This window comes from Reichenbachiella agariperforans (assembly GCF_900142205.1).
Taxonomy (GTDB): Bacteria; Bacteroidota; Bacteroidia; order Cytophagales; family Cyclobacteriaceae; genus Reichenbachiella; species Reichenbachiella agariperforans.
Genome location: NZ_FRAA01000007.1, coordinates 115,344 through 311,193, shown reverse-complemented (window position 1 = coordinate 311,193; position 195,850 = coordinate 115,344). Strand labels below are relative to the sequence as shown.

The 195,850-nt window shown below is 45.5% G+C and carries 122 protein-coding genes, 1 tRNA gene, 1 other RNA gene and 1 CRISPR repeat array (1 of these 125 running past the window's edge); of the genes, 41 read left to right on the top strand and 83 right to left on the bottom strand.

Translation table 11 applies throughout. The features are described from left to right. The 3 genes from BUB99_RS16910 to ssrA all read left to right on the top strand — a co-directional run. A partial coding sequence (locus BUB99_RS16910) for a gliding motility-associated C-terminal domain-containing protein (RefSeq protein WP_221407521.1) occupies positions 1 to 4,641 on the top strand: 4,641 nt, incomplete at its 5' end. 7 nt (positions 4,642 to 4,648) lie between these two features. Next, complete coding sequence (locus tag BUB99_RS16905; RefSeq protein ID WP_073124455.1) at positions 4,649 to 5,572, top strand: PorP/SprF family type IX secretion system membrane protein; 924 nt, start codon at positions 4,649 to 4,651, stop codon at positions 5,570 to 5,572. A gap of 190 nt (positions 5,573 to 5,762) precedes the next feature. After that, positions 5,763 to 6,158, top strand: a transfer-messenger RNA (tmRNA) gene (gene ssrA, locus BUB99_RS16900). Between the two features lie 134 nt (positions 6,159 to 6,292). Here the strand turns inward: ssrA and BUB99_RS20270 are convergent. Next, positions 6,293 to 6,502: a hypothetical protein gene (locus tag BUB99_RS20270; RefSeq protein WP_245816870.1), complete on the bottom strand. Its 210-nt coding sequence runs from the start codon at positions 6,500 to 6,502 to the stop codon at positions 6,293 to 6,295. Positions 6,503 to 6,750: 248 nt separating this feature from the next. Here BUB99_RS20270 and BUB99_RS16890 point away from each other — a divergent pair, with 248 nt between their 5' ends. After that, on the top strand, positions 6,751 to 7,245 hold the full coding sequence (locus BUB99_RS16890) for a DUF6265 family protein (RefSeq protein WP_073124451.1): 495 nt from the start codon (positions 6,751 to 6,753) through the stop codon (positions 7,243 to 7,245). A gap of 145 nt (positions 7,246 to 7,390) precedes the next feature. On the opposite strand, the gene BUB99_RS16885 is transcribed toward BUB99_RS16890, so the two are convergent. From BUB99_RS16885 to BUB99_RS16875, 3 genes are all read right to left on the bottom strand, one after another. After that, positions 7,391 to 8,662 (bottom strand): DUF4374 domain-containing protein, encoded by a 1,272-nt coding sequence (locus tag BUB99_RS16885; RefSeq protein ID WP_073124448.1) that lies wholly within the window; start codon positions 8,660 to 8,662, stop codon positions 7,391 to 7,393. A gap of 21 nt (positions 8,663 to 8,683) precedes the next feature. After that, entirely contained in the window at positions 8,684 to 11,050 is a 2,367-nt protein-coding gene (locus BUB99_RS16880; RefSeq protein ID WP_073124446.1) for a TonB-dependent receptor, read from the bottom strand. Positions 11,051 to 11,132: 82 nt separating this feature from the next. After that, complete coding sequence (locus BUB99_RS16875; protein WP_073124443.1) at positions 11,133 to 11,672, bottom strand: flavodoxin; 540 nt, start codon at positions 11,670 to 11,672, stop codon at positions 11,133 to 11,135. Between the two features lie 522 nt (positions 11,673 to 12,194). On the opposite strand from BUB99_RS16875, the gene BUB99_RS16870 reads away from it, so the two are divergent. Continuing rightward, positions 12,195 to 15,596 carry a hypothetical protein gene (locus tag BUB99_RS16870; RefSeq protein WP_073124441.1) on the top strand — a complete coding sequence of 1,134 codons (3,402 nt, stop codon included), beginning with the start codon at positions 12,195 to 12,197 and terminating at the stop codon, positions 15,594 to 15,596. Between the two features lie 109 nt (positions 15,597 to 15,705). Further along, a CRISPR array of direct repeats spans positions 15,706 to 16,401; the repeat unit is 36 nt; unit sequence GTTGTGACTGCTCTTATTATGAAGGGTAAAAACAAC. 97 nt (positions 16,402 to 16,498) lie between these two features. On the opposite strand, the gene BUB99_RS16865 is transcribed toward BUB99_RS16870, so the two are convergent. From BUB99_RS16865 to BUB99_RS16825, 9 genes are all read right to left on the bottom strand, one after another. Then, the gene (locus BUB99_RS16865; RefSeq protein ID WP_139281068.1) at positions 16,499 to 16,816 is read right to left on the bottom strand and encodes a hypothetical protein; all 318 of its coding nucleotides are present in this window, start codon (positions 16,814 to 16,816) and stop codon (positions 16,499 to 16,501) included. 276 nt (positions 16,817 to 17,092) lie between these two features. Further along, a complete protein-coding gene (locus tag BUB99_RS16860; RefSeq protein WP_073124435.1) occupies positions 17,093 to 17,686 on the bottom strand; it encodes a hypothetical protein in 594 nt (197 codons plus the stop codon). Between the two features lie 273 nt (positions 17,687 to 17,959). Next, positions 17,960 to 18,610, bottom strand: coding sequence for a hypothetical protein (locus BUB99_RS16855; RefSeq protein WP_084190613.1), 651 nt, complete (start codon positions 18,608 to 18,610; stop codon positions 17,960 to 17,962). Between the two features lie 209 nt (positions 18,611 to 18,819). Then, complete coding sequence (locus BUB99_RS16850) at positions 18,820 to 19,326, bottom strand: hypothetical protein (protein WP_139281067.1); 507 nt, start codon at positions 19,324 to 19,326, stop codon at positions 18,820 to 18,822. Between the two features lie 69 nt (positions 19,327 to 19,395). Then, a complete protein-coding gene (locus BUB99_RS16845) occupies positions 19,396 to 20,943 on the bottom strand; it encodes a hypothetical protein (RefSeq protein ID WP_073124429.1) in 1,548 nt (515 codons plus the stop codon). Then, positions 20,943 to 22,085, bottom strand: coding sequence for a trypsin-like peptidase domain-containing protein (locus BUB99_RS16840; RefSeq protein WP_073124425.1), 1,143 nt, complete (start codon positions 22,083 to 22,085; stop codon positions 20,943 to 20,945). The genes BUB99_RS16845 and BUB99_RS16840 overlap by 1 nt, the downstream gene beginning before the upstream one ends. Next, positions 22,085 to 23,314, bottom strand: a complete 1,230-nt coding sequence (locus BUB99_RS16835) for a hypothetical protein (protein WP_073124422.1) — start codon at positions 23,312 to 23,314, stop codon at positions 22,085 to 22,087. The genes BUB99_RS16840 and BUB99_RS16835 overlap by 1 nt, the downstream gene beginning before the upstream one ends. Next, complete coding sequence (locus tag BUB99_RS16830; RefSeq protein WP_073124419.1) at positions 23,311 to 24,162, bottom strand: N-acetylmuramoyl-L-alanine amidase; 852 nt, start codon at positions 24,160 to 24,162, stop codon at positions 23,311 to 23,313. Before BUB99_RS16830 ends, BUB99_RS16835 begins: the two co-directional genes overlap by 4 nt. Before the next feature lie 447 nt (positions 24,163 to 24,609). Next, entirely contained in the window at positions 24,610 to 25,434 is an 825-nt protein-coding gene (locus BUB99_RS16825) for an SGNH/GDSL hydrolase family protein (protein WP_245816869.1), read from the bottom strand. 60 nt (positions 25,435 to 25,494) lie between these two features. On the opposite strand from BUB99_RS16825, the gene BUB99_RS16820 reads away from it, so the two are divergent. Together BUB99_RS16820 and BUB99_RS16815 are read left to right on the top strand one after the other, a co-directional pair. Next, positions 25,495 to 25,845, top strand: coding sequence for a DoxX family protein (locus BUB99_RS16820; RefSeq protein WP_139281066.1), 351 nt, complete (start codon positions 25,495 to 25,497; stop codon positions 25,843 to 25,845). Positions 25,846 to 26,027: 182 nt separating this feature from the next. Continuing rightward, on the top strand, positions 26,028 to 26,474 hold the full coding sequence (locus tag BUB99_RS16815) for a cold-shock protein (protein ID WP_073124412.1): 447 nt from the start codon (positions 26,028 to 26,030) through the stop codon (positions 26,472 to 26,474). Between the two features lie 95 nt (positions 26,475 to 26,569). Here the strand turns inward: BUB99_RS16815 and BUB99_RS16810 are convergent, their stop codons facing one another. Beyond that, positions 26,570 to 27,331 carry a DUF952 domain-containing protein gene (locus tag BUB99_RS16810; protein ID WP_073124410.1) on the bottom strand — a complete coding sequence of 254 codons (762 nt, stop codon included), beginning with the start codon at positions 27,329 to 27,331 and terminating at the stop codon, positions 26,570 to 26,572. 118 nt (positions 27,332 to 27,449) lie between these two features. Between BUB99_RS16810 and BUB99_RS16805 the strand changes: the two genes are divergently transcribed. Beyond that, on the top strand, positions 27,450 to 28,424 hold the full coding sequence (locus BUB99_RS16805) for a polyprenyl synthetase family protein (protein ID WP_073124409.1): 975 nt from the start codon (positions 27,450 to 27,452) through the stop codon (positions 28,422 to 28,424). Between the two features lie 28 nt (positions 28,425 to 28,452). Here BUB99_RS16805 and BUB99_RS16800 read toward each other — a convergent pair whose 3' ends face one another. From BUB99_RS16800 to rsmA, 4 genes are all read right to left on the bottom strand, one after another. Next, entirely contained in the window at positions 28,453 to 30,369 is a 1,917-nt protein-coding gene (locus BUB99_RS16800; protein WP_073124407.1) for a RecQ family ATP-dependent DNA helicase, read from the bottom strand. Between the two features lie 157 nt (positions 30,370 to 30,526). Beyond that, entirely contained in the window at positions 30,527 to 31,459 is a 933-nt protein-coding gene (locus BUB99_RS16795; protein ID WP_073124405.1) for an NAD(P)-dependent oxidoreductase, read from the bottom strand. 15 nt (positions 31,460 to 31,474) lie between these two features. Further along, positions 31,475 to 32,848 (bottom strand): magnesium transporter, encoded by a 1,374-nt coding sequence (gene mgtE / locus BUB99_RS16790; RefSeq protein WP_084190612.1) that lies wholly within the window; start codon positions 32,846 to 32,848, stop codon positions 31,475 to 31,477. Then, a complete protein-coding gene (gene rsmA / locus BUB99_RS16785) occupies positions 32,841 to 33,626 on the bottom strand; it encodes a 16S rRNA (adenine(1518)-N(6)/adenine(1519)-N(6))-dimethyltransferase RsmA (protein ID WP_073124403.1) in 786 nt (261 codons plus the stop codon). Before rsmA ends, mgtE begins: the two co-directional genes overlap by 8 nt. A 103-nt stretch (positions 33,627 to 33,729) precedes the next feature. Here rsmA and pdxA point away from each other — a divergent pair, with 103 nt between their 5' ends. From pdxA to BUB99_RS16770, 3 genes are read left to right on the top strand one after another with little or no spacing between them, the layout of a single operon-like run. Further along, complete coding sequence (gene pdxA, locus BUB99_RS16780; protein WP_073124503.1) at positions 33,730 to 34,758, top strand: 4-hydroxythreonine-4-phosphate dehydrogenase PdxA; 1,029 nt, start codon at positions 33,730 to 33,732, stop codon at positions 34,756 to 34,758. Between the two features lie 11 nt (positions 34,759 to 34,769). After that, on the top strand, positions 34,770 to 35,384 hold the full coding sequence (locus tag BUB99_RS16775) for a 4'-phosphopantetheinyl transferase family protein (RefSeq protein ID WP_073124401.1): 615 nt from the start codon (positions 34,770 to 34,772) through the stop codon (positions 35,382 to 35,384). A gap of 30 nt (positions 35,385 to 35,414) precedes the next feature. Beyond that, the gene (locus BUB99_RS16770; protein WP_073124399.1) at positions 35,415 to 35,978 is read left to right on the top strand and encodes a thioredoxin-like domain-containing protein; all 564 of its coding nucleotides are present in this window, start codon (positions 35,415 to 35,417) and stop codon (positions 35,976 to 35,978) included. A 5-nt stretch (positions 35,979 to 35,983) separates the two neighbouring features. Here BUB99_RS16770 and BUB99_RS16765 read toward each other — a convergent pair whose 3' ends face one another. Together BUB99_RS16765 and BUB99_RS16760 are read right to left on the bottom strand one after the other, a co-directional pair. Then, the gene (locus BUB99_RS16765; RefSeq protein WP_245816868.1) at positions 35,984 to 36,841 is read right to left on the bottom strand and encodes a transglutaminase-like domain-containing protein; all 858 of its coding nucleotides are present in this window, start codon (positions 36,839 to 36,841) and stop codon (positions 35,984 to 35,986) included. 249 nt (positions 36,842 to 37,090) lie between these two features. Continuing rightward, complete coding sequence (locus tag BUB99_RS16760; protein ID WP_073124397.1) at positions 37,091 to 38,716, bottom strand: acyl-CoA carboxylase subunit beta; 1,626 nt, start codon at positions 38,714 to 38,716, stop codon at positions 37,091 to 37,093. Between the two features lie 434 nt (positions 38,717 to 39,150). Here BUB99_RS16760 and BUB99_RS16755 point away from each other — a divergent pair, with 434 nt between their 5' ends. The 3 genes from BUB99_RS16755 (at position 39,151) to BUB99_RS16745 (ending at position 40,692) form a co-directional block, all read left to right on the top strand. Then, positions 39,151 to 39,561 carry an acyl-CoA thioesterase gene (locus tag BUB99_RS16755; protein WP_073124395.1) on the top strand — a complete coding sequence of 137 codons (411 nt, stop codon included), beginning with the start codon at positions 39,151 to 39,153 and terminating at the stop codon, positions 39,559 to 39,561. After that, entirely contained in the window at positions 39,554 to 40,516 is a 963-nt protein-coding gene (locus BUB99_RS16750; RefSeq protein WP_073124393.1) for a YihY/virulence factor BrkB family protein, read from the top strand. The genes BUB99_RS16755 and BUB99_RS16750 overlap by 8 nt, the downstream gene beginning before the upstream one ends. A gap of 91 nt (positions 40,517 to 40,607) precedes the next feature. Further along, a tRNA-Ser gene (locus BUB99_RS16745) sits at positions 40,608 to 40,692 on the top strand. A gap of 525 nt (positions 40,693 to 41,217) precedes the next feature. Here BUB99_RS16745 and BUB99_RS16740 read toward each other — a convergent pair. The 3 genes from BUB99_RS16740 to BUB99_RS16730 all read right to left on the bottom strand — a co-directional run bounded on the left by BUB99_RS16740 (position 41,218) and on the right by BUB99_RS16730 (position 45,667). Next, a complete protein-coding gene (locus tag BUB99_RS16740; RefSeq protein WP_073124392.1) occupies positions 41,218 to 43,506 on the bottom strand; it encodes an FdhF/YdeP family oxidoreductase in 2,289 nt (762 codons plus the stop codon). A 248-nt stretch (positions 43,507 to 43,754) separates the two neighbouring features. Next, on the bottom strand, positions 43,755 to 44,552 hold the full coding sequence (locus BUB99_RS16735) for an alpha/beta hydrolase (RefSeq protein WP_073124390.1): 798 nt from the start codon (positions 44,550 to 44,552) through the stop codon (positions 43,755 to 43,757). Beyond that, positions 44,552 to 45,667, bottom strand: coding sequence for a Zn-dependent alcohol dehydrogenase (locus tag BUB99_RS16730; protein WP_073124388.1), 1,116 nt, complete (start codon positions 45,665 to 45,667; stop codon positions 44,552 to 44,554). The genes BUB99_RS16735 and BUB99_RS16730 overlap by 1 nt, the downstream gene beginning before the upstream one ends. Before the next feature lie 149 nt (positions 45,668 to 45,816). Between BUB99_RS16730 and BUB99_RS16725 the strand changes: the two genes are divergently transcribed. The 4 genes from BUB99_RS16725 to BUB99_RS16710 all read left to right on the top strand — a co-directional run bounded on the left by BUB99_RS16725 (position 45,817) and on the right by BUB99_RS16710 (position 49,896). Continuing rightward, positions 45,817 to 46,659 (top strand): AraC family transcriptional regulator, encoded by an 843-nt coding sequence (locus tag BUB99_RS16725; protein WP_073124386.1) that lies wholly within the window; start codon positions 45,817 to 45,819, stop codon positions 46,657 to 46,659. A gap of 375 nt (positions 46,660 to 47,034) precedes the next feature. Then, the gene (locus BUB99_RS16720; protein ID WP_073124384.1) at positions 47,035 to 48,195 is read left to right on the top strand and encodes a cytochrome P450; all 1,161 of its coding nucleotides are present in this window, start codon (positions 47,035 to 47,037) and stop codon (positions 48,193 to 48,195) included. Between the two features lie 84 nt (positions 48,196 to 48,279). Continuing rightward, positions 48,280 to 48,588 (top strand): 2Fe-2S iron-sulfur cluster-binding protein, encoded by a 309-nt coding sequence (locus BUB99_RS16715; RefSeq protein ID WP_073124382.1) that lies wholly within the window; start codon positions 48,280 to 48,282, stop codon positions 48,586 to 48,588. A gap of 63 nt (positions 48,589 to 48,651) precedes the next feature. Then, complete coding sequence (locus BUB99_RS16710; protein ID WP_073124380.1) at positions 48,652 to 49,896, top strand: NAD(P)/FAD-dependent oxidoreductase; 1,245 nt, start codon at positions 48,652 to 48,654, stop codon at positions 49,894 to 49,896. Positions 49,897 to 50,120: 224 nt separating this feature from the next. On the opposite strand, the gene BUB99_RS16700 is transcribed toward BUB99_RS16710, so the two are convergent. From BUB99_RS16700 to BUB99_RS16675, 6 genes are all read right to left on the bottom strand, one after another. Beyond that, the gene (locus BUB99_RS16700; RefSeq protein ID WP_139281065.1) at positions 50,121 to 51,683 is read right to left on the bottom strand and encodes a carbohydrate-binding protein; all 1,563 of its coding nucleotides are present in this window, start codon (positions 51,681 to 51,683) and stop codon (positions 50,121 to 50,123) included. Between the two features lie 65 nt (positions 51,684 to 51,748). Then, complete coding sequence (locus tag BUB99_RS16695) at positions 51,749 to 55,540, bottom strand: Ig-like domain-containing protein (RefSeq protein ID WP_073124373.1); 3,792 nt, start codon at positions 55,538 to 55,540, stop codon at positions 51,749 to 51,751. A gap of 762 nt (positions 55,541 to 56,302) precedes the next feature. Then, a complete protein-coding gene (locus tag BUB99_RS16690; RefSeq protein ID WP_073124371.1) occupies positions 56,303 to 57,673 on the bottom strand; it encodes a c-type cytochrome domain-containing protein in 1,371 nt (456 codons plus the stop codon). Positions 57,674 to 57,740: 67 nt separating this feature from the next. Next, positions 57,741 to 58,850, bottom strand: a complete 1,110-nt coding sequence (locus tag BUB99_RS16685; protein WP_139281064.1) for an NHL repeat-containing protein — start codon at positions 58,848 to 58,850, stop codon at positions 57,741 to 57,743. A 53-nt stretch (positions 58,851 to 58,903) separates the two neighbouring features. Then, entirely contained in the window at positions 58,904 to 60,388 is a 1,485-nt protein-coding gene (locus BUB99_RS16680) for a DUF1501 domain-containing protein (RefSeq protein ID WP_073124369.1), read from the bottom strand. A gap of 4 nt (positions 60,389 to 60,392) precedes the next feature. Then, on the bottom strand, positions 60,393 to 63,650 hold the full coding sequence (locus BUB99_RS16675) for a DUF1553 domain-containing protein (protein ID WP_245816867.1): 3,258 nt from the start codon (positions 63,648 to 63,650) through the stop codon (positions 60,393 to 60,395). 180 nt (positions 63,651 to 63,830) lie between these two features. Here BUB99_RS16675 and BUB99_RS16670 point away from each other — a divergent pair, with 180 nt between their 5' ends. After that, complete coding sequence (locus BUB99_RS16670; protein ID WP_139281063.1) at positions 63,831 to 65,450, top strand: tetratricopeptide repeat protein; 1,620 nt, start codon at positions 63,831 to 63,833, stop codon at positions 65,448 to 65,450. 176 nt (positions 65,451 to 65,626) lie between these two features. Continuing rightward, on the top strand, positions 65,627 to 66,985 hold the full coding sequence (locus BUB99_RS16665) for a T9SS type A sorting domain-containing protein (RefSeq protein ID WP_139281062.1): 1,359 nt from the start codon (positions 65,627 to 65,629) through the stop codon (positions 66,983 to 66,985). Between the two features lie 130 nt (positions 66,986 to 67,115). Here BUB99_RS16665 and BUB99_RS16655 read toward each other — a convergent pair whose 3' ends face one another. The 17 genes from BUB99_RS16655 to BUB99_RS16575 all read right to left on the bottom strand — a co-directional run bounded on the left by BUB99_RS16655 (position 67,116) and on the right by BUB99_RS16575 (position 95,025). Continuing rightward, positions 67,116 to 68,516, bottom strand: a complete 1,401-nt coding sequence (locus BUB99_RS16655) for a sulfatase (protein WP_073124364.1) — start codon at positions 68,514 to 68,516, stop codon at positions 67,116 to 67,118. Further along, the gene (locus tag BUB99_RS16650; RefSeq protein ID WP_073124362.1) at positions 68,513 to 70,051 is read right to left on the bottom strand and encodes a sulfatase family protein; all 1,539 of its coding nucleotides are present in this window, start codon (positions 70,049 to 70,051) and stop codon (positions 68,513 to 68,515) included. The genes BUB99_RS16655 and BUB99_RS16650 overlap by 4 nt, the downstream gene beginning before the upstream one ends. A 10-nt stretch (positions 70,052 to 70,061) precedes the next feature. Then, positions 70,062 to 71,222 carry a hypothetical protein gene (locus tag BUB99_RS16645; RefSeq protein ID WP_073124360.1) on the bottom strand — a complete coding sequence of 387 codons (1,161 nt, stop codon included), beginning with the start codon at positions 71,220 to 71,222 and terminating at the stop codon, positions 70,062 to 70,064. A gap of 12 nt (positions 71,223 to 71,234) precedes the next feature. Further along, positions 71,235 to 73,301, bottom strand: coding sequence for a CRTAC1 family protein (locus BUB99_RS16640; RefSeq protein WP_073124358.1), 2,067 nt, complete (start codon positions 73,299 to 73,301; stop codon positions 71,235 to 71,237). 154 nt (positions 73,302 to 73,455) lie between these two features. Continuing rightward, entirely contained in the window at positions 73,456 to 75,495 is a 2,040-nt protein-coding gene (locus BUB99_RS16635; RefSeq protein WP_221407520.1) for a beta-galactosidase, read from the bottom strand. Positions 75,496 to 75,650: 155 nt separating this feature from the next. Beyond that, entirely contained in the window at positions 75,651 to 76,883 is a 1,233-nt protein-coding gene (locus BUB99_RS16630; protein WP_245816866.1) for a glycoside hydrolase family 117 protein, read from the bottom strand. Between the two features lie 39 nt (positions 76,884 to 76,922). Further along, the gene (locus tag BUB99_RS16625; RefSeq protein WP_073124354.1) at positions 76,923 to 77,924 is read right to left on the bottom strand and encodes an L-rhamnose/proton symporter RhaT; all 1,002 of its coding nucleotides are present in this window, start codon (positions 77,922 to 77,924) and stop codon (positions 76,923 to 76,925) included. Between the two features lie 74 nt (positions 77,925 to 77,998). Then, entirely contained in the window at positions 77,999 to 79,027 is a 1,029-nt protein-coding gene (locus BUB99_RS16620; RefSeq protein WP_073124353.1) for an aldose epimerase family protein, read from the bottom strand. 20 nt (positions 79,028 to 79,047) lie between these two features. Beyond that, positions 79,048 to 80,169 (bottom strand): mandelate racemase/muconate lactonizing enzyme family protein, encoded by a 1,122-nt coding sequence (locus BUB99_RS16615; protein ID WP_073124495.1) that lies wholly within the window; start codon positions 80,167 to 80,169, stop codon positions 79,048 to 79,050. Between the two features lie 57 nt (positions 80,170 to 80,226). Then, entirely contained in the window at positions 80,227 to 81,666 is a 1,440-nt protein-coding gene (aldA, locus tag BUB99_RS16610; RefSeq protein WP_073124351.1) for an aldehyde dehydrogenase, read from the bottom strand. Positions 81,667 to 81,770: 104 nt separating this feature from the next. Beyond that, positions 81,771 to 82,535, bottom strand: coding sequence for an SDR family NAD(P)-dependent oxidoreductase (locus tag BUB99_RS16605; protein WP_170863829.1), 765 nt, complete (start codon positions 82,533 to 82,535; stop codon positions 81,771 to 81,773). A 45-nt stretch (positions 82,536 to 82,580) separates the two neighbouring features. After that, a complete protein-coding gene (locus tag BUB99_RS16600; RefSeq protein WP_073124347.1) occupies positions 82,581 to 83,600 on the bottom strand; it encodes a zinc-dependent alcohol dehydrogenase in 1,020 nt (339 codons plus the stop codon). A gap of 37 nt (positions 83,601 to 83,637) precedes the next feature. Further along, positions 83,638 to 86,190, bottom strand: coding sequence for a glycoside hydrolase family 2 TIM barrel-domain containing protein (locus BUB99_RS16595; protein ID WP_073124345.1), 2,553 nt, complete (start codon positions 86,188 to 86,190; stop codon positions 83,638 to 83,640). A gap of 2 nt (positions 86,191 to 86,192) precedes the next feature. After that, on the bottom strand, positions 86,193 to 88,397 hold the full coding sequence (locus tag BUB99_RS16590) for a T9SS type A sorting domain-containing protein (RefSeq protein ID WP_084190609.1): 2,205 nt from the start codon (positions 88,395 to 88,397) through the stop codon (positions 86,193 to 86,195). Positions 88,398 to 88,582: 185 nt separating this feature from the next. Further along, positions 88,583 to 90,199: a hypothetical protein gene (locus BUB99_RS16585; RefSeq protein ID WP_073124341.1), complete on the bottom strand. Its 1,617-nt coding sequence runs from the start codon at positions 90,197 to 90,199 to the stop codon at positions 88,583 to 88,585. Between the two features lie 23 nt (positions 90,200 to 90,222). Further along, entirely contained in the window at positions 90,223 to 91,932 is a 1,710-nt protein-coding gene (locus BUB99_RS16580; RefSeq protein WP_221407519.1) for a RagB/SusD family nutrient uptake outer membrane protein, read from the bottom strand. 18 nt (positions 91,933 to 91,950) lie between these two features. Continuing rightward, positions 91,951 to 95,025 carry a SusC/RagA family TonB-linked outer membrane protein gene (locus BUB99_RS16575; protein WP_245816865.1) on the bottom strand — a complete coding sequence of 1,025 codons (3,075 nt, stop codon included), beginning with the start codon at positions 95,023 to 95,025 and terminating at the stop codon, positions 91,951 to 91,953. Positions 95,026 to 95,511: 486 nt separating this feature from the next. Here BUB99_RS16575 and BUB99_RS16570 point away from each other — a divergent pair, with 486 nt between their 5' ends. After that, entirely contained in the window at positions 95,512 to 96,978 is a 1,467-nt protein-coding gene (locus tag BUB99_RS16570; RefSeq protein ID WP_221407518.1) for a tetratricopeptide repeat protein, read from the top strand. 103 nt (positions 96,979 to 97,081) lie between these two features. Here the strand turns inward: BUB99_RS16570 and BUB99_RS16565 are convergent, their stop codons facing one another. The 7 genes from BUB99_RS16565 to BUB99_RS16535 are packed head-to-tail and all read right to left on the bottom strand — an operon-like array spanning position 97,082 to position 104,530. Continuing rightward, the gene (locus tag BUB99_RS16565) at positions 97,082 to 97,429 is read right to left on the bottom strand and encodes an L-rhamnose mutarotase (protein ID WP_073124333.1); all 348 of its coding nucleotides are present in this window, start codon (positions 97,427 to 97,429) and stop codon (positions 97,082 to 97,084) included. Continuing rightward, on the bottom strand, positions 97,416 to 98,738 hold the full coding sequence (gene fucP, locus BUB99_RS16560; RefSeq protein ID WP_073124332.1) for an L-fucose:H+ symporter permease: 1,323 nt from the start codon (positions 98,736 to 98,738) through the stop codon (positions 97,416 to 97,418). Before fucP ends, BUB99_RS16565 begins: the two co-directional genes overlap by 14 nt. Positions 98,739 to 98,767: 29 nt before the next feature. Next, the gene (locus BUB99_RS16555) at positions 98,768 to 99,562 is read right to left on the bottom strand and encodes an SDR family oxidoreductase (protein ID WP_073124493.1); all 795 of its coding nucleotides are present in this window, start codon (positions 99,560 to 99,562) and stop codon (positions 98,768 to 98,770) included. 8 nt (positions 99,563 to 99,570) lie between these two features. After that, positions 99,571 to 100,401: an amidohydrolase family protein gene (locus BUB99_RS16550; RefSeq protein WP_073124330.1), complete on the bottom strand. Its 831-nt coding sequence runs from the start codon at positions 100,399 to 100,401 to the stop codon at positions 99,571 to 99,573. Then, on the bottom strand, positions 100,398 to 101,837 hold the full coding sequence (locus BUB99_RS16545) for a tagaturonate reductase (protein WP_170863827.1): 1,440 nt from the start codon (positions 101,835 to 101,837) through the stop codon (positions 100,398 to 100,400). The genes BUB99_RS16550 and BUB99_RS16545 overlap by 4 nt, the downstream gene beginning before the upstream one ends. Before the next feature lie 16 nt (positions 101,838 to 101,853). After that, positions 101,854 to 103,506 (bottom strand): UxaA family hydrolase, encoded by a 1,653-nt coding sequence (locus BUB99_RS16540; RefSeq protein ID WP_073124326.1) that lies wholly within the window; start codon positions 103,504 to 103,506, stop codon positions 101,854 to 101,856. Between the two features lie 10 nt (positions 103,507 to 103,516). Continuing rightward, positions 103,517 to 104,530 carry a zinc-binding alcohol dehydrogenase family protein gene (locus tag BUB99_RS16535; protein ID WP_073124491.1) on the bottom strand — a complete coding sequence of 338 codons (1,014 nt, stop codon included), beginning with the start codon at positions 104,528 to 104,530 and terminating at the stop codon, positions 103,517 to 103,519. Positions 104,531 to 104,728: 198 nt separating this feature from the next. On the opposite strand from BUB99_RS16535, the gene BUB99_RS16530 reads away from it, so the two are divergent. From BUB99_RS16530 to BUB99_RS16510, 5 genes are all read left to right on the top strand, one after another. Next, positions 104,729 to 105,616, top strand: a complete 888-nt coding sequence (locus BUB99_RS16530; RefSeq protein WP_073124324.1) for a family 16 glycosylhydrolase — start codon at positions 104,729 to 104,731, stop codon at positions 105,614 to 105,616. Positions 105,617 to 105,889: 273 nt separating this feature from the next. Then, positions 105,890 to 106,927, top strand: a complete 1,038-nt coding sequence (locus BUB99_RS16525) for a LamG domain-containing protein (protein WP_073124322.1) — start codon at positions 105,890 to 105,892, stop codon at positions 106,925 to 106,927. 47 nt (positions 106,928 to 106,974) lie between these two features. Continuing rightward, a complete protein-coding gene (locus BUB99_RS16520) occupies positions 106,975 to 107,562 on the top strand; it encodes a Crp/Fnr family transcriptional regulator (protein ID WP_073124320.1) in 588 nt (195 codons plus the stop codon). 224 nt (positions 107,563 to 107,786) lie between these two features. Further along, positions 107,787 to 108,974 carry a stress protein gene (locus tag BUB99_RS16515; RefSeq protein WP_139281060.1) on the top strand — a complete coding sequence of 396 codons (1,188 nt, stop codon included), beginning with the start codon at positions 107,787 to 107,789 and terminating at the stop codon, positions 108,972 to 108,974. Positions 108,975 to 109,006: 32 nt separating this feature from the next. Next, a complete protein-coding gene (locus BUB99_RS16510; RefSeq protein ID WP_084190608.1) occupies positions 109,007 to 109,423 on the top strand; it encodes a Dabb family protein in 417 nt (138 codons plus the stop codon). A gap of 24 nt (positions 109,424 to 109,447) precedes the next feature. Here BUB99_RS16510 and BUB99_RS16505 read toward each other — a convergent pair whose 3' ends face one another. Then, a complete protein-coding gene (locus BUB99_RS16505; RefSeq protein ID WP_073124317.1) occupies positions 109,448 to 110,479 on the bottom strand; it encodes a LacI family DNA-binding transcriptional regulator in 1,032 nt (343 codons plus the stop codon). A 2-nt stretch (positions 110,480 to 110,481) separates the two neighbouring features. Continuing rightward, entirely contained in the window at positions 110,482 to 114,465 is a 3,984-nt protein-coding gene (locus tag BUB99_RS16500) for an FG-GAP-like repeat-containing protein (RefSeq protein WP_170863826.1), read from the bottom strand. Between the two features lie 197 nt (positions 114,466 to 114,662). Between BUB99_RS16500 and galB (BUB99_RS16495) the strand changes: the two genes are divergently transcribed. Both galB (BUB99_RS16495) and BUB99_RS16485 read left to right on the top strand, forming a co-directional pair. Next, positions 114,663 to 117,137 (top strand): beta-galactosidase GalB, encoded by a 2,475-nt coding sequence (galB, locus tag BUB99_RS16495; RefSeq protein ID WP_084190607.1) that lies wholly within the window; start codon positions 114,663 to 114,665, stop codon positions 117,135 to 117,137. Positions 117,138 to 117,961: 824 nt separating this feature from the next. Then, complete coding sequence (locus tag BUB99_RS16485; protein ID WP_073124311.1) at positions 117,962 to 119,134, top strand: hypothetical protein; 1,173 nt, start codon at positions 117,962 to 117,964, stop codon at positions 119,132 to 119,134. 329 nt (positions 119,135 to 119,463) lie between these two features. Here the strand turns inward: BUB99_RS16485 and BUB99_RS16480 are convergent, their stop codons facing one another. Beyond that, complete coding sequence (locus BUB99_RS16480) at positions 119,464 to 120,456, bottom strand: Kelch repeat-containing protein (protein ID WP_073124485.1); 993 nt, start codon at positions 120,454 to 120,456, stop codon at positions 119,464 to 119,466. A 214-nt stretch (positions 120,457 to 120,670) separates the two neighbouring features. Between BUB99_RS16480 and BUB99_RS16475 the strand changes: the two genes are divergently transcribed. Both BUB99_RS16475 and BUB99_RS16470 read left to right on the top strand, forming a co-directional pair. Beyond that, complete coding sequence (locus BUB99_RS16475) at positions 120,671 to 123,589, top strand: carbohydrate-binding domain-containing protein (protein ID WP_073124309.1); 2,919 nt, start codon at positions 120,671 to 120,673, stop codon at positions 123,587 to 123,589. 81 nt (positions 123,590 to 123,670) lie between these two features. After that, a complete protein-coding gene (locus tag BUB99_RS16470; RefSeq protein ID WP_073124307.1) occupies positions 123,671 to 125,614 on the top strand; it encodes a carbohydrate-binding protein in 1,944 nt (647 codons plus the stop codon). A gap of 188 nt (positions 125,615 to 125,802) precedes the next feature. Here the strand turns inward: BUB99_RS16470 and BUB99_RS16465 are convergent, their stop codons facing one another. The 5 genes from BUB99_RS16465 to BUB99_RS16445 form a co-directional block, all read right to left on the bottom strand. Then, positions 125,803 to 128,151 (bottom strand): T9SS type A sorting domain-containing protein, encoded by a 2,349-nt coding sequence (locus BUB99_RS16465; protein ID WP_073124305.1) that lies wholly within the window; start codon positions 128,149 to 128,151, stop codon positions 125,803 to 125,805. Positions 128,152 to 128,385: 234 nt separating this feature from the next. Continuing rightward, on the bottom strand, positions 128,386 to 129,891 hold the full coding sequence (locus BUB99_RS16460) for a sulfatase-like hydrolase/transferase (protein WP_221407517.1): 1,506 nt from the start codon (positions 129,889 to 129,891) through the stop codon (positions 128,386 to 128,388). 13 nt (positions 129,892 to 129,904) lie between these two features. Further along, the gene (locus BUB99_RS16455) at positions 129,905 to 131,461 is read right to left on the bottom strand and encodes a sulfatase family protein (protein WP_073124303.1); all 1,557 of its coding nucleotides are present in this window, start codon (positions 131,459 to 131,461) and stop codon (positions 129,905 to 129,907) included. Between the two features lie 8 nt (positions 131,462 to 131,469). Continuing rightward, the gene (locus tag BUB99_RS16450) at positions 131,470 to 133,131 is read right to left on the bottom strand and encodes a sulfatase-like hydrolase/transferase (protein ID WP_073124301.1); all 1,662 of its coding nucleotides are present in this window, start codon (positions 133,129 to 133,131) and stop codon (positions 131,470 to 131,472) included. A 6-nt stretch (positions 133,132 to 133,137) separates the two neighbouring features. Continuing rightward, positions 133,138 to 134,952: an arylsulfatase gene (locus BUB99_RS16445; RefSeq protein ID WP_073124299.1), complete on the bottom strand. Its 1,815-nt coding sequence runs from the start codon at positions 134,950 to 134,952 to the stop codon at positions 133,138 to 133,140. Between the two features lie 180 nt (positions 134,953 to 135,132). Between BUB99_RS16445 and BUB99_RS16440 the strand changes: the two genes are divergently transcribed. Continuing rightward, entirely contained in the window at positions 135,133 to 136,470 is a 1,338-nt protein-coding gene (locus BUB99_RS16440) for a family 43 glycosylhydrolase (protein ID WP_073124297.1), read from the top strand. A 125-nt stretch (positions 136,471 to 136,595) separates the two neighbouring features. Here BUB99_RS16440 and BUB99_RS16435 read toward each other — a convergent pair whose 3' ends face one another. The 13 genes from BUB99_RS16435 to BUB99_RS16375 all read right to left on the bottom strand — a co-directional run bounded on the left by BUB99_RS16435 (position 136,596) and on the right by BUB99_RS16375 (position 160,476). Next, the gene (locus BUB99_RS16435; protein ID WP_073124296.1) at positions 136,596 to 139,856 is read right to left on the bottom strand and encodes a CRTAC1 family protein; all 3,261 of its coding nucleotides are present in this window, start codon (positions 139,854 to 139,856) and stop codon (positions 136,596 to 136,598) included. A 72-nt stretch (positions 139,857 to 139,928) separates the two neighbouring features. Further along, positions 139,929 to 141,494, bottom strand: a complete 1,566-nt coding sequence (locus BUB99_RS16430; RefSeq protein ID WP_073124294.1) for a RagB/SusD family nutrient uptake outer membrane protein — start codon at positions 141,492 to 141,494, stop codon at positions 139,929 to 139,931. A gap of 23 nt (positions 141,495 to 141,517) precedes the next feature. Then, entirely contained in the window at positions 141,518 to 144,928 is a 3,411-nt protein-coding gene (locus BUB99_RS16425; protein WP_245816864.1) for a SusC/RagA family TonB-linked outer membrane protein, read from the bottom strand. 137 nt (positions 144,929 to 145,065) lie between these two features. Continuing rightward, on the bottom strand, positions 145,066 to 146,067 hold the full coding sequence (locus tag BUB99_RS16420; protein ID WP_073124292.1) for a FecR family protein: 1,002 nt from the start codon (positions 146,065 to 146,067) through the stop codon (positions 145,066 to 145,068). Between the two features lie 82 nt (positions 146,068 to 146,149). After that, on the bottom strand, positions 146,150 to 146,677 hold the full coding sequence (locus BUB99_RS16415; RefSeq protein WP_073124290.1) for an RNA polymerase sigma factor: 528 nt from the start codon (positions 146,675 to 146,677) through the stop codon (positions 146,150 to 146,152). A 214-nt stretch (positions 146,678 to 146,891) separates the two neighbouring features. After that, on the bottom strand, positions 146,892 to 148,664 hold the full coding sequence (locus BUB99_RS16410; protein WP_084190605.1) for a DUF5060 domain-containing protein: 1,773 nt from the start codon (positions 148,662 to 148,664) through the stop codon (positions 146,892 to 146,894). 2 nt (positions 148,665 to 148,666) lie between these two features. Next, a complete protein-coding gene (locus tag BUB99_RS20555) occupies positions 148,667 to 150,244 on the bottom strand; it encodes a ThuA domain-containing protein (protein WP_073124288.1) in 1,578 nt (525 codons plus the stop codon). Next, positions 150,241 to 151,530, bottom strand: a complete 1,290-nt coding sequence (locus BUB99_RS16400; protein ID WP_139281059.1) for a glycoside hydrolase family 117 protein — start codon at positions 151,528 to 151,530, stop codon at positions 150,241 to 150,243. Before BUB99_RS16400 ends, BUB99_RS20555 begins: the two co-directional genes overlap by 4 nt. A 151-nt stretch (positions 151,531 to 151,681) precedes the next feature. Further along, on the bottom strand, positions 151,682 to 153,853 hold the full coding sequence (locus tag BUB99_RS16395; protein WP_073124287.1) for a T9SS type A sorting domain-containing protein: 2,172 nt from the start codon (positions 153,851 to 153,853) through the stop codon (positions 151,682 to 151,684). 174 nt (positions 153,854 to 154,027) lie between these two features. Then, positions 154,028 to 156,529 carry a glycoside hydrolase family 2 TIM barrel-domain containing protein gene (locus BUB99_RS16390; RefSeq protein WP_073124475.1) on the bottom strand — a complete coding sequence of 834 codons (2,502 nt, stop codon included), beginning with the start codon at positions 156,527 to 156,529 and terminating at the stop codon, positions 154,028 to 154,030. A 1-nt stretch (position 156,530) separates the two neighbouring features. Continuing rightward, complete coding sequence (locus BUB99_RS16385) at positions 156,531 to 158,072, bottom strand: alpha-L-fucosidase (protein WP_073124285.1); 1,542 nt, start codon at positions 158,070 to 158,072, stop codon at positions 156,531 to 156,533. A 147-nt stretch (positions 158,073 to 158,219) separates the two neighbouring features. Continuing rightward, a complete protein-coding gene (locus tag BUB99_RS16380; RefSeq protein WP_073124283.1) occupies positions 158,220 to 159,503 on the bottom strand; it encodes a sulfatase-like hydrolase/transferase in 1,284 nt (427 codons plus the stop codon). A 100-nt stretch (positions 159,504 to 159,603) separates the two neighbouring features. Continuing rightward, complete coding sequence (locus BUB99_RS16375; RefSeq protein WP_073124281.1) at positions 159,604 to 160,476, bottom strand: helix-turn-helix transcriptional regulator; 873 nt, start codon at positions 160,474 to 160,476, stop codon at positions 159,604 to 159,606. 155 nt (positions 160,477 to 160,631) lie between these two features. Here BUB99_RS16375 and BUB99_RS16370 point away from each other — a divergent pair, with 155 nt between their 5' ends. The 5 genes from BUB99_RS16370 (at position 160,632) to BUB99_RS16350 (ending at position 168,872) form a co-directional block, all read left to right on the top strand. Continuing rightward, the gene (locus BUB99_RS16370) at positions 160,632 to 163,859 is read left to right on the top strand and encodes a DUF1553 domain-containing protein (RefSeq protein ID WP_073124279.1); all 3,228 of its coding nucleotides are present in this window, start codon (positions 160,632 to 160,634) and stop codon (positions 163,857 to 163,859) included. A gap of 7 nt (positions 163,860 to 163,866) precedes the next feature. Further along, positions 163,867 to 165,363, top strand: coding sequence for a DUF1501 domain-containing protein (locus BUB99_RS16365; protein WP_073124277.1), 1,497 nt, complete (start codon positions 163,867 to 163,869; stop codon positions 165,361 to 165,363). A gap of 168 nt (positions 165,364 to 165,531) precedes the next feature. Continuing rightward, positions 165,532 to 166,641, top strand: coding sequence for an NHL repeat-containing protein (locus tag BUB99_RS16360; protein ID WP_073124275.1), 1,110 nt, complete (start codon positions 165,532 to 165,534; stop codon positions 166,639 to 166,641). A 64-nt stretch (positions 166,642 to 166,705) separates the two neighbouring features. Further along, positions 166,706 to 168,079 (top strand): c-type cytochrome domain-containing protein, encoded by a 1,374-nt coding sequence (locus BUB99_RS16355; RefSeq protein ID WP_073124273.1) that lies wholly within the window; start codon positions 166,706 to 166,708, stop codon positions 168,077 to 168,079. Positions 168,080 to 168,083: 4 nt separating this feature from the next. Next, positions 168,084 to 168,872: a c-type cytochrome gene (locus BUB99_RS16350; RefSeq protein WP_073124271.1), complete on the top strand. Its 789-nt coding sequence runs from the start codon at positions 168,084 to 168,086 to the stop codon at positions 168,870 to 168,872. A gap of 30 nt (positions 168,873 to 168,902) precedes the next feature. Here BUB99_RS16350 and BUB99_RS16345 read toward each other — a convergent pair whose 3' ends face one another. Beyond that, positions 168,903 to 170,507, bottom strand: a complete 1,605-nt coding sequence (locus tag BUB99_RS16345; protein WP_170863825.1) for a tetratricopeptide repeat protein — start codon at positions 170,505 to 170,507, stop codon at positions 168,903 to 168,905. Between the two features lie 176 nt (positions 170,508 to 170,683). Between BUB99_RS16345 and BUB99_RS16340 the strand changes: the two genes are divergently transcribed. The 4 genes from BUB99_RS16340 to galB (BUB99_RS16325) all read left to right on the top strand — a co-directional run bounded on the left by BUB99_RS16340 (position 170,684) and on the right by galB (BUB99_RS16325) (position 178,407). Then, complete coding sequence (locus BUB99_RS16340; RefSeq protein ID WP_073124267.1) at positions 170,684 to 173,044, top strand: sulfatase-like hydrolase/transferase; 2,361 nt, start codon at positions 170,684 to 170,686, stop codon at positions 173,042 to 173,044. Next, positions 173,041 to 174,918 carry a sulfatase family protein gene (locus tag BUB99_RS16335; RefSeq protein ID WP_073124265.1) on the top strand — a complete coding sequence of 626 codons (1,878 nt, stop codon included), beginning with the start codon at positions 173,041 to 173,043 and terminating at the stop codon, positions 174,916 to 174,918. Before BUB99_RS16340 ends, BUB99_RS16335 begins: the two co-directional genes overlap by 4 nt. 132 nt (positions 174,919 to 175,050) lie before the next feature. After that, entirely contained in the window at positions 175,051 to 175,923 is an 873-nt protein-coding gene (locus BUB99_RS16330; protein ID WP_073124263.1) for a LamG domain-containing protein, read from the top strand. Between the two features lie 21 nt (positions 175,924 to 175,944). Next, entirely contained in the window at positions 175,945 to 178,407 is a 2,463-nt protein-coding gene (gene galB, locus BUB99_RS16325) for a beta-galactosidase GalB (RefSeq protein ID WP_073124472.1), read from the top strand. A gap of 622 nt (positions 178,408 to 179,029) precedes the next feature. Here the strand turns inward: galB (BUB99_RS16325) and BUB99_RS16320 are convergent. Then, the gene (locus BUB99_RS16320) at positions 179,030 to 181,240 is read right to left on the bottom strand and encodes a DUF7133 domain-containing protein (protein ID WP_073124470.1); all 2,211 of its coding nucleotides are present in this window, start codon (positions 181,238 to 181,240) and stop codon (positions 179,030 to 179,032) included. A 300-nt stretch (positions 181,241 to 181,540) separates the two neighbouring features. On the opposite strand from BUB99_RS16320, the gene BUB99_RS16315 reads away from it, so the two are divergent. After that, positions 181,541 to 183,031: a sulfatase family protein gene (locus BUB99_RS16315; protein WP_073124261.1), complete on the top strand. Its 1,491-nt coding sequence runs from the start codon at positions 181,541 to 181,543 to the stop codon at positions 183,029 to 183,031. Between the two features lie 723 nt (positions 183,032 to 183,754). Here BUB99_RS16315 and BUB99_RS16310 read toward each other — a convergent pair. From BUB99_RS16310 to BUB99_RS16280, 7 genes are all read right to left on the bottom strand, one after another. Next, positions 183,755 to 185,260: an alpha-L-fucosidase gene (locus BUB99_RS16310; protein ID WP_073124259.1), complete on the bottom strand. Its 1,506-nt coding sequence runs from the start codon at positions 185,258 to 185,260 to the stop codon at positions 183,755 to 183,757. A 7-nt stretch (positions 185,261 to 185,267) separates the two neighbouring features. Then, positions 185,268 to 186,788, bottom strand: a complete 1,521-nt coding sequence (locus BUB99_RS16305) for an alpha-L-fucosidase (protein ID WP_073124469.1) — start codon at positions 186,786 to 186,788, stop codon at positions 185,268 to 185,270. A 107-nt stretch (positions 186,789 to 186,895) separates the two neighbouring features. Then, positions 186,896 to 189,832 (bottom strand): glycoside hydrolase family 2 protein, encoded by a 2,937-nt coding sequence (locus BUB99_RS16300; RefSeq protein WP_245816863.1) that lies wholly within the window; start codon positions 189,830 to 189,832, stop codon positions 186,896 to 186,898. Between the two features lie 26 nt (positions 189,833 to 189,858). Then, positions 189,859 to 191,421: a sulfatase-like hydrolase/transferase gene (locus BUB99_RS16295; RefSeq protein WP_073124256.1), complete on the bottom strand. Its 1,563-nt coding sequence runs from the start codon at positions 191,419 to 191,421 to the stop codon at positions 189,859 to 189,861. Next, positions 191,422 to 192,828, bottom strand: coding sequence for a glycoside hydrolase family 28 protein (locus BUB99_RS16290; protein ID WP_073124254.1), 1,407 nt, complete (start codon positions 192,826 to 192,828; stop codon positions 191,422 to 191,424). Further along, positions 192,825 to 194,216, bottom strand: a complete 1,392-nt coding sequence (locus BUB99_RS16285; protein ID WP_073124252.1) for a glycoside hydrolase family 28 protein — start codon at positions 194,214 to 194,216, stop codon at positions 192,825 to 192,827. The genes BUB99_RS16290 and BUB99_RS16285 overlap by 4 nt, the downstream gene beginning before the upstream one ends. Beyond that, a protein-coding gene (locus BUB99_RS16280; RefSeq protein WP_139281058.1) for a T9SS type A sorting domain-containing protein crosses the window boundary here: on the bottom strand, positions 194,213 to 195,850 show its 3' portion. Its footprint extends 573 nt past the window's final position; 1,638 of the gene's 2,211 nt are visible here — the last part of the coding sequence; the start codon falls outside the window, past its right edge — the gene reads right to left on this strand; it ends in the stop codon at positions 194,213 to 194,215. The genes BUB99_RS16285 and BUB99_RS16280 overlap by 4 nt, the downstream gene beginning before the upstream one ends.

The window sequence follows — 195,850 nt, the reverse complement described above, 5'->3', positions numbered from 1 at the left end:
GCGACTGCTAACACTGGTGACGGTGCTTTGCGTGTCGCTATAGAAAATGGTATAGGAACTACCACCACCACTGGATATACTTTCGAGTGGTACAGAGGTACTGACACTTCGATTGCTGCAAATGAAATCACGGCTTCTTCCCTACTAGGCTCTGAGGCCATTAATGCAACGAAGAACGCTATATCTGGTCTAGCTGCCGGTACATATACAGTTAAAGTCATTGATAACAGCAGCCCGAACAACACATGTTTCTCGGAAGCTTCATACACACTCGTTGAAGATCCTACTACGATCACTATTACTTCTTCTGAGTTTACGCTGGTAGACAATGAAAACTGTGATGGTACAGGATCATTTGAAATCAACAGTGTACTAGAAGATGGAGCAACCACAGGAACTACCGCTGACTACACTTACCTATTCGAAGTAAGAGGTGGTGGAGCACATGGCGGTACGATCGCGGGTACAGATGACAACAGATTAGAAGGACTAAGTGAAGGAGACTACCAAGTCACCATCACCAACACGACGAGTGACTGTTCTAGCTCAGTATTCTTCTTCTCTATTGAAGACACTTACGAGCTGCCTAACATTGTACTGACCGCTTCCTCTTTAGATACGAGCTGTGATGACACGTCCAATACAGGTACTGGCTCATTGACAGTAGGAATTGAGAATGGTGCTGCATCTACAACAGTAGCTGGCTTTACCATAGAATGGTACAGAGGTACTGACACTTCGATTGCAGCTAACAAAATCACGTCTGCAACAGTTGTCGGAACTGAAGGTATTTCAGGTACAGCCAATGAAACGATTTCAGGACTGGCTTCTGGTACTTATACAGTGAAGGTTGTAGATAACACTAACCCAAGTAATACTTGTACATCTGAAACCTCTTATACTATAGATGAAGACAATGCAGCAATCACGATTACTGAGTCTGAATACACAGTGACCAATGATACCAACTGTGACGACAACAATGGTAGTATCACGATCAGTGATATCATTGTGGATGGAACATCTATCGGAGGAACAACAGGTTACACCTTCGCATTCGCTACCAAAGATGGAACAGCAGGTGATCATGGAGGGACACAAACGGGTGGTACACTCACAGGACTAGCCGCAGGTGAATATGAGGTCGTCATTACCAATACTTCTTCTACCTGTACCAGTGCTACCTACTACTTCGAAGTAGAAGATGTCACGGTTGCTCCTATCGCAGTCTTTAGTGCCAAAACACCAGACACCAACTGTACCTCAGTTGTCAATGAAGGCAATGGTTCACTCACGATTGGGCTCCAAGGAACAGCAGCAGTAGCGGATTACAGCTTCGAATGGTACAGAGGTACGGATGTAGCTCTAGCAGACAACAATCTAGCAACTGGCGCTAACAAAGGATCAGCCATTGTAAGTGCCGATGGTACTTCCCTGACAGCTTTGGCACCAGGTCAATACACTGTAGTAGTCACTGACAGCAACAACGATGAAGTCAATGACGGTTGTAGCTCGACCAAGTCCTTTACTATCGTGAATACGCCAGTCACTAACACACTAGATAGTGCAGCAGTAGCAGGTAATATCACACATGTAACTGACTGTGGTGGCACGACAGGCTCTATCACGATCAATGATACAGATTTGACTCCAGGCAATGTCGCAGACTACTCTTTTGAGTGGTTCACTATAGACCGTACATCAGCCATTGCTGGCGAAACCAGCAATACACTCTCAGGACGAGCAGCTGGTATATACTATGTACGTGCGACCAACACTGCTACAGGATGTAATACTGGCCAAGTTGAAGTGGAAATTTTAGATAACTCTACAGCCCCTACGGCGACCTTGACTGTTAACGCTGGGGACGCGAGTTGTGATCCTGATGCCAACGAAGGAAATGGTATCCTAGACTGGGCTATCACCAATGACGATGGTGGTAACTACAGCTACCAAGTATATGCTGGCGGTTCTGTTGCTGGAGGTACAGCCCTAGTAGACAATGGCACGATCACAGGTACTTCTGGTACTGCGGCAGCCTTGGCTAGCGGATCGATCTCAGGACTGGCTAGTGGAGACTATACGATCAGAATCACGGATGAATCTACGCCAGGATCGAGCTGTTTTGTAGATGCTTCTGTCACACTGACTGAGATCATCAACGATTTCAGTGTTGAGAATGTCACACTTACAGAAAACACACATTGCTCATCCCCATACAACGGAGAGATCGAAGTGACTAGCATTTTAGAAAATAGTGTGAGTGTTGGGTTAACGGGATACACGATCACTATCCTGAAAGCCAATGGCTCTGCTCATGGTGGTACAGATGTAGCCAACGGTCATGTCTCTGATCTAGACCCAGGTGTCTATCAGATCACGGTAACTAATGCAGAACAGTGTACGAGCAATGAAATGGACGTCACGATTGAAAACAATGAAGTAGCACCTACGGTAGCCTTCACTTTGGATCAAGCCAATCAGTGGTGTACAGGTGGAAACGGTAGTTTGACGGTAACGACTACAGCTGCCAACCCAACAATCACGTGGAGTAGTACTGCGACCTTTACAGGTGCAGCAACGACAACAGGTGCTACGACAGCTACGATTACTGATTTGGATGATGCAGTGTACAGTGTCACGATCACAGATGGCGTATCAGGATGTAGTGTAACCGATTCATACAATGTACCATTCGTACCGATAGATATTCAGCTAGATTTACTCGCTGATGTAATCGTGACGCCTATGACTACATGTGCGCCAGGTAATGGTAGTATCGAACTTACTTCGATCAATCCAGATGCATTGGCTGACTATACTTATACGCTACACACAGGTACCTATACAGCAGGTGGTGGAACCAACATGGGCAACAGCCCGCTGTTCGAAGACTTGATGGCAGGAACTTACTTTGTGGAAGCCACCAGTACCATCTCAGGATGTACTTCGGATGTATTTGAAATCGAAGTAGAAGATGCTAGTGTACCGCCAGTAGTTGCACTCGCTGACTTCCAGTTGCAAACGAATTGTGATGCAACCAACCCGAATGGTTACTTGACAGTCACAGCAGATGGGTCTAGTAGTGTCACGGACTATCGCTTCACTTGGACGGGTGGTCCAGCCAATGATCCTACGTATGCAGGACTTGGTGTAGGTCAGTACACTGTAGAAGTAGAAAACCTTAGTACAGGATGTATCACTACAGAAACCTATGGTATGGCTTCAGAAGCTGCTGATCCTCTCCTACTAGATATCACGATGGAAAGCAATGAAAACTGTATCGATCCAAATGGAGAAATGGTAATCTCAATACTCAACTCAACCAACGCTACGGCAGTATTCGAATACTACCTAGTAGCAGGAACAGTTAGTGATGAGACCATCATCACCGATGCAGCAAACAACTTGAATAGCAATACTGTCGGAAACCTTGAGCATGGTGATTATACCATCATGGTATTGGATATAGATGGTGGGTGTTCTTCTGATCCTAACATGATCACGATAGAGGATGCTACCAATACCATGAACATGGAGATGATGATCATTCAAGACCAGGCTTTGACCAAGTGTGACTTGACCAGAGCAGATGGACAAGCGACTGTTACATCTATACCAGACGAACCATCTAGATACCAGTTCTACTGGCACGATGGACCGAGCGTTTCTGATCCATTGTTGGACTCAGCCTTTACGCTCTACCGCATGGAAGCAGAGACCTACACCGTACAGATGGTAGATCGCTATACAGGATGTAAAATTGAAGATCAAATCACGATAGACAATGAGGCTGAACAAGTACCTCTCCCATCTATCGCGCTCGTCAACAATAGAACAAACTGTGTAGTGCCAAACGGTGCAGTAAGTGCGTCGATCAACAATGAAATCGATGGCTACAGCTTCGTATGGACAGACAACAGCGCGAACACGATCAGCGAATCTAGTGTCGCAGGCGGGTTGGATCTCGGTAGCTACTCAGTCAAAGCAACTGACAACAATACAGGTTGCGTCTCTGAGGCCAGTTCTACAGAGATTTTGGATGAAAGAGAAGCACCATACTTCGTAGTAGAAGGAACCGACTCTCAGTGTAATGAAGTAGTCTTCGGCACCAACGAATATGTTGGAAATGGTACGGCAGATTTGGTATTCAACCAATCAACGATCACAGAAGAGATCTACTGGACTAAGGACAATGGTTCTCCAATAGACACAACTGATGTATCAAGTATATTGAGCCGAGACGAAAGGTTGAGTGGTATCTCACCAGACAACTATAGAGTCATGGTAGTTGATGAAGATCAATGTACACACGAAGAAGTCTTCACCATAGATACTGAAATCCAGATCTTTAATGCGGTCACAGACAACAATGACGATCTGAATGACTACTTCAGAATATCATGTGCAGACAAATTCCCTGACAACAATGTAAAAATCTTCAATAGATCAGGTACATTGGTCTACAAAGCGGATAGTTATGAAGACAACATCAACGGACGTGTATTCAAAGGAAAGAGCAACGTCGGACTTGGCGGTGGAGGTCAAGGTTTGCCAGCTGGTACTTATTTCTATATTTTTGATAAAGGAACAGGTGCTGAAGGTGATGTTCAACAAGGGTATCTCGAATTGTTAAGATAAGATTTAGATGAAAAGCTATAAAGGACTTTTAGTAATACTAATTACGATGATAAGCTTGACAGCCGCTGCACAGCAGCGGCCTGTCTTTTCGACTTACCCCTACAATGGGCTAGCGTTGAATCCTGCCTATGCAGGGAGTTTAAATCTATTTTCAGCGATCTTCACCAATAGAAACCAGTGGGTCAATATTGATGGGGCTCCTGTATATCAGTCCTTGACAGCACATACCACTTTCAAAGACAACCAGATCGGTACAGGACTCAATGTCGTTCGCGATCAAGTAGGTGTCCATGAACAATACAGTGTGTATGGGAGTTTCGCTTACAAAATCAGGATGCAAAAAGGGATCTTGTCCATGGGACTCCAAGGAGGTTTCGATCAGCGCGCTTCTAACTTCAACGAGCTGGATTGGTTCAGCCAAGAAGATCCATTGGCAGTCTATGCGAATGACTTCAATCCTAACTTTGGTGTGGGGCTTTACTTCGCCAACCGTGATTATTTCATCGGCGCATCTATTCCTTACATTTTGACCCCTAAGATTAAGTATGAACAAAATGACATCCCTACCACAGGCGTTTCTTCTAGATACTACTACATCAATGCGGGATTCGTCAAGGATTTGAACCGATCACTTAAAATCAATCCTTCAGTGTTGTTCAGGTTGCAAGATGATGTCCCTTTTTCTTTTGATGCGAATGTAAACCTCATCATCAATGAGATTGTATATGCAGGTCTATCCTACCGCTATCAAGATTCATTTTCTATCATGACCCAGTTGGTTCTCAACGAAAACTTTCGCATCGGTTATGCCTATGACATCCCCACCAGTGATCTGAATGGTTACACGGCAGGGTCACATGAGATATTCCTCAACTATAGAATCAAACTCAAGACAAGCAGGAAAGATGGCTTATGTCCTGTCTATTTTTAGCGTCAAGATTTTAAGAATCAAGAGCCAAGAATCTATACCACTAGATGTGTAGTGCTTTTGGGTTAAATATGTGTATCTCACGACAGCTCTTCTAACCTAGAGAAATCAATTGCGTATATAGTCGGAATACTAGTATGAGAATGACTAGTTTTGCAGCCCTCTTCGGAGGGAAAGAAGATCTTTGAAAAATGGGGCCGACCGGTATTGACAGTAAGTGTGAATATTGTACTTGCATGTCGGGTGGTGAGTAAGCACACGTAATCACTTTACTCAAATCATATTTGGCGAATCTAATTACGCCATGGCTGCTTAATTTTAGCTGATAGCTAGAATTATTAACCTCGGATAAGATTCGAGGCAGACACATCCCTCCAGGCTTTTGTCTTACAAGCCGGACTCAGGGGTGTCATCTCGTAAGACTAGCTTGAGGCGAAGTTGCTAACCGATAGCGAAGCTAAAGTAACTGGTAGGAAAAGTGGGTTGTTGTCCGCCAGCCTTCCTACGAGATCCTAAGTGACAACTAAGCATGTAGAGGGTCCAATATGACCTTATCTGGACGAGGGTTCGATTCCCTCCGGCTCCACTTCAATACCATCAAAGAATTAAAAACGCTCCTTATGCACTATAAGGAGCGTTTTTAATTTGTAGACATTCCAAATTATTCATTCAAAAACAAAAGGTAGGTGCGTGATTTTAATAAAATAAATCTGCGATAAAAAATTACTCCCCACAGGCACCGACTGTATAATCCGTAATCCCCATACAACTAGCCACACAAGCATTGCTATAGGTTTTGTCATTGCAGCCACATACAGGGCTGTACACGTATGGGCAGACACATGATATATCTATATCATCCGTCTCGTTGCATTCGCTACTATCATCCTCCCGACAAGCGATCAGGGAAAATGACAAAAATATAAGTATCATCCAGTTTTTCATACCTCTATGACCCCTTTGGGGCAAAAAGGGTTGGATACATCAGCAAACTAACTCCTGTACCCCTCCCCTTGACAATCTCAGCAAAAAATACAAACTTGGGACATCAATACAATAACCTGCGTTCGATTTTAACTTTCATTAAAACCATGTCTGAAATGCATCAATCGTACCTTGTCTTCAAGCCAGACAGTCCATACCTCAGGCAAATAAACGCTTCCTTTTTACATCGCCAAAACATGAAACAAATAGCCATACTCCTCCTAGGGATCTTCGTCGTATCCTGTAGTCCTAACAAAAAAGAAGTTCAAAACACAACAGCAGACTCAACTGCAGTGGCAGAAAGCACCGAACACTTCGACTGGCTACTCGGTCAGTGGAGCCGGCTAAACGAAGAGGAAGGCAAAGAAACCTACGAGCACTGGGACAAAGTCAGCGATACGGAGTATGCAGGCCTAGGCTTCACGATGCAGGGGGCTGACACCATCTGGCAAGAAAATATGCGCCTCGTCAAAGTTGACAAGAATTGGGATCTGATGGTACAATCCCCGGGAGAATCCGAACCTACAGTATTCAAAGGTACGGTTCACAGTGCTACTGAATTCACCTGTACCAACTCCGAAAACGACTTCCCCAACACGATCAAGTACTGGAAGGATGAAGACAAACTATCGGCTCTTGTTTCGGGAGGGGATCTCAGTATATCCTTTGCATTTGAAAGAATGAGTCTTTAGCCAAAGGGCTCTACACATACTGAAGAAGATGGTATCCATATCACATCAGTACCAAAAAAAAGACGAGACTGGTCTCATTGCAGAGATCAGTCTCGTCTTTTTTACATTCCCCATAACCAGTATGCGCTACTAAGAGTCATTGAACCTATTCTTCCTCGCTAGCAGAGTTCAGAATATTAATGGCAGTGATCAAGCCTCCTTCTACCGCCAATCCTTGTGTAGCTTTAGAGGTCGCTACATCAATATTGTATACAAAGCTACCCGTCTCAGTTGTCACACCTACATGCACAGTACCACCATCTTCTGATACCAAGTTGTTGCCACCCGTTGTGATTTGAGTAATCGTAGCAGGGTCTGGCATGCCAGTCACCCAGTCAAAAGTCTTGTTGTACACATCGATGATGGCATACGCTTTACCTCCACCCCAAGCGGTAGTCATTTCCGCTTTGTTTTGCATGATACCGATGAACTTACCATCCCCTGCGTAGATGTGAGAATCGATCACATATCCACCAGAGGCTTCTTCCAGATTGAAATAGTAATCGTCAAAGTCGTCCGTTGCATTAGCGATTCTAGTCACGGCAGATGGCAGAGTTTCTATCACTTCCCAATTGGCATTCATAGGTACAGCCGAAGAAAAGGCATAGCCATCTCCCTGTTCGTCAAAGGTGAGTCCAGAGGTAAAGTATCTACCAATAAAGCTCGTCCTGTCGTCAGATATCGTCTTCACGTATTGCATCTCTGGATACGAATAAACTGCTACGTTGGCCTCATCTGGATAGTCCGTGCTCCATCCCCCTTCAGTAGTTCCTTTGATGGTGAAATAAGGCAGGTACACCAAATCATCTCCCTTGGCTGTGATCCACGAGAAATAGGCCAGTTCACCATTTTCTTTGTTGGCCACTTCCTGACAGTTGATTTGTCCCTCGTTCACTATAGTCAGGGAATTAGTACTGATTCGGTACCAATACAAGTATGGATCATCAGCACTGGCGGTCATTTTGATCGTAAGTAAGTCCTCAGCTACTGGCGCAAAGGCTCTCACAGTCTCGGCCTGAAAATCAGACAAAACCTCCAACTCTCCAGATGAATTCAACTCGTAGGTCGTGACAGCTCCTGCGTTTCCCTGACCGTATAGCATACTGAAGAATTTGTTGTTGCTCGTGACGTAGTAGCGGTACGTTCCATCTTGCTCGATACCATTGGCCGTCGTAGAAATCGTACCAGTCGTCAGGTCATCAGCAGTCAGGATGTAATCAGCCACTCCCTCCGAGGCAATAGGTGTTGCGGTCACAATATATTTTGAACTGGCACCTCCATCTGGATCAGGCGATGGAGAACTACCATTGTCCTCTTCACATCCCCCGAACAGCAGCGCTGCGAATCCTAATGCAAATAATAAATAAGTGTTTTTCATGTTTGTCTTATGATAAAAAAATTAGAAAATGTTATAGGTAATCTTGCCCGTGAAACTTCTTCCGGGCTTTTGTAGACTGAAGTTGTCGTACAGTTTCTTGTTGGTCAGGTTTCGACACTCTGCCGTCAATTGCAGTTTGTCATTGAGGATGTAGGTCAGTGTCAGATCATGAGAAATCTGTGCTGGGATGTCCAACTTGTCACTGCCCTGACTCGGCCAATACAGATAAAATCCATGCACATAGAGTAGGTTGTACCCGATGTTTAGACGGTGTCCCTTATCCCACAAATCATGAAAAGTGTAGGTCGCATTGCCATTGCCAAACAGGTATGGTTCATTGGGGATGCGGTCTCGGTAAACTGGGCTTTCTGTGATGTATCCCGGTTCATACTGCGTATTGTTTCGTAAGTTTTGATAGGTGATGTTCGCTCCGATATTGAGTACATCTTTGTATTCGTACCTCATCTCACCATCTATCCCTAGATTGGTCACGCTACCCAGATTGTCCATGATGATCTTCACCTGATTGCTACTAAACCTTGCGCGGATAAAATCCTTGGCGTATCGATAAAAACCGCCTGCATTGAAATTGAGGCGATTGTCTGGATTGACCGTAACCCATAGGCTGGCTCCCAGATTGTAATTGTGACTGTGTTCAGGTTTCAGATCGATATTCGCATCTAGATTGATCATATCCCCAAACAACTCATTGGACTCAGGCAAACGATAACTCTTTTCGTAGGAGGCTTTCAGCTGTAGGTTGTCATATACGAACCAACTCAGAGCAGCACCATAGCCCAAACTATTGAAGGTACTGGTGGTATTGTTGTACTCATATTGGTTATAGCCTTCCTGCTCTGTGACCTTGGTAAACTCGTTTCGCTGGAAATATTCCTTCATAAAAACCGAAGCATTCCAAGACTCCCGCTCATAGGTATACCCCAGACCTAGTATATTCTTTTGGTTCTTTCTAGGTTCATCGAACTCATCGTTTTCTGGGTTGAGCTCATCTTCTCCCTTCCGGTTAAAAGTGTTGAAAGTATTGCTCAGAGCCACCGAATGATGTGCGACACGGTACTCCACATTGGCCATGGTAATGCCCACATTGTCTCGAAACTTGTACAGTGAGTACGATCGCTCACCGCCTGGCACATCATACTCCTTGTATTGTCCAAACCAATTGTACCTACGGTTTACCGTATCTATGTTTTGCTCCATCCCTGCGTTGTAGTTGGCGTTGAGTCTTACATTAAGACCTTTGGTAAACAGGTCATTTTTCACATACTTCAAACTCGGCATGATGATCGTTCCCTTTCTGTGCCACTTGCCAAAAACCGTCTCCACACGAGCTCCAGTCTGGATTTCCTGATATTTTTGGCCTAGCGTAGCACCGATCAGCAGTTGGTCAGCAAAAGGCTTATTGACTAGCCCTGCCTTTACTATAATTGTTTCGTTGTGATAGGTATCATGAAAACGCTCCACGGTCTGGTCTCGATTGTAAGCTCCTGTATTGATATCGGCCACATCGACTCCCATCATCTTGTAGTTGTTGTCGGAGTAGTTCTGAAAGGCGTTGAGCTGAACCGTAAATCCAGACTCCGGCGCTACGTAGATGGCATTGACAATCGTACGGTGGGTATTGAATGAACCGTAGGAATATGAGACATCCAAATGACTCTTTTCGTAGGTATTGGTCACGATATTGACTGCTCCGCCCAAGGCATCAGCTCCCAGACTAATCGGCACGACTCCTTTGTACACTTCGATACGCTCTGCCATCCCCACGGGTATGTTGTTGAGCTGAAAAGCCGAACCGAGGTTATCCATCGGGATACCATCGATAAACATGCGTACCTGATTGCCTCTGAATCCATTGATCGAAAAGCTCATTTGAGAACCTACTCCTCCCGCTTCTCTCACTCTCACTCCCGAGGTTCGGTCCAAGGCGTGCGCCAAATCCAGTGATGTACCGTGCAGGGCTTTAGCATCGACCACTGCCACGTTGAACGCCTTTTCTTCTATCTCCTGAATTACGCTTTTCCCCGTCACAGTCACAGCTTCTAGGCTCATAATATCCTCCTGCAATACGAAGTGATGGGTCACTTGAGCATTTGCTCTCAAGTTCATTTCCATTTCATGAGGTTTGTAACCCAAACAGGTAATCCTTACTTTCGTCAGTCCCTGTTTTAGTCCAGAGATAGTGTAGGCTCCTTTCTCATCGGTCACGTCTCCGAGGAAAGCGTCTACCAATCTCACCGTTGCTCCTGGGATTGGCACGCCCTTTTCGTCTGACACTACACCTGACACTATAGAGGTCTGAGCAAACGCACTAATAGGCAAAAACAGGAGACATAGAACTACCAGATGGATAATATTTGATTTCGTCATGGGGGATTTTACTTGAAGGTTATTTTTGAATAGGTATTGATTCCAATACTTTGAGGATATGATGGTTTGCCCAATTGTGGTTTTATGCTTCTACCATTTGCTGTATTTCGGTTTCCAGCTTCTGCATCCATGCAGCCAATCTCGGCTCATTCATATCTCTCTGGTTGTCCGAGTCCAGCGGCAATCCATAGAACAAGCCATCCTCAAACAACCCCTTGGACTCGTCAAAGTCATAATCGACATTGGGCCACATGCCTATGATATGCCCACCGTTAGCCAAAATCACTTCACCTAAGATGCCTAAGCCATCGACGAAGTACTCTGCATAGTCGTACTGGTCTCCCAAACCGAACATCGCGACTACTTTCCCAGAAAAATCGATGGTTTGAAACTGTTCGAAAAAGTCCTCAAAATCACTTTGCAACTCGCCATCATACCAGGTGGACAAGCCGATAATGATAAAATCAAAACGTGCGTAATCCTCGACCGTCATATCAGATCCTTCGATGACCTCCAGCTCAGAGATATTCCATGAGTCAACAAACATTTTGACTACCTCTTCGGTATTTCCACTATCTGAACCATAAAAAAGCCCGACCTCATTTTCTAAAAATATTGACATGGTGATTCTTAATTTTTGTTGTTCTTAAACCTTGTTTTCAAGTGCTACATGAGTCTCCCACGGCACTTCTCTTTCTTCGAACCAACCTCTACCCGTCCTCCTATGGATACAGATTGCACCATGGAGAAATCAATAACTTTACTTATCTTTAATTAGATTGATTCTAAATAATGCAATATTAGAAAGAAGTCTCACGAGTTTCAATCGCTAGTACTAGCGAATTGTATGCGCATAGATTTGTCTCTTTTTCCCCTGAATTCTATAGACAGTGCATGGATATAAGATTGACTAATAACCAGTTGAGAAATCCTCCCAAGGAAAAGAGAGAAGGAAATAACGGTGATCTTATCCACCACACAGCCAATCCTTTTCTTAAAAAATGAATCTCTTCGCAAATGCGTCTAGAAATCAGCTAAGCCCCATCACTTTTTATTATCTTGATTTCCACTTTAGGGATTACGAATCAGTACTGCTTTGACTGGGCTAATTCATGAAGATTCTCAAGACTAAAAACAAAAACCAATGAAAACCAATCCACTGATTGCAAGCTCAGGTGAGAAACCCAACTACAAAAAGTTTAACACAGAGAGTGACAAATCATTCAAAAAAATATTCCAAAACAAAGGAAGCATTGCGCCTATAGCAGAGAAGGCTTGCAAGAATTTTGAGATCAAATCAAAAAGTCCTGTCAACCGCGATGGACGGCTTCACTATTTTTCGGTAGGCCATGCCTTCAAAAACATCGATAGCAAAAATGTCTTCCGCTATGAACTAGATGAAAGTCAAATGGACATGAAACCTACCCAGTTCTTAGCATTGCAAAAAGAATTCTTTGACTTTCAAGGAGCTTTAAATGGGCTCTTAAAACACATCAGAAATGTGAACAGTCATTACGTTCATACCTTTGAGAAACTTGAAATCCAGTCAATAAACCAGAAGCTAATCACCTTCCTGATTGAGGCTTTTGAGCTTGCAGTCATCCACTCCTACCTGAATGAAGAAGAGCTGTCATATGAGGCGTATAAAGACGATCCTCAGTCTGGACAGAAGCTTGTCCAATTCCTCTGTGATAAATTCTACCCCAATAAGGAACATGAGGTAGAGGAGCGAAAGACGATATTGGCTAAAAACAAACGACAAGCCCTAGAACACTTGTTATTTATTGAAGTAACCTCAGACATAGATTGGAAGCTTTTTGAAAAACATAAGGTGTTTACTATCAGTAATGGTAAATACCTTTCATTCCACGCCTGTCTATTCCTTCTTTCCTTGTTTCTGTACAAAAGCGAAGCAAATCAGCTGATTTCCAAAATCAAGGGATTCAAAAGAAACGATGACAACCAGTATCGAAGCAAACGCCAGATTTTCACTTTCTTCTCTAAGAAATTCACCAGTCAGGATGTGAACAGCGAAGAACAGCATTTGGTCAAATTCAGAGATGTGATACAGTACCTCAACCACTACCCATCAGCATGGAACAAGCATCTGGAGTTGAAATCTGGCTATCCTCAAATGACCGACAAGCTCATGCGCTACATTGTAGAAGCAGAAATCTACCGCTCCTTTCCTGATCAAACTGACAACCATCGGTTTTTGCTATTTGCCATCCGAGAATTTTTCGGGCAGTCCTGTTTGGACACATGGACAGGTAACACGCCCATTAATTTTTCTAATCAGGAGCAGAAAGGCTTTTCCTACGAAATCAATACCAGTGCTGAAATCAAAGACATAGAAACGAAACTCAAGGCTCTGGTTCTGAAAGGCCCTTTGAACTTTAAAGAAAAAAAAGAACAGAACCGTCTGGAAAAAGACCTGAGAAGGGAAAAGAAGGAACAACCCACCAATCGGGTAAAAGAGAAACTGCTGACCAGAATACAGCATAACATGCTATACGTATCCTATGGTCGCAACCAAGATCGCTTTATGGATTTTGCAGCGCGGTTTCTGGCGGAGACGGATTACTTCGGCAAGGATGCCAAGTTTAAGATGTACCAGTTCTATACCTCCGACGAACAGCGAGATCACCTGAAAGAACAAAAAAAGGAACTTCCTAAAAAAGAGTTCGAAAAGCTCAAATACCATCAAAGCAAGCTGGTGGACTATTTCACCTATGCGGAGCAGCAGGCTCGCTATCCTGATTGGGACACACCCTTTGTGGTGGAAAACAACGCCATTCAAATCAAAGTCACCTTATTCAATGGGGCTAAAAAAATAGTATCTGTGCAGCGGAACCTCATGCTGTACCTACTAGAAGATGCACTCTATAGCGAAAAAAGAGAAAATGCAGGCAAAGGTCTAATCAGTGGTTACTTTGTCCACCATCAGAAAGAGCTCAAAGACCAGCTAGATATTCTCGAAAAAGAAACTGAAATATCTAGAGAGCAAAAGCGGGAATTCAAAAAATTATTGCCTAAAAGACTGCTGCACCGCTACTCCCCTGCGCAGATCAATGATACGACCGAATGGAATCCGATGGAGGTGATTCTGGAAGAAGCGAAGGCGCAAGAACAACGCTACCAGCTACTGCTCGAAAAAGCGATCCTGCATCAGACAGAGGAAGATTTCCTGAAACGAAACAAAGGAAAACAGTTCAAACTGAGGTTTGTGCGCAAAGCCTGGCACTTGATGTACCTAAAAGAACTGTACATGAATAAGGTGGCTGAGCATGGGCACCACAAAAGTTTCCACATCACCAAGGAAGAGTTCAATGACTTTTGTAGATGGATGTTTGCCTTTGATGAAGTACCGAAATACAAGGAATACCTATGCGATTACTTTTCACAGAAAGGTTTCTTTAACAATGCGGAATTTAAGGATCTGATAGAAAGCAGTACTTCTCTCAATGACCTCTACGAGAAAACCAAGCAGCGCTTTGAAGGCTGGTCAAAAGACCTTACAAAACAAAGCGATGAAAATAAATACCTTCTGGCCAATTATGAAAGCATGCTCAAGGATGACATGCTGTATGTGAATATTTCGCACTTCATCAGCTATCTAGAAAGCAAGGGGAAAATCAACCGCAACGCACACGGACATATCGCCTACAAGGCTCTGAACAACGTGCCTCACCTCATCGAGGAGTACTACTACAAGGACCGTCTGGCTCCTGAGGAATACAAATCTCATGGCAAGCTCTACAACAAACTGAAAACCGTGAAGCTGGAAGATGCCCTGCTCTACGAAATGGCCATGCACTACCTAAGCCTAGAGCCAGCACTCGTACCCAAAGTGAAGACGAAGGTGAAGGACATCCTCTCTAGTAACATAGCCTTTGACATCAAAGATGCCGCGGGCCATCATCTGTATCACTTGCTGATTCCATTCCATAAGATTGACTCCTTCGTAGCACTGATCAACCACCAAAGTCAACAGGAGAAGGACCCAGATAAAACAAGTTTTCTGGCTAAAATCCAACCTTATCTGGAAAAAGTAAAGAATAGCAAAGACCTCAAAGCAGTATATCATTACTACAAAGACACGCCCCATACCCTCAGGTATGAAGACCTCAACATGATCCATAGTCATATCGTGAGCCAATCTGTCCAGTTCACCAAGGTAGCCCTGAAGCTGGAAGAGTATTTCATTGCCAAAAAATCAATCACCCTACAAATAGCTAGACAGATATCATATTCCGAAATTGCTGACTTGTCAAACTACTTTACTGACGAAGTAAGAAATACAGCCTTTCACTTCGACGTTCCAGAGACGGCTTACAGCATGATTCTCCAAGGCATAGAATCGGAGTTCTTGGATAGGGAAATAAAGCCCCAAAAACCGAAAAGCCTATCTGAGTTGAGTACGCAACAAGTATCGGTGTGCACGGCATTTTTGGAAACCCTGCACAATAACCTGTTCGATAGAAAAGATGATAAAAAAGAACGGCTAAGCAAAGCCCGCGAGCGCTACTTTGAACAAATAAATTAGAACCTGATTAAATTCGCTCTTTGACCAACTGATCATGCAAAGCATTTGCTGTTTCCTAATACTGGAACGGCTTTACCCTGATGAAAAACAGGGAGTTGACACGACATGGGTTGTGACTGCTCTTATTATGAAGGGTAAAAACAACTGCGCCTGAATCGTAATTGGTTATGTCGATGTTGTGACTGCTCTTATTATGAAGGGTAAAAACAACGCCTCATCAAAGCACACTCCGCAAAACTTAGTTGTGACTGCTCTTATTATGAAGGGTAAAAACAACACGTATCTGTCGTTATGTAATATTTGCATGGTTGTGACTGCTCTTATTATGAAGGGTAAAAACAACGGAGTTACTTTACTGGAATTCACTAGTACAGTTGTGACTGCTCTTATTATGAAGGGTAAAAACAACGGGAATTGCTCATACTTTTCCTCATTGTTGGTTGTGACTGCTCTTATTATGAAGGGTAAAAACAACGATCACTGAATCGTATCTCCTTCTTAAACAGTTGTAACTGCTCTTATTATGAAGGGTAAAAACAACTCCTTATTAGTATTATAGTTGGAAGTTTCAGTTGTAACTGCTCTTATTATGAAGGGTAAAAACAACTAATACGTCGGGGTAGTGAATCCGTGGGCTGTTGTGACTGCTCTTATTCTGAAGGGTAAAAACAACTACTAAGTTTATCATGAGTTGTCTTTTTTAGTTGTAACTGCTCTTATTCTGAAGGGTAAAAACAACTGTTAGTCGTCGGTCTTCCATTTCAGTATTGTTGTAACTGCTCTTATTATGAAGGGTGAAAACAACTATAATTCAAGGAGGGTTAATAAAAAACTCCCTGTCCGGTACCACCAGACAGGGAGTTTTTTAGTAAAAAGTAAGTTTGAAGTTCACTTATGACCCATCATTCCTTGGTCGTTATTATTTCTTCATTAATGGCTTTGTCGATCACGGCTTTTAGCTCCAGTAGTTCGGTCTCACTAAAACTATTGGAAGACAACCATTTGTCATCCTTTTTGTAGATTTTTTTCACTTGAAAATTTTTCCAAGTCTTTCCATCCTTTCGTGTGTTGACCCAAACTGTAATGACAGCCGACCCTACTCTATACTCCGTTTTAGGCTTTTTTCTTCGCTGTTCTGTTTGCTCTTGTGCTTTTAGCTCCTGCGAAAATCCAACGACCGAAAGTGTCATTAGCAAAATTATTGTCAATAGTATTCTCATTCTTTTGATGTTTTTCGTTCTAAGTTTTGATTGTAATCTTGTACTGGTCACTGCTGTCTGTAGGGCAACAGTGCATTAAATAATCCTACTGCCAGATTTCTTAGGTACTAATATGAATATCCAGCAATGTCCCTTAGTTTAGACCCTGACCCCTCCAAAAGTTACCCTCTGACGATACAGCATTTGTATCATGCTGACCAAATACGCTACAACAGAACTTTTGGAGGGTTCTATAAATCGAACTCAGGTTACTAGGCATATCTAGGTTTTGGATCATTATTTCATACTTTCCCCTTTTGGTTTTTTCCATCTCTCCCATTTTAAATCCACTTTGTTCCACACAGATGTTTCGCCTCTATTGAATCGATAATGTCCATCATCTGAGGTCATTAGTATTTCATCCGCCCCAGGAAATCTGAGTTGAAACTGCTTATTGCTATCATATGGGTAATAGTAAATATTGTTATCAAATAATTTGATCGTGCTTTGTATAGTTATGGTTCCATCTAGTTCTTGAATTGTATAGGGGATTCGACCTTTTTGCTTGAAAAATTCTTCAATGCTGCCCAAGAACCCATTTTCAGCACGAGCAGCCTGGTACCCCTTCCAATATCCAGTATATTTCACCAGAGAATCCTTATATGCGGAATCAATGACCCCACATTTAAATAGAGTATTTATGTATGTAGAGCGTTCCCGTCCTTGCAATGTCATGGCCTGCTCAATCAATCCATTCTGAAACTGTTTTTGATCCAGCTTCCGCTTTTCATTGGTATTTACCCACAGGCTAAACACCCCCAAAATAAAACTGAGTAGCCCTGCTGATATTAGGATTCTAAAAAACGAGTTTGATTTTTTTTCTTGTTCCATAGTTTTAAAATTTTAAAGCCCCATCAGGGCAACAACATTTATAATACTTCGTCACCAGCGGTCATAACGCGACTTGATCACTAGACGGCCATAGAGTATCTGGCTGGTAGACTGATGATTTCTCCACTTATCGCAGGGGATTCCCTGATCGCTCCTTCGTCGCTTCAGCGAATGACGGTTGGTGGGGCACGAAGTATGACAACTCCGTCAGGGACTCGGCTTGAATGTGTAAAAACCCCAACTGATTACAAGTTGGGGTTTGATGCGTTCCGTTTATGAGGGTTCTACAATTCCTAACATCTCTAGCATCTGCGGTTCGTCTTGTAGTGCGACACGCGCGATCCCGATGAAATCTCCCATCCAGTCTTCGAGCTCCTCGACGGCACGATCTCTCACCTCTGTGGCTGCCTGTGCATCGCCTTTCTCTTTGAGTTGGACAGCCAGCTTGTCAGCTACATCTGCTACGGCTTCTTTGCTAGCAGTCAGCACTGCCTCGGTGATGCTGAGTTTGGACAGCTCCGCCAAGACAGTCGCATCAGCTAGGGCGTTGGTATAAAATACCGATGCCTGACTGAGCCATCCGGAGTAGGTTTGTTTTCTACGTCCCGATATGTCTAGTGCCTCCAGCGCACCACGATTATCTTTGAGCACTATCCGAGCCAGTTTCACCTGTTTGATGTAGGCTTTATTGGCGGCATACTTCGCAGCATCTAGCGCATCGGTGGCTTGATACTGCTCTCCATATTCTTTTTTCTGTTTTTCCTGCTTGACCTTGGCATCCTCATAGAGTGCCTTGCCTACTGCCAGTACCTCTGCGGTATAGCCGTATTCTGATAAGGTCTCTAACAGACTGGGGTTGCCCAGGGCATTGGTGATCGCCACTTGTGCAAACAGGATTTTAGAATCAATCGTTGTATTGTTCATATAGATGTTGGTTTTGTTACGTGATTTTATGGATAGCTACTTGGTAGCTGTCGTTTTTGAGCCGTAGCTGTGACTTTATTCATGGTAGCTGTCATTTTTTGATGGTAGCTGCCGTTTTTTAGTGGTAGCTACCACGATGGGGACGGTAGCTGCCACTTTTCGATGGTAGTTGTTGTTTTGTAGTGGTAATTGTCATTTTAGAGTACATTTTATTGATAGCTTTTTTCTCCTTCGATACGATTCGCTATTATTAAAATGGTTCTCCAGCATTCCCTTCCATACGTAGAACTGCCTTTTGTACAAGTAGAGAAGCCTTTTGAAACGGGTAACCCAAAACCTGACTCATCAAACTGCTCCACTTGTGATGTGAGGATGATACTTTGCCCATCAACCCACGCTTTGACTTTTATGGATTCCGTTTCAGCGATGAAGGAATCTGTTTCTAGATAGGAACCCGTATTCTCAATTACCTCACCCCCCTTTTCAGATAGCCCCACGGCAACTACATTGTCTAACATTGCCTTTGGTTGGTTTGTTAGCACTTTAATTTTTGATGAGCTAGCACTAGGTTCGGATGACCAGCCCTGCAGAAGATCCCCTGATGTGGCAGAACTAGCGACCATGGTGGTAGGAGAACCTGAGTTTGAATGAGGTAAAACACCTTTTTGACTAGCGAAGGTTATAGATGCTAGTACTATTAATATTGTAGTTTTCATGTATTCTGATTTTATCGGTATAGAATTTTTTAGCTATTGTTGCTAGCATGTATGACTTGACATAAAGGCTTATTTACTTAGTTTGTAACTAAGACCTATCCCAAGTTGCCATCCCCTCTTCCAGACTTTAGTACTGATCTCTTCATTGGTTAGGTTGCTGAAGTCGGCTAGATTTCTGTCTTTATATTTTTCATCAATCGCATTGACCATCCCAATCGCAGGGCCTCCCGATATACTTAGTTTCACTTTTTTACTGTTTAAGCTAAGACCACCGCCAAAGGCAATATTTGGAGTGATATCCTCATCAAATGGGACGAAGAATCCAAGACTAATTAATGGTCTGAAGATGCTTCCCGTTCGAAATGAGATTTCGCTATTGAGACCTATGCCTACAGTCATATCGTTAGTATCTCCCTGCTTGGCTCTCAATTCTTTTGTACCACTATCATTTGTCACACTATCGGTATAGACCTTGTTATTCGCTAGATCAGTCATGAACAATGTGCTATTAATGTCAAAATCAACCCCGCCTGAAACGAGGTAAGATCCTAAGTCATACTCTTTTGGTGCCCCCCCCTGCGTAGTTTTGATACTTAAACTGACTTCTAGTTCATCGGCATCTTCAGAGCTCAATGCAATAGGGGTTAGAGAAACATAATTAGGGTACCAACCTAAAATTTTACCTAATCTCACCGCATCGTCGGGAGTCATTCCAGTTGTATCTATTCGTTCTTTTAGTTTATTCTTATAACTTTCTAAGGCATATACATCATTGATGTTCAAATACTCAATTGTTGATAGTGATGCTATCGCCATGTCTAGGTAATTACTTAATTCTCCAATGCCTTTGTCATCAGAACCACTATTTGCTTGAGTAGAGTCTTCATTATCACCTTCTTCAAAATATATGTCTGCTAATCCTTTGTCATAGCTATAGTCCGATTCATTTATTGAAACGGTGACTGCTTCTAGGTTATGAAAATTATACCCTCTAATAAACACTGCAACGCTTCCATTTTGTGGAATCCCATTTGCTCTCGAAAACGAAATAGACTCTTCATTCTGGTTTCCAGCTTTGCCATCGTCTTGTCCACCCTCCACCTTATGTTTAAGCAACTGCGTATTACTTTTTATCCATGGATTAGGTGCAGCATCAATGATTATATATCTATTTTTCTTATACGAATCACCTATTCGAGGAAACCCCTTTGAATTTCTAAAACTGGGAATAGGAGTTTGTGTTGGGTCGATTGAAGAAACATCCTCCTCTGTATCAGCTGGCTGTTGAGTAAATGACACCTGAAATTCTTTTTCGGTTGTATCGTTTCCTATTATGGCTATTTTGTATGATTCGAATTGTGGTGTTGCATATTTAGAAATATCATACTTAGAATCATCTCCCGCAATGGAAGTTAGAGTATCATAAGTCTCCCCATTAAATCGAAATAGCGAATACGTTTTATCTGCAAGGATAATAAATTGCTGTTGTGAATCTTTTGCTCTGGTTATTGTATCATTCAATTCCAACCGATCTCTTGATATTAAAATGTCTTGGCTAAGGACAAAATCACAGCACCCGAACATGGATATGATGGTTAATAGTATAAATCGCTTCATTATTTTATCTTTATGGTTTTAGAATAATTGTAGTGGATTGTTTTTAAAGAAATCAAGTAGGAATGTTTACTATTAGAAGCAATTAACACTCCTATGAATTTTCCGTTTGGGTCAAAAACTGGTGCTCCGCTATCACCTCCCTTAGCTGAGCCATCTAAGACAACAAGCCCTTTGATTGTTTGTTTTACTTTCCCTTTGAAATAATTAATTGGCTGTTTCGAAAAGATGTTTTTTACTTTTCTAACTATTACATTATTTGATCCTGCCCCCCAGTATTGAACATAGGTTTGATTTTTTTCATCATCATAGTCGAGGTATCTAGAACCATACGGTCCTATTTTAGTCTCCCATTCGTCAAGTAGACTGACATTAGCGTTCACCTTCATAAAACCTATATCCAACCAATCATCCAGTTGACCTTTTATCACTTCCCCTATTTCATTGCCTTTTTTAGGGTATAGAATTGAACTACTATTCCTGATGTTATGAGAGTCTGTATTTTTTTGATTGGATCGGAGTTCTTCAGGAAACAAGACATGATAACACCCCATTACATACTCTTGGTTTTCCAGTAAAACTTTAATCCCTAAAGTACCAAACCCTTGAATTCCTTTTCTGGAGATGCTTGATGCAAGAGAAAGCGGGGTACTCAAATTTGTAGTTTCAGGAGATTCTTCGACATCAACAGGGATTTTGTATCCTTTATAGAATATACTTTGGGGCAATACATTATTTGAAGAGCTTCGTTTTTTGGCGACTTCAAAGACTATCGAGTATAGATTAGTTAATTGACCAGCTGTACTTTTAAGCCCCGCAGTAACTCCTGTTAGCGAATATTGGTTTTCAAATTCGTCAGATTGATTTATAATCCAATCCGATACTAATTGGTGTTGTGATTTTCCGTGTAAATGATCATAAATAGGTGTTGGAATGGTGGCATTTGGTAGTAAGAATCCCCCACTCCAGTAGTAGTTGTCAGCCTCATCTCGGTACCAAGTATCCATCCCATCATAAGAATCCCCTAAGTATAGTTTTTCACCTACTTCGATCTCACTGCCTGGAGCGAGGTATTGGTAGCAGGGGGCATTGACACTGGGCTTGCCTACTCTTACATTTAGATATTTGGTTACAGTTACTTTCATTAGCCGACTCTTTTTATATTGTTGCTCCCTGACGTGCTTTTATCCTTTTGTGATGTGGTGGTGGTCTGTATAGAGGACCTTAGTTTCATGAGTTTGTTTAAGAGATCAAACCAAAAAGGGGCACCTAAGGAGATGGCTAGTGCGGTGAGCAGCCAGCCCATTAAACTGCCGAAAATAGAATTGCCTCCATTCCTAACCGGCATGCACCAACAGGAGCACTTGCTGGTATGATCTGCGTGACACTCTCCCGATGACCAGCCTAGCCCCATGAGGTCATTGACATTTTGGATATCCGTCTCGATCAGCTGTTTGGTCTCGGAGATCAGCGTATCTCTATGCGCCACCAATGAATCATACCTCGCTAGCGTACTCTTTTTGAGGGATCTAAGAGAATCAGAGCCTGTCGTGTCTGATGCTAGCAGCTGATCGATGGACTCCAACCTGGCTGTCATTTCTTGTTCTAGATTAGGATGCGCTTCTAAAAAGACCTCTGTCTGCTTGATCATCGCTGTTCGCAATTCGGGGTCTGAAGAAAGCTTCTTGACAATCAAAACCGTGTCTACATTGAATACAATGGCGATTCCCAATCCAATAAAAAGGAGTACCACCTGACAATATTTCTTGTACCAGCCGATGGTTCGTTCCATCATCTGATCATACCATCTTTCCAATAGCCTTTTGAATTCCTCTACATCCCCTTGGGCATCTACCCATAGCGATTTGAGATAGAAGAGCGTCTCCGGGTCTATTCGACTCACAGCGGAGTCCGCATCGTCTACATTGACAGGATGAAACGCTCCTTTCTCTATAGACTCATCAATTTTTGATCGGATATCATCCCCTGGTTTTACATCTGATCCTCTCAGTAAATCGACCAATACTTTGGCGAAATTATCCGCTGAAAAAGAAGAGGGCCTTTTGTGCCAAGCGTCCTCTGACTTGTACTTGATCTCAGGGTGATCGTAGAATGCCTGAGACAGCCCCTTTTTCTTGAGCAGTGTGGTCAAGTTAAAAGGGATAATCAATCGACCCCATGTCTTTAACCGATCCATAAAGGGCTGACGATCCTTGGCATCATCTAGCATTCTAGCGATTGCTTTTTCTAATATCTTACCTCTAAAAGAAAGGCTCGTAGCGATGATCTCTTGAATGAGAGACCCCAACAAACTATACAGCAGGTAAATAAATACCAAGCCTATTACTACATCTAGTGCAACACTTCCAGTCATGTTATTTCATTTTTAATAGTCAAATATTTTCCACTCACCCAGCCTTTTTCTATTTTCACGCGGCACCATTGGCCTTGTCTTTCTAGTATCTCGACCTGCTCTCCTTTGGTGAGTGGCTCCATGACGAGATCACTACTGGCTGAGGGTTCGCTGCGGACGTTGAGCTGATAGGCGGTGACGGTGGCGTGTGGCTTGTCTTGTTTTGGTGCTGCGAAGGTCTCTGGTTCTTCGGCTTCTCTATCGGCGTACAGGATATCGTTGCGGAGTTTGTCCAGCGGAAAGGCTGGCCCTGGATCGATCTTCCTACCTGGAGAAATTTCCTCATGACCGAGGATGAGTTTGATCCCATAGGTGTCTACCAGCAGGCGAACGACCCGTTCGACGATCTCTATCTGCCGCGCAGTATATCTGTGCCAGTAGGTAGGTTCACTTTCGTTTCGGTGTGTGCCTCTAAACACTTCTGTGGCGGGGTAGGATTTCTTGAACCATGAGAGGTATTCGTCCGCTTGTCGGTCGAGTCGGCCGGCATTGTCTATCTCGATACCGATGCTGTAGGTGTTGAGTCCGGTGCGGTCATTCCAGCGACTCTTGCCTGCATGCCAAGCAACGGTATCAAAAGGCACCAGCTGGGTAATACTGTCGTCCCGACCGATGACGAGATGTGCACTGGCTTTTATTTTGGGATCGGTCAAGGTTCTCACCGAGGACTTGGCATCCCTACCGGCTGTATAGTGGATCACCACCGTATCTGGCAAAGCGGACTGGAATAGACCGCTGGTCTTGTTGGTCAACTGCTGGCTCACAGGTGAGCCAGAGGAAGCTACCAATAAATGATTTTCGATTTTCATGGCTTACAATCTTTTTAATGGAACTAAAAAGACAGCAGACCATTGGGTTGAATACATAGCAGGCATGTTCTAATCAAGTTAGGTGTTGGTTATTCGCTCTAAAAAATGCTGCATTTCTAATCTAAAAAAATATTGTTCAATTAAGAACTATATCCTATTGAAAATCAGCAAGTTTAAAAAATAATCACATCTGATCTAAACATATTAATATTTACCCTATCGAGAGAGATCTGTGTACTAAGTCTAAGAGCAAATGTGCGAGAAACTTCACCAGTATTCTCCCTCCCGTCATGCCTCGATCTCCGTAATAGGTTTAGACTTTCTTTGGAACTGAACCTCAATTATATTGCGCTTAATGAAATGCTGTTTATAAGCATGCTTTGCAAGCGCGCGCTAGCAAAATCAAATACCTCCACTCAGGCTATACTCATCAAAATAGCAACCAAATCACGGTTTTAGTTCTTCGGTAATCCATGGTAGTACCATCTCTACCCATCGGGCGTACATCTGCCCTGATGGATGAAGGCCATCAACAGCGATTAGACTGGGATTGGATTTGGTCTCTCTCGATATCTCGGTAATATCAAAGAATATAACACCTTTATTTTCAGTCATTTGCTTCTTCAGTCTGTTGTATTCATCTATTTCCCCCGCGATACGTTCGGGATCAGCGCTTTGCCCAAAGGGCGTAACCCCATAATCAGGAATAGACAGCACCACGACGCGCTTTGGCTCCCCTCCTGCCAACGCGATGGCACGGTCTAGCAGTATCGGATACTCTGTCGTAAATCGCTCTATTGGTTGCCTCTGGTACTGATTGTTGACCCCTATCAGTAAGGACACCAGATCATAGCGCGCGCTCAGCTCCTTTTCCTGATCCATGGCATGGATCAAATTCGTGGTAGTCCAACCCGTCCTAGCGATAATCTTAGGCGCACTCATTTCCTGACCTTCCGACTTCAGTTCAGCGACTAACTGTACTGGCCAGCGGTCTTCCTCTGCCACACTCTGCCCGATGGTATAGGAGTCCCCTAGCGCCAAATAGCTAAGCTCTGATGTGGCTGGCGGAACATCCACTTGCTCCTCCTCATCAGTCACTTCATCCGTTTCGTCTGATTGATCATCCTTATCACTTTGCGCTACAGTATCCCCCACAGGCTGTACGCCGCTTTCTTCTTGGCAAGCCACACTTACCAATAGAAACCATCCCAAAATCCATATTTTCATACTCCAGTTGTTCATCGTATTCGTCATTAGGATAGATACGTACATAGACTATGATTCAGATGTGGCACCCACCCATCTTTCACTTGTTTTCTGTAGATTAGAGATATGACATCCAGTATAGATCTCTACATCATGGCACTGCTTTATACCCTAGCTGGTATCAATCATTTTGTCAGACCCAAGTTTTATCTCAGGATCATCCCTCCTATTTTCAAAAACAAAGCGCTCGTCAATCAACTAAGCGGTGCTGCGGAGATTCTGCTCGCCATCGGACTCTTGACTCCCTACCAGTCCTATGCCGCGTGGGGCATTATCCTGCTGCTCATTGCCGTTTTTCCTGCCAATGTCTATCACCTACAGCAGCATGGTGCGGGCATGCGCATCCCGATGTGGCTGCTGTGGCTCAGGCTACCGCTCCAGCTCGTACTCATCGGATGGGCGTATAACTACACCTAAACCAAGGGGCAAATTCTGAAAGTCCATCATCGACTAATTTGCTCATTTCTAAACTGATCTAAAGTATTTTCCAAAGCATCTATAAATAGTAGACGGTAGATTACTTATCTTTACGGCCTAAATGCACCCACTGAGCACGCATCACGCGCATATCTCGGCTAACAAATTAACAAAAAACACGAATGGCGAAACCGCAAGAAACGTACAACAAGAAAGAAAAAGAAAAAAAACGACTCAAGAAACGAGAAGACAAACAGCACAAAAGAGAAGAGCGCAAAAAGAACTCTCAAGGTGGTGATCTCGAAACGATGCTGACATACATCGATGAAGATGGAAACTTCACAGACACGCCTCCAGATCCTACTAAGAAAAAGAAAATCAATGCAAAAAGCATCGAAATAGGCGTACCAAAACGCGAAGAGGAAGTAGTAGATGCTATTCGTAAAGGTACTGTAGAGTTTTTCAACGATTCAAAAGGGTTTGGTTTCATCAAAGAAATCGGGACACAAGAAAAATTCTTTGTCCATGTGAATGGTCTTATTGACAAGATTCAAGAAGGAGACAGAGTATCCTTCGAACTAGAGCGAGGCATGAAAGGAATGAATGCCGTCCGCGTCAAAAAAGGCTAATCAATCAGCCAGATATCTCAGTGTTGCATACAAAAGAGCCACAATAGACAAAATCTATTGTGGCTCTTTTGTATACATAAAGCCACACTTCTATGCTATTGTATCAGTCCCTGCAAATTTTCTTCTCCCCTAAAAACATAGGCCGACCAAATGGCGGACTTACTAATCGGCCCCATCACATGAGGAAAATGTGCCTGTCGCGTCTCTACAAATGCCCAATCCACTCGACGATCTAGTCGATCAGGGACTATCGCCAGTAGTACTACATCCTTGTTCATGTCAAAATACCGCTGATAGGACTTCATCAGTTCTTCCAGTACCGAACAATGAATAAACCCTTCTTGCTCCAAAGACGGGTGCGTATAATGAGTTGCGAAAGTCTGGGCATCCCAAGCCTCCTTTTCGACCAAATGGAAAATCACCTGCGCAGGACGTCTTTGCTGCGTAGCACGGAGTTGGTAGTAGTACTGGATTAGTTCTAGTATGGCTGGATTGACCAAATTGAGCAAGAACACATGTGCGTGATTCTTCTCCTCGATCACCAATGCCTTTTGTCCGATAAATCCCCAATACATCAACCCAAAAAAGAAAAAGATACTAAACAGGTTCAGGTTATAACTATACCAACCGAGCGGTAGCGCCATCATGGAGAGCGAAGTACCTATGCCTCCCGCCACCAATGCCACGATGAGCTTCTTGGTCTGCACCTGCATCAGCTTGATTTTGTCAAAATCAATAACTGTCGATTTGCCTTTGTGCATGATCTGCATTCTACTCGAATAAAAGATAAATCGGTTGCGATGATCACCTTCTTTGGACAGAAAACACTGAAGCAGAATGGGTTCCTCTTGGGTCATGGGTATAGATTCATTAGACTGCCAAACTAATTAAACTTGCCCATTTCAATCTAAGAACTAAATAATTATTCGTCTGGTAAGATCATTAAATACATTGTGTTAATATTGTGCCCAAATCATGGCTCTGAAGATAAAGGACATACAAACACCCGTCGCAAATGAGATGGCTGAATTCGAAAAGCGATTCAGACATTCCATGAAAAGTAATGTGATGCTACTCGACAAAATCATGTCGTACATCGTCAAACGAAAAGGCAAGCAAATGCGTCCGATGTTTGTCTTCCTGACTGCTTCTACTGTAGGGCAAATCCAAGACTCTACATACCGAGGTGCTTCCCTCATCGAACTCTTACACACTGCTACACTCGTACATGACGATGTAGTCGATGAGTCCACCTACAGACGAGGATTCTTCTCTGTCAATGCCCTGTGGAAAAACAAGATAGCTGTCCTAGTTGGAGATTTCCTCCTATCCAGAGGCATGCTACTCTCTATCGACAATGGCGACTTTGATCTACTCAAAATCGTCTCTGAAGCAATCCGTGAGATGAGCGAAGGAGAAATCCTCCAGATGGAGAAAGCCAAAAAGCTGGACATCACCGAGGAGATCTACTACGAAGTAATCCGCCAGAAGACTGCCAGCCTCATCACCTCATGCTGCAAGGTCGGTGCTGCCTCTACTGGAGCGGATGCCGACACAGTCAAAGCCATGGGGGAATTCGGCGAGAAAGTCGGGATGGCATTTCAGATCAAAGATGATCTATTCGACTATGGCACGCAGGAAATCGGCAAGCCGCTCGGTATAGACATTCGCGAAAAGAAAATGACCCTACCTCTGATCTATGCCCTCACCCAATCAAGCTGGTCAGAAAAACGTCGCATCATCAACATCATCAAAAAGCACAACGAGAACACCAAAAAAGTAAATGAGGTGATCCAATTCGTGATTCAAAAAGGTGGATTGGAATATGCAGAAGGTGTGATGAATCGCTTTCACCAAGAAGCCGTAGAGATTCTACATACTTTCCCTGAGTCCGCTGCACGTCAGTCTCTCGAACAGCTCGTACAGTTCACTATCGAGCGCTCCAAATAAAACACCAGTCCAGATTCAGGTTAAAACACTAAATCCTTGGCACCATAGCGATCTTCTGATCCTCCGTCAAGAAAATCACACCGTCATCCATAAGCTGCCTCACGGCCTCCGTAAACAGGAAATCATTGGTGGTATTAGAGGATTGTTTCACTGCCTGTAGACGCTGATCTCCCGATTCGACCTGCTTCAAGATAGCCCGTTGGATTTTCCCCATCTCGGCACCAAACCCATCCTCCTTCTTGGCTTTGATGCACACATCGCATACACCGCAGTTGAGATAAGCCACTTCATCAAAATACTCTTGAAAGATACGCGTCCGACACAGCGTACGGTTCTTTGCATAGGAGACCATTTGTCCTACTTTTTCTTTCACCACTGCCTGACGAGGCTCGGTCTGTTTGTGATAGCGTTTCAGCGTCGACTGCTCTTGTCTAGGCATGACATAGGTGAGCTGAGGTTTATTCTTCAAAGGATCATAGAGTACTATTCCGTTTTTGGCCAAGTAGTCTAGTTTTTTAAACACTTCGTTCTTCGCATCATGACTCAGTTTGGCTAGTTCGAACTCCGATATATTAAAGAAATCCGAATACAAGCCTCCCCCATATAGGCGTAGCATCGCCTTGATCAGAGGTTCGTACTTTCCATGTGCAATGCTAAACTTATAGATCTCACTACTGCTGACATTGATCTTGAGGCTACTGCCACGACTGACATTTTCAGTAAGCAGTAACAATCCCATCTCTTGCAGTTTTTTCACCGCATGGTGGGCCTCTAAGGGGCTCAGTTTGTATCGATAGGAAAACTCCTTGAGATCAAAATCAAAACTCTGCCATTCGCTACTTCCTGTCGCCAGTTTGTAATAGTTGGCCAGTGCCTGATAGATGCGCTCGACATAGGCCAGTGCTGGGTTACGCATCTCCTCACTACGCTGCAGATTATAGATATCGGTAGGACTATAGAGCAGCACCGCAAAGGCATTTCGCTCGTCACGCCCTGCTCTCCCAGCCTCTTGATAATAAGACTCTAGTGAGTCTGGCAAATCAAGGTGTACCACGACACGCACATCAGGCTTGTCTATCCCCATCCCAAAGGCATTGGTACAGACCATAACCCTACGTTGGTTTTTGATCCACTCCTCTTGTTTACGTTCTCTGACATCCTGCGCCAAACCTGCATGATAGAACTCCGAAGAGATGCCGTTCTGATAGAGGAACTTGGCGACATTCTCTGTCTCCTTTCTACTCCGTACATAGACGATTGCACTGCCTTTGACATTCGTCAAAATCTCCAACAACTTCGGGCCTTTGTTTTCTAGTTCGAATACCGAATAAGACAGATTCTTTCGTGCAAAACTCTTTTGGAATACAACAGGTTTGTCAAATGCTAACTTCTCGCAAATGTCTTCTTTGACCACCTTGGTAGCTGTGGCCGTAAGTGCGATTCGTTTCACCTCAGGCAGTAATGGGTAAACCTGAGCAATCTCCTGATAGGCAGGGCGAAAATCATAGCCCCACTGCGAAATACAATGCGCCTCATCTATCGCCACCATACTAACTTTCATCTGTTTAACCCGGGCGATAAACAACTCAGAACTCAGTCGCTCAGGTGCTACATAGAGAAACTTCACCTGCCCATGTACGCAGTTGTCCAGTAGCACATCGATCTGTCGATGTTGTAGTCCCGAATACAGTGCTGCTGCAGGTATCCCGCGTTTTTTAAGCTGGTAGACTTGATCATTCATCAGAGCAACGAGTGGTGAGATCACTAGACACATCCCCTCCATCATCATCCCTGGGACTTGAAAACAGATGGATTTACCTCCCCCCGTAGGTAGCAATGCAAGCGTATCCTCGCCAGCGATCACCGAATCAATGATCTCCTGTTGCATAGGACGAAATTCATCATAGCCCCAGTATTTTTTCAGTATATCAAGTGCACTAGTCAAGTCCCAAAAATAACGGATTTGAACCCGAATGATGCACTAGCATATAGGTTAAAATCTTATGTTTAGTAAACATGCTGTTTATCACATTGATGATTTACCTTTTAACGCTCAACTCTTGTAATTGCATAATTCAGGTTGAACCAAAACCAAAGAGCGCTTACACATCCAGTGCCGTGATCTTTTGGACTAAGACGCGGTTAATGTTTTCATAAGACTCGAAAGTCCACCCTCCTACATGAGGACTAAATAAAACATTGTCTAACTGGAATAACTCATCGTAAGTGGCTTTTTGCTCAGAAGAAAGCTTTGCAAATTTTTCATTTTCGAGCACATCTAACGCGGCATGCGTCACTTTGCCCGACTTCAGGGCGGCCAATAGATCCGTAGTATTGACGATCTCACCACGGGCCGCATTGACAAATACGATATTCTTGTCGAAACGAGCCAAATAAGCCGCATCCACCAGCATACGTGTATCAGCCGTCAAAGGCACATGGATACTGAATACATCTGCTTGACTATAGATATCATCCATCGTCACTTCCTCCACATAGAGGTCTCCAAAGTTGGTCTTGTACTTGTCATGAGCAATCACACGGCAGCCAAAACCTGACAGCTTCTCTGCCACGGCACTTGCCATATAGCCATAGCCTAGTAACCCGATGGTCTTACCACTGAGTTCAAAGCCACGGTTTCCTTCGCGATCCCAGACATAGGAACGGACTTCACGGTCTGACTTACGGAGATTATTGGAGAGACTAAGTAGCATCCCTATCACATGTTCACCGAGGGCGTCACGATTCCCCTCAGGTGCATTGACGAGCTGTATCTGATTTGCATCCAAGTACGCCACATCCACCTGATCAATTCCTGCACCAGCTCTGGCAATGAACTTCAGGTTAGGCTTTGACGACAGCAGTTCGGCATCAATAGCCGTTTTGCTCCTGACAATCATACCTACATAGTGATCCTCTGCCTCGATGATCTCTTGTCTCGTGATTTGAGGTAAATAATCGGAAGCGTATCCGATTGCTGTCAGTCTATCCGAGATGCTGGAGTGCATCTCATCGATAATCAATATTCTTTTCATAAAGGTAAAAAAGGACTAGAGTCCATAGAGTTGGTTCGCCACAAAAAAGTATACGGCAAGGCCTAGCAAATCGTTAGCTGTGGTGATAAAAGGACCCGAGGCTATCGCAGGATTGACACCAAATCGATGCAAAATCAATGGGGTAATCGTCCCCATGAATGAAGCCAACAGTACCACACTAAATAACGCAGAACTCACCGTGATAGCGATCGTCTGATCCGAAGTAGTAAAGATCACGATCCCAAAAACGATAATTGCCAGTATCGTCCCGTTAACTAGTGCCACCATGAGCATCTTGATCAGCCGGCGAAACACCGAGTCACTAAAGGCACTAGAATTGGCTAAACCCTGTACGATAATGGTCGAGGATTGAATCCCCACATTGCCTCCAGTCGCCGTGATCAATGGGATAAAGAATGCCATCGCAGGAATAATGGCTATCTGGGCTTCAAAAAGGCTGATAAACTTTGCACCGAGCAAACCGCCCACCAGACCAATCACCAACCATGGCAAACGAGCCTTAGAGATTATCCATACACTATCATCTTCCTCTACATCAGACGATATCCCTGACATCATCTGGATATCTTCTTCTGCCTGCTCTGTGATTACATCCAGGACATCATCAATGGTGATACGTCCCACCAATTTGCCACGAACGTTGACGACTGGCAGTGCTTCTAGATCATACTTTCGCATAATCTGTGCGACCTCCTCTTCTTGCACATAGGTCTCTACAGATATCACTTCGTCATCGTAGATATCCGCAATGCGCGCATTGTCTTCTGATAGGATAATTTTCTTAAGGGAGACTTTACCAATCAACTTGGTATTGTCATCTACGACATAGACCGAATAGATTTTTTGAACATTCTCCGCTTGTTTCCTGATCTCTTCGATACAGCGCTGTATCGTCCAGTTATGATTGGCTTTGATCAGCTCCTTTCCCATCAGACCTCCAGCTACATCATCTTCATAGCGCAAGAGATCGAGTAAGTGCCCCGCTTTTTCTTCGTTTTCGACGAGGGCTATGACTTCCTCTCGTTTCGAGATCGGCAGGAGGTTAAGCACGCCTACTCCATCATCTGAGTCTAGGTTATCTATATAGACGGCCGTTTCTTCTGAGGTAAAATTCCCCATAAAACGGCTCTGCAAATCATCTTCTAGTTCGATGATGACACGAGCACCGACCTGTGGGTCAAGCAGTTCCAGTACGTATTTCGAATCATCCGCATCGAACTCCTCCAGCAACTCCGTGATATCGGCTGGATTGACCCCATCAAGCGACTGCTGGATAAAATCCACCTCTTGTTCCTCCACGGCTTGGACAAACCGCTCAAGAAACTCTTTGGAGAGTTCAAAATCCATTATTTCAGTTGCTTCAGACATGGTCTTGGACGAGTTTGGTTAGTGCAATAAAGTCATCGACAGAGAGCTGCTCGGCTCGTTTGTTGAACACCTCCTGGGCGGTGATTTCCTCTGGCAAAGCTAGAGGTTTCATCGCATTACGCAAGGTTTTTCGGCGCATTTGGAACCCTGCTTTGACCACTCTTTTGAACATTTTTTCGTCACACCCTAGATCTGTAACTTGATTGCGTTTGAGCTTGATCACTCCAGAGTTAACCTTAGGCGGAGGGTTGAAAACCGTTGGAGGTACAGTGAACAAGTAATCAATATCATAGTAAGCCTGTAGCAGCACACTCAGGATTCCGTAATCCTTATTTCCCTCCCTAGAGGCAATACGAACGGCGACCTCCTTTTGTAGCATACAGACCACTTCATCCACTTGATCTTTGTAGTCCAGTACCTTAAAAAAAATCTGAGAAGATATGTTGTAAGGGAAGTTGCCAATCACGCTGAAAGACTGTCCGTCAAACATGGTATTCAAGTCCTCCCTGAGGAAATCTGCAAAACGAATTTCCGCATCCTTTCCTTCATATTTTTTCTCCAGAAAATCGATCGATTCTTTGTCCAAATCCAATAGCACAAGCTTTTGGATAGATGCTTTTTCAATCAAAAAATCAGAAAGAACACCTGTACCCGGGCCGATCTCCAAAACGTTAGCGTTGTGTTCGGCACCAGTCAATGCCGATACGATATTCTCCGCGATCGATAGATCTGTGAGAAAGTGCTGACCCAATCTTTTTTTCGGTTTTACGTACGCCATAGTATTACTGATTTTTATTTTAAATTGCAGGCACTTGGCTGAGACCGACACCTATCAATATTGACATCTTTGCTCAGCTTTACCGTGATGTAACCACATGAATATGGAGAATGAAACTAAGAACCAAAATAGAAAATCCGTTATCGGTATCTCTATAGGTGACTTTAATGGTATAGGTCCCGAAGTTATCATCAAAGCTTTGGCGAACAACAAAATGACCAAATACTTTACCCCTGTCATCTATGGTTCGGCAAAAGTACTTTCATTTTATAGAAAGTCACTCAATCAGAACAATTTCAATTTTACACCCATCAGTGATCTCAAAGATGCCTCCCACAAAAAAACCAATGTCCTCAACTGCTGGGAGGAAGATGTGGAGATCACTCCCGGTGTTAGCAACGAAACAGGTGGTAAGTACGCTTTTCTCGCATTAGAAAAAGCAACAGAAGACCTCAAAGCAGGTCGCATACAAGCACTCGTCACTGCTCCGATCAACAAACTAAACATACAGCGAGACGACTTTAAGTTCCCCGGACATACCGAATACCTCGCGGAGAAAGCAGAGGCCAAAGACAGCTTGATGTTTATGGTATCAGATACTATTCGCGTAGGGGTCGTAACGGGACATATCCCGCTCAAAGATGTAGCAGCCAGCCTCACCAAAGAGAAGATCGAAAAGAAACTCAAAATGATGGCACAGTCACTAAAAAACGACTTTGGTATCCTCAAACCGAAAATCGCTGTACTAGGACTAAACCCCCATGCAGGTGAAGAAGGACTCCTCGGTACAGAAGAGCAAGACATCATCATCCCTGCGATAGAAAGCCTCAAAGAAAAAGGACAAATTATATTAGGGCCGTTTCCTGCAGATGGCTTCTTTGGCAATGGCGAGCAGCATAAATTTGACGCAGTACTGGCCATGTACCACGACCAAGGCTTGATCCCTTTCAAGAGTTTGACTTTTGCCAATGGGGTCAACTTCACCGCTGGATTACCTTTCGTACGCACATCACCCGATCATGGCACAGCATACAGCCTGGCCAACAAAGATATCGCAGACGAAAGCTCGATGCGTACAGCCATCTATGCGGCACTGGACATCTCCAACTACCGAGCTGACCACAACGAATAGAAGTAAGGAGAATGATCAAAAAGCAATACAAAATCTCCGATCACATCATGCTCGGCATCTGGGAAATTAACGAAAGTACTGAAACCCTAGTCGCTGGTTTTGATGCGAAAGAAATGGAGGCTATTGCGCACTACCACCCGATCAAAAAAGCCGAACACATCGCCTCACGTCAACTGATCGAGTCGATGTGCCGAGACATGGATATTCCTTTTCATGGGATATGCAAAGACAGCCATGGCAAGCCCCACCTGATCGACTCTACCCATCACATCTCCATCTCGCACAGCTATCCGAAAATAACGGCACTCATCAACCTGGACGAACCCTGCGGTATAGATCTCGAACGCCCCAGAGAGCAACTCCAGCGTACCAAACACAAGTTCCTTAATCCCAGTGAACTAAAAGCCTGCGGAGATGATCTGCACAAACTCTGTATCTACTGGTGTACCAAAGAGTCCATCTACAAGATGCATGGGCGTAAAAACCTGAGTTTCGCACAGAACATTGAAATCAACCGAATCAAAGATCAGCAAATCCACTGCCGTATCAACAAAGAAGGGTTAGTCAAGGAGTTTGTACTCAATATGCAAAAAGAGGACGACTACATCCTCACCTACAACCTCTAGTTCACGCAGAGATTCATTAAATTTAGGGTTATGAAAAAGCTATGGCATATGTTATCCATTCTACTTTGTTCATGGACCGTCAGTGGACAAGATATAGATTTCTCCTACATCCAGCTCTGGGATGTCCAAAAGGAAAACATCGTCCCGATCCCTATCGATCAAACCATCACTGTCCTTATATTCACTGGGACGGACTGTCCTTATGACAAACGATATAAATCACGAATCACCGCATTAAAACAGCAATACGGAGATCAAGCCGACTTTATCCTCATCAATGCCCATACCCCTCATCAAAACAAAGACAATGCGACTCAAACCAAAACACAGGCTGCTAAGTATAATATGCCTTACTTTTTGGATTTGAACCAAGAGGCGATGAAACTGTTTCAGATTGAAAAAAGTCCAGAGGTCGCCATCATTTGGTATCAGAACGGCAAACACAGCCTAGTATACCACGGTGCTATCGACGACAGTCCTCAGTCTAGTAGTGATGTGCACACGCACTATGTACAAGATGTGCTCAACAATCTCATCAAAGGACGCCCCTCACCACACGAGTTTAACCGAGCAGCTGGATGCAGGATCAGATAACACTGTCAATCCTCCAATACCTGAAGAAGAATCTTGATATCATCGGATTTCTTATACTCTCCTAGTTTGTCAAACGACGCGACCAAATTGCGCAGCGCACGCGATACGATATCTATATTCGTACAAGGCTGATAGTAAATATCCAACTTACTCAGATGTAGTTGTTCGATATAGTTATCTATGTCATCAGTCGTAAAAATGATCCCGTTATTGAATACATTGATGTAAAACTGAGTAGACTCTGTCTTGTAAGTCACGATGAATAGGTTCGGTAAATTCACACCAAAGATAGGGAGCTTCAGTTTTTTAGCCAACATCAAATAGATCACACATAGACTCAAAGGGTTTCCCTTTTTACTATCCATGACCTGGTTGATCATGCCATTGGCTGGGGAATGAAAATTCTTAGCATTAGGTCTAAATTTCAAACGATTGTACATAATATCGTTTAGGATTTTAACCTCCTGTATCGGTGTATATTCCCCATTGAACTCCTTCCATGCTTCATAGTAGAACTGCTCTAGCTTTCGGGTTAGGTAGCCCATATTGAGATCGGGATATTGATAATTGGCGACTAGCATCATCCCTTCTAGTAGGTCTTCTGCTCCATCTTCTTTCCACTCCACGAAGCGCTCCTTGAGGAGCTCGTACTGCAGTTCGTGGATGATGTCTTCGATCTTGACACGCACGTAGGGAATCAGACTGTTTTTCATCCACTCCTTCTCCAAAAATGGAATAACAGATGTACCCAAAGATAAGAGTTTCTCCTCCACATGACCCGTGACCTCCCTATCCTCATCATCCAATAGTGAAATCAGTGCAGTCAATTCTTTCTCATTGATATCTAAAGTATCGTCAGTCATCCCATCCAATTTTTTCGAACCGTGAATTTATTCAATCAGCACTTACTGTAGTCGTTTAAGATAGGAATAATTAAGCCAAATGACGTAATTGAACCAATATTCTGGAATATTCGCTTCTAACCAACACTCGACAAACGCAACCTAAAATCCCCCAAAGTTATCTCAATCCAAAATATGAGCCACGCTAGAATTACAGTTAATCAAACCATAGAGGTGTCAAAATGACCAACATCTTCCCCTCTGACACGATCAAGTCTGGATCACGCCCACGTTGAACTTATCAAGCGGCGCATGATTAGCAGCTTCTATCCCAGTAGAGATAATACGCCTCGTATCCAATGGATCGATGATCCCATCCACCCAAAGTCGTGCCGCTGCGTAGTACGGACTCAATTGCTCGTTGTATCGATCGGTAATCTCCTTGAGAAACCGTTGCTGTTCTTCCTCCGCTACTTCTTCCCCTTTTGCTTTGAGAGAAGCCATTTTGATCTGCAGGAGGGTATTAGACGCTGCTGCTCCGCTCATCACCGCCATCTGCGCCGTAGGCCATGCATAGATCAAGCGTGGATCATAGGCCTTGCCACACATGGCATAGTTGCCCGCACCATAGGAGTTGCCAAGAATGAAAGTAAACTTGGGCACGACACTGTTGGCCATGGCATTGACCATCTTTGCTCCGTCTTTGATAATCCCGCCATGCTCGGCCTTGCTCCCCACCATAAAACCACTCACATCATGCAAAAACACCAATGGAATCTTACGCTGATTGCAGTTCATGATAAACCGCGCTGCTTTGTCTGCTGAGTCCGAATAAATCACACCCCCCATCTGCATTTCGCCCTTTTTGGTTTTGACCATCTCACGCTGGTTGGCCACTATCCCCACTGCCCAACCATCAACACGAGCATATCCACAAAGCAAGGTTTGACCATAGTCAGGCTTATACTCATCAAAGTCAGAATCATCCACCAGACAGGAGATAATTTCTTTCATGTCATAGGGTTTGACCCGATCGGATGGGAACAAACCATAAACGTCCTCTTGTGTACGCTTGGGCAACTGCGCTGCTACTCTGTCAAATCCAGTCTCTTCGGGCTTACCAATCTTATCAAAGATTCGCTTGATCGCATCGAGGCAGTCTTCGTCTGTATCATATTTATTATCCGTCACTCCTGATATCTCACAGTGTGTCGTAGCACCTCCCAGTGTCTCATTGTCTATGCTCTCTCCTATGGCTGCTTTAACCAAATAACTACCTGCTAGGAAGATAGAACCCGTTTTGTCCACAATCATGGCCTCATCTGACATGATAGGTAGGTATGCGCCACCGGCGACACAGCTTCCCATAATCGCAGCGATCTGTACGATCCCCATGGCAGACATCTTGGCATTGTTTCGAAACTGTCGCCCGAAGTGTTCCTTGTCAGGAAAAATCTCATCCTGCATCGGCAGGTAAACTCCAGCACTATCAACGAGATAGATAATGGGGAGTCGGTTTTCCATAGCCACCTCCTGCGCACGCAGGTTTTTCTTAGCAGTGATGGGAAACCATGCCCCTGCCTTTACAGTAGCATCATTGGCGACCACTACACACGGTCTCCCTTGAACCTTGGCGATCCCAGTCACGACTCCACCCGAAGGGCAGCCTCCTTGTTCGGTATACATACCCTCCCCGACGAACAAACCAATTTCCAGAAAGTCCTTTGGGTCATCGATCAAGTAATCGATCCGTTCCCGTACACTTAGTTTGCCTTTGGCATGCTGTGCTGCAATCCGTTTCTCCCCTCCACCCAGCTTCAGTCGCTTGGCGTTCTCCTCCAGTCGATAGAGCAGCTGCTTATTGGCGTCCTCATTTTTATTGAAATTTATATCCATGGTATTGTGTTGTTTGAAACAAAAATATACGACTCTGGACTGAAAGTACCATAGGTTTAGGGGAGAATGAAATCCGTTACATCTTTAAACCTGCCTACGGCAGGCAAGTCAAGACATTAGATTATTAGCCTCTAGACTGGTCCGTCGATCAGGCTGGCTATAGACAGAAAAGGCATCAAGTTTTTGATCTAGATACTAAAATCTAAATACTAGTACCTGTTTGATATTTCACTCACTTAGTAGTCATTGTCACCCGCTATCTCCCAATTGCGTAAAGTCCCATAAAGCCGTACATTTAGTCCTTCAATAGGGTCAAAAACTGGCTCTATTGGTTTTATTCGAATAATTTGATTCTAAATCAATCTTTAACCCATTATAAAATAGTACTAATTAATGTATAGATTGCAATAAATTCAGACTACCAATTTAACTATATGTTCGTATCAGAGACGCAAGTCCGTGTAAGGTATGCCGAAACAGACCAAATGGGCTATGTGTACTATGGCAACTACGCCATGTACTATGAAGTAGGCCGAGTTGAGTCCCTTCGTTCCCTGGGCTTATCCTACAAGGAACTCGAAGAGATGGGTGTCATGATGCCTGTCTTAGAGAATCGCTCCAAATACATTGCCCCAGGCAAGTATGACGAGCTACTGACGATCAAAGTCAAAATGCCTGAACTACCTAACATACGCATCCGTTTTGAATACGAAATCTACAACGAACAAGATCGATTGATCAACATCGGTGAGACCACTCTGGTATTTGTGGATATGAAAACCAAAAAACCTTGCAAAATGCCGGAGGTAATGGAAAAACTACTAGCCCCCTACTTCCATGACTAGAGACTATTTGCATCACAAACTACTGAGACTCCAAAGGTATGAGCGCCTCATCAAAAAACTCAAAACCACCCGGCTCAACAAACGGAGAACGACGCTTTACAACGCTATCGTCATCTTCCTCGATAGTATACTCGACAGTCGACTACTCACGATGGCTAGTGGTGTGGCATTTAGTTTTACACTTGCGATATTCCCGTCGATCATATTCATCTTCACGCTGATCCCCTATATCCATACCGTGTCTCCGCATATAGATGCCGATAGCATCATGAGCTTCATGGCCAATGTGATGCCTGACAACATGTTCAAAGCTGCAACTGGCACCATACACGATATCGTCAGCAACAAACGCGAAGGTCTCCTCTCCTTTGGGGTACTCTTTGCGCTGATACTTGCGACCAATGGTATGCACAGTCTCATGAGTGCATTCAATAGCATCTACAAAACAGTAGACCGTCGCAGTTTCATCAAGACGCGACTGATCGCTACGGCCCTGACACTGATGATGGCATTCGTGCTTTTCCTCTCCATCTTCTTGCTGGTAGTGGGCAAAGCCTTCCTCTCCCATCTCTCGGAGATTGATTTTTTCAATGCGGACTATGTCTACCACCTCATCGTGATTCTCAAATACGGTATCATAGGCACTTCGTTTTTCATTGCTATATCACTGATCTACTACTTCGCTCCAGCCATCAAAGATCGCTGGACATTCTTCTCTGCGGGAACGATCTTTTCGGCAGTATCTTGTGTAGCTGCATCTTATGCATTTTCGTTCTACATCAACAACTTCTCGACCTACAACAAGTTTTACGGTTCGCTCGGAATGTTGATCGCACTGATGATCTGGCTATACCTCCTTTCGATCATTCTACTTGTAGGATTTGAGTACAATGCTAGTGTGGATAGAGCCGTCCATTCGGACAAAATAGAGGTCACTACTTCGGTGTTTGAATAAAAATTAAATTTTTCTCACTCAACATTTGACTAGATAAAATATTCTTCTAGATTTGCACTCCCATTCAACGGAATGGCAATACAAACGACCTAGAGAAGTGGCAGAGTGGTCGAATGCACTGGTCTTGAAAACCAGCGTACCGCGAGGTACCGGGGGTTCGAATCCCTCCTTCTCTGCACAAAACCCTTTCATTTTATGGAAGGGTTTTTTATTACCCTACCTCCTCATATTATTCATTATTCTCAAGAAAAAGGATCAATCCGAAATTCTGGGAAGAAATCAAAAACCACTTCGTGATTCAAGGTTCATTGTTCGAAATTCGCTTTTGTTTTTCTTTAAAATAACCACCCATTATTGGTCTTTGAGATAATATTTAAATGATTGGAATATCGATTTTGGTTGATGTTTCTAGATGCTTTTCTCTATGCAAAAGACTGTACTCTTTTTATTCTCCTAGTAATCTTACCTAATTGATCTGGTTAGTATCATAAAAGTGAATAGATCTCCTGTTTCAGATCGTGATCTAAATAATAGTATAACTGCAGATTTTTGGCTAAGACAGAGGGGAGAGTAGTTTGAGAAAAACACAAAATTATACTAGAATCAAGCCTTTCAATTCTTAACCTCCTAAATTGAATTAAGACGGATGTCAATAAACTATAATAATATTCATCTCTCTAAAAACAACAACTTAATATAGGTCAACGCCTTATCAACTTTACCCGAACCGACTTGCTGATCGGCGTGTGGCTTTTGTCTGCGTATTGATCGTGAGGGATCAGCACATTGGTTTCTGGAAAGTAAGCGGCCAGGTTACCCCTTGGGATGTTGTAGGGGATGATGAGGAAGTTTTCTGCCTTGCGCTCAATGCCATCGTAGCGGCTGACTAAGTCTACTTTGTCAAACTTTTCTAATCCCATCATTTCAGCATCCTTGGCGTTGATCAGAACCACTCGGCGCTCGTTGTAGATGCCGCGGTAGCGATCGTCCATGCCATAGATCGTGGTATTGAACTGATCATGTGATCGGATCGTCATCAATAGAAATTCATCTGCGGCCAAGTCGTGCTGTGGCAGTCCACACACGGTGAACTGTGCCTTGCCTCCTGGTAATTTAGATTCGTCCCACACACGTGTGTGATTGGGCAGATCAAAACCTGCTTGCTGAGATCGCTTGGTGTAGTTGTCAAAACCGTCGAATACCTCTGATATTTTTTGACGCACCAGGTCGTAATCCGTACCTAGCTGCTGCCATGAAATCTTGGCATCCACTCCAAAATAGGCTTGCGCCATGCGCGCCACGATCTCGGGCTCACTCATGAGCTGATCCGAGGCTGGCGCCAATCTCCCATGTGATTGATGGACTCTTCCCATGCTGTTTTCTACCGTTACGAATCGGTCTTTCCCTGCTTTGTGGTCCTTCTCGGTGCGTCCCAAAGTCGGCAATATCAACGCCGTCTTGCCTGTGATCAAATGCGTACGATTGAGCTTGGTACTGATGGATACCGTCAAGTCGCAGCGCTGCAAGGCCTCACCTGTATAAGCAGTATCAGATGCCGCCGATAGGAAATTGCCCCCCAAGGCAATGAAGACCTTGGCACGCCCCTCGTGCATGGCCTGGATGGCATGTACTGTATCCAACCCTTCCTGATCAGGCGGGGTAAAGCCAAATACTCGTTCCAAGGAGGCATTGAGTTTGGGTGATACATGGTGCATGATGCCCACGGTGCGGTCTCCCTGTACGTTGCTATGTCCGCGGACGGGACAGGTGCCGCCTCCTTTGATGCCGAGGCTGCCTTTGAGCAGGAGTAGATTGACGCATTCTTTGATATTTTCCACCCCGTTTTTGTGTTGGGTGAGTCCCATCGCCCAGCAGATGATGATTCGTTTACGCTGAGCGAGCAGCTCCACGGTTTCGTTGATTTTCTCTTCAGAGATGCCGCATTGCGCCAAAAGCTGTGCTTCGTCTTGTCGCTTCAAATCTGCCAATAGCGCTTCTACTCCGTTTGTTTTTTGGTTGATGAATTCCCAATCAAAAACACCACTTTCACGCTCTTCTCGCTCGGCGAGTCGCTTCATGATGAGCTTGAGCAATGCCACATCCTGGTTGATTTTGACTTGTAGGTGAATGTCAGTGAGCTCAGTACCGCCCATGATGCCTTTGATCTCCTGCGGATTTTTGAAACGGATCAATCCTGCTTCTTCGAGCGGATTGATCGCAATGACTTTACCTCCATTGCTTTTGCACTTCTCCAGCGCAGATAGCATGCGCGGGTGATTGGTACCCGGGTTTTGACCGATGACCATGACCACTTCTGCATCCCCAAAATCCTCCAATGTGACAGATCCCTTGCCGATCCCCAGTGTTTCGCCTAGAGCGACTCCACTCGACTCATGGCACATGTTGGAGCAGTCAGGCATGTTGTTGGTGCCAAAGGCGCGGATGAAGAGTCCATAGAGAAAAGCCGCTTCGTTGCTCGACCGACCCGAGGTGTAAAAAATGCCTTCATTAGGATCATCCAGTGCCCGCAATTGCTTCCCAATCAAGGCAAATGCATCATCCCAACTGATCTTTTCATAATGTTCGCTGCCTTCTCGCAGCACCATTGGGTGCGTGAGTCTACCGCTTTTGCCAATCTTGTAGTCCGTCCAATGTGACATCTCGGCTACCGTATGCTGTGCAAAAAAGTCAGGTGTCACCCGATGGGTGGTGGCCTCTTCGGCAATGGCCTTGACGCCATTTTCACAAAACTCCCCGAGGGATGAGCGCTTCTTGGGATCGGGCCAGGCGCAGCCCGGGCAGTCAATGCCTTCTTGTTGGTTGAGCTTGGATAGGGTGGCAAAGGAGCGAGTGAGTCCCATTTCCTTCATGGCGTGATCGAGGGCCACTTTCACGGCGGAGATGCCTGCGGCGTATTGCTGTGGAGCTGTCAGTCGGAGGTCGCTGAGGTTTTTGGGGCCGATGATGGAGATGCTTTGTTTTTTGGTCATGATATTCTGTTTCCGCTTGTCAAGTTGTTTTTGCCTCGCCGGCAGAGCCTTACTTTCTTCATTAAGGAAGAAAGTAAGCAAAGAAATCAAGGCTGTGAAGAAAATAACTAAAACTTACTCCCTTGTCGAGGAAATTATAAACTCGAAGCTCGTACTTCACTTCTCAAACAGTATAATTTTCTTTTCCTCCAAGGAATCCAGTTTCTTTACGCCTTTTCTTCAAGGCCAAACAATTTGTTAATCTTATCCTAAATCTGTCGATCAAAAAACAGCAACGTATCCACCAAATGCTCCTGCCAATATTCCCACTGGTGGCCACCTTCAAATTCTTCATAGGTATGGGCAATGCCTGCCTTGTCCAGGTCAGCATGCAACTGGCGATTGTACTCGATCAGCAAGTCGCTGCTGCCACAGTCAAAGCGAAGTGGGGGCAGGTCGTTTCGATTTTCCGCCATAGCGGTAAAGGCATCCTCGTCGATTCGTGAAGGCTGCTGGTAGTGACCCAGAGGCTCCTCGACAAACAATTTCATCTGTCCGATCTCTGTGATGGAGCTATGTGCCGAGATACCCGCGTATTGCTTCGCATGCTTGGCACCTACTCGCAAAGCGCCAAATCCACCCATCGACAACCCCGAGATGAACAGCGGTGATTGGTCAGAAGTCTGGGGGATCAGTTCTCGCACGGCGGCTGGCATATCCTCGGCGATCCATTTTTCAAAATCATAGCCATCGTGTGCCGTATAGGCCGAGCCGTCACCCCACAGTCCATCGGAGGGCATGGCCAGTACCATTGGGCGGATTTGGTTCTCGCGGATCAGTCGCTCGGCGGTCTGTGCTGCACCGCCCTTCATCGCCCAGATCCAAGCACTGCCGTACACGCCGTGCATCAGCGTGACGATGGGTAGGTCATGGAGGTCTTCGCTCTCAGGGACAAAAACGCAGATATCGCCGCGCCCCTTCAGGTTCGGTGTCTTCACGGTGATGAAGCGTAGGCCATCGATCTCAAACTGCGGATCGGATAGTTCGGTTGTTTTGAATTTACTCATCAGTTGAATACAATTACGCCTTTGGCATTGCGACCGCCCAGCATGTCTTCGAAGGCCTGCTGCAGGTCATCGAGCGGATAGGTGCGGGTGATCATCTGATCGAGCATCAAGTCGCCCTTGTCATACAGACTCACCAATTTAGGGAAATCTATCTGCGGACGGCATTTTCCATAAAGGGGATTGATGTAAACCTTGTCCCATTCGAAGAGCCGCATATCGATAGTTATTTCTTCTTCGATCCCACTCACCTGCACGGCAGTACCGGCATTGCGGATCATCGCCAGCGGAGCTGCGCCCAAAGCAGGGATGGCTGTACACTCAAAAGCATAGTCCGCCCCGCGTCCCTTGGTCATGGCTTTGACTTGTTCGGCGGCTTTCATCAGCCCTTTGTCTTCCTTATCAGCCCGTATCGTATGGGTTGCCCCAAAGGCCTTGGCCATTTCCAGTCGCTCGGGATTGATGTCGATCGCGATGATCATGGCTGCACCCGAGATGCGAGCCCCTTGGATGACGTTGAGACCTACCCCACCAGTACCCAGCACCACAGCCGAACTGCCAGCCGAGAGTTTGGCGGAGTTGACGACCGAGCCGTAGCCCGTCATCACGCCACAGCTGATGATACTCGCCGAGGGCATGGGCATGTCGCTGGACAGTTTCACACAGGCAGAGGCTTTGACCAACGTGTACTCTGAGAGCGTCCCGATGTTGAAGGAGCGCTCGATGGCTTTGTCATTCCACTTCGTGCCGTTGAGGTGCGCGTGACCAGGCGTATAGCCATTGCCTCCTGCTGTCACGGGTGAGTTGTTTTCGCAGATGTGCTGGTTGCCCTCCTCACACTGAAAGCATCGCATACAAGGTGTCGCCCAGTTGAGGATGACTTGGTCTCCGACTTGGAAGTCCGAGACTTCACTTCCCAATTTCTCGATGATTCCTGCACCTTCGTGCCCCATGATGATGGGCTTGCCCCAGTTGAGGGAGTCATGATCGGTGTGGCAGAGTCCCGCTGCTTTCACTCTTATTAGTATTTCATCGGCTTGGGGATCAGCGACCGTTACCGTATCGATGACGAAACTCCCGTCCCCCTTGGCTATTGCCGCTTTGGATTGAATGGCCATATCTCTTACTTCCTTATTGACTTAAATAGTACAGAGTACAAATATGACGAGAATCAGCGCCGCCCTAGTTGCTTATTTTGATTGAAAAATATGCTATTTTGTAATCAATTTATTCAAATGAATTCAATGCATAAGAAAATAGAATACAAATGAAAGCCGTACTAGAGCAAGTAGCCATTGCCGAACAGGACAGTATCCGTGCCTTTCGCTATTCCAAAAAGGTTTTTGATGCGCCTTGGCATTTTCATCCCGAGTATGAATTGACCCTCATCCTCCGAAGTGCTGGCATCCGCTACGTGGGCAACAATATTTCAGATTTCAACGAAGGTGATTTGGTGTTGCTGGGCAGTAACCTGCCGCATTGTTGGAAAAATGTCGATGATAAAACCGGCCCTAGTGAATCACTGGTGATCCAGTGGCGCCAGGAGATCATCAGCCATCTGCCGATTTTCGACCAAATCCATGAACTGATGCATCGTGCGCAGAGAGGCTTGTTCATTCACCCCAAAGATCGGTCTGAGATCGCTAGTCGTATGCATGCCGTGACAGACTGTGCGGGGGTTGAGCAATATCTTGGTTTTGTGGAGCTCCTGGACTACATCGCAAGCCATGCGCACTACGACTATATCGCTGGCGCCTCTTATTCGTACGACGGTACCAGCGCCACCACCAACCGCCTCGAAGTGGTGCAATCTTACGTCAAAACACACTTCAAAGAGAAAATAAAATTGGCCGATATTGCCGATAAGCTAAGCATGAGTGAGCAGTCCTTTTCGCGCTTTTTCAGCAAGACGATGAACAAGCCCTTCTTCGTCTTTCTCAACGAATACCGGGTGAATATCTCCAGCCGACTCATCCTGGAGACCGACCTACAGATGGCCGAGATCGCCTACCAATGCGGCTATGAAAGCCTGCCTTTCTTCTACAAGCAATTCAAAAAATTCAAGGGCTACACGCCTCTAGAGTTTAGAAAGATGTATCGGAGGATTTGAAATTGGAATGCATGATGTTATGTTCGTTATGCCTCTTAGATGATTCTCTCATTTTACAAATGACATTGCGGATCATTTTGTTGCCAGATCTAAAATCTTTCTATCAGATCTATTGCTAACTAATTCCCTCGATGTAGATATCCTTGATAAACACATCATCAAATATCTTGGTCTAGAACAACCCCTATTAAAAGACCTATACAAATAACTTATTGCATCAATAAAACACGCAATAAATCATACACGCTAACATAATAACATATAAATACATCAAAATAAAGGAAGATTAATCAAGGGCCGCTCGCGTACTTTGCTAGTAAGATAGAAGGTGTATAGAAGGCACTGATCTACACAACTGAGTAAACAAGAGCTGACATGAAAAAAAGCGCACTGCCCGATCCATTCGCACAAGCCCGAGAAGCCAAAGGCTATGGCACAGTAGAGGATCAAAACGATCCCGTCACCATGCTACTCCGTCTCAAAGACGTCCGCAAGACAGCCAAGGACACGAAGACATTTCAGTCTGGTGCTGCTCCGGGGCGTATCGTGGTGCCGTCGGAGGTGAGCATACGCGATACCCGACAGATTCCCTTTGAGGTAGATCCACCGATGCACGGTGAGTACCGGGCTTTGTTGGAAGACTGGTTCAAGCGACCCGAGCAGCCAGATTATCGCGAGAGTTTGGAAGAGATTATCACTGAATTGGTAGACGAAGCGCTGCAAATGGACAGCCTCGAAGTGATGGAACAATTTGCCCTAAAGCTACAGTCACGTGCGCTCACACTGCTACTCAACATCCCCTACGAAGAATCCGAAACCTGGATTGGTTGGGGGATGCACGTATTCAGAAGTGAAGAATCCGCGCTAGACGGAGACAAGGCGGCCATTCTCTACGACTACATCGATGCGCAAATCGACAAGGCCATCGAACACCCGGGAGATGACCTTTACTCAGTGCTGCTAGATTCCGAAATTGAAGGCCGCAAGCTGACCAAAGAGGAAGTCAAAGGTGTGATGATCCTGACCTTTGCGGGTGGCAGAGACACCGTCATCAATGCGGTGACCAACTCCATTGCCTACTTCGCAGAGCATCCCGAATCACTCACCCGACTGGACAATGAGCCTGAGATCACTGCTCATGCCGTGGAGGAACTCGTGCGCTACTTCTCTCCACTTACCCACATGGGTCGAGTGGTGACCGAAGACACCCAGGTCTGCGAACATGCCGCCAAAGCAGATACCAGGGTATCGCTCTGCTGGGCTTCCGCCAACAGAGATGCCTCGACGTTTGAAAACCCTAACGAAATAGTCATCGATCGCAAAATGAATCCACATGTAGGCTTTGGTTTTGGGATACACAAATGCCTAGGCGCTACCCACGCCCGTCAGGTGCTGAGGGTTTTACTCGGTGTGCTTGCGCAAAAAGTGAAATCCATCGACATCCTGGAGCAAAAGGACAATATCGAGGACTGGGGCGAATTCCAACGAAAAGTGGGGTACGACAGTATTCAGGTAGAATTTCATAGAAAGGACTAACCTTCCTTAGCCAAAGGTATAATCCTATCCTCCTCAGGAGGGGGATAGGGGGAAGGAATTCAATCAACATTAAAAAATACAACAATGGCAAAAATTACATTTATCACCAGCGATAACGAAACGATCGTAGCAGAAGCCAACAGCGGCTCTGTGATGGAGCTGGCCAAGGATAACAACGTCAACGGCATAGACGGAGACTGTGGGGGCGTTTGCTCCTGTGCGACCTGTCATGTACATGTAGCGGCAGGGGATTTTGACAAAGTAGGAGCTCCCGGAGAGATCGAGGCAGACATGCTGGAACTCGAAGACAACTACAACGAGCACAGTCGCCTCTGCTGTCAGATCGACATCAGTGATGCGATCGACGGAGTGACGCTCCATGTAGTGAATTAAAATTTATATAAACATAGCAACCCTCCAAGGGTTCTAAACCCTTGGAGGGTTCGCTCTCAAACTATGTCTACAAAAGATAAAACCTGTCTCGTGATCGGGGCGAGCCATGCGGGCGTCAACTTTGCCTTTGCGCTGCGCAAAGAAGGCTGGGAAGGGCGCATTGTGCTCTTCGACAAAGACCCAGTACGGCCCTATCACCGCCCACCACTCTCCAAGGCCTACCTGACCAGCGACGATCCCATCGAAAAGCATTCGCTCAAGTCAGCCGAGAGCTACGAAAAAGAGCAAATCGAGTTATGCCTGGGTGTAGGCATCATCTCCATCAACCGTGACACCAAAACCATCACACTGGATACTGGTGAAATACAGGTGTACGACCAGCTGGTTTTGGCGACAGGAGCACGTCCCCTCATGCCCCCGATCCCAGGCATGGACACAGCACATCAGCTGTATCCGTTAAGAACGGCTCATGATGTGCAGCAAATCAAAGCAGCACTGGGCGACGGTAAGGGCAAACGTGCGGTGATCATCGGCGGTGGGTACATCGGTCTGGAGATCGCTGCATCGATGAAGAAACTGGGCGCTGAGGTCACCGTACTCGAGCGCGAAGCGCGCGTACTGGCACGTGTGACGGCTCCTGAGATGTCTGCATTCTTTCAGCAGTTGCATGCGGAGCAGGGTGTGAATGTACTGACGAATAAAAATGTAGTATCCATCGCCACGGAGGGAGCAGACAACATCGTACATTGCGCAGATGGCAGTCAATATCCAGCAGACCTGATCGTGGTAGGGGTTGGTATTCGTGTCAACCTGGAGCTGGCCAAGGATGCGGGGTTGGAGATTGAAAACGGCATCAAAGTCAATGCGCAGACACAGACCAGTGATACTGCCATTTACGCAATAGGAGATTGTAGCTTTCACCACAATCCGCTTTACAACCGTTGGGTGCGTCTGGAGTCAGTACAAAATGCTGTGGATCAGGCCAAAGTAGCCGCTGCAGTGATCGCTGGCAAGGACGCCAGTTATAACAGTCTCCCGTGGTTTTGGTCGGATCAGTTTGATGTCAAACTGCAAATGGTAGGATTGTCAGAAGGATACGACGAGCTTTTGATCCGTGAGGAAGAAAGTGAACGCAAGTTCTCTGCCTGGTACTTTCGTGGCGATCAGCTACTGGCCGTCGATGCGGTCAACAACGCCAAAGCGTATGTGATCGGCACGAAGTTTATCACGGAAGGCAAGCAGGTAGATAAGGGGAAATTGATCGACACTGATGTACCATTGAAGCCTGCTGACCTGATAAAAAATTAGGCTTTAAGACGCCTCACACGGCAACATTCTCCAATTTGGAAAAAACCCAAACATGCGTGCGGTAACATTCGCTAACTTCGGGAAAGCTCAAACATGCATGTTTGAGCTTTTATCGGATCCTATTCCCATTCATAAAAAAAGGACTCAAAAAATGAGTCCTTTTCTAGTTAAGTGGATTGAAAGATCATCAATACGAATGGCTGACCGCCAAACGGGAATCAAATCTATCTAACCAGCAATTTTAAGCTATACGATTCACCTCCAGTATGTACCCGTAGGATATACATTCCTTGCTGGAGATGATTCACAGGCAGGGTGTATGCATCCGATCGAGAAATCTCTGAGCTCATTTCCAAACTTCCTCTGACATCATAAATATCCACATGGTATTGGTCCTGAGTCAAGCCCTTGACATTCACCGATTGACTAGCGGGTACTGGGTAAACTGATAGTGGTGCGACTTCTTCCTTATCATTGAAGAGGTCATGGCCCTGTCTTGCACTCCCCGGTTTAGACAAGGTAAATCGATCCATATTCCATTGCCAATCTGCACTACCTGCTGTGAGACGAATCGTATGATTCCCTGCAGTAAAATAGGCCGTTTGACTTGCGGTCTGATCCTGATAGTTGCCCCATCCACCAGTATTAGCTAGTGTGGTAGTAAAAAAAGGAATCCCCGCTACTGAAAAATCCACACTGGTATTGTTGATAGGCGTGGCATATCTATAGGTCAGAGTATAAGCCCCTTCCTCTGGGATAGAAATGGGATACTCTACGTAGTCTCCTCCATTCACATAGTTGATGATCGATCCTGAGACATTGACTCCAAAACCAGGGCCACCAGCCGATGCGTCATTATAACTACCACCAGTGTTGTTGAAATTTTCCGCTTCCATTGTCAAAGTAGCACCACTAGAGCCTCCAGAGCTATTTACAGGTTTGTACACGCGCATCCAGTCTACCCAAAAGATGTTCTCACTGGCCAACTCTGCGTCTGTAAGATCCGGTCGCCAGTCTGTTTGATTTTCACAATCGATAATAATATCCATCTCCTTGTTGAGTCCTGTACCATTGGTATAGCCGTTGGGGTCAATGATATTTTGGCCGGATACTGTTCTGACCAACTGTCCATCTATATAATACTCGAGGTGCCAAGGATCTCTCCAATAGCAGCCATAGCGATGATATTCTGCCCGCCAAGGCTGACTGTTGTACACCCAAGACCCTTCATCCTTGGGCTGATAATCTTGAAAAGGATTGCGAATAAATACGTGATGGCTAACATGCATCCTGTGGGCAAACCACTCTTGACCAGCTCCACCGCCATACCCTTCCATCGCATCGATTTCCTGGGTATCGTCAGGACTCAAGAGCCAAAATGCATTGGCCAATTTTTGATTCATGATCTTGGCACTAATTTCGAAGTAAACCGGGTACTTGATTCGAGTCTTGTTAGTAATGATACCACAGTAGACCTGATCAGTCCCTGGCACACGTACGGCCTGAATCGCCAACTGATCTCCATTGGCCCAGGCTTGTGCACTGTTCCATTGGGTTTTGCCTGGACCAGACCAATTGTTGTGATAGGTTGGGTACCACTTGTCGTTAAATCTAGCAGGCCGGTTCCCTTCGGACATGGTGTAGTTAAAATCATCCGAAATATTGGATTGCAATTGCCACTCTTTTCCCGAGCCCGCTTGAGCCGGTACGGCAATACCTGCCCACTCTTGGGCGCGAAGTTGGATGGCCAATGCGATGACCATTGTCAAAGTAATGAGTCTTTTCATAATTTTCATGTTTTAGAATTTAAGAAAGACGAGCCGCAAATGCGACCCGCCTGAGCATATTAGTTTTAGTGAGTAATCACGACCTTAAGGCTTTTGCTTTCAGCTCCTGACTGAATGCGAATCAGATACAAGCCAGACTGAAGGTCTGATACAGACAATTGATAGCCGTCTTGTCTATTCAGTTGCGCATTCATAACCTGCTTGCCTCGGATATCGAAGAGTACAAACTGATACGAATCTTTCACAAGTCCTCTAAAGTGCAACAGGTTGTCTGCCGGTACAGGATACATGGTCACGGGGATTTCCAGATTGTCAGAAGATGAAGCTGTTCTAGCACTTGCTCCGCCTTTGGACAAGATGAAGCGGTCCATGTTCCATTCCCAGCCATGGGTACCGGCTCCTTTGAGGCGAATCGTATTTGATCCTGCACTCAGATGAATCGTCCCCCCTGCTACGACAGATGCATATGCATCCCAATTGCCATTGCTAGGCACAGCATCGGTACGCTGAGCTACCCCGTCCACTGACAGCTCTACCGCTGCGCCGTTGACAGTCGTCCCCATGAAATACTCGACATTGTAATCTCCAGTCTCGGGGATATTGACATTGTAATCTGCCCAATCACCCGTCTGGTTGTAGTTGATGGCCATCACGCTCCCGACAGTATAGGTCAAGAAGCCAGAGTATGTCCCTCCTGTCGTTGCAAAATCCTCGGCTTGGATAGTCAAGGAAACAGGGTTTCCTTCTCCAGTACCTGGCAACTCTCCGACTTTCGTCAAAGTAATTTTATCCAGGTTCCATTGCCAAGCATTGGTTCCCGAAGCTGTGATTCGCACGGTATGTACACCTGCTGTCAGTGTAGCATTGTTGGACGCAGTGAGCCCCTGATAGCTATCCCACTGCCCATTGTTGGCGACATTGTCAGTCGAGACATTGTTGCCATCTATGGCTATCTGAATCTGCGCATTGGTCATAGGAGTAGAGATTTGGTACACGATACTGTACACTCCAGCCTCCCCTACATTGATGCTATACTCTGCCCAATCGCCTGCATTCACATAGTTAATGCCCAGCCCTGGTGCTACATTCACACCATTGGGCACATGACCGTCGTTGTACGTGCCTCCAGTGCTGGCAAACGACTCTGCTTCGATCACGATCGTAGTACCCGATGGCGTACCCGCAGATACCGTCACTGCAGCAGTGGCTGTTTTGTTGCCATCCGCAGTAGTCACTGTAACGGTCGCATTCCCTACTCCCACAGCTGACACCGACCCGTTGGCATTGACAGTAGCGACGTTGGTATTGCTTGATGCCCAAGAAACAGCCTTGTTGCTCGCATTGGCAGGACTCACCGTCTCGGACAAGTCCGTACTCTGCCCTACATTGAGAGAAAGTGAGGTAGGCGAAACAGATACTCCCGTGACTGCAATCATCTGACTAGAAGTACTTACCGTCACTTGACTTGTTGCGATCTTGGCACCATCGACGGTAGTCGCCGTGATGGTGGCCGTCCCGTTGGCTACTGCAGTGACCACACCGTTGGCATTGACAGTAGCGACGTTGCTGTTGCTAGATGACCAATTTACCGATTTGTTGGTGGCGTTGGTCGGTGCGACCGTGGCAGTAAGTGCCTGCGTAGCTCCCACACTCGTCAGGGTAGCCTGAGTCGGAGATACACTGACTCCCGTCACAGCGACAGACGGACCTGGGTCTGTACCGATCGTACGACCAGGGGCAGTTGTGAATTCCCACGTAGAGAGGTTCACGACGCACACTTCTCCCGAATGATGAAAATCCACATCGATTTGGTTGTTGGCTTGAAGCAAATTGACTGGAACGGGAATTTCCAAAGTACCAAACCATCGGCTTCTGTTTTGGCTCCCTCCTCTCCAATCAAGTGGCGCTTCAACTGCCACCCCGTTGACTCTAAGTTCATCGATCGATAAGAAGCCCACTTGGTCATCCTCAGCGTCAAACAAATTGACCGTGATGCGTAGCATGGCTTCTGCCTTGCTGGCATCCTGAGGTACTGCTACATCGTTGACATAGAACGTATTCATACCCGACTGGATATCTACTCGCTCGTTGCTGCTGACTGCTTCTCCGTAGAACTTCTTCTCCACAGACTGTTGGTTGATTGTGACGTTGTTGGCATACGTGTATTTCAATATCATGGTACCATCAGCCGCCAATTGTACAGCAGAAGGAGCCGAACTGGCATTGGTATCATCCAGCTTCACCGTGCTAGTTCCCTGCAGATACAAGTGCTTGGTGTTGACATTTTGAAGAGTCGGTCTGTTGCCAAACATATTCAAGTTGATGCTCTTCGCTACACCTTCGAGGTTGTTGAGGATGAGATACATGTCTCTGCCATCGACATAAGAATCCACCTGAATATCAGGATCACTTGACTTGGTGTCCACTCTTGTTCCTTTGACTTCTGCCCATAGCTCAAACCACTTGATGTAGTCACTCCACTCCCAGTTGCCGTCATGATCATCATCTCGCATCATCTTGTACTGGTAGACATACTCTGGCGTACCGTCTCCGTTTTGATCTACATCTCCCCATTGGGCTTTGATAGGAGTAAAAGGCATCGTCTTTTCGATGTAATCTGGTCGCTCTAGAAACTGCATCATCATGGCGTTGAAGGGCTTCAAGCTCTCCCAGTCATATCTCGCATCATGAGGGAGGTAAGTCCATGCACCCTGTACCGCTCCGTATTCGGAGATGACCAAAGGCTTGCGGTTGTTCACTCCATTTTTTGTAACATCATACCACTCGATCATCTCCAGCATAGCTTCTACATGACCTCCAGAACGTGTCGCTCCACCACTTGATCCATAGGTCGGCCAATCGTACATATGAACAGAGTAAAAATCCATGTTGTCCCCCGCATTGTCCATGAAGCCTTTCCAAAGGACATCCCATTGTGTCCAAGGCCCCGTTTGATTGAGGTAAGCAGACTCTGTTTGCTCACGAGCATAGGCCTTGGCGATTTCATCACCCGGAGTATTGCCGTAGTAGGCATCCGAATACCCTACCGTACGTGACCGGTGTAGATCATCGGCGAAGAAGTCATGGAGTCCCCAAGTCATCCCGCCAATTTTAGGAGCCCGATTGCCAAGTCGGTTTCGTACTCCCTCTGCGACGAGATTGTGATACTCCCAGATATCCTCCCAGCTCGTCACCATGAAAGCACCAGTATTCATGAGCATATCAGGCTCATTGATCACTTCCCAATACTCTGGCATCAACTCACCCTCTGAGGCCAGATCATCTACAAAAAACTCATCCAAATACTGAGTCACCCAGTCGGCAGACGTCTCGATATCCTGAGGCAGCCAAGCGTATCCATTGGCTCTACCCCACTCAGATCCACACATGTGCCAGTACGACAAGGTCGGATAGGTCGGGTGCGGGTTGGTTCCACAGATCTTTCCTGTAGATCGGTTTTCGTACTGCTTGGTACCGTTGGTCTCTATGATGTTTTCGTACTCTTCTAACCACCAACCTGCAAAACTCGACAAACTATCCGGGTCATGATGACTCCTGTTGTCGGGGTCTTCGGCAGAATACTGAAACTTCCAAGTAGAGGAACCGTTGTCCCTACCGAGGTAGACATCCAGGTCATTGAGAAGGTATTCCATTTTTTCTTCTTCCCCCGCCCAGTCACTCTCTGACAATGCTGCGTGCAATGTAATATGGCGTTCTCGCCCAAAATCAGAGACACCACCTACTTCATGTTTGATGTTGACGTTGACATCTACTTCAACGTTTTGAGCAGACAACTGCTCCAGTATAGGTATTGTAAGTAGAAGAAGCGCACACTTCTTCCAGTATGAATATTTCATGTTTAGTCATTTAGTTTTTATAATAATTTTTCATGCAACAGGCTACCCAAAAGGGCATACCAGTGATAGCTAGGAACAGGATGTTCCTATGTGTGCAAACCAACCCACATTTTATTTGGACTTGAGGGGACAGATGGTCTTTGACTACTTCAAGAGATTAAAGCAGAAAGTGTGCGTGAGTAATTATAGAATCATAGATATTCGCGGTTTAGAAGTTACAGTTAATTTCTAGACATAGGTCTACCAATGATTTTGATTTTCCGGTCATTACTTGGTGGACCTTATGTTTTTTACAGATTAATGAAAAGAGAGACGCATGATTCAAAGTCTCCTGATAGCCCGTGTCCAAAGGACACCATAGGGCATACGGTATGAAGGGTACAGTCATGTTAGTCTTTCTCAAAATAATCAAAGTCAAATTGATCTATCTCTGCCCCATTTCCTAACAAACACACTAGACAAAAACTGAATAACTACAACTGGACAACAAGAATATGACACGACAGATTTGCTACTTGGACTTTTTCGAATCAGATCAAAATCATGGCTATACGCTAAAAAAAGACAACTTGTAGCAAGTACATCCATACCACACTGACAGACAGGCAACTAGACAACAAGAAACATTCCACTAAATATAAATATTCCGTCTATAGATTTAACAATTCATAGAATCAAGGAATCCAGTAGGTGATAAACAACAATATATAAAACTAAAACTGGGCTAGTTGTCTAATTGGGGTGAGTTGCTCGCGTCTGTATTTATGATCCTGAGACCAATCTCGGTTTGTCATGTTCCAAATGCCACTCGTGAATTGCCTCTTCGTCTATACCCGTCTGCCATACGTACACGACCTGAAGTGCAGGTAGTCTGCGCAAGTGATCCATACTACTCACCGTGACTCCCGTACCATACAGATTGAGTTTCTCCAAAACAGGGAGTCCTGAGAGTTGTTTTATTCCTGCATCAGTGATTGCATTGTTACTCAATTTTAAACTTCGCAAATTCGGGTACCCCGCAAAGTGCACTAAATATTCATCGCTAAGTCCACTGTCGTCCATAGCCAGCCAAACGACATGCTCCCTGACCTTATCTAGCGCATCGAGATAGCGCATGATATCAGAAGGGTTGGCTTTGCCAGACGGCAAAGTCACATCTAGCGCATAGCTACCAGCCGCCAGTTCGCGCACCTCAAACCCCATCAGGCGCAACTGCTCTAAATCCTTGGGCGCAATGGAATCCAACGCCAACATTTGTTCCCCATCACCCGATAAGCCCAGGTAGTGACTGGCAGCCGTCATCACTTCCTCGGGTACTTCCACTTGAGAGAGCAGGGTGTCGAAGTTGGCTCCTGCCCCATCAATCCAAAATTTAATCAATAACTGTTGCTCCTCGGTCAAGGGCTCTTTGCCCTCTGGCGGCATGATGTCGTCATGACCCGCAGGCAGGCTGATCCGCTTGAAAAGCTCGCTAGCTGAGGCATCTCCTGCTACGATCAAGTCACCGCTTTCTCCGCCTTTCAGGTATTCCTCTATGGAGGAAAAAGAAAGTTTTCCCTTCTGCTTTTCGCTGCTGTGGCAACTCATGCAACGATCCCGCATGATTGGATGTATTACATCACCAAAAATTTGTGCTTGTTGGATGTCGGTCACCTTCGGCCTGGCCAGTGGATCGACTGGCTTAGGGATGAAAGGCGCATATTTGGTCAGATAGTCCGACCCGTGGGTCATGTTTCCGCCCAGGTGCCCAGTGGCACTCATGGCGATCATCATCACCGCCAGCAGGCCGAGGTAGAGCTGGGTCTGTACTTTGGTAAAATCCACCCAACGCGTCTTGAGCAGCAGTGCCGCTGCAGCAACCCCCATCGTGATGATCCCCGCCCACATGTGTGCGTCGAGCATATCGGGTGCATAGTCGCCGCTCGTGCCGAGCATGTAGCCCAGCACACTGGCCGCTACCGCACTGGCTACCCCGAGCAGCAATGAGAATATAATAGCGGGGCGGACGTTGGACAGCCAGCCGAGTCGCTCGGCGACCTCCATCAGTGCTCCGATCATCAAAAAACCAATCGGCAGGTGTACGATCAGCGGGTGAAACCGCCCGAAAAAGAGTATTAAGTTTGATTCTTCCATTGTTCTTTATGCTATGCTACTTCATCCACCCCCCAAGGATTTAAAACCCTTGGAGGCCTTTTTTCAACTACACCCGCTCCAGCTTGAGTGGCGCGGTTTTATTCGCGTTCCATTGGCAGATGTAGAGGTTTTTGTCCTCATCGATGCACACGTCATGGCCATGCAATATTGGCTTTTCGGGCAACTGGTAACTAGGCTGTAGTTCTCCCCTTTTGTACTCCGGTGCGGTACCGCCGGGATTGGACACTACCTTGTCGCCCTCCAGTACCGTCACAAATCCCGTGTGTAGGAGCCAATTGTAATAGCCATTGGCCTCTGGTGACGACCAGCAGACGCCAGTGTACAGGTTGTCGTCATCGATCACCGCGCGGCACATAAACATATTGTTGAGGTAGACCTTCTTCACGAATTTTCCGTCAAGGGTGTACCACTTGTAGGTGCTTTCGTTGCGTGACGAGCACACCACCATGGGCTGCTTCGGGTCGCGTAGGTCGAGGGTCACCCCGTGGGCATTTTTCAGGTTGTAATTCGGATCTTTGTTGTCATGCCCACCCCAGTGGCGGATGTACTCGCCACGGCTGTTGTACTGGATAATGTAGTCCATGCCATAGCCGTCCGCTACATAGATGTCGCCATTGGGTGCGACGGCCACCTCCGTGGGACGGAATGGATCACCTTCCTTGTAAACCCCGATCGTCTGCGGATGCCCAATATCGAAGATCACCTTGCCATCGACAGTGGTCTTGGCTACCCGACCATTGTGTGGCGTCCACTGCCCCTCCTTGTTGAGAAACCAGCCTGAGTCCGTCAGGTAGAGAAAATCCTCCTCACCCTCCTGTGACAAAGTGAGTCCATGCCCTCCTGGATAGGCCGTGCCCCAATAATCCAGCAGTTTGCCCGACTTGTCAAAGATCAGGATGTTGTTCTTAGGATGGTCACCCATCATGATCAGTCGCCCCTTGCTGTCCATCACCATCTCGTGGCAGTTGAGCAGAGGATTGCGCACGGCACTGAGCTGCGCCCAATCGCGTACGAGTTTGTATTGGTAATCTCCGTGCCCCAAGATCAGCTCCGGTTCGGCGCTCTTGGTGATCACGTTGAAGCTCATCGACGGCAGAGCTGCTGCCAGTCCAGCCACCAGTGAAGTCTTCTTGATGAAGTTTCGTCTTGTTTTCATGTATATGTATCAACATCCCTCCAAGGGTTCAAAACCCTTAGAGGGTTAGTTATCTAACTCAAAATATCTTTGACCACATGTCCGTGCACGTCCGTCAAGCGGAAGCGGCGCCCCTGATGCTTGTAGGTCAATCGCTCGTGATCCACTCCCATCAGATGCATCATCGTCGCATGAAAATCGTGTACATGTACTGGGTCTTTCACTACGTTGTAGCTGAAGTCATCTGTCTCTCCATGCGTATATCCTGCTTTGACTCCTGCTCCAGCCATCCACATGGTAAAGCACTTTGGGTGGTGGTCACGTCCATAATTGTTGGGTGTCAGCTGTCCCTGAGAATAAACCGTACGACCAAACTCGCCTCCCCATACCACTAAGGTATCCTCTAGCATTCCTCGTTGCTTGAGGTCTTTGATCAGGGCTGCTGTCGCTTGATCTGTGGTCTGACACTGATGTTTGATTCCACCGGGCAGATTGAGGTGCTGGTCCCACCCTCTGTGATAGAGTTGTACAAATTTGACGTCCTTCTCTAGCAAGCGACGCGCCATCAGGCAATTGGCGGCATAGGTCCCAGGATCACGACTGTCCTTGCCATACATCTCAAAGATATGATCTGGTTCGTCCGACATGTCCGTCACTTCGGGCACAGAAGTCTGCATGCGGAAAGCCATCTCGTACTGTGCGATACGTGCGCTAATTTCTGGATCGGCATACGCCGAATGTTGCACTTCGTTGAGTTCTTTGAGGTACTTGAGCATCTCCCCGCGATCCTGTTGGTCATAGTTTTCAGGGTTGGTCAAGTAGAGCACAGGGTCTTTGCCTGAGCGAAACTGCACCCCTTGATGCTCTGTAGGGAGAAACCCATTGCCCCAAAGGCGAGAGTAGAGCGGCTGCCCTCCACTATTTTTGGACACCAACACGATGAACGAAGGCAGGTTCTTGTTGTCCGAACCCAATCCATAACTCATCCACGAACCAATCGATGGTCGCCCAGGCAATTGATGGCCCGTTTGAAAAAACGTAATCGCAGGGTCATGATTGATCTGCTCGGTGTACATCGATTTGATGAAACAAAGATCATCGACCACTTCTGCGGTATGTGGCATCAACTCACTGACCCAAGCACGAGACTCCCCATATTGATCAAACTTGTAGGCTGACGGAGCAATAGGCAAAGACGACTGTTGCGCACTCATGGCTGTCAATCGCTGACCCTGGCGTACGGATGCAGGGAGTTCTTTGCCAAACATATCGACCAATTTGGGCTTGTAATCGAAAGTCTCAAACTGCGAGGGACCTCCACTCTGAAAGAGATAAACCACTCGCTTGGCTTTGGGAAAGAAATGTGGCAAATCGCCCAATCCCCCATCAAAAGTAGGGGATGTAGCATTGGCAAAAAGCCTTTCAGCTCCCAACAATGACCCGAGTGCCGCTGCTCCCAATCCCATGGAGGTCTTGGTCAGGAAATTGCGACGGTCCATTTTTCTTTCTACTTTCTGTAAATCCTTGTTATTGGATCGTATTGGTTTATGATCACACATGGTTTTATCTTTTTGTTATCGCTGCATCTGAATTAATAATCGCACTGGCTACCACCGCATTGGCTACCACTGTAGGCTGATCCAAATCGGTCTGCACGACATATTGCCCTGCTTCCAACCAACCTTTCATCTTGTCTGGATTCTGAGAAAACTTCTCCAATTCGTGCTCCCGGAGACGGAGCAAAATGGCGAGTTCTTCTTCCTTGATTTCTCGTCCCGTCAACGAGACAAAAGCGGATCGTATCCCCTGCTCTGCACTGTCTGCTTGTGAGATCTCTGCACCTATTTTTTTAGACATCTCTACATAAGCCGGATCGTTGAGCAGTACCAAAGCTTGCAGTGGTGTATTGGTTTTTTGTCGTCTCACCGTGCATTCGTTTCGATCAGGCTGATCAAAAGTCCCCTGCGTCGGAAGCGGCACACTACGCTTCCAGAAGGTGTACAAACTTCGCCTGTACATGTCACTACCACTGTCAGGCACATAGGTATTGGCATTCATTTGCCAGAGGCCCTCTGGCTGATAGGGTTTGACACTCGGGCCACCTATCGTATCGTTGAGTAGCGCACTCGCCAGTAGGGCATTGTCCCGCATCATTTCGCTAGTCAGCCTCGCATTAGGCCCGCGAGCCAAGAGGACATTGGACGGGTCTCGCTCACGTAGCTGGGCATCACAGTAGGAACTTTGGCGGTAAGTGGACGACATCACGATTTTCTTTTGCAGCGCCTTGACATCCCATCCACTGTGCATAAAATCCAAAGCCAACCAATCCAGCAATTCCATGTGACTCGGCATCTCACCTTGATTGCCAAAATCCTCCGTCGTACGGACAATTCCTCGCCCAAAGTAGTTCTGCCAATACCGGTTGACAGCTACACGTGCCGTCAGTGGATGCTCGGGCAAGAAAAGCCACTTGGCCAAGCCCAGACGGTTGCGCGGCAGACTATCTGGGAACGGCAAGATGCTCTCGGGTGTATTGGGAAATACCTCCTCACCATACGCGCTGTACTGTCCCCGCTCCAGAACATAGGCTTGACGAGGTGTTTCCATTTCCTTCATCACCATAACCTGCTTGACGGGTTCTACCTCCTCGTTGAGTCTGCTACGCTGAGCCATCAATTCCGTCTGTTTGGCTCGATATGCCTTTGACTTTCTATAAAAATAATATTCTTGTAGGATGGCCTTTTCCGCCGCCAACAGGTCTGCAGGAGCCTTGCTCAGTATTTGATCCAACTGATCGCTCTCCGCCAGTGCCGCTACTTCCAAAGCAGAAAGCGTACGGTCAAATACGGCCACTTCATCTGCACGACCCTTTCTCAACCCAATCCCCCGCCAACGTGCACCGATCATCAAACCTGGCTCCATCGGCTCAGCATAGATTTGGTCTTCATAGTCATGAAACAGGATGTCCTTGTAGAGATTATCAATGTTCACCTGGGTGACCAACTCCCTCCCATTCATATAGAGACGCAATCCCTCCGCCCGACTCGATCCATCGTAAGTCATGGTCAATTGCACCCACTCCTCCTTGGGCAGCTCCACTTGACTTACTTCCTCGATGGCATTGTCTGGCCATGTATGTGCCATCACCATTTCAAGTTTGTTGTCTTTGAGATACAAATGATAGCCCTTCTTGCTGTGCAGCATCACGGCGATGTTTTTGTGAAAAATCACGCCCTCCTCCACAGAGTCTGGTACATATACCCACAACCCAATGCTAAAAGGTTCGCTGCGGTCGTAGATGCCTACGGGTTTCAGATCCAACCAAGCATCCCCATCCAGATCGATGGCCTTGCCTCGCTTGCCCGCTGCGAATGTCGCTGGCCCTGCCTGCTGATACATCAATCCCATCTTGCCCGACTGTCCACTGATTTGATCCATCAGGTTGTGATCCAAATCAAACTTGGCCACAGCCCCTTTTAGCAACTCCTTCTTGCTGAGCTGAGTGTATTTCCCTTCCGCTATCCAAGCGTTGACCTCTCCAAGTTCCTTTTCTTTGGCCTCTGCCAAACCCTCTTCGGATTGGTCAATCAATGACTCTACGTAACTAATGATCTCTTCTTGTTCTTTGGTAGGTACAAGTATGTTGGGTACAGGAATATCATCAGCGTCCCACGAGATTTGTCCCGTTTCATTGATATTGTTGAAGAAGGCAAACAATTCGTAATGGTTCTTTTGGGAAATCGGGTCGTACTTGTGATCATGGCACCTGGCACAAGCCACGGTGAGCCCCATCACGCCAGTACTCAATACGGCGGTACGGTCCGCCACATACTCCACTCGAAACTCCTCATCCACGATACCTCCTTCGGCATTTTGAGGATGCAGACGGTTGAAACCCGTCGCGATAATCTGTTCGCGCGATGCATCAGGGAGCAAGTCCCCAGCCAACTGCCAAGTCAAGAACTGATCGTAAGGCATGTTGGCATTGAATGACTCGATCACCCAATCACGCCACGGACTCATGTCACGGTATCGGTCGATCTGGTAGCCATGCGTATCTGCATAGCGAGCCAAATCAAGCCAATCCACCGCCATCTTCTCACCATAGTGCGGAGAGGCCAACAACCTATCGACTTGTTTTTCATAAGCATCGGGTCGCTCATCGCTCAAAAATGCCTTTATCTCTTGTGGTGTAGGTGGTAAACCTGTCAAATCAAGCGATACTCTGCGCAAGAGCAACTCCTTGTCCGCTTGTGGAGAAGGGGTCAAGCCTTCCTGCTCCAATTTAGCACTGATGAAACGATCGATGGCATTGGTCGCCCACTGTTGTCCCCTGGCAGGTAACGCTACTTCCTTAGGTGCCTCAAATGCCCAATGCGGTTTGTACACTGCGCCCTCTTCTATCCATTTGACCAAAATTGCCTTTTCATAAGCCGTCAGTTTCAGGTTAGATTCGGGGTTGGGCATGATCACTTCTGGATCTGAACTCAAAATACGATGAGCCACCTCACTCTTGGCCAAATTCCTTGGCACGATGGCATACTTGCCTGGTGACTCTGGGAGTTCCGCATAGGCTGTAGCTGCTTCATGCAATTGTAGCCCTGCTACTATCTTCCCCTTGTCTGGTCCGTGACAAGCAAAACACTTGTCCGACAAAATAGGCTTGACATGAACGTTAAAATCCAACTCTTGGGGCAGGCTTTGATAAGCTACGGCGACTTCTTCGGGCAAGTCTGGCTGACAAGCTGACAACCCGATGATCACCAAGATATATCCACACATCGTACGCCATAGGTTTTGTAATGTATTTGTCCTCTTCATGCTTTGAAAATTCACTTTTCACTTTTACAATTTGACTATCCCAAAGATGACATCATCAGCCTACCAAGCCTAATATTCGATATAGACTCCATATAGACAGAAGCAAATTTTAATCTATCTATATTGCTTCAAAAATGCATTTCATGCAGTTTTGAAAAGGTTTTCACTCGAAAAGACCAAATGACAAGACAAATAACACATAGACTCTGCTTGATTTTTTTGTTAGCAATAGGATGTAGGTCTGCACAGTCCAGCAGCAGTACAACTGCTTCGGATCTGCCCCTTCTGATCACACCCATATTCATTCAAAGTCAAATGGGAGACAGCACCACTACCCAACAAGAAAACCAGATACGTGAATGGCTAAAAAAAGGGGACACCCTGCAAGCCATACCTGCTCTCAATAAGCTCGCCATGCGCTATAGCAACCGTGTAGACTACAGTCAGGCCTATGACTGCTACTGGCAAGCGCTCCTGCTGGCAGAACAGGTCGGTGACAAACGTACCCAAGCAGACTCCTACAACGGACTGGGAATCCTCTACAGTCTCTACGAACGAAGAGACGCCGCTCTGGACAGCTACCTCCAATCCCTCACCATCAACAAGCGATTACTCGCTACGGGTGAAATTGACTCTCTCAAATTGCGAGACAACTATTTCGCTTTAGCGATCCATTTTAGATATCAAAACGAAGTGTCTCTTGCCAATGCCTACCTTGACAGTTGTGAAAGTATCCCTCTAAAAAGTCCTTATGCCAATACCCTAGTCAAAGCCGAACGGGCCTACCTCCTGATCCAATCGCACCACTATCCAGAAGCAGAAGCACTGTTGCTTCCTCTCCAAGCAGAGCTCACAGACTTCCTTCCTTCCTATCTGGTGATCTATCACTCACTACTTGGCGACTTGTACGTTGCGTGGGAGGCTTTCGCCAAAGCACAGACGCACTACCAGCTGGCACTCAACTCCGCCAAAACCCATTTGGCACACCTTAATTTTGTCCCCGACACCTATTTCAAATTGTCCAAGGTCATGACCGTCCTGCAAAAACCCACAGCAGCCAACACCTACATGCAGACAGCGTATGCACTCGACCAATGGCTCTACAGTGCCAAAAGTCCCAACAATCACTTCCTATTGGAAATCAAAGACAAATACCGCGAAGAGCAAGAGCGCCAAGCACAAATCATACAAGAACAACGCCTCCGACAATTGGAACAAGAAGAGTATATCTGGATATTGAAAACCGTCGTGCTCGTAGTGACCCTCGTGCTCGTGGGTTTTGCGGCGATCGTTTGGACCCGAAAAATCAGAAGAAAGCACAAACTGGAGCGCACCGCTCTGCACCTGCGACAACAGCAGGAACAAGAAAAGAACCAGGCCATTTTGGAAGTCAAAAACAAGGAACTCACCAATACTACCCTGCAAATCATCGCCAAAGACGAACTACTTTCGGAGGTCAAAACCCAACTCACCACTCTCCAAAAAGAAGGGCATTCGCCAGAAATACGTAAACTCATCCAAACCATCCAACTCAACAAAGACCAAAGTTGGCTTGCCTTCGAGAAGCAATTTGCAGCTGTCAATAACGACTTCTTTGACAAACTGCGAGCGCAGTTTCCTGAACTCAAACCCTACGACCATAAGATTTGTGCCTTGATCAAACTGGATTTTTCTGGCAAGGAAATGGCACAACTCCTCGGAATCTCAGCAGAAAGTGCCAACACCTCCCGCTATCGCCTGCGCAAGCGACTGGGACTAGAAAAGGGTGATAATCTGAAGGAGTTTATCGACAAAGTTTAGATTTTTCACCCAAGCATGCTTTGAGTTGACCCCTCAATTGACGCATAAAAATGACCCTTGTCGAGTATTTGTCTAGTGGTCAAAAAACAAGAGCAACACTAAACACCATACTTTTACTGTATCAAAACCTGACACCTAAATTTAAAAAAACGAAAGATCACAGTACTCGTAGAAAAATGAGAAAATATTTAATCGCGCTTACCTTAATTACACTATCCACTTCGCTACTATCCGCTCAAGACTGGGCAAATATCCCTGTTCCTGCCGAGGCGGGTCTAGGCAACAAGTGGGTTTTACAGTCCAACGCTTCGGATGATTTCAATTACACCTTTGATGAGGCAAACCAGCAAACGAATTTTGGAGATAACAAGTGGTACAACTTCTACCACAACCATTGGAATGGACCAGGCACTACCTACTGGCAATACAACCATGTCTCAGTCGACGGACATGATTTGGTCATTCGATCGTCTCGCAATCCCAGCACCTCCAAAATGGGTGTACCTGGTGTCAATGCAGGTTGTATCACATCCAATCACCGCGTCAAATACCCCGTCTTTGTCGAATCAAATATCAGTGTGGCCAACATCACGCTCGCTTCGGATGTTTGGCTATTGAGCCCAGATGACACGCAAGAGATCGATATCATCGAGTGCTATGGAGGTGCCCAGAGCAACAACGACTTCTTTGCGCAATACATTCACCTGAGTCACCATTCTTTCATACGCAACCCCTTTCAAGACTACCAACCCCGAGACCGCAACAGCTGGTGGGGAACCGATGGAGTCACCAGCTGGGGAGAATACTGCTGGAATGAAGGGGATCGTACCTATGTGCGCGTAGGAGTCAACTGGATAGGTCCCAAACATTTCGAGTACTACATCGACGGAGTATTGGTCCGTGTGCTGTATGACAAAGCCTTTGCTAGCAACATCAATGGCACTTGGCACTATACCTACCCTAGCATGACGGACGGTCAATTGGATTTTGAAAACGGCTATCAAAAAGTAACTGAATATGCCACGGGAAGCAGCTATTCTTTTGCTACACTGAGTGAAGCAAGTGCGCTCTCCAACACCAGCGTCATCGATCCCTACGACTATCAAAATGGACAGGGATTCACCAAAGAACTGGACATCATCATCAATGTCGAATCTCAAGATTGGCACGTAGAAGCTGGACGAACACCGAATGATGATGACCTCAGTGATCCAGACAAAAACACGATGAAAGTAGATTGGATCAGAATCTACAAACCCATAGAAGACCCTGATTTTGTATTGTCCAACAAGGACGAAGGACTGGGCTACCAAGTCTACCCAAACCCTGCCGACAGTAACCTCTACCTATCTGCTGATAGTCAAGTCATCCGTAAGGCGACAATCTATGACCTGAGTGGTAGAGTACAACTACAAATCACTCCAAACTCCCAAAAAACCGACATTCCCTTGTCCGGATTACAACAGGGAACCTACCTCTTGCGAATTTGGACTGCTGACGGTCAGAGCACCACGGAGACCTTTGTCAAAAGGTGACGTTTGGACCAAAGACCAACCGTCCATCTGCTACTGTCCGATCACTGTATTGTGTGATATAGAATCGTATCACTCAAAACTCAAAAAAGCGACAAGGACAAGGACAGCCCTTTGCTTCACTGTCATATAATCACTTTTGATCTTGATGATAAGCATCCATCCTATCCATCGCATCTTTTTCATATTTGCGTTTCAGTTGCCATTTAGGTCTATCTAGCGTGCATTCCCAGTCGAACAATTGCTTGTACATGTCGCGTACTTTGTCAGGGTATTGATTGGCCAAATCGTACACTTCGCTTTCATCTTTAGAAAGATCATACAGTTCGGCGGGACGATCTGGATAGCGCAACAGCTTCCAGTCACCCATGCGAATGGCTCCTCTATTTTCCTTCTTCCAATACAGTACCTCGTGGGGGCGCTCTTGATTTTCTCCACTGACATAGGGCTTTAAATCTACCCCATCCAACTGCTTCAATTCATCCACATTGCCTCCTGCTAACTGCACAAACGTCGGCAACAAATCAAGGGTACTCACCGGAAAAGGATAAGTCGTATGGGCAGAAATCACACCCGGCCAGCGCATCAGCATCGGGACACGAATGCCTCCCTCCAAGTGGTTGGCTTTCGTACCACTCAACGGAGCATTATTGGAAGCATTAGCGTCTGAGGGGCCGCCATTGTCATTGGTGAAAACCACCAGGGTATTGTCGTCCAATCCGATTTTTTTGAGCGCTTTGAGCACGCGACCACAAGCACGATCCATCGACAAAGTCATGGCTGCCAGTTGCTGTCGTTTGCCCGTAAGTTCTGGAAACTCCTTCAAGTCCTTGGGGTCAGCTTCCATCGGTGTATGCACCGCATTGAATGACAACATGGCGAAAAATGGCTGATCTCTATTGCGTTCCATAAAAGCAATGGTCTCATCAGCCAGGGCGTCCGTCAAGTACTCTTCAGACTCCTCAAAATTGCCAAAACCACGTTCCAAATAATCCTCTTGACGGTGATTGGGATGCTCCTCATTGTATTCGAAGTAGCTCCTCGCACCTCCTCGAAAACCATAAAACTCATCAAAACCACGCTTGGTGGGATGAAACTGATCGTCATTGCCCAAATGCCATTTGCCAAACAGTCCAGTACGATACCCCTGCTCCTTCAGATAATTGGCAACAGTCACTTGATCTAAAGGCAGCCCCATCATATCATCAGGCAAACAAGACTTACTCATATATCCCGGCACGTTATTTTCCTCATAGCCAAATCGTTGCTGGTATCGCCCCGTCAGCAGCCCAGCCCTGGACGGCCCACAAACCGCCGCTGATACGTATGCTTGTTCAAAACGCATACCTTCGGTGGCCAATTGATCCAGATTTGGCGTCTTGATCTCTTCGCTACCCTGAAATCCAAAATCTGCATAGCCTGCATCGTCTGAAAATATCAGCAGCACATTGGGCTGTGCATATACCGTCGGGCAAGTGAAATATAAAAAACCGAGCAGGCCTACCACTCGTATGATTCGCCTTAGCGATTTCATAGGTTGTCTTTCAATAGCTCATTCAATTCATTTGTCAATTCGGCTACCACTTCAGGGTTTTGTGCCGCGACGTTTACCTGTTCGCTTGGGTCATTGGCTACATGGTAGAGTTGTGGGATGGTATCCATTCCCCCTTCCACGTCCTTATCCTTTAGCCACGCGGGATAGGCTTTATCAGCAGGCACCGGAGCGATGTATTTCCAATCCTTGCTGCGAATCGCCATGGTGTATGCCTCTTCGAGCATGTACTTTCGCCCTTGCGCCGAGCGCCCAAGCATGGCCTCCATCTGGTTTTGACTGTCGCTCAGTTCGCTGTCTGCAGCCTGTACACCGGCCAGCGCACTCAAAGAAGCCATGAGATCCACTTGCGTGAAAAGTGCCTCTGACACGGCAGGCTGCACCTGTCCCGGCCAGTAAACGATCGTCGGTACACGCGTGCCTGCTTCGAAAGCAGAATACTTCCCCCCTCTGTATATGCCGCCAGGCAGATGATCACCTAGTAACTCGACGGCCTGATCATCATAACCATCATTGAGCACTGGGCCATTGTCGCTGGTAAAAATCACCAAGGTATTCTCAGCCAATCCCAAACGCTCGATTTCATTCAGTATCTGTCCTACTGTCCAGTCCATTTGCGCGATCGCGTCCCCTCTCACACCCATGGTAGAGGCTCCTTGAAACTGCTCATTGGGTAAGCGGGGCACGTGGATGTCATGAAATGAATAGAACAAAAAGAAAGGATCACCCTTGCTCTCCTGGATGAAATTGATCGCCTTTTGATTGAGCACCTCAGGAAACTCTTCGTCTACCCAAAGTGCCTCTTCGCCACCGGCCATGTAGCCTATGCGGCTGATGCCGTTGACGATCGTTTCGCCATGCTGACGATCCGCTCCATAGCGCAGCAACTCCGGATGCTCGTATCCCAGCGGTCGGTCGCCAATGGGCGCTCCATAGGACACACTGATCGGATCATTTGGATCCAAATTCACCACTTCATGATTTTCGAGATACACCGTGGGTACTCGATCACCCGTGGCAGGCAACAAATAGCTGTAATCAAAACCTATCTCCAACGGACCCGGCGATACCGATCCATTCCAATCAATGTTGCCATTGCCCAGACCCAAGTGCCACTTGCCAACTACTGCGCTGCGATACCCCGCACGCCCAAGTAACTTGGGCAATGTAATCTGAGCCGTATCGATCAACAATGGCGCATCACCGGGCAACACGGCAGCTTGATTGCGAAAGGCATATCGTCCTGTCAACAGCGAATAACGGGATGGCGTACAAGTAGAAGCCCCACTATGGGCATCTGTCATGCGCAAGCCCTGTGCAGCCAGTCGATCCACTACGGGTGTTTGCACGCCCTTGGCTCCATAGCAGCCAACATCTCCATAACCCAAGTCATCTACATAGAAGATGACGATGTTGGGTTTTTCCACTATCGTTCTTTTTTGCACTTGCTCTTGACAGGAAACCAAGCCCCCAACCACGGCGAGTAGAATAAATGTTTTGATGTATCTGTATTGCATCCTTCTCAATTTAATATCCAATCTTAATTTTCTGTGGTAGATGCTTTCCGATAATCAAAAAGTACACCCCACTGCATTGTGTCTCTAACCAAACGCGACCTTGATCCAAGTATCCATGCTCTAGCACCTGTCCCTCTCTACCGACGAGTTTCCAACTATCGGTCTCTTCTGCCCCCTTGACATGAATAGGTTTTCGATTCCTCACCCATGTCGGATACAACGCTACGTTCTCTTGTTCTTGCCGCCCCGCATCTGTTTGTAGTACTCGAAGGACAGTTGTCGTACCGTCAAAATCCGTTTGACTCAAACGAATATATTGTCCCCTCACTCCTGACACCAATACATGTCGATACGTCTTGGGTACATTGCTTGTTCCTCTACCCTCAACGACCACTAATCGGTCGTATATCATGCCTTCTTCAGAAACTTCGACGGTAAAGAATGCATTGTCGGTCTCAGAATACACAGACCAGAGGAGTGTATACACTCCACCTGCAAAGCGAAGCTCCATGGAATCGAACCCCACTGGCAGAGAGGATTGTGAACAAGCTGTACTACAGTCTGGGTTTGGGTCAGTCGACCCAAAGAAAACACCTGAATTGCTAGTCGTACCATCTACTTGTGCACTACCTGAGCCATCTACCGTCCCCATATTGATCAAGTCACTATCAAAAGACGCAGCACCATCTAAGGCTAGATTGCCTGTACCTTTGTTGTCGAAATTCCCAGAAAAACTAGCGACACCACTACTGAGCACAGTCACTCCACCATAATTGACTGAGGTCCCAGCTGTCTGCACCAGGCTCCCTCCATCGTACACCACCAGATGCCCAGTGGCACTGAGGTGCAGGTTTCCATTGAGAACAATTGTACCATAGAGATGGACATTTTGATACAAGTTCATCGCTCCAAATGACAACCACTCCAGTGATGCTCCATTTTCGACAGTAAGACCTCCCCCTCCTTGCACATTGACCTCTGCATTGACAGAGACCGCTGCTCCAGCCTTTATAGTCAAACTCCCTCCACTGATGGTGATATTGTCATAGGTTTCGTTCGTAGAAATTTCAATATCCATACCACTGGTCACATTCAAATCTGCTGCATACAGCACACTAGACCACAACATGAGTCCCACAGCAATTGCCCATATTCCCTTACTCCCTTTCATTATTTCTCTCTATTACAATCCCAATTTGATGACTTGATTGACTACCTGATTGGTCCGTACTATTTGTTCGCCATTGCGCCATGTCACAGTCAGCTTATCGATTGATTGGTTTTCTGCCAAACCAAAGTGAACTATGTTGAGCAAACTCTGTGAGTGAATAGCTCCCGCAGAAGCCACTCTTCTTTTTTGAGTGCCGCTAGCTGTCTCGATCTCCACTACAGCAGAGAGAGGGTCTACTTGTCCGACAGGACTATAGCCTACATGAATCAGTGCAAAACCACCCAGCTTGGTTGTTTGATTGCCATAGAGGTACCAGCGACCAGGGTTATCACTCCCATTGAGCATGTCAATTTTACCATCCAAGTCAAAATCAAACCCCTGGCCCATGTCTCCGTGTCCAGGGTCTTCCCAATCGTGTGCCCCATGGCTCATGACTTGTACAAAGTGTCCATTTTGATCATTGATCAGTAGGAGGTCTTCTACCCGCTGACGCAGCATCCCGAATCGATAGACAAAGAGGTCGTCATACCCGTCGTTGTTAAAATCCGCCACTGTCACACCTTGGTGATTGCCACCCTTCGGGATATTCGTCTCTGTAGCTACCTCGACAAACTGCTCCCCATCGTTGCGCAACAGTACATCCTGTACATTGCTATTCTGTGGAGCCCAATCGGTATGGACGGTCTTCACACCACCCAGAGACATCCGCATCCCCCAGAATATATTCGCGTCTTTGACCCATTCCATCTGCCACTTCCCCTCACCCAAGTAGCCCACATACCATCCATTGGCACGACGATCATCAGGCCAGCCTGTTGCTTGCTCAGGCTGTAGTACAATTGCCTCCGTCGGCGTGTCCATCGTCAGCTTCTCTCTCCCTAGATAGATTGGGTACGCTCCATCATATCCTCTATACCAATGAAAGAACTCCTCCAATATCAGATCGCCCTCCGTCTCAAAGGTCAATCCACGCCGACCTTCACTTCCATCGTCCCTGAGATCCACTGTCCCCGCTATAGCATCAAAATCCAAGGATTGATTAGCTAATTCATAGTACACCTTGCCTCGCGTCAAATAAATATCCAAATCTCCGTCTCGATCATAATCCACAGGTGCAGCGGCAGTAATCAGCTTCATCCCTTGGTAGCCTTTCGGTAGCATTTTTTCTGATACTTCCGTGAAAGTCAAGTCTCCATCTCCCAACCACAGAGACAGTGGTGAAAACAACACTAAATCGTCATAACTATCGCCGTTGAGATCAGTCACCAAGATACGCTCAGCATCGGCATGCTCTATCTCTGGGCTACTGAAATAGGTAAAACTTCCATCTCCTTTGTTTTCATACACAAAATTCCTTGGTCCAGTTTCGTGGATGATTTGGCCTGCATTGATCATCAAGAGATCCAAATCTCCGTCTAAATCCATGTCAATCCATCGCACCGAGCGTCCACGTGCCCCTTGCGTGACACCTACCTCCTGGGTCACTTCGACAAACTCCCCTTCATCGTTTCGAAACAAATGGGGTGGTGCTGGAGTTGTGCCATTGCCACCTCCCTGTGCCACGATGATATCCAAATCTCCATCTCGATCATAATCTCCCGCTGCAGTACCGTGTACATCCCAACGAATAAGCGGCTTTTCATTTTCTATGACAGTGCCATTACCTTGGTTCCAAAACACCTGAGCGGGTACTTTGTCATGGTTGTTGAGGACAAAATCATAGTCTCCATCCCCATCGATATCTGCTACACTGGGTCCCCCATATTTCCAGGTCAGCTCCGTATCAAACTCCGCAGCTGTAGAGATATCTACAAAACGAGGCAATGCCGGACCTTCATATCGCTGCAAGGCTAGGCTCTTGATTCGAAGGGTTCCACCATTTGCCCGAAGGGTATACCTATGCTCTCCTGCTGTAAGTCTACGTGCCAAGACCACATCCACCTGGTGTAGCCCTAGGCCTGGAATACTGACCCGATCCAAAAGCACCGTCTCTCCCTCCAACATACTCAACCTTGCCTCTCGCTCCAACGCCTCTACTTCGCACACGACACGGTAGTGTCCAGCTACTTCTACTTGCATAGCAGGTAGAGTCAGGCCCTCCACAGGGAGGACCTGCTCTAGGTGGATTGGGTTGGAATTCGGTGCGGCACACGCCGTTAAAAAACAAAAAACTACAATTACTATCTGGCTATTTCTTGACATTCTATTTCTCTTCTACTGCTTGATATGACACCTATTCAGTTGAACCCAATCGTCTCTGGTACATCTGATGATTGACCATCCGCACCGAATCCACCAACTCTTGGTAGGGCGTATTCGTGATGGTTACAAACCCTACATTGTAGTTTTCTCCGTCCTCACGTCCAGTCACCGCTTGATCCGTGTACTGAAACCAATGTGCCCCTACAATCTGTGGATTGGCTATCGCACCACGGATGTACTCGGCATACTTGTGTCCTCTATCGGCTTGGTTTTTGGCCACCTTCACGCCAGGATGCGTATGTCCGCGATCGGTCGCTCCGAAGTGATACTCTCCGATCATGATGGGGCGATCTATCCCAGTCGGCAGGCTCAAATTGGCGATGCTGTACTCGTACTTGTTGAAACTCACTATGTCGCAGTACTCCGCAGCAGCAGCCACGGTTAGGTCATTGTTAGCCCAGGCAAAACGACAGCCTAGGTACATCTGATTGGGAGCGATACGATGAAGCTCTTCGCTCACTATTCGAAAATAAGTTTCAGCGATCTTCCCATAAAACGCATTCAAATCGGATTGTGCATTTTCCAATCCCTCATGCTCTTGGCGAATTAGCAAATCCTGCCATGAGGCATAATCCGTCTTCCATGCGCCATTCAATGCTTTGATGTCGATGTATTTTTCTTGAAGATCCTTGACAAACTCAATTTTGGAAGCTTGAGTAGCTGGGCTATGGAGCGCAGCGATAGCCAAAGAACCTTTCAATCCCCAGGACATTTCATTGTCCACGAAAAAGCCCATACACCATGGATCACCTGCACCCTGTCGCTGTGAAGCCATGTTGTCACGCACTGCGAGCCTAAACGCAGGATCAAACACATCGTGAAACTTGCCCCAAAACCCCTCAGACCCTTCGATTTTGGGGGTATTGCGAATCCAGACAGTACCGACGTATGGTGTTCGTTGTTGTGCTTTGAGTTGTGCATCGGACACATTGCCGAGCGTATTCATCCCCCAGTATCGCATACGTCTGTGTGTCAAATCAAGGAACTCTTCTTTCCATGTATCACCGAATGTTCGGTAGAGGTTGGCCTCCAAAAAACTGTAAGCTTGGAAAGGTATTTTGTCCTTGTAAAAACCATGGGAGGCCCAAGTACCAGCTCTGTAAAACTGCCCCAAAGGCTCAAGTTCGGTGGGTAACCCTTCAAAATAGTCCTCTCTCCCATCTATACCTGTCAATGTCATGTTGGCATTGACACAGTTGAGTCCATTGCTCCAAAACAAACGTCCCTCTGGGTCTACCATCCACCATTTCCCTTCATACTTTTCCACTCTAAAAAAGCCAGTAGCTTTGCGTAGTGGCCCTTGAGCATAGCCCCCGTATGGATCAAATATCCATCCTGATTTCGAGGCACTCATTGTCTCGATCTCTTGGGTGTAGTTGTCTTTCAACTCTTGTGTGCTGTGCGTTTTGCTTGGCCAATCTTGATGCTTGTATTGACCAAATGAATCAATGAAAGGTAAAAATGATTCGGAGGAATGCGACTGTAGTGACCCTACAGCCCACACATCGTGCAGCACAAATACGGTCTCACGAGTCGCATACCTAGGCCTAAACTGTATCGATTGAATTTTAGCCAAATCGGTTTTGGTCATGCCTGGAGCTCCACGCATCCCGACAAGAGGAACTGTGGGTTCGTTGATCCATGGCGTCCAAGCTAGGTTGACCGTGATCGTGTCCGTTTGGCCCGGCACCAAGTCGATATAGTCCGAACAGTACCAGCGTACAAGACCATCGGGATCATTGCCTACAAACATCTCTGCCTGCATGGGCTCACTGCCGATGTTGGAAACCACGGCCTGGACTTGCCATGTATCCCCCAACTCCCATGGTTGGTTTGCCGCACTGCGTAGCGTCAAAAATTGCCCTTTTACTTCTTCGTTGGTACGGATGCGCAACCCCTCTCCACCTTCTGTATTGATCAACTGATAGTCTAGTCCCGACACTTGCAGACGTGAGGTATCTAGGCTGCCCTGTGCGTCAAACAACAAACTGGTACGGTCACTATTTGTCATGCGTTGATCAGCGCACGATGACCACAGCATGGCTGCTACCAAAAATAGTTTGGGTATTGAAATGGTTTTATGAAAATACACTTGAGTGCTTTTATACGGATTGGAAAAATGTTGCTACCTCGAGTGAGGCAGCAACAATTACTAAATCAAACTACTTATTTCTCGTCACTCCCTTTCGTAGAGCCAGCCTCTCCTTTGCCTACATGGGTCGTTTTTCTTTTGCCTCTGAACCCTTTGATGCACTGGTAGTCATAGGACACATACTCGTGTGTGAGACCAAAACCGAAAATTGCAAATGGCTCTTCGGTATCTTTGGTTCTATCCAATCCTATTGCATGTGGTGGAGCAGGAATGGAGGCGATGATGTCAAAATTGATCCCATCAGGAGACCACTGTACGGTGTTCTTTTCTGGGCCGTCAGTGGTGATCAGCGAAGCAATCCCTCCCTTGTGCGGCCATACGCAGATTTCATGTCCACTGTTGGAGATCGGATTGTACGGCGACTTGACATAGGGCCCTTTTGGGTTGTCCGCGATGGCGACACCATGTCTGATTTGGCGTCCGCCAAAAGTAATTTGTTCTCCCATTTGCTCTCCTTTGTAGTAGAGATAGAACTTGCCCTTGTATGGCAAAATACATGGATCATGAACTTTGTGACTATCAAAATCCCCTTTTTTCTCCACTTTGAATCGGTTGTCTTCGGTACCTGCCCAGACGCCATTGTCAGCAGGGCTGAGGATTGGTTCTTTGCTTTTCGTCCAGGGACCATGAGGAGAATCAGACCATGCCAGACCGACTTGATTTTTTACCCGTACGTTGTAGGGGGATTTGACGGTCTGGTAGCTGAGGTAGTACATCCCCTCCCACTCCATGATCTCGACGGTGAATACTGAACGATCGTCATAGGCTCCTTTTTCGCCACGAGCGACGGCCATTCCTTCTTCTTTCCAGGTGATGCCGTCTTCGGACGTTGCATACCAGATATCACATCTATCCCATGGAAACACCTTTTCGGTTTCGATATCTCCGGCAAAACCGTCTGTCGGACCGACACTCTTGCTATACCATACGAAATATTTGCCATCGACCTTGATCAAGGCACTTGGGTCTCTACGAACCACTCCTTCTTCATAAGCCAAGTCTCCTTGGAGATAGAACTGCTCAAACTCACCAAACCACTCATTGGTCAACTCATCGGGCCACCTCAGTGCGCGCTTGGACGCTGCACTCAGGTGTGTCGTGTCTGTGATCCCCAAGAAGTCTACCTTTTCTGGAGTGATGACAATCTTGTCACAATCTTTTTCGGCCTCCGGTGGCTGACAGGCATTCAACCCTGCTGCTACCATCAGCGCTACTGCTATCTTTTGTAATCCCATTTTTTTGCTCATTTTGTTCTAATTTATCTTCCCTAATTACATCTCTTATGCCTACAGACCATTGCCAATCGCTACGATCACAATACCCAAGATCATGCAGATCAATCCCAAATACAGGGCATTTTTTGATTTGGAAGAGGCATTGATCCACTCCTTGGTGATCAAGCCACTGACGATCGCCACGGCTACCGATACGGTATTAAATATAGCGTATCCTACTGTCCCCCCTGTACTACCGAGTTTGAAAGCTGCATACGCAAATCCGGCAGATGCCGCGAAGTTGAGTATCCCCATCACGGTCGCCAACCCTGCGTTTCTACCAAAACTCGGTGAGTTGAATTTTGACCACAGCTTCTTGGCAGTCAACTGCTGGATGAAATAAACTGCGATGGCTACTCCTCCAGCCATGTAGATCACATACATCACCGCTACAGCACTCATCCATTCGGGATTGCCCTGCGCGATGACCGCCTCATGAATGACAGCTCCTCCGACGGTATTGGCATAGCTGAATCCTGTAGCGAGCAATCCGCCCACCACAGCAATCAAAATACCTGTAGCCATCGAGCCTTTTTTCTCCTGGTTTACTTGTTCATCGGCTTGGCGCATAATACCCGCTTTGCCATTGGCCACTACACCTACGAGTACCACGAATATCCCTCCCATGATCGTCGCAAAGACTGGCCTCTCTGGCAGTCCATTGATCACGAATGGTATCAATGACCCCACAAGGATGATCGTCCCTATGAAAAGAGAGAAACCGAGTGACAAACCGATATGGTTGATGGCCTTGCCCCACATCATCACGCCAATACCCCATAGCAAACTTGCTACGACCATGCCGATCAGTATGCCCATAGGGATGGCTGCCAGTACTTCACTGAACCCATCGATCAGTAGAAATGCCGCTACATTGGGTACCACGAAAGTGTTGATGGCAAAAAACAAACTCCAAGTGTTTTCAAATTCGAAATCCTTGGTAAATTTCTCTGGCAAGGCATACAACCCTAGCATCAGTCCGGCCAATACGGCCCATAGTATTCCTTCTATCATGTTCTTTAGATTTTAGAGTCAAAAATCAAGAGTCAAGATTCTCTCTTGCTTCTATGGCTCATGGTTCTCATTTATTAAAAATCAAATCTGTACACCGTCTGGCTCTTGTATGGTGCTCCTGGTGTCGCAAATACTTCTGGAGCTCCTGCTATATTCGGGCCGTTGGGATAGCGGTGGGTCTCGCAGCAAAAGCCACGGTATCTACCGTACTGCTCTCCCGATTCACGATGCAGCGCATCGGAGGTGAAATAACCAGAATAAAATAACATGCCTGGCTCGGTCGTCAATATCTCCAACTTGCGGTCAGTGGCTGGTTCGTCAAAAATCGCCACCTTACGTAGCTCCGTATTTTCATCAAACACATAATAATGCTCGAATCCAGTCTCCATCTGAGCAAGTGCCTCGCTGAACCTTTTTCCTTCACGCAAATCCGACGGATCCCCTACCACAGACGCCAGTTCCCCGTTGGGTACATTGGTTGTGTCTGGTTTCAGGTAGCAATCTGCCAAAATGGTTGCTTGGGTATCTTCAATCGTTTTTTGAAACCCCGACAGGTTGAAATACGAATGATTGGTGAGTGAAAGTGGTGTCTTTTGGTCCGTCGTAGCATGGTAACTAATGGACAGCTCGTTGGCCTCATTGAGCACGAACTGCACGGTGACTTGCACATTGCCAGGAAATCCCTCTTCCATGTGAGGGCTAAAAAGGCTCATCGCTACACCTCCATCGATGACTTCCCCTTTCCATATTCGTTTGTTGAAAGCCTTGACACCTCCATGCAAATGATTGGAGCCATCATTGGTCGCGACGCTATACTCTATTCCATCCACAGAGAATCTACCATCCTTGATGCGCGAAGCAAATCGACCCACCGTACACCCAAAATAAGGAGCATTCGCCAAATAGGCTTCAGACTGGTATCCTTCCATCGAGTTGAATCCACACACCACATCGACATGACCATCCGCTGTAGGCAGCTCGATCGAACTGATCGTTGCACCGTAGGTAATGATCTTTACCTTCATCCCTTGGTCGTTGGACAAGACATATTGCTCGATGTCCTCACCTTCATATTTCCCAAATGCTCTTTTCTCTACTTTCATATCATGATTTGTTTCAATGTCTACACATGCCCCGAATAAGCCACGGGCGCACTCTTCACTTCGTATGATTCCAACTTGTTCCACTCAAAAGTGACTCCTATCCCTGGCTCATCTGGAGCTACAGCTCTGTGGTTTTCTACTACCAATGGACGGATGGTGTACTCATCTATTGGGAAGCTGTGCACTTCCAACCACCCACTGTTGGGCTGTGCAGACACCAAGCTCACGTGTAGTTCCTGCATCCCATGCGAACAAACAGGTGTGTTGTATTTTCTGGACAGTTCGGCCGCTTTGAGCCATCCTGTGATGCCTCCACAGTTGGATGCATCTGGCTGAATGAAACCTAGTTTGGCTTGCTCAAATGCATATTCGAACTCATGGATGGTATGTAGGTTTTCTCCCATCGCCAAGGGCACATTGGTTGCCTCTGCAATTTTGGAAAAGCCCAAATAGTCATCCGGAATCGTCGGTTCTTCGAACCACGTGATATCACACTCCTCCATCCTCTTGGAGCACTCGATGGCCTTGTCTACACTCATCGAGTAGTTGGCATCCACCATGAAGGTCACGTCTGGACCGATGTATTCGCGTACTGCCTTGATGCGCGCGATATCTTCGTCGAGATTTTCTCTTCCTATCTTGATTTTGACGGCATTGAAACCTGCTGCGAGGTAGCCCTTCATGTTGTTCAATAGCTTTTCGAGGGGAAACATCAAATCGATCCCGCCACAATATGCCTTGCACGTATGCCCCGCACCGCCAGCCATTTTCCAGAGGGGCTGTCCTGTCTTTTTGCCCTTGATATCCCATAGTGCTATGTCCACCGTAGAGATCGCAAACGAAGCAATCCCACCTCTACCCACGTAGTGAATGTGCCACTCCATGAAATCATAAATCTCGTCAATGGCAGTACCATCCTTGCCTAGCAGAGCAGGTGCTATGTCATGCTCTAGCATCGCCTTGATGCTGTGCCCTCCTTTGCCACCTGTATAGGTATAGCCCGTACCTTCACTCCCATCCTCTAGTGTGATCGTAGTAGTCACCAATTCGAAGTGCGTATGATCACCATGCTTGGCATCCGACAGCACCTCCGATAGTGGGACATTAAAAAGCCGTACTTTGATATTTTTTATTTTGCTCATTTTGAAAAATCTATAGGCAATAGTCAGGAGCCCATATATCATGGACTCCCGAATACTTTAATATTTCACGTAAAACGTTTTCTTCTCCATGTACTGTTCGAAACCATATTTACCGTCTTCTCCTCCGCTACCGCTGAGTTTGTAGCCGTTGTGGAATCCTTGGTGCTGTTCGCCATGTCCTCTGTTGACATAGATCTCCCCGAACTCCAACTCGTCGTTGAGTCTGAGGATTTTCTTCATGTCAGTCGTGAACACCATAGCAGCCAATCCGTACGCACAGTCGTTGGCCCAAGCGATCACTTGATCAAAATCCTTGAACTTGATAACGGGCAAAATCGGTCCAAAAGCCTCCTCGTGTACGATCGTCATGTCTTGGGTCACATCTGTGATCACGGTCGGTTCGAACCAGTGCCCTTTGTCAAATCCCTTGCCGGTAGGTTTCTTGCCTCCAAATGCGATCGTCGCGCCTTCCTCGATACTTTTCGCTACCAGATGCTCCATGTTTTTGAGTTCGTTGGCGTTGACTTTTGGTCCCATATCTACACCCTCTTCCATCGGATTGCCTACTTTGATTGCGCGCGTCTTGGCGAGAAACTTCTCCATAAATACGTCGTAGATATCCTCGTGCACATACATGCGTTCGTTGCAGGTGCATACCTGTCCGCAGTTGTCCCATCGTGAGTGAAAAGTCGCCTCTACCGCCTGATCTATATCCGCATCCGCGAAAACTATTGATGGTGCTTTGCCTCCCAACTCCAACTGTACATGTGTCAAATTCTGCGCAGCAGTCTTGAAGATCGACTGACCTGCAGGCGTACTACCCGTCATGGTCACCATCTTAGTGATTGGATTGGCTACCAATGCTTCGCCCAATACACGACCTGAACCAGTGACGATATTCAATAGTCCCTTTGGCAAGCCAACTTTGTTGGCAATGTCACCTAACTCCAAAGTCGCCAGTGGTGTCTCCTGCGTAGGCTTCACGACTATGGCGTTACCAGCGATCAATGCTGGACCGATCTTGCGACCAGCCAGTGCCAGTGGGAAGTTCCATGCCGTGATCGCTACGACCACTCCTCTCGGGATTTTGTGAATCCAAATGTGCTCATCAGGGTTGTCCGACTGGACGATATCTCCTTCTATGGCTCTGGCACCATCACAGGCATACTCGATGAAACTGGCCGTCACATCTACTTCGAACTTGGCCAACGACAGCAATTTGCCTTGCTCTCTGGTGAGCAACTCACCGAGTCTATCTCGGTTGGCACGAATCTCCGCTGCAAACTTCCTCAATAAGTCTGCTCTCTTTTTGGCTGGCCATTTTTTCCATTCCTTCTGCGCTGTTTCTGCCGCTTGGAGGGCGAGAACAGCGTCCGCTTCTACTCCCATCGCCGTAGTAGCTACACTGCTCTCGTCGATCGGGCTATATACGGTATCTCTGTCTCCAGTCGTGGATTCTACCCACTCTCCGTTGATAAACAATTTGTAATCCTTCATTTTTTCAAGTATTTAGTACTAAGTAGAGAGCACAAAGACTCTTAATATTTTATAGGTAAAAGAGATTCAGTACTTAGTCTATGGTACCAAGTACTGAGCACTCATTAACGTCCCATCCAGCCTCCGTCGACTAGCATGATGCTGCCGTGCATGTAGCTAGATGCCGCAGATGCGAGAAACACTGTAGGTCCTGCAAAATCCGTCGCTTCGCCCCACCGTCCTGCAGGAATTCTAGAGAGAATCGACGCAGATCTGTCCGCATCGTTTCTCAATGCCTCGGTATTGTCAGTGCTGATGTAGCCAGGTGCGATTGCATTGACATTGACCCCTTTGCCTGCCCATTCGTTGGCAAAAGCCATCGTCATCTGACCGATTGCTCCCTTGCTCGCAGCATAACCAGGTACGGTGATGCCGCCTTGGAAAGTCAATAGAGAAGCCGTGAAAATCACTTTGCCACTGCCTCTAGCAACCATTTCTTTCCCAATCTCTCGTGTCAAAATGAATTGTGAATTTTGGTTCACTTCGATGACCTTGTCCCACATTTCATCTGGGTGCTCGGCTGCAGGAGTTCGGAGGATGGTTCCCGCATTGTTGACCAAAATATCGATCACTGGAAAGTCTCCTTTCACTTCTTTGATGAACTCATACAAAGCGTTTCTATCCGAAAAATCACATGTGTAAGCCTTGAACTTTCTGCCCAAAGCAGTGACAGCCTTTTCGACTTCTGATCCAGATTTTTCCAAAGAAGCACTCACCCCGATGATGTCTGCCCCTGCCTCTGCCAAACCTACGGCCATGGCTTTGCCGATTCCTCTCTTGCACCCAGTCACTAGGGCTACTTTTCCTTCTAATTTGAATGTATCTAATATGCTCATTGTATCTTATGTTGTGTGAATTTCTATTGGTAGTTCTGTTTACTGTTGACAGTCAATCAAGTATTTCATACCTGCAGGATTGTTGTCGATCGTTTCGAAAATCGACTGGATATTGTCCAAAGTATCCACTTGTGTGATGAGTTTTTCGAAAGGCACTTGCCCTGAATCTGCGATACGGATGGCCTCCTCATAATCCTCCTCCTCGTACAATCTCGCGCCCAATAGCTCGATCTCTGACCAGAAGAATTTGAACAAATCGACGGGTTTCTTCTCGCCACCATGGATGGCCACCATCACGATGCGACCTCTCACATTGACGACCTGCGTCATCGCCTCTACTCCAGGTGCTGAACCCGACACTTCAAATGCACAGTCAATCATTTTTTCGTTGGTGAGCTCACTGATGCGCTCTGTCAAACTTTCTTTGGCAGGATTGATCGTTGTGAACCCTAGGTCATTGAGCATCTTCAGTCTGTTTTCGTTGACTTCAGAGATGATGACATGCGCTCCCTTTTCTTGCAATACATACGCGATCAAAGTCCCAATAGGGCCACCTCCAATCACCAGCGTATGCTCTCCAGCGACTACACGTCCGATTTTCACATCGTGACACGCCACTGCCAATGGTTCGATAAATGCACCATGCTTGAGCGACAAGCTCTCGGGCAACTTGTGCAAAGTATAGGCAGGCACCGTCCAGCTATTTTGAAAAGCTCCCTGGCTATCGATTCCGATAAACTTCAAGTTTTTACCTACATGCGCAAAGCCTTTGTCAAAAGCATGCGGTGCACCAAAGTGCAACGGACGAACTGCTACTTTGTCTCCCACTTTGACGTTGGATACTCCTTCACCCAATTCAGCTACCGTAGCAGATGCTTCGTGTCCTACGGTCATCGGTGGCTTCACTCTCGCATCCATCACCCCGTGATAGATGTGTACATCTGTCCCGCATACGCCGCAGTACGCCACATCTAATCTTACTTCGCCCGCTCCAGGTTTGATCTGTTGACCTTCACCAATTTCGAACTTCCCTTTTTCTTTATAAAATGCTGCCTTCATCGTTTTGTCTCTTGTTATTCATTGTTGTAAAACCCACTTATTTGATTGTGACCTTCGCTACGCCAGCTTCCAATCCGTCTGCCGAGACGGTCACTTTGACTTCTCCTGTTTTGCCTTTGATGGATTGAAAAATCATCAAAGCCCTGCCCTGATCTGTGACTAGCGCATTGGTACTGTGCTGTTGCACATTGTACACCGACCCTGTGTCTACTCCCAGCAGTCTCGCTTCTCCAGCGATATCGAATGTGATTTTTCTGTTTTGGTCTTTGACAGGGCGACCGCTTCTATCCACTAGCTGTGCTACGACATGTACTACATCGTACCCATCTGCATCGATCTGCTGCTGATCTACCTTGAGCTCTACTGCATATGGAGCCGTGGTACTGTAAAGCACCTCCTCTATCTGAATACCATCCAGCGTACCGACCGCTTTGAGTTCTCCTTGAGCAAAAGGCACGGCCCACTTGTAGATATGATCTTCAAACTCCGACAAACTACGTTTGCCCAAGCTGCTGTCATTCAAAAACAACTCAATCTCATCACAGTTGGAGTACAGTTCGACACTGATCATTTCTCCCTCTTCGTACTCCCAGTAGTTGTTGACATCATGCCACTCCCAAAGTGCATGCTGCCAAGCCTCTGGATCCTTGGCTACCATGAGACCAGTAGCTTCGTCTATCGCGTTGATGGATCGGTCGAGTGTCTGCGTGGCGATGTAGATGCTTGGTTCCTCGTTCCAGAGGGACTTCATCATGTGGTAAGACGGCTTGGCGAACCCCGCAAAATCTACTATTCCACTTCCCGTGCCTTTTTTGGGCCATGGTCCCCTGATCTCTCCCAAGTAGTCAATCCCTGTCCACAAGTAGGTACCTGAAATAAACGGTCGCTCCATGATGGCCTTCCATTCGTGGTATTGCGCCAGATTCTCTGTCCCCATGATGACTTTGTCAGGGTAGTTTTCATGTCCATAATCATAAAGAATACGACGGTAGCTGTACCCAACTATGTCCAAGGTCTGTCCATACCCAGTCAGATGGCTGGCAGAAGGCAGGATACAATTGGCCACTACAGGTCGAGACGTGTCCATCTCTCTGGTCCATGCTGCGAGCTTTTGTGCCGTCTCTCCGATATCGTACTTGCCTCTAGGAAGAGTATCCAATCTCTGAGCAATCTGCTCGGTATTGTAAGGTGGTTCTGACCAAAAATAGTTGCCATTCCAATCCATGTTGTTGAAGAATCCTGTAGCCTCTGCAGTCCGTGGATAAGTCCATTCGATCTCGTTACCGATGCTCCATTGGATGATACTCGGATGGTTTCTATGTGCCAACATGACTGACTTCAGGTCACTCTCAGCCCACTCCTGAAAATACTGTGACGCCCCTTGAGTCTCGTAGTGAACTTCTTTCTCCTTGGTGTTCCAGCGTTTGTCTTTGGGGTTGTCCCACTCGTCAAAAAACTCATCCTGTACCAAAAATCCCATCTCGTCGCACAGTTGTAAAAACTCCTCAGAACCTGGATTGTGTGAAATGCGAATCGCGTTGCACCCCGCCTCTTTCAATACCTTAAACCTACGCTCCCATACGCCACGAGGTACTGCAGTACCCACAAGTCCACCATCATGATGCAAGCAGACCCCTTTGATTTTCATGTTTTCTCCATTGAGGAAAAAACCCTCGTTCGCATCGAAGCGGATGGTACGAATGCCAAAACGAGTTTTCTGCTGATCCACTGGGGTATCCTTGACATAAACGGTCGTGACTGCTTGGTAAAGCTTCGGATCATCTATTCCCCATAGTTCAGGGTGATCCACGGTCAGATTCACGTTGACCTTTTGCTGACTAGACTGTGTCAGCTTGATCTTTTCGGTTTGAGTCGCCACGACAACTCCCATAGGATCTACAATCTCTACGGTGTAGGATGCTTTGGTCTTCTTGTCTAGTCCATTGTCCAAGGTAAACTCCATGCTGACGAGTGCTTGCTCGGTCGTCACTTCGGGTGTTTGGACGAAGGTGCCCCATATCGGTACACGTAGTTTGTGACTGGACACCAACTTGACGTTGCGGTAGATCCCCGCCCCCGTGTACCATCTGCTATCCGCATAGCGCGTATGATCGATCTTGACGACCAATAGGTTGTCTTTTCCATCTGCATTGAGATAGGGAGTCAAGTCATAGTAGAAGGGCGAATAACCGTAGGGATGCTCTCCGAGAGAATGACCGTTGATCCATACTTCGGAGTGATTGTACACCCCGTCAAACAAAATATGATGCAAGCTGTCCTCGCTGACATGGAGGTCAAAGGTCTTCTGGTACCAACCGTATCCACCTCCATAGATGTAGCCTGTCGCTGGCGCAAACTGTGCATTGGCCTGATCGTAAGTCCCACCGATGACCCAATCGTGCGGTAGTCTGACCTCTGTCCATCCATCATCCGTTTGGAGATTGTGCGTGTAATCCCCTCCCATGACAGAGTCTTGTGTCAGTCTAAACTGCCAATCAAAATTAAAATCAACGGCTTCAGTCGCTTTTGCTCCCCAAGATATAGCCAAACCAAGCGCCAATCCGAGTACCTTATTTATTGTCCTTTTCATCCTTATTTCAATACTAATTTCCTTGTTAAAACTTCCCCCTGGTTGCTCACACGAATCAGGTACACACCGCTAGGGAGTACAGAAGCATCCACGAGCATCACCTCCTGATCAATCTTTGCTTCTTGTGCTACTTGTCCCGATAGTGTCATGATTTGCCACTGTCCACCGACAAAATCAGGGGCCACTTCGAGGCGGACACTATCAAAACTTGGGTTGGGATATACTTTCATTTGTAGGCTGGTTGAGGCTATTTTGTCCTCAAGTCCCAGCACAGGATTCGAGCGATCGACTTCACGACTAAACCCATACACCTGCATGGCGACACTGCTCAGATGTCCACCTTCATCTGCGAAAGTCACTTTCACTTCGTTGCTATTTTGCAGCTGTTGGTAGGGCACAGGGATTTCTATCACTCCAAAAAAACTGTCTCTGTCCGCCTGATCATCTCCCCGAAAATCTACCGGCACATCTAGTGCGAACCCGTTGACTAGAACGGTCGGCACGAGAGACTTTCCATGTGCTCTGCCCAAGCCTAGACGCAGCATGGCTTCACCATGATCCCCCAACTGCACTCCCGAAATCGTAAAAGTAAGTGGCTCATTGGCATGGATCTCTTGGAGGTAATCCGTCGCATAGTATTTCGTCTCCACTGAAGTTTGGTCAATACTCGGTGCCTCGTTCAGCGTCAGTTTGAGTATCATCGTGGCTTCACTCTCCAAGCTCACAGCCTCAGGTAGCCCTTGTTGATTGGATTGCTCAAGTACAGGCACCTGTCCCTCTAGGTAGAGGTGCTTGAGATCTGTCTCTTCCACTACAGCAGTCGACAGCCCTAGCGCGTTCAGCTCGATTTGGACTGCTTCGAACTTGAGGTTGTTGAGAATCACGTAAGCTGTCTTGCCATCAACATAGGCATCCACCAATAGGTCTAGTGAGGTGGCATAGCTGTCCACACGTGTACCCTTGACTTCAGACCATAGCTGATAGGTCTTGACCATGTCCGAATAGACCCACTCTCCTGTATAGGCCTGTGGTTCGTCTGCCTTTCGCATCAACCGGTGGTTGTAAGTATCGTCCACCCCATTGGTGCCCCATTCTGCCTTGACAGGCAAAAAATTGAGGGTCTTGTTGATGATGTTTGCGCGCTCCATGAACTGCATCATCATGGAATTGACGGATTTGAGATGCAACCAATCTCTGTAGGGAGACCAAGCACCGAAATAATCGTGCATCTGAGCCCCATATTCGGAGATCATGAACGGCTTCACTTCTCCAAATTGCATATAACTGTATTGCTCCATCAAATCGAAGGTTGCCTCCATGTTGCTGCCCTTTCGGTAGCGTTGCTTACCATTGTTGATCGAGGGAAAATCATAGAGATGGATCGTCCAATAATCCATTTTATCGCCAGACATATCCATGAAAAGCTTCCACCTTTCATTCCATTGCGCGAACCCTCGATTTTCATGGTCAGGAAATGCAGTACAAAAACCACCGATCAAGACATCGTCATTGTATTTTCGGATTTGGTCGGCGACTGCATTGTGAAACCTGAAGATCTTCTCCGGTTCATCTGTCCCAAAATCAACAAGATGCCAAAGTGGTTCGTTGATCACCTCTACATAAAGTGGCTTTTTGGCGCCTGTTGTACCTCCCGTACCATAGCTATCTCGAATATAGCGCCCCATGTACTCCCCAGTAGCTGTCCCAAAAGGCTCTGCCTCAGTATCTGCTTCTGAAAACGCCCATCCCCGGTTGGTCTCTTGACCATCAGGCCAAAAGGGGTGTAACTGTGCCGCCAGGATTTGGTCATTTCTATCCTCATATGGATGCCAACTGGTCTGTGCAGCATAATTATTTTTGACTGTCGTACCGTAGCTCTCGATACCCGCAGGATCTGCGAATCCAGGACGAGCAGGGTCTTCGTCGGTATTGCTATTGAGCGCCCAGGAGATGCCTCCTGTATCACGCCCTAGGTACACATCGTACCCGTTCAAAAAGTCGTTTCTTAGGTCTGTTGTAAAATTGTCTCCGTCCCATTCTCGCTCCGTTGTATTGGCGTGAATCGCGACGAATTTGTTTCGGTCAAACTGGTCAATTTGGCCGACTTGGTGTTTGAGGTCGAGGTTGATATCTACGCGTACCTGTGCCTTGGCACCTATCGCGAGGCATAGCATTCCACAGGCAATATGTAAATATTTCAATCCCATGATTTATTCAATTTATTGTGTGATGAAATTAGGACATAGCGCTTCTGCATGTACACCAAAAAACTGTACAATAACTAGACAACACATATCCCTATCCTATTCAAATAGATTTGCCCCCATTTGAAAAAATAAACCGGGGCGGAAGCCATACAACCGCCCCGGTTTTAAATAAACTATTATATGATTTATGGTCTTAGTTCTACTTCGGTAACTGTCCAATCATCCATATAGAAAGTGATTGATTCAGCATTGCCTGCATTACTTCCTCTGATAACTGGGCTAATCGTAGCATCAGCACCAAAACTCTCGAAGGTGGTTCGTGCATAAATCCATTCGCCAGTAGCAGTAGTTGACAAGAAATTGAACCTTCCAGCACCCCAGTTTGTCGCTGGTTGATAGAAGAATATTAAGTTTGGCACCTCTCCAGCCATATCATCGATATTGCCCAAGGACTCTACATAAATCCAAACACCTATTTCGTAAGTTTTACCACTCTTCACATCAAATGTGAATTTATTTCCATCAGCATCAGTGTTAGAGATTATCATACCGCCGGCTGGTTGCATAGTAACTTTAGCGCTCTTGTTACCAGAGTGTGCTCTCACAGAACCTACTGCCAGTGTATACTGATCCCAAGGAGCTCCCCACCACTGGTATGGCCAATTGGTATTACCATCAGCTGATTCCTCAAAGTCATACTGCACACCAGAACTTTCGCCTGCCAACACATTAGTACCTGGCTTAAAAGTCATCACCACATCAGCAAAAGCATCTGCAGTCACTAAGTCTGTGGTTTGCATCACACCAGGTGTATAAGAGACTGTAACTACATCATCTCGATAAAATCGCTCCCCTTCTAATGTCAACAAAACCAATGTACCATCATTAGGATCAACAGAAACGCCAGAAACTGTCGGAGAAAATACAACTCCGCCATTTGCGATACTCACTTCAAAATCTGTGGCATTGACAGAGTTAGGATCTATCTCCCTACTAAATGATAACTCAACCATATTTCCACGATCCTGAACAGCATCTAAAGTCACAGGGTCAGTTGATGGAATCACCTCTATAAAATCAGTAAACGCAATTGTATCACTTCCATAAGGTCTATCCCTATACCCGATAAACTGTATATCAAAAGTGCCTATCTTTTTGTATTGGACATTTGTTTCATCAGCAGTACCATCAGCCATTTGATTGCCATCGTATTCGACGACAGAGGGAGACCCTCCACCAAATGTCCAATATAACTCTTGTGGTGCACCTTCAGCTAGGTAAGTAAACCTTACAATTTTACTAGCCGTCACCTGGTTTTTAGCTCCATCAGACAAAACCAACTCTGCACCAACTGTCCCGTCATCATTGATATGGTGAGCAGTAAAGCCCATAGAAACTGAATCAAGTACTGTCACCATAATGGTCGTATCATACGAAGAGTTCAATACATCCTCTCCTACGAAAAAATCACCATCAAACTCTTGGTGCAATTTCACCTCATGCATACCTGGCTCGCTAAACACCACTTTGATGTTAGACTGATCAGAAGCGGCCACACTATCATCAGACACGATATAGCCTATGCCTTCGGGAACCGTCCATTCTCTGGCTAGTACGCCTGAAGAAACATCCCCAAACGAAATTTCCCCATACACCTGTACCTGATTAGCGAATGTAGTTTCAGAACTGTAAACTACGCTATTCTTCGCTCCAGCATTAGGAGCTTCATATTCCTTGTCGCAGGCAGTCATTCCTAGTAAAAGGAATGAAGCTGCAGCGATATATTTCAATAAATTTTTCATTGCTAAATTCTCTTTAGTTTGACTTACAATCCTAGGCCTGCATTGATCTGCTTCTCTCCAGTCGGTATTGGAAAGTAGTTATCACTAGCTGTATAGCTACCTGCCGATACCGCATAATCAGGACGAATCCTCTCAGTAATCATCAATGGAGGTTGACCCTGAATGGTAGCAAGGTTATTTTCTCTCCAAACTTCATCTGCACGAAGCGTAGTGAGCTGATTGCTTACAATATCCCATCTCACTAAGTCCTTCCATCTGTGGCCTTCAAAGCACAGTTCAATAGGTCGCTCGACTAGCATGATGTGCGTAAGTAGGTTATCAGCTGTCGGAGCTACCATATCAAAGGCTCCGTGCACCTGAACACTTCTATGCATTGCGGGGAAGGTGTTTCCATTATCATTCAGATATTGCTGAATGGTCAACACACCCGCTCTATCACGTATCATATCAATGTAGCTGATGGCTTCAGCCACTGCTGCATTTCCCTGATCATTCAAGATAGCTTCAGCATACATCAGTAGTACGTCCGCATATCTGATATGTCTAAAGTTGATACCTGAACGCTGGTTTCCATCCTCGATCTCCAAATGATACCAGTTGGAAAATTTCTTCACATAAGCACTCTGCCCAAAAGCCCATCCTGGTTTGTCTCCAATCGGCAAGCCATAATATTCACCATCACCGTTGATTGGTACAATGCTCGCATACATACGCTGAGAGAAAGTAAAACCATTGTTTACAGTTTTAGAAGGATCGATTTCATCATACACCATCAATTCATGGAGATAATAGGAAGAAAGTACCGTGTTGTAGCCTCCAAAATTGAGCTGAGCCATAGAAATGTTCAATGCCGTAGCTTCCGATCCCGTCTCACTTGGAGTATCGTCTATTGTATTTCCATTCACTCCTGGTTTTAGTACGTCAGAATAACTCACTTCGAAAATTGATTCACTATTGAATTCATTTTCATGTGTAAAGTTGTCCATATAGCTAGCTGTCAAACTATAGATTTGTGAATCGATGACTTCTTTGAACTGTACCGCAGCTTCGGACCAACTCTCATCGTATAGGTACACCTTACCCAATAGCGAAGTAGCGGCACCCCACGAGACTCTACCCAAATCATCTCCCGTCCAAGATATTCCTTCAAGGTTTGCCTTTGCGAATTCCAAGTCTGGTACTATCACCTGAGTCGTCACTTCATCGATAGATTCGAATGGCTTCTCAAAATCCTCATCGGTCACTGGCAGGGCAGTATGGATCACTGCGCCTCCGTAGGTATGAGCAAGTTGAAAGTAAAAGAATGCTCTCAAAAACCTCGCCTGTCCGATGACTAGGGCTTTCTCTTCATCTTCAATATCAGCATCTGCTATATAATGAAGCACTTGATTGGCTCTAAAGATACCGATATACAGCTCGTTCCATTTATTCTGTACATGTTCAGTCGCATCAGTAAAATTAAGCTCACCAAATGGGCTCTGAGGATACCAATTTTCTGTACCTGCCAAGTCGCCTTGTACCATCTCATAACTCAAATTACCACCACTTACAGATGGAAATTGAAGCGCACCATAAACGGTATTCAGCGCTTTCTCAAAATCATCGCTCGTTTCCCAAAACACCTCTGTAGTGATGGCATTTGGATTCACCTCTGTCAAAAATTCGTCCTCATTACAACTCATATTGAGCAGGAAGACAGGTATCATTAATATATATATAAGTTTCTTATTCATCTTTCTACACATTTAGGATTAAAACTGTAGTTGTAGACCCGCCAAGAATTTTCTTGTAATCGGGTAGTTCCCTTGATCAACACCTCTAGTGAACAAACCATCACCACCGACCTCAGGGTCATACCCCCCATAGTTGGTAAAAGTGAATGGGTTTTGAGCAGTGAGATAGAATCTCAACTTGTTGATTTTATCATTAAACACACGTTTTGGAATTGTGTAACCCACTGTAATATTTCTGATTCTCAAGTAAGTACCATCCTCTAAAAAGAAATCAGATCTAGCACGCGTGTTGTTGTGTTCCTGATTACTTCTAGCCATAGGTATATCAGAATCAGCATTTTGCGGAGACCACATGTAGTATAAGTCCTTGTGACGAGTCGTGCCATATGCGTAAAGCTTTGCTCCGTTGTACACTTCTGCACCATACGAGTAATAAGCCTGCACATAAAAATCAAAACCTTTGAACCCGGCATTAAGCATTAGCCCCGCCTCAAACTCTGGCATACCAGACCCTGCATATACTCTATCCGCATCGTCTATGGTGCCATTACCAGCATCAGGTACTCCATCACCGTCTGTATCCACTGTCAGCTGATCCTTGTACATCATGTCTCCCATCATTGCGCCTGGATCCAATAGCTTGTATTCATCCAATTGCTCTTGGTTTTTGATTACTCCTTCATGCTCCAGTAGGAAGAATGCTCCACCTTCATATCCTTCAGAAAGGAAAGTAGTAAAATCAGTTCTTTCGCCACGTGAAGTAACTGGACGTCCACCACCGTATGCAATCCCTTCCACTCCATTCAAATCTGTTACTTCATTCACATTTTTAGTGAAGGTACCGTTGACACTCCATGTCAAACCAAATTCTGTTTCGTCTCTGTATCCCAGTGCTAGTTCAATACCTTTGTTTTGCATATTTCCCGCATTGATAGTACGTACATCGTACGCACCAATCGCACGTGTCTGCCAGGTACCTGACGATGGAGCTAGCCTTTCTGACAGTAACATATCCTGCTTATCGTTCAAGTAGACATCTGCATTAAAATTCAATCTCCCTTCGAACATGTTCATATCCAAACCGATATTTCTAGAAATAGTGGTTTCCCACTGAATCAACGGATTAGCGTATCGTCTTTGAATAGCACCAATACCGAGAGTCTCTGCGCCTTCTGGGCCAAATGGGTAGTCGATACCACTTTCGATAGTCGCAGCATACTGATATGGAGCAACGCTCTGGTTTCCTAACTCAGCATAACTCCCTCTCACTTTCAAATTGTTGATAAAGTTGAGCCCTGCGTTTTTGAAGAAATTTTCTTCGCTGATATTCCAACCTGCTGATACTCCATAAAATGTATTGTATCTATTTTGCTCTCCGAAAATAGAAGAACCATCGTATCGAATGCTGGCAGACATCAAGTACTTTTCGTTGTATCCATACTGGACACGAGCCATTTTACCTACGATGTTCTGAGTGGATTCTGTACCTGTTGGTTTAGTGCCTGTAGTTCCTGCACCGAGTACTTTGGTATCATTACTCAATAGGCCTACTACACCCACACCCGTATTTTTATTTTCGAAGTTTTCGTAAGACAATACCAAAGTGGCTCCCACGTTGTGTTTACCAAACTGACGGTTGAATTTCAAAATGTTTTCAAGCGTGTTTTTGGTAGAAAATATATACTCTTCATTAAGCAATGCATTTAGGGTAGAACCTGCAGGCTGCAGTCCTCCATCAATACTATAAGCCAGATACTGAGGTCGGAAGAATTTTCTTCTGTAATTCCAACTATTACGTCCTAGATTCACCTGAAAGCTCAATCCTGGGATGAACTCATACTCAAGGTTGATTGCCATATTATTGCTATTGACAATTCTATCGTCTTCGTTTTGCAGCTGTCTAGCCAAATAACCAAACTGAATAGGATTGTCAGAAGGGACTAAAACTTCATTGGTTCCAATGTTTTCTATGTCATTAATCCCTCTTTGCCATGGTTTTTGAACAATGGCCAGCTCATACAACGCCCAAGGCTCCTGCTCTGTGTTCTCTTGGGTCATAGCCAGAGTAGCAAAAGCACGAAACTTATTCAGTTTGTATTCACCACTCAAGCGCGTAGTAAAACGATCATAACCAGAATTGATCAACACCCCATCTTGCTCAAAATAGTTGGCATTTAAACTGAAGGTGAGGTTTTCTTGTCCTCCGCTCACGTTGAGGTTATAACTCTGCATTTTGGCATTGTCATTCTGTACATCCCCTACAAAGTCCGTATCATAATCCAGAGCGTCTGGAGTAAACTGGAAAATCTGTGGTTCCTGCCCTATTGCTTCCAGTCTTACTTCCTCCACGTACATTTGCTCCTTTGTATTCATCAAAGGAGTCCCTGAGGTAATGTTTTGAACCCCTCCGTATGCAGAAAAATCAACTTGCATACGACCTGCTTGTCCTCTCTTGGTCGTGATCAAGACTACTCCATTAGAAGCCCTTACACCATAGATAGCCGCCGCAGCTCCATCTTTCAATACTTCGATAGATTCGATTTGCTCTGGAGCAACGTTAGGATCACGCTGGTAAGGGACGCCATCTACGACATAGAGTGGACCCAATGCACCTGCGCTAACCGAACCAATACCTCTAATCTGAACATTTGATTTTGCACCTGGACGGCCACTGGCTGCTTGCACGTTTACACCCGCAATTTGTCCCTGCATCGCATCCCCAATATCCGGAGTAGCATTTTTCAACAGCTCTTCAGATTTGATCGAGGCAACTGCTCCAGTTACTTCTTTCTTTTTCTGAACCCCATAGCCTACTACTACCACTTCGTCCAGTTGCTCCACATCAGTGACAAGACCTACGTCAATACTTGATCGTCCTCCTATCAGTACATCTTGCTTCAAATAGCCTATATAGCTAAACACAAGAGCTTCCGCATCAGCTGGCAACTCCAAACTATAGTTACCATCCAAATCTGTAACAGTACCGACAGTCGTACCTTTTACCATCACGTTGACCCCCGGAATCTCCGAGCCATCCCCATCATCTGTCACTTTACCTACTATTTTGGATTGCGCGTGGACTAGATTGCTCATGCCCATACACATCACTAAAAAGAGGCAACATTTCATTAATGTAAATAGTCTTTTCATTCAATTATGCTTTAGTTAATAATAAATAGTAATCCGACAAAACCGAAACACTCTGAACAGTATTCGACAGATATATTTGACCTTATCGACAAATCAAATATGGAATATATCATAACTTTATCCTTACTTTGGCACTATACACAAACTGAACAAGGGGTATTTTTTTGAAGAAAAAAACTAGACAATACCATGAAAGAAAACACACTATCAACTGATATACAGATAATTAACAATAACAAAACATACATAATAGCACCAAAACAAACTAGACAACTATTACTTACACTATGTCTTGTCATGGGAACACTTTGTACAGTCTATTGTCAAGGTTTTCAAAAAAACAGTACCGATTCACTAGCTCACCAGCTACTAGACAAAGCGCTTGAACTAAAATTTCAGAACCCCGATAGCTCTACTCTACTCTTCAAGATGAGTCAAAACAAATTCATCCAAGCCAAGGATACTGTAATGCTCATCAAGTGTATCGTAGAGCTCTCAGATCTATATGCTCACAATGGTAATTTCAGTGCATCCTACGATGGGTACTGGGAAGCACTCACCCTAGCCGATGCATTAGACAATCAAATGGCCAAAGCCTCCATCGAGTCTGGCCTAGGGTGGCTTTACATACTATACCAAAGAGACGAATTGGCAATTCACAACTTCAATAAATCCCTACAGATACGAAAGGAACACATCCAAAAAACAGGAGAAGGTCAAGAAGGGCTTATCTCAGGATACTATCCATTAGCTTCTTTATATCGAAAAAGAGGGCAGTATAACCTAGCCAAAACCTACCTAGACAGCTGTAGCTTCATCAAAGTAAATGACCCGACACAGCCATTTGGATCTGCATTTATCACTGCAGAACTCGGCTATATTCGTTTTCTAGAAGGGAAACCAAATGAAGCCTTAAAAATACTCCTCCCCATCAATGCACACCTTACCCAGTATCACCATTACTATTTGGTCATGTATCATTATTTCTTAGCGCAATGCTATCAGTCCTTACATCAATATGGGTTAGCTGATGAATACTACCTCAGTGCCATTTCAGCTGGTATCAAACACAAGAGTCATGCTGATCTACTTCCAGATGTGTATGAGACCTACTCCGATTTCTTATTCGAAACGGGAGACCCCAGCAAGGCCTACGAAATGCTTAAAAAAGCGAAAGAACAAACAGAGCGTCAATTTGGTAGTCGTAGTGAAAACAACAAATTCCTTCTTGAAATCAAAGATGAGTTTCGAATGGCAAAAGAGAAACAACTGCAACAACTTCAGGAACAAAAAATAAAACAGTTTGAACAAGAGGATAAAATATGGCGACTAAAATCCTATATTCTCTATGGCACGATTGGTTTCATGGTCATTCTCATTTTCCTGATATACCGATTTTTCCGTTCTAAGTATAAAGCCAAAAAGAGACTTCTCGACGAAAAAAGGACCCTTGAAAGACAAAAATCAAGAGAAGTTCTAGAGGTCAAAAACAAAGAACTCACAGCTTCCGCTTTACAAGTTATCCAACGAGAAGAAACCCTCGAAGAACTCAAAAAACAACTTAATGAGCAAAAAGAAAATCCAGACAAAAACAAACTCAACAAACTCGCAAAAAGCATCAATACCACTACTAGCAATGACTGGAAGGAATTCGAAGCACGCTTTATATCTGTCAACAAAAGATTTTATAAAAACCTGCAAAACCAATACCCTAACCTCTCCCAAAGCGATAAGAAAATCTGTGCCCTCATCAAACTAAATTTCAGTAGTAAGGACATGGCAAAGCTTCTAGGAATATCAGTAGAGAGTGTACATACGACTAGATACCGCCTTAGAAAAAAAATGAACCTCGACAGAAGTGATAATTTGGAGGAGATGATTGCGGGGATTGAATAGTCAGTTTTTCAACACTGACTGAGTCGTCTAGACGTTAATTATTGCATTAGTCCCCTGACATCAATAATTGTATTTGACATCAGGGGGTTAATTTTACGGGGAACTATACCAACTGAAAGATTTTATCCATGGGTACCCACTTTTGCCCCTCATCGGCCCAGGGCAAGGGGACCTGAAACTGATCCATTAGAGACTCCCATTCTTGCACCTTGGGGTTACCCGCATCCATTTCAGCTTTTAGATCTGGATCAAACGTTTGATCTACTTCCATAATCATAAAGAGACGGTTGCCCGTACAATATATCTGCATATCCAAAATCCCAGCAGACTTGATGCTATCTGTGATCTCTGGCCAAGCATTCCCTGACGCATGATACGCTTTATATTTTGAGATGAGCTCTTGATCATCCTTGAGATCAAGAGCCAAACAGTATTGTTTATTTTGATTCATTCTTTTCTTTTGAGATTTCACCATACATCGCTACTACAGCCAAACATACCAAAGGCACGATAAACGCAAAGTTCACCTCTGGTATCCAGCCCAAAACATCGACATCTGCGAGTCCAGACCCTCCCATGTCCAGAATCGTACCGAATAGCAGCGGGCCAAATGACCCACCTACGATGGCCATCACCAAGCCAGCAGATCCTATTTTCGCTTCGTCTCCCATATCCTTGAGCGCTATTCCATAAATAGTTGGAAACATTATTGACATGAACATGGATGTCATCACGAGTGCAAAAAGTCCAGGCATACCTCCTGCCAATATGGTCACGAGCAAACAAACCACTCCTCCAATACCAAAAACATGGAGCAACTGAGCTGGCACAACCCTCTTCATCAAGGCAGTACCTATCCATCTACCTGCTAAAAACATGATCATGGCCGCCATGTTGTACCACGTAGCAGTCACCTGTTCATCTGAAGGCAAACTAGCATTCAGGTGATCTACATACTGATAGATATAAGTCCAGCACATAATCTGAGCCCCTACATAAAACATCTGTGCTACTACACCCAGTACATACCTCTTGTTCTGAAACAACAGACTAAAAGAGTCTCCTAGCTTCATCTTTTGATGTTCACCAGTAGTTGGAATTTTGGTCACGATCACTACCACTAAAATGGCAAGCACCACCACTCCTAAGCCGATGTACGGCAAACTAATCACTCCGAGATCATTGACTCGTATGGCAGCTTTATCGGCAGCAGATAGTAGATCGTAGCTTTCTGGAGAGTATCCCGACGAACGCAGCGTCCCTATCACCAAAACCTGCGCCATCAACATCCCTGTCAGAGAGCCTATAGGGTTAAAGGCTTGGGCAAGATTGAGCCTGCGTGTAGCTGTTTCTTGATCTCCCAACGCCAGTACCAGAGGATTAGAGGTCGTTTCTAAAAAGGCCAATCCACAAGTAATTACCCAAAGAGAAATCAAGTAAAACTCAAAACTCTCCAATTGGGCAGCAGGGTAAAACAAAAAAGCACCTACTGCATAAAAAGAGAGACCTAGTATGATCCCAGCCTTGTAACTAAATCGACGAATAAACAACGCCGCTGGCATAGCCATAAAAAAGTAGCCAAAATAAAAGGCAAACTGAACCAATGACGCCTGGGTATTGGACAGTTCGGGCATCACTTTCTTAAATGCCGACACCATGGGATTGGTCAAATCATTGGCAATCCCCCAAAGTGCAAAAAGAGATGTAATAATGATAAAAGGGAAAAGGTACTGCTTTGATACTACGGGTATCTTTTTCATAATATTTAGTCTTTCTGTAAGTGTTTGATTTAGTGAGCAGGTAGCAACGCTCTATCGAGATGCACATAGCCTCCATCCACAAATATGTGCTGTCCTGTGGTATGAGAGGATAGTTCAGAAATCGTAAACAAAGTCTGATTGGCTATCTCTACTGGCTCAGTCATTCGGTTGCCAAAAGGGATCTTATCCTTGATTGAATTCAACTTCTGCTCACCATCCTCCAGTGTCTTGATCCATTCTTCATAAGCTGGTGTATAACTCTCGGATATAATCAGGCAGTTGACTCGTATATCATATTGGATCAGATCCACTGCCCATTCACGGGTTAGCGCCAGTACGCCTCCCTTTGATGCAGCATACCCTGAGGTTCCTCCCTGACCTGTATAGCCTACTTTAGAACCAATATTCAATATATTACCTTTCGACTGCTTCAACCATGGCAAACAATACTTGGTCATCAGAAAATAACTAACCATATTGAGTTTGAGTGAATCCATGAAAGCCTCAAGTGATTCCTCCAAACCTGCCCCATCATTCACTCCGACGTTATTGATCAACACATCAATTCTACCGTACTTTTCGCCCACTGCTTCTATGGCAGATGCTATCTGCTCTGGCTGGGTTAGGTCTGTCGCTATGAACATAGCATCTCCCCCTTTTTGGTTTAACTCGTCCACATAGCCTTTTCCCCTCGTGTTACGATCCACGATGATTGGAATAGCTCCCTCTTCTGCTAATTTTCTCACAATCGTCTCCCCGATACTACCTTTCATACCAGCACCTCCTGTGATCATGACTACTTTATCTTTCAATTTCAAATCCATTATTTCTTTCATTTGATACCATAAAACCTCACGGCATTCTCCCCATAAATCTTACTCTGGTCAGTAAGGCTATAGGATGCAAAATACTGATCCACGACTGACTTAATCACCTCATAAGTACCTCCCAACAGACACACCGGCCAATCCGAACCATACATAAGTCTATCCACCCCAAAGGCATCTACCACTACATCTAGATACGGTACAAAATCATCATACCTCCAGCGAGTCCAATCTGCTTCGGTAACCATACCAGATAGCTTACACATCACGTTGTGATGACTTGCTATCTGCTGCATATAATCCTTCCATTCATCAATCTTACCCGCTTTGATATAAGGCTTGGCGATGTGATCAATCACGAAAGGTTGCTCGGGATGTCGCTCAATTGTCTCCAATGCAGCCTTCATCTGAGTAGGAAAGATTAAAACATCATAGGTCAGCCCATAATCCTTCAATTGCGCCAATCCCCTTTGAAAATCCTCTCGAAGCATAAACTCAGGGTCTGGCTCATCCTGTACTACATGACGCACGCCTACGAACTTTTCATTTTTCGAATAATGTGCTAGTCTGCTTGCTACGTCTGGCGATCGCAAATCGACCCACCCCACTACTGCCTTGATAAAATCGTATTTGACAGCCATATCTAACAGAAACTCTGTCTCTGTCTCCGTCTGATCAGCCTGTACAGCAACTGACCCTTCGAGACCGCTGTGAATCAAAACATCTCTAAGATCAGAAGGGAAAAAATCCTTTTGAATCACTGCCATTTCAGCATTGATCCAAGCATGTTTTTTGGTATTATATTGCCAAAAATGTTGGTGTGAATCTATTCTCATGATTTGAGTAGTTTTTGTATGTTTCCGTCTAATATTTCACTCAAATATCTCGCAACGGTGTTAGTCAGGTTAGCGATCTTATTCAAGTCCCGCCCCCAAAACTCTTGATTGCCCAGAAAATCGCTCGACACCTTCGTCAGTGATGCTTCATCATTGTATGCCGACCAAACTTTATCTGCAAAATTGATCACTGCCTGGTCATCGTTTCGCTCAATAGACTTACCAGCTACTTCACCACGATAAAATGCAATGAGTGCTGCCAGTGATATACTCAATTTTACAGGCAGAGAGCCTTTTCTCTCCACATACCCCAACAATGATGGCAAGACCCTTGTTTTAAATTTGGACACTGAGTTAAGCGAAATACTCATCAGCGCGTGCTTGAGATATGGATTTCTAAAACGATCTAGTACGTCGTTGGCAAATGATCTCAACTCTTCGTCTGGAAGATCCAGAGTAGGACATATCTCTTCAAAGATGGCCTGACGAATCCACTCTCCGAACACCTCATCCTCCACTGACTCTCTCACATACTCGATCCCATAGAGATAAGCTACAGGTACCATAGTCGTATGGGCTCCATTGAGAATACGTACCTTTCGTGTACGATAGGGCTCCATATTGTCTGTAAAGACGACATTCAAACCACAAGCTTCTGCTGGGAATTCCTCACGAAACTGCTCTGCTCCTTCTATCACCCAAAGGTGAAACTGCTCCCCTTCTACGACCAACTGGTCCTTGTACCCCAATTGCTGAGTAATCTCGTCCATTTTGTCTTTGGGATATCCTGGCACAATACGATCTACTAGTGTGTTGGTAAAAACATTGTGTTTTTCTATCCAGTCCTTAAATGCACCAGACAGTTGCCACTCCTCTACATATTGCAGGATGATACGCTTCAGATTGTCACCATTTCTATCGATCAGTTCGCAAGGGATGAAGATCAAACCTTTGTCTGCTGCTCCCTCAAAAGCCTCGTAACGTTTGTGCATCAACAAAGTCACCTTGGCTGGAAAACTACTCGGTGGTGTATCATGGATCGAATTATTCTCGTGATAAGCAATTCCTGCTTCGGTAGTATTAGACAGGACAAACCTAAGGTCAGGATTGTCTGCTAGTGCCATATACTCCTCGAACTGCCTATAGGGATCCAACCCACGCTGAATACAGTCTACTATCTCGTGTTCGCTGACAGCTTCTCCGTCTTTGATCCCGTTGAGGTATACAGTGTAAAGACCTTCTTGCTCGTTTAACATTGGAACCAGCCCCTTGTCAATAGGTTGTACAGCAACTACTCCTCCATCAAATCCAGCCTTTTGGTTCATCTGATGAATCATCCAGTCAGCAAATGCTCGGAGAAAATTCCCCTCTCCAAACTGCACAATTCTTTCTTTATAACTCTTCGTTTGATGTGTTGATCTATTTAATTGTTTCATTGTTTTCATTCGTTGATTAAAGTGAGATATCTCGTTTCCAGGGGATAAAGTCATCGTGCCCAAGGCGTACAGCGTGCGGTACCACTTCACCACTGGCCACTTGTATCAAGTACTCAAACAACTCTTCTCCCTTGGACTCTATGGTATCCTCTCCACTGATCACCGTGCCTGCATTGACATCTATCACGTCTTTCATTTTCTCAGACAACTTATTGTTACTGGACAGCTTCACTACCGGTACGACTGGATTACCAGTAGGTGTACCCAGTCCAGTGGTGAATACGATCAGGTTGCAACCTGATCCTGCTAGTCCTGTGGTACTTTCGACATCATTACCAGGAGTACACAGCAGGTTGAGCCCTGGTTTCGTCACTGACTCAGTGTAGTCTAGCACCTCACTAATAGGTGAAGTACCACCTTTCTTAGCTGCTCCTGCTGATTTCATAGCATCAGTGATCAGACCATCCTTGATATTACCTGGGGATGGATTACTTTCAAACCCAGATCCCACTGCGATGGCCTTATCTCCATAAGCCTTCATCAGAGCGGAAAATTTTTCTGCGTCTTTTTCTTCGACACATCTATCGATCAACTCTTGCTCCACGCCATTCAGTTCAGGAAACTCACTCAAAACAGGCGAACCACCCAGAGCTGCCAATATATCAGAAGCATAGCCTAGGGAAGGATTAGCCGATATCCCAGAAAAACCATCCGATCCACCGCACTCCAGTCCTAACACAAGTTTGCTGAGTGGTGCAGGTTTTCTTTCTAGTTTATTGACCTCTTGTAGCCCTATGAAAGTCATCTTCACGGCACCTTCTATAAAAGAGCGTTCACTTTTGCTCTGCTGCTGTTCTAAGATATGAAGCGGTTTAGAAAAGTTTGAGTCCTTTTTCTTAATCGCCTCTTCTAACACTTCAATTTGGGCATTTTGACAACCTAGACTAAGGACAGTAGCGCCAGCTACGTTGGGATTGGTCAAGTATCCTGCGAGTAGGTTACACAGCACCTCCGAGTCTGCACGAGTACCTCCACACCCCCCTTCATGTCTTAGTATTTTGATTCCGTCCACATTTGGAAACACACGGTTTTTGATAATCTCCTCTTGCGACTTGATAATCTCGGTATTGAGAATATCCTCTTGTCCTCCTCCACGCTGCATAACGCGTACCAACTCCTCTGTATTCACGACATAGTCCTTTTCGGTCTGGTAACCGAGAGATTCTGTCAAGGCAGCTTTGAGTACATCCAAATTTCTATTTTCGCAGAAGGTCAATGCAAACACAATCCAATAGTTACCTGTGCCTACCTTCCCGTCTGCACGGTGATAACCATTGAATGTTCGCCCCTGCCACTTGCTCACATCTGGCCCTACCCAATGTTTTTTTTCTCTCTTACCAGAGTACTCTGCAGAAGCATGTTTCATGTTTCGAACCGTGATCGACCGTCCTTGTTCAATAGCAGTGGTCGCTTTACCCACGAGCACACCATACATGTATACTAAGTCTCCCTCAGCCAAATCTTGCAACGCAAACTTGTGTTTGGCCTGCACATCCTCTTTGAGTACCAGAATCGTATCTGCTACGGATATTTCTTCGTTCTTTTTCAAATCCTGAATTGCAACAATCAGATTGTCACGTGGATCGATTTGCACATATCTATTCGACATCTTTGCTTGTTTAGAAATTGACAGTCGCTTTGATCACTCCTGTTTCTGGTTTGAGCCAGCTATCAAAGTGTTGGATCATCGTGCTAAAATCCACATTGTGTGTGATGAATGAAGATGTGGGAAATTCACCACTGCTCAGTACCTCTACAACATGTTCGAAATCTTCTAGGGTAGCATTTCTACTACACATGATGGTGGTTTCTTTGGCATGTATTTTAGGATGAACAAACGTCAACTCTCCTTTGGATAATCCCACCAATACATATCTCCCACCATGCGCCATGTAATCAGGCCCTGACTCTAACGCTCCTTTGTGTCCAGAGGCATCAAATACAGCGGTGGCTAAATCTCCCCCCGTAATCTCAGCCACTTTATCCACAGGCTTATCTTTCACATTGACGATGTAGTCTACACCTATCTCTTCTTTCGCATACTTCAGCCGATCATCATTCATATCCAAGGCAATTACTTTCGCACCCGCTATTTGCGCCAGTTTCATCATCCCTATACCTATAGGGCCGCACCCGATAACCACGACAGTTTCGCCGGGCTGCACAGCAGCTCTTCTGATCGCATGTGCACCGATCGCTAACGGCTCGACGATTGCCATCTCGTCATCAGACAAATCACCCGCAGGGAGTAGAATATTGGTCGGCACAGCAATTTGCTCCTGCATACCTCCGTCTCCATGTACACCCAGTACGGTGATATTAGAACAGCAATTGGTCTTGCCAGCTCTACATGCCACACACTCACCACAGCTCACATAGGGCATCACGATCACGCCATCTCCTACTTTGATCCCTTGTGGATTTTCGTCAATCTCTAACACAGTAGATGCTAGTTCGTGTCCTAATATCCTTGGGTATGTAAAGAAGGCCTGATTGCCTGCATAGGCATGCAAATCCGTACCACATATCCCGACTTTGTTGATTTTAAGTAATGCCTCTCCAGCTTTTCTCACTGGTGCTTCTTTCTCCCTGAGCTCAAATTTGCCGGGTTCTTCGCACACGATGTATTTCATATTTGTATCCTTTTCTCTATCGATTTGAATACAAACATTGTTCTTTGGCTTCAGGTAATCATGAGCAAACGGTTGCGCAAATTTGGTAGCATAGCCCACAACCAATCTCTCTACAGAATAGAGAAAGTTTTGGAAAAAATAGAATACTTCATAACAACCAACTTAAGTCACCTTTGTGCTTTTAAAACATTAATAAGCATGAACTATCGATTAAAACTATTCACCCTTTTGCTATGGGGGCTTCCATTACTCCAAATCGCTGCTCAGAACGAGAACGATACAGACAATCCACCAACCAAACCAGCGGGCTACTATACAGACACCGTCGACATAGCTGCTGCGCCGCCTAGACTCAACCAAAAATTTCCTCTCTCTGACCAAAACAATGAAGGGGGATGGAAAATCAACAAAGAGCTCTCAGATGAATTTAAGGGTAAAAAGCTAAACATCGACAGGTGGCATCCCAACAATCCAGGATGGAAAGGTCGACAACCTACCTACTTTCACGGCTCGAACGTAAGCCTAAAAAAAGGAGAATTGGTACTGAAGATCAATCAGCATGGCGATGAAGAAATCCCAGAAGGCTATACACACACGGCAGGATTCATCAAATCGAAGCAAAAGCTAAAATATGGCTATCTGGAAGCAGAGATGAAGCTCATGGATGCACCTTGGGTTTCGGGTTTTTGGGTCACCAATGGGAGCAAGGACTGGTGGACGGAAATCGACATCTGCGAAAATGATCCCGGTGTGGCAGAAAACAGACACGACTTGCACTCCAACATACATGTCTTCAGATCACCACCAGAGCATGGAGATGTCCAGAAGCATTTCATGCGATCAAAGACCTACTTCATTCCTTTTGAACTACAAGCAGACTACCATGTATGGGGGCTCGAATGGAATGAAGACGTGATCCGGTTCTACATAGACGGTATCCTGTTCAGAGAAGCAGAAAACACCCACTGGCACCAGCCTCTTGAAATCAACATCAATAATGAATCGAACAAGTGGTTTGGTGCATTGCCAGACGAACGCACTGACAAAGAGTTCCATATTAAATATATGCGCGTCTGGACCCAATAATAAGAAAATCAGGCCACATTTTAAACTCATAAAAAACACTACATATCTAGTCATTGTCTCCAAGGAAACCTTCCTACGAAGAATTGAACTCGACAAAAGCTAGACAAGGCTGTCTGGCTTGTAAAACTATGCAGGTTTCGGACGGTATTTCCAGTAAAATTGCCCTACCCAAAAGCCCCCGACAATGGTTAGTTTTTGTTCCACGGACTTTATTGATCCAGTATCATCTTTGCAGGGTAATTACTTTTCGTTTCAGTATATAACAAATCACAAATGTTTATCAACATCGTTTCAAAGAAAATCTACACCTATTTGTACCTATTTACTCTCGTTTTTTTCCTGTCGCTTGCAGGCTGTGGTCAAGACAGCGTACTGGAAGAAGAGGAAAAAGAAGAAGTAGAGGAGAAAGAAGAAAATAAAGAAGAGCAGGAAAACGAAAGCACGGAATTGACAACAGAAAATTTCGAAAACATAGACCCTGACTTCCCCTCTTTTGTATCTATTCAGGACTCTACTCCCGCAAACATGGAGTGGATAAAAGTAGAAACCCTATCAGACGAATTTGAAGCATGGGACGCGGACAAATGGTTCAAATCCACATGGAACTACGAAGTGCCTGTCTACATGACAACCGACGCGGACAACTCTGGCGTAAGTGAAGGGAATCTGTGGATCAAAGCCACGCTGAACGAGAGCAATCCCGAAGACCGATGGTTTCAAACCGCCAGAATCCACTCGAGAACAAAGATAAGCTACCCCATGTACACGGAAGCGAGCATCAAAACCTCTCATATCTCTGCCTACAACACCTACTGGCTCAACAATGGCAACATCGATGAAAGAGATGAAATAGACATCATAGAAAACAACTCTAACCCCTCATGCGACTGTCAGCCAGACATGCCCGAGCGGATGAATGCCCAATATTTCCATGTAGATCCAGACTTGACTCCACAGGAAGTGCGCGAGCATGCCAACTTCAACAGATCAGGACTATCGGATGCCAACCCACTCAAGAACAGCGGCTGGAATGAAGCCTATCATACCTACGGCCTGTGGTGGAAAGACGCGCAGAACATCCAATTCTATCTGGACGGAGAACCTGCAGGGCATGTAAAAGTCGGAGACGATCGCTCAGGTCAATTCTACCCCAATAGGGAATTTACCAAAGACCTAGAAATCATTTTCGACCTCTGGAGCAACGAGGCTGACTGGCTAGGAGGCCTACCCCCAAAAGCAGATCTAGAAAACGACAACATCAATACTATGCGCATCGACTGGGTCAGAACTTGGACACTGGAAGCTAAATAGCAATCAACAGACCCGAATATGTAAAATTCAATCACTACGACATTGGAATGGACAAAAAGGCATTAACACGATACATTAACCATCTTGTCACTTTTTCTCCCGAAGAACTGGAAACGATAAATTCGTATTTCCATGTAAAAACAATACCCAAGGGAGAATACCTCCTAAGGTCAGGACAGATTTGTAGATTCGAAGGTTATGTGGTCGAGGGATGCTTAAAAGTCTATACAACCAATTCGAAAGGAGAAGAGAAAATTTTATACTTTGCCGGGAAAGATTGGTGGGTGATGGAAATTGACAGTTTCCTGCATCAAACTGCATCAGAACTAAACATTCGAGCCCTTAAAAACAGTACTTTACTCACCATATCATGGACTGATAAAGAAAGGCTCTATGCACAAATACCAAAGGTAGAGCGACTATTTCGAATCATGTCCCAAAAAGCTATCGCGGCCTGGCAAAGACGTCTGATCCGCAATCACACCATGACTGCCGAAGAGCGCTATCTGCATTTTATCGACACCTACCCAACCCTAAGTGGGCAATTGACGAACAAACACATCGCGAGCTATTTGGGCATTACTCAGGAGTTCGTAAGTGTTATCCGAAAAAGAAGGCAACTGGAAAAGACCTGAGCTTATTTCTTAAACTAGTTCAAGAAAATTGTTTTCGGTATCAGTCAGTTTTGCAGAAATAGAATTGGAGAAAAACAGCTCGTGACAATGAAAGCATTATTCCACATCCTACTTTTCACCAATCTATTATTTGAATCTCCAGCTGATCAAGCTCAGGCGAATCAACGGAAACGCTAGAAAACAATACTACCCCTCACAGGGCCGCATAATCAATCTTATAACACATGAAATTTGTAATCCTATTTGTTCTGAGCATGGCGATATGCTCCATGACTTTAAGCCAGCCAAAATTCGACATACAAACTGTAAATAAAGTTGAAACATCATTCAACACAGTTACAAACACGATACACCAAACCAAACAAGGACACTTCCTTTACAGCGCTGGTGATGGCAATCAGATAGATCTATTCGCCATCAACCAGAAGGGCGAAATGAAAGCAATAGAAAGCTATGAAGTTTCTGGTGGCAAAAAAACAGTCCGGGGCTTAATAAGCGACACAGTACATGGGAAAGACTTGCTCTTTGCTGGTCTAAAAGGTGGAAATGCAGTCGAAGTGTTCGAAATCAAAGCCAATGGTCGACTTCAGTCTCTCTCCGTCACAAAAGATACTGACACGACCTACCTCGGTATAGTCATTACACTACAAGTGATCCACATGAAAGACAACGCCTATCTTTTTGTCGGTGGATTAGAAAAAACACCTGGCCTAAGTTCATTTAAGATTACTCCTGAAGGGGATTTAGAGCATATCCAATCCATGGCTGACACTGATTCCATCTTTACTGATGGAATCATAGGTATGTCCTTGCACGTAATTGATGGCAAAACCTACTTACTTACCGGAGGTTTCCAAGACAATGGATTGAGTAGTTGGAGAATTTTTGAAAATGGGCAATTTGAAAACATTAGCAATATTCCAGACGACAATAATCTATTTCTCAACGGAACCTATCCTGTTATTTCTACAACCATAAAAGGCTGGAACTACGTAATAGTCGGACACCGACACCACAGTTACTATCAACCTACACCATGGGTAAAAGACCGCCACTCCTACTACTATCATGGTGATGCCATCACCGTTTTTTGGGTCAACAATCAAGGCCAACTTGTACCACGATCTGCTTTCATTGATAACAATGAGACTTTAATCCAGGGGCAAACTCGCTTGCATCGACTGCCCTACAACCAAAATTTTGACCTGATTGCTGCAGCTACACGAGACGACCAAAGCATTCAACTGTGCATGATTAATCAAAATGGTAGATTGAGTGATGCAGGGAAAATAGAAACAGGTTTCCCAATATACTACGGTTTGACAGGTTACAAAATTGACGGCCAACTCTTTCTCTTTGCAGGATCCGTAGATGGAAAAACAATGGTTTCGTATCGCCTAGACAAACAATAAATTAAAAAACAATCACATAGAACATCTTCCAAATGAAAAGCTCAATTTTATCACATTCAATTATTTTCAGTCTCCTTATTAGCACTACAATTCTTTGCTCTTGTCATTCAGACAAGGTCGAAACACAAAAGGTACTCAGACATGTAGTAGCATTTACCTTCAAAGAAGGTGTTTCCATTCAAGATCAAACACAAGCCATACAGTATTTTAAAGCACTCGAAAACAAAATCCCAGGGTTAATCAAGTTTGAGGGTGGTGATGACATAAGTGTGGAAGGTTTTAGCAAAGGCTTCACTCATTGCTACATATTAACATTCGAGGATGAAGCTGCTAGAGATGCATACCTACCACATCCAGCCCATATGGAGGTTGTGGACAAAAACAAACCACTAATGGCAGACCTGCTCACGCTGGACTTTTGGGGCGAAGAAAAAAAGTCTGTTAACTAAAACGAGCCTAAAAAAGTCCATCTATCAACCCGTCTTGTGGAGACGAGAGTGATCAGATTTGGTAGAGTCCCTGGCAATCAATTGATTGGGTAGTACAAGTGACGAAATGGCCTGTGAGGGATTGGACAACTCGTCCAACAAAATCCCTGCGGCCTTTTGCCCCATTTCGAATGCGGGTTGGTGCACAGAAGTGAGCTGAGGAGTCATGTAACTGGCTATAGGTTCGTCAGCAAATCCTACCACTGCCACATCTTCAGGCACCCGTTTCCCTAGTCTTCTCAGTACTTGTACTGCATCAAAAGCCAGATAATCGCTGTAAGCCAACAGTGCATCGATGTTTTCATTCATCACCAGGTGCTCAAGCTGTTCCGTCCAGTCCGAACCATTGGTAGGCAGCACCCAATGATCAGGGTGTGGCAGACTATGTTTGTTCATGACTTCCTTATACCCCGTGAGGCGCGTAAAGGTCGTAGACAAACGATCTGGCCCTGAAATATAAGCGATCCTACGAGCACCAGACTGAACCAAGTGATCAATCGCCAAACGGCTGCCATCAAAATCATCGCTGATCACATAGGACGCATCTAAGTCTTCACACATTCTATCTACAAACACCAAAGGCACTTCCTCTTCTATCAATGATAAATAATGTTCGAAATCGTCAGTTTCACGAGCATAAGAAGCCAGTACACCATCTACATGCATTTCGCTTAGCATCTTCACGATCTCTTTTTCCTTTTCCACACTCCCCTCATGCACATTGATAATCAAGCGATAGTCACTTTGATTGATGATTTTATTGACCCCAGAAAGGACTTTGGCAAAATAATGATGGGTAAACTCTGGTAGAATGAGCCCTATCAAACCTGATTTGTTTTTTTGCAGATTTCGGGCAAATGGATTGGGTCGATACCCCCATTTTTCTGCAAGTTCCATGATAGACGCTTTGGTTTTTGGGCTAACCCTGCCTTGATTACTCAATGCCCGCGACACGGTAGAAGGAGCAACTCCTAATGCCTTAGCTATGTCCTTAATATTGATACGGCCTTTGTGCATGATTATTCAATCAGGATTTTATATTTTTCTTTCCCGACTGCAAAGATATACAGTCCTTTTTCCACTCCAGTCAAATCCACTGACGAGTGTCCCTCTTTCGAACCTTCGGTATATCCGTCATATACTTTTCGTCCCATCATATCATAGACTGTCAAGAATTCTCCACCATATCCAGGCAGGGTGATCTGGTCTCCTGAGTGAACAGGGTTAGGAAACGGACTAAAATACTTAGCCTTCTCTTGCTGCTCAGATGCCAGCAAAGTAGAATTAAAATAGGTCTTGGCCTTCTCGAAACTTCGATTTCCTATCAGTGCGCCTATTTTTCTACCGGGTATATCATCCGCTGGTGGATGAATCCCTCCCCATATCCGAGATAAACTACACTGATCAGACGCATCTTGATATGTCGCCCACTGCAACGCGACATCCACACTTGGCCCTTTCTCAAACACCAAGAACTCATCTTTTTTGGCTATGAAAACACCCATTCCTCCTGGAAAATAAGAACTACCTGTCAACCGTGTCAGTACTTCCGCAGCTGCGCGCGAATAAGTAGAATGCCCAGATATGTACCCTGCAAATGGAGGCGTCACAAAAGAAGGCCTCTGATAAGGCCACCACTCCTTCGCTAGAATCCATCCTGCTCCAGCGACATCTGTGGCTGGGTCAGATACCCGGTTATGACCTCTCCAAGAGTAAAGTTTAATCTGACCCAAATTCTCTCCCTGATCTCCAGCCAAGGGGTCACCCTCTTCTATCAGTTCTATCCTCCCTGCTACCAACGGCATCCCCCTTTCGTGATAATTGGCCTTAGCTACATCACTGCTCTGCCCTCTCTCAGCCATATACCTAATGGCCGTGACAGGTCTCACATAATCGTACCATCCCTTGATCCCCCAGGCAGCAATCGCTGCATCGTGCATGGCTCCTCCAAGTGCAAAATAGGCTTTCACATCCCACTCTAAAGGGGCTAATGTTTCCCCTATCCCTTCCATTTTCGCCTCAAACTGCTCATGATCATGGACATAATTGAGAAGAGTAAACCAATGTCCCGGCGGAGTTTCAGAGTCTGGCCCATCAGCCCAAAACTCCGCCAACACTCTAGTATAATCTCCCCTAGGTACCCGATTGGGCTTGTAGGCTGCTCCTGTGACAGGATTAGTCTCTCGTCCCAGCCCAGTATCCCCTCCGTCTTGATAGGCATAGAATTGATCGTATTCTTCAAAACTACTTGGAATAGACTCTAGTGCTACATTACCAATTCCTCCTGGTGATATATCCCACATGACTCCATCACTCGGGTCTAGATGACCACCCCATACCGACACCATCGAAAAACCCCATTGATACTCTTGTTTCTCTGTAGACGTCAGTAGTGGTGGACTGCCGGGATCATGATACACCCAATAGTCGTTCGTTGATCCACTCTTAACACTAAGATCTGATTCGTTGAGTGCAAATGGCTGGACACGTCCCCACTCTGGACTCAAAAATTTAGCTGCCCCTCCTTCTTGATTGTTTCCACTCTGGTCTATGAACCCGTTAATGGCTAAGGGTTGCCAACGGTTCGGGTTTATTCCTAAAATACTCTCAGACTCAAAAGGATTCATCGGATCATTGACTGGTCGATAATACCGATTGGCATAGTTGTTCAATTCATTCGATCCATCCTGAAGTCCAAATGCGATCATACCTTGCGCTACATAGTTGCCCAAGGCACCAGCATCACCCAAATGATAATCCGTAGACAGAAAACTCGGATCATAACCCAGTGCAGCCATAAGTTCATCAAAACTCGCCAAAGATTGCTCGGCACCCGGCGAATCCTTGAAACGATGTGTCAGCAACCTATACATGGCGTAGCTGATTGCCTTGTGAGCATCTAGAGTTTGATCCGCTGTGGCAAACCCTTCGAAAGGCAATTGATAATTCCCCCATTGATTACCCAAAAAGTAAGGTTGCCCCTGCCCTGTGACAGCTGCCCATACATCGTACATCACGACAGACGTATGAAACAGATTTCGGGCATGCACTGTAGGTCGAGCATAGTCTTTCCTAATCGCTCCCAATAACAGTTCATTCCATAATCGGGCGACCGAGTGATTCCCTTCTATACTAGACTGCACATCTAGCGAGACACCGAGTCTTGCTGACTCACTATGACATTCTCCAATTTGGGTAAGCATTATCTCTGCTTGCTCAGCCACTCCCCACTCTACTTCTATCTGCGGTGTGCCTTGACCATTCACTATTTTACCCTGCGTACACCCCCACTGCCAATCAAAATCTCCTACAGCATTCTGCACGCCATAAACGCTCCTAGACAAAGGACGGGACTGAGTTTCTCCAATAATTTCGGGCTGTGGCAAATACTCGCAGCTGCCATCATTTTGTACAGCCTTGTCATCGTAGTTGCACGCATGTGGGTCTGTACATCCCATAGGCTTGGTGCTGGATTCTCTCATCAAAACCTCCACGTCATCGTCTCCCTCTGTGATCCTAACAAATTGGTCCAAACCAACAGATCGAAAGCTTTGTTCAGCCCCCCCAGGCCAGCGAACCACTACATCTACTACGCCAGAATATTCTCCGAACCCAAAATGAATAGGTCTTTTACTCTGAGACAGAAAACCAACGCCATGATTGCTACCTGTCCACGTATTCGATGCATGAGTCACCGAAACCACCGCTCCATATGCATCCCGGTTGGCGACAACTCCTACCAATTCGATCTGAAGCCAATGCTTGGCTAAATCAGCTTGCTCAATTGTTCTGTTCTCAAAAAACTGGGGGCTACCATAGGCATTGCCCTCTATCAAGTCTAGGTCTCCATCATTGTCATAGTCGAATACCTCGCTCCCGAAAGAAACTCCCTTCCTTGTCATCTCGTTATTGAGCGCTACATCTTGAAATCGCAACTCTCCCTGTGCCAACTGATTCTCAAACAGACGGCTGGTTTCTACATAGGTATCTATGTAGCCATTGACAGCCAAAATATCTAAATCTGTATCCAGGTCAAAGTCAAAAAACCGAGTTGCCCACCCCCAACCTGCGTTTCCAGTCCCCAAACTTCCTGATCGATCGATGTAGGCATTACCTTCTTTTATAAACAGTGAACTTAGGCCATTGCTGGTAATATATACGTCCAAATCTCCGTCTCCATCCACATCTCCTAAATCGCTCCCCATGCTATCTTCGATATCAAGGATATTGGCATCCGTGGCTTCATCCATAAAGCTCCCATCCTGTTGATTGATAAACAACTCATTCGGTGTAGAAAACTCATTGATCACCAACAGATCCATCCAACCATCCTCGTTGTGATCTACTGGTAGTGCCATCCAAGTATGCAGTTGCTCACCACCTACGCCAGCCGCCTCAGACACTTCTGTAAAGGTCTCATTGCCGTTGTTGTGAAAGAGACGGTTGCTGCTGCAGCCTCCATATTTACTCACAAAAACATCCAGCAATCCATCATTATCATAATCCAACCATGCCGATCCTGCATTATTACAAGTGTCGATTCTAGGCAAGCCCGCTTGTTCGGTCATATCAATGAAGTGTCCTCCCAGATTCTTGTACAAAAAACAACGGTTCTTCATGGTTAAAAACAAGTCGGGGTACCCATCATTGTTAAAATCTGCCCAAGCCGCACCTTTGTTGGTCCCCATGTCTGACTCTGCCTCTTTACCATAGTTGTAATACGTACTAATCCCGCTCTCCACGGTCACATCCAAAAAACTTCCATTGTTCTGATTTGCCAGCAAAACCGTGCGTCCTCCCCGTCTAGGGTGAGCCTGTTCACTACGCTCGACCATGACCACATCTAGATCACCGTCTTGATCAAAATCTGCCACTGCTATTCCATTTTGTCCACCTACCTTTTCTAGACTAGTCAACTGTCTTTTCTCAAAACGCTGTGCACATAACTGATCACACAGCAGACACAGGCTCAAGCCAAATACGATGCTAATAGTAATTTTCACGCTCATGCTCATTTTCAAATCATCTCAAAATATAGCGATTGAGTTCCCTATATATGGAGACAGAAAACACTTATGACAATTTGCCCCTTATATTCAACACAATCCCTTCCCCTACCCTTTGGGATTGCTTGCGTTTCTAACCCGTCTACAATCCATGAAGGTTTTACTTTTGAACAGAACAATTTCATAAAACGCATATGCATTTAAAGACTGGAAAATTACTCTACTTAGGCATGGTCTGTTTGCTTTTGGCCTGTGGTAAAAAAGAAGAGCGCAACGCACACATTCCTGACCAATCGTTCAATGACGGATGGCGCTTTCATAAAGGAGAACTCGAAGCACAAGCTACCGACTACAACGATACTGACTGGGAGATCGTTAACCTACCGCACGATTGGGCCATTGCTGGGCCATTCGACAGAAAACACAACGCACGTACAGGAGGACTCCCTGTGACTGGAATGGGCTGGTATAGAAAAACCTTTGAGATCGATCCCAGTATGGAAGGAAAAAATATTTCCATCGAGTTTGATGGGGCTATGAATGACGCCTACGTTTGGGTCAACGGAGAACTAGTCGGTAATCGCCCATTTGGCTACATTGGTTTCGAGTTTGACATCACCAATCAAGTCAACTTTGGACAAAAAAACGTCATTGCCGTTCGGCTCAACCCAAAGGATCTTAGTTCAAGGTGGTACCCAGGCGCCGGTCTATACCGAAACGTAAGGATCAAGTACAATGACCCTACTCACATCGCACAATGGGGAACCTATATCACTACACCCAAAATCACAAGTACACTAGCCGTGGTTCTAATTCAAACCAAGCTAAATACACAAGCATCGAAACAAGTCACACTAAAAACCACCTTATTGGATCAAGAAGGTAATACGGTCCAGTCAAAGACACAGCGCATTCAATCTAAATCAGAGCAAATAACACTAGAGACAGAACTACAGGTCAATACCCCATCGCTCTGGCAGCCCGACTCACCTTACCTCTATACAATAGTATCGGAGATCCTAGACCAAGACCAAATCATTGATCGATATGAAACACCATTCGGTATTCGAAACATAGAAATCACCACCAACGAAGGGCTACTCGTCAATGGTGAGCGCGTACAGCTCAATGGTGTATGTATGCACCACGATTTGGGTCCCCTCGGCTCAGCAGTCAACTATAGAGCTACCGAACGTCAAGTTGAAATCCTACAAAGCATGGGGGTCAATGCGATTCGTACAAGTCACAATCCTCCCTCACCTGAATTGCTAGAGATTTGTGACAAAAAAGGCGTTCTTGTCATCGTAGAAGCCTTTGATGAATGGAAGATAGGAAAAGTAGAAAATGGCTACAACCTATTCTTTGACGAATGGCACGAACGTGATCTAAGAGATATGATCAAACGTGACCGCAACCACCCCTCTGTCGTCATGTGGAGCATTGGCAATGAAATCCTAGAGCAGTCGCAAAAAGACGGTTGGAAACTAACCAAGCACCTCTCAGCTATTTGCCACGACGAAGACCCTAGTCGTAAAACCACCATAGGGTTCAACTACTATCCTGCACCCTACAAGAACCAGTTGGCGTTTCAAGTCGACGTAGTAGGGCTCAACTACTGGCCTCTACAGCTCAAAGAGTTAAGAGAACAGTACCCTGATATGATCCTATATGGCTCAGAAACCTCCTCCCAAACGAGTAGCCGAGGCATCTACCACCTACCTATCCAAGCTGATGTAGTCAAAGAAACAGGGCAAGTTTCCAGCTATGACGGGACCGTGGGACCTCCGTGGGCATACCCACCAGATGTAGAGTTTGAACAGCAAGAACGCAATACGCACTCACTGGGTGAATTTATGTGGACTGGATTTGATTATCTAGGAGAGCCCACACCCTATGGCGGACGTGACAACTCTACCAATGGCCACTGGAACGGTGACTGGCCTTCTCATTCATCCTACTTCGCCCCTATAGATTTAGTCGGACTACCAAAAGATCGCTACTACCTCTACCAAAGTCAATGGACAAAAGAGCCTATGGTTCATCTCCTACCCCACTGGAACTGGGAAGGAAAAGAGGGAGAAAAAATCCCAGTGTATGCCTATACCAATGCGGAAGAGGCAGAGCTATTCGTCAATGGAAAATCTATGGGAAAGAAAGTGAAGGGAGTGGACAAAACACCGATCCCTGCCGAGTTCCATTTCTTTGACAAGGGTACCTATATGAGTCCGTACAGACTCTCATGGGAAGTGCCCTACTCTCCAGGAGACCTAAAGGTGGTCGCCTATACCGATGGACAAGAAGTTGCTAGCAAATCAGTGTCTACTGCAGGCGAAGCTACTCAGATCCAACTAGACATAGACCGAACGCAAATCAATGCAGATGGCCAAGACCTATCATTCGTCACAGTGAGCATCAGAGATGAAGAGGGTAATTTGGTCCCCAATGCTGATCACCTCATCCAGTTTGAGGTAAGTGGAGCAGGCACAATCGCTGCAGTAGGCAATGGAAACCCTCGTTCGCTTCGAAGCTTCAAGGGAGACAAAATGGAGGCCTTTAGTGGTCAACTGATGTTGATCGTGCAGTCTCAAAAAGGAGAGAAAGGAGAAATAAAAATTGAAGCGAAGGCAGATGAGTTAACCACCGCAAAAAGCTCAATTCAAACGCTATAAGAACCCCTATTTTGCTTAACTAGCCCTCTGCAATTCTGTAGAGGGCTTTTCTCCAAAAAATCTCCTTCTTAATTCAAGGTTATCGAAAATCATACTGTCTGAGCGATAGCGAGTTTGTTGGTTTCTAGCCTTTTTGCTTCCTTTTTTGGCCATGAAAAAAGAAGTGTTTACCTGCCGTAAGCATGCCCTGTCTGGCTTGAAGACAATGTGCGATGAAGGCATATAAGTTGAATAGTAGGAACCCGAAGACTGGGAACACTTCAAGCGGCGGTTTGGACTTGCGCAAGGTCGGCCTTCCCCTTGCGCAAGGGGAAGCCTGTGCTTGGGCAAGCGCAACGGTCTGCTTGCCCAAGGTGGGCCTTCTGCTTGCGCAAGCACAAACCCGAACCTGTATTACTCTCCTCAAAGCGATCTGAAAGGTGAAAGCCTTTGACCCACTACCTAGATTTGGGTATATATAGGCTGTACTTTGATCTTAAAGACCCGCTTGCTTGTCGCTACGCTGGGAAAAGGGTATTCTTGAGGAAATCAATGATTGACAAGGTGTCGGTAGCCGTAGTTCTTAAAGTGTGTAAAATGAATAGTGTGCAGCTTGGCTATCTGTTGTTTTAGGCCTTCCGCAGAGTGACTGAAAACCACTGAAACGAAAAGCAGTGTCCCGACACGGCAGGCACTAGGGAGCTTTATACACATGTTGCTCATAACGCTATGAAAAACATTAAAAACCCACTAGATTAGCTTGACACCAATAATATATATACGCAATTGCGTATAGCGAAATGTTAGATGTAAAGCGTCTTTAGACCTCAAATAGCCTTAAAATAATGGATGCAGACATTGTCAAGCTAAAGAACTCTCAAAACATTGTTCCTGTCAATATAGCGAACAAGGAGACTTATTATTCGGACTTATCCAATATCGAGAATAGTTGGACAGGTCGAATGGACGCTCAAATAAGCAACACTTTTTTTCATGAAGCGATACAACTTATAATAAACTCCATAGATTTATTTGAAAGAGGAATATTCGATTGCGCTTTTTATTCTTTGCGACAGGCGTTGGAAGTCTCAATGACATTAACATATTTGATTGAAGGTACAGAAGAAAAAAAAGAGGTAGAACTAAGTAAATGGAAAGAGCAGGGTCATTTTCCAATGTATGGAGCGATGGTAAAAGCTCTTGAGAAAGATCAATCCGTTTACGCAGATATTAAGGATTGTATGAAGGATTACTTTTCTGAGCTGGAATCCTCAAAAAAGAAGCTTAACAAATATGTCCATAAACAAGGTTTTAGCACCTTTTATGTTTCTAAAAATCATGCCTTCAATCAAAGCAAAAGTCGTGATAAGTTTGTTGAAGAATTTGAAGGTCACTTAAAAAAATGCATTGGTGCTGTTGCTGTACTAAGATTAACTGTTGATCCTTTCCCAATTCTGTTAATGGACGAAGAGATTTATCGAAGAACTGGAGATATGATGACTTTTCAATACAATGAAGATTTTGTTGAAAAGTATATTGGTAAGTCGAATATAGAGTCTTACAAGAAAACCGAGTTTTATAGTACAATGTACGATTCCTTTATGCAGGATGAAGCAAAATCTGACGAAGTGGCTAACGTAGTTAAAGATCAGTTTATTGATAAATCCAAGGTTGATGAAATCCTAAAACAAAAGCACCTTCTTTCTCATCATGACCTTGCTGCCGTATTTCTTGCAAGTTTTTCTGATAAAGTAGCTAAGATTTACAGTATTGGAGGAATGCACATGTATTTTACAACAACAAAATCAAAAAGAGATAGTTGGTCTTATAGTGGACTTGACTTTAAACAGTTTAAAGAGAGTAAGAACCCATTTAACATGAAGTATGATGAGGCATTCATATCCTGTGTGGATTTTCTCGGTGATACCAATTTTATCGAACACAACTTCATATTTAGCAAAAAGGAGATCATCGAACTTGAAGAACTCGTAAATACACATAATCGAGTAGACGGCTGACGGTCAAATGACCGCCAGTGCGCCTCTCACACCACCAGGTCCTTTCTTCGTCAGGACAGACCAAGCGGTTCTCAATCCCTACCTTACAGGCTGGCTCCTCGCTAAAAATGTCTAACAGACATTTTCTTTACGCTCCGCCCCAGTTCATCCAATCAGACTTTCACTTTGGCGTAGTAATCCATCATACTTTCATAGCCTCTTTTCTTAAGTCTAGGGATGGTAATGGTCGTTCTCAAGATATAACGGATTGAACCAAGAGTAAAAACCACAACTACAATGAAAGAGGTGGGAGTTTCATATCCTTAAAACTCCCACCTCTTTTATAATGATTATTCCAACTCCAGCACTTCCACGCTATTGAGTTCCGGACCTCCTCCACGGTTGCCACTCCCCGCTCCGATATACAATTTCCCTTTCCAAAGCGCTGCATTGGTTCCATGACGTCCTTGATTCAATTCGGGTAGTGCTTTCCAAACTTCCGATTTGGTATCAAAAGAGTAGACTTCATCTCTAGCTGGCAGATCACCTGTTTCGCCTCCCAGATAGATCAATTGCTCCTCCCAGACCACCACACCTGGGCCTGCTGACGGAATGGGCAGTTCCACATCTAGGGTCATCCATTCTTTGGCATTCATATCATACACATCAATTTCTGTCACAACAGCCGTAAAAAAAGCCATAAAATTATCCGCTTCGTGATAGCTTGTGTTTCTACCCCCTAGCGCATATAGCTGCTCACCTATTATCACTGCTGCACTGTGATCACGGATATGTGGCACATCTGGTAGCACCTCCCAAGTATTGGTCTTGGTATGATATACATCCATCATTGCATTGGTTCCACTAGTATGACCATTCGTGATTCCGTTGACCAAATAGATATCATCTCCCTGTACAACCACACCTCCTGCCCCCCTTCTTCTTTCTACGGGTATCTCCAGTACAGTTTTCCATTGATCGGTATTCGGATCATAGCTATAGACATGCGTCAAAGGCTGCTCGGTAGGGTAGCCCCCAGTCAGTCCGCCGACAACATAAATCCTATCTCCAATCGATACTGGGGTAATGTGATGCATCTCCAATGGAGTAGGGTCGTGATGCTGCCAACTGCTCTTTTTCAAATCTAACGCTTCTACAGGCTTGACCCCTCTGCCCCCTATCAGGTAGAGACTCCCATCATGGATCGTAAGTCCTGACTCATGACGTTTCGTAGCATGACCTTCACACGCTATCGTCTGCCACTCCTGTGACCATGCTACAGAAGCAGACAAATACAAACACACCAAGGCTATTCCTTGTATAATAATTCCTTTTCTTTTCATAAAGTCAATATTAAGGAATTGACAAGAAAAACTCATCCATATATTCCCACACAACGATTTGAGCAATACAGAAAACCATTTGTACAAAAAATAAACTTCTTCAAAAATTCCATCCCCCAAATCAAGTACTTTTATTCCCCTATCCACTCCAGCAAGAGACCCTAAATTCATAACATAGACCTGATGATCAGGTAATTAACAAATAACTATGATTATGAAACAGAATTACATCAAAAAACAGATGGATGGAAATCTCCTGTCCAAACGAATGCTAGCAACCCTGGCACTTTTACTCATCTCTCTACTGACATTCGCACAGACGAGTGTCAGTATCTCACCCAAGGTACAGCGCTATGTAGGCAGTGTATCCCAGCTGGATAGAACCAAATACTTTAATATCCATGCAACAAACAACGATAGTGACTTCACCTCTTTCTACAATGACTATAACGTAGGCAAAGGACGTGGATTCTGGGGTCCTTTTTCCTACTCCAACAGCAAAGGCAACCCAGTCGGTAGCTACCCTGCTCCTCAATCCGGAGGAACAGGCATCCGAAGCGTTAGCCGCTACATCGGTACCGAGCACCCTGCCGCCCCATTCAAAGACGGTCTCAATGTCCAGAATGCTGCCAACTGGGCTGCGGAGTATTACCTAGACTTTGTAGATGCATCGGGTAGACCAGAGTTCTTTGAGCCGATGAATGAGCCCTTCGTCCATGCCAAGGACTTCTACACGGGACCATGGAGCAGCAGCGAGAACGATCGCATTAAACTACAGATGGCTGAGTTGTTCAGTGCCGTGGGTGCCAAGTTCCATGCAACACCAGAACTAGCCAATATGAAAATCCTAGGTTATTCTTCTGCATGGCCTTCCTTAGAACTTAACAATTTTGGTCATTGGGACGAGAACATGAAGATGTTCATGGATGTAGCAGGTGCCAACATGGATGCATTTGCGACTCATCTATATGATGGAGTCAATGTCTCAGGGCAGGACAACAAACGATCGGGCAGCAATTCGGAAGCCATCCTCGACCTGATCGAGACCTACAGCTACACTAAGTGGGGAACGGTCAAACCGCATGCCATATCTGAGTATGGTGCGATAGAGCAAGGGTATGGAGACAACTACAGCGACATAGCAAGTATCCAGACTGTACGCTCCATCAACCACATGCTATTTAATCTACTGGAGAGAGAAAACAAAATGGCCATCTCAATTCCATTCATCACCGGCAAGGCCGAATGGCACATCACTGCCGCCAACAATTACCAGCCCTATCAGGCGGTACTCTTCAAACCAACCAATATCGGACAACCCAACCCTGCCGGCTGGGAATATACGCCACGCATTCACTTCTACGAGCTGTGGAAAGACGTCAAAGGCAAGCGTATTTATGTCTCAAGCAACAACCCTGATGTACAGGTGCAAGGCTTTGTAGATGGTAGCAAGCTCTATGTGGCTATCAACAACCTAGACGAAGGCAATGAAACAGTCAACTTAAGCTTTGCCCAGCAAGTATCTGGGTTGCAAAATGTAAAGGTCAAAAGTTTGAAAATCTATGACCAAAGCATGCCTAACATGAGCATTACAACGCAAAGCACAGCCCCTTCGTCCATCACACTGATAGCTGGAGAAACGGTCGTCCTGGAGTACAGCTATGCTAGCAATATCAGTTTTGACAATACCATCAGAAGTAAAAAGTACTATACGAGCAAGCACCTACAAAGCATCCTTGCGAATACCGCTATTAGTTTTACGTTCAACAACGTGACGACTGGTACAGGTACCGCAGTGCTGCACATGGGCATAGGGCGCAAGCACAACAAATCCAAAGCTCCTGAAGTCAAAGTCAACGGCACGACGGTGAGTGTCCCCTCTAACTGGAAGGGCTATGATCAGGCCAATAGAGATGACTTCTTTGGGACGATTGACATCCCTGTCCCTATGAATCTACTGCAAAACAACAATACCATTACCGTTGAGTTCCCAGACAGTGACGGGCATGTGAGTTCTATGATTCTAGAGGTGAGCAAGTACGACCAAGCGGTGAGCGTCACAGACGGCATTGGGCTAGCCTCTCCTCCCAGCGCAATAGAATCCAACACTACGCTCAACTTTACGGTCAACTATTCCGCCAGCACGACTAGAGACCTCATTGTAGAGTTCTGGTCGTCTACAGGGTGGCTAGGACAAGGGAAAACAGTGGTAAATGCAGGCAGTGGTTCATCAAGTGTCTCCATCAATCTAAATACCGCTCCCACGCCTGGCACTGGCTATGTCATCAAGACTAGTATCAGACCTACCAACGGCAACTGGACTACTGCTCTAGATACAGATCAGGCCAACAACATTACCGTCACCGCTCCATCGCTGCAGACCCCCTACGGAAGCCCCGCTCCTACAGTCCCCGGAAAAGTAGAAGCCGAAAACTATGATGATGGAGGAGAAGGTGTAGCATATCACGACACAGACGCTACTAACAATGGCTCGCAGTACAGAAGTGACGGTGTGGACATAGAGGCTTGCGGTGATACTGGTGGAGGATACAACATCGGTTGGATGAATGCTGGAGAGTGGTTGGAATACTCAGTTAACTTCACTGTGACTCAAAACTATGACTTCTTCCCTCGTTTGGCATCCCTCAATGGTGGAGCACAATACCGTTTTCTAGTAGATGGCGTGGATGTAACTGGGACCAAAAACCTAACCGCCACTGGCGGTTGGCAGAGTTATTCGACACATCACCTCAGAGATATCCATGTAACCAGCGGAACACATATCGTTCGCTTTGAAGTCATCAGTGGTGGCCTCAATTTCAACAACTGGGCAGCATGGCAAGCACAAAATGGTGCCAGAATAGCCCAAGAGTTAAACAAATCAGATCTAGACAACACGCTTTCGGTTTATCCTAACCCTCTCGATCAAGATGTTTTGAACATCAAAATAGAAAACGAGACCATGGAGGGTACGGTATCGATCTATGATATGAATGGTCGACTAGCTTACTATCAAAAAATGGAAGGTAAGACGCTACGTATCCAACGTCAGTTATTGCCACAGTCAGGCATCTATCTGCTTCAATTCCAAAGTAGGAATGGACTGATCTCAAAAAAATTGATTCTAGAATAAACAATTATCAACCGGCTCGAATCAATCAGCCGGTTGATTTCCTTTTCGAAAATTATACTTTTCACATAAACCAATTTAGTTATGAAAATTAAACTATTATCCATCTTAGTACTCCTAGTAGTCACCTGGAGTACCGAAATCCATGCCCGTCAGTATTTTGACAAAAGCAAAGATCTATTGTTAGCCAATTTTGATCTAAAACCAGATGAAGACGACATCCATTCGGCAGCTGCTCTAGCCAGTATGCTACAGCATCCTGATCTATCGGGTATCGAGTACTATGTAGTCGCAGGAGCATACGGTATACAAGGAGGGACCTATATCACCTCAGCAGTCCCTGGGTTTTACAACAGCCTTTTTGGAACTCAAAACCAAAAATGGACGGATGCACACACCAACTGGAGCGCCTCGGTGACGCGTGTGAGAGACAAGGTCAAATCCATACTCAATGCTGGAGGAAAAGTCTTTGTTCAAGAGGCAGGTCAATCGGACTTTACCTACGATTTGTGTCAGGCACTTTTAAATGATGGTGTCACTGCATCCACCGTTTTATCCAAGATCATCGTCGTACAACACAGCCAATGGAACGAAGACCAAGCAACACAATGGAAACTCACGTGGGTCAAAAACAATACGGACTACAACAAGATCGACGATGGCAATAGTTCGAACAATGGCACGCCTGGTTACAACACATCCAATACTACTTGGATGAACCAAGCCAAAGCTTCTGGAAACCCAAACACTGCATCTAAAAACTACTGGACACTGGCAGATCAAATCTGTGACAACTGGAATGCTTCATGGGAAAATCCAAATATCGCTGGCGGTGGTGTGGATTTTTCGGATTGCTCCGAAAACTGGTGGATCTTTGATATCGGTAGTGACGCAGATAACATTAGCAAATTTTGGAATCGCTATGTCATCAATACCCCCACTACTGGTGGCGCAGACGACATCAACTGTAGTCAACTACCTACGAGCTTAGCCTCATCCTCTACTATAACCGTCTCTGTACCCTATACTGCCAGCCAGTCAAGAGATGTAGTGGTTGAGTTCTGGAGCAGCAGCTGGTTAGGTAATGGTAGCACCACTGTCGGTGCAGGAAGTGGTACTGCCACTATCAGCATCAACCTGAGTAGTGCACCTCCCGCAGGCAGCAACTATATTTTCAAAACAAGTATCCGTCCCGTAGGTACCAACTGGCAGCAAAACACCGATTTTTGCCAGATCAACAATGTAACTGTGACTAGCGGCGGAAGCAGCCAATCAGCCTATGGAGGCACTGCTTGGGCTATCCCTGGCAAAGTAGAAGCTCAGAACTATGACAATGGTGGAGAGGGAGTCGCATACCATGACACAGATGCTAGCAACAATGGCGGCCAGTACAGAACCGATGGGGTAGACATAGAGAACACCGGCGACAGCAGTGGTACTTACAATATCGGATGGATGAATACTGGAGAATGGTTAGAGTACACTACCCAATTCAACTCTAGCATGGACTACCACTTCTACACACGCGTCAGCTCCATCAACGGCAATGGGAAATTCAAAATCCTAGTAGACGGAAATGATGTATCGGGCACCAAATCAGTCCCTAACACCGGTGGGTGGCAGAGTTATACCACTCTCACTACTTCGAATGTCAATATTTCAGCAGGTGTCCACGTCGTAAGGATAGAAGTAGTTTCTGGAGGCATGAATCTCAACTTCTGGTCTGCATGGGCTTCTCCATCTGCTCGAATGATCAGTGAAGTCGAGACAACATTGTCTGAAGACATTGCACAAGTACACGTATATCCTGTGCCCTTGCAACAACATGGGGATCTAACAGTGCAACTGCCAAAGTCACACCAAGACAGTCAAATCACTCTCTTTGCAATGGATGGAAAACAACTACCAATAAAGTACCATCAAGAGCATGCTAAAATTATCATTGCAAACACTTCAATTCCCCGTGGAATTTCATTTCTCCGAGTCGGAACTAACACGCAAGCCAAAACGATACGGATAAGAAAATAGATGTGTATTAGTTAAAGCATCTAGATGCCTGATTAAAGCCCTAGAAGGAAATACACTTTAATACCTAAAAAAGGCACCGGTTTAGAAATATCACTTCTCTACCTGTGCCTTTTATTATTAAATCATCTACACAGTAAAAGCTGAGTTCCCCCAGCTTTTACTACTAAAATTAACTACTTACTAAATCACTATTTACTAAAAACCTTGGTTCGTAACACTCCATTGTCCGTTCTGACTCGTACAAAAAGCAATGTACTAGAACCAGATAATTGGGACAGAGGTACGTTTATTGTTTTTAAAACCCTGTCTACCTCTTGTACATAGAGCAATTGCCCCGTCATATCTAGTACTTCTACCAGATCAATTCTCACTTCCTGAGTGAACCTTACCGTAACATCTTCGCCCTCTGTAGGGTTTGGGTAAAGAACCCAACCCGCATCATCCAGACTTGACTGAGACGACAATACTTCTGCCGTGACATACACCGAACTATAAGCAATAAGTCCACTAGCAGTCCTAGCAGAAATAATGCTTCTGCCTTCTCCCAGAGTAGTGACCATGCCATCACCAGTGACTGACGCCACTGCTTCATTTGAACTGCTCCAGGCCACTTCCTCTGAAGAACTGCTACCGAGGTTTAATTTCAGTTCTACCTCATCACCAACCCCCAGATTCATGACTTCAGGACTCAAGCTAATTTCATCACTCGCCAACGATGCATTATCCAATGTAGTTTGTAACACAACCGAACTCACTTGTCCTCCCCCATCAGGAAATGAGAGAGAGACAATGTTCTGTCCTGCAACAAGTAGATCACATGAAAAAGGCACCTCTATCAATCCAAAAAAGTCTTCTCTATCTGCTTGGTCATAACCTTTCCAATTGTCGGGGACATCTACCTTGATACCATTGATCAGAATTTCGGGCTTTTTCGAACGATCATGCTTACGTCCAATCCCAAAATTGAGCTGCGCACGACCTTCTCCCAGTTTCACATCTTTGAACTGATAAAAAATAGGCGTATTGGCGGCAATCCCTTCGACAACTCGATTGTTATAGTACCTACGTGTCGTTATTGTATGCTCAAATTGATCTACAGCTTCTCCTAACTTGATGACCAACATAGAAGTTTGCCCTCCTATCATTGAAATATTTTCAGGTAATTCAGCTAATACTTCATCCTTATATTCATGTGCTTTGTCAGCATATATTTTGATCGAGCGATGCCTAACCTCTGCGGTTGTAGGTAGGCCTGCTAAAAAATTTAAATTCACCTCTTCGCTACCGTCAGATAGATTATTCAGTCCAACGTAAAGAACATTTTCATCCAAGAAAGCCACCGTCTGAATATCAAAATTATCTGAAGTAACATCCACACGCTTGCCAGATACGTCTTTCCATATTTCATAAAAAGTCACCCTAGGAGTATACTCCCACCCCTCTACGGTAGGCTCTCCTATATTGGTAGGTTTCCAGAGTACCGATCCATAGGGTTGATAGTTGTTTTCTTCTGTGATATGCCATGTGGCCTTTCCTGTAATAAATGGAATGGACACCTCGATACGGTCATCACGATTGAGTAGATTAAAGAGTATTTGATTAATAGATTTTACGGTTTGAACAGACGCTATGTCACTATAATCATCTCCATAGCCATCTTCAATACCGCCATACTCAGAAATAGCATGAGGTTTCACTTCCCCCCATTTAGCAAAGCTATAAGACTCGATCAAGTCCAATATTGCTTCAGAATTACTTCCTGACCTTCGGGTATTTTGGCCTTCCACATTGATACCATCATACAGATGTGTAGAAAGTGCATCCATGTGTTCCCCAGCTATATCCATAAAGGATTTCATATTCTCTCCCCAATGTCCAAAACCATCTAGTTCCATTGATGGCCAAGCTGCCGAATATCCGATCACCTTCATATTGGCTAATTCAGGGGTCTCATGGATACTCTTACCTATTTCTCCATACATTTGAGACATTCCTTTCTTGATTCGAACATTTTCTGCAATATTCCATCCACCATCATAAAACTCGGATGCATGAACAAAGGGCTCATTCATCGGTTCAAAATACATAGGGCGATCACTATCACCTACCCAGTTTTTGTAGTACTCTGCAGCCCATTCACCTGCTGACACAGGATCCAAGCCATCTACATAGGCATTGTATGGGTGCTCCGTGGATATGTAACGTGTGACAGCTCTGACAGTATTGTCCGTATTGGATTTTGGATTAGGGTATTCTCCCACCTCCTGAGTTTGCCCCTTGGCATGGGAGAATGGCCCCCAAAACCTCCGTCCCTCTACTACATCATAGGTAGACTTAAACTCTTGCGCTTCTACGTCATTTCCCGTGTTATGATAAGCAAAGTATTTTTCTCTATGCAGTTCATTTTCATCTCCTAGGTACCAAAGTGTGTTTACATCTACGACAACTTTCGTCTGACCATAGCAAACATGTGATGCTACAACCCCTACCAAACACAACAATACACCCACAATACACAACCGTAATTTTTCTTTCATATGCTATTGAAATTATATTAAAACAACCTTAGGTCAGGTGGTATAATGTACATCAAAGTACGCATGCAATTTAGTTGTTAGGCTACTGAGAAGGGAGTGGTATTTTACTTCAAAATTAGGGGGGATAGGCTAAAAAACTGCTAATACAACTCTCTATAGCAATATTCAACACCTGTGTAAAGCAAAAGAGCCACTACATTTATATGCAGTGGCTCTTTACAACTACTCGCTACTTTATGGTCTCATTCCTCTAATATCCAAAGGATCATCGTAGTGAGCCTGCAAAACCAATAGCTCATCAAACAAACTGGCTACTTTCCCCTCATACTCAGGCGTGTCTGCTAGGTTGGTCATTTCTTCTGGATCATTGTTGAGATCAAAAAGCAGAAGCTTCGCTGCTTTAGGGTAAGCCACTAGCTTATACCCATCCTTCCTAACGCTTCGTTGCTTGTCGACATACGCCCCGTAGATGGACTCATAGTTTGACTGCACCTGCTTCCCACTGATCAGTGGCATGACACTATTAAACTCTACATAACTCGGTTTTTCTATTCCTGCCAAATCAAGAGCGGAAGCCATCACATCCTGCAAATAGATATCTGTATCTATCTGTCGTCCTTGAGGGACATCTGGCCCCACTACCATAAAAGGAGGCCGCACACTATGGTCATAGAGACTTTGCTTGCCGATCAACCCATGCCTACCCATGGCCAAACCATGATCTGCGGTAAAAAAGATATAGGTATTCTCCATCTTTCCACTTGCCTCGAGGGCATCCAAAATTTGTCCAATTTGATCATCTAGATGACTAATCAATGCATAGTATTCTTTAATATGGGTCTTGGTAGCAAACTCCGTTCGTGGAAAAGGAGCCAATGCTTCGTCGCGCAAAGATGGGCCATTGCCTATCAAATCTTGGTATGGATATACTGGCACCCAGCTCTCTGGAAGCGTAATATCCTCTACCTCATACATCTCTTGATAAGCTGTTGGGGCTTGTCTAGGATCGTGGGGTGCATTGAAGGCCAAATACATAAAAAAAGGATTATCCTTTTGGGTCGCTTGATTGATAAAACCTAAAGCATCCTCTTTCAGTACTTCACTCCAATGACGACCTCCAGCCCAGTAACCTCCCATAGCAGGGTCATCAGGACGCCATGCGGTGTCTTCAGCATTCTGCGGTCTGTTGTAGCCTAATGGCATGACCTCTTCTGAGGCTTTGAGTCCTTTATCCACCAGTTCCGCAAATTGCTCAACCATCTTAGCGTGATCCCAATGATCTTTTGGCATTCCTGGACGAACGTCTACAGAGATATCAAACACTTTGGATGCTGGTGCATCTACATGCCATTTGCCAGTCATGTAAGTATCATACCCCGCCTGTTTCATAAGACGCCCCCATGTCATATCTAGAGAATCTCCATTTTTCCATTGCTCTCTAAACTGATTGACTCGCCATACTGAGCGTCCAGACACCATCTGTGCGCGTGAAGCGGCACATACAGCTCCATTCCAAGCCCCCATATTGTATGCGTGTGTAAAGGTGGTTCCTTCCTTGACCAATCTGTCCATATTAGGAGTAATAATGTCCTCATTGCCTAGCGCATGGACCGCATCGTAAGTCTGGTCATCTGTGAATATGAAAACGATATTTGGCTTCTCACTTATCTTTTCTGGCGGTTGACATCCACTAACCACCAGCAGCGAGAACAACACGAGATACATTCCTTGTTTCATCATAACTTCTAAAAAATTATTTTAATTCTAAAGGGGTTGTACTACCATACCCCTTGCCACGGATGGCCTCAAAATCCGTCAACATTTGCTGCAGCTTTTCGGAGTTCTGATCTGCTAGATTCACTTGTTGAGCTTGATCTTCAGTCAGATTGTATAGTTGGAACTCCTTCGCGTTTCCTAGCTCTATGTTGACCTGAGTATTGACAGAATTACCTTCATACGGAGGGATCATCACCCAATCTCCTTGTCGGAATGCCGTACGAGAAGTCGCCTCTAACACTAAGTTATCACGTCCATCTTTGGACTGTCCTAACAGCGCAGGCAAGAAATTTTGGCTATCCGAACTACTAGGTTCACCTCCAGTCAGCTCTGCCAGTGAAGAATAAAGATCCAACTGGCTCACTAGTGCATCGGATACTACTGGTAGTATATTACCTTTCCAGTAGGAGATAAATGGCACACGAGTACCTGCTTCAAACAAACTATATTTCCCTCCTCTTAAGCCCCCTCTAGGGTCATGTTCACCGAGTAGCTCTACAGACTGGTCGTTGTAACCATCATTAAGTACCGGGCCATTGTCGCTAGTCAGTATAATCAAGGTATTTTCCAATATCCCCTCATCTTCGAGCGTCTTGACGAACTCACCGATCATCCAGTCAGCCTCTAAGATTACATCGCCTCTAGGCCCCATACCTGACTTACCCACGAACCGCGCGTGTGGGGTACGTGGTACATGCGGTTGCTGCATCGCGTAGTAGAGAAAGAAGGGTTCGTCTTTGTGTCCCTTGACATAGGTCTGGGCATGCGCCAAAAAATTATCCGCCATATCTTCATCTTTCCATTTTGCACTCTCCCCACCCGTCATGTACCCGATTCGTGGGATACCGTTGACTATACTATTGTTGTGACCGTGGTGCCAAGTCAGCTTCAAGAGTTCGGGGTTATCCTTGCCCGTTGGCTCTCCTTCGAAGTTTTCCTTATAATTGATCTGAATGGGATCAGTAGGATCAAGGTTTTCCACTTTTCCATTTTCAATATATACCGTAGGTACTCTATCCTGTGTGGCTGCCATGATATAGGCATAGTCAAAACCCACTTGATTTGGGCCAGGACTAATATTTTGGTTCCAATCCACATTCCCACTACCTAATCCTAAGTGCCATTTCCCGACGATTCCTGTATGGTATCCTTGCTTTCGAAGCATCTTAGGGATAGTCTCCTGTGCAGTATCAATCAACAATGGTGCAGTACCAGGAAGAATCTCAGCACCTTTTTTTCGCCATGGATATTGTCCAGTGAGCAAAGCATAGCGGCTAGGTGTACAAGTAGCTGAGGTGGCATAGCCCTGTGTAAACCTAACCCCTCCATTAGCCAACTTATCGATATTGGGGGTAATGATTTGAGTGGCTCCATAAGCACTCACATCCCCGTACCCCAAATCATCGAGATAGATTACTACGATATTGGGTGGGGTGCTATTATCTACATTGGATTCCCCGGACTGTGAACTGTTGCATGCAGCTAAAAAACCTAATAAGGTAATGGTTACAAATACTGTTATTCGTCGTTTCATTGTTGATTTTATTTCGTTTCGATTGACTGGCCTGATTGAAGTTGACTATCAGCTGTATAGCGGTAGACTGCTGCTCTCCCTTCCTCTCTTGCCTTTCTGATTTCAGAGTTCCAGACTCCTCTTAGTTCGTTCAGTTGATCTGCGTATTGCTGATCCTGTACGAGATTCGTTGTTTCCATCGGATCTATGCTCAAATGGTAGAGTTCTTCGTAAACCACTTCTTCGCCTTCCAAAGGTGCTTCTACATACTGCCTGTACATCGCTATGTCAGGATCATGTACTTCATACAACATTTCATTGACACTCATGCCTAGCTCTTTTGCTGTTTGTATTTTTCTCAAAGCAGGCAAATTGTGATTGGCATAATAACGTATATACTTCCATTCCTTGCTCTGTACTGCCTCACACCTTGGGTTTCCAAACTGCGTAGACCATAGGTTTTCTGTGTACACATAGTCTCTGACCTCATCATTCGATCCGCTAAGCGTACTTGTCAAATCCTTTCCTTGAAAAGACCTAGGCGCTTCTATATGTGCCATCGATAGCATCGTCGGAGCGATATCAATACTTTGTACTAGATGATCTAATCGCAATCCTTTATTTTTTCTTTTGGCCTTTGGGTTATAAACAATCAAAGGCACTTTCGTTGTTTTTTCATAACACAGTGCCTTACCTCCTAAGCCAAACTCCCCCATAAAAAGCCCATGATCGGAGGTGAAGATGATAATTGTATTTTCCTCCAGATTCATTTCCTTCAATGTTGCGCGTAAGCCTCCCATTAACCGATCTATACCTGTCATTGCCTGCATCTGTCGAAGATACATTTCTCTCACTTCCGCTGGTGAGTCCACATAATCATAGCCAATCTGCCGGTTATCCGCCATCAGCAAGTGCTGTGGCAATTTGGGAACGCCAATATCCTCTTTGGCTACATAATGCGGAGGCAAAGGAATCTCTCGATCACGGTACAGACTCTTGTATATCTCATCATCATTATCCCTCATCTGCATGGATCGTGTACCTGCACCGTGAGGGAGATTAAGACAAACGGACAACACAAAAGGCTTATCCTTTGGTCTTTGCTCCAAAAACGTAATAGCTCCCTCCATCTTTTTGGCATTCGGATCGAGAAAATCCTCAATCCCTTCTCCCACGATTTCTATCTGCGTATCGGACTGGGCATCCTCAAATATCTTGTGTCGATCTTTTGGGTAGAATCCCAAATGTCCATGTCCTGCATACCAATAATCGAAGCTTTCTTCCATCACTCCGCTTTCATATCCTCCCTGTCCGATAGGTGCATGATTTTTACCAACCCAGCCTGTGTAGTAACCATTTTTTCGCATCACCATGGGGTAACTTTTACTCCACGCTTCATCAGACACACTGGTACCAGAGTTGAAATTAACTCCATGCTTTCTTTCATACTGACTAAGTAATATGGACACCCTACTCGGAGTACAGATCGCACTGGTCACGTGCGCATTGGTAAACAATACACCCTCATCAGCCAACTGGTCTAGATTCGGTGTCTGCACAATTTCGTTTCCAGTACAGCCCATCATACCATAGGGCTGATCATCAGTCAATATGAAGACAAAATTGGGTCTATCTTGAGCACATAACACGATATTCATGAGTACCAAACACATGCCTATTAGATATCTCATTGTATTCTAAATTTTAGTGACTCTAACATAAAATGCAGCATACGGATCCCCCTCAGCTTCTGCAAACAAAGTTCTCAACTCGGTATCCCCTTGCTCTAGTGACAATTCGAAAGATACAGTTTGTGCCGTAGGGTCTACTTTTTTATCTAAATGCTGGTCTGCTATCTCGATAGATGCCGTCTCCACAGGGAGCGCTACTCCTGCTGGCAAGGTCTCTACCGTAGTACCTGTCACCGCAGGTCTTGGTGGTACCTCAGCACCGATTGCTGCTTGCGCTTCTGGTGGCCAGCGAAATAACTCGAAGCGATAGTCCCCAGACTCGGGTATACTTACAGTATAATAACCATCAGTCTTAAAGCCCTGACGCATCAATTTTGAATTCCAAGGAACGGAATTGAACCCTCGTTCTTCATACAAGTGTAAATCATGCGCCCGTAGCAATGTAACAGGTTCTTCGATTGGGCAAAGAGGGAATCTTGGTACGCGCTGGATATCTTCCTGAATACTGTTCCACCAAGCATCGTAGGCCATGGTCAATTCTTTAAATTTATCAGGGTAATCATTCTTCACATCCTTTTGCTGGCCTGGGTCATCATCTATCTTGTAGAGTGCGTTCCCATTAACCAATCGCCACTTATCTTGCATTGTGGCACTTTTCCTCCATTTTTCTGGAAATTCCTTTCGCTGGGAATCTGTAACAATCACTCGATCTGCTAGCCCCACCTGCTTATTGAGTAACCGTTTCATCAGGCTTACTCCATCCCAACTCAGTTCTGAGACACTTTCAACACCCGCCATTTCCAGCAGTGTAGGCATGATATCTACATGAGCTGTCAAGTCCTGAATATCAACTCCTGCTTTGACCCCCCCCTTAGGCCATCGGATAAAAAATGGTACGCGATGACCTCCCTCATACTCCGTTCCCTTGCCTCCGCGCATGCCTGCATTGTAACCACTAGCAGCCAATCCCCCTTTGCCATACTTAAAACCTGCGGCGCTACCATTGTCCGTCATAAAAATAAAAATGGTGTTTTCGCTCAACTCATTTTCATCCAAATAAGTCATCAAGCGCCCTAAGTTTTCGTCCAAATTCGTAATCATACCATAGAAAGCAGGATTCGCTACGTCAGGATTGCCTTTATACCTTTCCATATATTCATCTTCCACATAGAAAGGCCCATGTGGTGCATTGGTCGAGATGTAAGTAAAAAAGGGTTCGTTTTTTTTCTTTTTACCATCGATGAATTCAATCGCTAAATCAAACCATACATCGGTGCAATACCCTTTATACTGTTGGGGTTTTCCATTATGATAATAGACATCATCGAAGTAGTCATTGTTCCAATAGTCATGTTGCTGACCGACTCCACCACCAAGGTGTGATACGACTTCTTCAAACCCATTATCCTCTGGTCTGAATGGATAATTATCTCCCAAATGCCACTTACCAAACATTCCAGTAGCATAGCCGTTTTGCTTGAGCACCTCTGCGAGAGTCACCTCATCGTCATTGAGTAGTGATCGCCCTGCTATCGTATGCCACACACCTGTTCTATTAGCATATCGACCTGTCATCAGCGCAGCACGCGTAGGTGCGCAAGTAGGACTAACATGAAAGTCGGTCAATCGTGTACTCTGCAAATGCAGCGCATCCATATTAGGTGTGTGGATCGCAGTATTGCCATGTACTCCCACATCTCCATACCCCTGATCATCGGATACAACCAACACAATATTAGGTGGATTGACTCCAGCCTTTTCACAGGACCAAACACTCCCTACTACCAACACTCCTAACAATATCCTTAACAGTCTCTTCATCTTAATTCGCTAAATCAAACAAATAATATGAGTGCTAAAGTAACTAGACCCTACAGCAAAGAACATAGGCAAATACTGAACAATACAAGGGGTAATTTGAAATGTCAGTATTTACCCCAGTTGATACAGTCTCTGTGAAGCTAATATCGTGTCATCATTATTAAGTTTAGGAAAAGCAACATGAAACAGATCTCTACGCTATTGATTATTTTACTATTCGCTCAGGGAGCACTCAGTCAAAACCCACTCGTCACACATATTTACACTGCAGATCCTACGGCACGCGTATTTGATGGGCAGCTGTACATCTACCCCTCCCACGACATAGTACCTCCAGCTGATTTAGAAAACCCGCCAAGATTTTGTATGCCAGACTACCATATCTTTTCGTTGGAAAATGGCAATACTTGGAAAGATCACGGCGTGGCACTAGATCAAAACGAAGTACCATGGGGAGCAAAAAACTCTTACGGCATGTGGGCACCCGATTGCATCAAAAAAGGCAACAAATATTACTACTACTATCCTGCCAAACCCAAAGACGGAAGTGCTTTTAGACGGATTGGGGTTGGCGTATCTGATAATCCAACTGGGCCATTCAAATGGGAGAAAAACTATATAGATGGGGTAAGCGGAATAGACCCAGGCTTACTTATAGACGAGGACGGGCAGAGCTACCTCTTCTTTGGTGGAGGGCACGAACTATACGTTGCTCCACTGGAAAACAATATGAAAAAAATCACCCAGAAGCCTCTCCTGATCGAAGGACTACCCGCTGGGTACAAGGAAGGTTCCTTTCCGTTCAAAAAAGATAGTACATACTACCTGACTTTTGCCCATGTATTTGCGGACGAGGGATACACCATAGGCTATGCCACCAGTCAAAACCCCATGGGGCCCTACACTTATCAAGGCAAGATCATGGACAACATAGACAATGGCACCAATCATCACTCCGTAGTAAACTACAATGACAGATGGATCCTCTTCTACCACTGGTGGGACATCAGTGGACAAAACAAGCTTCGCTCGATGCGTGCTGACTATATGGAATTCAAACCAGATGGTACGATCCGAAAAGTAAAACCTACACTACGTGGCATCAACCAACCAACCTTAGGTGATACAATTCAAATCGACAGATACAATGAAATCAAAGGCGCTCAGACTGCTTTCGTAGGTGGCAATGAGCCAAATGGCTGGATGGTCTGCGAAACTCGAATGATGTCACATGTTCGGTTTGATCAAGTAAACTTCGGAGCAGGCACAGCTAAAAGCATACAAGCCAGAGTAGCCTGCGGGCAACGAATCGGTTCATTTGAAGTACACGTGGATAGCCCCAATGGGCCTACAGTCGCTACCTTCCCTGCTCAACACACTGGGGGATGGAACAGCTGGACAACTCTAGAAGCTCCAGTGAAGCAAAAAATAGACGGTGTACACGATCTCTACGTGGTTTTCAAAGCAGAGTGGGGATCCACTAAGATCGTCAATCTAAATTGGCTCTTGATAGAGTAGAGCATTTCACCAGTACAATAGGTGACGCCTCTTCAGGGGGTGTCTAATAAGCTCTGACAAAAGATTCCCCTCTACAATTCCTTGGTCTGGCGGAACTTCAATCCACGATCATTTCCCCCCATGATTTACTCGTTGTAAATATAGGTTTGTAGAGGGGAGTCATTGACTCCAAACAAAGCATAGGATCGCTTATCGGTATTGATAATTCCAATGGCATTGGTCTGACCTGAGATCATCAACCCACTCTCTCTGGGAGATACGGGTAGCAGATCGCCCGATTGACTTCCCACTATGATCAGCCCCATCCCTGCGTCATTCCTTGAAGTCTCCACTTCAGACCCTAGCTGGTTTCCTCCCATCATCAGATCGACATAGCCATCGTGATTGTAATCGATTACTTCAATATCTTGTATAGAAAACCACTGTGCTTCGTCAGGCAACAAATGAATCCGGTTCACACCCGAATCATTCTCTACCCATATATGAGCAAAGCTCTCGGCAGCATACTGCAAGGAATTCTCAAGCATGTACTCTCCATAAATATCTTCCAAAGATGCATCAGCAAAAGCTTCATACGTTTTGAACCTACCCTTAATGGCTGGCACCTGCTGTGATGAGCATTCCCTGCCCCTTAATGGCAGTAGCGTTCCTTTCTTTCGGTAGCCCAATACGATATCAGAATGCCCATTTTCATCAAAATCGTTCGCAAATACTAAAAAAGGATTTTGACTACTCGCTTTGTACTTATAGTTCAACCCCAAGTTGCCTAACACCATATCCATATCTCCATCTCTATCGATATCCACGACGGACATAGCTCCATACCATCCTGTAGGAACTTCTTTCAACATCATAGACCTATGTTCAAAATGATCATCGACATAACTAAAAACACCTACTCCTAACCACTCTCCCGTCAACAACAATTCTTTGGCACCATCTTGATCCCAATCTACAAAAGCAGCATCGGTAACCATACCTGGTTCTGCCAAATCGCCCATGCGCTGAGTCGACAGCAAAGCAAACTGCAATTCATGATCCTTCCCTCCTAGGTTTTCTAGCACCACAGTTGGTGGAGGGTGTGGATACTGCCCTGGGGACACCCTGCCTGCTATGAGCACGTCTTGATCTTGATCTCCATCAAAATCGAATAACAACGCGCTTTGACCACTACTCCGATAGCTAGGGAGATTACTTTTTTGAAACTCCCCGTTCACATTGATATACAATCTATCTTGATAAAATGAATCCTCCTTTGTCGGGTCATTTCCTCCACTCACAACCAATAGGTCTAGGTCTCCATCCCCATCTATATCCTCCAGTATACTGCCTACGTCTTCGTTCAAACTATCTTTCTCCCAAGGCCCTGAGATTTTCTTCCACACTTCATCAGCCGTCAACTCATACATAGACGAAGAAGCATCAACACCATTGCCAATAAACACACGGGGTTGATCACCAACCATACCTGTTGCAATCGTAGGTCCTAAGTTTGAATAACGGTGGGGCAAAAGAGGTTCTACAAAGAAATCATTATAATTATCCTCTCGGTGAATAAAATTCACGGTATTCGGACTAGATGCACCCTTAGTTTTGTGTTCAGGTTTGGTATATAAATTCGCTTCTTGATAATCAAGCCTCAGCAATTGATCTCCAGCGATATCTTCATACTGACTCAGCTTACCATCCGGCCACCTTACGATCAAGCTATCTACCACAGCTACCTGACCCAATCCAAAATACGACCTACCATCCATTGCCGATTGAAAACCCCTGGTATTCGTCAACTGCCTCGTCTGACGAGTACCAGCTGCATACAAGGAAATCTCCGCCCCCAAAGCAGATGGGTTACCTTTCGAGCCGATCAGTCTCACTTGCAAATAATGATTAGAACCCTCTCCTACATTTTGATATATCGAAGCAGGGGCATTGATATTATGAACAAGCATATCAACTTTACCATCATTGTTTAGGTCTGCATAGGCGGCTCCATTGGAAAACCCTTTTTCGTCCATCCCCCATGCTTTGGAGACATCGGCAAAGGTCACATTCCCTGTATTTTGATACAGATAATTCTGCAAGGGTGTACTGGGCAGCTGCCTGTAATCCTTCTTAGCTCCGAAAAATTCCGCTTCTTTAAATTTCAGGTTCGCATCGTTGTTATTCACATCTCTTAGTATCCCATTACTGATGAAGATATCTTGATTGCTGTCATTGTCAAAATCTGCAAATAAAATAGACCAGCTCCAATCGGTTTTCGCCATTCCGGCAAACTGTGACACTTCACTAAATTGAGGTATCCCATCGGCTGACACGCCCTGATTCAGCTGCAAAGCATTGTGCATGTATTGATAATGAAACCCCATTTTAACTCCTTCGAAAAACTTGTCAGGCTGCATACTAGCCATGTTGGTTTTAGATCTTTTGTGGTCAGAGGGTGTCATATCTACTTGTCCCAAATCGATAAAGCCGTCATTGTTGATATCTGATGCATCCACTCCCATTCCAAACATGGCAGTGTGTCCCATCGACTCTTTGAGGACTTCCTTGAACTGTCCATTTCGTTGATTAATGTAAAAATAGTCTGGTACATTAAAGTCATTGGAGACATAAATATCCTGCCAACCATCCTGGTTAAAATCCACCGTAACCACTCCTAACGACAGCCCGAAATTTCTGACCCCACTTTGATCTGTCACATCGACGAAGCTTCCCCCTCCCTTGTTTTCGTATAAGTGTCCAGAGTATTCATGATGATTTTTCTGCATCAATCGGTAGTAAAACTCATTTCCTTTACTCACTTCGAGTTGAGGGTAATTGGCTACATAGAGATCTAAATCCCCATCTCTGTCATAATCAAAAAAGCTAGACTGTATCGATGTGGATTCATCATCTACCCCATACTCTGCTGCTCTTTCAGTGAAAGTATTGTCTTGATTATTGATCCAAAGCTCATTAGCCGTCTCACCATATATCCCTGACACACATAAGTATATATCCAACCATCCATCTGCATTGATGTCCGCCAGTGTAACGCCAGTATACCACCTGTCGTCTCCCGATAGACCTGCATCGGTAGTGATGTCTTCAAATCGAAAATCGCCTCGGTTGAGGTAAAGTTTATTTTGGGTCATATTGCCTGTAAAAAACAAGTCGATGAGTCCGTCATTGTTGAGATCACCTGTAGCTACGCCACCACCCATGTATAGGTAGGGGTAAGTGTAATAGTTGAGCGTATCATTTTCTTGAATTAGATTATTAAAATGAACCCCTGTTTGACTAGCATCCAATTTTTGAAAAATCATTTCGGAGGGCGCGTTATCTGGTGATTCGCACCCCATCAATAACCCAACCAAGGGAAGTATAATCAAGACAAGTTTTCTCATAGTTGTTTCAATAAATAAGATCGCCTAAAAGAACATAAGTCTCTTAGGCGATCTCCAAACACTTTTCAGTTATTAATTATTGTAACCTGGGTTTTGTGTAAACACATCACTATTATCCAGCTCAATAGAAGGAATAGCCATATACTCTCTACCAGGCTGGTATGCTCCTGTACCACCACTTTCGCTCTTGATAGACGAGTTGTCAGCAATTCTAGACTTAACCAATCCCCATCTCAACAAGTCGTAATACCTCGATCGCTCTAAGCTTAGCTCTTTCACTCGCTCATCACGGATATCTTGCATCGTCAGTGTAGTAAATGCTGGCATATCCACCCTTGCTCGAACTTCATTGATCGCATCAAGAGCTACTTGGGTAGAGCCGTTGAGCTCGAACTCCGCTTCAGCATACATCAACAGAATATCAGCATATCGAATCAATCTAAGGTTGTTACCAGAGAAATGCCACCCAATAGATGCTGCCGAATAGCCTTGCTCAAAATCCAAATGCTTACTAGCAAATATCCGTTGATCTGTCGCTCCATAAGCATCCTGAAAGGAAGTCCCCTCATAAGTAGCCGATTGCAACACGTCTCCCTGATAGGTAGTCGTTTCGGTCGTGTTCCAAAACAGTGTAGTAAATGCCCTAGGATCTATTTCACCGTTAATCGTTGTTTCATCCAAAAACAAGTCTAACGCCCATTGGTTGATGCGCATCCCATCCTGTCCTGTATAACTCTGCGGTGCTAAATCCTGATGAAAAGCTGCACCAGTACCATGTGAAGCACAGTCTGCACACCACCCCTGATTACCATCTGCTAAAAGCTGAATTTCAAATAAACTTTCCTTATTGTTTTCACTGGCCTCTCTGAAATTGTCTCTGTAGTCAGCTTCCAAGCCATATCCAGAAGCAGGATCCAGTATCTTTTCAAACGCTGCTTTTGCTTCGTCATATTTTTTCTGATACAAATAAGCCTTGCCTAACATAGCAGTAGCTCCCATATTCGTAACTCTTCCCTTATCAGTCTCAGACCAATCACTGGGTAGTAACTTCTGCGCCTCTAATAAGTCTTTCTCTATCTGCTCCCACACCACTGCAGGATCTGCCTGAGGTACTTCACGGGTATTCAGAATCTCACCAGCAGGAACAATGATCAGCGGTACATTGAGCCATGTATTGACCAGGTTAAAATAATTGAAAGCACGAATAAAATATGCCTCTCCTAATATATTGTCCTTTGCAGACTGATCCATATCTATATCTGGGACATTCGCCAACACGTCGTTGGCACGTGAAACCCCTTTAAACATAGCGGCCCATACCCAAAAAGCAGCGTTGCTTTCTGGGACTCCTGCAAACTGCCCTGCAGCGGTTCGTTCTGAGGTGCCGTACCCATTGACCAAATCATCACGATAATCTGACACAAATACTTCGAATCGTGTATAATACCATATATCTGTAAATGGAGCATAGGCTCCCATAATCCCTTTTTTAGCATCATCAGCTGTCTGCCAAAAAGTAGATGCTGCGGGTGCATTCGGGTTAGTCTGTTCTAAAATTTTACTTTCGTCACACGCAGTATGCCCTAGCAATAGCATCGTTAACATCCCTGCAATCGGAAAAATCTTATTTATTTTCATAACGTTATCTTTTTCTTAGTTGATTAAAACGAGACTTGAACTCCCATCATAAAAGTACGTGGTGTGGGATAGGCACTTTCATCCACGCCTGCGTTGAAAATCTTCTGACTCGAAGAGTTTCGGTCTCTACCTCCACGTCCTACCTCAGGGTAGTAGCCTGTATATTTGGTGAGCGTAAACAGGTTTTGAGCTGTACCATAAATCCTGACTTTGCTAACACCTAGTTTGTTTACCCACGCAGTTGGCAATGCATAACCAATCTGTGCATTTCTAAGTCTGAAATAAGCACCACTACTCAAGTAGAAATCGGACATCTGTCTATTGTTAGCCGGATCAATAAGAGAATTTCTCGGCAGATCGCTATCAGTATTGGTCGGAGACCATCCATCAGTAGCCTCTGCGAGATAGTTGCCTTCAGTATCAAAAAACCCTCTATATCGAGTACCATCTAGGATTTTGTTCCCTGACACTCCATTGAAAAACAACGTCAAATCAAAGCCTTTATAATCAGCTGACAGATTTATTCCATATTCAAAATTCGGAATCGGGCTCCCTAAGTATTGTCTATCCTCATCAGTGATCCCTGGTACTCCGTCCACATCTTCGAATATAAAATCCCCAGCACCAGCATTGGGTCGGTTGTCAGCTACGGCCGCTTCATCAGTCTGATAAATACCCACTACTTTCAAACCGTAGAAAGCGCCTATCGGCTGTCCCACATCTGTAAGACTTGCAGATCCCCCGTTAGACGTATATCCACCACCCGGGATAGGTCCAGACAACCCTAGCGCTGTAACTTCATTGTCTAAGTAGGTGAAATTAGCATTTACATTAAAGTTAAAATCCCCTACTTGCTCAGCATAATTCGCCATGAATTCAAACCCTTGATTCACTATGGTCGCCATATTTCTTTTGACTGTACCGGACTTTCCAGTCCATGGCGATGGCTCATAATCTGCAATGACATCTCTCGACTCTTTATTGAAGTAGTCCATGGTAATAGATAATTTATCTCTAAGTACAGAAAACTCCAATCCAACATCCGTTATGACAGAAGTCTCCCACGTGAGCAACTCGTTAGTAGCCTGTGTATTGGCATAGCCAGGCTGTCGAGATTGATCTGACCCGGTGATATATGAGCTGTGTACATTGTAAACTGGATCAGCAACATAAGGCACTGCATTGTTCGAACCTATCTCACCGTAGCTGGCTCTTAACTTTACATTCGATACGAAGTTGACCGATTCCATGAATCTCTCATTGCTAAGATTCCAACCAACCGCAAATGAGGGAAATGTACCCCAAGGGTGATTCTTGAAAAATGATGAAGCGTCACGACGAATAGAAGCAGTGACCATATATCTACTATCATAGACATAGTTCAATCTACCAAAGTAGGAAATCAGTCCCCACGTATTGTCATAAGAAGGCATCTCAGCTCTATCCGCTGCTGCCGACGCTACTCGGATTTCATTATTTGGAAAGTCCCTTGCTACCACTCCTAACATGCGTTGATTTCCATTTTGGTTGCTATACCCCGCCAAAACTTCAAACTCACTTTTTCCAATATTCTTTTTGTAGGTAAGCGTATTTTCGATGAGTGATGAGAGATAATTGGTATTTTGCTCTTTTAGCTCTGCAAATTGCTTAAACCCCAGCTCCGTATCATTGAACCTAAAAGTAGGTGTAAAAGTGTAGTTATTATCAGCATAGGCTTCTATCCCGACATTCAATCTGTAGGTCAGCCCCTCTATAAATTCATAACTACCTGCTACGTTTCCGATGAGCGTGTTTCTAGTGACTGTTCGATCTTCTAATGACGCTAGTCCTAGAGAATTCGTAATATTTCCGATCCCAATATCTGCTCCATCCGTTCGCTCGGCTGTAAAATTGCCATCCGCATCGTACATAGGTACTGTAGGGATTAGGTCTCTTTCCTTGTTGAAATAATTGTTCGGATTGTTGATGGTACGGGTAATACCGATGGTCTCTTCAAATTTGAATTTACCTCTCGTAAAGGTAGAATTGGCACGAATGTTAAAGCGCTCATAAGATGACTCCTTTACGATACCATCTTGCTTCATATGGTTACCAGAGATACTGTATGTGGCATTATCAGAGCCTCCAAAAATTCTCATGTTGAGGTTTGACATAGGTGCTGTTCTCAGGCTTTCACCTTGTATGTCGCTATCGATAGATGGATCAAACATGCTATCATTGGCTGATGAATATGGCGTTGGGACAAATCCAGGAACGTCTGCACTACGCGCATTGTCATTGTCTATGGCAGTATTTCTAATATCCGCATATTGCCTTGCATTAGCCCAGTCTAATGTCTTCACGGCTTTTTGAATTCCATAACTAGCGTCTATTTCGATTCCCACCTCTCCAGACCGACCCTTCTTGGTCGTCACAATGATGACTCCATTCGCCGCACGAGAACCATATATTGCACTGGCAGATGCATCCTTAAGAACGGTTACTGACTTAATATCACTAGGATTCAAACTACTCATACTCCCCGTCAACATACCGTCAATGACATATAATGGTCCATTGTCTGAAAGTGTGCCAGACCCTCGAATCGTTACTATGGCATTGGCTCCAGGAGAACCTCCTTGGGTTTCAACACGTACACCAGCCATACGACCTTGTATAGCTTGCTGTGCGTTGACAGTAGGGAATTTGGCTATATCATCACCCTCGACTAGCCCTACAGACCCCGTCATATCTTCTTTCTTTTGTGTTCCGTACCCCACTACTACGAGTTCGTCGAGTTGCTCCGCATTGAGCTCCATCTGCACATTGAGTTCAGATCTACCCGCTAAGGTTATCTCCTGAGTCAGGTATCCTAAAAACGAAACAATGAGAACGGCATCTTCAGGTGTCACTAAACTAAACTGACCATTGATATCGGTCGTAGTGCCCTTAGAGGTGCCTTTGATCAAAACAGATGCGCCTGGTAGTCCTTCCCCCATTTCGTCCAACACTTGTCCAGAGACTGTTACGTCCTGCAACTCTGAGCTATTTTGTTCATCAATCACTGCAGACATACTGGACTTTTTTCGAGACACGTATATCGCATCATTTACTCTCCTAAACTGCACATTGGCACGTCGAGACACTTCTCTGAGTGCTTCTTCCATACTTGTTTCCTTAAAGGAGACATTCCCGATCTTCTTAGATTCTATCTCTTTTTCGAAATAGGAAAAAGTAAAGGGCGACTGCTTGTTGGCTTCTTCAAAGAAATCAACAAGATCAGCATCTCGGAGTTCTAGGTCTAGCAGGACTTCTTCCAAAGCCATCGGCTGACCAGAAGTATCCTTAGCAGACAAAAACGTCAACAAAAAGCAGTTGACCAGCAATCCAAAGGACATATATTTAGTCATAGTAATAATTGTCCTTACTATTTCAGTAAGTAATTTAAGCTTCATAAATTTGCATTTTAAGTTATACAAGCAACTTAAACTGAAGGGGTTATTATGGGACGGGCCTGAGAAATCTGTCCCATGTAACTCCTTCTTAGTTTAGAGTTTATTTAGTTATTATTTAGTTATTATTTAGTTACTATTCATTTTCTTCTTAATACAATCTGTCTTCCCTGTTTTTGATAGGTTAGATTACCAGCAAAGCAAAGACCGGTAAGCAAGGTTTCTAATGACTCCTTGCGATGTACACCCGAATAGGGTTCATCTCCGAAATCCCCTTTTATTAAAAAATCCACATCATACCACGTCGATAACCTATCCAAGACCTTAGACAAGGGCTCTCTTTCGAATAACAAAGTCCCATCTATCCAGCCAAAAGTAACGAGTGCGTCAACTGGCATTTTCTCTTTTCGCACATCCGACCATGTCACCATCTGATTGGGTTCTAGGTAAAACTGATCCTTGTCTCTTTCACTGCTCACCTTGACCTTTCCTGATTTGACGGCCACTTCGAGACGTGATCCTCCTCCTAGTGCCTTTACATTAAATGATGTGCCTAAAACCTGAGTCTGAACCCCTTTGGCATGAACCACAAACGGACGTTTAGGCATTCGTTCTACTTCGAAAAATGCCTCACCAGTCAGATATACTTCTCTCTTTTTCGTTGACATAAAATCTGTAGCATATTTGAGAGAAGACTCGACACTTAGTTTCACTCTACTGCCATCGGGAAGTCCTACGGTTCTTAGCTGACCTCTTTCCGTTTTTATTGTCTTCCAATTTTCCGCTATTGAGCCGGTAGATACATTCGAGGGCTGCAGAGAATAGTACACTGCTATTGAACCAACCATCAATAATGCTACAACCGCTGCTGCCAGATACACCACTGAACTGGACCTAGAATCTATATTTGGCAAGTTGTTCGTCGCATAATCCCGATCTATTTGCGACGCAATGGCTTTTTTCATGCGCGCTTTACTGATATGCTCTGGAAACTCCACTAGAGGATGGTTATCCTCTATAGAACACATAGAAGACACGATTTCTTCATCATCTATTTGTGTATCTAGCAATGCCTCCCTCAACTCCTGCAACTCTCTTCGGTCTGCTCGGTTATTAAAGTAATTCGAAAATGCTTTTTTCATTCGTATACAAATGTGTGTTTCGCACAGGTCTCATATAATAAAGACACGAAACAGAATCAAAACCCAACCTTCTAGATGAAAATTATTTTGATGCGTTGACAGCCTGACGAATTTGGTTGACAGCCTTTTGCCAATGTTTTTCTACCATGGTCGTGGAAATAGCCATTTTAGATGCTATTTGATTATTAGTGAGACCTGATTTCACTTTGAGTTCATAGACCATTTTTCTCTTTGGGGGGAGTTGCGCTATCGTATTATTTGCCCTACCCAATGCCTCCATATAGACATATTGATGTTCGACAGATTGGGTAGCGATGGGTTCATTCGCCTCATCAAGTAAGGGGAGTGTGGAATACCGAGCCTTGTCTCTGAGGAGGTTCAACAAATGATGCTTACACAACTTGAACAGATAACTCTTTGCAGCTTGATGAGATTCGATGCGATTCACATTTTTCCAAAACTTGAGCATAATATCATGCACGGCTTCTTCTGCTTCGGTCCATGATTTTAAATATCCATAACAATACCGAAGCAACGTCTCTACGTACTGATCATAAAAATCCTCAAAACGGACCCAAGAAAACTCTTTTTTTCGCTTTCTGAAAATCATATCATGCTAGTACCTATACAGAGGTTTAACCAAGTAATTGTTGAATAAATAAAAATACCTAATGCATCAATCACCTCATATCACATATGATCTGATTTGTATACTTAATGGATTGATAATCAGATTCAAGACCATAACTGTGATCAAACAAAAATGGTGCGGAATTTTAAAAAACCACACCACTTTTATTTGTCATATATCTTTGGTCTATCAATCATTCTATTTTCACCAACCAATCCTGATCTGGATAACCTGACGGAGGTGTACCCAGCACTACCTTAGCTCCGCCTTTAACCTTACGAACACTCCCTTTTAAGTCCGATTTTCCCGTGATTGGATCAAACCAATACACTGATAATTTTCCCTTGGCCTGACTCAAATCCAACACTACCTCATCTCTAGTATCTGTCAGGTAACAAACGTACAACTCATTCTCTTTGGCTAGACAATAGCCATTAGTGACCAACTCCAGTGGCTGCATATCCTGCAGCGGGAGTTGACCAAAATAACTAATAGCATGCTCAGTCATCTCCCAGAGCCTGTCCCTTACTTTCCAATCTTCGCTGCTCAAGTCACTGTGCTTTTGTTTGTAACCGAAGTAATGTTCTATACCTGCTCCACCTCCGATGAGGTTAGGATAGATGACTTCCTTACGTACCGTGTCTTGCTGTTCTGGTCTATCATCAGACCATGCACCTATCTTTGCTGGGCCGATTTCATCGATCCATATCACCCAAGGTTGCCCTGCATCAGCTGATTTTTGTCTCCACTCTGTAGTGACCTTATAGGCATCATGCGGATGATGAATTTGAAAAGAAACCCCATCGAGTGACCTATTGCCCAACAATGGTGTCATCGTACGCTCATGATCTTTGAGGTTTGGTAAAGTATGAATCACTAACAAGTTACCATAAGGTTCGACCGAGCGGAAATAATTGATCATCTCCTCGCGCATTTGTTCAGTTTGTCCTACAGGACTCCAGTTCGTGATACCATTTTCCTCCCCCATATTCCAAACAAGTCCTAAATGATGACCAAATCGGGCAATTAACTCGCGGTAATATAGTTTTCTCTGAATCCCTACTTTTCCTATATCAAGCAAGTTTTCGTTTTCGGTCTCTTGGGTAATCACGTGCTGTGCTAGACCGATCTGATCCATGTGACTAAATACCAACTCCCACTGCGCGAGCTTACTCACATCAAACCGGTAGCGTTCATGCTCCTCCGTCCATGGCCATACGTTTTTACCATCCCCCATGACATTCATGGTCAAGAAATACACCGCATTTATTCCTTTGGAATACAAATAGTTAAGAGACCCTATCAGGTTTTTCCCTTTGCCCTTTTGCCATGTCACGTCACCTTCACGGTAATCATCGGCATGATTATCATAACGGTGCTTCTTGGGTGTGCCATCAAATTCATAATAAGCCAACAAATCCTCAGGGCTATTGGCTCCTCCCTTGACGAATACTTCTCTTGTTCCTTCAAAAACGGGATAATGTCCTTGACCTTTCGTCAACCTTCCCTTGGCACGAAAATCACGACCCCTTTTATCTGAAGTAGCCACTACAAAACTCCCTGAATCACCATCAAAAGAGATAGGTTGTCCTGCATCTACTCTATCATCAATAGCAATATTTTTCCCTTGGCGAAACGAAACTTTATACTCCCAATTCCCTGGCAGATTGGGGACAAATTTTACGTGCCATTGATTACCCGATCGGGCACTCGTCTCGGCAGCTTGACCATCTGCCGCAAAATACCCCGGCACAGTGATTTTTGTATCTCCATGGCTAAAAGTAGCCTGTAAGCGATAGCTCAAAAAGGGATTGAGTGTATCATACTCACTGGTAGTGGGGCCCTCAAAGGTCAAGGTCAGCGTATGCCACTGTTTCAACTCTCCTACAATCTCTCCTCCATACACTTGTCCGACCATCAAGCCAAACAATAAAAAAAGTAATATATCCTTCATTCGTCTTTTCATGCTTATTTCAACTTAGCTTGTTTCTTGTACTTCTTAGGAAAATCTTCAACAGGTCGAATTTGCATACGGCGATAATAAGCCTCTGCTGCCTCCGACTGTATTTGTATTTTACCCGAACTGACTGGAAAAGTCTCTCCATTCAGATCATATCGAGCATTTTTCACCACATTCACTACATGACCATTGACGATATGAAGACTGGTCGTGCCTACACAAATAATCTCCAGTGTATTCCATTCTCCATTAGGCTTTTCATACAAGCCATTTTTGGAAGCCTGACCACTTTCATATCCTTTCTCCCACTTTAGAGGAGTCAAGTCACCTTTAGGGTTGTAAACAAAATATGAGTTGCCGTTTTCTTTCTCTAATCGGTCGGCAGATACATCGCCATATACATCTGTCAAAGCAATAAAATCTCCCATATCACTCTCTTGGACCTGACACTCCAAACTGCTCATCCATACATTCCAAAAAGCGCCATGAGGCCCCTTGCAGTGATAGAGTATACCGTTGTCTCTTTTTTGATCCAATCGTGGCTCCCATTTCTTCTCCCCCCACTTAAAATCCGTTTTGAAGTGGTAATTTCCATATTCCTGCTTACTGGTCAATCCTCCATATATCTCTCCGCTGATAGCCAATACAGGCTCTTCATTTTCTATCTGGATACTAAACACATTTTTGGGATCATTGTGCAAGCCTAGCGGAGTTCCCTTCCGAACATCATTACTCTTTGGCGCATCCCCTAACCCTGACACAGAGCTATGTGGGACTCCCAAATATTTATCCCACTGGGATAATTCCTGATCTAACAGGTCGGTCCACCCTTCATCCAACGCTAGATCATAGCGCCCTCCTGCCCAATTGATGGCTTGTGAAAGATGAGTTCTAAAACCTGAATCATCATAAGTCCCTTTGCGATGACCCAAACCTGTATAAAAGACTCTACCTCCTTCGAAGTAATGATACCAAGCTAGCGGATGATTCTCTCCCATATTACCGCCATTATAGCTTTCTTCATCCAAATTCAAGATAACATTAGCATGCGCCACCACTGGTTCTTTATAGTTGTACCACTCGTCGGTAAAACTGAGGCTGTCTCCCCACTGCTCTACCGCTGGATGGCTATGACTAACAGTACTACGAGCCTCCTGTACTTTTGGGTGGTTCTTGAATCGGGCACCTATCATTTGTCTAAACCAAGGCCACTGCATCTCCGTGTCTACGGCCGAATGTACACCGACAAAGCCTCCCCCTTGGCTTATATACCACACCAGAGCCTCCTGCTCTTGCTCTCCGAGTACATCTCCTGTGGTATTGAGAAAGAGTAATACATCTACCCCTTTCAGGTTGTCAACAGAGATATCTAATGAGTCCTCTGAAAGTGTCAAATTCCAATTTTGCTCATCGGCCCATTCGCCTAACGCGCTTTGACCTTTTTCGATGGATGGATGTCGCCAACCATTCGTTTTACTAAAAATCAATACTTTGAGCTCATCTTCGTTTTGCGCGAACAGGCTCGTTCCGAAAATTTGTAGAATAGCAATCACGGCATAAACCCGCCAATAATTTTTCTTCATCATTTAGTCTTTTGTTTCATGTCCTGATTGGCTGCTAATATCCGTTCTCTTTGCTCTCTATTCAAGCCATGTCTGTAATAAAATTCTGGTTTGTAGTAATTGTTATGCTGTTTCATGGCAGGGTCATTTACATCTAAACTCAGATCACAATCAAAACGCAATAGGACAGCATGGTTTTGCGCCCAAGTAGTTGCGTTAGTGATGTGTGACACCCCCCAGGTGATGCCTCGTCCATTTTGCGTATTGGTAAATGCATCTGGCACATAGGGGCCAGCAGCTGTGGGCATGAGTGACGTGATAGCTGCAATCTGGAAATTGACTCCATCAGGAGCATACTGTATGGTAAAATGTTCGTTACCATCCTTGATTACAAGTGCTGCAACTCCTTGTTCGAATGGAAACAAAGTCGTCTCATGACCTGAGGTTATCACAGGGTTTAGTGGATATTTTTCGAAAGGTCCCAAAGGGTCATCTGCTATCGCCAGCCCTTGCATTCGTACCAATCGAGGATCTCCATCTGCGTCAGACTTGTAGTATATCCATATCTTCCCATCACGAACGATAGGATACGGATCATGTATCGAATATTGGTCCCACTCTCCTTCTGCCCCGTTAGCAATGACGACTTCATTGTGTGGTGTCCATGGGCCATCGGGTGAGTCAGCATAGGATACAGCTACTGGACAATCATCCCCTCGCTTGCCACTGGCTTCCATGAAGCCCTGATAGTAGAGGTAATATTTCCCCTTCCATTTCAATATATCAGTGGTAGTGACCGACCGCCAACCTACCCGTGGTTTCGGAGGACGCGGCACAGCTACTCCTTGCTCCTCCCAAGTAAAACCATCCGTACTGGTCGCATACCATATCTCTGCCAAGTCCCAATCTGTAGACGGGATGGTATCGTTGCTCTTTTCAGCACCCTTTGGTGAAGTAGATGTATGACGATATGTATACCAGACGTAGTACTTACCGTTTTCATAGATTACTTTCGAAGGGTCTCGACGTGAGATAGTCCCGTCACCACCATGGTAATCAAATCCCTTTAGTTCCGTGTATTTAAATTGAGAATACAATTCATTATCCTCTGGCCTTGGAGCCATATAATTGTCATAGTTTCGCTCCATCGCAGCACTCAGTATTCGCTTTGGTTTTTCTTTTGGAAGCCAAAAAGGAAAACCCTTTTGTGTGGACACTGCCTCCTCTTTAGTTGGCGCTACATTATCCTGACAACCCCACGTAATCATCGAAAAAATCATCAACAAGATGATTGAAAAATCCCTATTCATGTTCTATCTTTTTTATTTCTATCTCTTACTATTCTCTTCGATCCAATATGATCTTGGTTGATTTCAACAAAATATCGGGTTGTACATCATTAACCATGACTGTACAACCCGATTGCAACCAACACAATCAATAAAACTAGATTTACTATTACTATTCTTTAATAATTCTTACCTGAAACACCTGATCCATCCCAGCTACTTGCAAGACATATACTCCATCTTGCAACCCTGACAGATTCACTTCTCCAGCAGACAATGCACCTGTTGCTAGGACTTTTCCCGACAAATCGAAAACAGAATATGGACTATTCATGTTTAATCCCTTGACAGTGAGACTACCTGTCGTTGGGTTTGGGTACACTTCCATTCCTAAATCTAAATCGTCTACCGTCAAGGTGACTTCTTCTACCTCTACGCCTGACCTTGCTATATCGATACTGCTATTAAATACCTGCAATACAATAGAGCTAACATGTCCTCCCTCATCTGGAAAGACTAACTCGACGGTATTATTCTCCTTTAGCAACTCATGCGGGACAGGTATCTCCAACACACCAAAAAAAATGTCTCTAGTAGACTGATCATAGCCTCTCCAATCAACAGGTACAGGTACTACCTGATTATTGACCTTCAATGCAGGTCTCAAGCTCATCCCATGATCACGACCTATACCTACTCTTAGGACTGCTTCCCCATGTTCACCTACATCAACTCCAGGTATAGAAAAAGCTAAACTTTGCTGAGGTCTGATAGGGACGAGATAATTGGTGGCATAATATTTTTTTTCGTTGAGACTTTCACTCAGTGATATTTCATTTTTAAACTCATACTTCATGATCACTGTTGCCTGTTGCCCCAGGTCGAAAGCATCAATGGCAGCATCATACACCAGCGTGTCCAATTGTGGAATGTCTCCTATCTCATACAGATGCTGTGCTGTAATTTTAACTAATGGATTGTCTGATGTACCCTTGATTTTCAAATTCACTGTTTTTGCTTCTTCATTCAAATTACTGAGGATCACATAAGCCGTTTTTCCATCTACATAAGCATCAGCGATCATATCCATGTCATTGGACCAGCTATCTACCCGCTTTCCGTTAAGTTCTGCCCACATTTGGTAGTACATAAGTAGATCCGTATACACCCATCCGTCATGCGCTTTTTCTCCTTCCACTTCACCAATTTCACGCAGTAGTCTAGGGCCATAAGTATTGTACTCTGCATCTACAGGCTTGGCCCAGCTGGCCTTGAGTAACATAAATGGTATGGAGATGATCAACTGGTCGGGACGCTCCATGAGCTGAACCATCATGGTGTTGAACGAACGAAGATTGTACCAGTCTTCTTTGGGGTCATAGCCTCCATCACACGTTTTGCATAGCCAACCGTATTCGGAAACCGAAAAGGGCTTGACCTCACCCAATCTAAGGTAACTATAGTGACTTATCATATCCATGATCGCTTCTATATTGCTACCAGAGCGGTGCAGCTCCTGAGACATATCACCTGTGGTTTGGATAAAATCGTAGAGATGAAAAGAGAAAAAATCCATATCTGCTCCCGCTTCGTCTATGAATGTCTTCCAAGTTCCATTCCAGTGACCAAAATTATTGGATTCAAAAGCGGGATGAGCTGCTGAGTAGCCTCCAACCCAAAGGTTAGGATTGAGGGCTTTGATACGCTTAGCCACTACACTGTGGTATTTACTCATTTCTAGGTTGGTAGTTCCCAACTGCCCCGTCTTTACAAACGGTTCGTTGATCACTTCTACAAGTCCTGGTTTTGGACGACCCGTGGTACCACCTTCACCAAAATACTCCTTGAAATACTGCCCGTAAAATTCAGCTGTAGCATCAAACCCTTCATAGATCAATCCATCCTTGGTAGCCTGCCCATGAGGAAACATATGCTCTTGTCCCCCCACTACCATGTTTGCATAACGATTCTCAAACTGATGAACAAAAGTCTGCGACGAATAGTTACTCTTCTCATTCTGTCCTCTTATCTTCATATAGTCCACATCTGGCCAGCCCGCCTTGTTGGGATCTTCTTTGGTATTGTTCCATTCCCAGACAATACCTCCATTGTTTCGACCAAAATACACGTCATAATCCTCTAACAAGGATCGCTTTTGTTCATCACTTTCCCATTCATTGCCAGTCAGGTCATCGTGAATCGTGATAAACTTGGCACGATCAAAATCCGACACACCATTGACAACATGTTGGATGTGAAGGTTCACATCTACAGTATCTTGACCTTGTACTATATTATACCCCAACATCAGGATAAATAGAAATAGGTAAAATTTCAGTTTCATAATCAATTCTTAACCTTTCTTTTTTTAATCACACGAGCAAAAGTATGTTCTAGGATAAACATAGATACAAATAGACAGCAAATAACAAGGTAGAGATCACGCATATTAGGAGTAAACAATTCCCCCCCTCTATTAGGAACAGAAAGCCAACCTTACCTACTGCATTCTGTTAATTTAATCAGTCAACGTTAGCTTTTCTGTAAAGGAACCCGTCTCTAGATTCAAAGTAATCTCCTGCTCTCCAAGTGCTCTCACGAAAAGCATAGCACGTCCCTCATGGGTGGTAATCATCGGCAAATAATGGTTTGCTACATTTTTCTCCCAACCATTGTCTACAGCGACCAGCTCCGCACCAGCCAGCGCTATTTTAATCTGACTCTCCTCGTGACGCACCGGATTCCCTTCAGCATCATGTAGCTGTAGCGCCACAGGTATGATATCATCACCTTCGGCTGCACCGTATGCCACAGTAGCCATCACAGTACTAGCCTTTCCAGCTGATATTAGTTGATCTTCGGTCACTAACTGTCCTTCATTGTAGCCCTTTACCGTCAGTTGACCAGACTCATAGGGCAGTTTCCACTTGACGATGTTATCCTCTGCAAAATCACTTCGCAATTTTCTTCCAAGACTCTTTTCGTTGATTAGCAATTCGACTTCTTCACAGTTGCTATAAGCCTGCACGACGATTAATTCGCCTTCTTCATAGTTCCAGTAGGGATGTATATTCTGATACCATTCCCATCGACGAAGCTGGCTCCATACTGGCGGTGCAGTCATCTGCATATCGAATCGCCAGCCTAACTCAGGGTCATATGAAAATTCTGACTCTTCAGCCCGAGTTGTGACGGCATACACTTTGGGTTTTTCGACCCATAGACATTCGAAAAAGTGGCCTCTTGGCGTTTTAAATCCTGCATAATCAAAGAAGGAAATCTCCAGTCCTTTTCTTGGCCAAGGACCCGCTTCACCCATGTAGGCGAAACCTGTCCAGGCAAACATCCCAGCCACAAATGGCCTGCTCGCGACATTTTCCCATTCGGAATAAGCCCCCCAATTTTCCGACCCTATAATCTTCATCTCAGGGTAAGTTTCGTGCGCCGCATCATAGCACTCCGCCCGATAGTTAAACCCCAGTACGTCTACAGCATCTGCATACCCACTCGCTGCAGCGATAGACGGACGCACACTTCCACAGGTAACATACCGTGTGGTGTCCATCTCCTTGACCCACTCAGAAAGCATCCCTGCGATCAGAGCGAGAGAATCTACTCCTCCCGTCACCTCATCAAATGTTGCTTTTACTTTTTCAGGATCAAACTCTGGGGTTTGCCCATAGCCTGCATGATTAGGATTGATGACAGAAAAAGCTTTGGAATAATCTGGAAAAGTCCACTCAATCTCATTGCCTATACTCCACATAATAACTGATGGATGATTGAAATCTCTACGGATCAAATCTTTCAAATCGCGCTCGGCCCATTCCATAAAAACATCACTATATCCTTGGGCAATGTCTCCCTTCGCTTGGTTGTCACCTAGGTAAACTAGGCTCTTCCCTTTGGGCTGGTGCCACTCGTCGAAGAATTCATCCATCACCAGCATGCCCAACTCATCGCAGACCTCCATAAGTAGCGGAGAATGTGGGTTATGTGACATACGAATGGCGTTGACGCCTATTGACTTGAGTTGTGCTACCCGGTATTCCCAGATGGACTTAGGTACAGCAGCGCCAAAAGCACCTGCGTCATGGTGAATATTCACTCCTTTTATTTTAACGCTTTCCTCATTGAGAAAAAAACCTTGATCCGCATCAAAACGAATACTTCGAATCCCAAAGTTCTGGGTTTGCTGATCTACTTCTTGTCCTTGATGTTTGACATGTGCCACAGCCTGATAGAGCGCTGGCGTCTCTAGCCCCCAGCGCTGTGGGTTGACTACTTTCAAAACGGCACTATAGCCTACGCCACTGCTTTCGGTCATGTTTGTTGTCCCTATTAGAGCACCATCAGGACCGAGTATATCCAATACAACTTCTGTTTCGGGGCTTGCTCCTACTATTTGCGCATTGACGCGCACCTCTGCCTCGCTCTCTGACACCTGTGGAGTCGTGATCTGTAGTCCCCATTGTGCCACATGCACAGGATGAGTACGTACTAGACTGACATCCCGATAGATACCTGACCCTGTATACCAGCGCGTATCGGCATACGCCGAGTGATCCACTTTGACTTGCAAGGTATTGGGCACATCATATCGTAAGTATGGCGTCAATTCATGTGCAAAAGAGCTGTAGCCATTGGGTCGTTTCCCGAGATACTCACCATTGATCCATACTTCTGCATTGCAGTATACGCCATCGAATACAACTGTCGTTTGACGACCATCCTCTGGCACTTTGAAGGATTTGCGATACCAGCCTATGCCACCAGGCACAAAACCCGTACTCGCCGCAGTATTTTCTGGTTGATAAGACTGTCGAATACTCCAATCATGCGGCAATACCACCTCTGCCCATGATACATCCGAAGCACTAGGATCGTCCACCTCTCCGAGATGAAACTGCCAGTCCTCATTGAACAACCGCTGTTCTCGCTGTATGGTAGTATCTTGACACCCCACCAAACTCGAAAAAACAATTAGTAGAGCAAAGAAGTCTCTTATCCTCAATTTCATATCAATCCACATGTGCTGCTACGTCCCCTCCAATATTATTTTCAACATATCCTTCGAGCTTGATTTTAAACGCGTAGGCATAATTCCCTGGCCATTGCTTTGGTGCTGTGATGACCAGTCCTTTGTGGTTTCGTTTCCAGCTCAACTTCTCATCACTACCCAGTAGTGACACTTCTAGGATTTGTGAATTAAGCACACCAATATCCGTACTCAGCGTTTTCATCACGATATCATTTTCTGTTTTGTCCATCACGATGGCATAAAACTCCTTGTCTGATTTTTTGGTATAGCGTATGTCTCGATCGGTATAGATGATCTCCAGTTTTTCGACTTTGTGTCCGCCTTCTGGCAAGCGAGTAGGTCCCTCCCCGAAAACCAGCCACGGCCGTGTACCGTAGATCGCTTCACCATTGATCTCCAACCACTCTCCCATCTCGACGAGTAAATTCTCCATCACTTGAGGAATAGTCCCATCAGGATTTGGGGGAACATTGAGAAGCATCAATCCATTTTTTGACACAATATCGACTAGGATATCGACTAAGTCGTTGGGTGTCTTAAACTTAGCATTGGGTCTGTAAAACCATGCTCCTGGGGATGTATCTGTAAGCCAAGCCGGGTTCTTAGGCTGGTTGGGTCTACCACGCTCATAGTCTTTGATGGCCATGTCCTCACTAAAAGTACTCTCTTTGTAAGCCACACCTACTTCTTTGCCCCACTTCTCTGCTTGGTTGTAGTAGTATGACAAAAACTCATAGCGAGTCTCTTCGCTCATGTTTTCCAACCACCAATCAAACCATAGCAAGTCTGGCTGATAAGTATCGATATACTCTTTGAGCACCGCCCACCAGTTTTTGTAGAAGTCTGCATCTGGGGTATCCGACTCCAGCGAGTGAGGGTTGGTATAGAGATCGTAATCTTCTGGAGCTACTCCACCATAGGCATGTGCTGGCGCAAAATACTTCCATGTAAAAGCATGATGAAAAGACGCCATAAATTTCATCCCCCGTGCTTCTATCTCTTTCTTGAGGTCTGCTGAGGGGTCAATCCCTCCATAGTTCATAGCGTTCCATCGGGTAGCCTTGCTGTCCCACATCGCGAAGTTGTCGTGATGCATGGCTACTGGTCCTGCGAATTTAGCTCCTGACTTCTGAAACAAATCTGCCCATACCTCAGCATCAAACCCCGACGGATCGAACTGCTCGATGAGGTATTTATAACCATACTCAGCTGGGTCACCATATTTCTCTTTGTGATGCACATGGTTGTTGGTAGGCTGACCGCTTTTTGTCGGTACTTTTTGCCCATCCTCATACATCTGTTTGCCATGCCATCCCCCGTACCACTTGTCGGGATCGATCCCTTCGAAAGCCGAAGATACAGGGCCCCAGTGGGCGTAAATCCCAAATTTGGCATCCAAAAACCACTCAGGTATCTGATAAGTAGACAGTGACTCGGTGGTCGGTTTGTATTTTTTCTTTTGAGCGTGAACTATGCCCACTGTACAAGCGAGTAGGGCGATGATTAAAAAATGCTTTTTCATATGTGACTATCTATTCCTATGGGATTGGTTTCTAACTTAATAGAGGCAACAATGCTAAACATGACAGTCAAAAGAGAGGGTAGGTAAATACTAGAGCAAAACAGGGGGAGAAATGCACCACCCATTCATGTGGTGCATTTACAGCCCCTATCGCTCCTCTAGGGGCACAGCATCTCCCACTTGCTGCTGCCAGACTTGCAATTCTTTGAACAGTTCGGTTTCGGTACGCTTAAACTTCCTTTTGTCAATGAGGTTTTGGGTTTCCCAAGGATCCTTTTCCAAATCATAAAGCTCACGATCCCCAGATTTGGGATAGACGATTAGCTTCTTATTGTCAGAGATAATGCCGCGCTGACTATCGAACATCGCCAAGTAGACCGATTCTCTGGCACCATTTCCATCTTCGATTTGTGGCAGCAGACTTTCAAAAACCACATGATCTGGCTTAGACACATCCAAAAAATCCAGTAGTGTAGGATAGATATCCTGCAGGTATACACGGTTCGAAATGCTTTTGTTCTTAGGTAGACCGGGTGCCTTGATGATCAAAGGAGCAGTGACACTGGGTTCGTAGAGACATACCTTTCCCGCCACACCATTCTCGCCGAAGCTAATCCCGTGATCACTCATGAAGACAATGATGGTGTTCTCATACTCCCCACTGGCCTTGAGTGCATCTAAGATGTCGCCAATGCGATCGTCCATGTGCGTGACCATCGCACTGTTTTGCTGTACACGGTTGCGCATGGTTTTCTTGCTCAGAGGAGCGTTGGTATAGTTGTACTCGATGTTGGGATTGAGGGGACCCTCGACCACACTAGGAGGCAAACCAATCTCATCGGTGGGATACATATCGTAGTATTTTTGCTCCGTTTGGCGAGGCACATGCGGTGCATTAAAAGCCACATACAGAAAATATGGTGCGTCATCCTGATAATTCTCAATAAACGAAACCGCTTCTCGGCCTGTCACATCTGTGATATGTCCCTCGGGACTGTTGTAGGTTTTGAGCTGTCCAGGCTGAATACTCCCCAGACTGTCAAACAACTGAGCAACGGGCTTGCCCCAGGCGTGCCACTTGCCAGTCATATAGGTGGAATAGCCCGCTTCTTTGAGTAGCTCAGGCATCGCTTTCGGGGCATTATCTTTGGTGATTTTTTGGGAGTCCCAGAGATATTTACCGTAGAAAAGCATCGTCCTGCTAGGAACACATACAGCAGGTGACCAACAGCCCATGTTGTAAGCTGAAGTAAACGACACGCCTGCATCCGCGATTCGGTCTATATTCGGCGTTTTCATCTCGGGATGTCCGAAAGCCCCCACGGCTTGATTGCTCTGATCATCCGATTCGATAAACAGAATATTGGGTTGGGCAAAGGACGAAACGACTGACGTAAAAGCAATCAAGAAAACAACAAGGCTTTTTTGCATGAGTATGAAGGGATTTGATACCTAACAAATGTATCTCTATCCAATTGATCTCATGGGAGGTAAAAAACACCTATCACAGGGGGAAACAATTTACCCCTCACTAGTGCTGCCAAATATCCTTTCGGTATTGTCCGGGAGAACTTCCACTGATTTTTTTGAACAAACGCGAAAAGTAGGACATATTCGGAAGTCCCACGCGATGTGAAATTTCGATCAAAGAATAACTCGTGGTGGTAAGCAGCAATTGCGCACGATGAATGCGCTGCTGCTGGATATACTGTACAGGGCGCATACCATATATCTCGGTGTACACCTTGGAGTAGTAATCGACATTGAGATGTGCCTGATCTGCCAACGACTCGACCGTCAGTGTCTCTGTGAGATGCTGATCAATATACCGTGCCGTCTGGGCAACTAGTTCGTAGGTCTGATTCCCCTTGGTTGGCTCATGGTTTTCTTCCCTTACGAACCTAGAGAATAAAGTGAGTAAAATCCCTCTGGACTCCAGAATGGCAGAAGCTGTCAGTTTTTCGTTTTTCTGCAGAAAACTCATCAAGACTGGTTGGTTATCATACACGCTCGGATCATCATCGAGGTACGAACGGTTAGGGTTAAGCTCCAGATACCTCTTCATCAATTGCAGGTCTTGATCAGTTGCTTTCACTTCATAGTCAAATTTCTTGATTTGGTAAATGGACTGCCCCTCACCTACTTCCTCCAAAAAACTAATGTAGTATTGACTCATCGTATCTGCACAGCTGTAGCGACTGTAACTAAAGCTGGGAATAAGGTACATATAACCTGGCTTCAGCACCCACTCTCTGTCATGGTGATAGACCCGTCCTTCTCCACTTTCGGTATAGTACAACCGACTAAATGGGCTTATCACCTTATCATAATTCCAACGTGTATCGAGTTTGACATGACCTGCATTGAGCAATGAAAAGCGAAGTGTCTGTAAGGTTTTGTACATAAATGAATAAATAAAACACAATTATACAGCTATAAAACAAACTAGTAAAAACAAAAAAATCTGAAATGTACATCTTTTACTCGGATTCATCCTAAAGTAGGTTAAAACTAAAATCTACTTTTGATTTTACAAAAACCATGAAAGACTAAGTAGATATGATAAACCGCTGGATTGCGCTTATTTCAATCACTGTATGCTTCTCTTGTAGCCCAGATCTACCCAAAGACATACAGGCAAAACTAGATCAACTGCCTGCGCAGCTGGATTTCAACACCCATGTCAAACCTATCCTTTCTGACAAGTGTTTTGCGTGCCATGGTCCTGACAAAGCCACACAAAAAGCCAGTCTCCGTCTAGACCTAGCAGAGGGAGCATATGCCGAACTACCAGAAACTCCAGGCAAATACGCAATAGTCCCAGGACAACTCAATCAATCAGAGGTATTTCACCGCATTGTCACCGATGATCCTCACTACGTCATGCCTACTCCCAAATCCAATCTCTCACTGAATTCACGGGAAAAAGCTATATTGATCAAATGGATCGATCAAGGAGCCGAGTACAAAGACCATTGGGCTTTCATCCCCCCTGTTCTCCCTTCTCTTTCTGATACAGAAAATGAACATCCGTCCCAAAACCCAATTGATAGGTTTGTCCAAGATCGCCTAAGTCTCGAAGGACTACAACCTCTACCAGAAGCGGACAAAGAAACACTCCTACGTAGACTATTTCTAGATCTAACAGGTCTCCCTCCAAGTGTAGAGGATACGGATAGATTTTTGGCAGACAACAGCAGTGATGCCTACGAAAAACAGGTAGATCGTCTATTGGACTCTCCCCACTATGGAGAAAAAATGGCTACCGATTGGATGGATCTAGCACGATATGCAGATACGCACGGGTATACGGTCGATCGATACCGTGACATGAGCCCATGGCGCGATTGGGTGATTGAGGCATTTAACAGCAACATGTCCTATGATCAATTCCTTACATGGCAGCTGGCCGGTGACCTGCTCCCTAATCCAAGCAGAGAACAAATCCTAGCGACTGGTTTCAACAGACTACATCCTCAAAACATGGAGGGTGGTATCGTCGATGAAGAGTTTAGAGTAGAGTACGTTTCAGATCGTACTTCTGTATTAGGTCAAGGCTTGATGGCAATGACCCTCGCCTGTGCTAGATGCCATGATCACAAATACGACCCCATCTCACAAAAGAACTTCTTTGAGTTATCCAGTTTTTTCAACAACATAAATGAAACAGGCCAGATCTCATGGGACCCTGAAGACATGCCTGTTCCTACACTCATGCTTACCACAGATGAACAAGAAGACATCCTTGCTTTCATAGATCAAAAACTAAGTACTCAAAAAGATCAACTCAATAAAATCAAGAAAGCAGAGGAAGACCACATAGCAAAATGGGTTCAATCTGGACAATTTCACACTCTCAAACCCACACCGGTCAGTTCCCTAGCAGCTCATTTCACACTGGATCATAACCTACATAACCAAGTAGGCAAAGAAACAGGTAAGATGGATAGGAAATTCAGCAAAGGTGAAAAAGCGAATTTCATCAAAGGCAAACAAGGACAGGGTCTACAACTGGATGGAGATGCATGGCTAGATCTCAAACCTATCGGTATATACAGTCGGAGCGACCGATTTAGTATCGGTATGTGGCTACAGCTCCCCACAGACCTCAAAGAAGGAGTCATCTTTCACAAAAACCTCGGCAGCCGCCTTCACGGCTTCAAAGGCTATCAACTCTACCTAAAAGATGATCAACTCCAACTGATGCTAGCCCGAACTTGGCCAGACAATGCCATCATTCGCACGACAAACAAGGACATCCCCAGAGACAAATGGTTTCATGTAATGATGACCTATGATGGCTCCAGCCAAGCCGATGGACTCAAATTATATATGGATGGGAAATTACAAAATACAGATATAGTCAAAGACAATCTCTACAAAGACATCCTATACAGTGACAGTAAAGCCGAAATCTCCAAGAACCCTGCCGAACCTGGGCTTAAAATAGGTGCAAGATGGCGAGGACAAGGTATCAAAAATGCTTTGGTCGACGATATAGTTATCTACAACGATGACATCACAGCATTAGAGGTTTTACAATTAGCAGACAAGGATAGTGCTAAAATACTCCTCGCAAAAAAAGCTCAAGAACTAACGGATACAGAATACCAGCTGCTCAGCGAATACTACCTACAGCATCACTCCAAAATCTATCAAGAACATCGAAAACAACTAAAATACTACTACACCTCACAAGCAGACAGTATGGAGCAAGTACAAGAGGTCATGGTGATGAAAGAGATGAATGAACCTAGACAAACCTACCTGCTCGAACGCGGACAATATGACGCCCACGGCGAAATGGTATATCCTAACACCCCAGAGAGTATCCTACCCATGGCTGATAGTTTGCCAAAAAACAGACTAGGACTAGCTCAGTGGCTCACTCACCCAGAACATCCCTTGACCGCACGAGTGGCAGTCAATCGCTATTGGCAAAACTACTTCGGTCAGGGTATCGTCCGAACAACCGAGGATTTTGGCAACCAAGGCAGTCAACCCAGCCATCCACAACTGCTCGACTGGTTAGCCGTCACATTTGTAGAAAGCGGATGGGATATCAAAGCATTGCAAAAAACCATCGTGATGTCAGCTACCTATCGTCAGCAGTCTATTGCCTCACCAGAGCTGTTAGAGCAGGATCCGACCAACATCCTCCTAGCCCGAGGGCCAAAGACTAGACTATCTAGTGAAATGATGAGAGACAATGCACTCAAAGCCTGTGGCATACTCAATGAAAAAATAGGAGGAGAAAGCGTATACCCCTATCAGCCAGAGGGCCTGTGGTCGATGAACAGTGCCACATACCCACAAGACACAGGCGACAAACTGTATCGAAGATCGCTCTACACCATATGGAAACGAACCGTCCCACACCCCACACTATCGACCTTTGATCAGCCAGATCGAAACGAATGTACTGTGCGAAGACAAAAGACCAATACGCCATTGCAAGCGCTGGTACTACTCAATGACCCGACCTATATAGAAGCGGCACGTATCATGGCTGTAAAAATAGCGGCTTTCGACGACCTGGAAACAGGACTCATCTGGGCCTATAGGAGCCTTACCGGCCGAGTGCCAAAAGCAGAAGAACTGGCCCTACTCACAACGCTAAGAAAAGAAGAATATCAAATCATGCAGTCCGACAAAGAAAAAACCAAAGGCTGGTTAGAAACAGGGGAATACAAAATCGATCCGACTTTGGATCCTGCACTGATAGCCGCCAATGCTGTGACTGCCAGTGTCATCATCAATTCAGACGCAACACTTACCAAAAGATAAAACTGCTATGTGCCATCATCATGACATCCTAAGATCCAACAGTGAGGATCTCAAGAAAATAGAAAAACAAATGGACAGAAGACAGTTTCTGACCAAAACCTCAATGGGGCTTGGCGCCATAGCACTAGGGTCACTCTTCGGTGCAGACCGACTACTGGCTGGCACAGGAGGCGACAACCCCATTAGCGGAATCAAAGGCATCCCTGGACTCCCACATCATCTACCCAAAGCCAAACGTGTCGTCTACCTGTTCCAAAGCGGAGGACCGTCACAGTTCGAAACTTTTGATTATAAGCCGAAACTCACCGATATGTTTGGGCAAGAGCTACCCGAATCTATACGAGGAGGACAACGGCTCACTGGCATGAGTGCTCAGCAAAGTTCACTTCCCATTGCTCCTTCCAAATACACCTTTGATCAATATGGCGAAAGTCGTGCATGGGTGAGTGAATTGATGCCACATACTGCCGAAGTAGTAGATGACCTTTGTTTCATCAAATCGATGTACACCGAACAAATCAATCATGACCCTGCCATTACTTTCTTTCAAACAGGACATCAACTACCCGGTAGGCCATCGATTGGTGCATGGGCGAGCTACGGTCTAGGCACTGACAACCAAGACCTACCCACCTTCATCACCCTAGTCTCCAAAAATGCAGGTGGACAACCGCTCTACTCTCGTCTATGGGGCAATGGCTTCCTACCGACCGAACATCAAGGCGTACAGTTTCGCTCAGGCAAAGACCCTGTCTTGTACCTCAATAATCCAGAAAACTATGAAGGAAAAGACCGTCAGCGCATGTTGCACTATCTCAAAGAGATGAATGAAGTACAACATAGCACCTACGGTGACCCTGAAATCAACGCACGCATTGCCCAATATGAAATGGCCTTCAAAATGCAAACCTCGGTACCTGAAGTCACCGATCTCTCTTCTGAATCTGACGAAACTTTCGATATGTACGGGCCAGATAGTCGAGATCCTGGCACCTATGCGGCCAACTGCCTATTAGCAAGAAGGCTGTTGGAGAAAGATGTGAAATTCGTACAGCTCTACCACAGAGGATGGGATCAACACACCCATCTACCAGGAGGCATCAAAAACCAATGTAAAAACACGGATCAAGCCACGGCAGCCTTGGTCAAAGACCTCAAACAACGCGGACTATTGGAAGACACCCTTGTCATCTGGGGCGGAGAATTTGGTCGAACTGTCTATTCTCAAGGTAAACTCACACAAGATAATTATGGCAGAGACCATCACCCGAGGTGCTTTACGATGTGGATGGCCGGCGCAGGAGTCAAACCAGGATTTACTCACGGAGAAACAGATGACTTTAGCTACAATATTACCAAAGACCCCGTTCATGTACACGATTTTCATGCGACACTACTCCATCTAATGGGTGTAGATCATGAAAAGCTCACTTACAAAGCGCAAGGACGTAGGTTCAGACTGACTGACGTCCATGGTCATGTAGTAAAAGATATTTTGAGTTGATCCGTACTAACACCAATCCTCCAAGGGTTTTGACCCCTTGGAGGATTTATAATAAATCATACATCGCCTCAAGGTCTTCAGAAATAGACCTTGCTAGAAAACAAATAAAAAAACAGCAGACCTGACAGGTTTCAAAAAAAACCTGTCAGGTCTTTATACCTCAAACCAATGAACGCAAGAAGAAATTTCATCAAAAAAGGTACACTAGCTGCAGGAGCTCTGGGTACAACCCAAGCTTTTGGAGCCAATATTATCGATTCTAAAAAGGTAGCCAAAGAACGAATACTGGGACACGGTGACTATCAATACCGTCTCATCGAAGACTGGGCACAAATGTGGAACTCTAACCTACCCATACTCAACTGCCATGAGATGGTCATGGACAGCAAGGGACGACTCATCATGCTGGGCGATCACAAGGCCAACAACGTGATCGTCTTTGACAAATCCGGCAAAGTGATTGATTCATGGGGGTGCTCTTTTCCAGGCGGACATGGACTCACACTATCCAAAGAAGGAGAAGAAGACTTCCTGTTCATCGCCGACAGTGGTTGGCAGATGAACAATGATGGTTCGTACAGGCATCACAATGGACGAGTAACCAAGACGACTGTTGACGGAAAAATCCTATTTGATATTGGCCATCCCGCTACCATCGGTGTATATGAGCCAGGTGAAACTTTTAGTCCTACAGAAACAGCTGTTGCACCCAATGGGGACATATATGTAGCAGACGGCTATGGCAAAGATATCATCCTACAATACGACCAAAACGGACGCTACATACGACACTGGGGAGGGCACAATAATACAGATGCTAATTACAACCTGAATAATGCCCATGGCGTGACACTAGATACCCGCGACCCTCAAAACCCCATGTTGATCATTTCCTCACGAGGGGACAACTCCTACAAATTCTTTTCGCTGGAGGGAAAATACATCAAAACCCTCCACCTACCCAACATGTGGGTCTGTCGTGCGGTGATAGACGAACAAAACCTCTATGCAGGCGTGTGCTGGAGCAAAGATCGTGAAGGCATTTTTGATTGGAAGCAACCTACAGGGTTTGTAACAGTACTAGAAGGAGATCAGGTAGTTTCATGTCCAGGAGCCGAAGCACCTGTCTACAAAAAAGGCATCCTACAGCCTACTTACCAACTGGCTGACCGTCCCATTTTCCACGGACATGACGTCTGTGTAGATGAAGACAAAAACCTATATATCTGCCAATGGAATGCCTTAAGAACGGCTCCTTTTAAGCTAGAACGTATTTGAAACCTGACCTTTAGATCAGGCAGATATTTCAACACTTATCTGGTTTTAGAACGAAATAACACAAATGGAAGAATCAAACTTGATATTGTTTTTTGGTCGTTTTCACCCACTTCTGGTGCACTTGCCTATTGGTTTTTTGATGATCGCTGTACTGATGGAAGTAGCCGAACGAGTCGGTTGGCTAGCCAATGTCCGAAATGCCATCGTCTTTGCACTCCTACTGGGAGTGGTCAGTGCCGTAGCAGCCAGTGTACTGGGCTTTATGCTCGGTACGAGTGGCGATTATTCTCCAGACATGCTTGATGCACACATGTGGGCAGGTATCGTCACTACAGTAGTCTCCGCAGTAGCACTAGTGCTCAAAGTCGGTTGGGAGAATTTCACAAAACGACAAACCCAACTTTACCTAGGTCTGCTAGCTCTCGTGATGACATCTTTGAGTGCTACAGGTCACCTAGGAGGCAACATGACACATGGGTCAGATTACCTGACCTACTACATGCCCTTCAAGCCCAAAACCACCGATCCACTGGCTCGTCCCAAAGTAACAGATATCCAGCAAGCACAGTTATTTGGTGACCTAGTGCACCCCATCATCACCAACAAATGTAAAAGCTGTCACAACCAAGACAAGAAAAAAGGGGGGCTTTCTCTATCTAGTATCGAAGACTATCTAAAAGGTGGAAAACATGGCAGTCTCATCGTAGCAGGTGATCCATCCTCTAGCGAACTGTTTCACCGTGTGACGCTGCCTAGCGATCATGAAGAGATAATGCCTCCTGATGGGAAAACCCCTCTTACAAAAGAGGAAATTGCGATTATAAAGTTTTGGCTGGAGACAGGCAATGCCGATTTTGACACTTTACTCGTAGCACTTGATCCCGATGAGGAGATTTCAAACATTGCGCTGCTTCAACTACAGCTGGGAGCTGAAGCTGGCCAATCCCAACTTGACTTGGATACTGTGTCATTAGACAAAATTGAAAGACTCACAGCGCTGGGCTATGAAGTACGCGAACTTGCAGCAGGGAGTCATGCCTACGAAGTAACCCTCAATGGGACAAAAATCATGAAAGAGAACCGGTTGCACCATCACGAGGCGCTCGGTCTCCTCAAAAACAACATACTCAGTTTAAAAATGCGCAACTGTGATCTAAAGGATATAGATTTAGAAATACTCTCAGACATGCCCGTTTTGCAGCACCTTGACTTGAGTCAAAACACGATTAGTGATTCAGGAATTCAATCCCTACAGCATCTACCCCAATTGAAATGTTTAAACCTCTACGCGACTCAAGTCACCACGCTCACGATAGAGCACGTAGCAGCCTGGCCTCAGTTGAGTACTGTGTACATTTGGCAAACCAATATTGATAAAGAAAGTCTAGCTTCACTTAGAGAAACACACCAAAACATTAATTTGATCTCTGGGAGCTAAGCGCATGAAACATCTCATTCTTTCCTTGTCCCTATGGATACTAATTGGTCTACTCGGCTGCAATAGCAAATCAGGACATCAGTCAGTCAAAGTTCCCCAAAAGTCTGCCACGGAGACTTTACTGACAATGGACTGCCTGCACTGCCACAGCATCTCAGATCGACTAGTCGGCCCTCCTTATTTGGATATCTCACGCCGCTACCATAGCGAGTACGGCATCAAACCCAAGCTGATGACCAAAATCAAAGAAGGTGGTGGCGGACTGTGGTATGGTGGAGTCATGTCTGGACATCCATTAATCAAGGATATGGAACTCAGCTTACTCGTTGATTGGATTCTTTCTCTAGAGGATAGGCGTGATGCTTTTTGGGATCGCTACGCTCAATCTACTTCTATGCGCCAGCTTGATGAGGTAGACAGTACCATTCTCTCTTGGCAGAGTCTACATGAGGGCAGACCGATACAAACAGGTAGTGCGCATTCGATTCATCTACTAGGCTCTGAGTCCTTCCCCTCCCATGATCGAAAAACAACCATTCAATTCACAGGACAACTGCCAATCCCTAAAACGGGTAAGTACTTTATTCGATTGATCAAAACCGGGAAAGGCCAAATCAAAATTGGAGATAAAATCCTCTTACCTCTCGACCCAAAAAACCGTGAAGCTGTCATCGATCTACAAAAAGGATCACAACCTATAGCTGTCACCCACCAACTAACAGGCAAAAATGACACGCTATCGCTCAGTTGGCTCCCTCCAGGTGCAGACTTCTACGAGCTGATCCAATGGTGACAGTGACTACCTCCCCCCCTTTCGGTTCTATTAGACTTGTGTCATAAAACTATGAAGATTGACCTCTCGATCGAGAGCGAGCTTGGTTCGCAATCGGTACCGTGCCATGTTGACACTCGTCGGTGAGATACCGAGCAATTGTGCCGTTTCTTTGACAGAAAAATTAAGGCGAATGAGAGAACATAGCTTGAGCTCGTTCGGACTCAAGTCTCCGTATTTCTCAATTAATCGATCATAGAACCCACTATAGACATCCAGAAATCTTTTGTGAAACTCTTCCCAACTATCATCCGCCGATTGCTTCAGTTTTCTGATCAAATGCCGAGCACCCTCACTATCACGATACTTTTGCGCAAAAGCTACTGCCTCAGCGATCAGCTCTTCCTTCTCTACCAATTTAAGTGTATAGGTAGTGAGTTCCTTATTTTTGTACTCCAGTACCTGAGCTATTCTTTTAGTTTCTTCTTCCCGTTTTTGGAGGAGTAATTCCTTTTCCTTCCTATGTTTAGCTTTTTGCTTCCTATTTCGCATCCATAAAGCCAAAACCACAAAAAACAAAACTAAGACTGCTACTATCGCCCTAAACCACAAGATGGTTGTCTCTCGCTTGGCCAATAACAATTGCTGCTGTGCCATCACTTGTTCCTGTGCCTCCAAGCGCTCTTGATACCTATTTCTCAGATCAAAAAAACCGCGATTCAGCCCACTCTTTGCTCCAAAAAACGTCTCTGAAATCTCACGTGACCTTACCAGATCATCATAGGCCTTTTGGTGCTGACCCAGTTGATAATACAACCGTCCACGGTAGTTATAGAGATATTGCTGATGACCGATATGATGCTGAAGTCTATCGATCTCATGGATCGCCATGGTGTAATAGCTTATTGCCTTTGACATATCACCTTGATCATCATACAAATGACCAAGGTGACTGTATACAAAAATAATTGATGACGCCTGTGGCATAGACACAGTACCACTGGTTTGCGCCTCAGTCAGCTCCATTTCCAGATCCAACAGTAACTCTTGTGCACCATACTCATCGCCCTGAAGCAAAAGAAGTCGAGCCTTTTCCAGCCGAAAATAATAAGACTCAGGATCACCATTCTCTATTGCCTCAAAGCGATCCAAGTATTTTTTCGTTTCTTCTACCCGCCCCATCGTTCGGTTGAGTACGGCCAACTCAAAATAGATCCCCGGGAGTTTGTGTCTAGCATATACGCCACCCCGTCTCACCACTAAATCATGCGCTTGATTAACCAAATCATAGGCTACTGAGTCCTTTCTAAACGATCGCATGATACGGCTCATTTGTACCTTTGCTTCCACCCACTGTATGGTATCAGCGACCTGCTGCGCCAAATAATCTGCTTCACTTATTTCATCGATGGCCTCACTAAACTGTAAAAGACGGGAGTGTGTTTCTCCCATCCCTAATAGACCTTCTATCATCTGTAGCGTATCCTCATCACGCAATGCCCTATCATATATTTGTTCAAATTTTCGGATATCGGCCTGGTGATTTGTTTCATTACCTTCCTGCATGACCCGATCTACTTCGAGTTGTGCTTGTAGAGGGGATTTCCCCACTAATAGCAGGGGGATAACCAACCCTACTACGCTTACATATTTCATAAAAAACACTTCCATACGCATCAAAAAGAACATTTTATCAATCTACATCTACCCGGTGACTGACACAAACTAGAGACTCGCTCAACACTGCAATGTAGATATTTTGTAGAGATACTTTTATCTTGTTTTCTCAAAACTCCTCCTATCCTTGTCGTCCATACACGACTATTTACGACATGAAAAAAGAAAGACTATTTCAAATTTTACTCACACTGATGTTTTGCATCCTCTTCTCTGGCGCGACACCAGCTCAGCAACCCAACATCCTCTGGATCATGACCGATGACCAGCGCATGGACTCTAACAGCATCTACAACCTGAGCACTACAGGTACAGAAGACAGCCCGCTCGGTCATGTATCCTCTCCAAATGTCGATGCGTTGGCGGCCGAAGGCGTATTCTTCCCCAACACCTACTGCAACTCTCCAGCTTGCGCGCCCTCAAGAGGCAGTATGATCACAGGCAAGTATCCACACCATGCAGGTATATATGGCTTTGAACAAACCCATGACCAACCAGATTTTGTAAACCAAAACCTCCCTCAAATGATGAAAGAGCTGGGGTATCAAACCTCTCTCCTAGGCAAAGGTGGCTACCGTATCTACCAATGGGGTCCTGGCGTAACCTGGAGCAGTCTGAACTTCTACGACTATGAAATGGACTACAAAAACGACCTTCGTGCGCTTGGCTTTACAGACTGGTACAGTCGAGCCTATTGGGAAGGAGGCGAAAATATAGGTACCCGGACTGAGTTTTACTTCCCTGATGGCAGAGAGCTATTTTACTTTACCGATAGAAAAGGTGGTCTGACAACCGAAGACCTGGAAAACAAAGCGCAAGCAGAAGAAGAATTAGACCTGCTCTACTCCTATACACGTAGCAATCCCGACCTGATTATCGGGGGACAAAGCCCCATGCCCAAAGACAAAACAGTAGATGGAAGAATCTTAGAGGAATTTAAAAACTATCTCAGCCACCAAGGTCAGCAGTACCAGACACTCGCTGACAAGACCATGTTTGGTGCTAATCCATCATCGCCACAGTTCATCAATTTGTCTTTCCATTTCCCACACACTCCAGTACTTCCTCCCAAGGAGTTTAGAGATCAATTCAAAGACCAAAACTATGAGGTGCCCGACTTTGACCAATCAGAAGTAGATAAGCTTCCTCCCCAGATGAAAGCCCTCTACGAAAAACTGAAAATAGACGGACTGAGGCCAGAGGAAAAGCAGCAAGCCATCCGTGACTACTATGCCTTTTGTGCCTATGGTGACTATCTGGTGGGCGAAGCTGTCAATGCATTCAAAAACTACAGCAAAAAAAATGGACAAGAATACCTGATACTTTATGTATCGGGAGACCACGGGTGGCACTTGGGCGAGCAAGGAATAGAAGCCAAATTCACCCCCTGGCGACTATCGACGCAGGGCACAGCTATAGTCGCCTCTTCCCGTGCAGACAAGTACCCTGTAGGCACTGTGTACGACGGTCTTGCAGAATACGTAGATTTTGTACCTACCATGCTGGCTGCCGCTGGAGCAGACCTAACTCAGCCCAAATACCAGCACCTAGACGGGTACGACTGGGCTGAGCTTTTGTCAGAAGAAAAAGAGGAGAAAGAATACATCATCGGCGAAATGAATCATGTAGTAGGCCCACGCGCTTATCTGCGCAACAAGAATTTTGCGTTTTCCATGCGAACCAGATCTAGCAATGCCAAACCAGGAGGAAATGTAGTGCCCAACCAAGATATCCAATGGGCACTGGAGGCAGAAGCCAGTGAAGTAGATCTAGCACTATATGATCTAAGAATAGACCCAGACGAGCAAAACAACCTGGCCAATCAAGAAGCTTATGCCGCACTCAGCGATTGGTTCCGTACCAAACTAGGCCATATCGTACTGGGTGACGGCCGTATCGAATGTGACTGGTCGCAGATCAACACGTATGATCGATCAGATTTTGCTCTCGGGTCTGATGACAAAAAGCTGAACATTCCCGACGACATCATCCCAGATATCACCCAAATTGACATTGTACCTACCCGAATCCAAATGACCGTAGAAGATCAAAAAGTATTGGACTACACGATTGAAGGCAGTTCGGGCTCAGTCAGCTGGTCCAGCAGCGATCCTCAAGTGGCCACTGTAGATCAAAATGGTCAAGTGACATTGCTCAGCAAGGGGTACGCAGGTATCACTGCCACGCTACCTGACGGACAATCTGACATCTGCGTGGTGTACACTCAGCCAGAAATTCGTAAAGATGAAGAAGAGAACGTGACACTCGATATTAAAAAAAAAGATGAATTGAGCTATGTCTACCCTAATCCATTCCACGAACAGCTGGACATATCTTCACTCCCTAGCGAGTATGAGCATATTGAAGTATGGAACCTCTCTGGTCAACACATCGAGGATATTTCCATCCAAGAGTATCCTTCTAAGACCATTGGACAAAAATGGCCCAAGGGCACCTATATTTTGAAAATCACTACAAAGTCAGAACCTCTTTCGATTAAAGTCATCAAACAATGAAAATCAAGTTCAATAACCTCACGATCATTTGCCAATTCCTGCTCATTGCAGGGATTGGTAGCTCCTGTCAGCCAGAGCAAAGCAATCTGCCCAGCCCCAACATCGTCTGGATCGTCTCCGAAGACAACTCCAAGCACTACATGCGGCTATTTGACGAAAACGGAATAGAAACACCACACATCGAAAAATTAGCAAGTCAAGGCGTACGCTTCGACCGTGCTTTTTCGAATGGAGCTGTCTGCAGTGTGGCACGATCGGCGATCATTTCGGGCTGCTACGGTCCACGCACACTCACCAACTACCACCGCAATATACAGGCCGCACCCATGCCGGATTCATTGCGTATGTTTCCTCACTATCTGAGAGAAGCAGGCTACTACACAGCCAACAACGCCAAGGAAGACTACAACTTCATCAAAGGTGACAGTGTCTGGGACGAATCGTCCAATAAGGCCAGCTGGAGAAATCGACAAAGCGGCCATCCCTTCTTCTATGTCCACAACATAGGCACGACACATGAGTCTCGCTTGCACTTCACGGCAGAGGAAATGCAAAACAACGCTACACAAACTAAACTTGACGACTATCAAGTACAGCCCAACCACCCTGACGATAGTGTGTTTCGCTATACCAACGCCTACTACCGTGACAAAATCCAACAAATGGACGAGCAAGTGGGCGAGGTAATTGCTCAGTTGAAACAAGACGATTTACTCGATAGCACGATCATTTTCTACTATGGCGATCATGGAGGCGTACTCCCTGGCAGCAAAGGCTACATCTACGAAACCGGACTGCATGTACCTATGGTGGCCTACATTCCGCCAGCTTACAAGCACCTGAGTGCATGGGCACCCGGTAGTGCCACTGAGGCATTCGTGAGTTTCATCGATCTGGCACCTACCGTACTGCGTCTTGCAGGGCTGCCTACACCATCTCGCATGGATGGAAAGCCTTTCCTGGGACAGGGATTGACCAAAAACAAACTAGAGCAACGAAATACTACCTACGGCTATGCAGATCGTTTCGATGAGAAATACGACCAAGTTCGTTCCATACGCGTGGGCCCCTACAAGTACATCCGAAACTACCAACCCTACAATTTCGACGGACTGCTCAACAACTACCGCTACAAGCAGCTGGCCTATCAGGACTGGCAAGACAAACACCATAGCCACCAGCTCAACGAAGTACAGTCGGCATTTTTCGAATCTCGTCCTCCAGAGATGCTTTTCGATGTGGAAGCCGACCCTTATGAGACCAACAACCTGGCTGATGACCCCAGCTTTGCACCGACCTTAGTTGCGCTTAGAAAGAAGCTCAACACATGGGTAACCCACATGCCCGATTTATCCTTTTATCCGGAATATTTCCTACTCGACCAAGCCATTGACAATCCCGTGGCATTCGGTCAAACACACCAATCAGACATCAAGAAATATGCACAAATAGCAGACCTGTCCCTACAGTCTTTTGATGATGCAAAGGCGAAACTAATCACAGCATTGTCTTCTTCCGATCCTTGGGAAAGGTACTGGGCATTGATGACTTGTAGCAGTTTTGGCCAGCAAGCTATGGTACTGACTGAAGAAGTAACACAGGTAATGCACAAAGACAGTCTGCTTATCAATCAGGTAAAGGCGGCAGAATTTTTAGGTCTAAGCAAAGCAGTTGATCCAGCAAAACAACTCGTGGACTGTCTATACCAAAGCCAAGACCCCACCGAAGCATTGCTAATCCTCAACTCGATCATGCTACTGCGGTCTGCACCTCACCACTATACCTTCGAGATAGACCTCAAGCAACTACAATCTAAAGTCAGAAAGGACAAAATGGTAAGCTGGAGATTGACCGGATTGAATATAAGCATCTAGCCAGAGTTTTTTTAGGAGGGCAAATCTTCACACAACTCAAAAATAAGGATATGCCCCCCTTTTCTGGCACCTTCTCTCTCTTAGCTCTTGACGCTCTCTTTTTAGTTTTGGAGTTTATAATTAACGCATACTATGAATCATCATATCCTTTCATTTTTCACGGTTATTTACTCGCTATCCTTAGCAATCGTGTCTAATGCCCAGCCGACTTTTCTACCAGGCGAAGACCCCAAACCAGCAGACAGCAAATGGGTGAAAGTAAAACCCCTATCGGATGAGTTTGAAGGAAAGAAAGTCAACACCAAAAAGTGGCAAATCGAGCCCAAGGCCAATGGCTGGGGATGGATCGGTAGACCTCCGGGACTATTTCGTGCCGAAAATGTGCAAATACAAAACGGTAAGCTCGCTGTAACAGTCGGAGTACTAGATTCCACCGTCACCCTCAACGACAAAGAGTTTATCTATCAAGGAGGTATCGTACGATCCATTGCACCCGCACAGGTCGGCTGGTACTATGAATGTAAAATGAAAGCCAATGCTACGGAGATGTCCTCGACCTTTTGGCTCATGTCTCGCTATGATTGTGAGAAAAAGCTGGAGCTCGACATACAAGAGTGTGTCGGACACACCACAGAACTATCCGACGAATGGGCGCGCGAGTGGGATCAAATCTATCACTCCAATGCCATCCACCGCCCGACAGAGTGTGTAGAAAGACTCCAACTTCAAAAATCAATAAAAACGGATGTCAAAAACCACGAACGCTACTTCGTCTATGCCGCATGGTGGAAATCACCAGAAGAAATCCAGTTTTTCCTCGATGGAAAATATGTGTATTCCATCCACCCCGAAGTAGCTTGGGATATGCCAGCCTTCCTCCATATGGCCATCGAGACCTATAGCTGGAATCCAGTACCAGAAGACGGAGGCATGGTCAAGCGTGGCAACTGGGAGCAAAGAACCACCCAGTACGAATGGATCCGTACTTGGAAACTGAAAGAATAGAACAATTAAAAATTGAAGCAAGTGAAGAAACATCATCTATTATTTTGTTTGATAATAATCCTGACCTGTGGCCCCAACCTCCAGGCTCAAGATCAAAATTTTAACGCATCCTGGCTTTTTTACAACGACCAGGTAGCTGGAGCCGAATCCTCGGATTTTGATGACAGTGAATGGCGAAAGCTGGATCTGCCTCACGACTGGGCTATCGAAGGACCATTCGATAGCAAATACAATGCACGTGCAGGCGGCCTGCCCTTTCACGGTACGGGCTGGTATCGCAAGCATTTCACCATGCCTAAAAATGCAGAAGGTAAAGTCGTACGCATCGAATTTGAAGGTGCTATGTACAACGCCCACGTCTGGGTCAATGGACAGCTGGTTGGCAATAGGCCCTATGGCTACATCGGGTTCGAGTTTGATATCAGTCCATACCTGAACTATGACGGATCGGACAATGTAGTCGCTGTTCGTCTCACGCCCGAAGACCTTTCCTCTCGCTGGTACCCTGGTGCTGGCATCTATCGCTCGGTCTGGCTCAAAATCGATGAGCCCATACATATAGCACAGTGGGGCACCTATATCACCACCCCGACAGTCACAGATACCAAAGCAGTCGTACAGAATGAAACAAAGGTGGTTAACAAAAGTGACCAAAGTAAAACGGTTAGTATCAGACAACAATATTTTGATCCACAAGGAAATGAAGTGGCGCGCATAGAAGAAAAAATCGAAATAGCTGCACAAGCCACAGCTACAGCATCCTCCTACGTCAATGTAGAAAAACCACAAAGATGGGATCTGGACACACCAAACCTCTACTCCGCCACTACCACGGTATTGGATGATGACAAGGTGCTGGATAGCTATCAAACCCGCTTTGGCATCCGTAGCATCAGCTACAACACGGACGGCTTCTATCTCAACGGTCGGAAGGTTCGCTTCAACGGCGTCTGCCTGCACCACGACAATGGCCCCTTGGGTGCAGCGGTCTATCGACGAGCCGACGAGCGCAAGCTACAGATCATGAAAGACATGGGAGTGAACGCCATTCGCACCAGTCACAACCCTCCCTCTCGTGAGCTGCTGGAGCTTTGCGACGAGCTGGGCTTACTCGTACAGGACGAAGCTTTTGACGTCTGGAAATTGGCCAAAGTAGAAAACGGCTACAATAAATTCTTTGATCAATGGGGAGAAATCGATCTGCGTGACATGATCCTGCGTGACCGTAACCATCCCTCCATCGTCATGTGGAGCATTGGCAATGAGATCATCGAGCAAAGCGACAAACAAAAAGGCTGGACAGTGGCCAAAAAGCTAAACGATGTATGCAAAGCGACCGACCCTACCCGTCCTACTTCCGCAGGATTCAACTGGTACCCGGCTCCCTATGACAACAACATGGCGCAGCAGATCGATATCGCAGGGATGAACTATAAGCCTACCAAATACAGCGAAGTGCGTGGCAACTACCCACAACTGCCGATCTACGGTTCGGAAACATCAAGCTGCACCAGCAGCCGTGGCGTCTATCACCTACCGATCGAAAAGTACCAAACGCATGAGTCGCTACAAGTAACCAGCTACGACCTGATCGGACCACCATGGGCTTACCCTCCAGATGTTGAATTTTACTTTCAGGAACAAAACCCTTTCAGTATGGGCGAGTTTATCTGGACTGGTTTCGACTATCTGGGCGAGCCCACGCCCTATGGAGGAAAGGACAACTCGACCAATGGCCGCTGGAATGGTCACTGGCCCTCTCGTAGCTCTTATTTTGGTGCAGTAGATTTGAGTGGATTCCCTAAAGACCGCTTCTACCTCTACCAGAGTCAGTGGACAGAAGAGCTGATGATCCACCTCCTCCCCCACTGGAACTGGCAAGGTATGGAAGGCGAAAACATCCCAGTCTACAGCTACACCAACTGCGACGAAGCAGAACTATTCGTGAATGGCAAGTCTATGGGACGAAAAGTAAAAGGCAAGGACAAAACCACGCTGCTAGTAGATTTTCTTCGCTATGAACCAAAAACATTTGACTCCCCCTACCGCCTCAGTTGGGAGGTACCATATGAAGCGGGTAGCATTAAAGTAGTAGGCTACAAAGACGGCAAAGCTGTAGAGGAAAAAGAGATTCGCACCGCAGGTGCCCCTGCCAAAATCAGCTTGTCGGTGGATCGATCTACGATCACAGCAGATGGCCGTGATCTGGCCTATGTCACCGTACGCATCGAAGACAAAGACGGCAACCTCTGCCCCAATGCAGACAACCTCGTCAACTTCAGCGTATCTGGGGCGGGAGAGCTAATCGCCGTAGGCAATGGCAATGCCGCCACGACAGAGCCTTTCCAGGCCGATTATCGCAAGGCATTCAGTGGAATGGCACTGGCCATACTCCGATCTGACCCACAAACCGGCAAGATCAAACTCAAAGCCACCGGAAAAGGATTGAAAAGCGCGACCATTAGCGTAACCACCAACGAGTAACACAAAACTCTGCAACAACATCGCCATCAAGAGCACTTCACCAAGCTGCTTTTGATGGCTTTTTTCGTTTGGGTTTGTAACGGGGGCAGATTGCTAGGAGTAACCTATTCTGTTCGGGGGGGGGTAACTGCAGGCTTGGCTTTATAGGGCACGAACGAGAAGGCACAAAAACCAGCTTGATAAGGTCAAAATAGTCGATCTATCCGACATCTCCATTCGCCTAAAAGTCAAATAGACTCTTGTAAGCGTGTAACCGTCTGCTTCACTTCTTTTCTTGACACAGTTCACTGAATAGACACTTTGAAATCTGTGTTTCGTATTTAGATCTCTTCTATCGTCGAAACAACAAGCTTCTGTTGTATTTTCTCACTTCTGTGGTAGCCCTCACATTCCATGTCATTTCGACTAAAGGGAGAAATCTAAACGAGTCAAACAATCATCATCCACTGTTACAGCAGTTCTGTTCCCAATCACATGCATGACCCCAGGCGGGACTGCAAAGGGAGGCGTTCTAAATCAATAAAAGTATCCTGAACACACCTAAATTGTGACCTATCCTATCAACCCTCCAAGGGTTTAAACCCATGGAGGGTTTGCTAAAAAAGCCGCATGTGTCCGTACGCTACTTTTTGGGATACAATTCCTCTAGTGTCCATGGATATTCCCTCTCCTCAGATTGTTTACGGGCATTGTTCACCTGCCACAGAGATACTGGTGATTGACCGTTTAGTTCGGTACGAATATAGGTCAGTACATCTGCGATCCATTTGTTGTCTTGCTCCTTCATGGCAATCATCGCTCCGGTATAGGACTTGTCATCAATAGGCCCCTGTAGCCCGTTGAGCAGGATTTTGGTTGGGATCATCCAATGTCCTTTGACTCTAGGAGACCCCACGAGAGGTGGAGCGATATCGCCCAAGCCGTTTCCGTCTTTCCCATGGCAGTCTGCACACAACCCTTGGTAAATATAATATCCACTCACCAGCGATCGCTTGCGACCACCCGGCAACAGCTTATGTTTATTCATGAGTTGTTCGACGATCGGTGGTTCTTCTGTCAACCCTACTTCTCCGACAGAAGCCAGCACCATGTTGTGTCGGTCATTTTTCATCAACTGATGAATCACCTCTTTCGCGACAGGGTCTTTGCTCGACCGCATCGAGAGCGACAGCTGTATCTGTACATCCTTGCTAGGGTCATCTACCCTCTCCGACAAAACATCGAGGATTTGTTGATCGCCTTGAGACAGATAAGGTTCCGTATTTCGAATAGCAGCAGCACGCACTCTAGGATCATCATCCCCTAGCATCTCTACCAACAAGTCCCGATCTAGCTCGCCTAGTCCCTCCAGCGTCCATAATACATGCAAACGTTGCAGCCCAAAATCTTGATCTCCACCTCCAAACCAAGGCTTAGTCTCAGTAGCCATTTCTTTGAGTTGGGGCAGTATCGACTTGTCCTGCCTATGTATAATCAACTTTTGCGCCTGCATGCGGTACCAACCATTCGGGTGTGACAAGTAACGCAAAAGTGCTGTGGTAGATTGATCCAACAACTTGTCTTTGGCTGTAGGAGCAGCGTCTTCATGCACAATCCGATAGATACGCCCCTTACCTATGTTTTTGTCTAGTTCTTTACGTTCTACAACAGGACGTAGATAACTCCCTTTGCGTACCCAATTGCCTTCTTGGATGATCCCACGATACATATCCACGACATAGAGACATCCATCAGGTCCGACCTTGGTATCTACTGGACGAAAATTAGCATCTGTTGCAGCCAAAAACTCTGTATTCTCATACGCATTGCTCAGTACGATCTTTCCCTCTCTATTCTCCACTTTGGCTCGTCTGACCAATCGCCCCACAGGCTCAGGGATAAACAGATCTCCATAGGCATCCAATCGATCTCCCAAAAACAAAGTCTGTCCACACGACGCTGTAAAGTGGTTGAGTGTACCATCCTCTCTAAGTCTCCTTGGTCCACCTTGCACGTCAGGTGTACCGATGACTGGCCAGACCTTTTCAAACCCCGGTTCCCATTTGCCATTCATCTCTAAATCTCCATATATAGGATGGATCTGATACCCCAAAGCGGGCACCTCACCACCTGCCGATGAATAGTACATCCGACCCGTTTCGTCTTGTGTCAGACCCCACTGGCCATTGGGTGGGCTGCGCATGGTGTCCACCTCTAACGTACCCGAGGTGTAGCGGTAACGTAGGTTGCCTTTGGAGAGGTACAGCCAGTTGTCGATATTCCAAAGCATGCTACCAGGCTGATGCTCCAGGTTACTTCTATCCATCCCGTTATCCTCCAGTAGCAACTTTTTATCCTCTGCGACTCCATCACCATCCATATCTCTATACAGCCAAAAATGGCGATAGTAGGTTTCTTGTACGATCAATCCGTCACCGACGGCTTGTATGACACGTGGCAGTACCAAACTATCAATAAACACGGTGCTTTTGTCCATCTTTCCATCACCGTCTTCATCCTCCAGTCTCATGATCTTACTCCATGGCATACCCTGATCATTTCCATCTATGTCCTGCATATAGGTATCCATCTGTGCGACATACAAACGTCCATTGGCATCCCATGTGATCGCTACGGGTTCGTTGATCATCGGTTCGCTGGCCACCAACTCTACTTTGTAGCCTTCTGGCAAATGAAAAGTCTCCATGCTCTCCTCAGGAGAGAGGAAATCCACCACCGGATCCGGATCGATCTCAGGGCGAGGATAGGCTGCTTGCCTAGGTTGGTCTTGTTGACAAGCCGTCAACAAAACAGAAAACGCAACAAATAGTAATCTTAAAGTGGTCTGAAACATGCTGAGTATTTTTTTGATGAGGAAAGACGATTCTCTTCCAATTCCAAATTTGTGTAATACAAACACATTCTGAAATAGCTAACAAATATGCCCCTGCAAGATCGAATAATATTCCCCTCCTACATCAAAAAAAATGTAACATATAGCTAATAAGCACCGACCTAGAAGTGACTTTTCTCTTCTAGTTTGATTCCCCATCCATACACCTATCAAATGTCCCCTTCTTTTAGGCAACATTTGCCCCAGCACTCTCTGCTCTGACCTTTATATCATTGTAGATGTACACCAAACACAGTGGATATGACCTTTAGTTTTAGGATAGCGATAGTACTTGTTATTTTCTATTTGGGCTTTGCATCAAGCCATGCTCAGCCCCCCAACGTCATCGTGATACTGGCCGACGATATCGGTACAGGCGACATCTCTCACTACCAGCGACACTATGGACAGAATGTGGTCGTAGAAACCCCACACATCGACAAGCTGGCGCGTGAAGGTATGTTTTTTACTGATGCACATTCGCCTGCAGCACTGTGTGCCCCCTCTCGGTATTCGATATTCACAGGCAACAGCACCTACCGCAGCTACCAACCCTGGGGGGTATGGGGAGCCTATCAGCGCTCTCCCATAGAAGAAGAAGATCTAACGCTAGGCGAGCTCATGCAACAGGCTGGCTACCATACAGGTTTTTTTGGCAAGTGGCACATGGGTGGTGATTGGAAACGCAAAAGCAACCCTGACGAAATCTATAGGTCACCCAGAGTAGAGCCAGAAATGGACATAGACCTAAGTGAACGTCTAGCGGGAGGCCCTATGCAAAATGGCTTTGACTATGCCTTCACCTTCCCCTCTGGCATACAAGACGTGCCTTATGCGGTTTTTGAAAACAATGAATGGTACCCACTCACCGACAGCTCAGAGCTGACCCTGATCACGCAGAAGAAAATGGATAAACTGAAGGTAAAACTAGACAAGGATGAAGGCCTGGGTGACTCTGCATGGGATCCACATGATATGGGGCCACTACTGGCCAACAAAGCAGTAGGTTTCATCACTGCACAGAGCCAGACAGCCGAGCCATTCTTCATGTACTATTGCTCAGAGGCCGTACACTTGCCTCATACGCCTCCAACTACCCTCAATGGAACAACCATCGCCGGTAGCTACCCTGTACCGCACATGGACATGATCAAAGAGCTAGACGAACAGGTCGGCCAAATGGTCACCGCACTCAAAGAAAAGGGATTGTATGACAACACGCTGATCATCATTACCAGCGACAATGGTGGGCTGGGCTTCCGACAAACACTGGCCACAGGGCACCGTCCGAGCGGTATCTTTAGTGGTCACAAAAACAGCATACAAGAAGGTGGTCATCGTGTCCCCCTGATTGCCTCATGGCCGGGTCATATCGATACGAATATGAGGTCAGATGCTGCCGTACAAGCCCTCGACATCCATGCCACACTCGCCGATCTACTCGATCAGCAGGTCGGTAGCAGTCAGGCTCGCGACTCACGTAGCATGCTCCCGCTACTAGAAGGCAAAACCAAGCCTATACGAAAGCAAATGATCATCCAAGGAGGTACAAGCCGAGAAATGGCCTACTACGAAGAAAACTGGAAGCTCGTCGTACAGTTTGATCCAAAAGACAAAACAGACAAGACGCGTAAACCTAAAGCACTATACAACCTCAAAAATGACGTACGAGAAAAGAACAATCTACTGGAGACAGAAAACAAGCGAGCACGAAAGATGTTTGCTCGATTCAATGAGATGAGGGATACCTAAAACCAACACCTTGTTTTCACATCAATAGTCATCAATAAAGAGCTCAAACACATGAACCTGAAAACCTGAGTTCGATTAATAATTGAGTAATCAGGCTAGGCACAAGAGGGTATAGATGTAAGGTGATGCTGTATGACTCCACAGCATCATACAACAAAAAGATATATATCTAAATGTAAAATGGCATATATCTAAACTTAAAAAGATTTATATCTAAATATAAAATGATATATATCTAAATTTAATAAGACATATATCTAAATATAAAATGGTATATATCTAAATTTAATAAGATATATATCTAAAATGGTTTAGATATATATCAAAATGCTACAACCTAACGAGGTTATATACACTTTGTGCTTATGTCTCATACTCATCTACCTTTTAACCTGAGTTCGATGAATCATGCTCTATATACTTTATTCAAGGGGGTTGAAAATTATACTGTTTGAGTGGTAGCGCGTTTATAGGTTTCTAGCCTTTTAGCTTCTTTCATTGACAATGAAAGAAGCGGGGATATTTATCTACCGTAGATATGGTCTATCTGGCTTGAAGACAAAGTGTGATTGATGCATTTCCAACAAAGGTTTAATGAAAGTTGTAATCGAACTCAGGTTGAAAGGAATTGCCTTTTATGCGGGCAGCGGATACCAAAATCATCTGCAACCCCGAACACGATGTATTGACACAGTCTCACAGTGCAATGATCGGAACAAACGATCACTGCGCTATCTTCAATGCAAAAGCATGCTGCCCCACCGGCTCCTCTGGCAAGGTGATTTCCAAGCCTTCGGCAGAATGGACCCATTTGATTTTACCCTTATAGCCGAGCAGCTCCACTTGACTAATCGTTTCGTCTAGCAGCTCCTGATCCGTTCCCAAACTACGAATCATCAGTTTTCCGCTCTCCGGCCAATCCAGTGCGATGGCGTAGAGCGCATCTCCTTTGGTAGTAAAACGGATGTCTTGCGCCACTGCATCAGGGTTTTTGTTTTCGCTCAGGTGTCCTTCCACTATTTCCTGCGGCCCTTCTCCATATATTTTCCACGGACGCGTGCCATAGATGGCTTCACCGTTGACAGATAGCCACTCTCCCATCTCGAGGAGACGATCACGCACCTCTTGCTCGATTACACCATCCGCAGTTGGTGGAATATTAAGTAAAACAGCTCCGTTTTTACTCACCACATCGACCAGAAAATCGATCAAACGATTGGTGGATTTGTACTTAGGGTTGGCTATATGTGACCAGGCCTTCCAGTCTATGGAGTCATCAGTGAGCCAAGGGAAATCCTTCTTCTCACTCATACGTGCCCGCTCCAGATCCAGTACAGCCGAACCCTTCGCCATGTCTGTAAATTTATAGGTACAAACCACTTCCTGTCCCCACTCCTCTGCCTTGTTGTAGTAGTTGGCTAGAAACTGTTGGCGATACTCCTCTCCGATAATGTCCATCTTGTTGTCAAACCAAATCATATCCGGCTGGTACTTGTCCATCAGCTCGTCGAGACGGTCGAGCCATTCCTGATTGAAAGCATCGTCTGGCAAGGGATTGGTTGGCTTATCAGCCATCACAAAAGTGCCCTCTGGCACTTTGGGACCATACAAGCCTTCGAATTGAGTATCACCAGCATCTACGCTAGTATCCCAAGTCGGATACCAAGCATACATCCAGTGGCGGTGATAGGTCGCTACAAATTTCATCCCCTGCTTGCGTATGGCTTTTTCCATCTCTCCTACGATGTCTCGCTTTGGTCCCATATCCACAGCATCCCACTCGGTAAGCTGGCTATCCCACATCGCAAAACCATCAGCATGCTCTGCGACAGGTCCAGCAAACTGCGCTCCGGACTTTTTGAACAGCTCTGCCCATTCGTCCGCATCAAACTGTGAAGCAGTGAACATCGGGATAAAGTCTTTGTATCCAAACTCATCTAACGATCCGTAGGTCTCTTCATGATGCTTTCGTACCGGATGATCCTCTACATACATCCAGTGAGAATACCACTCCGTCTGATATGCAGGTACAGAGTATGGTCCCCAGTGAAAGTAAATTCCAAATTTGGCATCCAAAAACCACTCCGGCGTCTGATGTTGTTGGAGGGATGACCAATCAGCTGTGTATGGCTTTTCTTCCATCACTTGACTTTCCTTTTTTTCTGGATTGGCCGTGCAAGCACACAGTCCAAATATGATTAGTGAATAGATCCAATTGTTGCGTTTCATAGCGCTATTATTTTAATTCAATTTTGAATACAGTAGCCAAGCTATCCATGCCCGAATCAGGCATGGTCAGTGTTAAATAATCGTCATCGTGAACAAAATCCACGGGTGTACCAGAGCCCAAAACTGATATTTGATCAATCTCACCTTTCGGGCTGTAGCGGTGTTTGGCCAGAATACCATAGTTGATCGTTTGACCCGTCTTTGGCTCTCCGAGCAAAATCATGTACAGCGTCTTGCCATCCTTAGACTGTGTAAAACGGACATCGGATGCAGTGTACGCTACAGTAGCGGACTGACCACCAAACTCTCCCTGATCCGCTTTCGCATCTCCAAACCCATACATGACCCAAGGTCTTGTCTCAAAAATGGCTTCACCATTGGCCTCAAACCAATTCCCCATCTCTGTGAGTACTTGGCGTTGCGCCTCTGGGATACTACCATCTGCTTTGGGTGAGAGGTTGAGTAGCACAACACCATTTTTGCTGACCACATCGATCAGATTGCGTAGCACGATGGCCGTCGACTTGTACTGTTGCCCTTCGACATAGCTCCATGAGCGATCGCTGATCGTGATATCGGTCATCCAAGGTAGCTCCGACACGTCACGGCGCCCCCCCTGCTCGATATCGTGTACGCCTACCGTCGTAGGTAGATCGTTCTGCTTGTAGGCAATCACGACTTCCTGATTGTTCTTTTTTTCCTGATTGAAATAGTAGGCTACCATTTCTTTCACCTTGTCCTCTGGCATGTAGTTGAACCACGAATCAAACCAGATAATATCAGGGTGGTAAAGATCGAGCACCTCTACAATCTGGTCGTACCAATACTGGCTGAACTGCTCTTCTTCGATATTGCCATAGAGCAAACGTAACTCTGGGTCGTCCGATGAGGTGTGATAGGCTGTATCGTAGGTAAAGTGACTGCCAAAGCCCTTTTCTTCTCCTTTGTATCGCTGTAAGTTTCTGGCATGGTGAAAGGTCGTGATCAGTTTCATGTCACGCTGCCTGAGCGCCTTGGCCAGCTCCCCGGTGATGTCTTTCTTAGGTCCTTTGTCTGCGGCATTCCAGGGATTGATCTCGCTGTCCCACATCGCAAAACCATCATGATGCTGCGCTACTGGCCCAGCAAAACGGGCACCTGCCTGTTGAAACAAATCAGCCCATTCGTTTGCATCGAAATACTCGCCAGTAAACGCTGGCACGAAATGGTGATAGCCGAATTCAGAAAGTGATCCGTAGTTTTCTAAATGGTACTTGTACTCCCTTCGTCCTTCGATGTACATATTACTAGGATACCACTCGCTCCCGAAGGCAGGCACAGTATAAACGCCCCAGTGAAAATAGATACCTAGTTTAGCATCCTGAAACCACTCTGGTGCCGCGCTATGCTTAGCCAGTGATTCCCAAGACTGCTCATAGGTCGAATTATTTTTTTCATAAGAAATACTATCGCCTGACTCGCTGCTAGAGCTACAGGATAATTGTGCCCCAATCAAGACGAGACAGCAAAATGCAAATGTGATTTTCATAGGATAAGTTGATTTGGTCATAGATTAGTCATTTCAGCTGGACAATCATTAGAAATCGTATAACACTGAATCTGATCCCAAAATGACATCAGGTTCAGCGTTTAGACTTACTTTTTCCATTCGCTCAGTTCGAGGGCATTGAGCCATACGCCTTTGTTTCCTTTACCATTGTAATTGATCGTGATCTTCGACGCTCCATCCGACTCGAACACAACTACTGCTGTACCAGGCTCATCGAACTGCATCGACTTGCCTTCGGTCACGGTGGCCTTTAACTCTGACCCGATCAATGCATCTGAGTCCACTACGATCTCTTTCTCATAAGGCAACTTGTGGATCGTCAGCGATTTCAATTTCTCCTTGTTCGGGTCCATCGAATCACTATTGCTACGTGGGGCATGATGCCAAGTTTTGAGGCGATAGACACCTGCTGGCAATCCGTCAAAGGTTAGATTAATACCCTGATCGTCGATACCCATCACACCATCTCCGTACGCATACCCATACTTACCTACCACATTCATCTCTCCAAGCCATCGGATCACGCCATCGTTAGAAGCAGTAGCCACTTCGACTGTCGCTTCACCAAAAGTCTTGAAAGCATACGTCGAAGATGTATTGTCCTCGCCATACCAATAGTTCCAACCAAACTGTACCAACTGATCAGGCGCTCCCATATCGACCCGCTCACTGTCATAGTCATAAATCGCCTCCGCATTTTTGGCTATTTCATCTGTCTGGTTGGGCACCAGTATGACTGTAGCCTTGGCAGATTTGAGTCCTTTCGCTTTCGCGTAAATGGTGATCTTGCCAGTGGTCGTGCCCGCTTTAATCAGCCCAGGCGCCACACCGTATTCGGTAAACATCGGGTTGGCATTGATCCCGGCATCATCGCCGATCACTGTCGCGTCTCCTTTGACCGAGAATGTGATCAAATCATCTGTACCCTCGACTACAGTGCCATTTTTGTCCACCACAGCAGCATACACCATCAAGATATCCGATCCATCTGCAGTAAACTCACGTCCCACCGTATCCACTCGCAAACGAATGGCCTTTGGGGATTCTGGTGTTTTTTTGACTGTTTTCATTTCCGATCCATCAGCAAAATACGCTTTGGCTGTCAGTTCGCCTGACTGATAGTCAATCTCACGAAAGTGAAACGGTGCATCATCTAAGCCATCATAGATTGTATCGGTACTGGCTTGGCTCCTGCCTATACTTTGGCCATTGAGTAGTAGCTCTACCTCATCGGCATTGCTATACACTGTCACCTCATCGGTGCCTTCTACCCAGTCTTCATGGATATAAAGAAAAGGCTCGTCCTTCAACTCCGCTTTGTACCACTCCGTCTCAGGGCGCGCATAGCGAAAAATCGTCATGGCACCACTGCGGGTACGGTCTTTAGGATCATCGGCCTTATCATGCGCCGGATGAAAAGTATAGTAGGCGTGAGCAGTCCAGGCAATCAATCCAGTCATACCCAGATCCTTTTTGTAAGGAGCTACAGCCGCAGGCCCTCGTCGACCCTCCATGGCAAAAATCGGCTCAGAGCGATCCCAGATGAATGGTCCGTAAAGCATATTGGCATTGATGTCGGTCAGACCAGAGGCCTGCCAACCTGTCCAACGTGCGCCTTGCGAAGCGGTAAGCCTCTCTGGATCTTCCTGCTTGATCGTGTTGTGCACGCGAGGCACATAGCCACGGTGGTTGATGCCACCACCCCACATCACGACCGATGGGTGGTTTCGGTGATTGCGTACCATATCTCTGGCCGCCTGATCAAAATTTTGCCACCAGCCTTCTTCGGTACTAATCGATATCCATGATGGTGCTTCCTCATATACCAATATTCCCAGCTCATCACAGGCTTTCAATATTTCATCGTCCTGCGGATAATGCGCCGTACGCATGATATTAAATCCATATTCTTTGAACTGGAGCATATCCTTGTAATGCAGTGCATTGGGCACAGCATCTCCGATGTAAGGGTACTGTTGGTGGCGATTGAACCCTAGCAGTTCGATAGGCTCACCGTTGAGCACAAAGCCCCTGACTGGATCCAGTTCGAATTTGCGCAAGCCGATTTTATTCTCCACATAATCCACCGTTTTACCATCAACTAAAATCACGCTATTGACACGATAGAGATAAGGATTGTCGATATCCCATAGCGTTACATTGTCCTCTAGGCTTCCGATCTGATCAAATTGATATTCGACACCTGACGCGAGTTCCTTGGTTTCTTGGAGTTTCATGACAACTAGTCCCTCTTCGTCGATCACCCGCGTGATGAGTTGGACACTTTGTGCATCGGACGACTCATTACGCACAGCCGTTTTTATATCTATAGTTGCATTCTTGTTGACTGGGTCGATAGTTGGCGTAGTGATATAGACACCTGACCTGAGCGACTCCCAATTAAAAGTGACATGCACTGGGTCTGTTTGCACCAAATATACATCACGATACAGACCGCTAAACTTCACGTAATCAAACGGACCAGGGTCTGGGGGCACCAGCTCGTTGCGACGATTGTCAGCCAACACGGTGACTTGGTTGACTTGGCCTTTGTCTACATAATCTGTAATATCAAAGTGAAAAGGCGTATAGCCTCCCACGGCATGCTCACCGACATGCTGCCCGTTAACCCACAAATCGGCCACTTGATGCACGCCTTCAAATTCCAAGAACACTTTTTGATCTCCAACAGGCACCTCAATCTCGCGACGATACCAACCGACCTCTCGATGAAAAACCAGCTGTGTCTTTTCGTCCTTCAAACCATCCAGGGTCAAAGAAGTCAATTTGAGCGTATGGGGCACGTTGACAGACTCCCAATCACTATCATCGAGATCCTTGGCGTAAAAATCGGCATCAGGATCGCCGAGATGAAACTTCCAGTCTTGGTTGATATTAACTTTTGTTCTTTCTGTCTCGGGAAAGCCAAAAGGCAAATCCTGAGCACTCACTCCAAAAGTCATGGTTAATACCATGAGCCATAAAAAGTAGTTCTTGCTGCTGTGTATCATGCTTTTCTTCATTCTATTATCTTTTCCAGAAGGACTTCTTAATCGAAGTAGTCCCAATAATCATATTTGATATTCACGCTCTCTTTGTTGTCTCCGAGTTCGATCGCTTTTTGTTTCAGTTTTTCACGCATCTGGGACACGCGCTCCCTGTGCTCGGGAAAGGGCGATAGATCCTGCGTCTCCCAAGGGTCTGCACTCACGTTGAACAACTGAGTCACCCGGGAGCCCGCTTCGAACTCTCCCTCTTTTTTCGTCCAGTCTGGTGCACGCACATATTCGATCAGTTTGTAGTCCCCTTCTCTATAGGCACGCTGATGCTGCCGATAGGCGTGATAGGTATAGTCTCTGATTTGCTTCTTTGCTCCTGCAATCACAGCCGCCATACTTTGTCCATTGGCAGATTCTGGTGGAGCGACTCCTGCCAACTCACAGATCGTCGGAAAAATATCATGCGTATAGCACAGTGCATCGCTGCGTTGCGCTTTTTGCTGCAAAGCTCCTCCCGAGAATATCAAAGGGATATGTACCCCATCTTCGTCGTAGATATTTTGCTTGCCCAGCAGGCCATGGTTTCCCACACCTAGCCCACTATCCCCTGCCAATACAATCAGCGTATTTTCATACTGCCCGCTCTCCTTGAGTGCTTGGATCACTTTACCAATCTGCGTATCGAGATGACTGATGATGGCATAATAGTCAGCCAACTGCTGACGGGCGATCTGCTCCGTCCTCGGCCAGGATGCCAGCGCCTCATCTCTCAAAAAAATATGCCCATTGTCGAATGGATGCTGCGGCATGTACGAAGGTGTCAGAGCGACCGTCTCTGGCGGATACATGTCGCGGTACTCTTGTGTCGCTTGGCGTGGATCGTGCGGCGCATGAAAGGCCAAGTACATCATCCATGGCTTGCGTGACTGGTAGTCTTCTATGTACTGGACTGCTTCACGAGCAAATATCTCCGAAGTATGTGGGCCGTCGATTTCCGTGCCTGTTGGACCTTTTTTATCGTCCTTATTGAGGGGTCGGCGGATTTCATTGTCATCCTCGTCATAGGTCAATAGGTAGGCATTGTCCCGAGTGTAGTCACCATCAGCCTGCCAATCCCAAAGCGGCATACGAAAGTGATCGGTCAGATAGACGCCACGTCCCATCACAGTGGCTCCACCATCGAAGGAGCGCGCCAGCGAAGCATTGTCCTGATGCCACTTACCTACCATATAAGTTTCGTATCCAGCCGCTCCAAATGTCTGCCCCATGGTGGTATGCGACTCAGGTATTTGGTGTCCCTGCCCTTGGAGGGTGAATAATTGTCGTCCCGTCAAAAGCATCGCTCTACTCGGTATGCAAGTCGCTCCGCTAAATGCGCCCATCAGGTAGGCTTTGTCGAAAATCACCCCCTCATGCGCCAACTGATCCATGTGTGGTGTCTGTACAGCCATACCACCCAGCGCATGTACACCAGAGTAGCGGTGGTCGTCGGTATAGATCACCAATACGTTGGGCTTTTTGCCCTTCATATGATTTTTCATCCCCTTTGCCATCACCAAATGGCTCACCGCCCATAATACTGCGATAGATAAAAACGTCGTTCTTCTCCTCATCTATTTCTTTGTTTTGGGTTGAAACTGCCGCTGCTCTACATCTTGGACTCTAATGGCTGAGCGTTGGTCATCTGCCTTTAGTTTGAAATCATAATCGATCAATTTCAAATCCGTAACATTGCGCGCATACATCCCATAAGCAGGCAGTACACCAAAAAAACTAAACTCTGGATAACGCGCGGGCATCTCCTCTGGTATCAACTGTGTATGCTCATCCATACCACCTCCTGACACTAGTATCTCAATATTGTCCAGTTGTACTGAGCCGATCTTATAATCTGGCGTACCGGTGATCAAAATGCCACTCGGTGGATTAACACGTGACGAATCCAAGCTACGAGTACTGGCCTTCAGATTGCTGATCGTGACTGAATCTATACTTCCTACAGGCTGCTGTGGTGCATCCCGATAGGTTCGTCTTCTTTCGCCCAAACGGACAAAAATGGGCATCTCCGTATCTGTCATCTCTATGCTATCGATTCGAATGTGGTGAATATTAGCACCATCAACACTCAGTATCTTGATGCCCCCACCTTTCGTATCGTGGATTTGACATAGGCTAATGTCAATGTGGTGCATATCTCCCATCGATTCAGTTCCAAACTTGATCGCCCCCCAGTCACTTTTCAGTCGACAGTTGCGTACAGTGACGCTGTGCGTCGGCTCAGGGCTAGTCGTCTTGAAGCAGATCGCATCGTCACCTGTATCAATATTGCAGTTACGAATGATAGCGTCGTGGCTAGAGTCCAAATCTATACCGTCATTGTTGCGATGGGCATGACTATAGATGTCAATACCATCGACCAGAATGTCGGTCGATTGGAAAAAGTGGCAAGTCCATGCGGCAGGTTGTCTAAGGTGAATATCTCGTAGCTCTATACCACTGGAACGAACAAATCGTAAGAGGAAAGGACGATTGCCCATCAACTCATTGATTTCCTCTTTGGTTAATCCCTGGTCTGCTAGTACTTTCTTCAGTGGTCCCTGATGAAAGGCAGCTCCCTGACCATCTATCGTTCCCTTTCCTGAAATTTTAACGTTCTTCACATCAAGGGCACCTATCAGGCATTTGCCCCTCACCTGGCCTGTAGCATCGGTAAATGCATCAATGCTCTGATAGTCTCTAGGATCGGTACTCCCCAGCAAGGTAGCGCCTTCTTGTATATGAAGTTCCACATTGCTCTGGAGCAGAACCGTGCCCGTCACAAAAGTGCCCTCTGCTATCAAAACCTGTCCTCCTCCTGCTTGGTGACAAGCATCGATGGCCGACTGAATAGCCGTTGTATTGATACTCTTGCCATCACCCACCGCTCCAAAATCCGTAACACGAAAGCTACTCGGTGCAGCACAGCCCCACATCGAAAGGAATACAATACAGTAGGTCAGTAATCTAAATCTGTGTCTCATCGTTTAACGATTTTCTTTGGTTTGATCAGTGAATAATTGGCTAAAACAGTACCCAAGAAGGCATTCTCTACATCTTCGAGTACTACCGGTGGACGCTGGTCCGTGTCCTCCGTGATCACTTCGAAGTTGTCAATCTTCACCCCATCGACATGACGCAGGTACAAACCATAGGCAGGTAGCGTACCTACCAAACGAAACTCCGGCCACCAGCCATCGAGCACATCGAGCGTGTACTCAGGTAGACCTTGTTGGTCGGCTTCCTCCTTCGTCCCTCCTCCAGAGACAGTAAACAACACATTGCTGATCGAAATATTTTCAATAGGGTGCTCTGGCATACCAGTAATAAAAAAGGCGGAATTTTTGTCTAGCTCACGATTATCAGCGATGATCTTATCGAAGATAAAACTATGCATGGCCTTCATCGGATACATCTCCTTTGGGGCATCTACACAGGCACGCTGCTGAGCAAAGGTCATAAAGACAGGTCTTGGTACATTTTTCATCACGAGATTAGAAAAGACCATATTTTTCATCTCGCCGCCTTCGTTCATTTGGATTTTCAATCCCGAATCCTGAATATCTCGGAAGGTGCAATTGCTGACTGTGACTGACTCAAAATTGCCCCGTGACAGCAAACCAATGCGCAGACCTGCCCACTTGGAGGTGAAAGTACAATTGGTTACTACTACATTTTTGCAAGGCTTGTCGGTGCGAGAAGCCTGTAGACAAATCGAATCATCGCTCGTATCAAAACTACTATTGGACACCCGCACGTCCGTGCAGCCATCAAAGTCCAAGCCATCACCATTGTGATTGGAACGGCTATAAATGCGAATACCCTCGACTACTATATCGTCGCAATACAACCATGCAGAAGTCCAGGCCGCTGGATTAATCAAATTGACATCCTTCAAATGAATGTTGCGGCAGTTGATAAAACGCATCATCATTGGTCTTCCTGTTTTTCCATTGAAAAACCGGGTGTGCCCATTGCCATCGATCGTACCGTGTCCTTCTATCGCAAACGAATACGCATTCTTAGCAAAAATCAAGCAACGATCCATATGCGGCTCGTTCTTGTACATATTCTTATGTGTATCAGTCGCATAATCGGCTATATCAGGACTGCCTTTCAGTATCGACCCATTTTCCAGATAGAGCGTCACATGATCTTTGAGATAGATGGTGCCGATTACTACGGTTTTGCCTCCTGGAATCACCACTCGTCCACCTCCCGCTGCTGTGCAGGCATCTATGGCAGCCTGTACGGCAGGAGTATCTCTAGTGCTACCATCTGCTAATGCCCCATAGTCTTCCACATGATAATCCTTGGCTTGCAGTGCTATGCCCAAGTGGAGAAAAACAATGAGTATGCTCCATATTTTCATATCGCCTTGTTAATCATGATTCGAGTGGTCATTATGGTCTTGCCCCGATCTTTCACTTCCATCAGGTACAAACCATCGGACAGGAAGGAAACATCGAATCCATTGCTATTGGCAATACTTCCCTTGTACACAGGCTGCCCGGTCAGCGAAAAGAGTCGACAAGTCATCCCCCTGAAATTCTGATTGAAGAAAAATTGGCCTTCGGATGGATTAGGATAAATTATCATTCCCTTGCTCTCATCATTCACCTCCAACACTTCGCCAGGACATAAGCCAGTCTCTGGTTCCACTCCCGTATTTCCTCCTGCACAGGTGCCACATCTGTCGTAGTAAGCCTCACCTCCTGCATCCCCATTACAATCAATCGCCTCCACAGAAGCATCAATCTCCCAATCAGGACCAGGAACCCAATATTCAGCGCCTACTTCGTAAGCTCCGATATCAGGCTTCCCTCCAGTATAACCATCCGTGTACTCGTCCAATACAGTACCTGTATTGATGGCTCCAGAAGCCACGATAGGTGTAAAATTCTGATTCGAAAAATCCTCGAAAGGGTTAGCATTGCGTTGCAAAGTGAGATTAGTGCCTTTGGAAGTATTGTAAAGGGTGTCTTTGGTTAGCTCTGCATCGTTAGCCAAATTATTGAACAGCTGCACATTATCTAGACCATAGCCATTGACCCATCGCGCCATGGCACTACTGTTTTCTCCAGTACCCGCCCAGATAGTATTGTTGTACAACAGCAGATTGGTTCCAGCCCAGTTGATCTGGATATTAGACCATTCGAGATCCCAAAACACATTGTGATCTACGATGACATCTTTGGTCGTGTTATCAAGATATACACCAGTGGCTTTGTAGCTTTCATAATTTTCATTGCGGCTTTCAGAATCATGAATCCAGTTATGATGAATACGTGTATTATTGTATCCATTACAACAGAGATAAATAGCCCCACAGTCGTCGTTGAGTAAGTTGGAATGATGAAAATCATTGTAGGCTACTTCAGCCCCATTACCTCCTCCATTCATTAGGTCACGCCCCGTATTGAAAAATTCGTTGTAAGTGACAGTATTCTTTCCCTCCAGACGAATCGGGGCGTCATAGCTAGCAATGAAATCAAAGTTGCCGACATAACAGTTGGTCACAGTATTGTCTATACCACGAAGCATGATTCCAGAGCACGCCCCCCACTGGATATTCATGTGTTCGATCAGGTTGCCCGTCGATTGATTGCTAAACTCTACTGAGGCTTTATTGACCCGGAAGGAGCGCTGTCCCTCGCTGCCCACGGCACCTGTACTATAGTTGCCCCACAAGATTTCGCCATTTTTCAGGATACAATTTTGGGCACCATTGAACGTCACATTTGCTCCTAATATTTTGATCCCATCGATGGTTATGTTTTGCCTGTTGTCAAGATCAATAGCTGTAACTCTCTGTCTGACATAGACAGTATCATCTACTAGACTGGCTTTGTCTGGCGCCATGAAGTAGGCCTTCTTGCTGTCATTGTCTACGTACCACTCACCAGGAGCATCCAGAGCGGCTAGGGTATTCATCAGTATGAACTCACCTCCTTGCGCTGGACTGTGACTACCTCCAAAACTCCATGAGGTCGGTAAAGTCTCGTA

What these genes read in the sequence shown, in the direction of transcription:
- BUB99_RS20270 (WP_245816870.1), bottom strand. Translation starts at nt 6,502, where the DNA reads ATGATACTTATATTTTTGTCATTTTCCCTGATCGCTTGTCGGGAGGAT.
- BUB99_RS16845 (WP_073124429.1), bottom strand. Translation starts at nt 20,943, where the DNA reads ATGAAGCGATTTATACTATTAACCATCATATCCATGTTCGGGTGCTGT.
- BUB99_RS16695 (WP_073124373.1), bottom strand. Translation starts at nt 55,540, where the DNA reads ATGAAATATTCATACTGGAAGAAGTGTGCGCTTCTTCTACTTACAATA.
- BUB99_RS16625 (WP_073124354.1), bottom strand. Translation starts at nt 77,924, where the DNA reads ATGATAGAAGGAATACTATGGGCCGTATTGGCCGGACTGATGCTAGGG.
- BUB99_RS16590 (WP_084190609.1), bottom strand. Translation starts at nt 88,397, where the DNA reads ATGGGATTGAAATATTTACATATTGCCTGTGGAATGCTATGCCTCGCG.
- BUB99_RS16470 (WP_073124307.1), top strand. Translation starts at nt 123,671, where the DNA reads ATGAAAATTAAACTATTATCCATCTTAGTACTCCTAGTAGTCACCTGG.
- BUB99_RS16630 (WP_245816866.1), bottom strand. Translation starts at nt 76,883, where the DNA reads ATGAGCAAAAAAATGGGATTACAAAAGATAGCAGTAGCGCTGATGGTA.
- BUB99_RS16885 (WP_073124448.1), bottom strand. Translation starts at nt 8,662, where the DNA reads ATGAAAAACACTTATTTATTATTTGCATTAGGATTCGCAGCGCTGCTG.
- BUB99_RS16700 (WP_139281065.1), bottom strand. Translation starts at nt 51,683, where the DNA reads ATGAAAAGACTCATTACTTTGACAATGGTCATCGCATTGGCCATCCAA.
- BUB99_RS16530 (WP_073124324.1), top strand. Translation starts at nt 104,729, where the DNA reads ATGAACTATCGATTAAAACTATTCACCCTTTTGCTATGGGGGCTTCCA.
- BUB99_RS16600 (WP_073124347.1), bottom strand. Translation starts at nt 83,600, where the DNA reads ATGAAGGCAGCATTTTATAAAGAAAAAGGGAAGTTCGAAATTGGTGAA.
- BUB99_RS16445 (WP_073124299.1), bottom strand. Translation starts at nt 134,952, where the DNA reads ATGAAGAGACTGTTAAGGATATTGTTAGGAGTGTTGGTAGTAGGGAGT.
- BUB99_RS16805 (WP_073124409.1), top strand. Translation starts at nt 27,450, where the DNA reads ATGGCTCTGAAGATAAAGGACATACAAACACCCGTCGCAAATGAGATG.
- BUB99_RS16320 (WP_073124470.1), bottom strand. Translation starts at nt 181,240, where the DNA reads ATGTTTCAGACCACTTTAAGATTACTATTTGTTGCGTTTTCTGTTTTG.
- BUB99_RS16620 (WP_073124353.1), bottom strand. Translation starts at nt 79,027, where the DNA reads ATGAAAGTAGAGAAAAGAGCATTTGGGAAATATGAAGGTGAGGACATC.
- BUB99_RS16880 (WP_073124446.1), bottom strand. Translation starts at nt 11,050, where the DNA reads ATGACGAAATCAAATATTATCCATCTGGTAGTTCTATGTCTCCTGTTT.
- BUB99_RS16870 (WP_073124441.1), top strand. Translation starts at nt 12,195, where the DNA reads ATGAAAACCAATCCACTGATTGCAAGCTCAGGTGAGAAACCCAACTAC.
- BUB99_RS16775 (WP_073124401.1), top strand. Translation starts at nt 34,770, where the DNA reads ATGATCAAAAAGCAATACAAAATCTCCGATCACATCATGCTCGGCATC.
- aldA (WP_073124351.1), bottom strand. Translation starts at nt 81,666, where the DNA reads ATGAAGGATTACAAATTGTTTATCAACGGAGAGTGGGTAGAATCCACG.
- BUB99_RS16765 (WP_245816868.1), bottom strand. Translation starts at nt 36,841, where the DNA reads ATGACTGACGATACTTTAGATATCAATGAGAAAGAATTGACTGCACTG.
- BUB99_RS16825 (WP_245816869.1), bottom strand. Translation starts at nt 25,434, where the DNA reads ATGTACGTATCTATCCTAATGACGAATACGATGAACAACTGGAGTATG.
- BUB99_RS16575 (WP_245816865.1), bottom strand. Translation starts at nt 95,025, where the DNA reads ATGAGCAATCTAGTCCACGCGCAATCCAAAATAGTAGGTAAAGTGACA.
- BUB99_RS16315 (WP_073124261.1), top strand. Translation starts at nt 181,541, where the DNA reads ATGACCTTTAGTTTTAGGATAGCGATAGTACTTGTTATTTTCTATTTG.
- BUB99_RS16480 (WP_073124485.1), bottom strand. Translation starts at nt 120,456, where the DNA reads ATGAAAAGAAAAGGAATTATTATACAAGGAATAGCCTTGGTGTGTTTG.
- BUB99_RS16465 (WP_073124305.1), bottom strand. Translation starts at nt 128,151, where the DNA reads ATGAAAGAAAAATTACGGTTGTGTATTGTGGGTGTATTGTTGTGTTTG.
- BUB99_RS16520 (WP_073124320.1), top strand. Translation starts at nt 106,975, where the DNA reads ATGGACAAAAAGGCATTAACACGATACATTAACCATCTTGTCACTTTT.
- BUB99_RS16370 (WP_073124279.1), top strand. Translation starts at nt 160,632, where the DNA reads ATGATAAACCGCTGGATTGCGCTTATTTCAATCACTGTATGCTTCTCT.
- BUB99_RS16365 (WP_073124277.1), top strand. Translation starts at nt 163,867, where the DNA reads ATGTGCCATCATCATGACATCCTAAGATCCAACAGTGAGGATCTCAAG.
- BUB99_RS16905 (WP_073124455.1), top strand. Translation starts at nt 4,649, where the DNA reads ATGAAAAGCTATAAAGGACTTTTAGTAATACTAATTACGATGATAAGC.
- BUB99_RS16505 (WP_073124317.1), bottom strand. Translation starts at nt 110,479, where the DNA reads ATGCACAAAGGCCGTATCAATATTAAGGACATAGCTAAGGCATTAGGA.
- BUB99_RS16305 (WP_073124469.1), bottom strand. Translation starts at nt 186,788, where the DNA reads ATGAAAATCACATTTGCATTTTGCTGTCTCGTCTTGATTGGGGCACAA.
- BUB99_RS16645 (WP_073124360.1), bottom strand. Translation starts at nt 71,222, where the DNA reads ATGAAAGGGAGTAAGGGAATATGGGCAATTGCTGTGGGACTCATGTTG.
- BUB99_RS16510 (WP_084190608.1), top strand. Translation starts at nt 109,007, where the DNA reads ATGAAAAGCTCAATTTTATCACATTCAATTATTTTCAGTCTCCTTATT.
- BUB99_RS16475 (WP_073124309.1), top strand. Translation starts at nt 120,671, where the DNA reads ATGAAACAGAATTACATCAAAAAACAGATGGATGGAAATCTCCTGTCC.
- BUB99_RS16550 (WP_073124330.1), bottom strand. Translation starts at nt 100,401, where the DNA reads ATGAGAATAGATTCACACCAACATTTTTGGCAATATAATACCAAAAAA.
- BUB99_RS16360 (WP_073124275.1), top strand. Translation starts at nt 165,532, where the DNA reads ATGAACGCAAGAAGAAATTTCATCAAAAAAGGTACACTAGCTGCAGGA.
- BUB99_RS16690 (WP_073124371.1), bottom strand. Translation starts at nt 57,673, where the DNA reads ATGGAAGAATCAAACTTAATACTCTTTTTCGGGCGGTTTCACCCGCTG.
- BUB99_RS16375 (WP_073124281.1), bottom strand. Translation starts at nt 160,476, where the DNA reads ATGTACAAAACCTTACAGACACTTCGCTTTTCATTGCTCAATGCAGGT.
- BUB99_RS16335 (WP_073124265.1), top strand. Translation starts at nt 173,041, where the DNA reads ATGAAAATCAAGTTCAATAACCTCACGATCATTTGCCAATTCCTGCTC.
- BUB99_RS16285 (WP_073124252.1), bottom strand. Translation starts at nt 194,216, where the DNA reads ATGAAAATATGGAGCATACTCATTGTTTTTCTCCACTTGGGCATAGCA.
- BUB99_RS20555 (WP_073124288.1), bottom strand. Translation starts at nt 150,244, where the DNA reads ATGATGAAGAAAAATTATTGGCGGGTTTATGCCGTGATTGCTATTCTA.
- BUB99_RS16820 (WP_139281066.1), top strand. Translation starts at nt 25,495, where the DNA reads ATGACATCCAGTATAGATCTCTACATCATGGCACTGCTTTATACCCTA.
- BUB99_RS16440 (WP_073124297.1), top strand. Translation starts at nt 135,133, where the DNA reads ATGAAACAGATCTCTACGCTATTGATTATTTTACTATTCGCTCAGGGA.
- BUB99_RS16730 (WP_073124388.1), bottom strand. Translation starts at nt 45,667, where the DNA reads ATGGCCATTCAATCCAAAGCGGCAATAGCCAAGGGGGACGGGAGTTTC.
- BUB99_RS16710 (WP_073124380.1), top strand. Translation starts at nt 48,652, where the DNA reads ATGTCTACAAAAGATAAAACCTGTCTCGTGATCGGGGCGAGCCATGCG.
- BUB99_RS16585 (WP_073124341.1), bottom strand. Translation starts at nt 90,199, where the DNA reads ATGAAAAATTTATTGAAATATATCGCTGCAGCTTCATTCCTTTTACTA.
- BUB99_RS16350 (WP_073124271.1), top strand. Translation starts at nt 168,084, where the DNA reads ATGAAACATCTCATTCTTTCCTTGTCCCTATGGATACTAATTGGTCTA.
- BUB99_RS16650 (WP_073124362.1), bottom strand. Translation starts at nt 70,051, where the DNA reads ATGCAATACAGATACATCAAAACATTTATTCTACTCGCCGTGGTTGGG.
- BUB99_RS16635 (WP_221407520.1), bottom strand. Translation starts at nt 75,495, where the DNA reads ATGACAAATAGTGACCGTACCAGTTTGTTGTTTGACGCACAGGGCAGC.
- BUB99_RS16675 (WP_245816867.1), bottom strand. Translation starts at nt 63,650, where the DNA reads ATGAAGAGGACAAATACATTACAAAACCTATGGCGTACGATGTGTGGA.
- BUB99_RS16515 (WP_139281060.1), top strand. Translation starts at nt 107,787, where the DNA reads ATGAAATTTGTAATCCTATTTGTTCTGAGCATGGCGATATGCTCCATG.
- BUB99_RS16535 (WP_073124491.1), bottom strand. Translation starts at nt 104,530, where the DNA reads ATGAAATACATCGTGTGCGAAGAACCCGGCAAATTTGAGCTCAGGGAG.
- BUB99_RS16300 (WP_245816863.1), bottom strand. Translation starts at nt 189,832, where the DNA reads ATGAAGAAAAGCATGATACACAGCAGCAAGAACTACTTTTTATGGCTC.
- BUB99_RS16770 (WP_073124399.1), top strand. Translation starts at nt 35,415, where the DNA reads ATGAAAAAGCTATGGCATATGTTATCCATTCTACTTTGTTCATGGACC.
- BUB99_RS16555 (WP_073124493.1), bottom strand. Translation starts at nt 99,562, where the DNA reads ATGGATTTGAAATTGAAAGATAAAGTAGTCATGATCACAGGAGGTGCT.
- rsmA (WP_073124403.1), bottom strand. Translation starts at nt 33,626, where the DNA reads ATGGCGTACGTAAAACCGAAAAAAAGATTGGGTCAGCACTTTCTCACA.
- BUB99_RS16830 (WP_073124419.1), bottom strand. Translation starts at nt 24,162, where the DNA reads ATGAAAATCGAAAATCATTTATTGGTAGCTTCCTCTGGCTCACCTGTG.
- BUB99_RS16330 (WP_073124263.1), top strand. Translation starts at nt 175,051, where the DNA reads ATGAATCATCATATCCTTTCATTTTTCACGGTTATTTACTCGCTATCC.
- BUB99_RS16390 (WP_073124475.1), bottom strand. Translation starts at nt 156,529, where the DNA reads ATGAAATTGAGGATAAGAGACTTCTTTGCTCTACTAATTGTTTTTTCG.
- BUB99_RS16460 (WP_221407517.1), bottom strand. Translation starts at nt 129,891, where the DNA reads ATGATGAAACAAGGAATGTATCTCGTGTTGTTCTCGCTGCTGGTGGTT.
- BUB99_RS16385 (WP_073124285.1), bottom strand. Translation starts at nt 158,072, where the DNA reads ATGAAAAAGCATTTTTTAATCATCGCCCTACTCGCTTGTACAGTGGGC.
- BUB99_RS16855 (WP_084190613.1), bottom strand. Translation starts at nt 18,610, where the DNA reads ATGAACAATACAACGATTGATTCTAAAATCCTGTTTGCACAAGTGGCG.
- BUB99_RS16865 (WP_139281068.1), bottom strand. Translation starts at nt 16,816, where the DNA reads ATGAGAATACTATTGACAATAATTTTGCTAATGACACTTTCGGTCGTT.
- BUB99_RS16665 (WP_139281062.1), top strand. Translation starts at nt 65,627, where the DNA reads ATGAGAAAATATTTAATCGCGCTTACCTTAATTACACTATCCACTTCG.
- BUB99_RS16415 (WP_073124290.1), bottom strand. Translation starts at nt 146,677, where the DNA reads ATGATTTTCAGAAAGCGAAAAAAAGAGTTTTCTTGGGTCCGTTTTGAG.
- mgtE (WP_084190612.1), bottom strand. Translation starts at nt 32,848, where the DNA reads ATGTCTGAAGCAACTGAAATAATGGATTTTGAACTCTCCAAAGAGTTT.
- BUB99_RS16670 (WP_139281063.1), top strand. Translation starts at nt 63,831, where the DNA reads ATGACAAGACAAATAACACATAGACTCTGCTTGATTTTTTTGTTAGCA.
- BUB99_RS16295 (WP_073124256.1), bottom strand. Translation starts at nt 191,421, where the DNA reads ATGAGGAGAAGAACGACGTTTTTATCTATCGCAGTATTATGGGCGGTG.
- BUB99_RS16595 (WP_073124345.1), bottom strand. Translation starts at nt 86,190, where the DNA reads ATGAAAAGGACAATAAATAAGGTACTCGGATTGGCGCTTGGTTTGGCT.
- BUB99_RS16430 (WP_073124294.1), bottom strand. Translation starts at nt 141,494, where the DNA reads ATGAAAATAAATAAGATTTTTCCGATTGCAGGGATGTTAACGATGCTA.
- BUB99_RS16290 (WP_073124254.1), bottom strand. Translation starts at nt 192,828, where the DNA reads ATGAGACACAGATTTAGATTACTGACCTACTGTATTGTATTCCTTTCG.
- galB (WP_084190607.1), top strand. Translation starts at nt 114,663, where the DNA reads ATGCATTTAAAGACTGGAAAATTACTCTACTTAGGCATGGTCTGTTTG.
- BUB99_RS16380 (WP_073124283.1), bottom strand. Translation starts at nt 159,503, where the DNA reads ATGCAAAAAAGCCTTGTTGTTTTCTTGATTGCTTTTACGTCAGTCGTT.
- BUB99_RS16755 (WP_073124395.1), top strand. Translation starts at nt 39,151, where the DNA reads ATGTTCGTATCAGAGACGCAAGTCCGTGTAAGGTATGCCGAAACAGAC.
- BUB99_RS16435 (WP_073124296.1), bottom strand. Translation starts at nt 139,856, where the DNA reads ATGAGAAAACTTGTCTTGATTATACTTCCCTTGGTTGGGTTATTGATG.
- BUB99_RS16485 (WP_073124311.1), top strand. Translation starts at nt 117,962, where the DNA reads ATGGATGCAGACATTGTCAAGCTAAAGAACTCTCAAAACATTGTTCCT.
- BUB99_RS16570 (WP_221407518.1), top strand. Translation starts at nt 95,512, where the DNA reads ATGAGTCAAAACAAATTCATCCAAGCCAAGGATACTGTAATGCTCATC.
- BUB99_RS16685 (WP_139281064.1), bottom strand. Translation starts at nt 58,850, where the DNA reads ATGAAAACAAGACGAAACTTCATCAAGAAGACTTCACTGGTGGCTGGA.
- pdxA (WP_073124503.1), top strand. Translation starts at nt 33,730, where the DNA reads ATGGAGAATGAAACTAAGAACCAAAATAGAAAATCCGTTATCGGTATC.
- BUB99_RS16840 (WP_073124425.1), bottom strand. Translation starts at nt 22,085, where the DNA reads ATGAAAGTAACTGTAACCAAATATCTAAATGTAAGAGTAGGCAAGCCC.
- BUB99_RS16810 (WP_073124410.1), bottom strand. Translation starts at nt 27,331, where the DNA reads ATGACCCAAGAGGAACCCATTCTGCTTCAGTGTTTTCTGTCCAAAGAA.
- BUB99_RS16540 (WP_073124326.1), bottom strand. Translation starts at nt 103,506, where the DNA reads ATGTCGAATAGATATGTGCAAATCGATCCACGTGACAATCTGATTGTT.
- BUB99_RS16860 (WP_073124435.1), bottom strand. Translation starts at nt 17,686, where the DNA reads ATGGAACAAGAAAAAAAATCAAACTCGTTTTTTAGAATCCTAATATCA.
- BUB99_RS16890 (WP_073124451.1), top strand. Translation starts at nt 6,751, where the DNA reads ATGAAACAAATAGCCATACTCCTCCTAGGGATCTTCGTCGTATCCTGT.
- BUB99_RS16355 (WP_073124273.1), top strand. Translation starts at nt 166,706, where the DNA reads ATGGAAGAATCAAACTTGATATTGTTTTTTGGTCGTTTTCACCCACTT.
- BUB99_RS16450 (WP_073124301.1), bottom strand. Translation starts at nt 133,131, where the DNA reads ATGAGATATCTAATAGGCATGTGTTTGGTACTCATGAATATCGTGTTA.
- BUB99_RS16850 (WP_139281067.1), bottom strand. Translation starts at nt 19,326, where the DNA reads ATGAAAACTACAATATTAATAGTACTAGCATCTATAACCTTCGCTAGT.
- BUB99_RS16310 (WP_073124259.1), bottom strand. Translation starts at nt 185,260, where the DNA reads ATGAAACGCAACAATTGGATCTATTCACTAATCATATTTGGACTGTGT.
- BUB99_RS16640 (WP_073124358.1), bottom strand. Translation starts at nt 73,301, where the DNA reads ATGCAAGTAGAAGTAGCTGGACACTACCGTGTCGTGTGCGAAGTAGAG.
- BUB99_RS16750 (WP_073124393.1), top strand. Translation starts at nt 39,554, where the DNA reads ATGACTAGAGACTATTTGCATCACAAACTACTGAGACTCCAAAGGTAT.
- BUB99_RS16395 (WP_073124287.1), bottom strand. Translation starts at nt 153,853, where the DNA reads ATGAAACTGAAATTTTACCTATTTCTATTTATCCTGATGTTGGGGTAT.
- fucP (WP_073124332.1), bottom strand. Translation starts at nt 98,738, where the DNA reads ATGAAAAAGATACCCGTAGTATCAAAGCAGTACCTTTTCCCTTTTATC.
- BUB99_RS16525 (WP_073124322.1), top strand. Translation starts at nt 105,890, where the DNA reads ATGTTTATCAACATCGTTTCAAAGAAAATCTACACCTATTTGTACCTA.
- BUB99_RS16875 (WP_073124443.1), bottom strand. Translation starts at nt 11,672, where the DNA reads ATGTCAATATTTTTAGAAAATGAGGTCGGGCTTTTTTATGGTTCAGAT.
- BUB99_RS16455 (WP_073124303.1), bottom strand. Translation starts at nt 131,461, where the DNA reads ATGAAACGACGAATAACAGTATTTGTAACCATTACCTTATTAGGTTTT.
- BUB99_RS16715 (WP_073124382.1), top strand. Translation starts at nt 48,280, where the DNA reads ATGGCAAAAATTACATTTATCACCAGCGATAACGAAACGATCGTAGCA.
- BUB99_RS16580 (WP_221407519.1), bottom strand. Translation starts at nt 91,932, where the DNA reads ATGAATAAGAAACTTATATATATATTAATGATACCTGTCTTCCTGCTC.
- BUB99_RS16735 (WP_073124390.1), bottom strand. Translation starts at nt 44,552, where the DNA reads ATGAGTAAATTCAAAACAACCGAACTATCCGATCCGCAGTTTGAGATC.
- BUB99_RS16340 (WP_073124267.1), top strand. Translation starts at nt 170,684, where the DNA reads ATGAAAAAAGAAAGACTATTTCAAATTTTACTCACACTGATGTTTTGC.
- BUB99_RS16795 (WP_073124405.1), bottom strand. Translation starts at nt 31,459, where the DNA reads ATGAAAAGAATATTGATTATCGATGAGATGCACTCCAGCATCTCGGAT.
- BUB99_RS16725 (WP_073124386.1), top strand. Translation starts at nt 45,817, where the DNA reads ATGAAAGCCGTACTAGAGCAAGTAGCCATTGCCGAACAGGACAGTATC.
- BUB99_RS16615 (WP_073124495.1), bottom strand. Translation starts at nt 80,169, where the DNA reads ATGAGCAAAATAAAAAATATCAAAGTACGGCTTTTTAATGTCCCACTA.
- BUB99_RS16720 (WP_073124384.1), top strand. Translation starts at nt 47,035, where the DNA reads ATGAAAAAAAGCGCACTGCCCGATCCATTCGCACAAGCCCGAGAAGCC.
- BUB99_RS16410 (WP_084190605.1), bottom strand. Translation starts at nt 148,664, where the DNA reads ATGAAAAGACGAATGAAGGATATATTACTTTTTTTATTGTTTGGCTTG.
- BUB99_RS16760 (WP_073124397.1), bottom strand. Translation starts at nt 38,716, where the DNA reads ATGGATATAAATTTCAATAAAAATGAGGACGCCAATAAGCAGCTGCTC.
- BUB99_RS16345 (WP_170863825.1), bottom strand. Translation starts at nt 170,507, where the DNA reads ATGAAATATGTAAGCGTAGTAGGGTTGGTTATCCCCCTGCTATTAGTG.
- BUB99_RS16815 (WP_073124412.1), top strand. Translation starts at nt 26,028, where the DNA reads ATGGCGAAACCGCAAGAAACGTACAACAAGAAAGAAAAAGAAAAAAAA.
- BUB99_RS16420 (WP_073124292.1), bottom strand. Translation starts at nt 146,067, where the DNA reads ATGAAAAAAGCATTTTCGAATTACTTTAATAACCGAGCAGACCGAAGA.
- BUB99_RS16400 (WP_139281059.1), bottom strand. Translation starts at nt 151,530, where the DNA reads ATGAATAGGGATTTTTCAATCATCTTGTTGATGATTTTTTCGATGATT.
- BUB99_RS16680 (WP_073124369.1), bottom strand. Translation starts at nt 60,388, where the DNA reads ATGTGTGATCATAAACCAATACGATCCAATAACAAGGATTTACAGAAA.
- BUB99_RS16655 (WP_073124364.1), bottom strand. Translation starts at nt 68,516, where the DNA reads ATGAAATCGCTAAGGCGAATCATACGAGTGGTAGGCCTGCTCGGTTTT.
- BUB99_RS16740 (WP_073124392.1), bottom strand. Translation starts at nt 43,506, where the DNA reads ATGACCAAAAAACAAAGCATCTCCATCATCGGCCCCAAAAACCTCAGC.
- BUB99_RS16545 (WP_170863827.1), bottom strand. Translation starts at nt 101,837, where the DNA reads ATGAAACAATTAAATAGATCAACACATCAAACGAAGAGTTATAAAGAA.
- BUB99_RS16425 (WP_245816864.1), bottom strand. Translation starts at nt 144,928, where the DNA reads ATGAAGCTTAAATTACTTACTGAAATAGTAAGGACAATTATTACTATG.
- BUB99_RS16565 (WP_073124333.1), bottom strand. Translation starts at nt 97,429, where the DNA reads ATGAATCAAAATAAACAATACTGTTTGGCTCTTGATCTCAAGGATGAT.
- BUB99_RS16835 (WP_073124422.1), bottom strand. Translation starts at nt 23,314, where the DNA reads ATGACTGGAAGTGTTGCACTAGATGTAGTAATAGGCTTGGTATTTATT.